The organism is Nonomuraea sp. CX421, from assembly GCF_059358955.1.
This window is the reverse complement of sequence record NZ_JCADBK010000012.1, coordinates 1-225,314: the sequence shown is the minus strand read 5'-3', so window position 1 is coordinate 225,314 and position 225,314 is coordinate 1. Positions and strand designations below refer to the sequence as shown.

Genomic DNA, 225,314 nt, shown 5'->3' with positions numbered 1-225,314 from the left:
CGCTGGCCCTGACCGCCTTCGGGTGGATCACGGACCGGCTGCCGGCGTTCGCCGCCACCCGTACGTCCCTCCACCCCTCTGACTGCATGGGCCTGAACATTGCGGGCGACACACCCTGCTGGGGACGGACCTATATCGGCACCGCTTACTGCGCCTCCGACAAGTACCACCGCACGGACCGGGTGACCATCACGGGCGGATACCGCAAGTACAACTGGGAGGCCGCCTGCGGCGGCTACGCGGGCTGGTCGTGGAAGATGAGCAGCGGCCAGGCCGTCACCTGCTTCGACGGCTACTACAACAACTACATCAACGGCGTGAACAAGGGGAAAGTCACGACATGCTGCAAGTCGGTCTAGCCTCGGAACGGCTGAAGCGGCGCCTGGTCTCTCCGCTGTGGATGGCGGCCGCCGCCGCGATCGCCGGCGCGGGCGCCGCTCTGGGTTCCGCCTTCATCGGCGGGCTCACGGCCACCATCGTCGCCGCGTGCGCGGTGGGAATCATGGCCGGGTACTCGACTTCGGGTTCGGTTTGAAGCCACAACTCAGCAGCTTTGCTGACCTCGTCGGTCTGGCGGGGTTCACGAAATGTGGCCTTCTTCAACCGAGGCCTGATGGTCGGCGGCGCCTGTACCGGAGTCCTGCTCCTGGTGCCCGCCTCACTCGTCCAGGCCGTTGTCCCGCCCGTAGCGGGCCTGGCGGTGCTGCTCGCCTTCCTGGCCGTGTGTGTCGGCTGCGACACGAGGATCGTCCCCTGGCGGCTGCCGCAGAACGCCCGGCAGGTCCCCAGCGACATCATCGTCAGGGCGGAGGGGCAAGGCGCGTTTCAGTTCGGGTTCGAGATGGGCACCGGGCTGCGCACCTACGTGCCCGCTCACGTCCCGCACGCCCTGGTGGCGGTCGCCCTGCTCGGCACGCCCTGGTGGCTCGCCCCGCTGCTCGGCCTGTCCTTCGGGGCCGGTCGGACGATCATGGTGTTCTCGTCGGTCCTGTCGGGTGACGCCACCGCGTGGGACAAGGAGTTCGCACGACACCGCACGGCCATCCTCAGCATCTGCTGGATCGCCGTACTGATAATCATCGCTCTCCTCTTCAGAGGAGGCGCGGTGCGATGAGCAGGTGCCGGCCTGCGCCCCTGGTCGGCCCAGGCCCCGCAGCATTGCCAAGGCCCTTCGATTCGCCGTATGCGCGTCTCGGGCTTCTTCGCGCTTTCGATGGCGGAACCTCCATGACGAGCCGTTCGTGAGACGCCTGGAATGAGGTTGACGGGATCCCGTCCGATCGTCTGGATCGGACGGGATCCGCGTTTTCCGATGTCTTCAGACCGCCGGAGGGGCCGGTGCCGGCGCATGTGGCGACCACGGCAGAGGGCGCCGATGGCGTCAGACCGGCGCTTCTGGATCCCTCGGCCGTCAATGCTCCGGCCTCAACGATGTACGGCGGAACGGTCACGGCCTGTGCCCTGGACGTTGAAGCTGCTGGCCGAGCGGGCTCGTCGCCGTGATCCGGGGCGTCGCAGCTGCCGGCTCCCGATCTTGGCGGAGAGGGAGTGACCGGTGTAGCTTGTCGTTTGGTGTCGCAAGATCCACATTTGCCTCATCGGTTCAGCTCCGAATCATCCGTCCCAACCCTGACGAAAGAGGAAGACCGTGACCTTCAAGAAGCGATGGGGAATCCCCTTGGCTGCGCTGACCTTGGCGCTGACCGGGACGGTCGCCACCGCTTCGCCCGCCCTGGCGGACTACACCGACTGTTTCAGCGGTCACCTCTGCCTGTGGCAAAACTACGAGTACAGCGGCACGCTAGGCATGTACTCTCCCTCGACCTCCTGCTACAGCATGGGCGTCATGAACAACCAGACCACCTCCATCTACAACCGCAGCGGTCGGACCGTTCGCCTCTACGACAGCGGGAACTGCACGGGCGACTACTACTCCATCGGCAACGGCTTCAGGGACTGGAACCTCCGCTACGGCGCCGGGGGAGTCAACTGGAATGACCGGATTTCGTCATTCAAGCAGGTCTGACGGTCACAGCCATCCGTTGTGCCGGGCGAGTTGGGCGGCCTCTATGCGGTTGCGGGTGTGCGTCTTGCCGATCGCCGAGGACAGATGGTTGCGCACGGTGCTCGTCGACAGGTGCAGGCGAGCCGCGAGGTCGGCGATGGTGGCGCCGTCGAGCGCCGCGGCGAGTACGTCGCGCTCACGGCCGGTCAGCGGGCTCGGGCCCGCGTTCAGCGCGGCGGCGGCCAGGGCCGGATCGATGATCCGTTCTCCCGCGACGGCCTTGCGGATGGCGGTGGCCAGCTCGCCGACGGGGCCGTCCTTGCCCAGGAAGCCGGCCGCGCCCGCCTCCATCGCCCTGCGCAGGTAGCCGGGATGGGCGAATGTCGTGAGGATCAGCACCACGCAGTCCGGTAGCGCCGCCTGGAGTTCGCCGATGACGTCGAGTCCGCTGCGGCCGGGCAGCTCGATGTCGAGCAGTGCCACGTCGGGCCGCGCCGCCAGCGCCGCCGCGACGATCTGGTCCCCGCGGCCGACCTGGGCGACGATCTCAAGGTCGTCCTCAAGGCCCAGCAGCAGCGCGAGCGCGTCACGCATCATCCCCTGATCTTCGGCGATCATGACCCGGATCATCGTGGAACCGCCATCGTCAGCGCGAACCTGCCCCCGGGCAGCGCCTCCGCCTCGAACCTGGCGCCCGCCGCGGCCGCGCGTTCGGCGAGCCCGTCGAGCCCGTGTCCTCGCCCGCGCGGTCGGGCGCCCCCCTCGGGTCCGTGTTCCGGTTCGGGAACTCCGTCGTTGCCGATCTTCAGCACGATCTCCTCACTCCGGCCGATCAGCGTGATCTCGCAGCGGGTGGCCTTCGCGTGACGGATCACGTTCGTCACGCCCTCGCGTACGGCCCAGCCGAGCAGCGCGTCGGCGTCCGGCGCCGGCCGTACCTCCTCAAGTGTGACGACGGCGGGTATCTCCGCGTCCTCCAGGGCCACGCGGGCGACGGCCAGCTCGTCGGCGAAGCCGCGCCCACGATAGCCCGCCACGACGGCGCGGACCTCGGCCAGCGCCTCGCGGCCGATCCGCTGGATGTCGCCGGCCTGGGCCGCCGCGGCCGCCGCGTCGCGGGGAATGAGCCTGTGCACCGCCTCGGCCTTCACGACCATCAGCGAGAGCGTGTGACCCAGCAGGTCGTGCAGGTCGCGGGAGAAACGCAGCCGCTCGTCGGCGACCGCGGCCCGGGCCAGTTCCTGCCGGGTCGCGCGCAGTTCGGCGATGGTGGCGAAGAGCTTGAGCGTGACGTGGACGACGAGCCCCGCCGTGAAGGTGCCCCAGGCGACGGCGGCGACGGCGTCCTCGCCGCCGCCGCGCCGGTACGTGATGAACATCAGGGTCAGCGTCACCATGGCGAGGGCCGCTGACAGGACCCGGCCGCGCAGTACGACCCCGCAGGCGATGGAGAGCACCGGAGCCAGGTAGAGCCACTTGCCGCCGTAGGCCGCGCACAGAGCCAGGATCGCCACGGCCAGGACCGTCAGGCCGAGGACCGCGGCCCGGGGCCGCCCGGCGAAGGAGGCCCGGATGGTCAGCAAGTAGGCGGCGACGGCCACGGCGAGGCCGAGGACGCCGAGCCAGTCAGGCCGTCTGATCAGGTCGGAGGCGGGAAAGTAGGCCAGCGCCGCCCAGAAGGAGAACACCGACGGCCCCGGCTGCCAGACTCTGCGCACGTGCGCCACGTTAGTTCCAGAAGCTCAGCTGGTGCTCGGCGGCATAGTCGATCGGCCGCACCGCGCCGGGAGCCAGTGACTGGGTGCCCCGGGAGAGCCTCGGCCACGTGGGCAGATCCGAGCCGTTGGGCGAGCCGGTGCGGGCGAAGTTCGTCCAGTAGCCGACCATCTGGTCCGACAGCTTCTTCTGGGCGGGTGTCAGCGGCGCCTGCCTGTCAGGGAAGAGATAGGGCAGGTCGCCGGCGTGGAAGGCGCCCCAGTCGAAGTCCGTCTCCAGCGGCAGGAACATCGGCGCGTCGCGGTCGGCGAACTCGTAGCCGTAGACGGGGACATGCTTGGCCAGCAGGGTGTTCTGCTCGTGGGTGCCTCTCGCCCACAGCCGGTCGGTCATCACGGCCGCCCACGCCTGGCTGGGCGAGGCGTAGGAGGCGAGCGGATATCTGCGCATCACCCGCCCGGCGTCGTCGCCGAAGGTCTCCTTGAGCAGGGTGCCGTACTGCTGGGCGGTGACCGGCTTACCGGCCGCGTCGTAGTTCATCCCGACGAAGATCCGGTGCTCGTCGCGTGTCGCGCCCGCCAGCAAGGACACCCGGTGGAAGCGTCCCTCGCGGATCGCCTTGGAGGGCAGGACGGGGAGCACCCCGTTGCCGTAGGCGTACATCTGGAAGACATTCATGATCTGCGGCACCGCGAGGATCTTCTTCACGGGCAGCGCGCGCAGGCATGCCAGGTCCGCGCAGCCGAGTTGTTCGGCGTACACCCGGCCCACGGCCTGGGTCTCCTCGGCGCTCCGCCAGGCGAACGTCGGGGCTGCCGGCAAGCCTGGGACGATGCTGTTGGCCGGCATGTCCATCATCGTCTCGCCGCTCTGCATGACCACTCGCCGGAACAACCCCTTGGCGCCGGGGGAGGTGAGATGGCCGCCGATGGCGAGAGCGCCGAAGGAGAGGCCGAACACGGTGACGTTCGACGGGTCTCCGCCGAAGGCCGCGGCGTTGCGCTTCACCCAGCGCAGCGCCTCCTGCTGATCTTGCAGGCCGTACGTTCCGGAGTTCTTCAGGCCCGGGAACCCGAACCCGCTGAACACGCCGAGCCGGTAGTTGATCGTGACGACCACCGCGCCCCGCGAGGCGAGCTTGCGCGCGTCGGAGAAGTGGCCTGCTCCGACCGCCCCATCGCCGTGGATCCACACCATGACCGGGCGGTTCTTCCCCGGCGCGCGGGGGGTGGTGACGTTGAGGAACAGGCAGTCCTCCTCCACGCTGGAGATGGGGGCGTAGACGGTGCCGACCTGGGGACAGATCGCGCCTGGCGCGGTGGCGTCCTCGACGCCGTTCCAGCTCCTGGCGGGTACGGGAGCCTCCCAGCGGCCCGCGGTGGCGTAGGGGATGCCCTGGAAGAGACGGTGATGGTCGCTGACCGTGCCGCGCACGGCTCCCGTGTCGGTCCTGACGACCGCGGGGTCGGCGCCGGTCGCGGCGATCACGGGAGCCGGCCGGAGCTCCGCGGCGCCCAGGAGGACCACGGCCGCCGCGAGTGACGCACGAAGGGTTCGCATGCCTCTACGCTGCTGGACGCCTGCCCCAGTCAGAAGGTCCATTGATACGGGATCACCCAGGACAAAAGTACCGACGAGCCCTCAGGGCGCTCTCCGGAGATCCTGCGGCGGTAGCCGGCCAGGGCGGAGTGGCCTGCGGCTCGCCACCAGGGGGATGACGTTCGGAGGCGGGGGCGGGTCTAGGCCGGGTCGGCGCCGGCGAAGTAGGCCGGAACCATCTCGGCCAGTGCGGCGACGTCGGCGTCGTCCATCGGCTCGCCGGTCATGCCCATCCGGTGGAGCAAGGTTCCGACGACGACGTCGATGAGCAGCAGGACCCGCTTCTCCGGTGCGCCGAGCGCGTCCTGGAGCGCGAGCCGGTACGGGTCCTGCAACCGCGTGGACAGGATCTCGCGCAGGGCCGGATCGCTGACGGCATCGCTGAACACGCCCGCGAACGCGTCGCCTATCCCAGGCTGGGCGATCTTCGCCGCGATCCAGTGGATGGCCGAGGTCATGAGCTCGGCTCGATCGGCGCCCTTCAGCGGCACCGGGCCGAACGCGTCAAGGAGGCAGTCCACGATCAGCTCGCCCTTGGACGGCCAGCGACGGTAGATCGTCGTCTTCGCGACGCCGGCCGCGGCGGCGATGCGGTCGACGGTGGCACGCGCGTAGCCCAGCTCGTGGACCGTGCTCAGTGTCGCGGCGAAGACCTCGGCGTCGATGCCGGAGCGCGGACGACCGGGCGGCCTGGCGGAAGTGGTCGCTGGGGTCATGGCCACACGATACCTTATTGCGCTACCGTTGGTATCGATACCTGAAGTAGCGAAACTGTCGGGTGCGGAGACGGGCCCGGTCGCGACGAGATCAACGAAGACGGGAGAGCGATGTCCACCATCGACCTTGCCGAGTCCAGGGAGCGGTCCACACCGGCGCCGGACGCCGGGGCCGCGGCGGGACAGCCCTTGGCGGGGCTGCTGCGCCCTTACGGGTGGAGTTTCGCCGCCGTGGTGCTGCTGCAGGTGATCGGTGCTGTGGCCGGGCTGGCGCCGCTGCTGGCGGTCGTCGAGTTAGGCCGGGTTCTGCTGTCGCCCGGCCCGATCGATCACGGTCAGGTGTGGTTCGTGGTGAGCGCGGGGACGGCCGGCCTGCTCGTCCGGCTGCTGTTCACGGCCGCGTCGTCCGGACTCGGGCATGTTCTCGACGGCCGGGTGCAGCTGGCGCTTCGCCGGCGGCTGGCCGAGCGGCTGGGGCGCGTACCGATCGGCTGGTTCGCCCGGCGCCGGACCGGCGAGCTGGCCAAGGTGGTGGGGGAGGACGTGAGCGCCGTGCACCCGTTCATCGCGCACGCCCCCGGCGAGCTCGTCTCCGCGTTCGTGGTGCCGCTGGTGTCGCTGATCTATCTGTTCACCGTCGACTGGCGGCTCACGCTGATCACGTTGGTACCCGTGGTGCTGGCGGTGGCGCTGGTCCCCCTGATGATGACCCCGAGCAGGCTGCGTGAGCAGGAGGAGTTCGACGCGGCCATGGGGCGGATCGCGAATTCCGCCGTGGAGTTCGTGCAGGGGATCTCGGTGGTCAAGGCGTTCGGCGGATCCGAGCGCGCTCACCGTGGGTTTCTCACGGCCGCCGATGATTTCGTCGGCATCTTCTTCCGGTGGGTACGCGGCATGTCCGTGATCGCCGCCGGGATGCAGCTGGCGCTGTCACCACCGTTCGTGCTGCTGGTCGTGCTGGTCGGCGGTGCGGCTCTGATCACCTCCGGTGGCATGGCCCCGGCCGGCCTGCTGCCCTTCCTGCTGCTCGGCCTGGGGCTGACCGCTCCGGTGGCGGCACTCGGCCACGGCTTCGACGACCTGCAGGCCGCCCGGCGCGCGGTCGGCCGGATCAAGGAAGTGCTCCAGGTGCCCTCGCTGCCGGAGCCCGCGCACCCGGTCGCGCCGCGGGGGCACCGGGTGGAGCTGCGCGACGTTCGCTTCGGTTACGACCCCGATCACGAGGTGCTGCGCGGGATCGACCTGGTGCTCGAACCCGGGACGGTCACCGCGGTCACCGGGCCGTCGGGGAGCGGGAAGTCCACGCTGGTCCAGCTGCTGCCGCGGTTCTTCGACCCGAGCCACGGCGCGGTCGTCCTGGGCGGCGCCGATCTGCGCGAGATCGGCAGCCGGGAGCTCTACCGGCTGGTCTCCTTCGTCTTCCAGGACGTCCGGCTGCTGCGCGCGTCGGTCGCGGACAACATCGCGCTGGCCGTCCCCCGGGCCGGCCGCGACGACGTGGTTCGCGCCGCCCGGCTGGCCGACATCCATGATCGGATCCTTGAGCTGCCGCGCGGGTACGACACGGTGCTCGGTGAAGAGGCCGAACTCTCGGGTGGCGAGGCGCAGCGGATCTCGATCGCCCGCGCCCTGCTGGCCGACACGCCCGTTCTGGTGCTCGACGAGGCGACCGCCTTCGCCGATCCGCGGACCGAGCAGGCGGTGCGCCGGGCCTTGGCGGCCCTGGGAGACGATCGCACGATCCTGGTGATCGCCCACCGGCTGGAGACGGTCGCCGACGCGGACACCGTCGTGATGCTGGAGAACGGGTCGGTGGTCGAGCGCGGCAGCCCGGCCGAACTGCTGGCACGAGGCGGGAGGTTCGCCACGTACTGGCGATCCCACCGGTCGGCGGTCGCCGGCGGTGGTGTCCCGCGAGGAGAGGAGCCCCGATGATTCGCATGCTGCTGCGTGTGCTGGGAGACGCGTACGCGCCGGCGGTGCGCCGGACCGTGGCCCTGATGACGGCGACCGCGGTCGCCGAGGGGCTGTCCTACGCGCTGCTGGTCCCGGTGCTGGGGGCCCTGCTCGGGGGCTCGCCCGCGGACGCCTGGCCGTGGCTGAGCGCGTTCGGGGCCGCGGTCGCGGGCTACGCCGTGCTCCGCTACACCAGTGACCTGGCCGGCATGCGGGTCGGCACCACGATGTTGCGGGGGATGTACCACCGGCTCGGCGAGCAGCTGGCCCGGTTGCCGATCGGCTGGTACGACGCCGGCCGGGTCGGCGAGGTGTCCGTCATGGCCGGCCGTGGCCTGCTGCGGGCGATGAGCGTGATCGCGCATCTGCTGGCCCCGTTCATCTCCGCCCTGGTGACGCCGCTGACGATCGTCGCCGTGATGCTCGCCTTCGACTGGCGGATGGGCCTGGCCGCGCTGGCCGCCGCCCCGATCGTGGTGGCGATCCAGGTCTGGACGGCACGATCGACGGCCGCCACCGATGCCGACCGGCACGAACGCGACAAGGAGGCCACCGGGCGGGTCATCGAATATCTCCAGGCTCAGCCGGTGCTGCGCGCCGGCGGCCGGATCACCGAACGTTTCACCATGCTCGACGACTCGCTGCGGGACGTTCAGCGCGCGTCCCGCCGCACGGTGCTGGCGGCCCTGCCCGGCGCGGTGGGGGTGACGCTCACGGTGCAGGCGATGTTCACGGCGCTGCTGGTCCTGGGCGCCCATCTCGCGCTCGGCGGGAACATCGGCGCGGCAGAGGTTCTGGCGATTCTGGTGCTGGCCGCCCGCTGCGCCGATCCGCTGCTGTCACTGTCGGACATCGGCGGCAAACTGCGCAGCGCACGGTTCGAGCTGGCCAGGCTCGACACGGTGCTGCGCACCGAGCCGCTGCCGGAGCCTGACGAGCCGATCCGGCCGGAACGCCATGACGTGGAGTTCGGCTCGGTCACCTTCCGGCACGGTGGCCGTACGGTGATCGACGACCTGTCGCTGTCCGTGCCGGAAGGACGGCGGCTGGCCGTCGTCGGGCCGTCGGGGGCGGGCAAGAGCACACTGCTGCGGCTGCTCGCCCGGTTCCACGACGTCGACGCGGGCGCGGTGCGCGTCGGCGGCGTGGACGTGCGCGCGATGAGCGCCGAGGCGCTGATGGAGCGGATCGCCATCGTCTTCCAGGACGTCTACCTCTTCGACGGCACGATCGAGGAGAACATACGTCTCGGCCGGCCCGGCGCCGGCGAGGCCGAGGTGCGGGCGGCGGCGAGCGCGGCACGGCTGGACGAGGTGATCGAACGGTTGCCCGGCGGATGGGCGGCGAACGTCGGCGAGGGCGGCGCGCTGCTGTCGGGCGGCGAGCGCCAGCGGGTCTCGATCGCGCGGGCGCTGCTGAAGAACGCGCCCATCGTGCTGCTCGACGAAGTGACGTCCGCCCTGGACCCGGTGAACGAGGCGGCCGTCCACGAGGGGATCGAGCGCCTGATGGCGGGCCGTACGGTGGTGATGGTGGCGCATCGGATGCGGACCGTCCAGCGCGCCGACCGGGTCGTCTTCCTGGACGGCGGCCGAGTCGTGGAGGAAGGCGGCCATGAGGAGCTGCTGCGACGCGGTGGCCGCTACGCCGGCTTCTGGGCGATCGCCATGACGCCAGCGGCGGGCGAGTGAGCCGGTCCGCCGCCCTCCGGCGATGAGACCGGTGCCCCGGCTCAGCGGGCTCGGTCGTAGACCATGGCGAGCTCGCCCAGTTCGCCGGTCTCCTGGTGGGTGAGCGTCCAGGTCGAAGCCGGCAGGCCGTCGTCGAACAGGCGCTGCCCGCCGCCGGCGATCTCGGGGAAGATCATGAGGTACAGCCGATCGAGCAGGTCCGCCGACAGGAGCGGCTTGATGACGCTAGCGCTGCTGTTGACGAGGATGTCGCCCTCACCGGTGGCCTTGAGCTCGGTGAGGACGTCCGCGGCGGGGGCGTTCACCACGCGGGCGCGTTCCCACGGGGCTTCGGTCAAGGTGGTCGAGAAGACCACCTTCTCCGTGCCGACCAGCCAGTTCGCGTATCCGCGATCACGCGGATCGGCGTTCTCGTCCTGGGCGACCGACGGCCAGTACGCCATGAACCCCTCGGCGTTGAGCCTGCCGAGCACCGCCGTCGTCGCGCTCTCCCAGATGCGGGTCATGTGGTCTCGTGCGACGTCGCTGGTCACGTACGGGGTGAACGCGCTGAAGTCGCCGGGCCCGCCGGGCCCGTTGTAACGTCCGTCGAGGGTGAGGCTCAGGTTCGCGGTCACCCTGCGGCCGGTCGAGCTGGTCATGTTGTGTCCTCTTTATCGATGTCATGCTCGATGTCATGCTCGATGTCGTGCTCGGTGTCGTGCGAATCCGCGGCGAGGGTCGCCGCGAGCTTGTCGAGGCTTTGGCCGAAGCCGATCTCGATGCCCGCGATGAAGTCGGCGGAGTCGACGGTGCTGTCGGTGATCCGCCAGCGGGCGTCGAGGTCGGTGCCGGTGCCGGTGCCGGTCGGCCGGAGGTCGAGGTCGACGTGGGCGGTGAAGGCGAGGCCGCCGCCGGGCAGCAAGGGGGAGAGCCGGTACACGAGGCGTTCGCCGTGGCGTACGTCGTCGACGACACCCTCCGCGCGCCCGGCGACCACGTCGGAGCCGTCGGCGTCCTCGGCGTCGCGGTACTCGTGGACGATCCGCCCGCCTGGGCGCGGCTCGAAGACGAGTTCGGAGACGCGCAGGTCGTCGGGTGTCCACCAGCGGGCGAGCAGAGGGGCCTCGGTCAGGTGGCGCCAGACCAGCTCGGGGTGTCCCGCCAGCGACCGGAGGAACCGGAACGAGCGGCCGTCGGCCCACCCCGGCTCCTTCGCGGCGAGCCGTTCCGCGTGCAGGCTGAGCCCGTGGCGGTCGTAGGTCTCGCGCGGGCCGCCGGGCTGGTCGGCGGTGTCGGCGAGCCGGCTGAGCGCGGCCGCCAGGTCCCGCAGGGGGGCGGGCTGGAGCGCGTAGACGCGGCGCTGGCCGACGCGGCGGGAGGTGACGAGGCCGGCGCGCTCAAGGGTCTGCAGGTGCTTGGTCGTTTGCGGCTGGCGCGCCTGGGCGAGCTGGGCGAGGACGCCGACCGGACGGGGCCGCTCGGCCAGCAGGCTCACCAGCCGCCAGCGGGCCGGGTCGGCCAGTGCGGTGAGGAGTGCGTCCATGGCTGCGAGTATTCACCACGAAGAATATTCGTGTCAAGGAATATCTTGCCCAGGCAGGCCGACACACGGTGGCCCGGGTGGTGGCGGGCGCCGGGTGGGGTAGCGGGGCGGTGTGCCGACCGCGTCCGTCACCGTCACGGCCGAGCGCGCCGGCCTGGCGCGCCGCTGGATCCCGCGCCTGCTGGCCGCCGTGACCGGCGCGGGCCTGGCCCTCGCCTTCCCCGCCGTGAACGCCTGGTGGTGGGCGTGGCTCGGCCTCGTGCCGTTCCTGCTGCTGGTGGCCGGCGCGGGGACGTTCCGGGAGGCGGGGTGGCGGAGCTGGTGGGCGTCGGCGGGCTTCTTCGGGACGCTGCATCACTGGGTGCTGCCGTTCCTGGGCGTGTTCTGGCCGCTGGCGCTGCTGGTCCTCGGGCTGGTGTGGGTGCCGTTCGGGCTGGTCGCGTACGGGCTGCTGCGGCGCCTCACCCCGCTCAGGACGGCGGCGGCGCTGCTGGTGCTGCCCTCGGTGTGGGTGGCCGTCGAGGCGCTGCGTTCATGGCGGCACCTCGGCGGGACGTGGGGGCTGCTCGGGTCGAGCCAGTGGCAGGCGCGGCCGGTGCTCGGGCTGGCCGCGCTCGGCGGAGTGTGGCTGATCAGCTTCGCACTGGTCGCGGTCAACTCCGGGCTCGCGATCGCGGTGCTGCCGAAGGCGGGTCGGCGGGTCAGGCTCGCCGGAGGGGGAGCCGCCGTCGCGCTGGCCGCGCTCGCCGTGTGCTCCGGCCTGGTACGGCCCGAGCCCGTGGTGACGGGTGTCATGCGCGTGGCGGGCGTGCAGCCCGGCCCCGTGCCCGGCCCGGAGCGGCGGGTGGCCACGCACCTGCGGCTGACCGGTGAGATCGCCGGCCGCGATCCCGACGTGGTGGTCTGGGGCCAGAGCAGCGTCGCCCTCGATCCCGCCCGGCGCCCGGACGTGGACCGCCTGCTGCGCCGGGCGGCCGCCGAGACGGGCGCCGACCTGCTGGTGAACGTGGACGCCGCGGACTCCTCCGGCCGGATCTCCAAGTCGGCCCGCCAGTACACGCCGGACGGGGTCGTGGACGTCTACGTCAAGCGGCGTCTGGTCCCGTTCGGCGAGTACGTCCCGCTGCGGCCGGTGCTCGGCTGGATCGCGGGGCATACCGAGGCGGCCGGGGAGGACCGGGTCGCCGGTGCCGGGCCGGCCGTGTTCGACGTGGCGGGCCGCCGGGTGGGGCCGCTGATCTCGTACGAGTCGACCTTTCCGGACCTGCGGCGCGACCTGGCCCGCAGAGGCGTGGACCTGACGATCACGCAGGGGTCGCTCACGACGTTCCACGGGAGCTGGGCGCACGCGCAGCAGGCGAGCTTCGAGGCGCTGCGGGCGGTGGAGTCCGGCCGGCCGGCGGTGCTGGTCGAGATGGACGGCACCTCGTCGGTGTTCGACGCGCGCGGCGGGCGGCTGGCCTGGTTCCCGCCCGAGTTCCGCGGCGCGTTCGTGGTCGACGTGCCGCTGTCCGCCGAGGAGACGCCGTATCTGCGGCTGGGCGACTGGGTGCCCGCTCTGGCCGGCGGGATCGCGCTCGGCGCCGGGGCCGTGGCCGCCGCCCGGCGGCTCACCGGCCGCAGCCGTGGGCCGGTGCCGCGCTGAACGCGCTCACGCGGCGGTTTCGCCGCGACGCGCGGCGGCGACGGCCGCGTCGGTGTCGGCGGCTGCCAGGTCGGCGTTGATGTGCGCGCCTGCCAGGGCGCGGGCCGCGGCGGACGCGCCGACCTGTGCCATCGGGTCGGCGGCGTTGCCCGCCACCCACACAAGCCGGCGAGGTGGCGGCCTTGAGCAAAGCGCATAAGATTTTGCCTATGACGCAAGACGATGCCGAACTCGACAGCCTGGTGCGCAAACGGATCCGTGCCCTGCGGATGGCGCAGGGCTGGTCTCTGGATGACCTGGCCGTCCGTGCGCGGCTCAGTCCTTCCACGCTCAGCCGGATCGAGAACGGCCGGCGTCGCCTCGCTGACGTAGGACGTTCGCGACCGGGATCTCGCCGTTGTCGCACGATGGGTTCCCCCGAGCTTCCTCGGGATCGCATACTGGGGCGGTGACAGCTCTGATCGCCTTCATCGGCGTGTCCGTCGTCGTCATCTGCACGCCCGGGCCCGACACCGTGCTGACCGTGCGCAACGCCTTCTCCGGCGGCGGCGGCAGCGGAGTGTGGACCGCGGCGGGCGTCGCGCTCGGCCAAGCCGTCTGGACGGTGGCCGCGAGCCTGGGCGTCGCCGGCCTCATCCAGGCCTCGGAGCCGGCGTTCCTGGTGCTGAAGTACGCCGGCGTGGCGTACCTGTGCTACCTGGGGCTGCAGTCGCTGCGCTCGGCGTGGCGGGGCGGCGGCGCCCCGGACACGCCCTCGGCGACGCGGTCGCGTCTCACGCCGGGGCGCGCGCTGCGCCAGGGTTTGATCAACGATCTCGCCAACCCCAAGATGGCGGCGTTCTTCATGAGCCTCCTGCCGCAGTTCGCTCCGGCGGGCGGCGGGGCCTTCGCCGCGATGCTGGGGCTCGGGCTGCTGTTCTGCCTGCTGACCTTCGCCTGGCTGGCGCTCTACAGCCTCGCGATCGACCGGGCGCGGGCGTGGTTCGCCCGTTCGGCCGTGCGGCGGACCCTGGACGCGCTCAGCGGGTTCCTGCTGCTCGCGTTCGGGGCCCGGCTGGCCCTCGCCGACCGCTGACCGCCTCTGCGGATCAGACGGCGCGGGACGAGAGCCTCGCGGATTTCTCCGCTCCTGCGAACACGAGTGAACTCGCGGGAGAGGGTACGCCGAGGCGCACTCCCGGGTTCCCCGGCCACGATCGATCCACCAGGACCGAAGGTCACCTGGGCGAACGGTAAGGGGAGAGCGCCTTCGGCGGACTCCACTCGTCAGCGACCGGTGTCCGGCGTGGTGCCCTTGCCGAATCCCGGCGTGTGCCGTTTCGCGGCGGCCATGCTTGTCTGCATGTTCGCGAGCCCGAGCAGCAGGATGATCACGCCGACCACCACGTTGCTGACGATGACTCCCGTGGTGTTGTTCGGGCCGCTGATCACCCACGGCGAGATGATCGTCCACACGCCGATGACGGGCGTGACCCAGGCGAGGCCGTACGTCCTGCCGAAGGCGGAGCTGAAGCCCAGCGCCAGGACGGCGACCAGGAGCCCGGTGATCAGGTTGTTGACCGTTATATTACTCAGGCCGTTGAATCCTACGATCCACGGCGACACCGCCAGATATATGCCGGCGAGCAGCGTGATCCCGTCCGTCAGCTGGGCGGTGGGATTAGCGGCGGCTGCCTCGTATCGGGCCCGCATCTCCATGATGTCCGGATGCTGCCTTATATCCGTGTGGTGCGTCATGGGTGCACCTCCTGAATGGTGGTCTACTGCACCTTATGTCCGGCCGTACCCCCTAACTCCTATTTGTAACTGTGTGTCCGAGAACCGGGTGAAACCGAGGTACGCGAGGCGGTGAAACCCTGGGTAGTCGCGATCCCGCCGAAGAGCACCGTGTGCGCCGGCACGTACACCAGAACGCCCCGGGCGGCCGGTCGGCGCGTGCCGCTGACCCGGCCGTTCAGGGAGCCCGCCACCGTCTGGGTGTCCGGCGCGCCGTCAGCGGCCGTCGTCCGCGGGCGGCGGGTCGTCGCCGACCGGTTTCGACGCGCGCCAGATATGGCCGAACTGGTCGAGCCAGTACTGGTACCAGTGCGGGTCGGTCTGGCGGGTCAGCTCCAGGTGCATCCTGCTCGGCGTGGACGTGTTGCCCACGCCGTGCATCTCCACGATCACCGTGCCGTCGGCCCGCCCAGGGTCGAACGCGACCAGGCTGAAGCCGGGGTTGTAGCCGAACAGCCTGAACTCCCGTCTCCCCGGCACCTGCCAGGACGCCATCGCGTCCATCCGCAGCAGCGTGGTGGCGATGCTGTCGGCCAGGCTCTGCAGCGGGAACTCCAGCCCGCCGTCCAGCTGTAAGGTCGCGATGCCGAGGGACGCGTCCGCGCCGGGATCGAGGATCACCACCTTGACCACGCCGTCGTGCCGGTTGAGCACCGTCGTGCGGATCGCCGCGCAGTGGTCCTCCGACAGCAGGTTGACGCCCGACGGGGCGAACATCCACACCTCGCGGCTGGCCTTCAGCCGGTCCTTCAGCGGGATCCGCTGGAGGGAGGTCCGGTCGCCGAGGATGTGCCCAGGCGGCGGGCCGGCCTCGGGCACCGTGATCCGGTGCACCAGCACGCCGATGCCCGCCAGCAGCACCGCCCACTTGTACTGGTCGTCCACCCGGTCGCCGACCAGCGTCAGGGCGGCGAACACGACGGACAGCAGCGCGATGACGTAGGCGTCGATGTTCCGGCGCTCACGTATGTCCCGAAGAACCCGCCGTGCTGTTCGGAGCATGACCTCCCCCATCCGAAGGTGGCATCGCCGCTCCTGCGGGCCGACAGGGATGCTCCGACCAGCGGAGGCGGGCGGAGCCCGTCAGGTGTTGCGTTCGCGCCAGAGTGAGCGGTGCCGGTCGGCGGCCCCGGCCGCCAGCACGGTGGACGCGGCGGGCACCGGCTCGCCCGCCCACTGGTCGAGCCGGCGCGCCATGCCCCCGACGAACGTCACGCCGGGCGCGGTCAGCGCGCCGCTGTCGAGCAGCGTGGTGGTGACCAGACGGGCGGCGGACCGCCAGCGGGCGAACTCGGCGTTGGCCCGGATCGCCGCCTCGCCGTCCTCGTGGTGGCGCTGACGCTGCCAGAAGTCGGTGACGCCGACATAGGCGTAGGCACCCTGCAGGAGACCCGCCGCCGGACGGGGGTCCTCGCGCCAGGGCGCGTAGTAGCGCGAGCCGTCGTCGGGCTTGGTCAGCGGGACGATGTCGAGCAGCGCCGACAACTTGGCGTGCTGGGTCTCGTGCGCCAGCGTGACCGCCAGCGCGTGGCCGTCGGGCGGGGTCGACATGGCGACGCAGCCGAACGTCTCGCGGGAGGTGGCGCTGGACATGCCACCGGACGGTGGCGCCAGTGGCGTGAACACGCTGATCGCCACCGACACCTGCTCGGCGACGGACGGGTGGTTGCGGACCAGCAGCCCCCACCCGTCCTCCAGGAGCTCCTGCCAGTGGCCCGCCTCCTGAGCGGTGAGGGGGCCGCGCAACGCGTCGGAGCCGGGCATCCGATGGGGGTCGAGATCGTCGACCAGCACGTCGAGCCGCCGGCTGTCGGTCTCGGCCGACAGCGAGCGCAGCCCTCGCCAGCCGGGCGCGTCGCCGCCGATCCGGACGAACCCGCGGCCGGTGGTCACCTCGCTGCCGCCGGGGAAGCAGTGCACCGTCGCCACGGTGGCGTCGTGATCCAGGGTCAGCTGCCCGAGGGAGGGCAGGTTGATCACTCGGTCGATCACCGCCACGTCGACCTCGCAGGTCACCCCCGCGTGGATCGCCGCGGCCGCCGCCAGCGCGGCCATCTGCTCGGGTGTTTCGAGCGTCACGATCGTGTGGCGCGCCCAGGCGCCCACCGAGGGGTGGCGCAGCACGGCGTCGACCGCCTCCGGGTGCGACGACTGGATGCTGGCCAGCAGGTCGTAGGCCCGGCGGGCCTGTGGCCAGGCCGGATGGCCCGCGCCGCGCACCGCCTCGAGGACGCCGCGCAGGAGCAGCAGATGCTTGCTGTACTGGGCGGAGATCAGCCGTTCGACCGTGTCGACCCCGCCGGCGCCCGCGGCCAGCTCGTCGAACGCCTCGGCCGGGATGCGGTGTTCTGCCAGGTTCATGGTGCGTCCTTCACTACTGCGGAGATGTCACGCTGGATGGTGCTCCCGATGTGGCTGATGAGCCGCAGCAGGTCGGAGCAGTAGACCGAGGGGTTGTGGAACCCGTTGCCGGGCCGGTAGCGGTGGGCGTAGTGGCCCCCGCCGCAGACCATGCCCACCGGGCAGGCCGCGCAGGTGGGGGAGAGGGCGAGCTCGCCGATCTGGCGGGCGGCGACGGACGGCAGGCGCAGGACGTCGTCGAAGCTGTCGCGGGACACGTGCAGGCCCGTGCCGGGCGCGCCCGCGTAGGCGGACTTGAGGATGTCGGACTGCTCGATCTCGCCGTCGGTCTCGACGACCACCATGGCCGCCGGCGACAGGCCGATCTGCTCGCTGGCCGACGCCCCGCCGAGCAGCAGCAGGATGATCTCGTCGAACAGCCGCACGCCGGTGGGGCGGGCGGGCATGGAGTACCAGTGGTCGAAGACGGTGATGAGCCAGTCGGCGTAGGGCGTGGCCGGGTCGGCGGGCGCGCGGCCCGGGGGTGGCTGCGCCCACGTGCCGTGGGGCAGCAGGAAGTCGATCGCCGGAGGGCCGAACGCGAGCAGCGCCTCGTAGGTCTCCAGCGGCTCGTTGCGCAGGTCGATCGCGCAGAGCAGACCGCGGAACAGGTGACGGAACCGGGGCTCGGTGAGCAGCCGCAGGGCGGCCGCGACCTTGTGGTGGCTGCCCCGGCCGTCGGCGGTGCGGCGGGTGCGGTCGTGCGCCTCCCGCCCGCCGTCGAGGCTCACGCCGACGCCGACCCCGAGCCGGTCGAACAGCCGCAGGTAGGGCTCGTCGAGCAGGGTCGCGTTGGTCTGCAGGCTCACCGTGACCTGGGCCTCGACCACCGCGCGGATCGTCGTGACCAGCTCGTCGATCTCCTTCGCGCCGGCGAGGAGCGGCTCACCGCCGTGCAGGATCACCTCCACGGAGGTGAGGTCGTGGGCGCGCGCGTGCTCGGCGATCCGCGCGGCGGTGGCGGCGACCACCTCGGCCGGCATGCGCCGGGGACGTGACCGCCAGCTCTGGTCGGCCATCTCGTACATGTAGCAATAGCTGCACGCGAGATCGCATCTACTGTGAATTTTCAGGATGAACTGCCTGAACGGGGTCGGCCGCCAACCAGCGGCGTGCAACGCCGCCACGTCGAGAGTCAGTGGCCATTCAGGCAAAGCCGACCAGCCTCCACATCGAGACTCATGGGCGCCAAGCATAATCACCTCACGCCGACTCCCGAAGCATTTTCTGTGCCTGCTGCAGCAGGTGTGGCGGGAGCAGTGCGAGCACACCGGTGATGACGGTCGCGGCGGCCCGGGGGGTGCCCGACTTCAGCAGCGCCTCGGCCAGCGCCACCTGCGCGGACATGTCGTTGGGCGCCCAGTTGAGCGCGGCGCTGATGCGCTCGATGGCCCGGGCGGGATCGCCCTGGGCGAGCCACAGCAGCCCGTCGGCGGTGAGCGCGCGGGCGACCCCGTCGAAGCGCTGGCGCTCGGCGAAGATCTCGGCCGCCTCCTCGTAGTAGCGGCGCGCGACCTCGATCTCGCCGTTGGCCGCCGCCACGTCGGCGAAGACCTCGGCCGCCTCGGCCCGCACCCAGGTCTCGCCCGGGTCGGCGGACCGTATCGCGGCGTGGGCCAGGCGCCGGGCGCTCTCCCAGTTGCGTTTGGCCAGCGAGATGCGGGCCGCGCGGAGGTAGGACTCGGGGGAGTCGGAGCGGGAGATGGGCGCGATGAGCCTGTCATGGGCCAGTTCGTACCACCGGATGCCCCGGCGGTGCTCGGCGCGCAGCAGGTGGCGGTTCTCCAGCGCGCGCGCCACCGTGTTGGGCATCCCCTGGGTCTGCTCCAGCCCCTCGTAGACGGCGTTGCGGGTGCCGTGCTCGGTGATGAAGGTGTTGCGCAGCCAGAACCGGATCTCGGCGGCCGGCCGGCCGTGCTCGTCGGCGACGTCGGCGACCGTGCGCTTGAAGAACTCGAAGAGGAACTCCTCCACGTTGGCGTACAGCCGGGCGTGGTCTTCGGTGATCTCGAGCACGTCGGGCGGCAGCGACTCCCACAACGCGGAGCAGACGACCTGGAGCTGGACGGGCTCGACGGTGTCGAGCGTGAAGGCCGACGTGTGGCCGGACTCGTCGACGATGACGAGGGTGCGCAGGTCTTCGACGAGCAACTCGGCCGCGGCGGGCGTGATGGTCCTGCCGCTGTGCCGCAGCGGCCCCCGCACGGCCTCCAGGGCGCTGTCCGGGCTGAGGGCCCGCAGGTGGAAACGGGTCCGCGAGCCCTGACCGATCGGGCGTTCGTAGGGCAGCACGAGAAAGAGGTACTCCTCGCGCAGCGACAGCAGCACGTGCAGGCCGGTGTGCTCGCGGACGGCCCGCGCCACCTGGTCGAGGAAGACCACCCGCTCGCCTTCGAGGACGGGGCTGCCGTGGAACATCTCCTCCGCCTGGTCGATGGCCGCGAGGATCGGCACCGGGTCGCCGTAGCGGTCGGTGCGCTCGGGCCTGGAGTCGAGGAACTCGGAGATCGTCATGCCCGACATGCCGCGCGGATCGCGTTCGGGCGCCCACGACGAGAGCAGGGCCATGACGTAGGGGTTGCCGGCGGTCTGGGGGCCGTTCAGGCGGGGCGCGACCCGGGCGACGGGCAGCACGTCGGCCCGCTCGGGATCCAGCCGGGGCAGCACCCCGGCGTGCAGCAGCGAGGTCTTGCCGATCCCCGAGGCGCCGTAGAGGACCGTCAGGCCGGCGGCCTGCCAGAGCGTGGCGACCTCACGGGCCTCACGATCGCGGCCGAAGAACAGGATGTTCTCATCACGGCGATAAGGGCGGAGCCCCACGTACGGCCGGACGTGCGGGGCGGGCTCTGTCATCTGGCGGTCCTCATATTCTGCGCCGCAGCTCACCGAAGAATTCCTGCGTATCACCAATGAATATCGAGATGCTCCAGCCGTCGAGATAGCGTTCGAGATACTCCTGTGCGCGCACTCCGGCGTCGGCCATGGACGTGTTGAGGTCGGGCATGAGCTGTACGCTCACATGACGCCGTCTTCTGTTGACCGGCATGCTCCTGATCAGGCCGTGGAACAGCACCCGGAAGGTCCAGTCCTGGAGGCTGTAGCCGACGAAGAGCAGCGGGCGGGCGGTCATGGCGGCGAGCACGGTGGCCGGCAGCGACAGGCGGGCCCCCGAGGCGCGCGCCTCGACCAGGTTGACCAGATAGGTCAGGTAGTCGTCCTCGGTCAGCACCAGGGAGGCGGGGTCGTCCCACTGGCCGTGCAGGTGGTAGATCAGCGGCTCCTGGTCGCTCGGCTCGTCGATGGGGGACTCGTCGGCCGTGATGTCCCACCAGGTCGAGGTGTGGCTGGTCGGATCCTTGTGGCTGGTCCGGGCGTGTCGCAGGGCGCGCATCATGAGGTCGTCGTAGTTGGTGGTGAGGAACGTCTGGATCGGGAACTCGGCGAGCACCTCGTGCGGGTCGATCGCCGGGACGGCGGAGCGGGGCACGTACTCCTTGAGAAAGGTGCAGACCTCGTGCTTCAACTCCACCGCGTCCTGGCTGACCGATGCGGCGTACTGCATGACACGCGCGAGATTATCCGGATCGGCGAACGGATATGTGTAGCGCTCGGCGAAATATAAACTCAGCTCACTGCCGATGGGAAGTCGTCCGAAACCCGCCCCCGCGCCAAGAAGGGGTGTGCAGTCACCCCGATGGAGCTGTTTGACGAGTCGGTCCCAGTCCGCATCCCTCACGCGTCATCCCGACCATTGCACCCGTTGTGTCCGGAGAGAATCTAGTGCTGCCGCAATAGTTTCGTCCGTCAAGGTTAGAACTTGTCAAGGCGGATTCAAAGCGCGGACTGAAAACCCGCGACGGGGCCGGAGCCGGCCTCCTCGACCAGGCGGCGCAACGCGGTCGCCAGACTCGACTGGTCGAGCGCGTCAAGGTCGGTCAGGCTCATCCCGCTCACGTCGATGAGGCCGCCACCGTATTCGCCTGCGCTTTTCTCGCCCATAGCTCTCCTTGACCTGTAAAGATGACCACGTGGATCTCATCTTCGCACGACCGACGGTGGCATGGCGATAGTGGCTTGCTCAACAGGGTTCACCGAAGATGACGTGAAGTCTAAGCTGATCTAAAAGACTCGGTTGAGTTGGGGCAGTATCGTGTCGATTTCGCACTATTCGCCGGACTCTGGACATGTTCCTGCCATCTGGGGACGGGTGCCACAGAAGAACAAGAACTTCACCGGGCGGACCGACCTGCTAGAAAAGCTGCGTTCGGGCCTTATGTCCGATGTGACCGCAGTGGTGCCGCACGCCCTCCACGGGCTGGGCGGCGTCGGCAAGACGCAGCTGGCGATCGAGTACGCCTACCGCTTCCGCCGCGACTACGACCTCGTCTGGTGGATCCCCGCCGACCAGCCGATGCTGGTGAAGTCGTCGCTCGCGGGGCTCGCCCGGGAGCTGCGCCTGCCGATCAGCGCGTCCGCCGGTGTCGAGGACGCCGTCGAGGCGGTGCTCGACGCCCTGCGCCGCGGCGAGCCGTACGCCAAATGGCTGTTGATCTTCGACAACGCGGACGAGATCGACGAGATCAACTCCATCGTGCCCCGAGGGCCGGGCCACGTGCTGATCACCTCGCGCAACCACGGCTGGCAGGGCGTGGCCGAGACCGTCGCGGTCAACGTCTTCCCGCGCGAGGAGAGCGTCGAGTTCCTGCTCAAGCGGGTGCCGCGCGGGATCAGCGGCGCCGAGGCCGATCAGCTGGCCGACGCGCTCGGCGACCTGCCGCTGGCGCTGGAACAGGCGGGCGCGCTGCAGGTCGAGGCCGGGATGTCGGTCGCCGAATACCTCAGGCTGCTGGAGGAGCAGACCACCCGGCTGCTCGGGGCCAACAAGCCGGCCGACTATCCGCTGTCGATGTCGGCGGCCTGGGCGCTGTCGGTGTCACAGCTCACCACGAAGATGCCCGTGGCGGTCGAGCTGCTGCGCTGCTGCGCGTTCTTCGGGCCCGAGCCGATCCCGCGCGACCTGTTCGACCGGCTGCCGCCCGAGTTCGCCGGCCGGTCCAGGCTGGCCGAGACGCTGGCCGACCCGATCCAGACCAGTCGCGTCCTGCGCGAGCTCGGCCGCTACGCCCTGGTCCGCATGGACTCCGAGAACCGCACGCTCCAGGTGCACCGGCTGGTGCAGGCGCTGCTCCGCGACGATCTGCCGCCCGCGGAGCGCACCGCGATGCGGCGCGAGGCGCACCTGCTGCTGGCCTCGGCGGCGGCGCCGTACGAGCCGGACGACATCGCCGCCTGGCCCCGCTACGGCGGCCTGCTCGGGCATGTCACGCCGTCGCTGGTCGAACGCAGCCGTGACCCGCACATCCGCCAGTTCGCCCTCGACATCGTGCGCTACCTCTACTCCTCGGGCGACTTCAAGTCGGCGCGCGAGCTCGTCGAGCGCTTCATCGCGCAGTGGCGGGCCGACAGCGGCGACGAGGACCAGGGCGTCCTGTCGGCCGAGCGTCACCAGGCGATCATCATCCGCGAGCTGGGCAACATCCAGGAGTCGTTCGAGCTCAACCAGCGGACCATGGCGCGGATGCGCGAGATCCTCGGCGAGGACCACGAGGAGACGCTGCTGCTCATCAACAGCCACGGAGCCGACCTGCGCTTCCGCGGCGACTTCGCGGCGGCGCTCGAACACGACATCGACTCGCTGCGCCGGCACGAGGCCGTCTTCGGCCCCGAGCACCGCCGCACGCTGCGCGCGATGAACAACTTGGCGCTCGACTACCTGCTGCTCGGCGAGTACGCGACCGCCCGCGACCTGCAGGCCCGGGCCTTCGCCCTGCAACGGCAGGCCGGATCCGGCGCGAGCATCGTCAACGTGCTGGCCTCATGGAACGGCCTCGCCCGGGTGGTCAGGCTCAACGGCGAATACCAGGAAGCCTGCGACATCGGCGAGGACGCCTACGAGTTCGGCGTGGAGCAACTGGGCGCCGAGCACCCGTGGACCCTGCGCACCGCCAAGGACCTGTCCATCGCCAAGCGGCGGGCGGGCCAGATCGAGGAGGCCCTGGAGCTCGCCCAGCGCACCTTCGAGCTGCAGGTCCGGGGCACCGGCCTCGACCATCCCGACACGCTCGCCGCCGGCCTGTGCCTGGCCAACGCGCAGCGGGCCGCGGGCGACGTCGGCGAGGCGCTCAACCTGCTGGCGGACATGACGCCGCGATACCCGCTGATGTACGGCGACGAGCACCCGTTCAAGTTCGGCTGCGACACCAACCTCGCCCTGCTGCTGCGGATCAACGGGCGCGCCGACGAGGCGGTGGACCTCGACCGGCGGGCGCTGGCCGGCCTCGACCGGAGGCTGACCCGCGAGCATCACTTCACGCTCACCTGCGCCATCAACCTGGCCAGCGACCTCGCGGCCGTCGGCGAGTACGAGCAGGCGCGCAGGCTGGGGGAGAGCACGCTCGACCGGCTGCGCGCGCTGCTCGGCGCCGACCACCCGCTGACGCTCGCCGGAGCCGCCAACCTGGTCGTCGACCTGATGCTGCTCAGCGCGCGGAGCGAAGCCGAGGAGCTGAAGGCCGACACGCTGAGCCGCTACGTCCGCGTCCTCGGTCCCGATCACCCGGACGTCATGGTCGCGCAGGACACCCGGCGACTCGACTTCGACTTCGACCCGCCCGTGCTCTGACGCGGAGCGGCGCGGGCGGTGCCGTGGGCGGCATCTCACCTCACCCACGGCACCGGACGCCCCACCCGATCAGGCGAGAGCGCGCTTGAGGGCGTCGATGCGCCGGGCCCAGATGCGCCTGGACAGCGCCGCCTCGGCCGCGAACGTCTCGGAGGCGTGGTAGCTGCCCGGGTTGACGTGCAACTCGGTCGGGATGCCCGCCTGCATGAGCCGCTGCGCGAACGCGATGTCCTCGTCGCGGAACAGGTCGACGGTGCCGACGTCGATGAAGGCCGGAGGCAGGCCCGACAGGTCCTCGGCGCGGGTGGGCGCCGCGTACTGGTCGGGGTCCTTGCCGCCGAGATACCAGGCCCAGGCTTCGATGTTGCCGGCCCGGTCCCAGATGCCGACGTCGGTGATCTCGTGGCTCGACGGGGTCTCGTTCCGGTCGTCGATCATCGGGTAGATCGGCATCATGAAGGTGAGCGCCGGCCCGCCTCGGTCGCGCGCCAGGAGCGCGGTGCCGATGGTCAGCCCGCCGCCGGCGCTGGCGCCGTAGATCGCCAGCCGGCCCGGGTCGATGCCCAGGTCGGCCGCGTTCTTCGCGGTCCACACCAGCCCGGCGTAGCAGTCCTCGACCGGGGCCGGGTGGGGGTGCTCGGGGGCCAGGCGATACTCGACCGAGACCACCACGGCGCCGACCTGGTCGCAGATCATCGTGGCGTTGGCGTCCTCGCCGTCGACGTCGCCGAGGATCATGCCGCCGCCGTGGATGTAGTAGATGCCGGGCAGCGTGCCGGACGCGCCGACCGGCCGGTAGATCCGCAGCATGATGTCGGGTTCGCCGTCAGGGCCGGGGACGGTGCGGTCCTCCTTGGTGACGTTGGGGTTGTCGGGCACGTCGAGGGCGGCCATCATGCCCTGGACGGTGGCTCGGCGCTGGACGATGTCGGGGATGGCGTTGAATCCGCCGGGCAGCATGCCGAGCAGCGCGTCCAGGGGAGTGCGGCTCTCGGGGTCGATCAGGTCACGACGGGACATGGAGTCCTCCAGAGGGGGGTCATGGATCCGGGTGCTCGTGGGGTGCCGCGTTAGGTGGCGGTGGTCGCCTTCAGCGTCACCGGGTGACCGCCCCGCGGCAAGGGGGGCGATCACCGCCGGGGAGGCCGGGCGGTCAGGTGGAGAGGGCGAAACCCTTGTAGCCCTGGGCGGCGACCTCGTCACACGTCTTGCGGTACTCTCCGACACCGCCGGCGTACGGCATGAAGACCTGTGGCTTGCCCGGGACGTTGGCGCCCATGTACCAGGAGTTCGCCTTGGGATAGAGGGTGGCGCCGGCGATGAGGTTGACGTGGTCCACCCAGGCGTCCTGGGCCTCCTCGGTGGGCTCGATCGTCCTGAGGCCTTGCCGGTCGAGGTGCTCGATCGCGTCGATCACCCAGTCGACGTGCTGTTCGATCGACACGACCATGTTCGAGAGCACCGACGGGCTGCCCGGGCCGGTGATCATGAAAAGGTTCGGAAAGCCGGCGGAGCCGATCCCGAGATACGTGCGGGGACCGGCGCTCCACGCCTCCTTGAGCGAGGCGCCGCCCCGGCCGCGGATGTCGACGTTCGTCAGCGCTCCAGTCATGGCGTCGAATCCGGTCGCGTAGACGATCGCGTCGAACGCGTACTCCTCGTCGGAGGTGCGGACGCCCCGGTCGGTGATCCCCACGAGCGGGGTGCGCCGCAGGTTGACCAGCCGCACGTTGGGGCGGTTGAAGGTCTCGTAGTAGTCGGTGTCCAGGCACGGGCGCTTGGTGCCGACCGGGTACTCCGGGCAGAGGTCGGCGGCGGTGCGCGGGTCTGCGACGATCTGGTGGATCTTGCGGTGGATGAACCGCTTCGCCGTGTCGTTGGCCGCCTGGTCGATGCTCAGGTCGTGGAACGCGGTCAGCAGGTTGACCAGGCTGCCGCTCTCCCAGGCCCGCTCGAAGGCGGCGTCGCGCTCCTCCTCGGAGACCTCGAGCGCGGACTTCTCCGGGATCGGTGTCGGGACGCCGAATCCGGACTCCCGCTGGGCCTGGCGGAAGGCCCGGTAGTTGGCCTTCATGTCGGCGATCTCGTCCGGGCGCAGCGTGCGGTTGCGGGCCGGCAGGCTGTAGGCGGGGGTGCGCTGGAAGACGGTGAGCTCGGCGGCCTGCTCGGCGATGACGGGGATCGACTGCACGCCGGAGGAGCCGGTGCCGATGAGCCCGACCCGCAGGCCGGTGAAGTCGACGCCCTCGTGCGGCCAGTGCGCGGTGTGGTAGGTAGGGCCCTCGAACCGGTCGAGGCCGGGGATCTCCGGCAGCTTCGAGGACGACAGGCAGCCGGTGGCCATGACGAGGAAGCGGGCGGTCACCTCGTCACCGTGCCCGGTGCGCACCAGCCACGTCCTGTCCTGCTCGTCGTAGGAGGCCGCGGTGACGCGCGTTTCGAAGAAGATGTCCCGGCGCAGGTCGAACCGGTCGGCGACGTGCCGCGCGTAGCTCAGGATCTCCGGCTGGGTGGGGTAGCGCTCCTTCCACTCGTACTCCTGCTCCAGTTCCTCGGAGAACGAGTAGGAGTAGGCCAGGCTCTCCACGTCCACCCGGGCGCCCGGGTAGCGGTTCCAGTACCAGGTGCCGCCGACGTCGCCACCCGCCTCGAACACGATCGCGGACAGGTTCAGCTCGCGGAGTCTGTGCAGCAGGTACATCCCGGAGAAGCCCGCGCCGACGACGGCGACATCGACGGAGGAGGGCACGGTGCGCGAGTCGGGTTGCGGGGCGTGGCTGGGTGCGGACATTCGTCCTCCTGGGGCGGTGGAGTCATGCGTCGGTGGTGCCGCGCGGACGCGGCGGCCTCACGGCGCCACCCGGCCGTGAGGATCGCGGGGCATGGGCCCGCGGCGGGGCGGGAGAGTGCCCTCGGGGGGTGAGCCGTCGTCTGGAGATCTGGCCCCTGTCGCGCGGCACGGCGTGCCGGGAGGGTGGGGCGGCGCCCTGCAACCGCGGTGATCAGGGCGAACATCACGCACATGTCATCTGAGTGCCATGAATGTAAAATGCATTCTGCATTACGTCAACAGCTCCGGCTCCCGCGATGTGAACGATCCTCGGCCCCCGGGCGGGGCGGACCATGCCGGTCAAGAACTCGTAGGATGGCCGCGTCAGATTCCTCCGAGCGAGGGCGTCGCCATGTCCTTTGCGGTACCGCTGACGCGGAAAGAAGCGGTGCTGCGCCAGCTGCGCGAGGAGATCATCACCGGTCTGCTGAAACCGGGCGCGTTGATCAAGGACGCGGAGATCGCGGCCCGGCTCGGCGTGAGCATCACCCCGGTACGCGAAGCGATCACACAGCTCGCCGCCGAGGGGCTGATCGACATCTCGCCCAACCGGACCCGCCAGGTCACCCAGGTGACCCAGAAGAGCGCGCTCGAGCTGATCGACGTGATGATGGTGCTGGCCTGCGCCGGTTTCGAGTGGGGCGTGGACAACATCACCGACGAGCACCTCGCCGCCCTGCGCGTCAAACTCGACGAGTTCGCCGACGGGCTGCGGCAGGGCAACGCGACGGTCGCCGCCGCCGCCGGGGCCGACTTCAGCACGGTGGTCATCCTGGCGAGCGGCAACCGCGAGCTGCAGACCCATGTCGACCTGGTGGTGACCCGGACCCTGCGGGTGCTGGCCCTCACCGCCGAGAGCGACGTGTGGAAGGTCTGGCTGGAGGGCTACCGCGAGACCCTCCAGCTCCTCGAACGTGGCGACCGCCAAGGGGCCGTCGAGCGCTACCGGCAGATCTACCGCGACTACCGGCGGCGGGTGGAGGCCCTGCTGTTCGACGGGGATCGCTGACGCTCCCGGCCGGCCTGATCCGGGCCCCGCCGATCTCCGGATCGCCGAAGTGGTGCAGGGTGGAGCCCGTCACGCGGCCGGTCACGGGCCGGTCCCGACACCGCGGACGGCGGCCGAGGTGAGCCGTCGCCCACGAGGGTCTGGAGGTCCCCCCATCAACGACAAGATCTACATCCACGAGTTCATCACCATCACCAGGCACAACCGGGCCCGGTACATGCAGCACATGACCGCCAACTTCAGCCCGATCGCGCAGGAGGAGCGCCACCAGCTCTGCTACGGCGTGTGGGGCATCGTGGGCTCGACCGCGTGGTGGCCCGGCGTGGTCAACCTGTGGGAGGAGGACGGATTCGCCGGACTGGCGTCCTCGTTCCGCCACGAACTGAGTCATCCGGCCCTGCAGGATCCCAAGCTCGAGTCCTGGTGGGCGGCCGCCGCCGACATGCGCTCCGGCGGCGTCGACCGGCTGCTGCTGCCGGCGCCGTGGACGCGTACGATCGAGCAGTTGTGCGCCGACGGTGTGCGCGGCGAGGTGTACGCGCACGAGCAGATCACGGTGCCGTCCGGCCAGGCGGCCGACTTCCTGGAGCGGGTTCGCGAGGAGGCCGTCCCCTACTACGGACGGTTCGGCTGGGTGCTCGCGGGCGCGTGGCGGACCGCGCTCGGCGACGATTCGGAGTGCTTCCTGCTGTGGGCGGTGCCCGATCTCGAACGATGGGCCGAGTTCGAGGCGGCCTACGACGCCGACCGGGCCACCGGCGGGTGGAAGGCCCGCCTGCGGGCGTCGGCCAGGTCGTTCCAGCGGATCCTGCTGGCCGACGCCCCGCTGTCCCCGATGCGGATCGGCCGCCAGCCCAGCCGCGCCGACCGCGCCGGCGACTGGGCGGAGTAGCGACGGAGGCCGGCGCGCTCGGGGTCAGGCCGGGATCACGAGCGCGTCGACCGCCACCACGCCGTGCCCGCGCGGACGCACCAGCAGCGGGTTGATGTCGAGCTCCCGCACCTGGTCGCCCAGCTCCAGGGCCAGCGTCTGCAGCCGCATCACCGTGTCGGCGAGCGCGTCGAGGTCGCCCGCCGGTCGTCCGCGCACGCCACCGAGCACCGCCGTCGCCCGGGTCTCCCCGATCATGCGCAGCGCCTCGGACCGGGAGTACGGCGGCACCCGGAACGACACGTCGGCCATGACCTCGGTGAACACACCACCCAGGCCGAACGTGACGGTCGGGCCGAAGGGCGGCTGGTGGCTGACGCCGAGGATGATCTCAGCCACGGCGTCGGTGACCTGGGGCTGCACCACGACGCCGGTCAACCGCAGGCCCGGCACCGCGCCGGCGTCGGCGACGATCCGCGCGTAGGCCTCGCGTACCTGGGCCGGGTCGCCGACTCCCACGCGCACCAGCCCGAGGTCGGACTTGTGGGCCAGGTCGGTGGCCAGCGCCTTGAGGACGACCGGGTAGCCGAACCGGTCCGCCGCCTCGACCGCCTCGTCCGCCGACGCGGCGACCGCCTCCTCCACCACCGGGATGCCGTACTCGCGCAGCAACCGCTTGGCCGCCACCTCGTCCAGGGCGGAACCGGCGCCGGGGCTCGAGCCGAGCAGCCGCCTCGCGTCGGCGGCGGCGGCGGAATCCTCGCGCGGCACGTCGGCGAACGGGCTGCGATAGTCGCGGTGCAGCGCCCAGAAGTCCGCCATCGCCCGGATGCCGCGGACGGCGGTGCGGAACGAGTGGAACACCGGGATGCCCGCCTCGCAGAGAGCCCGGTGATCGGCGTCGCGGATCGGCGACGTCCAGGCGACCACGATCGGTTTGCCGCCCTGGGCGTGCAGCGCGATGAGGTCACGCGTGATCGCGTCGCTCATCCCGGGGAACACGCCGGTGATCGGCGCGAGCAGGACGTCGGTGTTGGCGTCCTCCATCAGCGCTTCGAGCACCTTGCGGCCCTCGGGACGGGCCGTCGCCACGCCGCCGGTGTCGACCGGGTTGTCGAGGTGCAGGTAGCCCGGCAGCAGGGTGCGCAGCCGCGCCAGGGTGCGCTCCTCCAGCCGTGGCAGGGGCAGACCGGCCATGCCACACAGGTCCGCCACATGCGAGCCCGTCCCTCCGGACATGACGCACAACGCGACGCGGTCGCCGGCGAGGGGCGGCGTGTGGCAGAACGCGCCCGAGATCTCGATGGCCTCGTCGATGTCGTCCACCCGGATGACGCCGGAGTGGCGGAACACGGCGTCCTGCACGGCGTCGGGGCCGGTGAGGTGCCCGGTGTGCGCTTGGGCCATCGTCCGGCCCTGGCTGGTCCGCCCGACCTTGATGCACACGATCGGCACGCCGGCCCGCACGGCCTCGTCCGCCGCCAGGCGCATGGTGCGGCCGTCGACGAACCCCTCCACGTACGCGGCGATCGCGCCGACGCCCGGAGTCCGCGCGAAGCAGGCGGCGAAGTCGGCGAACTCGAGGTCCACTTCGTTGCCGAGGGTCGCCCAGGCGTGGATGCCGATGCCGAGCTCCTGGCCCTGCACGATCGGGCGGCCCTGGTTGCCGGACTGGGTGACCACGGCCAGCTTGCGGCCGGGCAGCCCGTCCCGCCACGGTTCGATGAGGTTGAGGTTGGTGTTCGGCCCGATGATCCGCATCGGGCCGCGCGCGATCTCCTCCAGCCGTTCCTGCGCGGCCTGCCCCTCGGCCGTGCCCAGCTCGGAGAAGCCGGCGGCGAAGACGTACGCGAACCGCACGCCCTTCTCGACGCATTCGGCCAGCACCGGGAGCGGGTCGCGGACCAGCACGATGGCCACGTCGACGGCTTCGGGGATGTCCAGGACGCTGCGGTAGGCGGGCACCCCGCCGATGGCGGACTTGGTGGGATGAACGGGGTGGACCGCTCGGGTCCCTCGTGCCAGCAGGCGTTCGCGGGCCTGGTTCCACTGGGCCCGCTGTGGGCTGCCCTCGGTGTCGGTCGCGCCGATGACCGCGACGGTCTCGGGAGCGAACAGTGACTGCCAGTCGATGGTGCGCAGGGCCAGCGGACGCCCGCTGACGTCCAGCGCGTCTCCGGTGTCGCCACGTGATGTCATGCCCGGACTCTAGCTTGAAAGATAGTTAATATGTATAAGATTGAATGACAGTGCTCCAGTCTGGGAGGCAACCGTGGACCTTGGTGAGAAAGCGGTGCTGGTGGTCGGTGTGGCCAGGCCACCCGGCTTGGGCCGGGCCGTGGCGGTGAGGCTCGCGCGATCCGGCGCCCGGCTGGTTCTCGCCGACGCGATCGGGCCGGTCGCCGGCGACACCGGCACCGGCCTGGCCGGTGCCGGCACCCTGCGTGACGTCGCCGACGAGGTGGCCGCGATCAGCGGGCGGGGCGTCCCGGCACTGGAGGTCGACCCGACGGACCCCGCGTCCGTGACGGAGCTCGTCGAGTCGGCCGTGGCCGAACTCGGCCGCCTCGACGCCTGCTGCTCCTTCGTCGGCGCCACCGGGCAGGGGCAGGGCGACGGGCCGCTCACCGAGGTGGATCCGGTCGCCTGGCAGCGCGGGCTGACCTGGAACCTCACCGCCACCTGGCTGATCGCGCGGGCCTGCGTGCCCGCCCTGACCGCGGCCGGCGGCGGGTCGATCGTCAGCCTCTCCTCGTACGCCGGACTCACCCCCGTGCCCGGCGCCGGCGTGGTCGGTGTCGCCCGCGCGGCGGTCAACCACCTCACCGCCGTGCTCGCCCGCGAGCTGGGGCCGCTCGGCATCCGCTGCAACACCGTCTGCCCGCTCGGCGTGGACCCGGGCGACCCGAGATTCCCCAACCCCGGGCTGGCCAAGCTCGCCGAACGCGAGGGAATCCCGCTGGCTGACTGGCTCGCCCGTACCATCCCGCTCGGACGCGGCCAGTCGGCCGACGAGCTCGCCGCCGCGGTGGAGTTCCTGGTCTCCGACGCCGCCTCGTTCGTCAGCGGGGTGAACCTGCCGGTCGCCGGTGGGGCCCCGGCATGACGGCCGGATCCGTCCGCGCCCTCATCGGCGTCGACACCGGCGGCACCTTCACCGACACCGTCGTCACCCTCTCCGACGGGCGACTGGGCGTGGGCAAGGCGCTCAGCACGCCCGGCCGCGTCGAACAGGGAGTGCTCGACTCGATCACCCGCGCCGCGGCCGCGCTCGACCTCACCCTGCCGGACCTGCTGCGGCGCACCGCGATCCTCACACACGGCACGACGGTCGGGCTCAACGCCCTGCTCACCGGCACCGGAGCCAGGGTCGGCCTGCTCACCACCGCCGGCTTCGAGTCGACCCTGCCGATCGCCAAGGCGAACAAGACCCACGGCCTGGACGAGCTCGACCTCGGCATGCCGACCCGCTGGCGCAAGCCCGACCCGCTCGTGGCCCGCGCCGACATCGCCGGCGTGGCCGAGCGGATCGACGTCACCGGCACGGTCGTCCGGCCGCTGGACGAGGACCAGGCCCGCGCCGCGATCCGCCGGCTCGCCGCACGCGGCGTCGGAGCCGTGGCCGTCTCGCTGCTCTGGTCACCGGTGAACGCCGAGCACGAGCGGCGGCTGGTCGCGCTCGTCGGAGAGGAGATGCCGGGCGTGCACGTATCCTCCTCGGCCGCCATCGCGCCGGTCGTGGGAGAGTACGAACGCACCTCCACCGCCGTGCTCGACGCCTACCTCGCGCCCGCCGTCGGCACCTACCTGAGCGCCCTGCGGGAACGGCTGCGCGAGCAGGGCTTCGGCGGAGTCCTGATGATCCTCCGCACCGGAGGCGGAGCCGAGCCGGTGGAGCACACCCTGCGGGCCCCGGTCAACACCCTGCGCTCCGGCCCGGTGGCCGGGCTGGCCGCCACCGCCGGCCTGGCGAGGACCCTGGGCCGGCCCAACGTCATCGCCACCGACGTCGGCGGGACCAGCTTCGACGTCGGGCTCATCATCGACGGCCGGACGCAGCGCGCGACCCGGCCGATGGTGCACCGGCACGCCCTGGCCATTCCCGTGGTCGAAGTGGAGTCGATCGGCACCGGCGGCGGCAGCCTGGCCTGGCTCGACCACGGGCTCGGCACCCTGCGGGTCGGCCCGCGCAGCGCCGGAGCCGACCCCGGACCCGCCTGCTACGGCCGCGGCGGGACCCGGCCCACGCTCACCGACGCCTCGGCCGCGCTCGGCTACATCGACCGGCTCGGCAACGCGGTCGAGCTGGACGTGGCGGCGGCACGGGCCGCCATCCGCGAGCACATCGCCGACCCGCTCGGGATCAGCGTGGTGGCCGCGGCCGAGGGGATCGTCCGGATCGCCGCCGACCAGATGCGCGACCTCATCCGCCGCACCACCGTCCAGCGGGGCCACGACCCGTCGGCGTTCGCTCTCGTCGCCTTCGGCGGGGCGGGCCCGCAGTACGCGAGCTGGTACGCGGACGAGCTGGGCGTGCTCGACGTCATCGTCCCGGACCTGGCCGCGGAACTGTCGGCGTACGGAGCCGTCTCCAGCGACCTGAACATCGGCGCGGAGAGAGGCGTCGTCCCCACGCCGCTGGACCGGGCGGGCCCCCTCATCGAGGCCACGCTGGCGGAGCTCGCCGGGGAACTCGACGCGAGCCTGTCCGCCGAGGTGGACGACGTCGTGGCGGCGTCCGGCCGGGGCCGGATCACGCACCGGACCGTCGCCCTGCGCTTCTACCGGCAGCAACGCAGCATCGAGCTCGCCGTGGAGGCGGCCGCCGGCCCGGCCGAGCTCGCCCGCCTGGACGCGACCTTCCGCGAACGCTACGAGGATCTGGTCGGCCCCGGGTCGGCCGACGCGCGCTCGGTGGTGGAGGTGGTCAGCGTCCGGGTGGACCTCACGGTCGCGGTGCCGGTGCCGCCCCCGGTCCTCCGCAAGCCCGGCGAGGCCGAGCCGACCGGCGCGCGACCGGCCTGGTTCGGTGGCGTCGAGCACCGCTGCGCCGTTCACGACTGGCGGCGGCTGCCGGCCGACGCGCGGATCGAGGGTCCCGCGTTCATCGAGTCGGAGCAGACCACCGTGGTGGTGCCACCACTGCGGCAGGCGCGCATGGACCCCAGTGGACACCTCCACCTCGGCCACCTTGGCTGACTACCTGGCTGACGCCGGAAGGACGACGATGGTTGACGAGATCACTTTCGAGGTGCTCCGGCATCGGCTTGACGCGATCAACGACGACGCCGCCTCGATCCTGGCCCGGCTCTCCGGCTCCCAGCTCGCGGCCGAGGCACGCGACCTCAACACGGTGATCATGGCGCCCGACGGCAGGGTGGTCTGCTGCGGCCGGTACGTGCTCGCCCAGGTCGTCTCGATGCACCTGGTGGTGCGCGACATCCTGGCGCAGTACACCGACAATCCCGGCTTCGGACCGGGCGACCAGTTCGTGACCAATGACCCGTACGTCGGGACGCTGCACCAGCCCGACGTCGTCGTCGTGGCGCCGATCATCGTCGAGGGCCGGATGGTGGGGTGGTGCGGTTCGACCGTGCACCAGCCCGACGTCGGCGGCCCCAATCCGGGCGGCATCACCTACGACGCCAGGTCGATCTTCGACGAGGCGGTCCCGATGCCGCCGGTCCGGATCGTCGAGGCGGGCCGGATGCGCCGCGACATCGAGCGGGAGTATCTCGCCCGCTCGCGCACGGCGGAGCTGAACCGGCTGGACCTGCTCGGCCAGGTGGCGGCCAACCGCAGCGTCGTCGAGCAGGTGGAGCGGCTCTGCGCCCAGTACGGCGCCGAAACGGTCGGCGCGGTGATGGACCGCCTCCTGGAGCGGACCGAACTGCTGCTGCGGGAACGGCTGCGCGCGCTGCCGGACGGACGGTGGCGCCACGTGAGCCATGTGGAGTACCGGCCGCACGGCAGCGCGCCCAGTGAGCCCGAAGCCGTCTACGCGGTCCGGCTCACCATGACCAAGCGGGGCGACGACCTCGAACTGGACTTCACCGGCAGCGATCCCCAGGCCCCCGGCGCCATCAACGCCGCCTACCCGGCGCTGGCCAACTTCGCGATCGGCAGCGTGCTGATCTACCTGTGCGGAGGGCTTCCGTGGGTGCCCGGAGGCGTCTGGCCGGTGGTGCGGATCCTCAGCCGGGAGGGCACGGTCGTACACGCCAAGTGGCCCGCCGGCGTGGCGATGAGCACCGCCGCCACCTGCCAGGCGATCCGGGTGTCGGTCAACTCCTGCGTCGCCCGGATGCTGGAGACGTCCGAGGAGTTCGCGCCCCTGGTGATGGCGAGCTGCCAGGCCGCCGGCGGCGGTGGGGGAACGGTGCACGGCCTGCGCGCCGACGGCACCGCGTACGCCACCATGACCCTGGACGAGATCACCGGCGGTGGCGGCGCGACCTGGCTCGGTGACGGGGCCGACTCCTCGGGCTACACCACGTCGCCGGGGGCGTCCTGCGCCAACGTAGAGGTCAACGAGGCCTACCTGCCGCTGCTGTACGAGCGGCGGGTGGAACTGGCCGACACGGCCGGCCCCGGAAGGCACCGCGGCGGCGCCGGCACCCTGCATGCCCTGAGTCCGTACGGGACCGGGACGCCGATGACGATGATGTCGTTCGGGCAGGGGCTCCAGCACCCGCTGGCCGCCGGGGTGTGCGGGGGAGAGTTCGGCGGGCAGAGCGTCGTCGCGGTGACGCCGCGTACCGGCACGGACGACCTCGCGATGGCGCAACGACTTCCGGCATCGGAACGTCTTCCGGCATCGGAAGGCTGGAGCCTTCCGATGCCGTCGTCCACGATCCAGATCGGCGCCGGCGACGTGCTGATCTCCGTGTCACAGGGCGGCGGCGGGCTCGGCGACCCGCTGGAGCGCGAGCCGTCGGCGGTCCTGGACGACGTCATGAACGGTCTGGTCTCAGTGGGCGGCGCCCGGCGTGACTACGGCGTCGTCATCAGCGCCGTCTCGGAGGTCTCGCCTGTCTCGGACGCCACAGGAGCGCTGAGTGCGGCGGACGCGGGGGAGCCGTGGGTCGACGAGGCGGCCACGGAGCGGCTGCGCGCCGAGCGGCGGCGGCTGAGGATCGGCCGCTCACCGGCGCCCCGGGCGACCGGCGGTAGGGCGGGGCGCCGCCTGTCTGCGGCCCTGGACCTGCTGGCCGCGCAGGCCGTGTCCGGGCGAACTGAGCGGGAGAGGGACGGGGTCGTGGCCTGTGCCAGGTGCGCCACCGTCCTGTGCGGCGCGCACGAGAACGTGCACGAGCACCTGGTCGCCGACGATGTGTCGCCCGCGGGACGCAGCCCGCTCGGCGCCGTCTACGCCGGTGGGGAACGGTTCGTGCTGAGGCACTTCTACTGCCCGGCGTGCGCCGCGCAGATCGACGTGCAGGTCTGCCGGGTCGGCGACCCGGTGCTGGCGGCGATCGAGGTGCTCTGACCTCGGCCGCCCGCACCGTACGTGCTAACGCACGACGCCCGTGCGCGTGATGGCGCTAACCGAGGACGCCCGACTCGCGCAGGGCGGTCAGTTCGCCGGCGCTCACGCCCAGCTCGCCCAGCACCTCGTCGGTGTGCAGGCCGGGCGTGGCCGCCGGCGCCGGCCGCGCCATCTCCTCGCCGGTCAGGTGCACCGGCAGGGGCAGCAGGTCGGCGCCGTACTCCTGGGCGGGCAGCCACGCCGTCCGGGCGGCGAAGTGGGGGTCGGCGGGCAGCGTGGCGGGCGAGTTGACCGGCGCGATCGGCACGTCGGCGGTGAGGCCGACCTCGACCCAGTCGGCGGTGGACCGGGTCAGGAAGACCTCGGTGAGCTCGGCCCGCAGCCGGTGGTCGCCGAGCGCGTGGTCGGCGACCTCCTCGCCGTCGCGGTCACCGAGCAGGTCGGTCCGGCCGACCGCCCGGCAGAACCGTTCCCAGAACTTGCGCTCGCTCGCCATGAACAGCACATGGCCGTCCGAGCTGCGGTAGACCTGGTAGCGCACGCTGTCGCCCATCCCCGCCGTGCCGGGTTCGCGGCGCGCGCCGCCGTCGGCGGGGTTGCCGGTCACCTCCGTCTCGGGCCGCAGGTGCGCCCGGTGCCCCTCGATCGTGAGCCAGTCCACCGCGGCCGCGGCCTCGCACTGCGCGATGTCGATCGCGCAGCCCTGCCCGGTCCGGCCCGCGCGCAGGGTCGCTGCCAGGATCGCACTCGCGGCCAGCAGCGGCGCCACCCGGGTGCCGAGCGGCACGTTCAGCTCGGCCGAGGAGAAGCCCTGCTCGGTGGTGCCGAGGCGGAGCCCACCGGCCCACGCGTCGAACGCGACGCCGTGCGCGGCGAGGTCGGCGTACGGTCCGGTGGTGCCGTAGCCGGACACCGTGCACCAGACCAGCGCCGGGTGGCGCTCGCGCATCGCGCCGGGGCCGAGCCCGCGCCGGGTGAGGACGCCGGGGCGCATCCCCTCGATCACGATGTCGCTCGCCCCGATGAGGCGTTCGGCCACGCGGGCCCCCTCGGGCCGCTGGATGTCGATGGTGACGCTGCGCTTGCCGCGGCCGAGGTGATGGTGCATGAGGGACACGCCCTGGACGAACGGCCAGCCGACCTTGCGGATGTAGTCGCCCTCGCCGGGGCGTTCGACCTTCACCACGTCGGCGCCGAGGTCGGCCAGCACGGTGCCGACGCCTCCCGCTTCGAGGAGGGCGAACTCCACGACCCGGACACCCTCCAGCAGGCGCACCGCCATTTTGACTCCTGATCGTTGACTTGAACTCACAAGATTACTATCTTCTATATAATAACAAGATAGCTTGGACGAGTCACCTCCGCAGACGACGGACCGTCAGGGAGACCCATGGATCACATCGGCCAGCTCACCCCTTCAGGTGCACCTGGCGAGGGGCCGCCGGCGGCGCCCCGCATCACCGTCCGGGAGGCGTCCCGATCCTTCGTGACCACCGGGCGTTCGGCCGTCCACGCGCTGGGGCCGGTCGACCTGTCCATCGGCGACGACGAGTTCCTCTGTGTGGTGGGCCCGTCGGGTTGCGGCAAGTCGACCCTTCTGAAGATCATCGCCGGACTGCTCGCGCCCTCCTCGGGAGAGGTGGCGATCGAGGTGTCCGGCGATCACCGCATCCCGATCGCCATGGTCTTCCAGGACTACGGGATCTATCCCTGGAAGACGGTGCGGGCCAACGTGGAGCTCGGCCTGCGGCTCAGCGGCCGTCCGACCGCCGATCGGCGCGAGATCGTCGACGACTGGCTGGCCCGCCTCGGACTGACCGACTTCGCGGACGTCTACCCCGGAGCTCTCTCCGGTGGCATGCGCCAGCGGGTCTCCATCGCCCGCGCGCTGGCCATCGATCCCGAGGTCCTGCTGATGGACGAGCCGTTCGCGGCCCTCGACGCCCAGCTGCGCGAGGTGCTGCAGGACGAGCTGCTGGCGATCTGGCAGGCCCGCCGGCGCACGGTGGTGTTCGTGACGCACAGCCTTGAGGAGGCACTGCTGCTCGGTGACCGCGTCGTCGTGATGAGCGCGCGCCCCGGCCGCGTCATCGCCGACATCCACGTGCCGTTCGAACGCCCCCGGTCCAGCGCGATCCGTACCGACGCCCTCTTCGCCAAGTTACGCGGCGAGCTGTGGACGAGCCTGCACTCGGAGGTCGTCGCCCAGTTCGACGCGGGAAAGGACCGGCCTTGAGCACCGTGCTGACCCGGCGTCCCGGAGTCGCCGAACTGCATCCGGTGCGCACCCGGCGCCGCTGGAGCGCCACCAAGATCGCGCTGGGGATCTCCGTGCCGGTGCTGTTCGTGGCGGTGTGGCAGCTCAGCGCCGTCCTCGAATGGGTCGACCCGTTCCTCTACCCGCCGCCGAGCCGGCTCGTCCCGGGCATCGTCGCGCTGTGGGAGGACGGCCGGCTGGTGGAGGCCACCGTCACCAGCGTGCGCCGCGTCATCCTCGGATACCTGCTGGGCGCCGTCACCGGGCTGGTGGTCGGCTTCCTGATGGGCATGTCGCGGGTGCTGCGCGCGGCGTTCGAACCGTTCTCCTGGGCGTGGTACACGGTGCCCAAGCTGGCCCTGCTGCCCATCTTCCTGACCATCTTCGGCTTCGGCGACACGTCGGTGGTCGTTCTGATCGCGATGACGGTGTACTTCTTCGTCTGGATCTCGGTCATGTCGGCGGTCATGGCGGTGCCCACCGGCTACCGCGAGGCGGCCCTGATGCTGCGCGCCAACCGGTGGGAGATGTTCCGCCACGTGCTGCTCCCGGCCGCGTTGCCGGAGATCTTCGTCGGCCTGCGGATCGCCGCGGGGGTCTCCGTCCTCATGCTCGTCGGCATCGAGTTCGTGATCAGCGACCAGGGCCTCGGCTACCTCATCGAGCAGGGCCGCACCCTGCTGCTGCTCGAACAGAGCTACGTCGGCATCGTGCTCGTCGCCGCCATCGGCTACCTCTTCGCCCTGCTGGTGAAGCTCGTCGGGCGCCTGTTCATCCGGTGGGCGGCCGACGACAACGCGATCATCCCGTCCTGACCGGCGACGCGCCCCTGCTGCCCGGTCCTGCCTTCACGCCCCCCAACTGGAGGAACCTGTGTCGAAATTACGTGTCCTGGCCGCGGCGCTGGGAGTCGGGGCGTTGCTGCTCTCGACGGCCGCCTGCGCCGCTGATGACGAGCCGGTGGCGGCCCGCGCCGATCTGGGCGCCGTCGTGCCCGTCGAGGGCTGCGGGGCGGACTCGTACGTCGATCCCGCCGACCTGAGCCCGACCCGGAAGGTCGCGCGGTGCGCGGCGAACACCCCCGCCCCCCAGCCGCTGAAGGAGCCCGCCACCATCCGGATGACGGCCGCGTCGAGGTCCAGCAGCCTCGCGCCGATCTTCGTCGGGATGGAGCTGGGCGAGTTCGAGAAGGAGAACCTGAAGGTCGAGTTCTCGGTGCTGCCGTTCGCCGACGCGATGCCGCAACTGGCCGCCGGCCGGGTCGACATCTCCTACGGGGGCACCGAGGCCGGCCTGTTCAACGCGGTGAACCAGGGCCTGGCCATCAAGTGGGTCCTGGGCAACTTCATCGAGCCCAAGTCGGCCGACCTGTCCCAGCCGCAGACCGGGCTCTGGGCGCGCCGCGACATCTTCTCCGACCCGCAGAACCCGAAACTGGCCGAACTGAAGGGCAAGACCCTCGGCTCCACCGTGGGGGCCGCCTCGGCCATCGCCTACCCGATGAACAAGGCGCTGACCGAGGCGGGCACCTCGCTGCAGGACATGCAGATCAAGCAGCTTCCGCCGACGGACCTGATGCCGGCCCTGGCCAACAAGGCCATCGACACCGCGTGGCTGCTGGACCCGTACTGGCTGACCGCCGCCAGCAGCCCGGACAAGTACGTGCTGGTCGGCGGGCAGGCGCCCGGAGAGCCGCTCGGCGGCTTCTACACCGGCAAGTCGATGCTGGAGGAGCGGCCGGAGGTGCTCCAGGCGTTCGTCCGCGCCTACATCCGGACCATCAACACCCACCTGGACGGTGACTACATCAAGAAGGAGAACGTGCTGGCCGCCATCGTGGCCGGCACCCAGCAGCCCCGCGAGTCGCTGACCCGCACCCCCGCGCTCACCTTCGACTGGGAGATCCGCAAGGGGACGGGGGAGGAGGAGCAGAAGGTGTTCATCGCCTTCAAGACGGTGAAGTACACGGAGATCCTGCCGGAGGATCGCTACGTGGACCGCTCCTTCTACGCCCGGGCCGTGGGTCACACCGGTTCGTAGCCGTCACCACGTCCCCGGCGGCAGGTGACGGGGCACCTGCCGCCGGGGATCACGCGGAAGAGCCGGCCGTGGCGGCCCGCGGGGCGGGAACCGGGTAGTACGCCATCCAGTCGTCGTCGCTCATGCGCAGCATCCGCACGCCCAGCGCGCCGAGCGCCAGCGCGGGCAGCGCCCACAGCGGGACCGTCAGCGGGCCGTACGGGACGAACTGCGCGGCGAGCCCGCCGAGCGTGACGGTGAGCGGGATCCACCAGTGCGCCGCGCCGGCCCGCCACACGGCGATCAGCAGCAGCGGGAGGCCGAGCAGCGCGAAGAAGGTCCACGGCAGCGTGAAGCCGAAGATCACGCCGGGCAGGTCGAGGACCTCGCCGGCCAGCCGCTGGGCCTCCTCGGCCGGGTAGCGCCGGCCGAACCACCACTCCACCGGGTCGGTGAGCAGCAGGGCGGACAGGTTGATGTAGCCGACGATCGTCATCGTGCCGGCGATGTGGCCGAGCACGACCGCCTTGCGGCGCACCAGGTGCAGCAGGCCGAACGCGGCGATCGCGGTGAGCACCCAGCTCCAGTGGTAGAGCACCGACTGCAGCTGGGCGAGCGCCGGGTTGTCGCCGAAGCTGACCGCCTCGCGGTCGTCGCCCCAGGTGCCCGGGTCGACGATGACCGCGATCAGCTGGAGCGCCGGCGCGACGATCAGCAGGGAGCCGGTCGCGACGCGTCTGAAGCGGACCGAGTTGTTGAGCATGCGGGGGCCTCCTGGCCGGCCGAGGGGCACTGTCCGGCTGGATGTTAGGCAGCGCTCCCACCCGGCCGCGTCCACCGCCGGGCTGATCCCCCGTCAGCCGCTGAGCTGACCCGCGACAGCCGTCGCCCGCGACGGACCTCTGCGTACCTCGGTCGTGCACCCAAACACAGGCAGGACGACCAGGAATGAGCGCCTGGGTCAACGGAGGGTCAGTACGGGGTGCCACGTCGCGTCCGAACCGCCGTCCTCGCGATAGGACGACAGCCGGGTGACTTCCTTGCCGTCCACACTGACCAGTACGAGGGCGTTGCGGAATTCGTTCGCACACCTGTCTTCGCAGCCGAGGGCGATCACATGCCCGTCGTCAGCCCATGCGAGCAACTCGAGAACGGGTTGGGTTCCGGCTTCGAGGCCGGAGGCTCTGTCGATGACCTTGGTCGGCATTCCCGCGGGTCCCGCCAGCAGCTTTCCGTTCGGTGACAGCCCGGCTTCCCCGGCCTTATCCTCCGACAGCTCAACGTGGCCGCTGGGCATGGCGCGGGCCCTGCCGTCCAGGTCGAAGTAGAGTGCGTCGTCGGTTTCGCCGGTGACGAGGTCGGGCGAAGCCCAGCGGAAGTCATTTCGCAGATGCGCCGCCTGCTTGTCGCCTCGTGGCACTGAATTGAACCGCGCCGTCATCGTGGTCGCGTCCACGATGAAGAACCCGCTGCGGGGACTCACGCCTTTCGTCCCGTAGCGCGTATTGGCGTTCACGAACTCGACCTCGTCGGGGTGCCGGTCATAGCTGGTGGCCAGGACGTTCTTGCCGTCAGGTGACCAGGTCGCACTCGCGGCCCCTTGCGGGAGGTCGATCCAGGAGAGCACTTTGCGGGTGGACAGGTCGAGAACACCGAGCCGCTTCGACGGAAGTTCTCCCTCCAGAACGGCGGCCTTCTGTAGTCCGGGGGCGACGTCCACCCATGACCATTGCGTCTGTTCGTAGGTGTCGTTTTGTGGACTGTATACGTACCATGTGCGGGACAATCGTTTGACAGTCGTGTTGAGCGTTCCCCGGCTTACTTTGTGCTCCGCCTTGCGGACCTCCTGCCAGGAGCCGGTCCAGTAGGCGGACATCGCCACGCGGCCGGCGGCGATGAGGCTGCGAGGAGGGTCGTTGCCCGTGTCGGTGCGCACATCATGGGGCGCCGCGCCCGTAGCCGCACGTGTGCCGGTCGCCTGCGAGTCGGGCGACGTGCCGGATAGCAGCGTCACGGCGCCCGCGGTCATCGCGACGATCGTCACGACCAAGGCGAGTGGAGCGATGATGTTCGTCCTCCGCCTGCTGGAATCGCGGTGGGGCGCCTCGGGTAATCTCTCAGACTGCACGCCTCTGCTGCCTCTCAGCTCGCTGTGTAGGTGCCTTGGACGGGATTTTCCTGAGAGCCGTAGTTGCCGTTCTGCCGCCAGGCTCTGAGAGTGTAGATGGTTCCAGGAAAGGGAGCCGCAAACCATGCGCTCTCGCCTGTGCACCCATTGTTGGCGCCGTCCGTGTCAAAGACTTCCGTATAGCCGTCAGAAGAGTCGATGGATGTTCCGGATCGCCTGCCGTCCGCGTTCTTGTCGCAGGCTTCGATCGTGTAGCCGACCTCGTCATAGCAGCCTAGGGCCCACGTGTTGCTCACGCAGCGTTCTACGGCGTGGGCGGGGGTGGAGGTCGCTATGATCGATGTGGCTGCGATCGAGATGGATAAGGCGCAGCCTTGCCAGCGTCGAAACATTCTTCTCCTCGGAGCGATGGGCGTATTGTTGACCGGCAGAGCTGGGCTGGTCTGAAATACGCATCGATCATCGCATCCTAACTTGGGACCCAGGTCGCTGGAAGATCAAATCCAGTTAGGGAGTATGTGCGGACTGCATCTTTCCTGATATGGATTTTGCGGCTCTCCGGTATATGTTTCCATGACATGGAGAGGGTCCTCGTGCGACGAATGGGATTTACGAATCAAACGGTGGGTGGTGACGGAGCACTTGAGCCTGCGACCTCGAAGGCCGAGCGGCTCCCGGCGCGACGCGCGGCCATCACACCGTCCGCATCGGCGAGACGGCGGCGGTGCTGCTGATCGACGACACCTGCGCCCCGAGACAGTGGTCGCCGGTGGCCGCCGCCGGAGCGGGTGGGCGGACGCCGCTTCCGTGAGTGGATCGGGGAGAACGCCGCGGCGTTCTCCTGGCTAGGGCTTGCGGCCCACGCCCGCGTAGTAGACGGCCTCGCGGTCGGCGTAGAGCGTCTCCGGCGTGGGCCGCCAGCGCGGCAGCGCCACCACGCCCGGTTCCAGTAGCTCCAGCCCATCGAAGAAGCCGGTCAGCTCCTCGTGGGTGCGCAGCGTGATCGGGGCGCCGCCGCTCTCGTTCCAGCTGCGCACCCCCTCCTCCAGCTGCTTGCCGACCAGGCCGTGGGAGATGGCCAGGTGGCTGCCCGGGGCCATGGGCTCCATCAGCCGCTGGATGATCTCCTTGGGCCGGTCGCTGTCGGGCAGGAACTCCACCACGCCGAGCAGCACCAGCCCGATCGGCTGCGAGAAGTCCAGATGCTCGCCCGCCGCAGCGATGATCTTGTCGGGGTCGCGCAGGTCGCTGTCGACGAACCAGGTGTCGCCCTGCCCCGAGGTGCGCAGCAGCGCCCGCGCGTGGGCCAGCACCGCCGGGTCGTTGTCCACGTACACGACCTTGCAGTCGGCCGAGACCGACTGGGCGACCTGGTGGGTGTTGTCGGCCGTGGGGATCCCGGTGCCGATGTCGAGGAACTGCCGGATCCCCGCCTCCGCCGCCATGTGGCGCACCGCCCGGCCGAGGAACTCGCGGTTCGTCTTGGCCAGGATGGGCAGCTCGGGGACCGCCTGGAGGATCTGCGCGCTCACCACGCGGTCGATCTCGTAGTTGTCCTTGCCCCCCAGCCACAGGTCATAGATCCGGGCCGGACTCGGGATCTCGGTGTTCACACGGCTGAGCGGACCGTCGGTCATCGTCGTGCCTTCCTGAGGGGGGTACGCGACAGCCTAACGCGAGGAAGATCCGAAGTGTCAGTGTTCCATCCCGGAGCGGAGAGCGGAGAAGGCGCCGGGACCTCGGGGCGGAGGTCCCGGCGCCGCCCGGCGCGCGGCCCCGGTCAGCCGATCGTGATCAGCCCGTAGCCGTCGTCGTAGCGGTGGTAGATCAGCCGGCCGCGGCCGGTCTCCGCGTCGGCGAAGAACTCGAACGCCCGGCCGTTGACCTTCAGCCGGTCCACCGCCTCGGCGGTGGTCAGCCGGGGCGCCGGGCCGGGATCGACCGTGAGCGGCATCATCACCTCGCCGAGCGCCTCCGGCCGCGGCTCCACCTGGGCCAGCAGGTAGCCGTCACCGGCCCGGTACAGGACGCTGTCCTGCCCGCTGCCGGCCTCGGTGAACAGGTAGAAGTCGAAGTCGAGCTGCTCCATGTCGAAGGCGGCCTCCTCCGGCGTGGCGCGGTAGGCGCCCAGCGTCTTGTGCCGGACGATCTCCTGCTCGGCGTCCGGCTCGCGCCGCGGGCGCGGCAGGACCGGCAGCGAGGCCTCCCGCTCTGGCCAGTGGCGCCCGCGCAGCTCCCCCCAGTGCCTGGCGGTGCGCCGCAACCGGGTGCGTACCCGATCCTCCAGCAGATCGAGCGCCTGGTACATGGACGAGCCCGCGGCCTGGGCGCGGATGAGGCGCCCGCTGACGTCGAGGTTGGCCTGTGCTGTGTACGGCCGCTTCACGTTGGGGGCGGCGGGGGCCGTCAGCTTGATCCGCGCGTGCAGCACGGGCTCGTGGGCCAGCTGGGCCAGCGCGGCGATGGCCTGCCGGGCGTGCTCGACGGCTCCCTGGCGGACCGGGCCGCGCCTCTCGACGCGAACGTCGGCGGGGTCTATGGCGACCGGCGTGTTCCGGCGTCTCATGTCGTGCCTCCTTCTGCCGTTCCGTGCGATCACAGCCAATCGCTGAGCCGCAGGTCGCGGGTAGAGGAGAAAGACCATGTCCAAAGGACCTCCGGCCCTAGGCGTTCCTCGGGTCCGCGCGGACCATGGAACGGGGCCGTACCCGTGGTGGCGTCCTCGGCGCCGGGTCAGCCGCCCAGGACGTGGGAGGCGAGGCGGGCGCGGTGCCAGGCGGCGTCGCCGAACAGCCTGGCGGCGGAGTGGGCCCGTTTGAAGTAGAGGTGGGCCTCGTGCTCCCAGGTGAAGCCGATGCCGCCGTGCAGCTGGATCGTCTCGGCGGTCACGGCGGAGAACGCCTCGGCGCAGTACGCCTGCGCGGTAGCGGCGCGTACACCCAGGTCGGGAGCGTTCTCGGCGAGCGCGAGGGCGGCGTCGTGGCTGACGGAGCGGGCCGACTCGACCAGCACGTACAGGTCGGCCAGCCGGTGCTTGACCGCCTGGAACGAGCCGATCGGCCGGCCGAACTGCTCCCTGACCTTCACGTAGTCGAGCGTCATCTCCAGGCAGCGGGCGCTGCCGCCGAGCTGTTCGGCGCTGAGGGCGGTGGCGGCGACCGCGAGCAGCCGGTCGAGGACCCGGTGCCCGTCGGCGCCGATCAGCCGGGCGGGCGCCGCGTCGAACGTCACGCGCGCCTGCGGCCTGGTGCGGTCGAGCGTGGTCAGCGGCTCCACCTGCACGCCGGGAGCGGAGGGCTCGACGGTGTGGACGGCGAGGTCGCCGTCGGGCGTGAGCGCGGGCACGATGAGCAGGTCGGCGCGCGCGCCGTCGAGGACGTGCTCCTTCACCCCGGTGAGCCGGCCGTCGCGCACCCGCGCCCGGATCGCCGCCGGGTCCCAGGTGCCGTTCTCCGCCCAGGCGACGGCGCCGACCCGGCTGCCGTCGGCGAGGCCGGGCAGGGGATCGGTGGCCCCGCAGGCGAGCAGTGCCTCGGTCGCGAGCACGGCAGAGCCGAGGTAGGGGAGCGTGGCCAGGGTGCGCCCCAGCTCCTCGCACACCACCTGGGTCTCGGCCGCCGTGCAGCCCGCACCGCCGTGCTCCACGGGAACGGCCAGCCCGAAGGCGCCCACCTGGTCGGCGAGCAGCCGCCACACGGTCTCGTCGTAGCCCGCTTCAGCGTCCGGCTCGGGCCGGGACGGGGGGTTGCGCGCGAGAAGGGCGCGCACGGTGCGCCGCAGCTCTTCCTGCTCGTCGGTGGTGATCATGTTCGTCCAAGGGTCAACGGGGCGGGGATCCTTATTCTAACAACTGTTTGGTAGAGTGCCACCTGTGAACCGGAGCGAAACCTTCAGAGCCGAGGTGCGCGCCTGGCTGGAGGACAACCTGTCGGGCGAGTTCGCCGGCGCCCGCGGGCTGGGCGGACCCGGCCGCGAGCACGAGGCGTTCGACGTCCGGCTGGCCTGGGAGCGGCACCTGGCGGCGGCCGGCTGGACCTGCCTGGGCTGGCCCGAGCAGTATGGCGGGCGCGGCGCGAGCGTCGAGGACCAGGTGGCCTTCCACGAGGAGTACGCCCTGGCCCGCGCGCCCGCCCGGGTCGGTCACATCGGCGAGAACCTGCTCGGCCCGACCATCATCGCGTTCGGCACCGACGAGCAGCGCCGGCGGTTCCTGCCGCTGATCGTGGACGTCGAGGAGCTGTGGTGCCAGGGCTACTCCGAGCCCGGCGCCGGCTCCGACCTGGCCGGGGTGCAGACCCGCGCCGAGTTCGACGGCGACCGGTGGCGCGTCAGCGGGCAGAAGGTATGGACCTCCCTCGCCCTGGAGGCCGACTGGTGCTTCGTGATCTGCCGCACCGAGCCCGGCTCCACCCGCCACCACGGGCTGTCCTACCTGCTGGTGCCGATGCGCCAGGACGGCGTGGAGATCAGGCCGATCGTGCAGATGACCGGCACCAGTGAGTTCAACGAGGTCTTCTTCGACGACGCGGTGACCGACGCCGCCAACCTCGTCGGCGCGCCCGGCGACGGCTGGAAGATCGCCATGGCCACGCTCGGCTTCGAGCGCGGCGTGGCCACGCTCGGCCAGCAGGTGGGATTCCGTCACGAGCTGGAGGCCGTCATCGAGGTCGCCCGGCGCACCGGCGCGATCGACGACCCGTTGCTGCGCGACCGGCTCGTCCGCTCCTGGATGGGCCTGCGGGTCATGCGGCTCAACGCGGTCCGCACCATGGCGGGCATCGCGGCGGGCGCGCCGGGGCCCGAGTCGTCCATCTCCAAGCTCGTCTGGGGCGTCTGGCACCGGGAGCTGGGCGAGCTGGCCATGGACGTGCTCGGCGCCGCCGGGATGATCGCCGACGGGCCGCCGTACGACCTGAGCGACGCGCAGCGGCTCTACCTGTTCTCCCGGTCCGACACGATCTACGCCGGCTCGAACGAGATCCAGCGCAACATCATCGCCGAGCGCGTGCTCGGGCTGCCCCGCGAGGCGCGTCCCGGGAGCGGGCGATGAAGAGGAGTAGGCGATGCAGGGGGAGCGGGCGATGAAATACGCGGTGCTGGCACCGGTCGCCGCGAACACCACCGCCGACCCCGAGTGGATCGGCGGCTTCGCCCGGCACGCCGAGGCGTGCGGGTTCGAGTCCATCGTGGTGGTCGAGCACACCGTGGTCATGAGCAGATACTCCAGCGTCTACCCGTACGACCGGTCGGGGCGGATGGAGCTCGCCGACGACTGCGCCATCCCCGACCCGCTCGACCTGCTCGGCTTCCTGGCCGGCCGGACGACCCGGATCGGGCTGGCCACGGGCGTCCTGGTCCTGCCCAACCACCATCCCGTCGTCCTGGCCAAGCGCGCCGCCACCCTCGACGCGCTCTCCGGCGGACGGCTGCGCCTGGGCGTCGGCATGGGGTGGATGAAGGAGGAGATCGAGGCCTGCGGCACCGACTTCGCCACGCGCGGGCGGCGGGCCGACGAGCAGATCCGGGTGATGCGCGCCCTGTGGTCCGGTGAGTCGCCGGACGGGGTCAGCCACCACGGGGAGTTTTTCGGTTTCGACGGGGCCATGACGTACCCCAAGCCGGTGCGCGGCGCGGTGCCGATCCACATCGGCGGCCACAGCGTCGCGGCCGCGCGCCGCGCGGGCCGGCTCGGCGACGGCTTCCAGCCGCTCGGAGTGGCGGGGGAGGACCTACGGAGGCTGCTCGGTGAGATGCGCGCCACGGCCGACCAGGCGGGACGCGATCCGCTCGCTCTCGAACTCACCCTCGGGCACCTCGTCTCCCGGATCACGCCTGAGAAGGCCGATGCCCTGGCCGCCCTCGGCGCGGACCGGATCCTGCTGTCGGGGACGCCGACGGCAGACCTGGCGGTTGCCATGGACGAGCTCTCCGCCTGTGCGGCCCGCCTCGGGCTGAGGCCCTGATGGGCGCCGATCCCCGGCAGGGCCCGGTGAGTGGACTGGAGGCGGCCGACGTGGCCGGGCTCGCCGACCTGGTCTCCCGGTACGCGCTGTACGCCGACGAGCGGGACATCGCGGGGCTGACCGGGTTGTTCACCGGAGACGGTGTGCTCGTGCTGCCCGACCCGCCGCGCGAGCTGGAGCCGGTCCTGACGCGGACCGGGCCCGAGGAGATCGGCCGGGCGGTGTCCGCGCTGGACGGCTTCGCCCTGACCTTCCACGCGCTCTGCGGCCAGGTGTTCGACGCGGGGCCGGAACCCGGTACCGCCACGGGCAGGGTGGCGTGCGTGGCGCACCACCTGGCCGAGCGCGACGGCGGGCCGTCCGACCTGGTGTGGCACCTGCGCTACCTCGACGCCTACCGGCAGGAGGCGGGCGCCTGGCGGATCACCCGGCGGGCGATCCGCATCGACTGGATCGAGACCCGGCCGGTGCGCCGCCTGCGCGGCCAGACCGGGTGACGCCGGGAGCACGTGATCAGCCTGAGCGGGATGGGTGATCCTGGCGCGTCCGCGTATCCCGTTCTTCGTGGGGGAACGCGCTCAGCGCGGGTGGTGGAACTCCTCGGTCCGAAGGAGAGCGCGGCCGGCCAGGCGTTCGATGATCTGGACGCGGTCGTCGGCGGCCGCCATGGCGACGCCCCCTTTCAGGACGAGGCCGGGAGGTCGCCGGCCAGGAGTTCAGGTGACTCGGAGCGGCCGTCGAGGACGCGGTTGACGCGGGTGACGACGCGCCAGCCGTCCGGGCCCCGGCGCAGGGTCCAGTGGTTGGCGGTGGCGCGGCGGACCCTGAACCCGTCCCCGGAGCGGTCCCTGACGATCATCAGCGAGTAGCCGCGGGCGACCGCCTCGTCACCGCTCACCGTGACGTGAGGGGCGCCGATGACGTGGGCGCAGCCGCGGGCGATCCAGCCCTGGTGCGCGTCGGAGCGGACCATGGCGGCGATCTCGTCCCGGCCGTTCATCAGCAGTTCGTCCACGTCGTACACACCGCCGGGCTCCCACAGCGCGGCGACGGCGTCGGCGCTGCCGCTGTCGACCAGCGGGCCGTAGGACAGGACGAGGCGGGTCACCTCCAGCTCGTCCTCCAGCCTGCGGGTGCGCTCCTCCAGCAGGGCGAGCCGCTCCTCGACGCCGGTCAACCGTCCTCCCCGAGACGAGCCGGTTCCGCGCCTGGTTCCGTGGCCGGGTCCGGTGGGCTGAAGTCGAGGCCGATCTCGCCCCCGAGGGCGTGCAGCGCCTCCAGTTGGTCGCAGTAGTGGGCGGCCGAGGTGGCGGCCACGTAGACGGCCGCCACCGTGGCGCCCGCCTCACGGACCCGTTCCAGGGCGCGCGTGGCGAGGCCGGGTGAGCCGGTCGGGTCCACCGGGCGGCTGATGCCGAGCACGACGTCGAAGGCGTCGGGCAGGTCGGTCTCGCGGAGCATCGTGGCGAGCGTGTCCAGGGGCAGCCCGAACGGCGCCCAGCCGTCGCCGTGGGTCGTCGCGCGGCGCAGCGAGCGCCGGGTCTGGCCGCCGATCCACATCGGCACCCGGGGTTGCACCGCGTGCGGCTCCACCACGAAGCCGGAGTAGTCGTAGTAGCGGCCGTGGAACTCCGGCTCCCGTCGCGAGAGGGAGGCGCGCAGGGCGGCGAGCGCCTCGTCGGCGCGCGGGCCGCGATCCTCGAACGGCACGCCGAGCAGCTCGAACTCCTCCTCCAGGCTGCCCACGCCCAGCCCGAGCGTGAGCCGCCCGCCGCTGATCAGGTCGAGCGTGCCGTACCTCTTGGCGATCTCCAGGGGGTGGTGGTAGCCGAGCACGAGCACGTGGGTGGCCAGCCGGATGCGGCGGGTGCGGGCGGCGAGATAGCCCAGCGTGGCGAGCGGATCCCAGTAGGCGCCGCCGCGCTGCCGGGCCGCCTCGGCCGGCACGGCGACGTGCTCGCTGCAGGTGAGGTGGTGGTAGCCGAGCCGGTCGGCGGTCTCGGCGACGCGGCCCAGGTCGTCGGCGCCCGCCGTGGCCTCCCACTCCGAGTGGGTGCCCGGAAAGCGCACCACGATGGGACTCACTATGCCGATCCGCACCGGCTTCACCTCGCATCGTCTCTGGACTGGGTTTCCGGAATTCTTTCTACTCAACCGGTCGCCGGGCTGACCTGGCGGTCTCACTGAACGGAATCGGACAGGACGGAGCGTACGGGTCGTTCGACGTCTTCCCACCGGGGCGGCGCGTTGCTATGGTCCAGACAAGAATTCATTTCAGTTTTGGGGGGTGTGATGACCGCTCTCAGCACTGAGCAGGCTTCGCCGGCGGCGCCGCGACGGGACCTGCCGCCGTCGATGGTCGAGCGGATGACGCTGATCATGGACGCGTTCACCGGCCGTTCCACCCGGCTCACCCTTGAGGACGTCGCCCGCCGTACCCATCTCCCCCGATCCACGGCACACCGGATCCTCGACCAGCTCGTCCAGCTGAACTGGCTCGACCACACGTCCTTCGGCTATCGCCTGGGCAAGCGCGCGCTCGGCCTCGGCGGCCGCGACGGCAGCCACGGCGAGATCCGCGAGGCGGCCGCGCCGCTGCTGCACGAGCTGCAGATCAAGACGGGGATGGTCGTCCACCTCGCGGTCCTCGACGGCGCGGAGGTCTTCTACCTGGACAAGGTCGGCGGCAGGTTCGCCCTGTCGGTGCCCTCGCGGGTGGGCGGCCGGGCGCCGGCCCACTGCACCGCGCTGGGCAAGGCGATCCTCGCCTGGCTGGAGCCGGAGCAGGTCGACACGCTGATCGACGGCCCCATCAGCCGGCTGACCAACCGTACGATCGGCGACATCGCCACCCTGCACCAGGAGCTCAACCGGATCCGGCAGCGCCACGGCCTGGCCTTCGAGCGGGGGGAGTGCTTCCCGCAGATCTCCTGCGTGGCGGCGGCGATCCGCGGTCACGAGGGGCCGGTGGCGAGCATCTCCCTGGTCGGCGAGAGCCGTACCCCGTTGGAGAAGGTCGCCCCGCTCGTGGTCGACGCCGCGCGGCAGGCCGCGCTGACGCTCTTCCCCGGCCTGGAGAGCCCGCGGCGCACCCGCGCCGCCGCGCGGACGCCCGACCCCACCTGGTCCACCGAGACGATGAACCAGATGCTGGCCGTCGGCCAGGACGGCGACTGGCTGTGAGGCGCGAGGACGATCAGCCCCAGTGGTCGCCCCAGCCCCACAGGTTGGGCCCCGGCGGCGCCTGATCGGCGGGCAGCGGCCGCTCGACGCCGAACCGGCCGCGGAAGAACAGCATCGGGCGCTGCTCGCGGACCGGCTCCAGCTCCACGACCCGGCCGATCACCACGTCGTGGTCGCCCGCCACGTGCACGTCGTGCACCTCGGCGTGCACGCGCAGCAGCACGTCGCGCAGCGCCGGCGTGCCCCATCGGGACAGGTCCCAGTCGAGCCCGTCGTACTTCCTGCCCTTGCTGGAGCCGAACCGGCCGCAGATGTCGACCTGCTCCTCGCCCAGCACGTTCACGCAGAAGCGGCCCGAGTCGCGGATCCGGGGCCAGGTGCGGCCGTTGTGGTCGGCGCAGAACAGGATCAGCGGCGGCTCCAGCGACACCGAGGCGAACGACTGGCACGCGAAGCCCACCGGCTCCGCGCCGTCCAGGCCGCTGATCACCGTCACGCCGCTCGCGAACATCCCCATCGCCCGCCGGAACTCCGCCGGGGTCGGCGCGCCGGGGTCCGGAGTGAACGGCGAGTCAGGGGATGCGGCTGTCATGGATCACCTCGCGTACGGGGGTGGCTCGGATGACGAACGTACAAAAGCCCGTACGGCGCCCAGACGGCGGGATCCCGATGAGTGGAAGGGCTTTCCGCTCCGGCAGGCCCCCGACTCTCGTCGCCCGGCGTTCCGGTCCCGGTCTCGCTGATTGGGATGATCTCCGGGCTCGCCCGTTCTGTCCGATTACCTTCGACGAAGCCTACCTATGGACGGATGATGACCACGGAGCTGACCCACGAGTCGACCCTGCGCGAGCTCGCCACCGAGGAGGGGGTGCTGCGCTACCACGAGGCAGGCCAGGGCCCGCCGCTGCTGCTCCTGCACGGTTCGGGCCCCGGCGTCACGGGCTGGCGCAACTACCGCGACAACCTGGCCACCCTGTCCGAGCGGTTCCGCTGCCTGGTCCTGGAGTTCCCCGGGTTCGGGGTCAGCGACCCGACCGACCGGCACCCCATGGTCGCGGCGGGCGGCGCGGTGATCCGCTTCCTCGACGGGCTCGGCCTCCAGCAGGTGGACGTGATCGGCAACTCCATGGGCGGCATCGTGGCCGCCCAGGTGGCCATCGCCAACCCCGACCGGGTGCGCCGGCTCGTCACCATCGGGGGCATCGGCCGCAACCTGTTCAGCCCGGGCCCCGGCGAAGGCATCAACCTGCTCATGGAGTTCACCGAGAACCCCACCCGGCAGGCGCTGATCCAGTGGCTCCACTCCATGGTGTACGACCCGGCCCTCGTCACCGAGGAGCTCATCGAGGAGCGCTGGGCCCAGGCCACCGACCCGGCCACGCTGGCCGCCGCCCGCCGGATGTACGGCAGGGCCGCGTTCGCCGCCCAGCGGGCCCACGCGGCCGCCTCGGACGCGCCGCCGTACTGGGCGATGCTGCACAGACTGAAGGCCAGGACGCTGATCACGTGGGGCCGCGACGACCGGGTCAGCCCGCTCGACATGGCCCTCATCCCGATGCGCACCATCCCCGACGCCGAGCTGCACGTCTTCCCCGACTGCGGCCACTGGGTGATGATCGAGCAGAAGGCCGCCTGGGAGAGCGCCGTGCTGGCCTTCCTGACCAGGAAGGATGGCCGGTGACCGGCTGGGACCACGAGTTCGACCTCGTCGTCGTCGGCAGCGGCGGCGGTGGCATGACCGCCGCGCTGACCGCGCGCGACAGCGGCCTGTCGGTGGTGGTGGTCGAGAAGGGCTCGAAGTACGGCGGCAGCACCGCGATCTCCGGCGGCGGCGTCTGGATCCCGAACAATCCCACCCTGCGGGCCAGGGGGCACGACGACAGCCGCGAGTCGATCCGCCGCTACCTCGACCTGCTGACCGGCGGCCGGGTCCCGGCGGCCCGGCTCGACGCGTACGTCGACCACGGCCCGGCCGCGATGGAGCTGCTCGGCATGAGCAGGTGGATGCGCTTCTTCTGGACCAAGGGCTACGCCGACTACCACCCCGAGCTCGACGGCGGCCGGCCGCTCGGCCGGTCGATCGAGGCGGTGCCGTTCGACACCCGCAAGCTCGGCGAGGACGAGAGGTACCAGCGGCCCAACAGCATGAAGGGCCCGCTGGGCCTGTGGATCACCGGCAAGGACTACCACGACCTGGCCATGGTCAAGCGCACCTGGCGCGGCCGGTGGGCCTCCGTCGTCGCCGCCTGGCGGGTCTCCTCGAACGTGGTCCGCCGCCGGCACATGGCCACCGGCGGGCGGGCGCTCGTCGCCCGGCTGCGGATGGCGCTCAAGGACGCGAACGTCCCGCTCTGGCTGAAGACCCCCATGAAGGACCTCGTCACCGGCGACGACGGCGCCGTCACCGGCATCGTCGCCGAGCGCGACGGCCAGACCGTGCGGATCCGCGGCCGGCTCGGCGTGCTGCTGGCGACCGGCGGCTTCGACCACAACCGGGAGCTGCGGGCGAGGTACCTGCCCGAGGGCGGACAGGCCGACTTCGGCATGGGCGCCCGGGAGAACACCGGCGACGGCATCCTGGCCGGCGAGCGGCTCGGCGCCGCGCTCGACCTGATGGACGACGCCTGGTGGATGCCCGCCGTGCGGCACCCCGCCGGGGCGACCATCCCGCTGGTGTCGGAGCGGTGCATCCCGCCGTCGATCATCGTGTCGGCCCAGGGCACCCGGTTCACCAACGAGTCGTCCCCGTACGTGAACTTCGTGCACGACCAGCTCGCGGGCGGGCACGTGCCGGCCTGGTTCGTGATGGACGCCAAGGCCCGCGCCCGCTACCCGTTCGCGCAGATCCTGCCCGGGATGCCGATCCCCAAGGAGTTCTACGACCAGGGCATCGCGTTCACCGCCACCACGCTCGGCGAGCTGGCCGGGAAGATCGGTGTCCCGGCCGAGGCGCTGGCCGCGACCGTGGCCCGGTTCAACCGGTTCGCCGAGGCCGGCCGGGACGACGACTTCGGCCGCGGCGACAGCGCCTACGACCGCTACTACGGCGACCCGACCCTGCCCAACCCGAACCTCGACGTCATCGACAGGGCCCCCTTCTACGCGTTCCGGATCGAGGTCGGCGACCTCGGCACCAAGGGCGGCCTGGTGTGCGACGAGCACAGCCGGGTGCTGCGCGGCGACGGCTCGGTGATCGACGGCCTCTACGCCACGGGCAACACCTCGGCGTCGGTCATGGGCAACGAGTACGCCGGACCCGGCGCCACGATCGGCCCGTCGATCGTCTTCGGGTACATCGCCGCGCGGCACGCCGCCGCCAGAGCGCGCGCGGGCGGGCAGGTCACGCTGCCCCACTCGGCGTGACGGCGGGGACGGAGACGGCCATGACGCAACCGGCATCGCTCAAGGTCCGAGTCGTCGAGGTGATCCGCGAGACACCGGACGCCCACTCGCTCGTGCTGGAGCCCGCCGACGGCGACGACTCCCGGCTCGGCTACCGGCCCGGCCAGTTCCTCACCGTACGGGTGCCGACCAGCCGGCCGGAGGGCGCGGCGCGCTGCTACTCGCTCAGCAGCTCGCCCGTCTGCGACGACAGGCTCAAGGTGACCGTCAAACGCACCCGGGACGGCTACGGGTCCAACTGGATCTGCGACAACGTCACCGAGGGCGACGTGCTGGAGGTGCTGCGGCCCTCGGGCACGTTCACCCCGTCCTCGCTCGACGACGACCTGTTGCTCTTCGCGGGCGGCAGCGGCATCACCCCGGTGATGTCGATCCTCAAGTCGTGCCTGCGCGGCGGGGCGGGCGCCGTCACCCTGGTCTACGCCAACCGGGACGAGCGGTCGGTCATCTTCCGTGACGAACTGGTCGCGCTGGCCGCCGAGCACGGCGAGCGGCTGACCGTCGTGCACTGGCTGGAGTCGGTGCAGGGCCTGCCGACCGCGGCCGGACTGGCCGCGCTGGCCAGGCCGTACGCGGGCCGGGAGGCGTTCGTGTGCGGGCCGGAGCCGTTCATGGACGTCGTCACGGCGATCCTCGCCGGGATGGGCGCGCCCCGGGTCCACGTCGAGCGGTTCGAGTCGCTGGCGGGCGACCCGTTCGCCGAGTCCGGCGTGGTGATCGACGAGGCGGCCCCCGGCGGCACGGCCGAGGTCGAGCTGGACGGCCGGACGACGACGGTGGCGTGGCCGGCGGGCGCCAAGCTGCTCGACGTGCTGCTGGCCGCCGGCCTGGACGCGCCGTACTCGTGCCGCGAGGGCTCGTGCAGCGCGTGCGCCTGCGTACTGCTGGAAGGGGAGGTCACGCTGGAGCACAACACGGTGCTGGACGAGCGCGACCTGGCCGACGGGCTGATCCTGTCCTGCCAGGCGATCCCGGTCAGCGAACACGTCAAGGTCACCTACGACGGCTGAACCCGCCCGCGCCACCGGCGGCTCCCACTGAGCGGGAGCGCGCACCGGCGTGGCGGCCATGACTGGAACCCTTACCCCGACGTCGACATCTGCGGAGGACTGGATGCTGGAAGAGGCGCAGCGGGCCGCCGCGGCCGAGCGGCTGCGGGTGGCCGAACGGGACCGGGCCCCGATCGGGCCGCTGACCGAGTCCTTCCCGGACATCGACGTGGTGGACGCGTACGAGATCCAGCTCGCCGGCATCCGTGGGCGGCTCGCCGCCGGCGCCCGGGTCCTCGGGCACAAGGTGGGGCTGTCCTCCCTGGTGATGCAGCAGATGATGGGCGTCGACGAGCCCGACTACGGGCACCTGCTCGACGACATGGCGCTGTCGGAGGACGTGCCGATCCAGGTGGATCGCTACTGCTACCCGCGGATCGAGGTCGAGATCGGCTACGTGCTCGGGGCGAGCCTGCCCGGCGAGGGGTGCACCGAGGCGGACGTGCTGGCCGCGACCGAGTACGTGGTGCCGAGCATCGAGCTGATCGACAGCCGGATCCGCGACTGGAAGATCGGCCTGGCCGACACGATCGCCGACAACGCGTCCTCGGCCGGCGTGCTGCTCGGCGCCGCCCGGGTGAGCCCGGCCGAGCTGGACCCGGCCGACGTGGAGGCGGTGCTCTACCAGGACGGCCAGGAGGTCGCCCGGGGCAACACCAGCGCCGTCCTGGGGAACCCGACCACCGCCGTGGCCTGGCTGGCCAGGAAGGTCGCCTCGTTCGGGGTGAAGCTCGAAGCGGGGCACGTCATCCTGCCCGGCTCCTGCACCAGGGCGATCGACGTGCGCCCCGGCGACGCCTTCCGCGCCGAGTTCGCCGGGCTCGGCTCCGTGACCGCTCGATTCGCATGAGTTCGCAAGTGTTCGTATGAGTTGGACTGAGTCAGACGAAATGAGGTTGGGACTGTGACCAAGGCGACCGCCGCGATCGTCGGCTCTGGCAACATCGGGACCGACCTGATGTACAAGCTGCTGCGCTCCGAGCTGATCGAGCCGCGCTGGATGATCGGCGTCGAGCCCGACAGCGCCGGGCTCAAGCGCGCCGGGGCCGAGGGCCTGACCGCCTCCGCCGAAGGAGCCGGCTGGCTGCTCGCCCAGGACGAGCGGCCCGACCTCGTCTTCGAGGCCACCTCGGCGTACGTGCACAAGGAGAACGCGCCGAAGTACGCGGCCCTCGGCATCCAGGCGGTCGACCTCACCCCGGCCGCGCTCGGCCCGGCCGTGGTGCCCGCCGTGAACCTCGGGGCGCACCTCGACGCGCCCAACGTCAGCCTGATCACCTGCGGCGGGCAGGCGACGATCCCCATCGTGCACGCCGTCTCGCGGATCACCGAGGTGGCCTACGCCGAGATCGTGGCCAGTGTCGCCTCGCCGTCGGCCGGGCCCGGCACGCGGGCCAACATCGACGAGTTCACCCGCACCACCGGCCGGGGCATCGAGACGATCGGCGGCGCCGCCAAGGGCAAGGCGATCATCATCCTGAACCCGGCCGAGCCGCCGATGCTCATGCAGGACACGATCTTCTGCTCGATCCCCGAGGACGCCGACCGCGAGGCCGTCGCCTCCTCGATCAAGGAGATGGTGGCCGCCGTGGCGTCGTACGTGCCCGGCTACCGGCTGCGCGCCGAGCCGCAGTTCGACGACCCCACGCCGGTGAGCGGCGGGCTCGCCCGGGTCGCCGTGTTCGTCGAGGTGGAGGGCGCGGGCGACTACCTGCCGCCGTACTCCGGCAACCTCGACATCATGACCGCAGCCGCCACCAAGGTCGGTGAGGGCTTCGCGCAGCGGCTCCTCGCCGAGCGCTCCTAGCACAGGGAGATCATCCATGCCTTACAGCGCCGACCTGGACATCCGGGTCACCGACTCGTCGCTGCGCGACGGCTCTCACGCCAAGCAGCACCAGTTCACGGTCGAGCACGTGCGCTCCATCGTGGCCGCGCTCGACGAGGCGGGCGTGCCGGTCATCGAGGTCACGCACGGCGACGGCCTGGGCGGCTCGTCGTTCAACTACGGCTTCAGCCACACCCCCGAGCAGGAGCTGATCAAGGCCGCGGTGGCGACCGCGAAGCGGGCCAGGATCGCGTTCCTGATGCTGCCCGGCCTCGGCATCCAGGACGACATCCGCGAGGCGGCCGACAACGGCGCGAGCATCTGCCGGATCGCCACCCACTGCACCGAGGCCGACATCTCGGTCCAGCACTTCGGCCTGGCCAGGGAGCTCGGGCTGGAGACGGTCGGGTTCCTGATGATGGCGCACAGCCAGCCGCCGGAGGTGCTCGCCAAGCAGGCCCGGATCATGGCCGACGCGGGCTGCCAGTGCGTGTACGTCGTCGACTCGGCCGGCGCGCTGATCATGGAACAGACCGGTGACCGGATCGCCGCGCTGGTGGCCGAGCTCGGGTCCGACGCGCAGGTGGGCTTCCACGGGCACGAGAACCTCGGCCTCGGCGTCGCCAACTCGGTCATCGCCGTGCGCGCGGGGGCCCTGCAGATCGACGGCTCGACCCGCCGGTTCGGCGCGGGCGCGGGCAACACGCCCGTCGAGGCGTTCGCCGCCGTCACCGAGCGGCTCGGCATCCGCACCGGCATCGACACCCTCAAGATCATCGATGCCGCCGAGGACGTCGTACGCCCGATCATGGACGGCGAGTGCCAGCTCGACCGGCTGACGCTCACCATGGGCTACGCCGGTGTCTACTCCAGTTTCCTCAAGCACGCCGACCGCCAGGCCGCCAAGTACGGCGTGTCCGGAGCCGAGATCCTCATCGAGGCCGGGCGCCGCAACCTCGTCGGCGGTCAGGAAGACCAGCTCATCGAAATCGCAGTCGCCCTCGCGGCGAAGAAGTGAGAGAAGCCATGGCCAATCCGGTACTCGAAGCGGTCACCCAGCGGGCCGAGGAGATCAGCGCGCTCGGCCCCGCGAACGAGGCACTGGGCAGACTGGACGACCAGGCGGCCAAGGTGCTGCGCGAATCGGGCGCCATCCGGATGCTCCAGCCGTCCGGGCACGGCGGCCTCGAACTGCACCCGCGCGAGTTCGCCGAGACCGTCATGAAGATCGCCAGCCTGGACGGCTCGACCGGCTGGGTCACCGGCGTGGTCGGCGTGCACCCCTGGGAGATGGCCTTCGCCGACCCCAAGGTGCAGCAGGAGATCTGGGGCGAGAACCAGGACACCTGGATCGCCTCCCCGTACGCGCCGATGGGCATCGCCCGGCCGGTCGACGGCGGATACGTCTTCAACGGCCGCTGGCAGTTCTCCTCCGGCACCGACCACTGCGACTGGATCTTCCTCGGCGGCATGCTCGGCGACGCCGACGGCAACATGGCCAAGCCGCCCACGTCGCTGCACCTGATCCTGCCGCGCTCCGACTACGAGATCGTCGACGACTCCTGGGACGTGGTCGGCCTGCGCGGCACCGGCAGCAAGGACATCATCGTCAAGGACGCGTTCGTCCCCGACTACCGGGTGATCCCGTTCTCGAAGGTGGTGGACGGCACCGCCGCCAGGGAGGCCGGGCTCGTCAACCCGACCTACCACCTGCCGTTCTCCGCCGCGTTCCCGCTCGGCATCAGCGCCTCGGTGATCGGCATCGCCGAGGGCGCGCTCGCGCACCACCTGGCGTACCAGAAGGGGCGAGTGCAGATCACCGGCACCAAGATCAAGGACGATCCGTACGTGCTCTACGCGATCAGCGAGGCGGCGGCGGACATCGCGGCGGCGCGCTCGGCGCTGCTCGACAACGTCTCGCGCATCTACGACGTCGTGGCCACCGGCCGCGAGGTCACCTTCGGCGAGCGGGCCGTGGGCCGCCGCACCCAGGTCCAGGCGGTCTGGCGGGCGGTCCGCGCGGTGGACGAGATCGTGGCGCGCTCCGGCGGCAACGCCATGCGCGTGGACAACCCGATCCAGCGCTTCTGGCGCGACGCGCATGTGGGCCTCACCCACGCGATCCACGTGCCGGGCTCGGTCTTCCACGTCTCCGCGCTGACCGAGCTGGACATCGAGCCGCCGCAGGGGCCGATGCGTTCGATGATCTGAGTCGGCATGAGGGTCGAACGAACGCGCTAGCTTGTGAGCGTGGGGCTCAAAGTGCTGATTTCGGTGGACATGGAGGGCATCGCCGGCATCGTGCATCCGGCGGAGATCAACCCGGAGCGGTACGAGTACGAACGGGGCCGGAGGTTGATGACGGCGGCGGCCAACGCCGTCGTCGAGGGGACGCTCGATGCCGAGCCGGCCGCCGAGGTGCTGGTGGCCGACTCCCACGGCCCCTACCGCAACCTCCTGCCCGAGGAGCTCGACCGGCGAGCCCGCCTGATCCGCGGCAAACCCCGCGAACTGGGCATGCTGGGGGGCTTACAGGCCGGTGCCCAGGCGGCGATGTTCGTGGGCTACCACGCACGCGCGGGAGCGGGCGGCGCCGTGCTCGCGCACACCATCGCCGACGCCATCCTCGACGTCCGTGTCAACGGCCGCTCGCACGGCGAGATCGGGATCAACACGTTGCTGGCGGCCTCGTACGGCGTGCCTGCCGTGCTGGCCAGCGGAGACGTCGCCGCGTGCGAGGAGTTCGGCGCACTCGTGCCCGGGGCCGTCACCGTGCCGGTCAAACGTGGACTCGGCCAGCTCGCGGCCGACACCCTGCACCCGGAGGAGGCGCGAGACCGCCTTCGGCAGGGCGCCGGCCAGGCGATCCGGCTGCACGCCGGCGATCCGCCGGTTCCGGTGCCCGACCCGCTCCACGTCGAGGTCGACCTGCACCAGCCGCGTTCGGCGGAGCTCGCCGCCCTCGTTCCCGGCGTGGTCCGGAAGAACGGGCGCACCGTGGCGTTCGACGCCGAGACGATGGCGGCCGCCTACGGCCTGCTCCAGCTCATCGTGCTGCTCACCCAGATCGGGCCGTGAGTGCGGCACGTCCGGGGATCAGCTGGCCCGACGGACCGGTGCCGGTGCCCTTGAACGAGGTGGGCCGCAAAGCGCAGGGCGCAGGAAACCCCGCGGGCCCGCCCCTCCTTCGGAAGGGCGGGCGTTGTGCTGTACGGCCGGAGCGGCGACCGAGCTGCGTGAACGGTCAGCCTGTTGGCTGGAATGGATGTGTCGGATGGCGCCACTCGACGTCGGAAACAAGCTCTCCCGGCGGGTTGTGCGACACGACCCCGACCCCCCACTTTCGGACGGGGTAACCGATGGTTCGACTATAACAGTCAGTATTCCCCTGACCGTTGACGTCGTAGTAGTAGATGGGTCCTTGGGTGCCTTCCGGGTCTACTGCGATGGCAGGGCTCCAGTCATCAAACGTGGTATCGCACACCACGAATGAATAGCTATCTCCGCCATTGTGGCACCACGTAGTTCTGCCGATGTAATGAGGCCAGTACCAATACTCCCAGCCGGTGCACTGCTGGGCGGCGGAGACCTCGGCCCCTTGCCCTCCCCTGCGCTCGGGCGCTGGAGCGCCCGGCGAACCAGATGCCGGTGCCGGTGAGATGGTCGCGGCTGCCAGCGCGACCATCGCCAGCGACACGAGCCGGATGATCCATCGCCGTAAGCGAGTTTCTCGCGCCGGCGGGTGAGATGGCGAGTTGCTGAATGATGCGATCACTGTTCCCTGTTCCTGTCAGAAAGGCTGACACGATAGGCTCTATTCGCAAGAGCAGCCTAGGGTCGTAAGTAAAGATGCGGCCGTGGCATCTCGATTTATCCGACTGCCTCCTCTCCATCGGGATTCGTCGGGATTTCCCTACAAGCATGTATGCTCGGCCGCCGTCACTCTTTCGAGCCAGTGCACATCTCTTCAGTCTGCGCGCACTGGCGCGCACTGCTGGCGGAACTGACGCGGTGAGAGGCCGTAGGCGGTGCGGAACGCTTGGCTGAAGTGGGCGGGGCTGGTGAAGCCCCACCGGGCCGCGATCTCGGTGATCGAGTGACCGGCCAGCCGAGGATCGCCCAGGTCACGCCGGCAGTGCCGCAGGCGGCGCTCGCGGATCCAGCCAGCGACCGTGTGCCCCTCCTGCTGGAACAGCTTGTGCAGATAGCGCAGCGAGATGTGGTGCGCTGCGGCGATCGCATCCGGGGTCAGGTGCGTGTCGCTGAGGTTCCGCAGGATGAAGGCGTGGATTTCGGCCGTCAGCGCGCGCTGCCTGGTGTGCGGTGGCACCGCGCTGCGGGCGTCCAGTTCGCCGGCGAGCGCCGCGGCCAGCACGTCCAGCGTCAGCGTGGACAGCCGGATGGTGTCGGCCGGGGTGAACTCGTGCAGACGCCGGGCCATCTGCAGCAGGAACTGCGAGGACAGCGCGCCGACGCCATGATCGCCGGGGACGCGCACCGCGGTCAGAGACTTCAGGTCCCGGTCACGCATCGGCAGCGACGAGCGCGGGAATTGCAGGACCAGCACGTGGCATGCCGGGTCTCCCGGTGCCAGCGTGGTCACGTAGGGGTGCGAACTGTGACGTAGGAGTAGATCTCCGACTTGTAAGGCCGCGTGCCGGCCGTCCTGCTCCACGGCCACGCGACCGCGTACGGCACAGGTCAGGAAGAAGGCCTCAGGATCTGACTGACGAATCAGCTTGGGCGTGCGATGGACGGATAGCGGCGTCGTGGTCAGCAAGAGCGCGCGCATGAGGCCGAGTCCGCTGAAACTGGCCTGAGCCTGAAATCCACTTTCTTGGTGCGATTCGCAGCGCGCGTCGAGAGGCACCCACATTTTCGCGCTGACCTCGCGCCAGGCGGCGAACCGGTCGTTCGCGGGGATCTCGGTGGTGCTGACCACATCCATGACGCCACCACAGTGTCGACAGCCGGGACGTCCATCATCGGCGAACGCCCCCGTGTCATCATCCGCCGCCCGGCGTAGGTGCGGATACTCCTGTCGTTCGGCCGAACTCGCGATCCAGTGTGATATATGGGTGTCGAACTCCGCGGCCTCGCCGACGCCGAGCCGCAACTCCTGCTCGCCGGCCGCGGCGATCGCCGTCGGCCCGTACGTGACGGTCGTCAGGAGGCGTCGAGGTCGGGGGCCCAGGCGACGCCGTTGATGTGCGATCCGCCGTCCACGAAGAGCGTGTTGCCGGTGAGGTAGCGGGCGTCCTCGCTGGACAGGAACAGCACGACGGGCGCGATGTCCTGCTCCGGGTCGCCCATCCGCCCCATCGGGTTGGACCGGTCGGCCGCCGCGGCGAGCTCCGGGTTCGCCGCCATCCTCCGGTTGAACGCCGCGCTCTTGGCGCCGGGGCAGACCGCGTTGACCACGACCCCGGTGGGCGCCCACTCCCTGGCGGCGGTGCGGGTGAGCGCCCGCAGCGCCTCCTTGGCCGAGTTGTACTCCAGGGTGCCCATGTGGGCGTTGACCCCGTTCAGGGAGCACATGTTGACCACGCGGCCCCAGCCCTGCCTCTTCATGTGCGGGAACGCCGCCCGCATCGCCCAGAACGGCCCGTAGTAGCCCATGGCGAAGCCCCGGCCGAGTTGTTCGTCCGTCTTGTTCTCGACCCGGCCGAGCCCGCCCACACTGCCCCAGGCGTTGTTGACCAGGATGTCGACCCCGCCCCAGGTCCGCACCGCGACGTCCACCATGGCCTCCACCCGCGCCCTGTCGGTGACGTCCGTGGCCAGGAACCGGGCGTCGGCCCCGAACTCATCGCTCAGCTCCAGGGCGGTGCGCCGGCCGGTCTCCTCGTCGATCTCGGCCACGAGGATCCGCGCGCCCTCGGCGGCGAAGCGGCGGGCCACGCCCCTGCCGATCCCGTCGCCGCCACCGGTGATGATCGCCGTCCGCCCGTCCAGCCGCCCGGTGCCCATGAGGCCCGCCTCCCGCTCGTCGAAGTCGAAAACTCGGATCGGGTGGAACCTAGCGCCGGACCGAGGGACGCCTCGGATGGATTCCGATCACCGGGATTCCCCGTGGGCGGCCTCATGATCCCGTACCGGACCTGGAGGACCGGCCCGGACGGGCGGTGACTCTCACTCAGCGGGAGGCTGGGGGCGGTCCCGGGCGGTCTCTGCCACCTTGGGGTGGACATGAGGCCGCCACGGACCGGAGGGCTCGATGCTCGACCTCTACACCGGCAGATTGGATGGGGGAACGTGACGCAGATCCGAGGACTTGGTTATCTCAAGGTCCAGACGCGTGACATCGACCGCTGGCGCGAGCTCGTGATCGACGGGCTCGGATTCGCGGAAGGATCCGGGCCCGACCCGGACACCCTGTACCTCCGGATGGACGAGCGCCAGGCACGCCTCATCGTGGTGCCCGGCGACACCGACCGGGTGCTCGCCGTCGGCTGGGAGGTGCGCGACCAGTTCGCGCTCGCCACCGTCGGCCGGGCCGTCGAGGCGTCCGGCACGCCGGTCAAGATGCTCGACGAGCAGCAGGCCGCCGAGCGCGCGGTGGAGCAGGTCATCACGTTCACCGACCCGGCCGGCGTCCCGGTCGAGATCTTCTTCGGTCCGGTGCTCGACCACAGCCCCGTCGTCACCGGGATGGCGCAGAAGTTCGTCACCGGGCCGCAGGGGATGGGCCATGTCGTGCTGCCCACCACCGCCATGGACGAGACCGTCTCCTTCTACACCGAGGTGCTGGGCTTCCTGCCGCGCGGCGCCATGAAGGTCGGCGGCGGCCGGCCGCCCGTCCGGCGGGTCCGCTTCCTCGGGATCAACCAGCGCCACCACAGCCTGGCCATCTGCCCCGCGCCCTTCGCGGGCGACCCGGGGCTGGTGCACCTGATGGTCGAGGTCGACAGCCTCGACGCGGTCGGGATGGCGCTCGACCGGGTGGGCAAGAGCAGCTTCTCCATCTCCTCGACGCTGGGCCGGCACACCAACGACAAGATGGTCTCCTTCTACGTCCGCGCGCCCGGCGGCTGGGACATCGAGTACGGCACCGACGGCATGCTCGTCGACGAGGCCTACTACACGGCCGAGGAGATCACGGCCGACAGCTACTGGGGCCACGACTGGTCCGGGTCCGAGCCGCTCGCCGCCTTCGTCCCCAAGTCCGTCCCCACGTCCTGAACGGATCCCCATGAAGCGTGTGCCGCGAGGGAGGGGCGTCGCGTGACCGCCACGCCCTCGGTGGAGCCCGTGAGCGCCGGCTCGCTGACGGGTTTCGACCATGAATGTGACGTGCTCGTGGTCGGGTTCGGCTGCGCCGGCGCCGCCGCCGCCTTCGAGGCCGCGGCGGCGGGCGCCGACGTGCTCGTGCTGGAACGCGCGGGCGGGCCCGGCGGCTCGTCCGCGATGTCCGGCGGCGAGCTCTACCTCGGCGGCGGTACGGCGCTGCAGAAGGCCTGCGGGTTCGACGACGACCCGGACAACATGTTCGCCTACCTCAGGGCCGCCCTCGGGCCGCACGCCGACGAGGAGAAGCTGCGGCTCTACTGCGACGGCAGCGTCGAGCACTTCGAGTGGTTCCGCGCCCGGGGCCTGACGTTCAACGAGTCGCTGTACGACGCGCCGAGCTGGATGCCGCCGACCACGGACGGCCTGATGTGGCTGGGGGAGAACGCCCACCCCTACAACACCCTCGCCCGCCCGGTGCCGCGCGGCCACCGGCCGGCGACCGAGTCCTTCGGCGGCTGGCTGATCATGGAGCGGCTGGTCGCCGCGGCCAGGGCCGCCGGGGCGACCGGCCACGAGGACACGCGGGCCACCAACCTGGTCGTGGACGACGACGGCCGGGTCATCGGGGTCGTGGCGCACCGCTACGGCGACCCGGTCACCTACCGCGCCCGCAGCGCGGTCGTGCTCACCACCGGCGGCTTCGTCGACAACGAGGAGATGCTCGCCCACCACGCCCCGGTGCTCCTCGGCCACGGCAAGGTCAGCGCCGGCCTCGACGACGGGAGCGGCATCCGGATGGCCACGGCGCTCGGCGCGGCCACCCGGCGGATGGCCTCCGTGGAGGTCGCGCTGACGGCGCTGCCCGCGATGCTGGTGCGCGGCCTGCTCGTCAACGGGCTCGGCCAGCGGTTCATCAACGAGGACGTCTACCCTGGCCTGTTCAGCCACGCCGCCGTGGTGCACCAGCCCGGACCGTACTGGGCGATCATCGACGAGGAGGGCTTCGAGGACATCCCCGCGCGCGACCTGTGGGGCGTGCGGCCGCGCCACGTCACCGAGACCCTGGCCGAGCTGGAGGAGGCGCTCGGCATGCCGCCCGGTGCGCTGGAGGCCACCGTCAGCGCCTACAACCGGCACGCCGAGCACAAGCGGGACCCGTACTTCCACAAGGACCCCAAGTGGCTGCGGCCGCTCCGGCCGCCGTTCGCCGCCGCCGACCCGCGCGGCGGGTTCGGCGGCCGGGAGGAGCAGGGGACCGGCGTGGCCGGCTTCACCCTCGGCGGGCTGCACACCACCGTCGACGGCGCCGTGCTGAACCAGTCGGGCCGGCCCATCCCCGGCCTGTACGCGGCCGGCCGGGCCGGGGCCGGCATCCACGGCCAGGGGTACGTCAGCGGCACCTCGCTCGGCGACGGCACCTTCTTCGGCCGCCGCGCGGGCCGGCACGCCGCGACGGCCGAGTAGGCGAGCACCCGAAAGGCGGCCCACCCATCCGGGTGGGCCGCCTTCTTCGCGTGGCACGCGCGAGGGCTCAGCTCGGGGGCTCAGCTCGGGGGCGGGACGAGCCGCCTGGTCGCCTCGTACGCGCCGCGCACCAGCTCGGCGCGGGCCGGGCCGCTGCGCTTGACGGTGGCGGCGTGGTTGCCGCCCGCGACCCAGACCGGGCCGTCGGCGAGATGTTCCAGACCCTCGCGCGCCACGTCGTCGGGGTCCGCGATGTTCAGCCCCGGGAGGTCCATCCGCAGCCCGGCGCGTTCCATGGCCGGGGTGCGGGTGATGCCGAGGACGAGTTCGAGCACGTGCACGCCGTGCTCGCCGAGCTCCTGCCAGAGCCCCTCGGCGAAGATCCGGCAGAACGCCTTGACCGCCGAGTAGACGCTGATCTGCGGCTGGCCCAGATAGCCCGCCAGCGAGCCGACCAGCAGGACGCCACCCCGGCCGCGTTCCCTCATCAGCGCGCCGAAGTGGTGCACCAGCGCGAGCTGCGCCGTGATGTTGAGGTCGATCACGTCGCGGAACCGGTCCAGGTCGCCGGTCACGAACTCGTGGCCGTAGCTGTTGGCGCCCGCGTTGTAGATCAGCAGGCCGACCTCCAGCTCGTCGGTCACCGCGCGGAGCGTCCGCAGGGCGTCCGGGTCGAGCAGGTCGAGCTGGACGGTGCGGACCTCGACGCCCGTCGCCCGGACCTTCGCCGCGGTCTCGTCGAGCGGTCCGGGCTTGCGGGCGATCAGCACCAGGTTGAACCCGGCCTCCGCCAGCAGGCGCGCGAACGACGCGCCCACCCCCTCGGAACCGCCGGCGACCACGGCCCAGGGGCCGTACACGTTCTTGTCGATCACTCTTGCCCGTCCTCCGTCCCGGCGTCGGGCACCGTGACCACGCCGTCCAGCACCGCTCGCCTGATCGAGTCGGACAGTGCCGCGCACCCCGTGAACGCCTCGCCGTTCGGCCCGCCGCCCGGAGCGGCGGCACGCCGTTCCAGGCAGGCGTTCACGGACTCGGAGTCCCACTGGATGCTGGTCTGGTGCCAGCTCGCCTTGCGCACGCCCACGGCGGCGCCACACTGCAGGCAGCTCAGCGGCTGCATGGGCGCGCCGTCGAGCAGCCTGTTGTCCGTGCGGATCGTCATGGTGTCCGGCTTTCCGCGGCCCGCCGCGCCAGGTTCGCCTCGACCTCCTGCTCCCACACCTCGATCGGCCGCGTGGTGTCGAGCTCGAACTCGAAGCGCTCCACCATCTCCGGCCGGACGTCGGCCACGTCCACGTAGAACTGCTCGTACCAGCGGCGGAGCTGGTAGACCGGCCCGTCCTCCTCGCACAGCAGCGGGTTGTCGATGCGCGTCTTGTGCTTCCAGATCTGCACATCCTGGTCGAAGCCCCGCAGGATGAAGTCGCCCAGTTTGACGGCCATGGCATCGGCCGCGCCCGCCGGGAGCTTGTCGCTGCGCCGCACGATGATGCCCGAGTGCAGGACGAACGAGTTGGCGTCGATCGGGTAGTGGGCGTTGATCAGGACGGAGTGGAGGTCCATGTCGTCGTAGTGGTAGGTCAGGTCGTCGATCATGAACGACGGGCCGTGGTAGGACGCGACCGAGGTGTTGCCGCGCATCTGCGGCTCGCCGTTCTTGGCGGGCGGGCGCGCGTCGGGCCGGCCCACGCCCTTCATGATCTGTGTGGCGACCGGGCCCTCGAAGATGTTCTTGAAGTACGTCGGGAACGAGTAGTGCACGTAGAAGAAGTGCGCCATGTCGACGATGTTGTCCACGACCTCGCGGCAGTTGGTGTCGACCACGATCTCTTTCCAGACCCACGTCGTCCACTCGTCGCTCGTGGCGCCCTCGATGCGGGGGATCGTCACCTCGGGCGGCGGTGGGTTGCCCTCCGGGTCGTTCCAGACGAACAGCAGGCCGTCCTGGTCCATCGTGGTCCAGGCGGAGGTGCGGGCGCGCAGCGGGACGCGGCGCGAGTAGGGGATCTTCTTGCAGCGGCCGTCGCCGCCCCAGCGCCAGTCGTGGAACGGGCAGGCGATCTCGTCACCCTTGATCGTGCCCTGCGACAGGTCGGCGCCCATGTGCCGGCAGTAGGCGTCGAGCACGTTGAGCCTGCCGTCGCCGCTCTGGAAGATCACGAGCTTCTGGCCGAAGGCGTTGACGGTGTGCGGTCTGCCGTCCTTGAACGTCTCCGACAGGCCGAGGCAGTGCCAGCCTCTGGCGAATCGCGTGGGCACCGCTTCCGCCTCGATCGCGCGGACGCCGTCGGTGCCGGCTTCTGCTGCAGTCACGTCTATCCAACCCTTCAGGACGCACTTGTCTCCGTTCGTCAACGTAGGAGCTGGGAAGCGCGACCGGACGATGAGTCCCATTGGGCGGGATGCCCCGGACACGCGCAGGCCGGTGCGACGCACCATCATGGACGGCACCTGCCCGACGAGCGCGACACGGAGCGTCAAGACGATGAGTGACGAGGTTCTGGACTCGGTTCGCACGCTACTGCCGAGGTTCGCCGAGCGTGCCCGGTCCACCGACGAGGAGCGGCGGGTCCCGGAGGAGACGATCAGGGAGCTCCTCGACGCCGGGGTCTTCCGGATGCTGCAGCCCAAGCGCTACTCCGGCGCCGAGGGCGACCCGGCGCTGTTCTTCACGGTCGTCCGGGAGATCTCCGCCGTGTGCGGGTCCACCGGCTGGCTGGTCTCCGTGCTCGGGGTGCACGCCTGGCAGCTCGGCCTGTTCGCCGAGGCGGCGCAGGACGAGGTCTGGGGGGACGACCCGGACGTGCTGGTGTCGTCGTCGTACGCTCCCATCGGCCGGCTGACGCCCGTGCGGGGCGGCTACCGGGTGTCCGGCCGGTGGCGGTTCTCCTCCGGGTGCGAGCACGCGTCCTGGGCGCTGGTCGGCGGCCTGGTCGTGGGCGAGCAGGGCAGGCCGGTGGACTTCATGACCGTGCTGGTGCCCCGAACCGAGTACGTGATCGAGGACGTCTGGGACGTCATCGGGCTGCGCGGGACGGCCAGCAACGACATCATCGTGGAGGACGTGTTCGTGCCCGACCACCGCGTCATGCGCAATTACGAGCAGGCGCAGCTGCGCGGCCCCGGCCAGAAGGTCAACACCGGCCCGCTCTACCGGATGCCGTTCGGCAGCATGTTCACGACCACGATCACCGCGCCCGTGATCGGCATGGCGGCCGGCTGCTACCGGTCCTACGTCACCGCGATGCGCGACCGGGTCCGCCTCAGCCTGGGCGGCGGCCGGTTCGCCGAGGACCAGTTCGCCCAGGTCGCGGTGGCCAGGGCCGCGTCGGAGATCGACGCGGCCGTCCTGCAGACCGACCGCAACATCCGCGAGCTGTACGAGCACACCGTCAGGGGCGAGCCGATCCCCATGAAGCTGCGGCTGCGGCTGCGCAGGGACCAGGTCCGCGCCACCGAGCGGGCGCTGGAGGCGATCGACATCCTGTTCAAGACCGCCGGCGGGAGCTCGCTCAGCCGCGGCAACCCCATCGAGCGCGCCTGGCGCGACGCGCACGCGGGCAGTGTGCACGTCGCCAACGACGTCGAACGGGCCCTCGCGATGTACGGCAAGGGCGAGTTCGGCCTGTCCATCGAGGCCGACCTGGTCTGACGGGTTCGCCGGGCACCAGGCGGCCCCGGCAGCGGTCCGGCGCGACGCGGTCCCGCCTGGTGAGGCCGGGCCGCGCCGCGCCGGGAGGCCGGAGGAGAGTCAGCAGGTGGCCGCCGGGGTCTGTCCGGCGAGGATCGTCCTGGTGAAGGCCAGGGCGTCGTCGAAGGACCTCGGGACCGCGCCCCGGTGGTCGGCGCCGTCGTAGACCCGGTACGTGATCTTCGGCGTCTGCCGGCACAGGTCGGCCACGATCAGGTCCGTCGTCTGCTTGGGCACCAGGCTGTCGTGCGTGCCCTGGGCGACCAGGGTCGGCACCGTGACCCGGAGGCCGACGGGTTCCTGCGCCCGCAGGTAGGCGGTGAGCGGGGCCAGGTCGGCGCCCGTCCTGATCACCTGGCTGACGGGGGTGACCGCGGCCACCTCGCGCACCTGGGCCACGCACGCCGTGCGGGCGGCCGCGAGCAGCGGACGCATCTCGTCCGTCAGGATCTCCTCGGGCTTGACGGCCGGCTCGGCGGCCGAGGCGCCGATCAGGATCGTGGGCAGGAAGGCCAGGGCGTCCACGGGCGCGGGCAGGTTGTCCCGGAAGTAGGGCACGGTCTGGCTGAGCCCCCACCCGCCCGGGGCGATCGACACCGCGCCGCGCAGCCGCGGCCCCTTGCCCGGGGCGTTGGCGGCGGCCGTGAACAGCGCGGCGTGCCCGCCCTGGCTGTGCCCCACCGTGAACCAGTCACGCCCCACGCGATGGTCCACCCCGCGCGCCGCGCGCACGATGTCGATCACGGTGTTGGCGGCGCTGCGGCTGTTCATGTACGGGTGCTCGCCCGGCGTGCCGAGCCCTTCGTAGTCGGTCTGCACCACGGCGAAGCCACTGGCCACCCAGGCGTCGAGCGTGGGCCGCATCGCGGACACGTAGGCGTGCGCCGGCCCGTTCTCGTCGTCCTTCGAGGGGGCGCAGACGTCGGCCGTCCCGGTCGTGCCGTGCGCCCAGCTGATCACCGGCCAGCCGCCGCGCGGCGGCGCCGTCTTCGGCACCGACACCGTGCCGGACACCACGACGCGCCTGCCGGTGGCGCCCTCGGAGAGGTAGCTGACGGACCAGGTGCGCGCCGCGCTCGGCAGCGCCGCGCCGCCCTTCAGCGGGCGGGCGGTCAGCAGCTTGCCACGCGGGCCGGAGACCGCCGCGACCCGCGCGCCCTCGGCGGCGTTCCCGGCACCGCCGAGGGCGGTGGTCGCGCCGGTGGGGGCGGCCGCGGTGGCGGTGGTGGTCGCCGAGGCCGCGGGCGTCGTGGTCGCTGTCACGGTCAGGGTGGCCAGGGCCACCGCCGTCGCGCGTCGCAGTAGCGCGGGGGTACGGGGGGATTTCACGAATGATCCTTTCGAGTGGTGCAGGTCCCGGCCATGTCGTGCACCGCCCGATAGGCGAACACCATGGCCGAGCCGATGGGGACGCCCGGGCCGGGGTAGCAGCGGCCGGCGAACGACGCGCTGGTGTTGCCCGCGGCGTACAGGCCGGGGATCGGCCGGTCGTCCCGGTCGAGCACCCTGGCGTCCGGGTCTGTGCGCAGGCCGCCCTTGGTGCCGAGGTCGCTGAGGACCATGCGCGCGGCGTAGAGGGGCGGCCGGTCCACCGGGACCAGGCACGGGTTGCCGTCCGGCGAGGCGCCGGCGAAGAACCGGTCGTAGGGGTCCTCGCCCCGGTGGAAGTCCTCGTCGACGCCGGTGGCGGCGAAGCCGTTGAAGCGTTCGACGGTGGCCGTCAGCGCGTCGCCCGGCACGCCGATCAGCTCGGCCAGCTCGGCCAGGCCGTCGGCCCGTACCCAGGTGCCCGCCGCGAGGTGCTCCTCCGCCGGACGGCCGGGCACCGTGATGGCCGGCAGCCGCCCGCCGTTACGGGAGTCGAAGATCAGGTACGCGGGCACGCGGCCGGGCCCGGCGGCCATCTCGCGGCCCATCCGGTCATACGGCAGCGACTCGTTGGCGAACCTGCGGCCCGACGCGTCGACCATGAGCCCGCCGTGGAAGCCCAGCGTGAAGGCGGCCCCGCCGTCCGGCTGCGCCACGCCGGGACACCACCACGCCTCGTCCATCAGGCCGGTGGCGGCGCCGATCGCGGTGGCGGCCAGGAGCGGCTCGCCGGTGTTGGCGCCGCGCGGGGCCATCGTCCATCCGGCCGCGCCGGGGACGCCGTTCTTCTCGCGCATCGCGTCGTTGCCCTCGAAGCCGCCGGCGGCCAGCAGGACGCCCCGGGCGGCGCGCAGCCGTACCGGGCCGTCGGCCGTGCCGGCCTCGACGCCGGTCACCCGGCCGTCCTCGACGATCAGGCGGGTGACGGAGGTGCCGGTGCGCACGGTGCCGTTCCCCGTCGTGACCAGGGCGAGGAGCAGCCGGCCGATGAGCGCCCGGCCGGCCGACAGCGGACCCTCGGGATGGCCGAGGCCCGCGCGGTCGCGGTCCACCGGCGGGCGGACCAGGGCGGCGAGCTCGCCGAGCCGTTCGGCGGGCAGGTCCAGCGGCACGAAGGAACGTCCGGCGGCCGACCGGCCCGGTGCGGCGAAGTAGTCGGGGAACGGCCGGAACGCGAAGTCGATGGCCGGGTCGCGCTCCAGGAACGCGACGACCTCAGGCGCGGTCTCCAGGAACGCCTCACGCCGCTCGGCCTCCGCCTCGCCCAGCAGGGCCGTGAGGTAGGCGCGCGCCGACTCCGTCGAGTCGCCGATGCCGGCCCGCTGTTGCACCTGGCTGCCCGGCAGCCACACGGCCGCGCCCGCGTAGGCGGACGTGCCGCCCACCAGCGCCGTCTTCTCCAGCACGACCGTGCGCAGCCCGCGCCCCGCCGCGGCGAGCGCGCCGGTCAGAGCCCCGGCGCCGGACCCGGCCACCACCACGTCGTACTCGTCGTCCCACGGTTCGGCGCCCGCCATGACCGTCCCTCCTGCCGATCGCTGATCGCACTGCCCCCAGGCAAGCGCAGGGCAGGGGGTGGCGGCGGCTCCGTCCCACTCACCGGTATGGACGATTGGCGGAGGGGCCGGTGGCCGTGTGTATCGTCGTTCCGACACCAGACGGACAGGGGGAAGCGTGCCACGAATCGCCGAGGTCAGAGCGCCGGCCGAGCCCAGCTCGCCGGAGCAGCGGGCCCGGCACGTGCGCATCCTGCGGGCCGCCGCCCACATCGGGGCCGACAAGGGGCTCGACCGGGTCCAGATGCAGGAGGTGGCCAAGGCGGCCGGTGTGGCCATCGCCACGCTCTACCGCTACTTCCCCTCCAAGACCCACCTGTTCACCGCGGTGATGGCCGAGCACGTCGACCGGTTCGGCGACACCGTCGGGGCGCCCAAGCCGGGCACCGGCCCGGAGGACACGGTCGGCGATGTGCTCGTGTCGGCCAGCAGGCAGTTCCTGCGCCGGCCCGCGCTCGCGCTCGCGATGCTCACCTCCGCCAACGTGGCCAACGCCGCCGCGGTCGCCGACGCCGGCCGGATCGACGCGAGCTTCCGCCAGATCGTGCTGCGCTCGCTCGGCATCGACGACCCGACCGTCATGGACATCACGCTGGTGCGGCTGCTCATGCAGTGCTGGTACGGCGTGCTGCAGTCGACGCTCAACGGCCGGATGTCGATCCCCGACGCCGAGAGCGACATCCGGATCGCCTGCCGGCTGCTGCTCGCCTCGCGGTCGAACGCGGCTCCGCCCTCCCGCTGAACGGGACGCCGCCGCCGTGGCGGATCACGCGCGGATAGCGTGCCGTGACGCGGACGACGGAGGGCTGGCAGTGAACCGATTCGACAGGGTGAAGGTGCTGCTCACAGGTGCCGGATCGGGCATCGGGCGGGCCGCCGCGATCCGGCTGGCCGCGGAGGGCGCGCAGATCTTCGCGCTCGACCGGGGTAAGGAGGGGCTGGCGGAGACCGCGGGGCTGGTGTCCGGGCCCGGCCGGTTCGTCCCGCACGTCACCGACGTGACCGACGAGCAGGCGGTCGTCGAGGCCGTGGCGGCGGCGGCCGGCGAGCTGGGCGGGATCGACGTCCTGGTCAACGTCGCGGGCATCCACCGGACGACGCCGATCGAGACGCTGACGGTCGCCGACCTCCATCTGCTGTTCTCGGTCAACCTGGTCGGCACCGCGCTGCTGTGCCGCGAGGCGCTGCGTCACCTGCCCGACCGGACCGGCGTCATCGTGAACGTCGCCTCGTCGGCGGCCACGCAGGGGACGCCCTACATGACGGCCTACTCGGCGTCCAAGGGGGCCGTGCTGAGCTTCTCGCTGAGCCTGGCGGCCGAGCTGGCGGGGCGCCGGATCCGGGTGGTGCCGATCTCGCCCGGCACGGTGGCGACCCCGCTGACCAGCGGCCTCGAATTCCCCGAGGGGCTCGACCTCCGCTACTTCGGCCGGATCCGCTCGCTGTTCGGCAGCGCCGGCCCGGAGCAGATCGCGGCGGTCATCGCGTTCGCCGCCTCGGCGGACGCCGGCTACCTGACCGGGGCCGAGATCCTGGTGGACGGCGGATCCGGCACCTGAGGGCCCCGACGACCTCGTCAAGGAGCGACCATCAAGGAGCGAGTGTGCGACGAAAGATCGTGGTGACCGGCTCGGCCTCGGGCATCGGCAAGGCGCTGGCCACCTCCCTGCGGGAGCGGGGCGACGAGGTGATCGGCGTCGACCTGAAGGACGCCGACGTGTGCGCCGACCTGTCCACCCCGGAGGGGCGCGGGAAGGCCGTCGAGTCCGTGCTGGGCCTGACCGATGGCGTGCTGGACGGCGTGGTCGCCTGCGCCGGAGTGGCCGGGATGACCGTGCAGACGGTCAGGGTCAACTTCTTCGGCGTGACCGCGCTCCTGGAAGGTCTGCGCCCGGCGCTCGCCCGGGCGCCCAGGCCGCGGGCGGCGGTGGTCGCCTCCATCGCCGCCGTCCAGCCGGTCGATCCGGAGGTGGTGCGCGCCTGCCTCGACGACGCCGAGCCGGAGGCGGTGACGCTGGCCGAGCGCGCCATGGAGCGCGGTGACGGCTGGCGGCTGTATCCGTCGTCGAAGTCCGCGCTGGCCCGCTGGCTGCGCGGGCGGGCGGTCACCCCCGACTGGGCCGGATGCGGCATCCCGCTCAACGCGGTGGCGCCCGGCATCGTGCTCACGCCGATGTCGGCGCCCCTGTTCGAGGACGAGGCGATGCGCAAGGTCATGGACGAGGCGGTGCCCATGCCGCTGAACGGCCACGCCGGGCCCGAGGTGATCGCCGACGCGCTGCGCTGGCTGATCGGCCCGGACAACTCCCACATGGCCGGGCAGATCATCTTCGTCGACGGCGGCGCGGAGGCCACTCTGCGCGGGCCGGACCACATCTGACCGTCCCACGACGGCGCGGAGGCGGCCCGCGCGGGCCGGACCAGGTCTGACCCGTCCCGCGTGGGGCGCCGCCCCTCACCGGGGTGGCGCCCGTCCGGTCAGCGCTGGGTCTCCGTGGTGTCCAGCGCGGCCACGCCGTAGGCGGCATAGGTCCGGTACGGGTCGCGCCCGCTGAAGTACGGCGTGAGCAGCGAGTCCAGCTCGCGCGTGGAGAAGACCCCGTCGGCCGCGGTGAACTTCCGCTCCACGACCGGAGCGGCCATCAGCGCGACCATGTCGCCGTACACGACGAACACCTGACCGTTGATCTCCTCGGCGGCGGGGGAGGCCAGGTAGCTCACGAACGTGCCCACCCGCTCGGGGGCGAGGATGTCCAGCGCGCCCGCCGCGCGCCCGTCGGCGAACACGTCCGCCGTCATGCCGGTGCGGGCCCGGGGGCAGATCGCGTTGGCCCGCACCCCGTACCTCGACAGGCCCTGCGCGGTCGACAGGGTCAGCGCCACGATGCCGGCCTTGGCGGCGGAGTAGTTGGGCTGTCCGGCGGAGCCGAAGAGGAACGCCTCGGAGGAGGTGTTGATCACCCGGCCGTAGACCGGGCCGCCCGCCGCCTTGCTCGCCGCCCGCCAGTGGACGGCCGCGGCCCGGGAGACCGAGGCGTGCCCCTTGAGGTGGACGCGGATGACGTCGTCCCAGTCGGACTCGGTCAGGTTGAACAGCATCTTGTCGCGGAGCACGCCCGCGTTGTTGACCAGGATGTCGAGACCGCCGAACGTCTCGACCGCCGTGTCGACCAGCCTGTCGCCCAGGGACCAGTCGCCGACGTCGCCGCGCACCGCGACGGCCTCCCGGCCGAGCGCCCTGATCTCGTCGGCGACCTCGTCGGCGGCCGGCCCCATGTCGTTGACGACGACGTTCGCGCCGTGCGCGGCGAGCGCCAGCGCCTCGCTGCGTCCCAGGCCGGCGCCCGCGCCGGTGACGACGGCGGTCCTGCCCTCCAGGCCGGTGTTCGAACTCATCTGCGGCTCCTGCTCGGTCGGCTCGTCTGGCCAGGCGAAACTAGTATTCATTCTGTTTTCGCCCAAGTGGGCGTCCCGTTGAGTGGACGCGGCCGGTGACACTCCGGACCACGCCGAGAGGCTGGTCTGATGGTCGCGCGGACCACTCAGCGGGACTCGTACCGGAAAGAATAGAAATTCATTCTAGTCTCGACCGCACCAAGGTTGATCGTGGCAAACCCCCGCTAACGAGGAGAAACAATGGCTGAGGCCGTCATCGTCGACGCGGCGCGGACGCCGGTGGGCAAACGCTATGGCGTGCTGTCGGGGCTGCACCCCGCCGAACTGCTCGGCATCGCCCAGAAGGGGCTGCTGGCGCGCAACGGGATCGCGCCCGACGCGATCGGGCAGGTGATCGGCGGCTGCGTCACCCAGGCGGGCGAGCAGTCGAACAACGTGACCCGCCAGGCCTGGTTGCACGCCGGCCTGCCGTACACCACCGCGTGCACCAGCGTCGACTGCGCCTGCGGATCCTCGCAGCAGGCGGTGCATCTCGTCGCGGGGCTGATCGCGTCCGGCGCCATCGACGCCGGCATCGGCTGCGGCGTCGAGTCGATGAGCCGGGTCTTCCTCGGCCAGGCGCTCACCCCCGAGACCGGCAGCCCCCGCCCGGACTCGTGGTCCATCGACCTGCCCGACCAGTTCACCGCGGCGGAGCGGATCGCCCGCAAGCGCGGCCTGACCCGCGCCGACGTCGACGGGCTGGGCCTGCGTTCGCAGCGGCTCGCCGCGCGGGCGTGGGCCGAGGGACGCTTCGACGGGCAGATCATCGAGGTCGAGGCGCCCGTGATGGGCGCCGGGGGCCCGACCGGCGAGACCGCCGTGATCACCCGCGACCAGGGACTGCGTGAAACGACCGCCGAGGGCCTGGCCAAGCTCAACCCCGTCCTCCCCGACGGCGTCCACACCCCCGGCAACACCTCGCAGATCAGCGACGGCGCGGCGGCCGTGCTGCTGATGTCGGCGGATCGGGCCAAGGCGCTCGGCCTGCGGCCCCGGGCCCGGATCGTGGCCTCCGGCATGGTCGGCTCAGACCCCTACTACCACCTCGACGGTCCGGTCGACGCGACCGAGCACGTCCTGCGCAAGGCCGGCATGTCGCTCGGCGACATCGACCTGGTCGAGATCAACGAGGCCTTCGCCTCGGTCGTGCTCTCCTGGGCGCAGGCGCACGAGGCCGACCTGGACAAGGTCAACGTCAACGGCGGCGCCATCGCCCTCGGGCACGCCGTCGGCTCCACCGGCGCCCGCCTGATCACCCAGGCCCTGCACGAGCTCGAACGGTCCGGCAAGGCGACCGCCCTGATCACCATGTGCGCCGGCGGCGCCCACGCGACCGCCACCATCATCGAACGGATCTGACGCCCCATGACCATCGGACTGACCGAGGAGCATCGCGACCTGCGCGACGCGGTGCGCGCCTTCGCCACCCGCGAGATCACCCCGGAGGCGGTGCGCGCGGCGGTCGACGCCAAGCGCGAGGAACTACCGGCCTTCTGGCCGGCGCTCGCCGAGCAGGGGCTGCTCGGCCTGCACCTTCCCGAAGCCGATGGGGGAGCGGGCTACGGTCTGCTCGAACTCGCCGTCGTCGCCGAGGAACTGGGCCGCTGGGTCGCGCCCGGGCCCTTCCTGCCCACCGTGCTGGCCGGAGCCGTGCTGCGGCGCGCGGGACACCGGGCCCACCTGGCCGGGCTGGCCTCGGGCACCACGATCGGCGCGGTCGGACTGCGGCCGGGCGGGCTCACGCTCACCCGGGACGACACCGGGCGGCTGACCCTGTCCGGCGTCTCCGAGCCGGTCATGGGCGGCCACGTCGCCGACCTGTTCGTGCTCCCCGCGGTGGACGCCCGCGATGCCGTGGATGGCAGGAGCGCCCCGGACCGCCGGGACGGCCGGGAGGTCATCGACGGCCTCGGGACGGTGTGGGTGGTGCTGGCCCGCGCCTCGGTCGAGGTCGAGGACCTGCGCGGCCACGATCTGACCCGCAGGCTGTCGCGGGTCACCGCCGCGGATCTCACCGTCGCCTCCGCAGACGTGCTGACCGGCCTCGCTCCCGGCGACGTGCCCGATCTGGCCGCGACTCTCTTCGCGGCCGAGGCGTCCGGCATCGCCGACCGGGCCACCGCGACCGCCGCCGACTACGCCAAGGTGCGCCACCAGTTCGGCCGCCCGATCGGCCAGTTCCAGGGCGTCAAGCACCGCTGCGCCCGGATGCTGGTGCGCGCCGAGCAGGCCAGGGTCTGCGCCTGGGACGCCGCCCGCGCCGCCGACGGCATGGATCGCGGCGGGGACGCCGCGACCGGCACGGCCGACGCCGGCCTCGACACGAGCCGCGCGGAGGCGTCACTCGCCGCCGCCGTCGCGGGCGCGACCAGTGTCGAGGCCGCCTTCGCCACCGCCAAGGACTGCATCCAGACGCTCGGCGGCATCGGGTTCACCTGGGAGCACGACGCGAGCCTCTACCTGCGGCGCGCCCAGACCCTGCGCATCCTGCTCGGCCCCACGCCGTGGTGGCTGCGCCGGGTGGCCCGCCTCACCCTGGACGGCGTGCGCCGCGGCCTCGGCGTCCAACTGCCGCCCGAGGCCGAGGACGTCCGCGCCGGGATCCGGGCCGAGCTGCGGCCCGCGCTGGACCTCACCGGCCAGGAGCGGCTGGCCTACCTTGGCGAGCACGGCTACGCGGCCCCGCACCTGCCCGCCCCCTGGGGCAAGGACGCCGACGCGGTCACCCAGCTGGTGATCGCCGAGGAGATGCGCTCGGCCGGGCTCAGGGCCGCCGCGCTGATCATCGGCGCCTGGGTGGCGCCGACCCTGATCGCGCACGGCGACGCCGCGCAGCAGGAGAGGTTCCTGCCCGCGACCATGCGCGGCGACCTCGTCTGGTGCCAGCTGTTCAGCGAGCCGGGCGCCGGCTCCGACCTGGCCGCGCTCACCACCCGCGCCGAGAAGGTCGAAGGCGGCTGGAAGGTCACCGGCCAGAAGGTCTGGACCTCCATGGCCCGCGAGGCGCACTGGGGCATCCTGCTGGCCAGGACCGACCCGTCCGCGCCGAAGCACCGGGGCCTGTCGTACTTCCTGCTCGACATGCGCAGCCCCGGCATCGACATCCGGCCGCTGCGCGAGCTGACCGGCGACGCGCTGTTCAACGAGGTGTTCCTGGACGAGGTGTTCGTCCCGGACGAGATGCTCGTCGCCCGGCCGGGCGACGGCTGGAAGCTGGCCCGCACCACCCTGGCCAACGAGCGGGTCTCCCTGTCGCACGACTCCTCGCTCGGCAGCGGCGGAGAGGCCCTGCTCGACCTCGCGGCGGCCCGGCCGCACGAGGTGGACGACGAGCGGCTGACGAGGCTCGGCGCCATCCTGTGCGACGCCCAGTCGGGCGGGCTCCTCGGCCTGCGCACCACGATGCGGTCACTGACCGGGCAGCAGCCCGGCGCGGAGTCCAGCGTGGCCAAGTTCATCGGCGTCGAGCACGTACAGGAGGTCTGGGAGACCGCGATGGAGTGGCTCGGCACGGCCTCCATCACCGGTGAGCGGGGTGAGGTCCCCGACGCGGCCTGGCGCTTCCTCAACGCCCGGTGCATGTCGATCGCCGGTGGCACCACCGACGTGCAGCTGAACATCATCGGCGAACGACTGCTCGGCCTGCCCCGCGACCCGGAGCCGGTCGCGCCCGCGGGGGCCGCGTCATGACGCCCGAACGGCCCGAGCTCACCGCGACGCCGCGCAACAAGGGAGTGGACGAGGCGGTGGCCGCGGCCCGGCGGGTGATCGCCGCGCTGCTGCACGCGGGCGACCGCTCGGCCGCCGAGATGTCGACGATGGCGGACCGGCTGAACGCCGTCGCCGACCACCTGGAGGAGCACGCGCCCGCCGTGGAGGAGCGGATGATCGACATGTGGCGGGGCGAGGGCGTGACCCGGCACGACCCCGTGACCGGGCCGGAGAACGCGCTCGCCCCGCCACTGCACCTGCACGGCAAGCAGGACGGCTCCATCGAGGGCGTCGTCGTCCTGGGCATGCCCTACCAGGGGCCGCCCGGCTACGTGCACGGCGGCGTCTCCGCGCTGCTGCTCGACCACACGCTGGGCGTGGCCAACCACTGGGCGGGGCCGTCGGGGATGACGGCGGAGCTGACGCTGCGCTACCACCGGCCGACGCCGTTGTTCGAGTCGCTGACCGTGACGGGACGGCAGGTCTCCGTGGACGGCCGCAAGATCAGGACCGTGGGCACGATCAGCGCCGGCGGGGAGGTCGTCGTCAGCGCCGAGGGCCTGTTCATCGACAAGCAGCTGCCGCGCCCGCGCTGACCGGCCCGCTGTCGGCCCGCTGTCGGGCCCGCTGTCGGGCCCGGAAGAGCCCAGGCCGTCCCGGACGGCCTGGGCTCTTCGCGTGGCGGCGGCAGGTCAGTGCGGCGCGATGGAGCGCTCGACCTCGCCCCGGATCACCTTGCCCGTCGGGTTGCGGGGGAGTGGTTCGGTGGTGATGCGCCACCGGGACGGGACCTTGAAGTAGGCCAGCCGTTCCCGCGTGTACGCGGCCAGCTCCTCCTCGCCGGTGGGCCGCCCGGCGGAGGTGACGACGACGGCCGTGACCTCCTGCCCCAGGTCGGGGTGGGGGGTGCCGATGACGACGCACTCCAGCACGCCGGGGTGCTCGGCCAGGACGTTCTCCACCTCGGCCGGGTAGACGTTCTCGCCGCCGCGCAGGATCAGGTCGGAGCGGCGGGTGGTGAGCCGCAACCGGCCCTGCTCGATCACGCCGATGTCGCCGGTGTGCAGCCAGCGGTCTTCGCGGATGGCCCGCGCCGTGGCCTCCGGATCCTCCCAGTAGCCGAGCATGACGAACGGGCTGCGGACGCAGATCTCGCCCTCCTCGCCCTCGGGCAGCGCCCTGCCCTCCGGGTCGCGGACCTCCACCCGTACGGTCGTGATCGGCCTGCCCAGCGTGCCCGGCGCCTCCGCCAGGTCCATGGGGCTCGCGGCGGCCACGGCGGTCGACGTCTCCGTCAGGCCGTAGCTGTCGACCAGGGCCTGCCGCGCCACCGGGAACGCCGCGCGCAGCCGCTCCTTGAAGGCGGGTGACGACGGCGCGGACGCCAGCGCGAAGGAGGTCAGCGAGGACAGGTCGTACCCGCTCAGGTCGCCGTGCTCGATCAGCCGCTTGGCCATCGTGGGCACCGCGCCCCAGTTGGTGACCCGCTCCTTCTCGATCAGGCGCAGCACCCGGTCCACGTCGAAGGCGCCCTCGTGCAGGACGACGGTGCTGCCGTTGGCCAGCCGCGGCACGGCCAGGTTGTGCAGGCTCGCGATGTGGAACAGCGGCAGGACCAGCAGGTAGCGCCGGTCCATCGGGTCGGTCGGGTCGCCGAACGCGCGCAGCAGCGCGTCGTTCATGCGGTGGTACTCGATGACCGACGTCAGGTTGCGATGCGAGTGCGTAGCGCCCTTCGGCCGGCCCGAGGTGCCGCTCGTGTAGAGGATGACCGCCGGGTCGTCGTCGCCGGCGTCGTACGGGGCCAGCGGCTCGTCCGGGTGCAGGCGGGCCAGCCGGGGGATGTCCTCCTCCAGTGTCAGGACCGTGGCGCGGCCGCCGACCGCCGCCACCCGCTTGGCGTCGGCGATCACCAGCTTGGGCGTGGTGTGGCCCAGGGCGTACTCGGTCTCCCGGGGCGACCACCAGGCGTTGTAGCCCACGGCGATCGCGCCGGCGGCCACCGTCGCCCAGAAGGACAGGATCCAGCCGGGGGAGTTGGCCGCGTCGATGGCGACCCGGTCACCCGGCCGGACGCCGTGGTCCTCACGCAGCGCCCTGGCCAGCGAGGCGACCTGACGCGCGTGCTCGGCGAAGCTCAGCCGCCCGTCCGCGGTCACGACGTAGTCGCGCTCGCCGAACCGGACGGACTCCGCCAGCACCTCACCGAGGTTGCGCCGGCGGTTCGCGAACACCGTCATACGGGCGCCGAGCACCTCCTCCTCGGCGAGTTCGAACTCGCCGCCCGGTCCGGTGAGGCGTGTCATGATCTCCATCGCCGCGGTTCTCGGATCTGTCGGCGTGCCCATCAGCTCCCTCTCCCACCGACGCGTCGCTACGCCGGTGTGCCTTCTGGCCGCTCATTCTGTCCATCGGCGGTCACACCGGGGAGCGGCTCCCGCTCAGCGGGATCGTGTGACGGGAGCCACACCTCACCGTGTCCCTTTCGTGATCGATAGGCGACTCCCGGTGAGCGGGACAGCCGATCTCCAGGAGAGCAAGGTCACATCACTATGGCGGCCAATGCCGATGGAACGGGACACCACATGGGAATTCTCGCCGGGAAAGTCGCGATCGTCACAGGAGCCGGCCAGGGAGTGGGCCAGGGCATCGCCCTCGCACTCGCCGGTGAGGGCGCTGCCGTCGCGGTGCTCGGGCGCACCATGGACAAGCTCGAATCGACCTGCGCGCTCGTCCGCGAGCGAGGCGGTACGGCCGAGCCGTTCCTGTGCGACGTGAGCGACACCGAGGCGATCCCGGCCGTGGTCGACGATGTGGCGGCGCGGTTCGGCGGGGTGGACATCCTCGTCAACAACGCCTACTCCGGCTCCTATGGCCCGTTGCTGTCGATGAGCGACGGCGCGTTCCAGAAGGGCTTTCGCAGCGGCCCGTTCGCCGCCTTCGCGTTCATGAAGGCGTGCCACCCGCACCTGAAGCGGCGCGGCGGCGGCAGCATCGTCAACCTGGTGACCTCGGCCATGGTCCGATGGGACCCCTCCACCTACGGCGCGTACGCCGCGGCCAAGCAGGCGCTGCGCTCGCTGACCCGGACGGCCGCGGCCGAATGGGGCCGTGACGGCATCCGCGCCAACAACATCGCCCCGCACGCCCTGTCCCCGGGCCTGAAGTGGTGGACGGAGACCAACCCCGAGGAGGCGGAGGAGTTCCGCAGGACGATCCCGCTCGGCCGCATCGGCGACTGCGAGGCCGACATCGGCCGGGCCGTGGTCGCGCTGGTGGGCCCGGACCTGCGGTATCTGACCGGCGCGACCGTGCCGCTCGACGGTGGTCAGGCGAACTTCGGCTGACCCGCACCACCCCCCCCACAGACACCGCCGCGGTCGGGCGGTCACGAAAGGAGAGAGATCGCATGGAAGTGAAGGCGATCACCCGTTTGGCGGCCGGTGCCCTGGCACTGGTGACGCTCGCGGCCTGCGCGAGCGAACGCGGCGCCGCGCCGGAGGCCACCACCGCCGCCGGGCAGCCGTCGGCCGCCGCGAGCCAGGAGACGTTCGGCACGCTGCAGTCACCCTGCGGGCCGGGCACCGCCAAGGGGGCGACCGACCAGGGCGTCACCGACACCGGCATCACCATCGGCTTCGGCGACGACCGCGGCTTCCCCAAGGCGCCCGGCCTGTCCAAGGAGATGGGCGACGCGGTCGGCGCCATGATCAAGTGGTGTAACGGCCAGGGCGGCATCAACGGCCGCAAGATCACCGGCAACCAGTACGACGCCGCCTACATGCAGGCCGCCACCGTCATGCAGAAGGCCTGCAAGCAGGACTTCATGCTGGTCGGGCACGGCTTCGCGCTGGACGAGGCGGCCGAGCAGTATCGCGTCGGCTGCAAGCTGCCCATGGTCGCCGGCTACACCGTCGGCCCGAACGCCGCCATGGGCCCGATGAAGTTCGAGCCCGTCCCCTACCCGGTGGACCACTTCAACGCCGCGCCGCTGCGCGTGGCCGCCAAGACGTTCCCCGGCTTCGCCAGCGACGTCGACCTGATCACCTCCACCTCGCCGGCGGTCATGGCGGGCAGCAAGAAGATCGAAGCCGCCATGAAGAGCATCGGCGTCACCCCCAAGAAGTGCGGCGTCCAGCTCAACAACGAGGGCGACCCCAGCTACGTGCCGTTCGCCGAGAAGTTCAAGTCGTGCGGCGTCAAGGCGCTGTGGACCTCCAAGTCGCCCGACCCCGCCGCCTTCAGCCTGCTGGAGGCGCTGGACCGGGTCGGCGCCGACCCGACGCTGGTCTTTGAGGCCACCTGGTACAGCCAGGCCGTCGCCAAGTGGAACGCCGCCGGCCAGGGCGACAACCTGCACGCCGGCCTGATCTTCCAGCCGTTCGAGAACGCCGGCCAGGTGCCGGCGGTCAAGAAGTACCTCGACCTGGTCAACGCCGAGAGCGGCAAGACCGCGCTGCTCGGCATGCAGGCGACCTCGGCGTTCCTGCTCTGGGCCACGGCGGCCAAGGACTGCGGCTCCGACCTGACCCGCCAGTGCATGGTCAACAAGCTCAGCCAGGTGCACGAGTGGACCGGCGGCGGCCTGCACGCCCCGACCGACCCGGGCGGCAACCTGCCGGCCTCCTGCTCGCTGATGGTGAAGCTCACCGGCTCGACGTACAAGCAGGTCGCCCCGGCGACCGTCGGCGAGTTCGACTGCGACCCGGCCAACGTGATCAAGACGGACCCGTCCACGTGGGGCACCAAGCTCGGCGAGGACCGGATCGCCACCACGTTCCTGACTCCCGACGTGATCAAGCCGCAGGGCTGATCGTCCCCCGGCCGCGGACCGGCCGCCCGCCGGTCCGCGGCCTTCCAGCCGTCCAGAGCAAGGGCAGCGCATGACCACGTTTCTGACCTTCACCCTCCTGGGGCTCGTCCTCGGGGCGGTGTACGCCATCGCGGCCTCCGGGCTGGTCCTGACGTACAACACCTCCGGGATCTTCAACTTCGCCCATGGCGCCCAGGCCATGCTCGGCACGTTCCTCTACTGGCAGCTCGCCCACGGCTGGGGCTGGCCGGTCTGGCTGGCGCTGATCGTCGTGGTGGGCGTCGTCGGGCCCGCCATGGGGGCCGCGCTCCATGCCGTGATCATGAAGGGGCTGCGGGACACCGCGGACGTGACCAGGATCGTGGTCACCGTCGCGATCATGCTCGGCATGGTGTTCCTGTCGCAGTGGCTCTGGCATCCGGAGGAGGCCAGGGTCGTCGAGATGTTCTTCGGCGCCGACGCCAAGGTCGAGTTCCTCGGCGTCGTCGTACGGGTCCACGAGATCATCTGCCTGCTCGTGGCGGCCGCGATCGCCGTGGGCCTGCGCATGCTCTTCACCCGCAGCCGCGTCGGCGTCGTCATGCGGGGCACCGTCGACGACCCCGACCTGATCCGGCTCAACGGGCACAACCCCGACCGGGTGGCCGCGCTCTCCTGGGCGATGGGCTCGACCCTCGCCGTGCTGGCCGGCATCCTCATCACGCCGATCGGCGGTGGCGCGCTGGAGGCCAACGCGCTCACGCTGCTCGTCATCGACGCGTTCGCGGCGGCGATGTTCGGCCGGCTGCGCAGCATCCCGCGCACCTTCGTCGGCGCGATGGTGCTCGGCCTGGCCGCGACGTACGTCACCGCCTACTTCCCGACCGACTGGACGTGGGCCGGCAACCTCCGCGTCTCGCTCCCGATGATCATCCTGTTCGTGGTGCTCGTCCTGCTGCCCCAGGACCGGCTGCGCGGCGCCGCCGTCCGGACCCGCGAACGCTACCGGGTCCCGACCGTGCGCCGGGCCGCGGTCTGGGGCGTCGCCCTGGTGGCCGCCGTCGTCCTGCTCATGCCGCTCATGGAGGACACCTCGATCACCACGTTCGGGCTGGGCATGACGTTCGCGATCATCGCGCTCTCGCTCACCCTGCTGACCGGCTACGCGGGGGAGCTGAACCTCGCGCCGCTCGCCTTCGGCGCGGTCGCCACCATCGTCGCCTTCCACTTCGGCATCACCGGCACCGGCCTGGCCGCCCGCCTCACCCTGTGGGGCATCCTGCTCGCGGTGCTCGTGGCCGCCGTCGTGGGCGGCCTGGTCGCGCTGCCCGCGCTCCGGCTGCGCGGGCTCTACCTGGCGCTCGCCACCATGGCCTTCGGCGTGTTCCTGTCGAACATGGTGCTGCGCGACACCGTCGAGCACACCCTCTTCGGCGTCACGTTCTCGCTGTTCCCGAACGGCGCGCTGATCGTCCCGCCGCTCCAGCTCGGCCCGCTCGACCTGCGCGACCCCGGCACGCTGCTGATCAGCGCCACCGCGCTGTTCGCGGCGATCGCCGTCGGCCTGGTCGCGCTGCGCGGCAGCGGCTACGGCAGGCGCCTGGCGGCCATGAAGGACAGCCCCGCCGCCACGGCGATGCTGGGCCAGGACCTGGTGAGGCTGAAGTTCGGCGTCTTCATGCTGTCGGCCGCCATCGCCGGGCTCGGCGGCGTCCTGATGTCGACCGCCGCCGGATCCGTCTCGAGCGAGAACTTCGCCGTCATGGCCGGCCTGTCCCTGGTGATGCTCACCGTCGTCGGCGGCATCGGATACGTCAGCGGCGCCCTGTTCGGCGGCCTGATGTCCGGCGTCGGCTTCGTCATCATCATCGGCACCTTCAACGACCTGGCCATGGCCGCCCCCGAGATGGCGGGCATCTACAAGACGCTCGGCCAGGTCATGCTGGTCGCCACCGCCCTGATCGGCATGGGCGTGGGCAAGAACCCCAGCGGCCTCGTACACGACCTGTTCGACGGCTACCGGACGCTGCGCGGCGCCCGGCCCGTGCTGGCCGGAGGCGCCGCCGCCGGAGCCGTGCTCTACCTGCTCGCGCTGACCGGCGTCATCGGCAACTGGTGGTTCGCCATCCTGACCGCGCTGCTGGTCATGACGCTGCCGGCGCTCGGCAGGGCGCTCATGCCGCGGGCCGTGCTGACCGAGGAGGAGCTCGCCCGGCGCCGGAGCGTCCCGCCCGAGCTCGCCGGCATCGACGAGCCGTACACCGACGAGCTGCGCGACCGGCTCGACCGGGAGCTCGGACTGCCCGCCCGTGAGGGCCGCGGCGGGCCGCGCGCCAGGCCGGCCGTCGAGGAGGGAGACGTCCATGCCATTGCTTGAGACCCGGGGCATCACCGTCCGCTTCGGCGGCAACATCGCCGTCGACGAGGTGAGCGTCGGCATCGAGCCGGGCCGGATCACCGGGCTGATCGGGCCGAACGGCGCCGGGAAGACGACGCTGTTCAACACGGTCACCGGCCTGCTGCGGCCCGACGCCGGACAGGTGCTCCTCGACGGCGCCGACATCACCCGGCTGCCGCCGGCCAGACGGGCCCGGCTCGGCCTGGCGCGCACGTTCCAGCGGCTCGAACTGTTCCTGTCGCTGTCGGTGCGCGACAACGTCAGGGTCGCCGGAGACATCCGGCGGGCCGGCGGGCACCGCGCCGACGTCGGCAAGGAGACCGACCGCGTCCTGGAGCTGACCGGCCTGAGCGACATCGCCGACCTCGACGTCTCCGCCATCCCGACCGGCCGGGCCCGCGTCGTCGAGGTCGCCCGCGCCCTGATGACCTCGCCCCGGGTGCTGCTGCTGGACGAGCCCGCCTCCGGCCAGACCGAGGCCGAGACCGACGCCTTCGCCCGGCTGCTGACCGGCCTCGCCGCCGACGGCCTGGCGATCTGCCTGGTCGAGCACGACCTGCCGCTGGTGATGCGGCTCTGCTCCACCATCCACGTCCTCGACTACGGCGCGGTCATCGCCTCGGGCACGCCCCGCGAGATCCAGGAGTCGCCCCAGGTCATCGCCGCCTACATCGGCACCGAGGAGGTCTCGGCATGAAGGACCAACCGGCGCCGCTGCTGGAGCTGGCCGGCGCCCGCGCCGCCTACGGCCCGATCGAGGTGCTGCGCGGGGTGGACCTCAGGGTCGAGGCCGGTTCGGTGGTCGCGCTGCTCGGCCCCAACGGCGGCGGCAAGTCGACCACGATGAAGGTCTGCGCGGGCCTGCTGCCGCTCACCGGAGGCGAGCTCAGGCTGGCCGGCCGGCGGGTCAACGGCCTGGCCGCCGAGGACGCGGCGCGGCTCGGGGTGTGCTCCATCCCCGAGGGCCGGGGCATCTTCCCCAACCTGACCGTCCGGGAGAACCTGTGGGTCGCCACCGGCACCGGCACCCGGCTGCGGGACATGGAGGAGGCCGCCTACACCCGCTTCCCGATGCTCGGCGAGCGGCGCGACCAGCTCGCCGGGTCACTGTCCGGCGGCCAGCAGCAGATGCTCGCGCTGTCGCGCGCCCTCGGCACCGCTCCCGCGATCCTGCTGCTCGACGAGCTGTCCATGGGCCTCGCCCCCATGATCGTGACGCAGATGTACGACACCGTGGCGCAGCTCGTCGCCGAGGGACTGTCCGTCCTGGTGGCCGAGCAGTTCGCCCGCGCCGTGCTGCCCATCGCCGACACCGCGGCCCTGATGCTGAACGGACGCGTCGTCTCGGTCGGCACACCCGGCGAGATCGAGGACCACCTGTCCAGCGGCTATCTAGGAGGTTGAACCATGCTGACAGATGAACGACGCGAGCAGTTCAGGTCGGAGGTGGCGCGGATGAGACTCAAGACCGACCGCTCCCGCCACGACGGCAAGGCACGCGCGCTGGGCGCGCTCCTGATGGTCGCCGGAGTGGTCGGCGCCCTCATCGCCTACAACAACTCCCTCAGCCAGGACGACGCGCGCGACATCGCCTCCTTCCAGATCCTCGCCACGGCGTGCGTCTCCGTCACCGTGCTGGGCGCCGCCCTCTACCTCGCCGCGGCCGTGGCCGGAGTGCTGCGCCTGTGGCTGCTCCGCCAGCTCGTGGAAGGGCAGGCGCAGGCCGATCAGCTCGCCGAGGCCCTGCGCGAGCGCCGGGACTGACCCGCCGCGCTCCGCACTCTCCCGGTCAGCGGGATTCGCCGGTCCCCGGCGGATCCCGCTGACTAACGTCGACCTTGCTCCAATCCGGAGTCCGGACGGAGGATCCCCCTTGACTCAGACGACACCCCCGGCCAAGGACGTGCCGGACGTGCTCGCCCCGGCGAAACTCGGCCCGGTGACCCTGCGCAACCGCGTCATCAAGGCGGCCACGTACGAGGGGCTGAGCCGCAAGAGCCTGGTCACCGACGAGCTCATCGAGTTCCACGTGCGCCACGCGGCGGGCGGCGTCGGCATGACCACCGTGGCCTACTGCGCCGTCGCCCCCGAAGGGCGTACGAGCGCGCGGCAGCTCCAGTGGACGCCCGAGGCCCTGCCGGGCCTGCGCAAGCTGACCGACGCCGTGCACGCCGAGGGCGCGGCCGTAGCCGCGCAGATCGGCCACGCCGGCCCGGTCGCCAACCCCAAGTCCAACCGGCTGCCCGCGCTGGCGCCGAACCGGCACTTCCACGCCACGACGACCAGCTTCACCCGCGCGGCCAGCCGCGACGACCTGCGGCGGATCGTCCAGGCCCATGGGCACGCCGGCACGATGGCGATCGAGGCCGGCTTCGACGCCGTCGAGATCCACCTCGGGCACAACTACCTCGCCAGCTCGTTCCTCAGCCCCAGGCTCAACCACCGCAAGGACGAGTACGGCGGCAGTCTGGCGAACCGGGCCCGCCTGTCCAGGGACATCGCCCGCGCCGTCCGCGACGCCGTCGGCGACCGGATCGCGATCACCGCCAAGTTCAACATGGACGACGGCGTGCCCGGCGGCTTCTGGCTCGACGAGTCGATCCAGGTCGCCCAGTGGCTGGAGCAGGACGGCTCCGTCGACGCCCTGGAGCTCACCGCGGGCAGCTCACTGCTCAACCCCATGTACCTGTTCAAGGGGGAGGCGCCGCTGCGGGAGTTCGCGGCGGCCATGCCCCAGCCGATCAGGCTCGGGGTCAAGCTCGTCGGCAAGCGGCTGCTGCACTCCTACCCCTACCAGGACGCCTACCTGCTCAAGGACGCCCGGCAGATCCGCGCCGCGGTCAAGATGCCGCTCATCCTGCTCGGCGGGATCACCGACAAGAAGGTGATGGACCAGGCGATGAGCGAGGGCTTCGAGTTCGTCGCGATGGCCCGGGCGCTGCTGCGCGAGCCCGACCTGATCAACCGGATGCGGGCCGACGCCGACGTGAAGTCCCTGTGCATCCACTGCAACAAGTGCATGACCGCCATCTACGGCGGCACCCACTGCGTGCTGACCGGGCCCCTGATCAGGCAGGCCGAGCGGGCCTGAGGAGAACCACCACCGTGCGACGAGACACCATCGCCGACCTGCTGCTCGACCGGGCCGGCGACGACCACCCCGGGCTGCGGACCCGCGAGCGCACCTGGACCTGGGACGAGGTGGTGCGCGAGAGCGCGGCCCGCGCCCGCCTGGCGCGCGAACTGCGCGCCGACGGCCCGTTCCACATCGGAGTCCTGCTCGACAACGTGCCCGAGTACGTCTTCTGGCTCGGCGCGGCGGCCCTCTGCGGCGCCACCATCGTCGGCATCAACCCCACCCGGCGCGGTTCCACCCTGGAGCGGGAGGTCAGGCACACCGACCCGATGCTCGTCGTCACCGACGAGGCCGGCCTGCGCCTGCTCGACGGCCTCGATCTCGGCGTCCCTCGCGACCGGTTCCTGGTCGTCGACGGCCCGGACTACGCGGCGCGGCTCGCCGCCCAGGCGCGCGAGCCGTACCGCGAGCCGGACATCACGCCCGAGACGCAGCTGCTGCTGCTGTTCACCTCCGGCACCACCGGGGCCTCCAAGGCGGCCCGCTGCTCCCAGGGCCGGCTCGCCAGGCTCGGGCACGCCAACTCCGGCAAGTACGACGTCCGGCGGCACGACGTGACCTACTGCTGCATGCCGCTCTTCCACGGCAACGCGGTGATGGGCCTGTGGGCACCGTCGCTCGTCGCGGGCGCGACCGTCACCCTCGTGCCGAAGTTCTCCGCCTCCCGGTTCCTGCCCGACGTCCGCTTCTACGGCGCCACGTTCTTCACCTACGTCGGCAAGGCCATCGCGTACGTCCTGGCCACGCCGGAGACCCCCGGCGACGCCGACAACCCGCTCACCCACGCCTTCGGCACCGAGGCGTCACCGGAGGACCAGGCCGCCTTCCTGCGCCGCTTCGGCTGCCGGCTCATCGAGGCCTACGGGTCCAGCGAGGGCTCCGGCCTGATCGAACTGGCCCCGGAGGGGCCGCCGGGCGCGCTCGGCAGGCCCGCCCACGCCGGGGTCAGAGTGGTCTGCCCGGAGACCCGGGAGACCTGCCCGCCCGCGCTGCTCGACGAGCACGGCCGGGTAACCAACGCCGAAGCGGCCATCGGCGAGATCGTGGACGTCGACGGCGCGGCCAGGTTCGAGGGCTACTACAAGAACGCCGCCGCCGACGCCGAACGGGTCCGCCACGGCTGGTACTGGACCGGCGACCTCGGCTACCTCGACGAGGCCGGCTACCTGCACTTCGCCGGGCGCTCCGGCGACTGGATCCGGGTGGACGGCGAGAACATCTCCGCCCTGCTCACCGAACGCGTCCTGCGCCGGCACCCGCGGATCGTGGCGGCGGCGGCCTTCGCCGTGCCCGACCCGCGCTCCGGCGACCAGGTGATGGCCGCCATCGAGATCCCCGAAGGCACCGCCTTCGAGGACCTCGCCCTGCCCGCCTTCCTGGCGGAGCAGGCAGACCTCGGCACCAAGGGGGCGCCGCGCTTCGTCCGGGTCTCCCACACGCTGCCGGCCACCGGCTCCGGCAAGCTGCGCAAGAAGGAGATCCAGCACGACGGCTGGCGGACCGGCGACCCGGTCCACCGCTGGACCGGGCGCGGCGCTCCCGACTATGTCCCGATGACCGGCGAGGACAAGGCCGCGCTGCGCGCCGAGTTCGCCGCCAACGGACGACAGCGGTTCCTGCCCTAGCCACCCACGGCCTTGGCGAACTCAGGAGGAGAACGGAACATGGATCTGCGCGAGACCCCCGCGCATCGGCGGCTGCGCACCGAGCTGCGGGAGTACTTCGCGGGGCTGCTGACCGAGGACGAGCGGCGCCGGGCCGGCGAGGAGGGCGTGGGAGGTCCCCGCTTCCGCGAGGTGACCAGTCGCCTCGGCGCCGACGGCTGGCTCGGCATCGGCTGGCCGGCCGAATACGGCGGGCAGGGCCGCTCGATCGAGGAGCAGTACGTCTTCTTCGACGAGGTCCAGCGGGCCGGGCTGCCCTTCCCGTTCGTCACCGTCAACACCGTCGGCCCGACCCTGATGAGCCACGGCTCGGCCGAGCAGCGCGACAGGTTCCTGCCCGGCATGCTGTCCGGCGACATCGTCTTCGCCATCGGCTACACCGAGCCGGACGCGGGCACCGACCTGGCCTCCCTCACCACCCGCGCGGTCAGGGACGGCGACGAGTGGGTCATCGACGGCAGCAAGATCTTCACCAGCGGCGCGAACACCGCCGACTACGTGTGGCTGGCCTGCCGTACCGACCAGGACGCGCCCAAGCACCGGGGCATCTCGATCCTGATCGTTCCCACCGACGCCCCCGGATTCTCCTGGAGTCCCATCCAGTGCGTCGGCGGCATGGTCGTCACGGCCACCTACTACGGCGGCGTACGGGTGCCCGCCGGCAACCTCGTCGGCGAGGTCAACGGCGGCTGGAAACTCATCACCCACCAGCTCAACCACGAGCGGGTCGGCCTGGCGGCGCTCGGCGGCCGGATGATCCAGCTCTGGGAGCAGGTCCTCGGCTGGGCCCGCGACAACGGCGCCATCGAGCTGCCCTGGGTGCAACGCGACCTCGCGCGCACGTACGCGCGGCTTGAGGCGATGCGGCTGATGAACTGGAAGATGACCGCGGCCGTCGCGCGGGACGCGCTGTCCGGCGCCGACGCGGGCGCGGCCAAGGTCTACGGCACCGAGACGCACATCGACGTGCAGCGGACGCTGTCGCAGATCCTCGGCGCGGCCGGCCGGATCCGGCCCGGCTCACCGGGCGCCGTGCTCGCCGGTCAGATCGAGCAGCTGTCCCGGCAGGGGATCGTCAACACCTTCGGCGGCGGCGTGAACGAGGTTCTGCGCGACATGGTCGCCACCCAGGGGCTCGGCCTGCCCCGGATGGGACGTGGAGCGTGAGCGCGCCCCAGCCGGTCAGCGACGACCGCGGCACGCCCGGGGCGGTGGCCGGAGGCGGTGGCGCGTCCGGGCAGGTGGTCCGTGACGGTGGCGCGTCCGGGGCGCCGGGCGGCGACGGGTACGAGGAGCGGCTGCTGGCCTTCGCCGGCCGGGAGATCGTGCCGCCCAGGCCCGGTCCCGACCCGGTCAACGCGCCGATGATCCGGCACTGGGCCGAGGCCATGGGCGACGGCAACCCCGTCTACCAGGACGAGGAGGCGGCCCGCGCGAGCGGCCGGCCGGGGATCGTCGCGCCCGCGTCGATGACGCAGGCATGGACGATGCGCGGCTACGCCGCCACCATGGCGGGTCTGAGCGGCGGGCCGGGCTCCGAGGAACTCGTCGCCCTGCTCGGCGAGGGCGGCTACACCTCGGTGGTGGCGACCGACTCGGAGTTCGAGTTCCACCGCGAGCTGGTGCCCGGCGACCACGTCAGCGTGCGGGAGGTCGTCGAGTCGATCTCCCCTGAGAAGGTCACCGCCCTCGGCCCCGGCCGGTTCGTGACCACCGTACGCACCTACACGGACCAGAACGACGAGACGGTCGCGGTGCAGCGCTGGCGCACCCTGCGCTTCCGCCCCCAGAGGCGCCCCACGCCGCCATCTCCGGCGGACACCCCGGAGACCGCGCCGGAGGCGCTCAGGCCACGGCCGGCGGTGAACCGGGACAACGCGTTCTGGTTCGAGGCGGCGCGCGAGCACCGGCTGGTCATCCAGCGCTGCGCCGGATGCGCGGCGCTGCGCCATCCGCCCGGCCCCTGCTGCCCGGAGTGCGGCTCGTTCGACTGGGACACCGTCGAGGCGTCCGGCCGCGGGCACGTCCACAGCTTCGTGGTCAGCCACCACCCACGCCATCCGGCGTTCGAGTACCCGCTGGTCGTTGCGGTCGTGGAGCTCGCGGAAGGCACCCGGCTCATCACCAACCTGGCCGGCGTCACCCCGGACGAGGTCGAGATCGACCTGCCGGTCACGCTCGACTGGCTCGACGCGGACCCCGGTCTCTCACTTCCCGTGTTCCGGCCGGTCGCGCAGGAGGAGCAACACTGATGGACTTCACCCTGGACGAGGAGCTCGAAGAGGTTCGCGCTCTGGCGCGCGAGATCCTCACCGACCGCGCCACCACCGACCGCGTCCGCGCCGTCGAGAGCTCCGAGACCCACCTCGACGAGGAGCTCTGGTCGGAGCTGGGCAAGGCGGGCCTGCTCGGGATCGCGGCGCCGGAGGAGGCGGGCGGGGCCGGGCTCGGCCTGGCCGCGCTCTGCGTCCTGCTGGAGGAGCAGGGCCGGTTCGTGGCGCCGGTCCCGCTGTGGCCGGCCGCCGTCGCGGCCCTCGTGATCGCCGAGCACGGCACGCCCGCGCAGCGCGCGACCCTGCTGCCCGGAGCGGTGGACGGCACCTCCCGGCTCACCCTCGCGCTGGAGGAGTTCGGCCCCGCCGACCCGGCCCACCCCACCTGCACCGCCCACCGGGACGCCGCCGATCGGAACGCCGCCGGTCAGGACGGTGGCGGGTGGCGGTTGACCGGGACGAAGGCCGTGGTCCCATCGCCGTTCGGCGCGAGTCATGTGCTGGTCTCAGCCGCCACCAAGCACGGGCCGGGGCTGTTCCTGGTCGAGTCCGGCGCCGAGGGCGTCGTCTGGGAACGGGCCGAGACCACCACCCACGACCTGGCCGGCAACCTCACCCTGACCGGCGCGCCCGCGCAGCCGGTCGGGACACCCGGCGGCGGAGCCGTCGCGTGGACCCTCGAACGCGCCGCCGTCGCCCTGGCGGCCCTGCAACTCGGCGTCACCCAGGGCGCGCTGCGGCACGCGGTGACCTACCTCACCGAGCGCAGGCAGTTCGGCCGCCCGCTGGGCGGCTTCCAGGCGGTGCAGCACCAGCTCGCCGACTGCTACATCGACATCGACGCCCTGCGGGTATGCCTCTGGCAGGCCGTGACCGCACTGGAGGAGGGCCCCGCGCCGGCCGCCGTGTTGGTCGCGAAGTGGTGGGCCGGCGACGCCGGGCTGACCGTGGCCCACCGGGTGCAGCACGTGCACGGCGGCATCGGCGTCGACGTCGAGTACCCCGTGCACCGGCACTTCCTGTGGGCCAGGCAGATCGCCGGAACCCTGGGCGGGCCGAGCGCCGACCTGGCCCGCCTCGGCGGCGTCCTCGCCACCGGTCCGGTGACGCCGTGAACCCGACCTCCAGGACGTACGGGGAGGTGGCGGTGGGCGACCCGCTCCCGGAGCTGGCGATCCCGCTGACCCGCACCCTGATCGTCGCGACCGCCATCGCCAGCCGCGACTACCAGGACGTCCACCACGACCCCGGCCTGGCCGTCGAGCGGGGCTCCGAGGACGTGTTCATGAACATCCTGACCACCAATGGCCTGGTCGACCGCTATGTCACCGAATGGGCGGGTCCTGCCGCCACCGTCAAGGCGATCAGGATCAGGCTCGGCGCGCCCAACTACCCCGGCGACACGATGGTGCTGACCGGCGCCGTCACCGCCAAGCACGACGAGGACCAGCGGGTCGAGATCGCCGTGCGCGGCGTCAACGGCCGGGGCGTCCACGTCTCCGGCACCGTCGCCGTACGGTTGCCGGCCGCCGATCCGAAGGCCATAGATCCCAAGGCCGCAGACCCCAAGGCCGCAGACCCCAAGGACGGGACATGAGCAGCCGCCCCCATCCGCTCAGCGGCGCCGCGGCCGTGGCGGGCATCGGCGCCACGGAGTTCTCCAAGAACTCGGGCCGCAGCGAGCTGCGGCTCGCCTGCGAGGCCGTGCTCGCCGCCGTGGCCGACGCCGGGCTGAAGCCGTCCGACGTCGACGGGATGGTCACGTTCACCGCCGACAGCAGCTCCGAGATCCACATCGCCCGCAACACCGGGATCGGCGAGCTGACCTTCTTCTCCCGCGTCGGTCACGGCGGCGGCGCGGCCTGCGGCACGCTCCAGCAGGCGGCCATGGCCGTGGCGACCGGCGTCGCCGAGGTCGTCGTCTGCTACCGGGCGTTCAACGAGCGCTCGGGCGAGCGTTACGGCCTCGGCCAGGCGGACCGGCCCATGGACACCAGCGCCGACCGCGCCGCCTACTCCTGGATGACGCCGTTCGGCCTGGCGACGCCGGCGCAGTGGGTCGCCATGTTCGCCCGCCGTTACATGCACGAGTACGGCGCCACCAGCGAGGACTTCGGCCGGGTCGCGGTCGTGGACCGGCGGCACGCCGCGACCAACCCGGCGGCCTGGTTCTACCAGCGGCCCATCACCCTGGAGGAGCACCAGGCGTCGCGCTGGATCGCCGAGCCGCTGCGCCTGCTGGACTGCTGCCAGGAGACCGACGGCGGGCAGGCGCTGGTCGTGGTCTCGGCCGAGCGGGCCCGCGACCTGCCGCACCCGCCCGCCGTGATCCGCGCCGCCGCCCAGGGCTCGGGCGCCGACCAGCACATGATGACCAGCTACTACCGCCCGACGATCAGCGGCATCCCGGAGATGGGGCTGGTGGGCCGGCAACTGTACGGGCAGAGCGGCCTCGGCCCTGGCGACATGGACGCGGCCATCCTGTACGACCACTTCACGCCGCTGGTGCTCCCGCAACTGGAGGAGCTCGGCTTCTGCGGCAGGGGAGAGGCCAGGGACTTCGTCGCCGACGGCCACCTCGAACTGGGCGGGCGGCTGCCGTTCAACACGCACGGCGGCCAGCTCGGCGAGGCGTACCTGCACGGCATGAACGGCGTCGCCGAGGCCGTCCGGCTGGTCCGCGGCACCTCGGTCAACCAGCCCGAGGGGGTGAGCCACGTGATGGTCACGGCGGGCACCGGCGTCCCCACCAGCGGCCTGGTGCTGGGCGTGGACCAGTAGGTCGCGCGGACGCGGGCACGTGCTTCGCCGGACTTTTCCGTCCAGAGGGTGGTCAGGCCGCCAAGACGGCCCGCAGGGCGGCGGCGTAGGCCCGTGGATGGGTGGTATTGCCGTTGTGGCCGCCGGGGAACTCACGCAGTCGCGTGCCGCACAGGTCAGCTAGGGCGGCGGCGCACTTGCGATCGAAGACGGTGGTCGGCGTGGTGCGGCCGGCGGCCGGGATGATGCGAGTGGACGTGTTTCTCAGCGCGGTGACGTCGAGGGTGTCGCGGATGACCGCGGTGAAGTCGTGCTCGATGAAGAAGGTGAAGTTGTCCACCCGCTGCGGAGTCATCGGCTGCGGGGTGAGGCCGGGTTCGGCGCCGGGATGGGCGGGGTCGATGCCGAGGACTTCGGCGATCATCGCGAGAGCCGCCCGCAGGCCGTCTCGCCGGTGGACGTGCTGGATCTCCTCCAGTTCCCGTTCGTGGTGGGCGCGCTGATCGGCGGGGAGCAGCCGTGGGGTGACCGGCTCGTGGGCGACGAGCACGCTGACCTGTTCCGGGTGCCGGGTGACCAGGTGGAGGCCAATGGAGGCGCCAAGGCTGCAGCCGAGCATCAGCGCCGGCTCGTCGGTGAGTTCGGCCAGCAGACGGTGCACGTCATCGGCGTGCTGGGTCAGCGTCACCCCCTGCGCCGGGTCGTCCAGAGTGCTGCGCGACAGGCCGCGGCGGTCGTAGGTCACCACGGTGTGGTCGGTGACCAGCTGGTCGACCAGGTCAGTGCTGCGTCCGGCATTGCCTTCGCCGCTTTGCGAGACGAGCAGGATGGGGCCGGTGCCGCGGACCTCGTAGTACAGCGTGGCTCCGGGGACACGCAGTAGCTCCGTCGTACTGGTGGCGTTCATGAGCATCCCTTCGAGGGAGGGGCCTATGCGGCCCGGTCGAAAGCGACCCTAACGCATCAAACTTGATACATCAATTCTGATGTATCTGAATTGATGTATCTTGGTAGCGTGAACGGAGTCGAACTGTTCCTGCTGGGGCGGACCCTGATGAAGATCGGCGAGGAGGCTCTGCCCGCCGAAGGCATCGGGCAGCACTCCACCAGCGTCCGGACGGTCCTGATCGTGGCCAGCGACGTGCGGGCCCACACCGGCAGCGCGGTCGGCGAGATCGCCACCCGGACCGGCCTGCCGCAGAGCGCCGTGTCCGCAGCGGTCGCCCGGCTCCGTCAGGCGGGCGCTGTGGTCACCGAACCCGACCCCCGCGACCGCCGCCGACTCCTCATCCGCCCCGCCTCCGAAGCGTCCCCCCGCATGGCGGAGGTCAGATCGACGCCGATCGACGTCGCATTGGCGACCGCCCTGGGCACGGACGACCCGGACCACGTCGCCAAGATCGTGGATCTACTCGATGAGCTCGCGTGCCACCTGACCCCGCAGGCGCTCACCCGCCTGCGCAACTGAGCACTGCTTCGCCGCCTTCTCAGTGCGCCTGTCGTCGACCGGTAGCCGTCGACCGGTGAAGGTCTCCACGAACGACAGGACCGTGGCGGGATCGGTCAGGTCAGCGTGGCCGTGTAGCGGGCCGGGAACTCGCCCCCGCCGTGCACCGCGAGGTCCGCGCCGGTCACGTAGGACGCGAGGTCGCTGGCCAGGTAGAGGCAGGCGCCGGCGATGTCGGCCGGCACCGCCATCCGCTTCATCGGGACGACCGCGGCGACCGCCGCGCCGCCGTCCTCGCCGTAGACCGCAGCCGCCGCCTCCGTACGGGTCAGGCCGGTGGTGATGTGGTTGACCCGCACCTTCGGCGACCACTCCAGCGCCAGCGCCTTGGTGAGCATGAGCAGGCCGGCCTTGGCAGCCGAGTAGGCGGCGGTGCCCGGCTGGGGGTCCACGCCGGAGACGCTGCCGATGTTGATGATCGAGCCGCCCGTCTCCTGGGCGCGCATGACCAGGTTGGCGGGCTGGGCCACGTAGAACGGGGCGAGCAGGTTCAGGTCCACGATCCGGGCGACGAACCTCGGCGAGACCGTCGCCGCGTCGGCGTCGGGGGAGCCTCCGGCGTTGTTGACCAGCACGTCGAGCCGTCCGAGCAGCTCGACCGTACGCTCCACCAACTGGACGGCGGCGCTCGCGTCGCGGACGTCGGCCGCGACGAACCGGGCCGTCCTGCCGTCCGCGCTCGGCAGCGTCTCCGGCTCGCCCCGGCCGCACACCACCACGTCGGCCCCCGCGGCGAGGAACGCCCGCGCGATCTCGAAGCCGATGCCCTTGGTGCCGCCGGTGACCAGCACCGCCCGGCCGCCGAAGTCCAGCGTCACATCCACCGAAGTCCTCCCGCACAGTCCACCGGATGATCCCCGGATCGATCTCCGGACGATCCCTCGGAGGGTACGGGCCGTACGGCCGGGCGCGGGGAGCGGATACCGGCCAGCGGGACGGCTGTTCCGCCGAACCCCGATCACTTGCCACCATGGGGGCCGTGACGTACGCGTGGCGCGACGGGCCGCGTCCGGACTGCGAAGGCAGGATGTTGTGAGCGACAACGAGGCACTGACGATCCCCGGCGTCCTGGAGCGGGCGGCCCGCGAGTTCCCCGGCACCGAGGCGGTGGTGGACGGCTCGTCCCGGCTGACCTACGCGCGGCTGCTGGACCGGGTGCGCGAGGCGGCCCGAGGGTTCCTCGCGCTCGGCGCCCGGTCGGGGGACCGCGTCGCGATCTGGGCGCCGAACGGCCTGCCCTGGATCGTCACCGCCCTCGCCGCGATGAGCGTCGGCGCGGTCGTGGTGCCGATCAACACCAGGTACAAGGGCGAGGAGGCGCGCTGGCTGCTCGGCCGCGGCCGGGTCCGGTTCCTGTTCGTCGAGGACGGCTTCCTCGGCAACTCCTACCTCGCCATGCTCGGCCTGCCCTCCGCCGAGGGCGACGGCGCGGCCGGGCTGCCCGACCTGTCGGCGGTGGTGACGTACGACGACAAGGCACGGCCGGGGGCGATGCCCTGGGCGGACTTCGTCGCCGGGGCGGCCGGGATCCCCGAGGAGGAGGCGGTCGCCCGCGCCGCCGCGGTGCGTCCCGACGACGTGGCCGACATCCTGTTCACCTCCGGCACCACCGGCCGGCCCAAGGGCGTCATGTGCACGCACCGCCAGAACGTCCGCACCTACCTGGCCTGGAGCGAGCGCAACGGGCTCCACCACGCCGACCGCTACCTGATCGTCAACCCGCTCTTCCACACCTTCGGCTTCAAGGCCGGAGTGTTCGCCTGCCTGCTGCGGGCCGCCACGATGGTGCTCCAGCCGGTGTTCGAGGCGGCGGAGACGATGCGGCTGATCGAGGCCGAGCGGATCACCGTGCTGCCCGGCGCGCCGACCATCTACATCACGATGCTCGACGCGCCCGAACGTGACCGCTACGACCTGTCGTCGCTGCGGCTCGCGGTGACCGGCGCGGCCGTGGTGCCGGTGGCCCTGGTCCAGCGGATGCGGGCCGAGCTGTTCCCCGAGGTCATCACCGCGTACGGGCTGACGGAGGCGTCCGGCACGGTCACCGCCTGCTCGCTTGACGACGACGACGAGACCGTGGCCGGCAGCGCCGGGCGGGCCATCGAGGGCGTGGAGGTGCGCGTGGCGGACGCCGCCGGCGAGCCCCTGCCGGTGGGGGAGGACGGCGAGGTGCTGGTCCGCGGCCACAACGTGATGCTGGGTTACCTCGACGACGAGGAGGCGACGGCCGCGACGATCAGGGACGGCTGGCTGGTGACCGGCGACCGGGGCCGGCTCGACGAACGCGGCAACCTGACCATCACCGGCCGTTCCAAGGACATGTACGTGGTGGGCGGGTTCAACGTCTACCCCGCCGAGGTCGAGCAGGTGCTGGCCGCCGCCGATGGCGTAGCCGAGGCGGCGGTGGTCGGCGTGCCGGACGCCCGGATGGGCGAGGTGGGCCGGGCGTACGTCGCGGCCCGGCCGGGCGCCGCCCTCGCTCCCGACGCGCTGATCGCCTACTGCCGGGACCGGCTGGCCAACTTCAAGGTGCCCCGCGAGGTCGTCCTCGTCGACCGCCTCCCGCGCAACGCGGCCGGCAAGATCGACAAGGCGGGCCTGCCCGCTCTGGCCTCCGATCCTGGCTAGTCGACATCAGGGGCGTCGGGCCCGCCGGGCAGCCTGAGCCCCGGCATGTCGAGAGGCTCCGGCTTCGCCGCCCAGGGCACGGCGACCCTCATGGTGACGTTGCCGGGAAAGCCGATGACGTAGCCCTTCACCATGGGGGGAAGGTCTTTCCAGTAACCTTGCCAGACCTCGGGGCCCTTTCCGCTCATGTACTTGCTTTCCCCCATGCCGACATAGAACACGTTGAGACCTCCCGCCAACGCGGCTGCGAACACCACCTCCTTGCCGGTCTGCTCCCACGACTTGCCCTCGACTCGGTCGTTCCAGAACGTGGCACCACCGCCGGCGACGGCCCCCTGGATCAGGTTGCGCTTCCACGGGTTCATCGCGGCCAACGCGCCGATGCCTCCGGTCCCCCCGATCAGGCCGGCGACGATGGCGGAGTTGCTGCCCTCGGCGAGCGACAGGAGAGACCTGTCAAGGGCGTTCCGTCCTCGGAACGGGTTGGCCACGATGTTGATGGCGACGTTGCCGAAGAAACCCCATCGATACAGTTGCCAGTACGATTTCCACGATCCTCGGGCCATCTGGAGGAAGGTCTGTGGTTCGTCGCCGACCTTCGTCCCGAGGCCGCGCACCACACGTGATCGGCCGACGGTGATCGTGAGGCTCCTCAGGAGGTCGCCGAGCGTACGGAAGATCAACCGAAATCTTCCGAGAATCGTGGTGGCGACGACGGCGATCTCGCTGGTCGTCTTCGCCGACCGGGCCCAGGCGGCCAGGCTGCTGAGGCCGGCGGTGACAGCCGAGATCGCCACTGCCGTCATGATCGCGATGATCAGGCTTCGTATCAGCTCCGCCAGAGCCCTCTGCGTCTCGACCGACACATCGGCGGCGGATCCGGGGATGGTGCGGGCCGTGGTGAGCTGGCTGATCGCCTGTGTTCGGAATTCGGGGTCGAGAAGGGTGGCGTACGTCTGCCTGAAATCGATCGCGCTCGGCCCCTGCCACGTCGCGAGCCGGCGTTCCGCTAGCTTGATCTCGGTGTCCGCTTTCGCCAGCGCCAGCCGCATCTCATGGCAGGCCCACGCCATGGTATGCAGGCGGTGCACGTCCTGGTCGTCGCCCATACGACGTATCGCGTGGTAGAGCGTCTCAAGGAGCTGCAGAGGGCTGTCGTACCACTCGGCCATGCATTCCCTTCCTCACGAGATCAGACGCAAGCGCTTGCTCGCTGGCTTGGGGATTGCCTCGTTCTCCACTTCCGAGGTGGCAGCCGGCCGTTAGTGCCTCCCCGTCAGTCGCCATCGGAAAGCCGGTCCATTCGCTCTCGCTGGTGCGCCTCGACGCGTTCCTGAAGGCGGCCTATGCGCATGAGAGCCGTGCCCGCCGCGGTCAGCTTCTGGTGAAGATCGGTGACGTATTCGCTCACCTCGGTGTGGAAGTCCAGGTAGTTGACGTCGAGCTCTCGGGATGCGCCTTCCACCAGACCGAAGCACCCTGGGGTAGGAGCCGCGTCGTCCCGGAACACGCGAGCATGTTCTTCGAGCACCCTCCCCACCTCGGCGCATCTCGCGCCTGCCGATTTGATATCGGTCGGGCTAACAATCACATGATCACGCATATGAGCAGATTAGTCCGCAAAGCGGGGAATTATGCGGTCGATTGGCCGCACCTTGGGTGGTGGCGGATCGGTGGGCCGCTCACCGGTCAGGCGTGCGGGAGTGGGCGTCGGCGGTCCTGGCGAGGGTGTCGAAGTCGCGGGCGAGGCCCCGCAGCAGCCCGTCGACCGCCCGCTCGATCGCGGCCTCGTCGACGGGCGCGTGGCCGAACAGCAGCCGGTAGAAGACGAGCGAGGCCAGCGAGTCGACCGCCATGGTGAGATCCAGGTCCTCGCGCAGGTCGCCGCGGTCCCGGGCGCGTCGCAGGGTATCGCGCACGGCCGTCCTCGGCGGGACGAACAGCGTGTCCAGGAAGCGCTGCCGCAGGTCGGGGTCCGCGCCGCAGTCGGCCAGCAACGGGGAGAAGATCTCCGGGCCCATGCACCTGAAGGTGCGCGCGAACAGCGTCAGCGCCTCGTTCAGATCGCAGACGACGCATCCGGTCGCTGGAGGCTCCACCTCGCCCATGCGCCGTTCGAGCTCAGCCAGCACGAGGAGCTGGCGGCTGGGCCAGCGCCGGTAGACGGCCGTTTTGCTGACCCCGGCCCGCTTGGCCACCTGCTCGATCGCGAGTGCCCGGTAGCCCTCCTCGTCCAGGAGATCCGACACCGCGCGCAACACCGCCTCGTCGATGAGCGCGTCGCGCGGTCGTCCGCCTGCGTGCTTGGTCATTGACGTAGTTTCTCACCCTCTCTTACGATACGGTCCGTATCGGATCGAAATAGGGGGAAATGTGATGGTGGAAGCGGCGCGGCGGGCGGGCGGACGCGAGTGGGCCGGGCTCGGCCTGCTGGCCTTACCTCTGTTCGTGCTGGCGATCGATGCCAGCGTGCTGTTCCTGGCCGCCCCGCACATCGCGGACGACCTCGGCCTCACCGCCACGCAGTGGCTGTGGGTGCTCGACGTCTACGGCTTCATGATCGCTGGTTGTCTGGTGACCATGGGCTGGCTGGGCGATCGGATCGGCCGCCGGCGCCTGCTGCTCATCGGCGCGGGTGCCTTCGCCGCCGCGTCGTTGTGCGCCGCGCTGGCGACCGGTCCCGTGATGCTGATAGCGGCGCGGGCGGCGCTCGGCGTCGCCGGCGCCACGCTGATGCCCTCGACGCTCGCGCTGATCCGGTCGATGTTCCACCACGACGGCCAGCGCGCCACGGCGATCGCGGTATGGATGACCACCTTCTCGGCGGGCATCGCGCTCGGCCCCCTCATCGGCGGCGCGCTGCTGGAGGTCTTCTGGTGGGGATCGGTCTTCGTGATCGCGATCCCGATCATGTCGCTCGTCGTGCTGCTCGGTCCGCGCCTGCTGCCGGAGAGCCGCGGCGAGGAGGAGGCGCCCGTGGACCCGCTGAGCGTGGCGCTGTCCATCGCGGCGATGCTCGCCCTCGTGTACGGCCTCAAGGAACTCGCCGGCTCCGGGCCGCAGGCGCACGCGGTGGTCGTGCCGGTCGCCGGCGTCCTGCTCGCCGTCGTCTTCCTGCGCCGCCAGCGCCGGCTCGCGAACCCTCTGGTCGATCTGACCCTCTTCCGCGCCCGCGCGTTCCGTACGGCCCTGGCCCTGCTCACCGTCGGGATCTTCGCCGTCACCGGGGTGAGCTTCCTGACGCCGCAGTTCCTGCAGTTCGTCGCCGGCCTCTCGCCGCTGCGCGCGGGACTGCTGACCGTGCCCGTCGCCCTGCTGGCGATCGCGGGCTCGCTCACGGCGCCGATGCTGGCCGCCCGCTGGGGGGTCCGAACGGTGATCGTCGCGGGCGCGGCCGTCTCCATCGCGGGGTTCCTCACCCTCAGTCAGGTCAGCGCGGACGGGCCGGTGTGGATGCTCATCTCCGGCGCGGCCCTGGCCGCGCTCGGCCTCAGCCCCACCACCGTGCTGACCACGGACCTGGTCGTCGGCTCCGCTCCGCCGGCCCGGACCGGATCGGCCGCCGCGCTGTCGGAGACCAGCGGGGAGCTCGGCGTCGCGCTGGGGATCGCGGGCACGGGCAGCGTCGTGACCGTCGTGTACCGGCTGACGGTCGGCGACCTGCTTCCGGACGCCCTCCCGGCCGGCAGCGCCGCCGCGGCGCGGGAGAGCATCACGGCCGCCCAGGACGCGGCTCGGCACCTTCCGCCCGATCTGGCGGTCGCCGTCACCGAGGCGGCCAGGAGCGCGTTCGCCTCCGCCTTCGGCGCGACCGGCCATCTCGCCGTCGCGCTCACCGTCGCGCTCGTCGTCATCGCCTGGACAGGGCTGCGCCTGTCCCGCGAGAACGTGAGCGCAGGCTGACCGGTCAGGCGCCGTAGACGGGCTCCGGCGGGGTGGCGTCGGCGAGAAGGGCGGCGATCCGGGGGCCCAGCTCGGCCGGCTCCCAGCGCGCGCCCTTGTCGGTGGCCGGGCCGTGACGGAAGCCCTCCATCACGCAGATCCGGCCGCCCTCGACCTCGAAGACCCGCCCGGTCACGTCCTTGGACTCGGCGGAGCCGAGCCAGACGACCAGCGGCGACACGTTCTCGGGCGCCATGGCGTCGAACACGCCCTCCTCGGGGGCCGCCATCGTCCGCGCGAAGACCTCCTCGGTCATCCGGGTGCGTGCGGCCGGCGCGATGGCGTTGACGGTCACGCCGTAGCGGCCCAGCTCGGCCGCCGCGACCAGCGTGAGCCCCACGATGCCCGCCTTGGCGGCCGAGTAGTTGCCCTGCCCGACGCTGCCCAGCAGACCGGCCCCGGAAGAGGTGTTGATCACGCGGGCGTCCACCGGCCGGCCGGCCTTGGACTCGGCCCGCCAGTGCAGCCCGGCGTGCTTCAGCGGCAGGAAGTGCCCCTTCAGATGGACCCGCGTCACCGCGTCCCACTCCTGTTCGGACAGGTTGACCAGCATCCGGTCGCGGACGAACCCGGCGTTGTTGACCAGGGTGTCGAGCCGCCCGAAGTGCTCCAGCGCGCTCGCCACCAGCAGTCGCGCTCCCTCCTCGGTGGCGATGTCGGAGCGGTCGGCCACCGCCTCGCCGCCCAGCGCGCGGATCTCCTCGGCCACCGTCTGGGCCGGGCCGTCCGACCCGCCCTCACCGGAGGGGCCCACCCCCAGGTCGTTGACCACGACCCGGGCGCCCTGCCGGGCGAACTCCAGCGCGTGCGCGCGGCCGAGGCCGCGCCCGGCGCCGGTCACGATGACGACTCGGTCCTCGCAGATCATGCTCAGGCTCCTTGCGGTTCTACGGAGAAATCGGGCGGCGTTCAGGAAAACGGGCCGCTCTGCTAGCTTAGTTTCTAACAAATGTTAGGTCGAAAGGTAGCTTATGGGAATCTCCACCAGCACCCACGGCGAGGGCATCGCCGAGGTCGTGATGGACGTGCCGCCGGTCAACGCGCTGACCGTGCGGGGCTGGTTCGACCTGGCCGACGCCGTACGAGAGGCCGGACGTGACCCCGGGACCCGCGTGGTCGTGCTGCGCGCCGAGGGCCGGGGCTTCAACGCCGGCGTCGATATCAAGGAGATGCAGGCCACCAGCGGCTTCGAAGCGCTGGTCGGGGCCAACCGGGGGTGTTACGCGGCCTTCGCGGCGGTCTACGAGTGCGAGGTTCCCGTGATCGCCGCCGTGCACGGGTTCTGCCTGGGCGGTGGGGTCGGCCTGGCCGGCAACGCCGACATCGTGGTGGCCTCCGACGACGCCTACTTCGGGCTGCCCGAGGTCGAGCGGGGCGCGCTCGGCGCGGCCACCCATCTGGCCCGGCTGGTGCCCCAGCACCTGATGCGCGCCATGGTCTACACCTGCCGCAACGTCACGGCGGCCGAGCTGCACGCGTTCGGCTCGGTGCTGGAGCTCGCGCCCCGCGAGGGGCTCCGCGACGCCGCGCTGAAGGTGGCCGCCCAGATCGCCGACAAGGACCCGTACGTGATCCGGCGCGCCAAGGAGTCCCTCAACGGCATCGACCCCGTTGACGTCAAGCGCAGCTACCGCTTCGAGCAGGGCCTCACCTACGAGCTCAACCTGATGGGCGCCGGTGACCGGCACCGGGACGCCTTCGTCGCGGAAGGAGGCAGCTGATGGGCGCCGTGATGTCCGTTGAGGAGATCGTCGGCTCGCTGGAGAGCGGCATGACGATCGGGATCGGCGGCTGGGGCTCGCGGCGCAAGCCGATGGCCCTGGTCCGGGCGATCCACCGGTCCTCGCTCAAGGACCTGACCCTCGTCTCGTACGGCGGGCCCGACGTGGGCCTGCTCTGCGCCGCCGGCAAGGTCCGCCGGGTCGTCGCCCCGTTCGTGACGCTCGACTCCGTCGCCCTCGAACCGCACTTCCGGGCCGCCCGGCAGAGCGGGGCGATCGAGTTCACCGAGTACGACGAGGGCATGTTCATGTTCGGCCTGCTGGCCGGGGCGCACCGGCTGCCGTTCCTGCCGACGCGGGCCGGGCTCGGCTCCGACGTCATGCGGGTCAACCCCGGCCTGCGCACCGTCCGCTCGCCGTACGAGGACCAGGAGGAGCTGGTCGCGGTGCCCGCGCTCACCATGGACGCGGCGCTCGTGCACCTCGACCTGGCCGACACCCGGGGCAACGGCCGCTACCTCGGCCCCGACCCGTACATGGACGACCTGTTCGCCAAGGCCGCCTCCCGCTGCTACCTGTCCTGTGAGCGGATGGTGCCCGCCGGAGAGCTGGGCGGCCCGCCCCAGACGCTGCTGGTCAGCCGCATGCACGTCACGGGCGTGGTGGAGACGCCGGACGGCGGCCACTTCACCGACCTCGGCTCCGGCCGTGACGAGGCGTTCCAGCGGCACTACGCCGCCTCGGCGGCCGACCCGACGCAGTGGGCCGCCTTCGAGGACCGCTTCCTGTCCGGTGACGAGGACGCCTACCGGCAGGCCGTACGGCAGTGGCACGAGGAGCAGGAAGGGACGGCACGATGAGCGCGACCCGAGCGGAGATCTGCGTGGTGGCCTGCGCCGAGGCGTGGCGGGGCGACGGCGAGATCCTGGCGGCGGCGATGGGCACCTGCTCGATCCTGGGCGCCCGGCTGGCCCGGCTCACGTTCGAGCCCGGCCTGCTGACCACCGACGGCGGCGCGCTGCTCACCGCAGAACCGGTGCCGTTCGGCGCGCCGGCCGGCCCGGTCGAAGGCTGGCTGCCGTTCCGCGAGCACCTGTGGCTGGTGCAGAACGGGCGCCGGCACGTGATGATGGGCGCCTCGCAGATCGACCGGCACGGCAACACCAACATCTCCGCCGTCGGCGACTGGGCGCGGCCGAAGTCGCAGCTCCTGGGCGTGCGCGGCGCGCCCGGCAACACGATCTGCAACCCGACCAGCTACTGGATCCCGCGCCACTCGGCCCGTGTCTTCGTGCCGAAGGTCGACGTGGTCAGCGGCGTCGGCACCGACCGGGCCGCCGAGCTCGGTCCGGGGGCGGCCCGGTTCCACGACCTGCGCCGCGTGGTGACCGACCTCGCGGTCTTCGACTTCGGCGCCCCCGACGGGGCGATGCGGCTGCTCTCGGCGCACCCCGGGGTCGAGGTCGAGCAGATCCTGGCCGCCACCGGGTTCGAGCCGGTCATCGAGGGCGACGTGCCGGAGACCCGGCAGCCGTCCGAGGAGGAGCTGCGCCTGATCCGCGAGGTGCTCGACCCGCGCTCCCTGCGCGACCGCGAGGTCCGCTCGTGACGGGGCAGGTTCTGGACACGCCGCTGACCCGGCTCACCGGCGTCCGCCATCCGGTGGTGCAGACCGGCATGGGCTGGGTGGCGGGCCCGCGGCTGGTCTCCGCCGTGGCCGACGCCGGAGGGCTCGGCATCCTCGGCTCGGCCACCATGACCCTCGACGAGCTCGCCGCCGCGATCAAGGAGGTCCGCTCCCGCACCGACGCCCCGTTCGGGGTCAACCTGCGCGCCGACGCCTCCGACGCGGCCGACCGCATCGACCTGCTGATCAGGAACCAGGTGAAGGTCGCCTCGTTCGCGCTGGCCCCGCGCCAGGAGCTGATCGCCAGGTTGAAGGACGCCGGGGTCGTGGTGATCCCGTCCGTCGGCGCGCGGCGGCACGCCGAGAAGGTCGCGGCCTGGGGCGCCGACGCGGTGCTGGTGCAGGGCGGCGAGGGCGGCGGCCACACCGGCGCGGTCGCCACCACGCTGCTGCTGCCCCAGGTGGTCGACGCGGTCGACATCCCGGTCATCGCGGCCGGCGGCTTCTTCGACGGGCGCGGGCTCGCGGCGGCCCTCTCGTACGGCGCGGCCGGCATCGCGATGGGCACCCGATTCCTGCTCACCTCCGACAGCTCGGTGCCCGACGCGGTCAAGCGGACCTACCTCGGCATGTCCGAGACCGTGGTCACCCGCCAGGTGGACGGCATGCCGCACCGGGTGCTGCGGACCAAGCTGGTCGACGGGCTGGAACGGTCGGGCACGGTGTCCGGGATGGTCCGCGCGGTGCGCAACGCGGCGCGGTTCAAGAAGATCTCCGGGATGTCGTGGCCCGCGATGATCCGCGACGGTCTGGCCATGAAGCACGGCAAGGAGCTCACCTGGTCGCAGGTCCTGATGGCGGCCAACACCCCGATGCTGCTGAAGGCGGCCATGGTGGACGGCCGGCCCGACCTCGGCGTGCTCGCCTCCGGCCAGGTGGTGGCGCTCATCGACGACCTGCCCTCCTGCGCGGAGCTGATCGACGGGATCGTCGCCCAGGCCGCCGGCGTGATCCGCGGCCTCGACGCCAACCTGACCGGATGACCGTCCCTGGCCGCGACGACTCCGCGACCAACGCGGTCAACCTGACGGGATGACCGTTCCGGACCGCGACGGCTCCACGGCGAGCGCGCCGAACCCCTCCGCCCCGGCCGCCCCCATCGGGGCCGTCCGGGGCGGTCGTCGGGGCACGCCGGCCGGGCTTGGACCCGGCCGGGCCATCCCGGCCGGGCCGGGTCAGGGGCCGGTGAGGGCCGACATCACGCGCGCGCGATGGCCGGCGGGGGAGCCCCAGGCCGCGCGCAACGCCCGGGCCTTGCGGATCAGCAGGCTCGGGTCGTACTCGTCGGTGTAGCCGATCGCGCCGTGCACCTGCAGCGCGATCCGGGCCGCCCCGTACGCCGCGTCCGACGCCATCGCCTTGGCTGCCGACACCTCACGGGAGAAGTCCGGCGACCCGTACGCGAGAGCCGCGCCGTGCACCAGCGGCCGGGCGTACTCCAGCTCGACCAGCGCGTTCGCCAGCTGGTGCTTGACCGCCTGGAACTCGCCGATCGGCCGCCCGAACTGCCGCCTGGTTCCGGCGTACTCCACCGACACCTCCAGCAGCCGGCGCCCGACGCCGACGACCTGCGCGGCGCAGGCCAGCGTGCCGAGGTCGCGCGCCTGCCCGGCGGCGGCCGACACCTCGGGACCGGCGGCCAGCACGTCGCCCGGCACGACCGGGAACAGCCGCCGCGCCGGGTCCAGCGACTCCCGGACCTGACCAGGAGCGGCGGCCCGCAGCTCGTCACCCTCGACGGTCAGCACCACGCTCGCCACGTCCGCGTCCAGCGCGTACGGCACGGCCGGGGGCAGCGCGAGCGACACCATGACCGTGCCCTCGGCGACGCCGGACAGCCACGCCTCGGCCGTTCCCTCGGCGAGGAAGGACGACGCGGCGTCCGGTGTACCCCTGGCGGGGCCTTCGGCGGGGATGGAGAGCCGGTCGAGCAGCACCGCGGCGGCGAAGGTCTCGGCGTAGGGGCCGGGCACGCCGTGCCTGCCGAGCTCGTGGAACGCGGTCACCAGCTCCACGGGCAGCACGCCCGCGCCGTCCGCCCGCTCGGGCACGGCGACCGCGAACAGCCCCGCCTCCGCCAGCGACCGCCACAGGGCCAGGCCCGGCTCCGGCCGGCCGGCCGCCCAGTCGCGGGCCACGGCGGGGGTGCCCGCCTGGGCCAGCAACTTGTCCAGGGTCTCGCCGAACAGCCGCTGCTCGGCGTCGAGGATGAACTTCACGGCCGCCCCGCTCTCGGCAGGCCGAGCACGCGCTCGGCGATGACGTTGCGCTGAATCTCGTTGGTCCCGGCGTAGATCGGGCCGGCCAGGGAGAAGACGTAGCCCTCCAGCCACTCGCCCGCCAGCTCGCCGTCCGGGCCGAGCAGGTCGAGCGCCGTCTCGTGCAGCGCCACGTCCAGCTCCGACCAGAAGATCTTGTTGACGCTGGACTCCGCGCCCACGTCCTCGGTGCGGGAGATCGTCTCGAATCCCTTGAGCCGGTAGGCGCGGGCCCTGATCCACGCGTCGGCCACCCGGTCGCGCAGCGCGGTGTCGGCGGGGTCGCCGTGCGCCTGCCAGAGCTCCACCAGCCGGTCGGCGGCGGCCAGGAACCGCCCCGGGCTGCGCAGGGTGAGCCCGCGCTCGTTGCCCGTGGTGCTCATCGCGACCCGCCAGCCCGAGCCCGGCTCGCCGATGACGTCGTGGTCGGGCACGAACACGTCGTCGAAGAAGAGCTCGGCGAAGGCGGGCTTGCCGTCGATGCGGCCGATCGGCCTGCGGGTGACGCCCTCGGCGTCCAGCGCGAACATCAGGTAGGTCAGGCCGTGGTGCCGCCCGGCCTCGGGGTCGGAGCGGAACGGGCCGAAGCCCCGGTCGGCGAAGGCGGCGCGCGAGCTCCACGTCTTCTGGCCGTTCAGCCGCCAGCCGCCGGCGACCCGGGTGGCGGTGGCCCGCAGGGACGCCAGGTCGCTGCCCGCGCCGGGCTCCGACCAGGCCTGCGCCCAGATGACCTCGCCCGAGGCCATCGGCGGCAGCACGCGGGCGAGCTGTTCGGGAGTGCCGTGCTGGAAGAGGGTGGGCGCGAGCAGGTTGATGCCGTTCTGGCCGACCCGGCCCGGCGCCCCGGCCGCGTAGTACTCCTCCTCGAAGACCAGCCACTCCAGCGGCGTCGCGTCCCGGCCGCCGTACTCCTCCGGCCAGGACACCACCGACAGGCGGGCCTCGTGCAGCCGGCGCTCCCAGGCGCGGTGGGCGGCGAAGCCCTCCTCCGTCTCCAGCGACGGCAGGGGCGCGGCGGGCACATGGGCGCGCAGCCAGGCGCGCACCTCGGCGCGGAACGGTTCCACGGACGACAGGTCAAGATCCATCGGCGGCCGCCTTCATGCTCTTGGGGTCCATCCCGGCCAGGGAGTCGGCGGCGGTCTCGGCGTTGTGCGCGTGGGCGAGATGGTGCAGGCCGAAGACGGAGTCCATGCCGGCGTGCATGCCCTGCAGGTCCTCGGCCTGGTTGACCGCCTTCTTGGTGAGCGCGAGGCCCATCCGCGGCATGGCCGCGATCCGCTCGGCCAGCGCCAGCGTCTGCGCCTCCAGCTCCTCGCGGGGCACCAGCCGGTTGACCATCCCCACCTCGTACGCGCGCCGTGCGGGCATCCGGTCGCCGGTGTAGAGGAACTCCTTGGCGATCCGCGGCGGCATCGCCCACGGGTGGGCGAAGTACTCGACGCCCGGGATGCCCATCCGCACCACCGGGTCGGCGAAGAACGCGTCGTCCGAGGCGACGATCAGGTCGCACACCCAGGCCAGCATGAGCCCGCCCGCGATGCACGCGCCCTGCACCATCGCGATCGTCGGTTTGGGGATCTCCCGCCACCGCCGGCACATCCCGAGGTAGACCTCCGACTCGCGGGCGAACCGGCTCTCCGCGCCGTCCTTGCCCACGTGGTCCCACCACAGCCCCGCCTTACGCTCGAACGAGACGTGCGCGTCGCGCTCGGGGGTGCCGATGTCGTGGCCGGCGGAGAAGTGCTTGCCCGCTCCGGCCAGCACGATCACCTTGACCTCGTCGTCGTCGGCGGCCCGGTAGAAGGCCTCGTCGAGGGCGTAGGTCATCGCCGAGTTCTGGGCGTTGCGGTAGTCGGGGCGGTTCATGGTGACCACCGCCACGGGTCCGCGCCGTTCGTAGCGCACCACGGTCATGGGGGCCCTCGCATTCTTTCTAACAACTATTTGGTAGAGTAAACCACGTGAAGCTCAGCGAGGAGGAGGACCCGGCGCGGGTCCCTGCCGGTCCGCCGGCCTACGTTCCCGGTCACGGCCTGCTGCGCGGCCGGGTGGCCGTGGTGACGGCCGCCGCCGGCACCGGCATCGGCGGCGCGTGCGCGCGCCGCCTGCTGGAGGAGGGCGCGCGGGTGGTGATCAGCGACGCCCACGAGCGCCGGCTCGGGGAGAGCCTGGCGGTCCTGGAGGGCGAGTACGGCGCGGCGGTGACCGCGGTCCCGTGCGACGTCACCTCCGAGGAGCAGGTCCAGCACCTGTTCGCGACCGCCGAGGAGAGATTCGGCCCGGTCGACGTGGTGGTCAACAACGCCGGCCTCGGCGGCACGGCCAAGCTCGTCGAGATGACCGACGAGCAGTGGGGCCGCGTGCTGGACGTGACCCTGGGCGGCACGATGCGCTGCACCCGGGCCGCGCTGGCGCGCATGCAGCCGCGAGGCCGCGGCGTGATCGTCAACAACGCGTCGGTGATCGGCTGGCGGGCGCAGGAGGGCCAGGCCCACTACGCCGCGGCCAAGGCCGGCGTCATGGCGCTGACCCGGTGCGCGGCGATCGAGGCCGCGCCGTACGGTGTGCGGATCAACGCGGTGGCCCCCTCGCTGGCCATGCACCCGCACCTGGCCAAGGTCACGACCGAGGAGTTGCTGGCCGAGCTCACCGGCAGGGAGGCGTTCGGCCGCTACGCGGAGCCGTGGGAGGTCGCCAACGTTATCGTCTTCCTCGCGAGCGACTACTCCTCCTACATGACCGGAGAGGTCGTCTCGGTCTCCAGTCAGCATCCCTGAGAGGTCTGCCTTCCGATGAGCGCACGACGCCGAGATTCCCAGAGCACCGCCGCCGCCCGGGCCGGGCGGCGGGCGGAGTTGCTCGCGACCGCCGCCGAGGTGTTCGCGTCACGGGGATACGCGGCCACGACGGTTCGCGAGGTGGCCGACGCCGCCGACATCCTCGGGGGCAGCCTCTACTACCACTTCGACTCCAAGGAGGCGATGGTCGACGAGATCCTGTCCGTCTTCCTCGCCGACATGTGGTCCGCCTACGACAAGGTGATCGCCTCCGGCCTGGGCGCTCGGGAGACGTTCGAGGCGCTGATCACCGAGTCGTTCCGGTGCATCGAGCGCTACCGGCCGGCCGTGGTGATCTATCAGAACGAATCCAAGCATCTGGCGACAAATCCGCGTTTCTCGTACTTGGTCGACTCGCAGCAGCGGTTCCGCGAGATGTGGCTCTCGGTGCTCGACCGGGGGGTCACGGACGGGATCCTGCGCGCCGACCTCGACACCGGACTGATCTACCGCTTCATCCGCGACACCGTGTGGGTGGCCGCGAGCTGGTACCGAACCGACGGCCCACTGCCCGCCGAAGAGATCGCCAGGCAGTACATAGCGATGGTCCTGGAAGGGATCCTGACAACCTGAGGAGTTTCCGATGGCGGAGGCATACATCGTCGAAGCGGTGCGCACCCCTGTGGGCAGGCGCGGCGGCGGGCTTTCCGGCGTGCACCCGGCCGACCTCGGCGCGCACGCGCTGACCCAGCTGATGTCCCGCTCCGGAGTCGATCCGGCGGCGGTCGAGGACGTCGTGTTCGGCTGCCTCGACGCGGTCGGCCCGCAGGCCGGTGACATCGCCCGCACCTGCTGGCTGGCCGCCGGGCTGCCGGAGGAGGTGCCGGGCGTCACCGTCGACCGGCAGTGCGGCTCCTCTCAGCAGGCGCTGCACTTCGCCGCCCAGGCCGTGATGTCGGGCACCAGCGATCTCGTGGTGGCCGGCGGCGTGCAGAACATGTCGATGATCCCGATCGCCTACGCCTCGCGCGGCGCCACCGACGCGCTCGGCCTCACCGAGGGCCCGTACGCCGGCTCGCGCGGCTGGCAGGCCCGCTACGGCGGCCAGGACGTCTCCCAGTTCCGCGGCGCCGAGATGATCGCCCGCGACTGGGACATCTCCCGCGAGGACATGGAGGCGTTCGCCTTCGAGTCGCACCAGCGCGCCGTCCGCGCGATCGACGAGGGCCGCTTCGACCGGGAGATCGCCCCGTTCGAGGGCGTCACCACCGACGAGGGGCCGCGCCGCGACACCTCCCTGGAGAAGATGGCGAAGCTGAAGACCCTGGAGGAGGGCGGCCGGCTCACCGCGGCCGTCGCCTCGCAGATCTCCGACGGCGCCGCCGCCCTGCTGATCGCCTCCGAGGCCGCGGTGAAGGCGCACGGCCTGCGCCCCCGGGCCCGCGTCCACCACCTGTCCGCGCGCGGCGAGGACCCCATCCGGATGCTGTCCGCCCCGATCCCCGCCACGGCGTACGCGCTGAAGAAGAGCGGCATGTCCATCGACGACATGGCGGCGGTGGAGATCAACGAGGCGTTCGCCTCGGTCGTGCTGGCCTGGCTGAAGGAGACCGGGGCCGACCCGGCGAAGGTCAACCCGAACGGCGGCGCCATCGCGCTCGGCCACCCGCTCGGCGCCACCGGCGCCCGCCTGATGATCACCCTGCTGCACGAGCTGGAGCGCACCGGCGGCCGTTACGGCCTGCAGACCATGTGCGAGGGCGGCGGCCAGGCCAACGTCACCGTCATCGAGCGCCTCTGACCGCCCTGGCGGGCAGGACCTGAGCCGCGTCCTGTCCGCCGGGAGCCCCTGCGGATCCGGTGTTCACGGAGTCGGCTTCTCGCTGTAGCGGGTCTGTCAGCCGGTGCTGGTGTCCGACGCGTTCTGTGAGGGGAGCATGACGGGCTCGCTGGGCGTGCTGGACGGTTTCGGTCCGGGCGTATGAGGTCCGGCCGCGACCACGGCCAGCGCGGCCAGCGCGAGAACAGCCAGCATGAACACGGTCATCGGCAGTGGACTGACGGTTCCCATGAGCCCTGTCAGCGGTGAGGCCGCCGCGCCGAGGAGGAACTGGCCGCCGCCGATCAAACCCGAAGTGGCTCCGGGCGCCCGGTGGCCGAGCGACTGGACGATCGTCACGCCGGCGGGCAGGGCGACGCCAAGGCCGACGACGGCCAGGAACAGGCAGGCCCATGTCACGCTGAAGGCGCCGCCCGTGACGAACAGCACCACGGCCAGCACGGCTGTGGCCGCCAGGGCCAGGACGAGGCCCGTTCCGAGGAGAGCCTCGATGCGCATGCGTGCCGACAGACGGCCGTAGGCCAGCCCGGCGGCGAGCATGCCCAAGGCGTTGCCGGCGAACACCAGGCTGTACTGGGTGGCGGACAGGCTGTACACGCCTTGGAAGACGAATGGAGAGCCGGCGATGTAGGCGAACAGGGCGGCGCTGGCCAACGACGAGGCCAGGAGATACCCGACGAGGGCGCGTTCGCGCAGCAGGGCGGCGACAGCCTTTAGCGTGCCCGGCACACCGCCTCGTCGCCTGGCCGAAAGGGGCAGGCTCTCCGGCACCCATGCCAGGGTGCCCACGATGAGCAGCACGCCGAAGGCCGCGAGAGCAGCGAAGACCACCCGCCAGGAGGCGACGCTCAAGATCGCGCCGCCGAGCACGGGTGCGGCCACCGGGGCCACGAACACGATCACCGAAAGGGCCGCGAAGTGCCGGGCCGCCTCGGCCGTGCCGTGGTAGCGGTCGGTCAGCACAGCGCGGGCCACCACCAGGCCGGCCGCGCCCGCGATGCCCTGGAGCAGGCGGGCGGCATTGAGCGCATGGATATTCGGTGCGAGCGCGCAGGCGACGGAGAACGCGGTGAACAGTGCCGCGCCAGTGAGCAGCACGCGGCGCCGCCCCAGCGCGTCGCTGACCGGCCCCAGCAGGAGTTGGCCGACGGCCAGGCCGAGGAGGAAGGCGGTCAGCGAGACCTGTGCCGATGAGTCGGAGGCCCTGAGGGTCGCGGCAAGAGTGGGTAAGCCGGGAACGTACATGTCGGTGGCGAGCGGGGCGACGGCGGTGAGCCCGGCGAGCACCAGGAGGAGGCGCCTGGTGCGGACCGACGAGGGGGCGGTGTTCTGGGGCATGGTTGAGCTGCCTCTTCCGAGGATAGGATCGTAAGTAGTTCACTGGTTAACGGAAACCAATAGTTCATAGGTTAACGATTTGGAGGGCCAGTGCAAGCCCCCGTCCCACGTGCGTGTGAACAGTGGAAACGCATGCACCCCGAGCTCGACACCTCCTCGATGGAGGTCGTTGCGCCTCTCAAACGTGCTCAGGCTCTGCTCAATCTGGCCATTGAGCCGCTCTTCGACGGCGCCCAGGTAACCTCGCCCGAGCTGGATGTGATGCTCAAACTTCGCACCACCGCGCAATCGACCATCGCCCGGCAACTCGCCAAGCAGATCGGCCGGTCGCCGGCGGCGCTGAGCAAGACGCTCGCCAAGCTCGAGCGGCGCGGTTACATCGTGCGCCAGGCCAATCCAGCCGATCGGCGGGCGGCACTTGTGCGGCTCACCGAAGAGGGGGAGAAGGTCGTCGACGCATTGTTTCCGGAGCAGCTCGCCATCGAGGCGCGACTGCTCGGAGGGATGAGCCAGGAGCAGCGTGCACAGATCATCGACGGGCTGAATCAGCTCGTGTCACTGCTGGAGGTCCAGGTCGGCGCTGACCGCTGAACGTCAGTGGCGTGGCGTCGCCGCAGGTCCTCACATGGACAAGGAGCCCGGGGTGCCTTGATCGTCCAACGGGCACGGCTCGTACGTGAGAGCCGTGCCGGGCCGGACGAACACGGGATCGGCGGTGCGCCAGGCCGCCTCCCGCAGCGAGCGCTTGACCACCTTGCTCGTGGCCGTGCGGGGCAGCTCGGCGGTGACCCGGACGAACCTCGGCGGCCACTTCGTGCCGAGATCCGGCTGACCGGCCAGGAACACGCCGAAGGCGCCCGGGTCGAACTCCCGCCCCTCCGCCAGCACCACCGCCGCCATCACCTGGTCGCCGACGTCCGGATCCGGCACCGCGTAGACCGCCACGTCGGCGAACGCCCCGAACCGCGACAGCAGCCGCTCGACCGGCGCGGCGGCGAAGTTCTCCCCGTCCACCCGCAGCCAGTCGCTGTCGCGGCCGGCGAAGTACCAGAAACCCGCGGCGTCGCGGTAGGCGAGGTCACCCGACCAGGACCAGCCGCCCCGGATCCGCCGCGCCGTCGCCTCCGGATTGCGGTAGTAGCCCTCGAACACCGCCGCCCCCGCCTTGTTGACGATCTCCCCGATGGCCTCGTCGGCGTTGAGCAGCGCGCCGTGCTCGTCGAACACCGCGCGCGGGCACTCCTCCATCGTCTCCGGGTTCACCACGACCGTGCCCTCCTCGGCGACGCCCAGCGAGCCGGGCGGTGTCCCCGGCACCCGGCTGATCCGGATCTCGCCCTCGCTGGAGCCGTACGAGTCGATGACGGCGCAGCCGAACCGCCGGCCGAACTCCGCGATGTCCCGCTCGGACGCCTCGTTGCCGAACGCGATCCGCAGCGGGTTGTCGGCGTCGTCCTCCCGTTCCGGCACGGCCAGGATGTAGTGCAGCGGCTTGCCGACGTAGTTGAAGAAGGTCACGCCGTGGCGGCGTACGTCGGGCAGGAACGCCGAGGCGGAGAACCTGCGGCGCAGCACCACGCAGCCGCCGGAGCTGACGGCGGGGGCGATGCCCGCCATGATCGCGTTCGAGTGGAACATCGGCATCACGACGTAGAAGACGTCGTCGCGGCCGAGGCCCCTGCGCTCGCGCTGCTGCACGGCGATCCGGCCGAGCCGGCCCTGGCTGCAGATCACCGCCTTGGGCGCGGAGGTGGTGCCGGAGGTGAAGACCAGCGAGAAGATCGTGCCGGGCTCGGGCCGCGGGTCGCCGGAGCCCAGGGGAGAGGCGTCCGCGAGCGCCCGCGCGTACTCCTCGATGCCGGTGACCAGCACCCGGCCGGGCGGGCGGTCCAGGTCGAGCCCGTCCAGCAGCGGCCGCCGCGCGGGCTCGGTGACGATCAGCCCGCAGTCGGTGAAGTCGATGTCGGCGGCCAGCTCGGCGCCCCGGCGGGTCGGGTTGATCCCGACCACGGCCGCCCCCGCCAGCGCCGCCCCGAGCAGCCAGAACAGGTGCTCGGGGGTGTTGTCCAGGAGCAGCCCGACGTGCCAGGGGCCGGGCCGGCGCAGGTCGCGGGCGAGCCCGGCCCGCGCCCGCGCCTGCGCCACGACCTCCCGCCAGGTCCAGCACCGGTCCTCGAATTTCAGCCCGGCCCGGTCGTCCTCCGCCCGCGCCTCGATCAGCTCCGCGAACGTGACCTGGCCCGCCGGACGGTCGTCCGCCAGCGCGCCCACGGGATCCTCACGGCTGCTCACCTCTGGCACGGTCCTCTCCTCGCGGTCGCGGGGCGCACGCCGCCGCCTCGCTGGACAGCAGAGCAAGCCGGCCGCGGCCCTCTCGACCGCGATCCCGCTCACCGGGATTCCTCCGGCACCGGAATCGACAGCACCGGCGCCACTTCCTGCTGGGGCCGCGGAGCCGCCAGGCTCCAACCGCACATGGCCTGTTACGGCCTTGGCAGCGATTGCGGTCGCGGCGCGTTCTGCCAGGGGAACGGGGCAAGGTCGGGCTCGACCCAGCCGGTCTTCGCCTGTGGGCTGGCCAGCGTTGCCGGACGATAGAAGCGGGTCAGCAGGCGTTTGTCGAGCAGCGCGGGGTGGTGGTCGGCGAACGCGGGGAAGTCGCCTTCGCCGAGTTCGGCCGCGTGGTGCCCGACCAGTTCTACCCAGGCGCGGCTGATGGTCGCGTGGTATTTCTGCGGCGCGCCCGCGTAGCGGGCGGTGCGCTGGATGCCGTCGCTGACCAGGTCGACCGCTGCCGGCACGCCGCACCGTCGCACGGCCAGCCAGGTCAGGTGGACATGCTCCCGGTGACCGAACCGCTCAGCGGTCGCCATTACCTCGGCCATCAACGCTTCGAAGGTGGAGGCGCTGTTGGCCTGCGTCCCCCGGGGGTGGGGGGTCATGAGGACACTTCCGTCAGGGCTTGCAGGCCGGCGCGCAGGCCCGCGATCGCGTCGGCGGGCAGGTTGCCGAGCGCGCGGTGCTCCAGGTCGGTGACGGCCTGTCGGATCGTGATGGCGGTCAGGCGACCGGAGGAGGTGAGCTCGATGAGCACTGCCCGGCGGTCTCCCGGCCGGGTGCCGCGGGTGATGTGGCCGCGTCGTTCCAGGCGGTCCAGCACGCTGGTCAGCGTGGTGGGGCGGGTGCCCACGGCCGCGCCCAGTTCGGACACGGTTCGCCCTTGGCCGTCGGCAAGGTTGGCCAGCGCATTGATCTCGGAGGCGGTCAGGTCTAGGTCGACGAGCTCTGCGGCGAGCGTCTGCAGGGTGGCGTGGGTAGCCCGCTGCAGCGCGAGCAGTGCCGACCACTCGGATGGCGTGGACTCGATTTTCACGATATCGGACTATACGATTTCGTTGCATCTGCTGCAAGTGACATCTCAGCCGCAGCCACCGCCAATAGTTCCCCAGGTCGTCAGGCGGCGGTAGGCAGGACGAAGGTCCCCTCGCTTCGAAGACCTACGGCACTGCCGTACGCGAGCCAGGAGCAGCACGGTTGATGCGGGACGAGATCAGGCGGCCGACGACCGACTCCCACCACTGACCACACGTCGGCGGCGAGCCGACACACAGCCGGAGGAGGGGCCGATGATCGACCGTGCCAGCCCATCGGACGTGGCCATGCTGGCCATGGGGTCGGGCCCGTCGCTGTCCCAGCGGGCCGGCGCGGTCCTGGTGCTGGAGGCGGGACCGGAGTTCGAGGTGGCGGAGGCGATGGCGTCGCTCGCCGACCGGATCCGGTCGGTGCCGCGGCTGAGGCGCCGACTGGTGCCCGTGCCCTTCGGCTGCGGCCGCCCGGTGTGGGTGGACGACCCCCGATTCGACATCGGTCTGCACGTGCGGCAGCTCACCTGCCCCTCGCCGGGGGACGAGCGGGCGTTGCTGGACGTGGCCGCCGCCGTGCTGACCGGCCCCCTGCCGCCCTCGCGGTGGACGGCGACCTTCGTCACCGGGCTGCAGGACGGAGCGGTCGCGCTGATCGTGGTCCTCGACCATGTGCTGGCCGACGGGATCGGCGGACTCGCTCTGCTCGCGGCGCTCGTCGACCAGGCCGAACGGCCCGCTCCAGCGGGCTTCCCCCGGCGCCCGCCACCCCTGCGGCGCCTCGCCGCCGACGCGCTCGCCGAGCGCCTGCGGGCCCTGGCGCGGCCGCGCGCCTTCTGGCGCGGGGCCAGGGCCGCCACCGCCGCGACGGGCGGGATGCGGCCGGAGCCCGTCGCGCGGTGCTCGTTGCTGCGGCCGACCGGCGGACGGCGCAGGCTCGCCGTCGTACGAGCGGACCTGGCGGCGGTGCGGTCCGCGGCGCACCGTCACGGGTGCACCGTGAACGACGTTCTGCTGACGGCTGTCACCGGAGCGCTCCACAGCCTGCTGGAACGGCGTGGCGAGCGCGTCGGCGCGCTGTCGGTCTCGGTGCCGGTGTCCGTCCGGCGCAGTGCCACCTCCACCGACCTCGGCAACCGGTTCGGTGTGCTGATCGCCCGCCTGCCCGTCACCGGCACCGCCGAGGAACGGCTGGTGAAGAACGCCGCCCTGCTGGCGGAGCGCAGGAAGGCGGCCGTCGACGGCTTCGCGGCCGGCCTGTTCGGCCCGATGTTCCGGCTGCTGGCCGCGATCGGCCTCTACCGCTGGTATCTCCGCCGCCAGCGGCGCATCCACACCCTGGTCAGCAACGTGCGCGGGCCCGAGCAGCCGTTGGCCTTCGCCGGCGCGACCATCAGCCAGGTGATCCCCGTGGCGGTCGCCGAGAACGGCAACGTGACGGTGACCTTCGAGATCCTGTCTTACGCGGGCACGCTCGCGATCAGCCTCATCGCCGATCCCGACGGGGTGCCCGACCTGGACGAGCTCACCGCCCGGCTGAGCGATGAGCTCGCCCGTCTCACGGCCTCAGGCGCCGCCTGACGACGCGACCCGCTTCGGCCCGCCGCGTGAGGCCGGCCGGAGCCGGCCCTCGTCGCGGCGGAACAGGATGGAGCGGGCGGCCACGAGGACGCAGACGGCGCCCAGCAGCAGGCCCCAGGCGACGTCGGTGGGGAAGTGCATGCCCCGGTACAGGCGGGAGACGGCGACCATGAGCGGCGCGGCGAGGCCGAGCGTCCAGATCGCCACCCGGAGCGTCCGGTTACGGATGTGCGTGGCCAGGACGAGCGCGAGCCCGCAGTAGAAGGCCACGGCGGCGCTGGTGTGACCCGAGGGGAAACTCGAGGTGGGCGGGGCGGGGTCGAGATGCCGCACCGGCGGGCGGCTCCGTTCGACGAGCACGGTGGTGGCGAGGAAGATGAGCGACTGGCTCCAGACGGCCACGATCAGGAAGATCGACTCCCGCCAGCGGTGATAGACGAGCCTGAAGACGATCGCGGCGATCGCGGTCAACCCCACGATGTACGGGGTGTCGGAGAGGCTGCTGCCGAAGTCGGTCAGGGTGTTCCACAGCGAGGTGCGCTCGGCGGCCAGGTCGCGGTTGGCGGACGCCTCACCGGTGCGCAGCGCGAGGATCAGCCTGCCCATCCCGTACGTCACGCCGAGCATCAGCAGCAGCGGTAAGACGACGGTCAGCGCGTAGTACCTCACATGCTCAGTTCTGCTCATGAGTCACCTTCACGGATTCGGGTTCCACTCCTTCGGTCAGCGGTGTCGCGGGCCTGCGGCCCTGCTCGCGCCGCCACGTCTCGAACGCCACCGCCGTGGCGGCCACCACGGCCACGCCCAGCACGGTCCCCGCCACCACGTCGCTCACCCAGTGCACGCCGAGGGCGATCCGGGTGTAGCCGACCGAGAGCACCACGAAGGCGCCGACGGCCCAGGCGACGCGCCGCCCCCACCGGGGCAGCGAGGGCAGCACGAGCAGCATGATCACTCCCACGCCCAGGGTCACGTTCACCGCGTGGCCCGAGGGAAAGGAATCACCGGGCGCCAGTGCCACCGGATCGGGCAGGTGCGGCCGGGACCGCGCGACGATGACCTTGAGGGCGAGGCCGAGCAGGCCGCCCACGGTCAGCGTGGTGACCGCCCACAGGGCCACCCTCGGGGCGCCCCGGTAGAACAGCCAGCCGGCGTAGACAGCGACGGCGATGCGCCACGGCCAGGGCCCGAACAGGTCGGTCCACACGATGAGCACATTGGTCATCACGGGATGGTCGAGCGCCCACGCGTGCAGGTTGTGGGCGACCTGGGCGTCCAGCCGGTTGAGCGGCATCTTGGCGACGACGAGCAGCAGCGTGAACGGGATCATGGCCAGCACGATCGCGACGCTCGCGACTCCCAGGCGCACCCCCAGGCCGCGGTCGGCTCTGATGTCTGATGGAGACCGGTCCTCGTTCCGCATTCGCTCATCGCTACCCGGAAGGACGCCGGTGAGTCCTCATCCGACGCGCCGAAGAAGATCCGGTGAAAACCGCGCCGGAGGGTAGTCCCGGTGCATGTCTCCCACCATCGCGGTCGTCGCGCATCGCAAGAAGACCCTCGGCGCGGGCCTGGACAGGCTGCGCGTCCTGATCAGTGAGCAGGACATCGGTGACCTGCTCTGGTACGAGGTGCCCAAGAGCAAGAAGGCGCCGAAGAAGGTTCGCAGGGCGCTGAAGGAGGGCGCCGAGCTGGTGTTCGTCTGGGGCGGTGACGGCATGGTGCAGCGGTGCTCCGACGTGCTGGCCGGCTCCGGCGTGCCGATGGCGATCCTCCCCGCGGGCACCGGCAACCTGTTCGCCACCAACCTCGGCATCCCCGCCGACCTGGAGGAGGCGGTCCGGATCGGCTTCGAGGGCCGGCGCGAGCGGCTCGACCTCGGGGTGGTGAACGGCGAGCATTTCGCGGTGATGGCCGGGGCCGGGTTCGAGGCCGAGATGATCGCCGACGCCGACGGGCAGGACAAGAGCCGGCTCGGCAAGCTGAGTTACGTCAAGGCGGCCATCCGGCACGTGGGCGGGCCGCTGGTGCCGATGCGGATCAAGGTCGACGGGGAGCCCTGGTTCGACGGCGACGCGAGCTGCCTGCTGCTGGGCAACGTGGGCACGATCGCCGGCGGCGTCGAGGCGTTCGACGACGCCCGGCCCGACGACGGCTGGCTGGAGGTGGGCGTCTCCACCGCCCAGGGGCCGGTCCAGTGGGCCCGAGTGCTCGGCCGCATGGCGACCGGCCGCTCCGAGGACTCGCCGCTGGTCCGGATCACCCGCGCCCGCAAGGTCTCCGCCCGCTTCGGCAGGCCGCTGCTGTACGAACTCGACGGCGGCGAGCGCGAGGCCACCGACCGGCTCAAGGCCAGAGCCGTGCCGGGCGGGCTGACCGTCTGCCTGCCCCTGACCTAGGCGCCGCCGAGTTCGGCGGCGAGCAGGGCCTTGAGCCGGTCCTGGCTCACCTTGAGCGACGGCGTCCGGGGCAGGGCGTCGACCGCGACGAACGCCGTCGGCACCTGGTAGGCGGGCAGCCGGCCGCGAACCCACGCGGTCAGCGACTCGGGGTCGAGCGCCGCCCCGCGCGCGACCTCCACCGCCGCCACGGGCACCTCGCCGAGCCGCCGATCCGGCAGGCCGACGACCGCCGCGTCACGCACCGACGGATGCTCCTTGACGACCTCGGCGACCATCCCGGTCGAGATCTTGAACCCGCCGCGGATGATGACGTCGTCGGTCCGGCCGACGACCCAGACGAAGCCGTCGCCGTCGACGCGCGCGAGGTCGGTCGTCTCCTGCCAGGTGCCGGGCTCCGCGCCCGACTGCGCGGAGCGGACGTCCAGCCGGCCGACCTCGCCGGCCGGCACCAGCTCACCGCTCTCCTGGTGCCTGACCCGGACCTCGACGCCCGGGTGCACCCGTCCGACGCTGCCGCGCTTCGCCTCGCGGAACTCCTGCCGGTCCTTGAGCGTCCATCCCGCGATCCCGCCGGCGAACTCGGTCGCGCCGTACACGACCAGGACCGCGACGTCGTACCTCTCCTCGAACCGCTCGGCCACGTCCGGGCTGAGCGGCGCGGTCCCGCAGACCACGACGCGCACGTGCGTGAACACCTCCGGGGCGACGTCCGCGTCCAGGATCATCGCCAGCGACGCCGGGGTGAGGGCCAGCACGTGCGCGTCGTACGCGCTGACCAGCCGTACGAGCCCGTCGACCGTGAACTTCTCCAGCATCGCCACGGCGCGGCCGTCGAGCAGGTTGAGCAGCAGCCGGAACAGCCCGCTGGTGTGCAGGAGGGGCGCCACCAGGATCGCGACCCCGGAGCGGAGCCGCGCCTGCCACGGCCGCCCCGACTCGTAGTGCGCCGCGCCGGCGAAGCTGGCCTCCAGGTTGCGGAAGCTGACCGGGACGCGCTTCGGCGGGCCGGTCGTGCCGCTGGTCAGCATGCTCACCGCGACTCCCGGCTGCGCCCGCGTGCCGATCTCGGCGGGCGTCAGCGAGCATTCGCTGATCACCTCGACCTGGCGCGGATCATCCGATCGCACCGACAGCCCGAGCACGCCGGCCGCGCGGGCCGCGGCCCGCAGGCCCTCGTCCGCCCAGTCCTCCTCGTCGGCCACCACGGCCACCAGGTCGAGGGTCGCGACGTCCCGGGCCAGGGCGGCCGCCGGCTGCAGGTGGCTGAGCGAGACGATGCCGCGGCGCGACATCAGCGCGCCCGTCACCGCGCCGACCACGCCGGGCCGGTTCCGCATCACGACGCCCACCTTGGCGCCCTCGGGAGCCCCGGCGCGCCGCAGGTGCGACTCGACCGCGCCGGCGGTCGCGGACAGGTCGCCCCACGTGTGCCACCGGCCGTCCAGTTCGAGCGCCGGGGCCGTGGGATCGACCGCCAGGACGGCTCTCAGCCGTGCCGGCAGGTCGAAGCCCGCCGCGCCGTTCCCACCGGACCTGCGCCCTTCCTCCCGCGCCGAGGCTTCCCGCGCTGAGGCCTCTTTCGCTGAGGCCTCCTTCGCGAACGCGCCGTTCTCCAGCGCGACAGGCGCGTCCCAGCGCGCGAACACCGAGCGCAGCGCGGCGACGAGCGGGAGCGGCTGGTCGAGCATGACGTGGTGTCCCGAGTCGGCGATCTCGATGACCGGCAGCGAGCTGCCCACCCGCTCGTGCATCAGGCGGACCGCCTCGGCGCTCGGCAGACCGTGCTCGGCGCGGATGAACGCCACCTCGCACCGCGGCGGGAACAGCTGACCGGGGGTCAGGGAGCTCTGGCCGAAGAGACCGGGGTCGAACTTCCAGGTCCAGCCCGCTTCGGTCTCCCGTACGGACGTCTCGGCGAGGTGGTCCACGACGTACTGGAGAGCCCGTCCGACCTCGGGGATGGGGTGGAACCTCGCCATCGCCGCCTCGCGGGTCGGGTAGAGCCGAGGCTGCCGCAGGGCCCGCTGCCGCCGGATGAACATCTCCTCATTCGTGACGTCGCGCACCGCGGAGTCGACGCAGACGACCCCGGCGAGTCGCTCGCCGAACGAGAGCGCCGCCCGCAGCGAGACCAGACCGCCCATGCTGTGGCCGACGAGGATCGGGCGGCCGGCGATCCCCGCGTCGCCCGCGTCGCCCGCGACGTGGCGAACCTGCTCGGCCCAGCTCTCGTGGCTGTAGCGCTCGGCGTGGTCGCTGTCGCCGTGTCCGGACAGATCCAGCGCCACGACGCGGTGCTCGCCGGCGAACTGGGGGGCGACGTGGTCCCACCACCGCGCGTGGGCGGCCCCGCCGTGCACGAACACGATGCCCGGCCGGCCCTTCCGGCCCCAGGCCCGGTAGTGGATCCGGGTTCCGGCGACGACCACGTCGCCCTCGTCCGCCGGACACGCCAGCGCTTCGCGGAACCAGGAGGGAACAGTGCGCATGACCTAGTACCCCTGTGCGGGGTCGACGGGATTGACGACCGGTTCGCCGGACTCGACGCGCCGGACGTTCTCGGCGAACAGCCGGGCCAGGCGCGCCGGGTAGTCCGGGGAGCTCCACGACACGTGCGGCGTGAGGATGGTGTTGGGCGCGCCCCACAACGGGCTGGTGACCGGCAGCGGCTCGCTTTCGAACACGTCGAGCGCGGCGCCGCCGAGGGAGCCCGCGCGCAGCCTGACGGCCAGCGTGTCCTCGTCGACGACCTCGCCGCGCGAGACGTTGACGATCAGGCAGCCGGGACGGCATCCGTCGAGGACGGCGGCGTCCAGCAGCCGCCGCGTCCGCGCCGTCGCGGGGACCGCCATGACGATGGCGTCGGCCCGCGCGGCCAGCTCCGCGAAGCGGTCGGCGCCGTGCGTCTCGTCGAACTCTTCGACCGGGCCCGTGGTCCGGCGGACCCCGATCACGCGCATGCCGAGCGCCCTGCCGCGCTTGGCCACCTCGCGCCCCACCGGTCCGGCGCCCACCACGAGGAGGGTCGCGCCCGAGACCGGCATCGGCGGGTGCCGCCGCCACTCGCGGGCCCGCTGGCTGGCCAGCGCGTCGGGCACCCGCTTCGCCAGGGCGAGGAGCATCGCGATCGCGAACTCGGCCATGGCCGGTGCGGACAGGCCCCGCGCGTTGGCCACCCGCACGTCCGGCGACAGGCCCTTCGCCGGGAGCAGGCTGTCGACGCCCGAGCCGATGAGATGGACGAGCCGGAGCCGCCCGGCCACGGACCAGTCCTCCACCGGCATGCCGAAGCCGAGGACGGCCTCGACGCGGTGGAGCTCGGCGCCGAACTCCGGCGCCGTCCGGCAGGCCACCACCTCGCGACCGCCGAGGGCGTCCTTCGCGGCCTCCAGCGCGTCGATGGCGAACCCGCCGTAGCAGTGCACCCTCTCGATCCCGCCGACGCGCATCGATCCGTTCCCGCCGAAAGTCGATGATCTGTGACGCCATCAATACTATTATATAAAAGTTAGCGAGATCAACCTCGCTCGGCGCCCCGTGGCCGGGAAACCCCGTCACGGGCCGCGCGATGGCCGGATCAGGAGCGGCCGGCGGCGATGGTGTCGTAGTCGGGGATGCGCGAGGCGATGGAGTCGCCGGTGAAGTCGCCGACCCAGCCGTCGTCGTCGTGGAAGAACCGGATCGCGGTGAAGTCGGGCGTGGTGCCCATGTCGAACCAGTGCGTGGTCTTCGCGGGCACGCTGAGCAGGTCGCCGGGCTCGCACAGCACGGCGTGCACCTTGCCGCCGACGTGCAGGTAGAAGATGCCGGAGCCGCTGACGAAGAAGCGCACCTCGTCGTCGTCGTGGGTGTGCTCGTTGAGGAACTTGGCGCGGGCCGCGGCGGCGCGCTCGGCCCAGTCGGGAGTGTCGTCGGGGTGGAGCTGGGCGACGTCGACGAAGGTGTAGCCCTCCTCGGCGACGACCTTGGCCACCTGGTCGCGGTAGGCCTCGAGGATCTCGTCCTGCCCGGCGTCATCGGCGAGGCCGTCGACGACGGGCCAGTGGCGCAGCCGAACGTCGATCTCCTTGAGGGCGGCGGCGACCTCCGCCGGGTCCTCGGTGCGCAGCAGGGTCTCGGGGGCGTCGGCGTCCGTGTACACGGTCAGGTATGTCATACCCTGATTGTGCTACCAACCGGACAGTGGTACAAATCCTACAGGAAAAGTAGACAATCGCGGTGACCTGCGCTTAGCATCCCCATGTGATCCGTGCAAGACATATCGGAGCCGCTTTCGCGCTGAGCGTTCTCGCGCTCGCCGGCTGCTCCCAGGGAACGACCGCTGCCGCCCCCGCCACCTCCGCGCCCCCGCCGAGCCCTCAGTCGGCGCCGACGGCCGCCGTGCCCACCGAGTTCGCGTCCGGCGACGTACGGATCGCGCTGGTCCGGCAGCTTTCCTCAGGCGACTACTTCGAGCAGTGGCTGGCCGGAGCCGAAGCCGAGGCCAAGGCGCTGAACGTACGGCTGGAGATCTCCAGCGGCGACGGCAACAACGACAAGCAGGCCCTCAATCTGGAGCAGGCCGTCAACCAGAAGGCCGACGCGATCATCGTCGACCACGGCTTCGCCCAGACGGTGCAGCCCGCCGTCAAGAAGGCCGCCGACGCCGGCATCCCGCTGGTCGCCTTCGACGTCGACCCCGGCACCCCCAAGGCCGTCGTGCTTTCCCAGGACGACCACCAGATCGCCGAGCAGGCGCTCGGAGCGCTCAAGGCCGACACCGGCGGCAGCGGCGAGGTCGTCTACGTGTACGTGGCCGGGTTCGCCCCGCTCGACCGGCGCGACGAGACCTGGACCCAGTTCAAGAAGGACAACCCGGGCATCAAGCAGGTCGCGCAGATCGGCGTGGTCAACAGCTCCACCGCGTCCGCCGTCGCCGACCAGGCCAAGGCCGCCCTCCAGGCCAACCCGGACGTGAAGGCGATCTTCGCCCCGTACGACGAGTTCGCCAAGGGCGCCACGCTCGCGATCAAGGAACTCGGCCTCCAGGACAAGATCAAGGTCTACGGCGCGGACATCTCGACCGCCGACATCGGCGTCATGACCGAGCCGAACAGCCCGTGGGTGGCCACCTCCACGACCGACCCGTCCAACGTCGGCCGAGTCGCCGTCCGCGCCGCCGCCCTGCTCGTCGCCGGGGAGAAGGTCGGCCCCGAGCTGAAGGTGCCGCCGGCCCTGGTCACGCAGCAGCAACTGCGCGACGGCGCGATCACCAACATCGAGCAGCTCACCCAGGCCATCCCCGCCCTGAACACGCCGGACGTGGCCCGCGTCCCCTGGGCGGCGTCGTGACCGAGCCCGCGATCGCGGTGTCCGGGCTGTCCAAGACCTACGGCGCGACCCGGGCCCTCGACGGGGTCACGCTGGACGTGCGGCCCGGCGAGATCGCCGGGCTGATCGGCACCAACGGCGCGGGCAAGTCCACCCTGATCAAGGTGCTCTCCGGAGCCACCAGGCCGAGCGCGGGCACGCTCACGCTCGGCGGGCGCCGCTTCGCGCCGGGCAGCCCGCTCGACGCCCAGGCGGCCGGCGTGCAGACCGTGCACCAGAACATCGACGACGGCGTCGTCTTCGGCACCACGGTGGCCGAGAACCTCACCCTCGACTCCATCGCCCGGAGCGGCGGCTGGTTCACCACGCGCCGCTCCATCGTGGCGCGGGCCCGGTCGATCGCCGAGGCGGCCCGGCTCTCACTGCCGCTCGACGCGCCGGTCGAGACGCTGCCCGCCAGCGCGCGCCAGCAGATCGTGCTCGCCCGCGCCCTGTCACGCCAGGCACGCCTGCTCATCCTGGACGAGCCCACCTCGACGCTCTCCACGAGGGAGGCCGACGCCCTGGCCGTCAAGGTGCGCGAGGCCGCCGCGTCGGGGGTCGCCGTCCTGTACGTGTCGCACCGCCTGGCCGAGATCGAGTCGCTGTGCGACCGCGTGATCGTCCTGCGCGACGGCCGGGTGAGCCGGACCTTCACCGCCCCGCTCACCCGCGCGGCCATCGTCGGGGCCATGCTCGGCGAGTTCGCCGCGCCCGCCACAGCCTTGGCCACGGCTTCCGCCACCGCCACCGCCACCGCCACCGCCACCGCCGCCGCCGCCGCCGCTTTCGCTTCCGCCACCGCCACCACCACCGCCGCCGCCGCCGCTTTCGCTTCCGCCACCGAGGCCGCGACGCCGGGCGACAGGGGAGCGGTCGTGCTGACCGCCACCGGGATCCGGATCGCCCCCGGCCGGGAGGCGTTCGACCTGGAGGTTCGCGAGGGCGAGGTGCTCGGCGTCACCGGGCTGGTCGGAGCGGGCAAGACCGAGCTGCTCGAACAGCTCGGCGGCGCCCGGCCGCTCGTCTCCGGCGAGCTGCGGCTCGACGGCGCGCCGTACCGGCCCGGGGATCCGCACGCGGCGATCGCGGCCGGCGTCGCGTTCGCCGCCGAGGAGCGCGCCGCCCAGGCCATCGTGCCCGGCTGGTCCGTACGGGCGCACGTGTCGCTGCCCATGCTCCGCGCGCACAGCCGCGGCGGCCTGCTCCACCGCCGCTCGGAGGCCGCCGCGGCCCGCCGCGTCACCGACCGCTTCGGCGTCCGCGGGCCAGGACTTTCGCCGCCCGCCGAGCCTCACACCCCCGGGGACCCCGAAACGGGAACCTCCGGCAGCGGCGACCGGTTCCGTACGCACCCTGAAACGGGAAGCCGCGGCGGCGACCGGTTCCGTACCCACCCCGAGACGGGAACCCGCGGCGGCGACCGGACCGGTAGGCCCGGTAGGTCAGGCGGGCGTGAGCGGGGGATCGAGGCGCCCATCGAGACCCTGTCCGGCGGCAACCAGCAGAAGGTCGTGGTCGGCCGCTGGCTGGAGGCGGCGCCGCGCGTCCTGCTGCTCGACGAGCCGTTCCGGGGCGTAGACGTCGGCGCGCGCGCCGACATCGGCCGGGTGGTCCGCGAGGCCGCCGGCATGGCGGTGGTGGTCGCCTCGTCCGACCCGCAGGAGATCGTCGAGCTGGCCGACCGGGTCCTGGTGCTGCACGACGGCACGCCGACCGGCGAGCTGGCCGTCGCGGAGGCCACCCCCGAGCTCCTGGCGGCCCTCATGTCGGGGACCGAGGTACCGACGATGACGCCGGGGACCGGGGCGTCGACGACCATGCCGATGGCCGAGAGGTCGGCGACCATGCCGGCGGCCGAGGCGCCGACGGGAGGAGCGGCATGACGGCGGCCGGACAGCGGACCGCGGACGTCGACGGCGGCGCCCGCCCGACCGGCGCGCGGGGCGCGAAGGCGGCCTCGCTCGCCTACCGGTACGGGCTGGTCGTGGTGCTCGTGGCGATGCTGGTGATCTTCGCGGTGCTCCGGCCCGCGTTCGGCACCTTCGCCAACGCGCTCATCGTGCTGCAGTCGGTGGCGGTCGTCGGCGTGGTCGCGCTCGGCGTCACCGTCTCGATGACCACCGGCGGCTTCGACCTGTCCGCCGGAGCCTGCGTCGGCGCGGTCGTGATGGTGACCGCGCTCGCCATGGTCAGGTTCAACCTCACCGGCGCCACCGCGATCGTCGCCGGCCTGGTGACGGGGCTGCTCGTGGCCGGGGTCAACGCGCTGCTCACGGTGGTGGCGCGGGTGCCCGACCTGGTGGCCACGCTCGGCACGATGTTCCTCTTCCAGGGGCTCGCGCTGATCATCACCTCCGGCCAGTCGGTCTCGGCGGGCATGACCGTGGACGGCACGCCGGCGCCCGGCCGCTACACCGAGGGGTTCGCCTGGCTCGGCGGCGGCAGGATCGGGCCCGTCCCGGTGCCCGTGGTGATCTTCGCGCTGCTCGCCGTCGCCGTGTACGTGCTGCTCAACCACACCCGCTGGGGCCGGGCGCTCTACGCGATCGGCGGCAACGCCGAGGCGGCCAGGCTCGCCGGCATCCGGGTCGCCCGCTACCGGGCGCTCGCCTACGTCGTCTCCGGACTGTGCGCGGCGATCGCCGGGATCATGCTGTCCGCCCGGCTGGGCCGGGGAGACGTGGGAGCGGGCGACCCGTACCTGCTCCAGTCGGTGGCCGCGGCGCTCATCGGCTTCGCCGTGCTGGGCGCCAACCGGCCCAACGCGCTGGGTACCGTCGTGGGGGCGTTGTTCATCGGGGTGATGATCAACGGCATGACGATGCTCAACGCCCCCTACTACGCACAGACCTTCGTCCAGGGAGCGCTGCTCGTGGGCGCGCTCGTCGTCAGCTACACCCTGACGCCCGGACGTGGAGAGAGGAGCCTCCGTTGACCCTGGTGGCGGACGCGGGGCAGTCGTACGAACTGCTCAACGTCGAGAACGTGCCCGCCTACATCGCCGGCCGGCCCGCGCTGGCCCGGCTCGTCGACCCCGCGCGCATCACGCGGGTCCGCGAGGTCGGCGACGGCAACATGAACCTCGTGTTCGCCGTCGAGGCCGAGGACGGGCCGGGCGTGGTGCTCAAGCAGTCGATGCCGTACGTGCGCGTCGACCCCGACTGGCCCATCACCCCCGACCGCAACCGGATCGAGGCGGCCGTGCTCGCGGCGCACGGCACGGCGGCGCCCGGCCTGGTGCCCGCGCTGTACGACGTCGACGAGACCAGGCACGTGGTGGCCCTGGAGAACCTGTCCGACCACCAGGTGTGGCGGGGACGGCTCAACGAGGGCCGGCGCGACGAGGGAGTGGCCGGCGACCTCGGGCGCTACGTGGCCCGGGTGGGCTTCGGCACGTCGGTGTTCGGTCTGGGCGCCGAGGCGCACAAGGCGGGGCTGGCCGCGTCGGTCAATCCGGAGCTGTGCGAGATCACCGAGGACCTCGTCTTCACCGAGCCGTACATCGAGCACGAGCACAACCGGATCCTGCCCGCCAACGAGCCGGACGTGGCGGCCTACGCGGGCGACCCCGGGGTGCGCACCGCCATCGGGCTGGCCAAGCTGGCGTTCATGACGCACGCCGAGGCGCTCATCCACGGCGACCTGCACACCGGGTCCGTCCTCGTCCGCGCCGAGGGACCCGGCGTCGCCCGCTCGACGCGCGCGTTCGACGTCGAGTTCGCCTTCTACGGTCCGGTCGGGTTCGACATCGGGGCGCTGTGGGGCAACTACGTGCTGGCCGCGGCGCGCGGTTTCGCGCTCGGCGACGAAGAGCACGCGGCGTGGGCGCTCGGGCTGGCCACGCGGACCTGGGAGGCGTTCGAGGCGGAGTTCACCGCCCTGTGGCCGGAGCGCGCCGATCCGCGCGTCTACGGCGACGGCGTCCTCGCCGCCTACCTCGCCAAGGTCCACGCCGACGCGGCGGCGTTCGGCGCGGCCAAGGCGGCCCGCCGGGTGATCGGCTTCTCCCGCGTCACCGACATCGAGACGCTCCCGGAGGAGCGGCGCGTCAAGGCGATCCGCGGCGTCCTGCACGCCGCCCGCCACCTGCTCACCCGGCCCGCCGACCGGCCGGAGCCGTTGTTCGACCGCGTCGGCGCCCTCCTGTCCGCCGCGGCGTCCTGAGCACGCTCGGCCCAGGCTCCGGCCGCCCGGCCGGGACCTGGGCCGGGGTCAGCGGATGGCGATGGCGTAGGCCAGCAGCCACTCCACGCACTCGGTGATGTGGCGGGCCCGCTTCAGCGTCGGCGCCCAGGTGTAGAGGCCGTGGTCGGCGACGATCACGGCGGGCGTGCGCGGGTCGTAGGCGGCCTCGAAGCGGTCGCCCAGCTCCGTCATGTCCTGGCTGTTGGTGATCACCGGGATGACCACCTCGTCGTCGTGGGCGAGGCGGCCGATGCCCTTGAGGGTCTCGACGTCGCGCAGCCGCACGCCCGCCGGCCAGTGGTGGCCGGCCAGCACCGCGTTCAGCGCGTGCACGTGCACGATCGCGTCGGCGCCGCTCACTCCGGCGATCCGGGCGTGCAGCCCGGCCTCGGCGGAGGGCGTCAGCGGGGCGATGCCGCCCACCTCGACCGGCCCGCCGTCCGGCCCGACCACGGCGACGTCGGAGGCGGTGAGCTCACCCTTGTCCAGGCCGCTGGCGGTGACCGCGAGCCGCAGCGGATCGCGGGTCACCACCTCCGACAGGTTGCCCGACGTGCCGCGCATCCAGCCGAACGAGGTGAAGCGGGCGGCCTCGACGGCGAGCCGGGCGCCCGCGTCGAGCACTCCCTGCGTGGTGGGGACGTTCACTTGATCTCCTCGATCTCCTCGAATGACGCGACCACGGGATGGGCGCCGAAGCCGGCCGCCTCGCTCGGCTCTCCCGGCCGGCGCACCCCGGTCGTCCGCCAGCCGGCCGCCGCCGCGGCGTCCAGCTCGGCCGGCACGTCCGACAGGAACAGCAGGTCGCCCGGCGGCGTCCCGAGCGCCTCAGCGATCTTCAGATAGGAGCCCGGCTCCCGCTTCGGCCCCGCGTTGACCGTGTCGAAGTGCCGCTCGACCAGCACCGACAGGTCGCCGGCCGTCGTGTGCCGGAACCACGGCCGCTGGCTCGCGACCGATCCGGAGGAGAACACCGCGAGCCGGCGCCCCCCCTCGTGCCACCGGCGCAGGACGGGCGGCACGTCGGGGAAGAAGTGCGCGGTGAGCTCCCCGGCGGCGAACCCGGCGGCCCAGATCTGCCCCTGCAGCGTCTTCAGCGGCGTCGCCTTGACGTCGCCGTCCATCCAGCCGTGCAGGATCGCCACGGTCTCCTCCGTCGTGGCGCCGCCGGTTTCCGCCACGGCCGCGGCCACGTCGGGATCGTCGCGGTGCGCGTCGATCCACGGGCCGAGCCGGGGACGGGCATAGGCGTAGAGCCCCACGTGGACGGACTCGGTCGAGCTCGTCGTGCCCTCGATGTCCAGCACGATCCAGCTGGGCGGGTTGCTCATCGCGTCAGCACCTCCACGAAATCGGCGACGAAGCGCGGCGCGTCGACCGCGGTGATCACCCGCGTGTCGGGCGCCGGCTCGTACGGGAAGGACGGCGGCAGGCCGTCGTGGGTGCGCATCAGCCGCGCCCTCGACATGAAGCCGTCACTCATGATGTTGACAGGCCCGTCGGCCCAGGCGGTGGCGAAGCCCCGGTCCAGCAGGATGCCGGCGGCCAGCGGGTCGTGCAGCGGGATGATCCGGCGGCCCCACTCGTTCTGGTAGAAGTCCATGTAGGAGTCCAGGATCGCCACGGCGAACCTCGCCTTCGGCGTGTCCGTGGCCCGCAGCGCGGCGATGGCCCGCTCGTGCAGGATGGTCGTCCCGGTGACGTTGACGCCGACCATCACCAGCTCGGCGCGCGGCGCGGCGAACACCGCGGCGGCCGCGACCGGGTCGTTGGCGATGTTCGCGTCGACCATCAGCACCGTGCCGGGCGGAGCGTACGGCCCCGACCCGCCCATCAGCACCACCGACCGATACCTCGTGAGCAGGTCCGGGTCGATGCGCAGCGCCTCACCCAGGTTGGTCAGCGGCCCGAGGGCCAGCAGGTCCAGCTCGCCCGGCTGCTCGGCCGCCAGCCGTACCAGCAGCTCGGCGGCGCTCTCGCCGGTGACCTCGGGCAGCGGCCGGTCGTAGCCGAGGTCACCGAGGCCGTCCTTGCCGTGCACGTAGCCGGCGATGCGCGCGACTCCGGCCAGCGGCTCGGCCGCGCCGCGCGCCACCGGCACGTCCAGGCCGAGCAGCCCGTTCACGTAGCCGATGTTGCGCGCCGCGTCCTCCTCGACGCAGTTGCCGAACACCGAGGTGACCGCGACGATCTCGGCGTCGGGCCGCCCGGCGAGGTAGAGCAGGGTGTGGGCGTCGTCGATGCCGGTGTCGGTGTCCACGACAATCCGTCGCGTCTCGGTCATACTGCCTCTTTTACGTGTTCGGGACGGTAGACGCCGCTTTCGGTCACGATGCGGGTGACCAGGCGCGGCGGGGTGGTGTCGAAGGCGGGGTAGTAGCCGGCGACGCCCTCGGCGGCGGTGCGGGCGCCGAGCACGCTCAGCACCTCGTCGCCGTCGCGGTGCTCGATCTCGACGTCGGCCGCGCCGGGCGCGAGCGGGTCGGGCGCCTGCACCAGCACGTAGAACGGCACGCCGAACTCCCGCGCGGCGAGCGCCACGCCCAGCGTGCCGACCTTGTTGACCACGTGCCCGTCGAGCGTCACCCGGTCGGCGGCGACCAGCGCCACGTCGGCGAGCCCGTCGGCCAGGGCGGCGGCGACCATGCCGTCGGTGATCAGCGTGGGCCGGTAGCCCATCTCCACCAGCGTCGCCGCCGTGAGCCTGGCGCCCTGCAGGTAGGGGCGGGTCTCGGTGCAGACGAACTCCAGCCGCTTGCCCGCCTCGCGGGCCGCCTCGACGGTCGCGATCAGGTAGGCGTCGGCCCAGCAGTGGGTCAGCACCCGAGCGCCGTCGTGGAGCAGGCCCGCGGCGTGCCGGCCGAGCGCCGCGCTGCGTGCCCGGTAGGCCGCGTCGTGCCCGGCCGCCGCCACCTCGACGGCGCCGGCCAGCTCCTCGCCGGACGCCTGCGCGAGCGGCCCGTCGGCCGTGTCGTCCAGGATCGCGCGCACGGCGTCACGGATGTGGTTGTTCGTCGGCCGGGTCGCGATCAGCCGGGCGCCCGCCGCCCGCAGCCGTTCGGCCGCCGCGCCGGGCGGCTCGTGCCGCGCCTCCCGGGCGGCCAGGACCATGCCGGCCGTGGTCGCGTACAGCGGGCCCGAGCTCTGCGTGACCATCCGCTCGATGGCCACCGCGACGTCCTCGCTGGTCGCGCAGCGCACCCAGCGCCGCTCGAACGGGTAGACGCGGCGGTCGAGGATCTCCACCGCGTCGCCCGCGAAGCGGACGGAATGGGCCAGCGCGGGGGTTCCCGTCCCGGATCCGGTCAAGAGATCTCCTTCGGGCGCCGCCTGGCCGCCACACCGGCCAGGATCAGCGCGAACAATGTGATCACGTACGGTGCGGAGTCGGCCGCCTGCTGCGGCAGCCCCACCCCCTGGAGCCGGAAGCCCACCGCCTCGGCGACGCCGAACAGCAGGCAGGCGAGCAGCACCCGCCAGGGGAGCACGCCGCCCAGCATGACGGCGACCACCGCCACCCAGCCGCGCCCCGCGCTCATGCCCTCGCTGAACAGCGTCACGTTGCCGAGCGCGAGCTGTGCGCCGGCCAGCCCGCACAGCGCGCCGGCCGCCAGCACGACGCCGTGCCGGTAGCCGCCGACCTTCAGGCCGAGCGCGGCTGCGGCCGCCTGGTGCTGGCCGATGCCGCGCAGCCGCAGCCCGGAACGGGTCCGGCGCAGCCACCACCCGACGACGGCCACCAGCACGAACGCGAGCAGCACCAGCGGCGACTGCGATCCGAGCACCGGCACGTCGAGCCCCAGCTCGGCGAGGGTCGGCAGCCCGGCCAGGTCGGGCGAGCTGTAGGTGCCGCCGCTGCCGAAGATCTGCCGCATCAGGAACGCGGTCAGCCCCAGGGCCAGCAGGTTGGTGCCCACGGCCACCACGATCGGGTCGGCCCGGAAGGTCACCGAGGCGAGCGAGAGCACCGCCGCGTAGACCAGGGTGACGATCATCGCGCCCACGACGCCCGCCCAGGCGCTGCCGGTCAGGTGGCTGAAGACGACCGCGGTGAACGCGCCCCACAGCAGCTGGCCCTCCAGCGCGATGTTGAACACGCCGGCCACCTGGCAGATCAGCCCGCCGAGCGCGGCCAGCACGACCGGCGTCGTGGCGGTGAGCACGGCGGCCAGGAACGACGCCTCGAAGATGTTCACGCGCCCGCCCCCCGCCGCGCCCTCAGGTGCCGGACGGTCGCGAACACGGCGACGATCACGATGATCAGCCCCTGTACGATCTGCGTGAGCTGGCTGGGCACCCCGGCCTCGCGTTCCATTCCCTGGCCGCCCACCTGCAGCACGGTCAGCAGCGCCACGGCGAACGGCACGGCGATCGGCCGCGCGGTCGCCAGCAGCACCGCGGCCACGGCGGTGAAGGTGTAGCCGGGCGCGGTGAGCGCGCCGTCGACGTACCTGTAGGGCGGGCCGAGCACGATCAGCGCGCCCACCAGGCCGGCGAACGCGCCGCCGCCGGCCAGGGTCACGGCGGCCAGGCGGTTGACGGCCACGCCGCCGTAGCGGGCGAAGTCGCGGTTCTGCCCGGTCGCGCGGATCTCGTAGCCGAGAACGGTCCGCGAGTCGGCGTACAGCCAGGCGACGGTGAGCAGCGCGATGAGCGGCAGCCCGATCGTGACATAGGAGCTGCCGGCCAGCGCGGGCAGGTGGGTCGCGTCGGGCAGCGGCGGGGTCTGGGCGATGCCGGTGCCCTGCTCGCCCAGCGGGAAGCGGACCAGGTAGGAGGCGAACGCCACCGCCGGGGTGCTGATCAGCAGCGTGGTCACGATGGCGGGAATGCCGAGCCGGGTGCGCAGCGGCGCGGACAGCCCCGCGACCAGCCCGCCGGCCAGCGCGGCGGCGGCCAGCGGCAGCACGACCGCGACCCCGGCCACCATCGGCAGGTGCAGCGCGATCGCGGCGGCGGTGACGCCGCCGATCGCCATCTGGCCGTCGCCGCCGAGGTTGAACTCACCGGCCCGCAGCGGGATCGCGAACGCCAGCGCCATGCCGAGCGTCGGCACGAACGCGGCGATGGTGTATTCCAGGTTGCCGTCGGCCAGGGCGCCCCGCAGCAGCGCCGGATAGGCGAGCGACGGGTCCACCCCGACCGCCAGCATCACCAGCGTGGTCAGCACCAGCGCGCCGCCGATGGCGAGCACCGGCGTCGACAGGACGATCCGGCGCGCCCATCCGAGGACGTGCGCCCCTGGCGCCGGCCCGCCGCCTCGCGGCTCTCCGCCCGGGGCGGCGGTCGTGACGGGCGCGGGCGTGCCGGGCGCGGGCGTGGTCATGCCAGGTCTCCACTCGTGGCTTCAGACGTCGCTTCAGGCGTGGCTCCGGTCATCGCCTGGCCGAGGAGGGCCTCGGTGGCCTCGTCGCCGCTGAACTCGGCGACCACCCGGCCCTCGAACATCACCAGGATCCGGTCCGACAACGCGCGCAGCTCCGACAGCTCGCTCGACTGCACCAGCACCGCCTGACCACGGTCGCGGGCCTCGGCCAGCAGCGCGTGGATCCGTTCCTGCGCGCCCACGTCCACGCCCTGCGTCGGCTCCTCGACCACGATCACGGGAGTGCGCCGGGACAGCTCGCGGGCCAGCACCGCCTTCTGCGCGTTGCCGCCGGACAGCGCGCCGATGGGCACGTCCACCGACGCCGCGCTGATCGAGAACCTCTCGACCAGGTCGCGTGCCCTGGCCCGGACGGCCGCCCTGGACAGGCCGAGCCGTCCGGCGTGGGAGCCCGGCCGGCGCTGGTCGCCCATGAGGAGGTTCTCCGCCAGTGACATCTCGGACGCGGTGCCCCGGCCGTGGCGGTCCTCGGGCACGTAGGCGACCTCGGGGTCCCTGCCGCGTCTCACGGGCGCGTCGCCGAGCAGGACCTGCCCGGAATCACGCGGCCCGGGGACGTTCAGCCCGGTCACCGCGTCGATCAGCTCGCGCTGACCGCTGCCGGCCACGCCGGCGATGCCGACGATCTCGCCCGGCCGCACGCCGAACGACACGCCCGACAGCCGCGCCACGCCGTCGCGGTCGCTCAGGCTGAGGTCGCGCACCTCCAGCGCGTACGCCGCCTCGCGGGGCCCGGTCGTGGACCGGGCGGGTCCGGCGGAGCCGAGGGTGCGGCCGATCATCGCCTGGACGAGTTCGGCGGCGGTGGTGCCGGCCGTGTCGAACCGCCCCGTGACGCGGCCCTGGCGAAGGACGGTGACGCGGTCACCGGCGGTCAGCACCTCGCTGAGCTTGTGCGTCACGAGCAGCACGGACGCGCCGGTGGCGGTCACCGTGCGCAGGACCTCGAACAGCCGGGTGGCTTCGCCGGGGGTGAGAACGGAGGTCGGCTCGTCCAGGATCAGCACCTCGGCGCCCCGGTAGAGCGCCCTGAGGATCTCCACCCGCTGCCGTACGCCGACCGGCAGCGTGCCGACCTGGGCCGCCGGATCGGCCCGCAGACCGTACCGTTCGCCCAGCTCCTCCACCGCGCGCCGGGCCGCGGCCCGGTCGACCGCGCCGCGATGGACGGGTTCCGCGCCGAGCACGACGTTCTCCGCCACGGTCAGCTCGGGGAACAGCCGGAAACGCTGGTGCACCATGCCGAGCCCGTGCGCGATGGCGTCGGCGGGGGAGCGCAGCCGGATGCGTTTCCCGTCGCGCAGCACGTGACCGGCGTCCGGCCGGTGCAGGCCGTAGAGCACGGACATCAGGGTGGACTTGCCGGCGCCGTTCTCGCCGACGACGGCGTGGATCTCTCCTCGGGCGACCGCCAGGTCGATCCCGTCGTTGGCGAGCACGGGACCGAACCGTTTGGTGACGCCGACGAGCTCGGCGGCGGGCGCCGCCGAGCCGTCACCGGTGGCGGTGACGCTCACGGCTAGCCCTTGAGCGGGTCGGCCACGGTGATCTTGCCGGCCACGATGTCGTCGCGCGCCTGCTTGACCTTGGCGATCACCTCGGGGCTGTCGGCGATGGTGCAGCCCGAGGAGGCCACGTCGTCCTCCAGCGCGTTGACGCCCACGCCGCCCTCGGCCAGGCCGTAGACCTTGACGCCGCCGTTCTTGCCCTCGGCGATCTCCTTGATCGCGGCGACGGTGGCCACGTCCACGTGCTTGAGCACGTTGTCGATGATGTTGCCCGCGCTCGACGCGCACTGGTTGACGTCCACGCCGAACGCCTTCGCGCCCGAGGCCCCGACCGCCTCGAAGACACCCTGGTTGCCGCCCGAGGCCGCGGCCGAGACGATGTCGGCGCCGCGCCCGGTGAGCGTCTGCGCCTGCGACTTGGCCCGCGCCGGGTCGCTGAAGGGGTTGTTGCCGCCCACGTAGAGCGGGGTCCCGGTGACGCCCGCCTTGACCGAGGTGGCGCCGGCGAAGAACGGGTCGATCCACCGGTGCACGAACGGCGAGTCGATGGCCGCCACGACGCCGATCTTGTCGCTCTTGGTGAGCAGCCCGGCCTCGATGCCGGCCAGGTAGGCCGCCTCGTGCTCCTTGAACGACACGCACGCCAGGTTGGCCGCCTGGTCCTTGGCACAGGAGTCGACCTGCAGGAACTGCTGCTCCGGGTGCTGCTTGGGCACGGTGTTGAAGACGTCGTCGAAGGAGAAGCTGATGCCCACGATGACGGTCGGCTTGGCGCGGACCGCCGCGTCGACGTTCTGCGCGATGCTGGTCGGGTCCTTGCTCTCGTAGAGCTTGAAGGACGCGCCGATCTCCTTGGCGGCAGCCTCGGCGCCCTTGACGCCGAGCTGGAGGAAGCTGTTGGTGCCCACCGGGTTGGGCGTGATCAGGATGATCGACTTGTCGGAGGAGGCGGGGGCGGCGGAACCGCCTGAGCCGTCCGCACCCTGACCGCCGCACGCGGCGAGGGTGAGGAGCGCGGCGGCAGTGGTGAGCGCTGGGGAGATTCGCATGGTTCCTGGTTCTGTCTGCCGGAGGGGGCGTGTACCACCGGGGCTGTCCATCCTGGTGGGCGAGTATATCTCCATATTTCCGACAGGAACAACCTGGTTTGTCACTTTTCGGACGTCCATATCGTACGGTCCGTGACAGGGCCTATGTCCCTCGGGCCTCGGCTGCGGGACGCGGCGAACCACCCCGCTATGTCTTGGGGGGCGTGGGGAAGGCCTCGGGACCGGCCAGGCCGGTGCTCTCCAGGAGACGCTGGTGGTTCAGCACTGCCGCGTTGCAGGCTTCGGCGAAGCGCCGGATCAGCGTGTTCTGGGTGCTGCCGCGCACCGCGCCGATCAGCGCGAAGATCTGCCCGTGCGCCAGGCGCAGCCACTTCACGTAGGTGACGTCGTACGACCTGCCCGACCGGCCGGAGATGTCGGCCATCCATTCCTGCTGGGTGTCGGTCGGCCGGACCGGCAGCTGGATCTCCAGCTTGGTGGCCAGGGCGCGGGCCTGCTCGTCCAGCCCGTGGTGCTGCTCGGCGATCTCCTCGCTGATCGTCCGGATCCGGGCGCTGTCGCCCCGTTGCATGGCCTGCTGGGCGATGGTCATCTCCCACAGGGTGGCCAGCCGTACCTTCTTGACCAGGTCACGGTCGGCGGCCGACAGCGGGCCCCACTTGGTCTGCCAGGTGCTGTCGTCGGCCTCGGCGCCGGCCGTGGGCGTCGCCGACTCCGCGGGAGGGTCGAGGTCCAGGTCCGGGAGGCTGGTCGCGGGCGGGGCGGTTCCCACGGTGACGACGTTCGTCGTGCCGGTGGGCTGAGGACGGAGCCCGCAGGCGCCGACGGCCACGAGGGCGGCGCAGGCGGCGATGAGAACGGGACGGCCACGTGGAGGTCGCACTGCCGTCAGCCCCTTCCGGATGGTCGGATGCGGCCAGCCAGCCACTGGTGGTCACCAGGAGATACGCGGCGCCGGGCGGAGCGGTTCACGGCGGCCCGCCGACGCCGCCAGCCGGGCGCCGGAGGATTCGGTGTCCGTGGGGCATCGCGGCGGAGGCCGTGGTGGCGCACAATGGACCCGGTCGGCCTAGGAGGCTCCTGTGAGCAAGCGATCGCGCGGGCGACGCATGCTCACCATCGGCCGGCCCCCGGCCTCGGTCCGGGAGAGCCCCACGGTCCCGCCGCCCGGCGAGGTGACCAGGACGCCCGTGCCCGGCCGGCTCTGGCCAGAGTTCGTCCGTCCAGATGGGACCATCGTGGAGGGATTTATCCCGTTAGGTGTAGTGCCCCAGCAGGACGGATTGTGATGTCAGATTCAGAGTTCCCCCTCGTCCAGTTCATGCGAGAGGGCTTCGACCCGGTGGCGGAGCTCGCTCGCATCCGAACCGAGCAGCCGATCTTCCCCATGTCGATCCCCGGCGGCCAGACGGTCTATCTGGTCACCCGCTACCACGACGTGCGGAACGTGCTCGGCGACCACGAGCGCTTCAGCAACGACTTCGGCAACGTGATCGGGCTGGGCTCCAACCAGGAGGACCCGGGCGGCCTCGGCTTCCGCGACCCGCCCGAGCACACCAGGCTGCGCAAGTACCTCACCCCCGAGTTCACCATGCGACGGCTGCGCCGGCTGGAGCCGCGCATCGAGGCCATGGTCGAGGAGTACCTGGACAAGATGGAGGCCAAGGGCTCCCCGGCCGACCTGGTGGAGTCGTTCGCGCTGCCCATCCCGTCGCTCGTGGTCTGCGAACTGCTCGGCGTGCCGTACGAGGAGCGGGCCGACTTCATGAAGCTCAGCGTCGACCGCTTCGACTTCACGGCCGGGCCCGAGGCGTCGCTGCAGGCGGTCAATGACGCGATGGCCTACCTCATCGACCTGGTCGCCCGCGAGCGGCTGAACCCCGGCGACGGGCTGCTCGGCCAGCTGCTGCGCGACCACGGTGACGAGCTCGACGACCGGACCCTGGCCAGCATGGCCGACGGCATCCTGACCGGCGGCCACGACACCAGCACCAGCATGCTCGCGCTCGGCACCCTCTGGATGATGGAGAACCCCGAGCAGGCGGCCAAGGTGCGCGAGGTCGACGGCTACGTCGTCGAGGTGGTCGAGGAGCTGCTGCGCTACATGACGGTCGTGCAGGTGGCCTTCCCGCGCTTCGCCCGCGAGGACCTGGAGCTGGAGGGACAGCCCATCAAGAAGGGCGAGTTGGTGCTCTGCTCGCTGATCGGCGCCAACCGCGACCCCAGCCTCGGCGACGACATAGACGAGGTCAAGCCCTATCGGGCCACGGTGGGCTCGCACCTGTCGTTCGGCCACGGGATCCACCGGTGTGTCGGCGCACCGCTGGCCCAGATGGAGATGCGCATCGCCTTCCCCGCGCTGCTGCGCCGCTTCCCTGACCTCCACGTCGCGGGCGAGGTGCCGTTCCGGCCGCTCTCGATCGTCTACGGCGTGGAGAAGCTACCGGTCGCGTGGTAATCCGGCTACGTTCTCAAGTGTGAACGAGCCCGCCATCGACCTGACCGCGATCAGCGCCGTCGTGTTCGACACCGACGGCGTGGTGACCGACACCGCCCGAGGGCACGCGGCCGCCTGGAAACACGTGTTCGACGCCTTTCTGCGCGGCCGCTCGGCGGCGCCCTTCGACATCCGGGCCGACTACCTCCAGCATGTCGACGGGCGGCCACGCCTCGACGGCGTCCGCACCTTCCTGGCCTCACGCGGCATCGACCTGCCCGAGGGCGGCCCCGACGACGAGCCGGGCGCGCCCACCGTCCACGGGCTCGGCCTGGCCAAGGACCACCTCTTCCTGGCCCAGGTGGACAAGTACGGCGTGGCGGCGTTCCCGTCCACCGTGGCGCTCCTCCACGAGCTGCGCCGCCGTGGCGCGCGCGTCGCGGGCGTCTCGGCCAGCCTGCACGCCCGCAGGCTGGTCACCTCGGCGGGCGTGGCCCACCTGTTCGACCTGCTGGTCGACGGCAACGACGCGGCCCTGATGCACCTGCCGGGCAAACCCGACCCGGCGCTGTTCCTGGAGGCCGTCCGCCGGCTGGCCCTGCCCGCGGCCAGGGCGGCCGTGGTGGAGGCGGCCCTGCCGGGCATCGAGGCCGGCCGGAAGGGCGGATTCGGCCTGGTGATCGCCGTCGACAAGGACGGCGCCGCCGCGGAGCTGCGCGAGCACGGCGCCGACCTGGTGGTGACCGATCTCGGCGAGCTCGCCGTGCGCGGCAGGGTCCTGCCCATGAGGTCCTGACCCTGACGTTTTGACCTTGACGTCCTAACCTTGAGCCCGTGACGGTGCTCATCGATCCTCCGCACTGGCCGGGGCCGCGCGGACTTATGTGGTCGCACCTGGTCAGCGACCACTCCCTGGACGAGCTGCACGCCTTCGCCGGGCGGCTCGGCATGCCGGTGCGGGCCTTCGACCGCGACCACTACGACGTGCCCGAGACCGTCCACCGGATGGCGGTCGACCTGGGGGCCGAGGCGGTCAGCTCGCGCGAGCTACTGCACCGCCTGATCGACGCCGGGCTGCGCCGCCGCAAGCGCCGCTAGCTCGCCGCCCAGGTTGGCCCGGGCCGCCGCCTCCCACAGCGCGTACGCCTCGGGGGTGCGGTAGAGCCGAGGCGTGGCCAGCAGCCGGCGCAGCACCTCGGCCCGCCCCTGCCTGAACAGCTCGGCGGGCACGTGCGCGTACTCCTGCCGGATCCTGGCCGCGTAGTTGTCGTAGCCAGGCCCGGCCAGCACCGCCAGGTCGGCGTCGCACAGCACCTCGCCGTCGCGGTCGCCCGGGACCAGCCGGTCGTGCGCGGCCGTCAGCCGCACCAGCCGGGCGACCTCGGCGACCCGGGCGGCCGGCACGCCGCAGCGGGGGAGTCTCGACTCGGCCAGCTGGGCGCTGCGCTCCTCGTCGCGGCCGGGCCGGCCGTCGTAGACGGCGTCGTGGAACCAGGCGGCCAGCCGCACCGCCGCCGGGTCGTCGGCGGCGCCGGCCAGCCGGTCGATCGCGGTGAGCACGACGGCCAGGTGCTCCAGCGTGTGGTAGCGCCGATGCGGCTCCGACCATCGGGCGACCAGCTCGGCCCCGACCGCCTCGGCCGCCCGCGACCGCCCCGCCACCGCGCGCCAGCTCGTCAGCATGGCTCCCACGATAGAGCCGCGACGCGCCCGCCCATCCGGGGGCGCCCGAGGTCGGCCCGCCGTCCCGCGGCCGCGCCGTCCCGGTAGCCGGTGCCGCTGGTGCGCGGGACGCTCATCCGTACCCTCGGGTAGTGGGCCGCCACTGCCCGTTCCACCTCCGCCCGCCGGTCGGCCAGCACCAGCGCGGTGCCCGCCGCGGGCGCCTCGGCCTCCGCCCGCCTCTCCGCCTCGCACAGCAGCCGGTACACCTCGTCCGCGAAGCCGAGCAGCCACGACCGGCGGTAGGCCCGGGCCGAGACCGCGTCCCGCGGCGGGCGTACCCCGGCCAGTCCGGAGGCCATCTGCAGCAGCAGTGACGTCGCCAGCACGTCGGCGCGTTCCAGGTCGGCGGCGAAGCCGAAGACGTGCACCCGCTGCCCGCCGCCGTCCGCGGCGGACGCGCCGATGAGCAGCGGGCGGCAGCGCACCGCCTGCGCCACCAGGCTGACCAGCCGGGCCTTCTCCCTGGCCCAGGGAGCGCTCAGCGTCACGATGCGGTCGCCAGGGACCTGACGGCCCGAGCCGGGGGCGGGGGCGAGGGTGTCGATGCCGTGCTTGGCCATCAGGGCGGACGCCGCCGCCATGAACGTGGCCCGCTCATGCTTGTTGTCGGTGCGCTCGGCCTTGGCCAGCAGTTTCCTGACCCGTTCGAGCGTGCGTTCCCTCATCGGGACTTGGTCAGCACCCGCCCGTCGTCGGCGATGGCCGGGAAGGCGCCGGTGTCGACGATGCCGTGCTGGTGGTACAGCGCCTCGATCAGGGCGTGGGCGGCGGGTTCCAGCTTCCACAGCGCGCGGTACTCGCGGGCGGTGGACAGCGAGAGGCCGATCTCCTGGGCGATGTCGACCGTGCGCGGCACGATGCCCTTGGCGATCTGCCGGTCCCAGTAGTCGCGCGCCGCCCGCATGAGCGCCGCCCGCTGTGCGGTGTCCACGACCTGCGGGGCCCGGTCGAGCACCTCGACGTCCTCGTCCTCGTCGTCCACCAGCTCGGCGAGCGCCGGGGGAAGCGCCGGGCGGGCCGGCACCGGGTGGTGGTCGGCGGTGGGCTCCCAGGGCACGCGCGGGTCGGCGTCGATGAGCGCGGAGGTGTTGTAGAGGGCGGCGATCTGGGCCAGCAGCGCCTCCTGGCGGCCCGGGTCGACGGCCAGGCCGGTGTGCTCGACCGCCTGGTCCATGGCCTTGTCCAGCCGGGCCAGCGCGGCGCGCATCTTGCGTTCGGGGGCGCCGCCCTCGCGCAGCGCCTTGGCCTTCTTGGCGGCCAGCGCGACGCGGGTGAGCCGCCGGTGCGCGTCGACCTCGCTCGCGGTGCGGTCGCTCACCTCGGCCAGGCCCATCCGCACCATCAGCCGCTCGGGGGTGAGCCGCCAGTTGATGCGGCCGGTGCCCCTGATGCGGTGGCGCTCGATGGCCATGCCGCGCTCCCACAGCCAGGCGGCCACGAGCGGCGCCGCGAGCCGGAACAGCGCCTCGGGCAGGCTGCGCGCGTCCATGCTGGACAGCACCGCGGTCAGGCAGGTCAGCGCCCACACGGCGATGCCGTCGATGCCGGCGGAGAAGTTCTCCCGCATGTTGCGGCGGGCGCGTACGGCCGAGGTGATGATCGCGACCTCGATGAACGCGAACAGCAGCAGCCGCAGCGGGCCGTCGAGCCCGAGAACGTCGCCGGAGAAGCGCCACATGCCCTGCGCGGACACGCCCGTCGCGATGGAGGCGGCCACGATGGTGAGCACGTCCTCGATGGGACGGGGTGCGACGTAGCGGGTGAACAGGAAGGCCCCGGCCCGCCAGGCGATCCTGAGCAACAGGAACGCGAGCACGAGCGAGGCCAGGCCCAGCAGGGCGATGACAGCGGTGGCGAACGGCTTCTCGGTGACGAAGGCGGCTATCTCGTCGAATGTGGGCATCAGTCACTATCCGTGAGGATCGAACTCCGGCTGTATAACGACGAGATCATTGCAGACTGTTGGCATCTTGTATGCCAAACAGCCGCTCCAGCCCCGTTTTGCCCAGCTTTATCGCACTCGTTTTTCATCCCAAGGCGGCTGAAACGAGGGACCGCGCCTCCTCCTGGACCTTCGCCAGATGCTCCGGACCCCGGAACGACTCGGCGTAGATCTTGTACACGTCCTCGGTCCCCGACGGCCGGGCCGCGAACCAGGCGCTCCGCGTGGACACCCTGACCCCGCCCAGCGGAGCCCCGTTGCCCGGCGCCGACGTCAGCACCGAGGTGATCGGCTCGCCGGCCAGGCTGGTCGCGGTCACCTGCTCGGCCGACAGCCGCGCGAGCACCGCCTTCTCCTCGCGACCGGCCGGCGCGTCGACCCGGGCGTAGGCGGGCTCGCCGAAGCGGGCCGTCAGCTCGCGGTAGCGGGCGCTCGGCGACTCGCCCGTGACGGCCAGGATCTCCGAGGCCAGCAGCGCCAAGATGATGCCGTCCTTGTCGGTGGTCCACACCGAGCCGTCGCGGCGCAGGAACGACGCCCCGGCGCTCTCCTCGCCGCCGAAACCCAGCGAGCCGTCGAGCAGGCCGGGCACGAACCACTTGAACCCCACCGGCACCTCGTACAGCCGGCGGCCCAGCGACTCGGTGACCAGGTCGATGATCCGGCTGCTGACCATCGTCTTGCCCACCCCGGCGCCCGCGGGCCAGCCGTCACGGTGCGCGTAGAGGTAGGAGATCGCCACGGCGAGGTAGTGGTTGGGGTTCATCAGCCCGTCGGGCGTCACGATGCCGTGCCGATCGGAGTCGGCGTCGTTGCCCGTGGCGATGTCGTAGGTGTCGCGGCCGGCGATCAGGGAGGCCATCGCGTACGCCGACGAGCAGTCCATCCGGATCCTGCCGTCCCAGTCGAGCGTCATGAACCGCCACGTCGGGTCCACCAGCGGGTTGACCACGGTCAGGTCGAGCCGGTGCCGCTCGGCGATCTCCCCCCAGTAGGCCACGGAGGCCCCGCCCAGCGGGTCGGCCCCGATGCGCACCCCGGCCGACCGGATCGCGTCGAGGTCGACCACCGAGGGCAGGTCGTCGACGTAGCGGCCGAGGAAGTCGTGGCGGCCCGCCGCCCGCAGCGCCCTGGCGTAGGGGACGCGGCGCACCCCCGCGAGGCCGGCCGCCAGCAGCTCGTTGGCGCGGTCCTGGATCCACGTCGTGGCCTCGGTGCCGGCCGGCCCGCCGTCCGGCGGGTTGTACTTGAAGCCCCCGTCACGCGGCGGGTTGTGCGAGGGCGTGACCACCACGCCGTCGGCCAGCCCGGACTCGCGGCCGCGGTTGTGGGCGAGGATGGCGTGCGAGACGGCCGGGGTGGGCGTGTAGCCGTCACGCGAGTCGACGACCACGCTCACGTCGTTGGCCGCGAACACCTCCAGCGCCGACACGCGGGCGGGCTCGGACAGCGCGTGCGTGTCGGCGCCCAGGAACAGCGGCCCGTCGGTGCCCCGCGCGGCGCGGTATTCGCAGATCGCCTGGCTCGTGGCCAGGATGTGGTCCTCGTTGAACGCGGTGTCGAGCGACGACCCCCGGTGCCCGGAGGTGCCGAACGCCACCCGCTGGCCCACCTCGCCCGGATCGGGGTGGAGCGCGTAGTAGGCCGTGACCAGCCTGGGGACGTCGGCCAGGTCGGCCGGCCCGGCCGGCTGTCCAGCGCGCTCGTGACTCATGGGTCCCACCCTACAAAGCGCGTTCGGCGAGGCCCGCCGGAGATCGCCGTGTCGGGCCGGGGCCGCCGGCTCGGCCGGGGTTAGACTCGCCGTGACCCCAAAACTAGAATGGAGTTCGGTGGACATGCGAATCGGACTGCTGCTCAACGAGCCCACGGGCTCCGAGCCGTTCGGCGAACTGCGCGACGCCATCGCCGCCGCGCACGCCGACGGTTTCGCGTCCGGCTGGATGTCGCACATCTTCGGCCTCGACGCCCTCACCGCGCTGGCCGTCGCGGGCAGCCAGGCGCCGGGGATGGAGCTCGGCACCGGCGTCGTCCCGACCTACCCGCGCCACCCGGCCGCGCTCGCCCAGCAGGCGATGACGGTCAACGCGGCGCTCGGCGGCCGGCTCACGCTCGGCATCGGCCTGTCCCACCAGATCGTGATCGAGAACATGTTCGGCTACAGCTTCGACCGGCCCGCCAGGCACATGAAGGAGTACCTCGACATCCTGCTGCCCGCGATCCGCGGCGAGCACGTGCGAGCCGAGGGCGAGACCCTCAAGGCCGACATCCGGCTCAGCACGCCCGGAGCCGGCCCGCAGGTGCTGCTCGCCGCCCTGGCTCCGCGCATGCTCAAGCTGGCCGGCGCCAGGGCCGACGGCACCATCCTCTGGATGACCGGCCCCAGGACGGTCGCCGAGCACATCGCGCCCGCCATCACCGCCGCCGCCGAGGAGGCCGGCCGCGGCCGGCCGCGCATCGTCTGCACGCTGCCGATCTGCGTCACGGACGATCCGGCCGCCGCCAGGGCGCGCGCCGCGGAGGTCTTCGCGATGTACGGGCAGCTGCCCTCCTACCGGGCCATGCTCGACCGCGAGGGCGCGGCCGGCCCCGGGGACGTGGCGATCGTCGGCGACGAGGAGAGCGTGCGCGCCCAGATCGACACGCTGGCCAAGGCCGGCGTCACCGACTTCGTGGCCGCCCCCTACTCCAAGCGGGAGCGCACCAGGGAGCTGCTGAAGCAACTGCTCTGACCGGCGCGTCGGGGGCCTGATCGGGAGGCATCCGAATAAACTCCCGCAAGGTGAAGCGCTTGCTGCAAGGCATAGACGTGTCCAACTGGCAGGGCTCCGTTGACTGGTCCGCGCACGCCCGCGCCGGGGTCGCCTTCGCCTTCGCCAAGGCGACCGAGGGCGGCGACTACGTCGATCGCTTCTTCGCCCGCAACTGGGAGGGCATGCGGGAGAACTGGATCGTCTGCGGCGCCTACCACTTCGCCCGCCCCAAGGGAGACCCCGTCGAGGGAGCGCGCAGCTTCCTGCGCACGATCACCCTGGCCGGCGGGCTGCGCCGCGGCGACCTGGTCGCGATCGACCTGGAGACGACCGACGGGCTGCGGCCCGAACAGGTCGCCCGGCACGCCCGCCGCTGGTGCCACTACGTCGAGCGGCACGGCGGGGTGCGGCCGCTCGTCTACACCTACCAGTCCTTCGCCCGCTCGGGCGCCTGCGCCGGCCTCGGCGAGTATCCGCTGTGGATCGCGAGCCCCGACCAGCCGCGCGGCGAGCCCATGGTGCCGGGGCCGTGGACCGAGTGGACGATCCACCAATATTCCAACAGCCCCGTCGACCGCAACGTCTTCGACGGCACCCGCCAAGCACTGACCAGGTTGGGGTTTCACAAGCGATAGCATCGATAACCACCATCGACGAATCCGACCCCAGGGAGTCACCGTGTCAGCCGAGCTACGCATCACCCTCGCCGGAGCCGAGCGTGTGGTCGCGGCCGGCACGACGGCCGGTGACGCGCTCCAGGCGGACGGTCGCTCCGTCATCGCGGCCCGGGTCAACGGCGAGCCGCGCGACCTGGCCGCCCCGCTCGCCGACGGCGACGCGGTCGAGCCGATCGAGGTCTCCAGCGACGAGGGCAGGGCGATCGTCCGCCACTCCACCGCCCACGTCATGGCGCAGGCGGTGCAGGAGCTGTTCCCCGAGGCCAGGCTGGGCATCGGCCCGCCGGTCGACAACGGCTTCTACTACGACTTCGACGTGGCGCAGCCGTTCCACCCCGACGACCTCAAGCGCGTCGAGAAGCGCATGCGCGAGATCGTCAAGCAGGGGCAGCTGTTCTCCCGCCGGGCCGTCACCGACGACGAGGCCCGCGAGGAGCTGGCCGGCGAGCCGTACAAACTGGAGCTGATCGGGCTCAAGGGCGGCGGCGCCGACGCCGAGGAGAGCGTGGAGGTCGGCGAGGGTCAGCTGACCATCTACGACAACCTCGACCCCAAGTCCGGCGAGCTGTGCTGGAAGGACCTGTGCCGCGGCCCGCACGTGCCGTCCACCCGGTCCATCCCGGCGTTCAAGCTGATGCGCACCGGCGGCGCCTACTGGCGCGGCAGCGAGAAGAACCCCCAGCTGCAGCGCATCTACGGCACCGCCTGGGAGTCACGCGACAAGCAGGACGAATACCTCAAGCTGCTGGAGGAGGCCGAGAAGCGCGACCACCGCAAGCTGGGCGCCGAGCTCGACCTGTTCAGCTTCCCGCCCGAGCTGGGCAGCGGGCTGCCGGTCTTCCATCCCAAGGGCGGGATCATCCGCAAGGAGATGGAAGACTACATGCGCCGCCGGCAGGGCGAGGCGGGCTACGAGTTCGTCAACACCCCGCACATCACCAAGTCGCAGCTGTTCGAGACCTCCGGGCACCTGCCGTGGTACGCCGAGGACATGTTCCCGCCCTTCGAGCTGGAGGGCGTCGAATACCGCGTCAAGCCGATGAACTGCCCGATGCACAACCTGATCTTCCGGGCGCGCGGGCGCTCCTATCGCGAGCTGCCGCTGCGGCTGTGCGAGTTCGGCTCCGTCTACCGTTACGAGAAGTCCGGCGTGGTGCACGGCCTGACCCGGGTGCGCGGCATGACGCAGGACGACTCGCACATCTACTGCACCAGGGAGCAGATGGGCGGCGAGCTGAAGAGCCTGCTCGCCTTCGTGCTGAGCGTGCTGCGCGACTTCGGCCTGTCGGAGTTCTACCTGGAGCTGTCCACCCGCGACGAGTCCGAGAAGTTCATCGGCGACCCGGCCGACTGGGACGAGGCCACCGAGGCGCTGCGCCAGGCGGCCGAGGAGTCCGGGCTCGAGCTGGTGCACGACCCGGGCGGCGCCGCCTTCTACGGGCCGAAGATCTCGGTCCAGGCCAAGGACGCCATCGGCCGCACCTGGCAGCTGTCCACCATTCAGCTCGACCTCAACCAGCCCAAGCGGTTCGAGCTCGAATACCAGGCGGCCGACGGCAGCCGCCAGACGCCCGTCATGATCCACCGGGCGCTGTTCGGCTCGATCGAGCGCTTCCTCGGGGTGCTCACCGAGCACTACGCCGGCGCCTTCCCGCCCTGGCTGGCCCCGGTGCAGGTGGTCGGCATCCCGATCGCCGACGCCCATGCCCCTTATCTGCAGGACGTGGCCAAGCGGCTGCGCGAGCGCGGCATCAGGGTCGAGGTCGACACCGCCGACGACCGCATGCAGAAGAAGATCCGCAACGCGCAGAAGTCCAAGGTCCCGTTCATGCTGCTGGCCGGCGACGACGACATCGCCAACGGCGCGGTGTCCTTCCGCTACCGCAGCGGCGAGCAGAAGAACGGTGTGCCGGTCGACCAGGCGATCTCCGAGATCGTCGACGCGGTCGAGCGCCGCACACAGGTCTGATCTTTCGCGTGCGGCGGAGCGGGGATCCGCTCCGCCGCACCTCGCGTCACTTCGCCAGGGGTTGTCCCTGCTTGTCGTTGAACTTGCCGATCAGGATCATGATGAAGTCGATCAGCACCCAGACGCCGAGGCCGCCCAGGGTGACGATCATCAGGATGCCGGTGCCGATCTTGCCCACGTAGAACCGGTGCACGCCGAGCGCGCCCAGGAAGAAGCAGAGCAAGACGGCCACGAGCCACGACTTGGCCATGGAATGTCCCTTCGATTTCAGGAGGTGGGCCGGGTGGCACACGTGGGCCGCCCGGCCGGCTTGGACCGCGGGGATGATCACCGCAGCGCCTGAACCTAGCAGCCACCGGCCGACTCGTCAGCGAATCGGCGCTATGTCTGGACAATGCGTCCAATAACGCCAAATGCGACCTCAGGGGCCAGGTGGGCGAATTGCGACCTCTGTCAGCTGTGTCCTCCCTGGGAGCCGTCATGAGATCCGTTGGTGCTCGCGTCCGATAGGAGCGCTGCGGATCACCGCCACTGCCCGCCGCAGTGGCGGCCTACCTGGCCGATGCGGCGCCAAGACCCGGCTCGCCCGGCGATGGAGGCAGGGGAACGCTACTGTCTTGCCGCCGAGGGCCGCACCCCCGAGGATGGTCACCGCGCGGGTCCGGAGGGTCGAGGGTCTGGCCATGCGCGGGCAGCCCTGGTGATCCCCGCTGACGGATCGATGCCATGGCGGGAGGCCTTCCCGAAAGAGGATGGTGCATGAAGGTGAGGATGCGGCTCTGGGTCGGCGCGGGCGGTGCGGCCATCTTCAGCGTCGCTGTGGGTGTCGCGATCAACGAGGGCACGGACGGCACGGCCTGGCACTGGGGCTGGCTGGCGGCCGCGCTGGTCGCCGCTCTGGGGTACGTCGGCTGGGAGCGGTGGAGAGGGCGTCCCGGACCGATCGGCAGGCTGCTCGTGGCTGACTCCAAGGGGCGCCCGCTGCCTGTCAGTGAGGTGCCCGGTTGGTGTTGGGGCATGAGCGAATCTCGGTTCGCCGCGGATGGAGAGGCTCCGCACATCGCTCGGGCGTTCGACGCTGAGCTGGTTGACGCGCTCGACGACGCGGCGGCTGGGACAGGGGCGCGGTTGATCGTGGTCCAGGGCGAACGTCTGGCCGGCTCGACCCATGCCCTGGCCCATGCCGTACGCGGCCGGCTGCCGGACTGGCGGTTGGCCTGTTTCGTGGACGACCCTCGGGCTGCCCTGCCTGACCTGCTCGGCCAAGCCGCAGCCTGGCTCACTCCCAAGGCGGGGGTGGTGGTGTGGCTGGACGCGGTTCGCCCGGATCGGCTCGCCGAGTTCACCCCTTCCCTGCTGGCGGAGCTACCGCCGCGGCTGGTGGTGACCGCCACCCTGCACACCGAGGATGTCGTCAACGCCGACGGCGACCCCGCCGCCCGCCTGGCCTCGCACGTGCCCGGCTTGCTGCGCGCATGTGCCGTCCACCTGACCCTGGGCCTGTTGACCAGGGAGGAACGCGACCGGATCGCAGCCGAGCCCGCCTACAGGGCGCTCCGGCCGGCACTGGCGGATCAGTCGGCCGACCTTCTCATCGGCCGGTTGATGATCTCTTTGGACAAAGTACGGCAGGCGCTCGCACTCGGCACCGCCGAGCAGGCGGCCGACCGGGTCGCGGTGCTGCGGGCGGCGACCGACTGGTATCGGGCGCAGATGCCGGCCAGGCTCACCAAGAAGGCATTACAGCAGCTCTGGAGGGGCTACCGGCTGCACCTCGGCGAGCTGTCGCCCCGCACGCGATTACCGGCCGGCGCCTTCGACCGCGCTCTGGCGTGGGCGCTGGCCCCAGGGGGCGCGGCAAGGCCCCAGCTCCTGTCCCTCGACCGGATCTACCGGCCCCATCCCCTGCTGGAGATCATCGCCGCGGAGACCGGGCGGGACGGCTGGGCCATCGGGGCGCCACTATGGGACTATGCCAGGGGCCATCTCACCCCCGACGACTTGCGCAAGCTCGCCTACACCGCCCTTGACCAGGGTCACCCGGCAGTGGCGGCGGACCTGCTGGCCGACGCCCCCCTCACGGATCTCCCGGCAGAGGTTTCGTTCCGGATCGCCGAGGCACTCACCGAGACCGGCGAGGCGATCGGGTGGTACAAGAGGGTACTCGACACGGAGGACGCGGACCGCGCGTGCAGGGCGATGTTCCGCATCGGCGAGCTCGAGGCCGGGCGGCAGCGGATGCCCGAGGCGCGGCACTGGTTCGAGCGCGCGGCCGACTCCGTCCACCCCGAGGTGGCGGTTCTCGCCGCGGGCAAGCTCGGCCAACTGGACCGTGACGAGGGCGACATCACAGGCGCGCGAAGGTGGTTGACCCGGGTCGCGGAGTCCGGCCATCCCGATCACGGCCCCGCCGGGATGATCGAGCTTGCCTTACTGGAGGAGTCGGATGGAAAGGGCCGGGAAGCGCGGCGCTGGCTGCGGGCCGCGTTCAGCACCGAACATCCTGACCACCGCCCGCGTGCGATGGTGGAGTTCGGCCGCATGGAGATGGAGGAGCGTCGCTACCCAAAGGCCATACGGTGGCTCAAGGACGCGTCGGCGACGGGCCACCCCCGGTACGGCGTGCGGGCCACCCTGCACCTGGCGCGCGCATACTACGAAACGGGCCAGCCGCACCACGCGGAACGGCTGTTGAGGACGATAGTGGACAGCGACGACCCCGACATGGGGCCGGCGGCGATGGTGAATCTGGGCATCATGCTGCACTCCAGCGGTCGCGTCAGCGAAGCGGCCGCCCTTTGGGAGAGAGCGCTGGCCACCGGTCATCCCGACGAGGTCCCGGCGGCGATGAGCAACCTCGCTCTCGTTGAGGCGACCTGGGGAAACCTCCCCGAGGCGCGGCGCCTGTATCACCGGGTCGTCGAGTCCGGCCATCGCAACCACGCACCTACCGCGATGGTGAGTCTGGGGAAGCTGGAGGAGGAGCAGCGGCCCGATCAGGCGCGCCACTGGTTGACACGTGCGATCGACACCGGACACCGCGAGCAGGGACCTGTGGCGATGATCTCGCTGGCCTTCCTGGAACGGCGGCAGGGACGCGTGGCGAAGGCACGGGCGCTTCTCAAGCGCGCTGTCGCGACCGGGCATCCGGAATACGCCGCAGACGCCCGGCGCCTGCTCAGGAAGCTCGGCGGAGCCGACGCCGTTCAGTAGGGGCTCGCAGAGCGACAAGCCGTAGCTTGCCGGCGTCGCCTCTAGAAGGGGTCCTGCTCGGGCGGGTCCGCGGCGGGACGGGCCTCGCCGGGACGGGCCTCGCCGGGCAGGCGGACGTCGTCGACCGTGACGTTGACCTCGGTGACCCGCATGCCCAGCATGCGGCTGACGCTCCTGGCCACGTTGGTCTTGACCTCCGAGGCCACCTCCATGACCACGTGGCCGTACTCGACCACGATGGTGAGGTCCACGGCCACCTGGCCGTCCTGGATGTCGGCGCTCACGCCCTGGGTGCCGCGCCGGGAGCCGACGCCGATGCGGTCGCGCACGGCTTCGAAGACGCGAGCCAGGTCGCCGCCCATGTCCGCGACCCCGGCCACCTCCAGCGCGGCGAGCGCGGCCACCTTCTCCACCACCTCGTCGGCCACCTTGATCCGCCCCTTCACGAGTGGGGCGGCGGCGGACGGCTCGGCGGAGAGCGGGAAGGCGGCCGGGGCGGCCGGGGCGGGCTGGTCGTGGGAGCCGGTCGTCGCGTCGTCACCGCCGGCCGTGTGGGGGGCGTCGGGGGCGTTCGCGTCGGCTGGCGCGGAGTGCTCGGCTACGGTGTCGGACATCGCTGCCTCCTCGTGGCGGTGCCGAGCATTGTGCCGGACAGGCACCCCGTTTGTCCGGAAAGCCGGGGCCCTATGCTGCTAGATATGCACGATCAGGCAGGAGCGGGGGAGCCCGACAACTTCCAGCGGCTCTGGACCCCGCATCGCATGGCCTACATCAAAGGCGAGAACAAGCCAACGGGGACGGGCCCCGATGACGGCTGCCCGTTCGACGCCATCCCCAAGATGAGCGACGAGGAGGGCCTCATCGTCGCCAGGGGCGAGGTCGTGTACGCCGTGCTCAACCTCTACCCCTACAACTCCGGTCACCTGATGGTCGTGCCCTACCGCCACGTGTCCGACTACGACGAGCTCGACCCCGCGGAGCTCGTGGAGCTGAGCCAGTTCACCCAGCGTTCGCTGCGGGCGCTGCGCAAGGCCGGCGGCGCGCAGGGGTTCAACGTCGGCATGAACCTCGGCCACGTGGCGGGCGCGGGCATCGCCGCCCATCTGCACCAGCACGTGGTGCCCAGATGGGGCGGCGACACTAACTTCATGCCGGTGGTCGCGCGCACCAAGGTGCTGCCGGAGTTGCTGCGCGACACCCGCCAGGCGCTCGCCGACGCCTGGTCCTGACCCGGCCGCGCCGGTCCGGCCGGTCGCCCGGCCGCCGGTGGATCACAGGTGCCACTCGCCGCTGGTGGCGCAGTGGTCGCTGGCCTGCTTGGCGAGGTCCGTGCAGAAGGCCGGGCGCGCGGTCCACGAGCCCACCCGCTCGACGAAGATGTAGTCGATCTGCCTGTTCAGCCCGTCGCGGGTGTCGTGGGTGAACCCGAGCACCAGATCGGCCAGCTCGTCGTACGCGGGGTGCAGCTGGCCGGGCGTCAGGTTGAAGTCTCCCGCGAGCGACATCCTGCGGCCCGGCTCCACGTAGGACCGGGCGATCCACAGGTACTCGGCCGACTCGGTGACGGTGCGCTCCGTGGAACCGGCTCCCAGATGGGCGGTGCACTGCGCCATCGGGCCCGCGTACGTGGTGAGCTTCAGGCACAGGCCGGTGCGGCACTCGGTCGTGGCCTGGGAACAGTCCTTGCCCACCTCCTGGGTGGGGAAGTACCACGCCTTGCCGTCCACCTTGACGCCGCCGGGGTGGATGATCGCGTTGCCGTAGCCCTTGCCGCCGCAGTCGGCCTCCTGCCGCTTGCTGATCACCATGGTGCCGTCGCTCTTCAGCGCCGTGGTGAGCCGGGCGAACGCGTCCTGGCAGATCTCGTTCACCGAGACGAACCAGGCGCCGTCGGCCACGGCGTTCCAGACCAGGATCGACTCCGCCGTGTCGGCCTGCGCTCTGGTGCAGGGGTCGCCGTCGGCCGCGTTGCAGATGTTGTAGTGGTGGATCTTGGCCGTCACCGCCAGCGGGATCGCCTTCGGCGCGGCCCCCGCGGGCGCCCGCACCGTGATGACGGGAGGTGTCACGGCCGCGGCCGCCGGGGCGGCCCCCGCGCCGGGCGCGGGGACCGCGGCGAAGGCGACGATCAGGCCGAGGGTGAGGAGAACACGCTTCATGAGGCCTCCTGAGGGCTCAGGTCCGCTCGGAACCCTCAGTGTCCACACGGCCGTCATAGACCGGTCATAAGTTCATCGGCCGGCCCCGGCGGCTACTTCGTGACCTCGACCCTGATGGCCTTGCTCTCGTGGTCCAGCCGGTCCAGCGCCGTCACCAGGTAGGTGCCGGCGGAGGGGGCGGTGTACGCCGGCCGCTCGACCACGGCGACCAGGTCGCGGGCGTCGGTCGTGTGGCAGTCCTCGCCCGACTTGGGCAGCTTGTAGACGGCGTAGGAGCGGGCGCCCGGTGACGGCTCCCACGACAGCGACCTCCCCGCGGCCTTGACGCCCGCGGGCGCGGGCGGGGCCTCGCCGCCGAGGCTCTTGATCAGGGGGAGCAGGGCCGGCCGGCTGTAGTGGTCCTTGAAGACGCGGTCGAGGGCGCCCAGCGGGTTGGTCAGCAGCTGCTTGGCGCTGAAGAAGACGTCGCCCTCGACCTGCTTGTACTTGCGGTTGAACGTCAGGTGCGCGGACAGCTCGCCCGGCCTGGTCCACGCCTTGTCGTCGGTGGTGCCGACCCGGTAGAGGGCCTGGCCGATGTAGAGGTCGACGCCGGTGCCCTTGACCTCGTTGGCCCACCACGGCACCAGGACGTTGTAGTCGGCGGCCTTGAACCCACGCGGCCAGTAGAGCTGCGGGAGTACGTAGTCGACGGTGCCCGCCTTGATCCAGGCCCGGGCGTCGGCGTAGATCGAGTCGTAGGCCGACATCCCCGCCGTGCGCGAGCCGGTCGGGTCGTTGGACGTGTTGCGCCAGATGCCGAACGGGCTGATGCCGAACTTGATGTACGGCTTGATCTCGTGGACGGCCTTGTCGACCTGGGCGATCAGCGTGTTGACGTTGTCGCGCCGCCAGTCGGCCAGCCGCTTGCCCTTGCCGTACTTTGTAAAGGTGGCGGCGTCGTTGAACGTGGCGTTGCCGCTCGGGTAGGGGTAGAAGTAGTCGTCGAAGTGCACCCCGTCGATGTCATAGCGCTTCACCACGTCGGTGACGACCGCCGTCACGTGGTCGCGCACCTGCGGCAGGCCGGGGTTGAAGTAGAGACGGTCGCCGTACTTGACCGTCCAGCCGGGGTGGCGGCGGGCCAGATGATCGGCCGGCAGCTTGGACACGTCGCCGTCATAGGACGCGCGGTAGGGGTTGAACCACGCGTGGAACTCCAGGCCCCGCTTGTGGGCCTCGCTCACCAGGAACGGCATCGGGTCCCAGCCCGGGTCCTTGCCCGGAGTGCCGGTCAGGAAGCGGGACCACGGCTCCAGCGACGACTTGTAGATCGCGTCGGCGGCGGGGCGAACCTGGACGAAGACGGCGTTGAAATTGAGCTTGGCGGCGGCGTCGAGGAGCCTGACGTACTCGGCCCGTTGCTTGTCGGCACTGAGCCCGGCGCGGGAGGGCCAGTCGATGTTCTGGACCGTGGCGATCCAGACGCCGCGCATCTGGCGCTTGGGATAGCGGGCGTCGGGAGTGCAGTCGGCGGCCGCGACCGTGGCCGTGCCAGGGGTCTTCTTCTCGGTGCCGGCCGATGGGCTCGCCCCGGCTCCGGGGCCGAAGAGGTAGGCGGCGCCGGTGGTGACGGCGGCCAGGGCGGCGGCTGCGGCGAGAGGTCGTCCGGTTCGCATAATGCCCCAGTGTGGCATCGGGGCACACCCGCTTAGTCCCGAAGAAAAGAAATGAATTCGTGATGTATTTGCGGCCAGAGTAAACCGATGGGCCGGGAGGGATGGTGTCCCTCCCGGCGTTCCATGGTCTCGATCCGGTCTCGACCTGGGCCTCGGCCCGCCTTGACCTGAGCTCAGCCGCTCGCCGCGACCTTGCCCGCCAGGTGCGACGGCAACGGCTCGTAGCGCAGGAACGCGCGGTGGAAGCTGCCGGTGCCGTGTGACATGGATCGCAGGTCGATCGCGTACCTGGTGATCTCCAGCTCGGGCACCTCGGCCTTCACCAGCGTGCGCCCGGTGCCCACCGGCTCGGTGCCGAGCACCCGCCCGCGCCGTGCCGACAGGTCGGACATCACCGAGCCCACATAGTCGTCGGCCACCAGCACCGACAGCTCGTCCACCGGCTCCAGCAGCAGGGTCGGCACCTTCGAGGCGGCCTCCTTCAGCGCCAGCTGCCCGGCGATCTGGAAGGCCATGTCGGAGGAGTCGACGGAGTGCGCCTTGCCGTCGTAGAGCGTGACCCGCACGTCCACCATCGGATAGCCGGCGACCACCCCCCGCTCCATCTGGGCGCGCACGCCCTTCTCCACCGACGGGATGAACTGCCGGGGCACGACACCGCCGACGATCTTGTCCACGAACTCGAACCCGCCGCCGGACGGCAGCGGCTCCACCTCGAGGTGGCAGATGGCGTACTGGCCGTGACCGCCGGTCTGCTTGACGTTGCGGCCCATCGCCTGGCACTTGCCGCCGAACGTCTCGCGCAGCGGCACCCGCAGCTCGATGCGCTCCACCTCGACGCCGTGGCGCTTGGACAGCCGGTCGAGCAGCACGTCGGTGTGGGCCTCGCCCATGCACCACAGCACGAGCTGCCGGGTCTCGGCGTTGTTCTCCAGCCGCAGCGTCGGGTCCTCGGCCACCAGGCGGGCCAGCGCCTGCGACAGTTTGTCCTCGTCGGCCTTGGACTTGGCCTGGATCGCCACCGGCAACAGCGGGTCGGGCATCTGCCACGCCGTCATCAGCAGCGGCCTGTCGACCTCGGACAGCGTGTCGCCCGTCTCGGCCCGTGACAGCTTGGCCACCGCGAGGATGTCGCCCGCGATGCCCTTGGCGGTGCCGCGCTGCTGCTTGCCCAGCGGGCTGGTCAGGGTGCCGATGCGCTCGTCGACGTCGTGGTCCTCGTGGCCGCGGTCGGCCAGGCCGTGCCCGGAGACGTGCACGGTCATGTCGGGGCGCAGGGTGCCGGAGAAGACGCGGACCAGGCTGATGCGGCCGACGTAGGGGTCGCTGGTGGTCTTGACGACCTCGGCCACCAGGGGCCCGTCGGGGTCGCAGGTGATGCCCTTGACCGGTTTGCCGTCGAGCGTGGTGATCTCGGGCATCGGGTGTTCGAGCGGCGACGGGAAGCCCTGCGTGATCAGCTCCAGCACCTCGGTCGCGCCGACGCCGAGCCCGGAGCAGAGCACCGGGAAGAAGCTGCCCCGGGCCACCGCCTTCTCCAGGTCGTCGATGAGCACCTTGGTGTCGATCGCGTCGCCGGCGAGGTAGCGCTCCATGAGCGACTCGTCCTCGCTCTCCTGGATGATGCTCTCGATCAGGGTGTCGCGGTACTGGTCGATCTGCGCCTCGTACTCGGCGCCGGGCTCCTTCTCGGTGCGGCCGCCGGTGGCGTAGTTGTAGAACTTCTGGGTCAGCAGCCCGATCAGGCCGTTGACGTGACCGTTGGTGATCACCGGAAGGTAGAGCGGGGCGACGCCGTCGCCGAAGATCTCCTGGCAGCTCGTGAGCACCTCGTCGAAGTCGGCCCGCTGGTGGTCGATCTTGGTGATCACCACCGCCCTGGGCATCGCGACCTGGGCGCACTCCTCCCACAGCAGCTGGGTCAGCCCGTCGACGCCCTCCGTGGCCGACACGACGAAGAGCGCGGCGTCGGCGGCCCGCAGACCGGCCCTCAGGTCGCCCGTGAAGTCGGCGTAACCGGGGGTGTCGAGAAGATTGATCTTGATTCCGTTGTGCGTCAACGGCGCGAGCGCCAGGTTGACCGAGCGCTGCTGCCGCACCTCGACCTCGTCGAAGTCGCTGACCGTGTTGCCGTCCTCCACCCGGCCGGTCCGCTGGATCGTGCCGGTCGTCGCCAGCAGCTGTTCCACGAGGGTCGTCTTGCCCGCTCCTGAGTGGCCGACCAGCACGACATTGCGTATCGCGTCCGCCCTGTCGGCCGCTGGTGCCCTGCCCGCGGCTCCCAAGGCCCCTCCGGGGTTCTTCTCCGCCACATCGCCTCCGGTCTCCTGGGACGAGGCGGCCTCGCCGTCGAACGCCCGGCATCGCGACGCCAGGTGTCCGGCTCGGCTTCCTCTCCCGTGTCGTTCGGTTGAGGTTCGCAACGCCGCGCCCGTGCGGGGGGTGGCAGGACCGCATGGACGCGGTGTGTTCACCAAATACCCGTGTGGCGGATATCACAAGGGGGGTGAGGCAAAGAAAGTCGCCGCTCCCGTGATGGCCTACGATCGGAGCGCGATGCTCAAACTCCTGCGCCCGGCCATGACCCGGATACTCACCCCGTTGGGCAGGGCTCTGGTCCGCCGGGGGATCGGCCCCAACGCCGTCACGGCGATCGGCACCCTCGGCACGGTGGCCGCCGCCCTGGTCCTCTTCCCCGCGGGGATGCTCAGCGTGGGGGCCCTGGTGATCACCGTTTTCGTGCTGTTCGACCTGCTCGACGGCGTGGTGGCCCGGCTCGGCGGGGGAGGGGGCAGCACCTGGGGGGCCTTCCTCGACTCCACGCTCGACCGGGTGGCCGACGCCGCCATCTTCTGCGGGCTGGTCCTCTACTTCGCCTCCCAGGACGACCCGCTGATGGTGGGTGTCACGCTGTTCTGCCTGGTGGCCGGGGCCGTGGTGTCCTATGCCAAGGCCAGGGCCGAGGGGCTCGGGCTCACCTGTGACGTGGGCCTGGCCGAGCGGCCCGAGCGGCTGGTGGTGGTGCTGGTGGCCACCTTCTTCGCCGGGCTCGGCGTCCCCTACCTGCTGCCCGCCGGCATGTGGTTGCTCGCGGGCGCGAGCGCTGCCACGGTGGTGCAGCGAGTGGTTCACGTCCACCGGCAGACGAGGGAGAGATGAGCGAGAAGCCGTCCGTCACCGATCGCGTCGTCGCCGCGGGGTTCGCGGCGGGCTGGACGGTCGTGCCGCTGCTGCCCAAGCGGCTCACCGCCGGGGCCTTCCGCTACGCCGCCGACCGGCTGTGGCGCGGCCAGGGCAGGTCCGTACGCCGCCTGGAGTCCAACCTGGCCAGGGTGACCGGGCTCGCCCCCGGCAGCCCCGAGCTGCGCGCGCTCGGCCGGGCGGGCATGCGCTCCTACTTCCGCTACTTCGAGGAGATCTTCCGGCTGCCGTCCATGTCGAGCGACGAGATCGTCCGGCGCACCCACGTGACCGGCGCCGAGCACATCCACGACACCGTCGCCGCCGGGCGCGGCGTGGTGCTCGCGCTGCCCCACATGGGCAACTGGGACCAGGCGGGCGCCTGGCTGGTCGGCGTCGGCCATCCGTTCACCACGGTGGCCGAGCGGCTGCGGCCCGAGTCGCTGTTCCGCCGCTACGTCGCCTTCCGCGAGGGGCTCGGCATGGAGGTGCTGCCGCTCACCGGCGGCGACGGCCACAACTTCGCCGCCCTGGCGATGCGCGTGCGCAAGGGCGGGGTGGTCTGCCTGCCCGCCGAGCGCGACCTCACCAAGAGCGGCGTCGAGGTCCAGTTCTTCGGCTCGACGACCAAGGTGCCGGCGGGGCCGCCGCTGCTGGCCGTGCAGACGGGGGCCGCGCTGCTGCCGGCCACGGTCTACTTCGCGGGCGACGACTGGGGCATCGACATCCACGAGGAGATCCCGGTGCCCGAGGAGGGCACCCGTCAGGAGAAGGTCGCGGCGGTGGCGCAGAGTCTCAGCCATGTCTTCGAGAAGGGCATCGCCGAGCATCCCGAAGACTGGCACATGCTGCAGCGTCTGTGGCTGGAGGACCTGCGGCGATGAAGGTCGGCATCGTCTGCCCCTATTCCTGGGACATGCCCGGCGGGGTCAAACAGCACATCGACGACCTGGCCCAGGCCCTGATCGCGCAGGGGCACGACGTCTCGGTGATCGCGCCGGCGGCCGACGACGACGACCTGCCGCCCTACGTGGTCGGCGCGGGCCGCGCGATCCCCGTCCCCTACAACGGGTCGGTGGCCAGGATGTCGTTCGGGTTCCTGTCGGCGGCGCGGGTGCGGCGCTGGATCGGCGACGGCGACTTCGACGTGCTGCACATCCACGAGCCGCTGGTGCCGAGCCTGGGGGTGCTGGCCTGCTGGGCGGCCAAGGGGCCGATCGTGGCCACCTTCCACGCCTCGTGGGTGCGCTCGCGCGCGATCGCGGTGGCCGAGCCGCTGCTGCGCAGCGCCCTGGAGAAGCTGAGCGGCCGCATCGCGGTCTCCGACGCCGCCCGCAAGAGCCTGGTCGAGCAGTTCGGCGGCGACACCGTGCTGATCCCCAACGGGGTGACCGTGGCCCGCTACGCCGAGGCCGAGCCGCTCGACGGGTGGGGGCCCGACGGCGCGACGATCGGCTTCCTCGGGCGGATGGACGAGGAACGCAAGGGCCTGGCCATCCTGCTCGACGCCTTCAACCTGCTGGCCGGGGAGCGTCCGGAGCTCAAGCTGCTGATCGCCGGCCCCGGCGACGCCAAGGACGTCTACGACCGGGTGACTAGGGCGTTCCATGACCGGGTCACCGTGCTGGGCATGGTGAGCGAGGCCGACAAGATCCGCGCCTACCACTCGGTCGACGTGTTCTGCGCGCCCAACACCCGGGGCGAGAGCTTCGGCATCGTGCTGGCCGAGGCCATGGCCTCCGGCGCGACGGTGCTGGCCAGCGACATCCCGGCGTTCCGCAAGGTGCTGGGCGAGGGACAGGCGGGCGCGCTGTTCGCCAACGGCGACCCGGCCTCGCTCGCCCGGGAGGCCGCGGCCTTACTCGACGCGCCCGAACGGCGGGCCAAGCTGGCGGCTGAGGCGCTGGTGGCGGTCCACAAGTACGACTGGTCGACGGTGGCGCGCGACGTGGTCAGGGTCTACGAGACCGTCACCACCGGCGGCGCGGGCCGGGTGGAGGAAGACCTGTGACATCGATCATGGTCGTGCTGATCGTGGGCATCGTGGTGGTGCTCGCGGCCGTCTACATCTCCTGGCGGGCGGGCCGGCTCGACCGGCTGCACATCCGGCTCGAACTGGCCGGCGAGTCGCTGTCGGCCGCGCTCATGCGACGCCGGGCCGTGGCGCTGGAGCTGGCGGGCTCCCGGCTGCTCGACCCGGCGACCTCGCTGGTGCTCGCGGCCTCGGCGCACGAGGCCAGGATGGCCGGGCCCGACGAACGCGAGCGCGCCGAGAGCGACCTGTCGCGCACCCTGCGGGCCGTCGTCGACCAGGAGCGGTTCGGCGAGAAGCTGGCGGAGTCGCCGGGAGGGCAGGCGCTCCTCGAGGAGCTGGAGGCGGCCGTGGCCAAGGTCGTCTACTCCCGCCGCTTCTACAACAACGCCGTCGGCGTCACGCGCACCGCCCAACGGCGCTGGCTGGCCAGGGTTCTCCGGCTGGCCGGACACACCGAATACCCCCAATTCTTCGAAATTGATGACAATCCGCCTGAGGCAATGGCAACTGAATGACCTGATTCTGCAGGGCCGGTAAGCTTCTTCCGGTTTTGAGGCAAAGCGGAGGAGTGTACAGGTGCGGCTATTCCGGATGATCACCGTGACGCTGGCCGGAGCGGCGGTCCTGCTGCCCGTCGCGGCGTGCTCGTCGGATGAGCCCGCCGCGGGGCAGGCGCCGGAGGCGACGGTCACCACGCCCGCCGAGGAGGAGACGCCCGACGCCGGCAAGACCCACCCGTTCACCGGGAAGCCCACCCAGGCGCTCAAGCCGGTGCTCGCGGTGAAGATCGAGAACACCGCCGCGGGCAAGCCCCAGATGGGCCTGAAGAGCGCCGACATCGTCTACGTCGAGCAGGTCGAGGCCGGTCTGACCCGGCTCATGGCGATCTTCTCGTCGAAGCTCCCGGCCAAGGTCGGCCCCGTCCGCAGCGCCCGCATCTCCGACCTGCACATCGTGCCGCAGTTCGGCAAGCCCGCGTTCGCCTACTCGGGCGCGCAGACCAAGATGCTGCCGTTCATCGCCGAGGCGCCCCTGTTCGACGTCTCCGACAGCCGGGCCCCCGGGGCCTACTTCCGCCAGCCCGGCCGCTACGCCCCCTACAACCTGTTCGCCACCTCCAAGCAGTTGCTGGCCAGTGCCCCCAAGGCGAGCAAGGCGAAGGACATCGGCTTCACCTTCGGCGACGCTCCCGCCGAAGGCGGCGTGGACCGCACGTCCTACACGGTCAAATGGCCCGCGGCGCGCTTCACCTTCGCCTGGTCCGAGGCCAGGAAGCAGTGGCTGATCTGGCAGGACGGCAAGAAGGACATGGCGGCCGAGGGCGGCCAGCTCGGTGCTCCGACGATCGTCATCCAGTACACCAAGACCGAACGCTCCCAGTTCCACGACAAGAACCAGAGCTACACGCCGCTCGTGCACAGCGTCGGCAAGGGGTCGGCGATCGTGCTGCGCGACGGCAAGGCGTACAAGGCTCGCTGGGAACGGGAATCCGAGGAGGGGGGTACGACGTTCACCACGGAGAGCGGCGAGCCGATGAACTTCGCCCCAGGTCAGGTCTGGGTGGCGCTCGCCAGCCGCAAGCCCGTGACTCCTTGACGTACAAGAACCACCGCAAGTCTTGACATGATGGTGGGTCGGGGAAAAGACGGTTAAGGACCTACCATGGGCTTGATAACTTACCGTTCGCCTTTGTGAGGAAGACCGTGTCCAGCACGCCCGAAGCCCTGTCCACCCCTGGCCCCGTCACCGGCACCGCCCGTGTGAAACGCGGCATGGCCGAGATGCTCAAGGGCGGCGTCATCATGGACGTCGTCACCCCGGAGCAGGCGAAGATCGCCGAGGATGCCGGGGCGGTCGCCGTGATGGCCCTGGAGCGTGTGCCCGCCGACATCCGCGCGCAGGGCGGTGTGTCGCGGATGAGCGACCCCGACATGATCGACGGCATCATCGCCGCCGTGTCGATTCCCGTCATGGCCAAGGCCCGCATCGGCCACTTCACCGAGGCCCGCGTGCTGCAGGCGCTCGGTGTCGACTACGTCGACGAGTCCGAGGTGCTCACCCCGGCCGACTACGCCAACCACATCGACAAGTGGCAGTTCACCGTGCCGTTCGTGTGCGGGGCGACCAACCTGGGCGAGGCGCTGCGCCGCATCACCGAGGGCGCCGCGATGATCCGCTCCAAGGGCGAGGCCGGCACCGGCGACGTCTCCAACGCGGTCACCCACATGCGCACGATCCGGGGCGAGATCAAGCGCCTCAGCTCGCTGCCCGAGGACGAGCTGTACGTCGCCGCCAAGGAGCTGCAGGCGCCGTACGAGCTGGTGGCCGAGGTCGCCAGGGCGGGCAAGCTGCCGGTCGTGCTGTTCACCGCGGGCGGCATCGCCACCCCGGCCGACGCCGCGATGATGATGCAGCTCGGCGCCGAGGGCGTGTTCGTCGGCTCGGGCATCTTCAAGTCGGGCGACCCGGCCAGGCGCGCCGCCGCGATCGTCAAGGCCACCACGTTCTACGACGACCCCGACGTCATCGCCAAGGTCTCCCGTGGCCTGGGCGAGGCCATGGTCGGCATCAACGTCGAGGAGATCCCGCAGCCGCACCGCCTGGCCGAGCGCGGCTGGTGAACACCGCCCCGTAAGGACCGGGGCGTGGCGCTGACTTCCGAATAAGGCGATATCCGCGAAGGATGTCGCCTTATTCGTGGGCGACCGCCGCCCACGCCGACCCCGGCCCCGCCGCCGAGACCGCGCGGAGCCTGGCCTCGCGCGGCCTGCGCACCGACCCGTTCACCCTGGGCGTCGCCTCGGGGGACCCCGACCACGGCGGCTTCGTGCTGTGGACCAGGCTGGCGCAGGAGCCCATGGCCGAGGACGGATTCGGCGGCATGCCGCGGCGACCGTTTCCCGTGCTCTGGCAGGTCTACGCCGACGAGCGGGGCCCGCCGCCTGGTGCGCTCCGGGGTGGCCGTCGCCGCCCCCGAATGGGGCCACAGCGTGCACGTCGAACTCGACGGCCTGAGCTCCGGCCGGGACTACTGGTATCGCTTCCGCGTCGGCCCCTACTCGGACATCCGCGCGGGTGCCGCCTTCCTTGTGACCACCCTGCTTTTGACCGCCCTGTAGGAAGATGTCGGACGGGCTTGGTGTTGAATCAACCGGACCCACGACCCCGAGGGAAGGACGCCCGTGCCCACAATCGGTGTACTCGCTCTGCAGGGAGACGTGCGCGAACATGTGCGCATGCTCCAGGAGGCGGGCGCCTCGGCCATGTCCGTGCGCCGGCCCGCCGAGCTGGAGGCGGTCGACGGGCTGGTGATCCCCGGCGGCGAGTCCACCACCATGTGGAAGCTCGCCGAGACCTTCGACCTGCTCGAACCCCTCCGGCTGCGGGTCAAGGACGGCATGCCCGCCTACGGCTCCTGCGCCGGCATGATCATGCTGGCCGACCGGATCGAGGACGGCGCCGAAGGGCAGCGCACCATCGGCGGCATCGACATGGTGGTCAGGCGCAACGCCTTCGGCCGCCAGGTCGACTCGTTCGAGGCCGACCTCGACTTCGCGGGCGAGCCGGTGCACGCCGTGTTCATCCGAGCGCCGTGGGTCGAATCGGTCGGGCCCGACGTTCATGTGCTGGGCCGGGCCGAACCGGGGGATAGGATCGTCGCGGTCCGCCAAGGGCCGCTGCTCGCGACCTCGTTCCATCCCGAGCTGACCGGGGACACTCGCGTGCACCGATACTTCGTAGACATGCTGAGGGAGCTATAGGTAGATGTCCGGCCACTCCAAATGGGCGACGACGAAGCACAAGAAGGCCGCGCTCGACGCCAAGCGCGGCAAGCTGTTCGCGAAGCTCATCAAGAACATCGAGGTGGCGGCCCGGACGGGTGGGCCTGACCCGGATGCCAACCCCACGCTCTTCGACGCCATCTTCAAGGCGAAGAAGAACTCGGTGCCCAACGACAACATCGAGCGGGCCCGCAAGCGGGGCGGCGGCCTGGAGGCCGGCGGCGCCGACTGGCAGACCATCACCTACGAGGGCTACGCGCCGGGCGGCGTCGCGATCCTCATCGAGTGCCTCACCGACAACCGCAACCGAGCGGCCTCCGAGGTGCGTGTCGCGCTGACCCGCAACGGCGGCTCGCTGGCCGACCCCGGCTCGGTGTCCTACATGTTCAACCGCAAGGGCGTCGTGATCGTGCCCAAGAACGGCCTCGACGAGGACACGGTGCTCATGGCCGTGCTCGACGCGGGAGCCGAGGAGGTCAACGACCTGGGCGAGGCGTTCGAGGTCGTCTCCGAGGCCGGTGACCTGGTGCCGGTGCGCAAGGCGCTGCAGGACGCGGGCATCGACTACGACTCCGCCGAGTCCAGCTTCCTGCCGACGATGAGCGTGCAACTCGACGAGGATGGCGCCAAGAAGGTGTTCCGGCTCATCGACGCGCTGGAGGACAGCGACGACGTGCAGAACGTGTTCGCCAACTTCGACGTCTCCGACGAGATCATGGAGAAGCTCGACGCCTGACCCCGCCGGCCCGGGGTGATGATCGGCGTCGTCGTGGCACGGTGCCCGGGGGCGGCGTAGGGTGTCGCGTCGTGACCTCCCCCAACCCCTCCCAGCAGGCTTCTCCCGCGCTCGGCTGGCTGCTGCTGCTTCCCGCGCTGGTCGGCACCGCGATCTCGCTGCTCTTTCCGACGATCAGGACCATCCTGCTCGGCTTCGAGTCGGGCCGGATCGCCGGTCCGAGCCAGTTCGTCGGGCTCGGCAACTACGCCGGCATCCTGGGTGACGACGTGTTCTGGCGGGCGCTCGGCTTCACGCTCTCGCTGGCGGTGGTGCCGCTCCTGGTGGCCGTGGTGGTGGGGCCGTCGCTCGCGCTGGCGCTCGACCGGGCGGGCGGGCCGCTCAGGCGCACCGGCCGCGTCGTGCTGTCGCTGGCGATCGTCACCTTCTCACCGGTCGGGGTCGCCGCCGCCTGGCTGTGGGGCCTGCGCTCCGGGGCCACGGGCGTCGTCACGCTGGCCGAGGGGCTGCGCGATCAGGCCACCGCACCGGCGACGCTCGGCCTGATCATCGCGGCCACCACGTTCGGGCTGGTGTGCGCCCTGGCGGTGATGGCGTTCCTGCCCGCGTTGCGCGGTGGCACCGTGACGGCGGCCATGCTCGTGGTGGCCGGGCTCGTCACACTGGCCATGATCGCCGCCGCCCTCCAGGCGTTCTCGATGGGGCTGGCGCTGATGGCGGGCGGGCCGGAGCGTTCCGCGCAGACGCTGGCGACGTTGCAGTACGACTATGCCTTCCGGTTGTTCAAGCCGGGGCTGGGTGCTTCGATGGCGACCATCATGGGCGTCCTGCTCGGCCTGCTGGGGCTCGTCGCGACGGTCCTCGCGGTGGCCACGAACCTGCGTATCTCCCTCATACCTCGCTCGGGGCCCGCAGATGGGCCGAATTCCCGCGCAGAGCCCACGAGCGGACAGAAAGCCCCGTACCAGGCTCCCGTGTACGGCCAGGGCGTGGAACGGACGGAGGGCGGCCATCAGCAGGCTCCGGTGTCACGCGCCGCGCAGCGGGCCGCTCAGAGCCGCGCACGGGGCGCGTCCGCGGCGGGCAAGGTGATCGGAGCGGTGGCGCTGGCCCTCGTGACCCTGATCGCGGTGGTCTGGGCCTGGCCGTGGCTGTCCGCCCTGTTCGCGGGCGGCGAGACGCCGGGCGCCGGGCTGCGGACGCAGGTGAACACCTGGGTGCCCGCCGTCGTGGGGGCGCTGGTCTCCGTCGGCGTCGCCTACCTGGCGGCGCTCGGCATCGGTGGGCTGCGTCCGCTGGGACGGCGCAGTGAGTGGCTGCTGCTGCTGTTCGGGCCGTGGTTGTTCGTCGGCACCGGGCCGCTCAGCGTCGCCGACTGGCAGACGGTCACTGACATGGGCCTCATCGATACTTTCATCGCGATATTTCCGCCTTTCTTGGTGTCTGTGCCTGCGCTCCTGCTGCTGACGCTGCTCTGCAAGGGGCTGTCCGAGCGCGCGGGCGGCGACTTCCTCGGCGGCGTCGTGCTGCCGTCTCTGCCGATGGCGGGCATCCTGGCCGGCGCGGTCGCCCTGACCAACGCCCAGGAAGTGCTCTGGCCGCTGTTGACCGCGCACGATCCGGACCTCGCCACCGCCCCCGTCGCCCTGCTGAACCGGCTGAACGACTTCCGCGCGGCCGCCCCCGATCCCTGGGGCACCACGCCGCTCGCCATGCTGCTCGTCGCCCTCGCCGCCCTGGTCGCGGCGCAGTTGCTCTACCTCGACCGGTTGGCCGTCACCGCCGGAAAAGGTTCGCGCTCCCAGACACCCGCCGCATAGGTTGCGCCTCGTGGACATTCGTTACTTGACCCCCGAAGACCTCGACGCCATGTTCGACATGCGCAAACGCTCCTTCGGCCTGCTGTCGGCCGCCCAGGGCGAAGGCTGGCGCGCGGTCGTGCTGCCCATCCTGGCCGAGGGCCGCTACCTGGGCGCGTTCGACGGCACCAGGCTCACGGCCGCGGCCCGGCTGCGCGGCTTCACCCAGTGGTGGCACGGCAGGCCGCAGCCGATGGCCGGCATCGCGGGCGTCACGGTCAACCCCGAGGATCGGGGCAAGGGAGTGGGCGGGCAGATCATGCACGCGATCGTCGCCCGGGCGGCCGAGCTCGGCGACGCCGTCTCCGCGCTCTATCCGGCCACGACGCCGCTCTACCGCTCCGTCGGGTACGAGCACGCCGGGGCCCAGCACCTGGCCACCATCCCGGCCGAGGCGCTGCGCACGATCCGGCCGTCCGGCGAGGTCAAGCTGCGCCGGATGGGCCCGGCCGACGCGGCCGAGGTCGTCGCCGTGCTGCACCGCGCGCACGGCGCGGCCCGCGCCTCCGGCCCGATCTCGTGGGACGAGCGCACCTGGGCGCTCTGGCTCGCCCAGCCCGACGACTTCCTCTACCTCGCCGACGACGGCTTCGTCATCTACCGCTGGGACGGCGAGAACATCCGGGTCGAGAACCAGGTCGCCGGATCCGAGGCGACCGCCAGGGCGCTGTGGTCGCTGGTGGGCACCTCCTCCTCGGTGGCCGAGCACGTCACCGCCGCCGTGGCGCCCGACGACCCCGTGCTGTGGCTGCTGCGCGAACGCTCGAAGGAGAAGGTCACCCTGGTCCGGTGGATGTTCCGGGTGATCGACCTGGCCGCGGCCGTCGAACGCCGCGGCTATCCGGCCGGGGTGACCATGAACGCCGCCGTCGAGGTGGACGATCCGCTGCGGCCCGGCAACACCGGCCGGTGGCGGCTGGAGGTCGCCGAGGGCCGCGGCACGGCCACCCGCGTGGAGACGGGAGACGGGCCCCGGCTCACGGTCAACGCCCTGTCGGGCCTCTACGCCGGTGTTCCGACCGCCACGCTGCGCCGTGCCGGGCTCATGTCCGGCGACGACCGCCACGACGACACCCTCGACGCGGCCTTCGCCGCCCGGCCGTACATGCTCGACTACTTCTGACGGTTCCAGTGCCTCTGGCCGGCGTCCGGCGAATCTGACGGTTCCAGCGGTTCTGGCGGGCGTCCGGCTGATCTCACTGTTCCGCCGGGCGTCCGGCGGGCGTTTCGCGGTGCGCGACCACGTCGGCCGGGGTAGAGTCTCGTGCCGAACAGGTGTTCGGCGGCGCGGGGAGGCAGGCCGGTGCGGGTGATGGGCGTCGATCCGGGGCTGACTCGGTGCGGCCTGGGAGCGGTCGAGGGCAGGCCCGGCGCGCCGCTGTCCCTGGTGGCCGTCGGGGTGGTGCGCACCGGCGCCGACGAGGAGCTGGGCGCACGGCTGGTGGGCATCGAGGCCGGCATCGAGCAGTGGCTCGACGAGGTGCGTCCCGACGCCGTGGCGGTCGAGCGGGTCTTCAGCCAGCACAACGTCCGCACCGTCATGGGCACCGCCCAGGCCGCGGGCATCGCGGTCCTCTGCGCGGCCAGGCGCGGGCTGCCCGTCGCCCTGCACACGCCCTCCGAGGTCAAGGCGGCCGTCACCGGCAGCGGCAGCGCCGACAAGAAACAGATCGGGCTCATGGTGACCCGGCTGCTGAGGCTCACCGAGATGCCCAAGCCGGCCGACGCCGCCGACGCGCTCGCGCTGGCCATCTGCCATGTCTGGCGCGGCGGCGCCCAGCACCGCGTCGCCGAGGCCGTCGCGCGGGCGCGGAGCCGCGCGCCGCGCGGGGACGTGAAGCTGTGATCGCCTCGGTGGCCGGCCGGGTGGCGGCCGTCGCGCCCGACGGCGCCGTGATCGAGGTCGGCGGCGTCGGCGTCCTGGTCCACTGCACGCCCGGCACCCTGGCCACGCTCCACCCCGGCGAGCAGGCCCGGCTGGCCACCTCGCTGGTGGTGCGCGAGGAGTCCCTCACCCTCTACGGCTTCGCCACCGACGACGAGCGGGCCGTCTTCGAGCTGCTCCAGACGGCCAGCGGCGTGGGTCCCAAGCTGGCGCTGGCCATGCTCGCCGTCCATTCGCCCAACGCGCTGCGGGTCGCCGTCGCCGGAGCCGACCTCAAGGCGCTCACCCAGGTGCCGGGCATCGGCCAGAAGGGCGCCCAGCGCATCGTCCTGGAGCTGAAGGACCGTCTCGGCACCCCCGAGGCGACCCTCGACGCCGCGCTCAACGGCGGCCGCCGCGTCGCGCTCTGGCGCGACCAGGTGCACTCCGGGCTCGTGGGGCTGGGCTATTCGAGCAAGGACGCCGACGAGGCCGTCGCGGCCGTCGAGCCGGAGGCCGACGCCGACCTGGCCGCCGGCCGCTCCCCGCAGGTGGCCGCCCTGCTGAAGGCGGCGCTGCGGGCGCTGAGCGTCCGATGACGTCGTGGGCGGGCCGGGGCCCTACCCTCGCAGGGAGCCCCGTCAGGGAGGTGCGGCAGTGAGCCTGGAGCGAGACCTCGTGTCGCCTGACGCCGAGGGCGAGGAGTCGCAGATCGAGGCCGCCCTGCGGCCCAAGCGGCTCGGCGAGTTCATCGGCCAGGCACGCGTGCGCGAGCAGTTGTCGCTGGTGCTCGAGAGCGCGCTGCGGCGCGGCCGGTCACCCGACCACATGCTGATGAGCGGATCACCCGGTCTGGGCAAGACGACTCTGGCTATGATCATCGCAGCCGAGCTGAGCGCGCCGCTCCGCATCACGTCGGGGCCGGCCCTGGAACGGGCGGGCGACCTCGCGGCCATCCTGTCCACCCTGGCCGAGGGCGAGGTGCTGTTCATCGACGAGATCCACCGGATGGCGCGGCCCGCCGAGGAGATGCTCTACCTCGCGATGGAGGACTTCCGGGTCGACATCGTGGTCGGCAAGGGCCCCGGGGCCACCGCCATCCCGCTCGACATCGCGACGTTCACGCTGGTCGGCGCCACCACCAGAGCCGGGCTGCTGCCCGCGCCGCTGCGCGACCGGTTCGGCTTCACCGCCCACATGGACTTCTACCAGGTCGAGGAGCTGGAGCAGGTGCTCCACCGCTCGGCCCGGCTGCTCGGGGTGACGCTGCCCGACGAGGGCGCGCACGAGATCGCCCGGCGCTCGCGCGGCACGCCGCGCATCGCCAACCGGCTGCTGCGCCGGGTGCGCGACTTCGCCGACGTGCGGGCCGGCGGCGTCATCGACCGCGACATCGCCTCCGCCGCCCTCAACCTCTACGAGGTCGACGCCGAGGGGCTCGACCGGCTCGACCGGGCCGTGCTCGACGCGCTGCTGCGCAAGTTCGGGGGCGGTCCGGTGGGGTTGTCCACGCTGGCCGTGGCCGTGGGCGAGGAGCCCGAGACCGTCGAAGTGGTGGCCGAGCCGTTCCTCGTCCGCCAGGGCCTGCTGGCCAGGACCCCACGCGGCCGGGTCGCCACCGCCGCGGCCTGGCACCACCTGGGTATGACTCCACCCCCAGATGCGTTCGGAGCTACGCTTTTCGACTGATTACAGAACGGTTGCAACCGTTTCGAATTGGGAACTTCCCCGCGCGCCGAAACGCTGCTTCGTTGCCGCGTTTCGCAACAACCGCCTACACTCCGTGGCTTGGCTGGCTGTGTAGGCTGACGGGCTGAGCGGCGCGGCCCGGAGCAACGCACGGAATTTCCGGCGCGAGGCCGGTGTCAACTCCTTGTACGACAATGGAAGGTCGCCCCTTATGGACATGGGACAACTCGGAAGCATCCTGCCGCTGATCCTGCTGGTGGTGGTGTTCTACTTCCTGCTGATTCGCCCGCAGCGCAAGCGTCAGCAGGAAGCGATCAAGATGCAGAACAGCCTCGCGCCGGGTGCCAGAGTGATGACCACGACCGGGCTGTTCGGCACCGTGGTCGCGGTGGACAATGACGACGTGATCCTTGAGGTCGCCCCCGGGATCGAGACGCGCTGGGTGAAGGCGGCCATCGGCCGCGTCGTGACACCCGGTGACGCTCCCCCCGCGAGCGACGGCGAGGTCAGCACGCATGACGAGCCCGTGGAGCGCGACGGCGGCCAGGACTCCAACTCGAAGCAGGCCTGACCAGGCTCTGCGACAAACCCCTATCCGAAAGACAGACGACCAGTGGCCCGACCGACCAGCAGCCACAGCAAGCCGGGGCGCACGCTCCTGGTGCTCGTGGCGCTCATCCTCGCCCTGGGCGGGACGATGTTCTTGCAGAAGGCGTTCACGCCCAAGCTGGGACTCGACCTCGCCGGCGGCACGACCGTGACTCTATCTCCGGTTACGCAGAACGGTGCGGCTCCACCCGAGGAGATCCTCGACCGCGCGGTCAACATCATTCGTGACCGAGTCAACGGCACCGGTATCTCCGACGCGGAGGTCGCCAAGTCAGGCGACAACATCATCATCTCCATCCCCGGCGTCGGGCAGAGCGAGGCCATCAAGCTGGTCGCGACCACCGCGGAGCTGCGTTTCCGCCAGGTGCTCACCATGGAGGCCACGCAGCTCCCGCAGGAGCTCGCCACCGAGCCGGCGGCTCCGAGCTCGTCGCCCTCCTCCACGCAGCCCTCGGCCAAGCCCCAGCCGACCGCCTCGCGGTCGGCAGGGGTGTCGACGCCCGCCCCTTCACCGACGGGCAAGGGCCTGTCGTCGGCCCTGACCACGCCGACGCGCAGTCCAACGCCGGAGACCTCTCCCACCCCGCGCGAACGCAGGAGCGGCCAGAACGCGAAGGCCACGCCGACGCCGAGCCCCACCCAGGAGAGTGACCAAAAGGCCGGCGCCCCCCCGCAGGGCATCGAACCCGCCGCCTGGAAGCAGTACAACAGCCTCGACTGCGCCGACCCGAAGAACCGCGGTCAGGGCGTCCAGGACGACCCGAACAAGCAGTACGCCGCCTGCGAGAGCGACGGCAGCTACAAGTACGTCCTCGATGTGGCCAAGGTCGTCGGCACCGACATCGACACCGCCTCCGCGGGCGTCCGCCAGGGCACGACCGAGTGGGTCGTCCAGCTCGACTTCAAGAGCAAGGGCGCGGGCGAGTGGAGCAAGCTCACCTCCACCGCCTACAACTCGCAGGAGCCGCGCAACAAGGTCGCCGTCGTCCTCGACGGTGTGGTGATCACCGCCCCCAACATCATCAGCCCGATCCCCGGCGGCCGCGCCGAGATCACCGGTGGTTTCAACCAGCAGAGCGCCACCGAACTCGCCGAGCAGCTCAAGTACGGCGCGCTGCCGCTGAAGTTCGAGCGCAGCTCGATCGACACGGTCTCTTCGACCCTGGGCCAGGACCAGCTGGAAGGCGGTCTGATCGCCGGCCTCATCGGTCTCGTGCTGGTGGTCCTCTACTCGATGTTCTACTACCGCGGTCTCGGGCTCGTCGCTGTGCTGAGCCTCGTCGTCGCCTCGATCCTCACCTACACCGCGGTGGTGGTGCTCGGCCACAACGCCGGATTCCGGCTGTCGCTGCCGCACATCATCGGCCTGGTGGTCTCGATCGGCATCACCGCCGACTCCTTCATCGTCTACTTCGAACGCATACGCGACGAGATGAAGGAGGGACGGCGCTCGCTGCGCGCGGCCGTCGAGGTGGCCTGGGTCCGCGCCCGGCGCACGATCCTGATCGCCGACGCCGTCATGTTCATCGCGGCGGTCGTGCTCTACCTGCTGGCCGTCGGCGGTGTGGCGGGGTTCGCCTTCGCGATGGGCCTGACCACGCTGATCGACGTGGTGGTGGTGTTCCTGTTCACCAAGCCGTTCATCGCCTTGCTGGCCAGGCTCAAGTTCTTCGCCAAGGGACATCCGTTGTCCGGGATCGACGCCGAACGCATGAGCGCCGTCCCGACCGGCACCACCGGCCGCCCGAACAACCCGCTGGAGGCCTGAGATGGGACTCGCGAGTCGCCTCTACCGTGGCGAGATCAACGTCGACTTCGTCGGCCGCTGGAAGCTCTGGTACAGCCTGTCCGGCCTGCTGCTGGCCGTGTCCCTGGCGGGAATCCTGGTCAACGGCCTCAACATGGGCGTCGAGTTCACCGGCGGCTCGGTCTTCTCCTTCAAGGCGCCGACCGCCACCATCGAACAGGTCCGCGAGGGCTTCACCGAAGAGGGCGTGCACCAGCCGATCGTGCAGACGGCCGGCGACCGCTGGCGGGTCACCACCGAGACCCTGTCCGAGTCCACCATGACCCAGGTGCAGACGGCGATCTCCAAGGACTACGGGGTCCCGGTCGACCAGGTCGACATCCAGTCGATCGGCGCCTCGTGGGGCGGTGAGGTGTCGCAGAAGGCCTGGGTCGGCCTGGGCGTGTTCATGCTCGCGATCATCCTCTACCTGTCGATGGCGTTCGAGCCCAAGATGGCGCTGGCCGCCATCGTGGCGCTCATCCACGACCTGGTCATCACGGCGGGCGTCTACGCCTGGTCGGGCTTCGAGGTCACGCCCGCGACGCTGCTGGGCTTCCTGACCATCCTCGGATACTCGCTCTACGACGCGGTCGTGGTGTTCGACATGATCAAGGAGGTCACGGCCAAGCTGGGCACCACGTCCAAGCAGACCTACTCGATGGCGGCCAACAACGCGCTCAACCACACGCTGATCCGGTCGCTCAACACCTCGCTGGTCGCGATCCTGCCGGTGGCCGCGATCCTGTTCATCGGCACCACGCTGCTCGGCGCGGGCACGCTGAAGGACCTGTCGCTGGCCCTGTTCGTCGGCATGATCGTCGGCACCTACTCCTCGCTGTGCGTGGCCACACCGCTGCTGGTGACGCTCAAGGAGCGGGAGCCGAAGTACCAGGCCATCGCCCGGCGTCTCGCCTCCACGGGAGGCAAGGGGTCGAAGGGTTCCAAAAGCACGGCCGTAGCCAAGGGCTGAGGGGGTGTCGCACAGGGCGGGCCGACCGGCCCGCCCTGTGGCATGTGCGGCCAGGTCTCCGTCCGCATGTCCGGATATGCCGCCGGATGCGTCATCATGGAGGCCGTCAGTCGTGGGCAGGGACCATCGGAGGAGTGGCTTGATGAGCGACCTGCAGAAGTTGATCCTCGAGCACATCAGGGACGTGCCCGACTACCCCAAGCCGGGTGTGCTGTTCAAGGACATCACCCCGCTGCTCGCCGACCACGAGGCGTTCGCGGCCGTGGTGCGCGAGCTGGCCGGGTTGCACGAGGTCGACAAGATCGTCGGGATCGAGGCCAGAGGATTCATTCTGGCCGCCCCCGTCGCTCTCCACGCCGGCGCCGGCTTCGTTCCCGTCCGCAAGAAGGGCAAACTGCCCTCTCAGACGCTCGAAGAGTCCTACGATCTGGAGTACGGCTCCGCGACCATCGAGGTGCACCGTGACGCCTTCGCCGAGGGCGACCGGGTGCTCATCGTCGACGATGTGCTGGCCACGGGCGGCACGGCCGAGGCGACCGTGGAGTTGGTGCGCAGGGCCGGAGCCGACGTCGTCGGCGTCGCCGTGCTGATGGAGCTGGCTTTCCTGAAGGGGCGTGAGCGCCTCGTGGGAGTGGAGGCGCACTCCCTGGTGATCGTCTGAGCCGGGCCCACGGCGAGCGGGGTCTCTCACCTGGATACACTGGGGGACCTGGACTCGAACGTGAGGAGTCTGAGTGCCCCGTGATGTGGTCGTGCCTGACGTAACCGACGCCGGGACCGCCGATCCTGCCGGCGGCGCGCCCGCGGCGCGCCGACGGCGGTTTGGGGGTGGGGCCATGAATCCGGTGCTGGAGCCGCTGTTCCGCACGGTTCGCGCCACTCACCCCAAGGCCGACCTGCGGCTGATCGAGCGCGCCTACGACGTCGCCGCCTACCACCACCGTGACCAGAAGCGTAAGTCCGGCGACCCCTACATCACCCATCCGCTGGCCGTGGCGACGATCCTGGCCGAGCTCGGCACCGATGACGAGACGCTCTGCGCCGCGCTGCTGCACGACACGGTCGAGGACACCGCCTACAGCCTCGACGAGCTCCGGGCCGACTTCGGCGACACGATCGGCTCGCTGGTCGACGGCGTCACCAAGCTCGACAAGGTCAAGTTCGGCGACGCCGCCCAGGCCGAGACCGTGCGCAAGATGGTGGTCGCCATGTCGCGCGACATCCGGGTGCTGATCATCAAGCTGGCCGACCGGCTGCACAACATGCGCACGATGCGCTATCTGCCCGAGCACAAGCGCCACCAGAAGTCCCGCGAGACTCTGGAGATCTTCGCGCCGCTGGCCCACCGCCTGGGCATGAACACGATCAAGTGGGAGCTCGAAGACCTCGCCTTCGCCATGCTCTACCCCAAGCGCTACGACGAGATCGCGCGCATGGTGTCGGAGCGGGCGCCGCGCCGTGACCTGTTCCTGCAGGAGGTCATCGAGAAGGTCTCCGGCGACCTGCGCGAGGCCAGGATCCGCGCGGTCGTCAAGGGAAGGCCGAAGCACTACTACTCCGTCTACCAGAAGATGATCGCCCGCGACGTGGCCTTCGACGACATCTACGACCTGGTGGGCATCCGGGTCCTCGTCGACAGCGTGCGCGACTGCTATGCGGCTCTCGGAACGATCCACGCGCGATGGAACCCTGTGCCCGGCAGGTTCAAGGACTACATCGCGATGCCCAAGTTCAACATGTACCAGTCGCTGCACACGACGGTGATCGGTCCCGAAGGCAAGCCGGTGGAGTTGCAGATCCGCACCCACGCGATGCACCACCGGGCCGAGTACGGCGTGGCCGCCCACTGGAAGTACAAGGAGGAGGTCGGCGCGCCCGGCCCCGTGGGCAAGGTCAAGCCGGGCAGCGACATGGCCTGGCTGCGCCAGCTCCTCGACTGGCAGAAGGAGACGGCCGACCCGGGGGAGTTCCTCGAGTCGTTGCGCTTCGACCTGTCGGTGTCCGAGGTCTACGTCTTCACGCCGCGCGGTCAGGTGGTGGCCCTGCCCGAGGGCGCGACCCCGGTCGACTTCGCCTACGCCGTCCACACCGAGGTGGGCCATCGCTGCATCGGCGCCCGGGTCAACGGCCGGCTGGTGCCGCTGGAGTCGCGGCTCGGCAACGGTGACACGGTGGAGATCTTCACCTCCAAGTCGCCCGACGCCGGTCCCTCCCGCGACTGGCTGAAGTTCGTCAAGTCCGGCCGCGCCCGCAACAAGATCCGGCAGTGGTTCTCCAAGGAGCGCCGGGAGACCGCGATCGAGGCGGGCAAGGAGGCCATCGGCCGGGCCATGCGCAAGCAGGGCCTGCCACTGCAACGCCTGATGTCCGGTGAGTCGCTGCTGGCCCTCGCGCGCGACCTGCGCTACCCCGACGTCTCCGCCCTCTACGCGGCCGTCGGCGAGGGTCATGTGGCCGCCCAGTCGGTCGTGCAGAAGCTGGTGGCCTCCATCGGCGGCGTCGACAGCGCCGAGGAGGACATCGCCGAGACGTCGCTCCCCACGCGCCTCAAGGGCCGTCCCCGGGGCGGTGGCGGCGCGGGCGTGGTGGTGGCCGGCGACGCCGACGTGTGGGTGCGCCTGTCGAAATGCTGCACTCCGGTGCCCGGCGACGAGATCGTCGGCTTCGTCACGCGCGGCCACGGCGTCTCGGTGCACCGCGCCGACTGCACCAACGTCCAGCAGCTCAAGGAGCAGCCCGACCGCCTGGTCGAGGTGAGCTGGTCGCCGAGCGACGACTCGGTGTTCCTCGTCGCCATCCAGGTGGAGGCTCTCGATCGGCCCCGACTGCTGTCCGACGTCACCCGCACCCTGTCCGACCAGCACGTCAACATCCTGAGCGCATCCGTCACCACCTCACGCGACCGGGTGGCGATCAGCAAGTTCACCTTCGAGATGGGTGACCCCAAACACCTCGGCCACGTGCTCAAGGCCGTCCGCAGCATCCAGGGCGTCTTCGACGTCTACCGCGTGAGCGGCGCCGGCGCCTGACGCTCCCGGCTCACGCCGGGAGTTCAGCAGTCGATCTCGATGGCGTCGACCCGGTTGTTCTCGTGCGGGCGCAGGTTCGCCTTCTTCCACGGCGAGATCGTGCGCACGTGGTTCCAGCCGGTGGAGCTGTCCCAGTCGAACAGCACCACCCGGGCGTCGCTGCGGTTGCGGATGGAGCTCAGCCGGTCGTCGAGCCGGGGCCTCATCTTGCTGAGGTCGTAGAAGCCGCAGTCGGGCGCGGTCCAGAACTTGTACCTGCCGTAGCGGCCGTCGAACAGGCAGGTGTTGCCGGAGCCGCACTTTCCCCAGGTGCGGCCGGCGGTGCCGGCAGCCTCGGCGGGCAGCGCCGTCAGCGCGACGACGGCCGCCACGGAGGTGGTCAGCACGAGCAGGTTCCTGAGGTGCCGCATGATGTCTCCCCGTAGAAATGTGTTCTTCGAGGGCTTAGATGCCGAATGTGCGATCTAGGTTCGCGCGTCGCGTGGCCAGGCGAGGAAAGAACGGGGCCGGTCCCGCCTGTCGCGGAACCGGCCCTGAGGCGCCTGTGGTCAGCTGAACTCAGCCAGGGTGCGCTCGGCCTCCTCCAGCCAGGAGCGGCGGGCCGTGAGGGCCTCCTCGGCCTCCTTGACGTCCTTGGCACGGCCGGCGGCCTCGGCCTTGGCCAGGCGCTTCTCCAACTGCTCGATGGAGGTGCGCAGCTGGTCGACCGTGCTCTGCGCGCGGGCGCGGGCCTCGGGGTTGGACCGCTTCCACTCGTTGTCCTCGGCCTTGCGCACGGCGTCGTCCACCTTGCGCAGCCCGCCTTCGAGCCGGTCGCGCTGCTCGCGAGGCACCGGCCCGGCGGCCTCCCAGCGCTCGACGATGTGCCGCAACGCCGACCGGGCGGTGCGTACGTCGGTGACCGGCAGGATCTTCTCGGCCTCGGCCAGCAGCTGCTCCTTGGCCTCGGCGTTGGCCGCGAGCGAGGCGTCGCGCTCGGCGAACACCGCCGACCGCGCCTGGAAGAAGTGGTCCTGGGCGCCCTTGAAACGGGCCCACAGCTCGTCCTCGGCCTCGCGGGAGGCCCGGCCGGCGCTCTTCCAGCGCTGCATCAGGTCGCGGTAGACGGCCGCCGTGGCGCCCCAGTCGGTGGAGCCGGCGATCGCCTCGGCCTCCTCGACGATGCGCTCCTTGGCCGCGCGCACGCCCTCGCGCTGCTCGTCGAGACCCGCGAAGTAGACCTTGCGCCGCTTGGCGAAGGCGGTGCGAGCGGCCGACAGGCGCTTCCACAGCCCGGCCTCGGTGACCCGGTCGATGCGGTCGGCGGCCTTCCACTCCTCGACCAGCTGGCGCAGGCGTTCGCCGCCCGACTTCCAGTGGGTGGTCTCGTCGGCGATGCGCTCGGCCTCGGCGACGATGCGCTCCTTGATCGCCTTGGCCTCCGCGCGTGCCTGCTCGCGGGCCGCCTTGACCTCCTCGCGGCGGTGCGCGACCAGCTCCGACAGCCCGTCGAGGCGGGCGGTCAGCGCGGCGAGATCGCCGACGGCGTGGGCGTCGGCGACCGCCTCGCGCAGCTTGGCGACGCTCGCCTCGGCCTGCGCCGGGGCCAGATCGGTGCCCTTGACCCGCTGCTCGAGCAGCGTGACCTGGCCGGCCAGCTCGTCGAACTTGCGATGGAAGTATGCCAGTGCCTCTTCGGGTTCACCGGCCTGCCAGGAGCCGACGGCCCGCTCTCCCTCAGCCGTACGCACGTAGACGGTGCCGTCGTCGTCTACCCGGCCCCACGGGTCGGTGCTCACCGTGTCCTCCCGCACTTTCCATCAGACCCTTCGGGACGTACTCGTCCCTAGTTTGTATTACGTCAGCTCTTGCCCGCGATTGTCACGTCTTTGATTTCGATGGTTTCCTTGGGTGCTCCGGTGCCGTCGCCCGCATCGCCTAGGACGCCCGCCTTGTTCACCTTGTCCAGGATGTCGAGTCCCTTGGTGATCGTACCCACCGGGGTGTAATCCGGGGTGAGACCGATGTCGCCGTACACCAGGAAGAACTGGCTGCCCGTGCTGCCCGGCGCCTGGGTCTTGGCCATCGCCATCACGCCGCGCTTGTAGGTCGCGCCCTCCAGATTCTCCTCGACCATGACGTAGCCGGGGCCGCCCGAGCCGTCCATGCTCTTGCCGTCGGCCTTGGCGGACGGGTCGCCGCACTGCAGCATCGGGAACTTGTCGCTGCCCAGCCGGTGGCACTTGCTGCCGTCGTAGTACTTCTTGTCCGCCAGGAACTCCAGTGAGTTGACCGTGCAGGGCGCCTTGGCGTTGTCGAGCTTGACCACGATGTCGCCCAGGTTGGTCTTGAGCGTCATGGTCTTCGTGGCGGGCGTGAGCTTCACCTCCGCCGGCGGCATGCCCACGTCCTTGACCTTGCCGCCCGCCGCGTCGGCGACGTAGCCGCAGGTGCCGGTCTTGGCGTCGTACGGCTTGGGCTGCGCGGCGGGTGAGGCCGGAGCCGTCTCCGTCGGCGGCTGCGTGGGCGTCGCCGCGGCCTCTGTGCCGGGGTCACCGCCCATGAGCGCGACCGCCGCCACGATGCCGCCCACGACGACCACGACTCCCACGGTGGAGCCGATGATCGCGGTGCGCTTGGCACGCTGCTCGCGCTCGCGACGGTTCTTCAGCTGCCGCTCGTAGTGCTCGCGTGCCAGCTGCTTCTGCCGGTCCTTCCCCGTGGCCACCGCTTTGCCTCCCATAGTGAATCAACTGAGGTGGGCGAATCGTATCGGCCAATGGGTAATGATTCGCAGCCCGGCGACCCGCACCGGTACCCTTCGGTTACATTCCCATTGGCTTTTTTGACGAGATCAGCTGAGGCAGATGCTCATCGCCGGCTTCCCCGCAGGGGCCTTCCAGACCAATTGTTACGTCGTCGCGCCCGCCTCCGGCGAGGAATGCGTGATCATCGACCCTGGTCAGGACGCCGTCGACGGGGTCGACGAGCTGCTGCGCGAGCACCGGCTGAAGCCGGTCGCGGTCCTGCTCACCCACGGTCACCTCGACCACGTCTGGTCGGTGGCGCCGGTCTGCGGCGCGCGTGACGTGCCCGCCTGGATCCACCCCGACGACCGCCACCTGCTGAGCGACCCGGCGGCGGGCCTGTCGGCGGGCTCCACGCAGCTGTTCGGCGGCCTGACACTGAGCGAGCCCGACGACGTCAGAGAGCTGTCCGACGGGGCCGAGCTGCGGCTGGCGGGCCTTGAGCTCGTGGTCGACCACACACCCGGCCATACCAGGGGGTCGGTGAGCTTCCGGGCGCCCGGCGACGAGATCCTCTTCTCGGGTGACCTGTTGTTCGCCGGCTCCATCGGCCGCACCGACCTCCCGGGCGGCGACTATCCGACGATCCTGCGCAGCCTGGCCTCCAAGTGCCTGCCGCTGCCGGACGATACGGTCGTTCTGCCGGGCCACGGACCACAGACCACGATCGGCCGCGAGCGCGCCATCAACCCTTATCTCAAGGAGGCCGCGCCGCACGCCGGTCCCACACGAGGGATCTAATGAGCTTCCAAGCACCCAAGGGCACCTTCGACTGGCTGCCACCCCGCTCCGAGCAGGTTCTCGCGATCCGCGAGGCGCTCGCCGCCCCGGCGCGGCTGGCGGGCTACGGCTATGTCGAGACGCCCGTGTTCGAGGACACCCAGCTTTTCGCCAGGGGCGTAGGCGAGTCGACCGACATCGTCTCCAAGGAGATGTACACCTTCCCCGACAAGGCGGGCCGCTCGCTGACGCTGCGCCCCGAGGGCACCGCCCCGGTCGTGCGCGCGGTGCTGCAGCACGGCCTGCACAACGGCAGGCTGCCGGTGAAGGTGTGGTATTCCGGCAGCCAGTTCCGCTATGAACGCTCGCAGAAGGGGCGCTATCGCCACTTCTGGCAGGTCGGCGCCGAGGCCCTCGGCGCCGAGGACCCGGCGCTCGACGCCGAGCTGATCGTCCTCGGCGCGCGGGGCTACTCCTCGCTCGGGCTGACGGGCGTCCGGCTGCTGGTCAACTCGCTCGGCGACAAGACGTGCCGGCCCGCCTACCGGGCCGCGCTGCAGGCCTTCCTGCGCGGCCTCGACCTCGACGAGGACACCCGGTCCCGGGTCGAGATCAACCCGCTGCGGGTGCTCGACGACAAGCGGCCCGAGGTGCGGGCGCAGCTTACCGGCGCGCCCCTGGTCGCCGACCACCTGTGCCCGGCCTGCAAGGCCTACCACGAGGAGGTCCGGTCGCTGCTGGGCGCCGCGGGCGTCGCGTTCGACGACGACCCCCGGCTGGTGCGCGGGCTCGACTACTACACCCGCACCACGTTCGAGTTCGTGCACGACGGCCTCGGCTCGCAGTCCGCGGTCGGCGGCGGAGGCCGCTACGACGGGCTGAGCGAGATGCTCGGCGGCCCGCCGCTGCCCAGCGTCGGCTGGGCGCTCGGAGTCGACCGCACCTACCTCGCCATGGAGGCCGAGGGACTGCTCACCGACACCGAGCAGGAGCACGTCCAGGTGTACGGTGTCCCGCTGGGCGACGACGCGCGACGGCGGATGTTCCTGCTCGTCGACGAGCTGCGCCGGGCGGGCGTCAGCGCCGACATGGCCTTCGGCGGCAAGGGGCTGAAGGGCAGCATGAAGGGGGCCGACCGCTCGGGCGCCCGCTTCGCGCTGATCCTCGGTGAGCGTGACCTGGCCGCGCAGGCCGTACAACTGAAGGACCTGACCACCGCTGAGCAGACCGAGGTGCCGCTGGCCCAGGTCGCCGACATTCTGAAGGGGAAAGTGCAGTGATCCGCACGCATACGGCAGGGTCGCTCCGAGAGGAGCACGCCGGGCAGCAGGTGACGCTCGCGGGATGGGTGGCCCGGCGCCGTGATCACGGTGGCGTGGTCTTCATCGACCTGCGTGACGCCTCAGGCTCGGCGCAGGTGGTCTTCCGCGAGGAGGACCACGCCCACGACCTGCGCGCCGAATACTGCGTGAAGGTGATCGGCGAGGTCAGGGTCAGGCCCGAGGGCAACGCCAACCCCGACCTGCCCACCGGCGCGATCGAGGTCGTGGCCGACACGGTCGAGGTGCTCAGCGAGTCGGCGCCGCTGCCGTTCCCGATCGAGGGCAACGTGGGCGTGTCCGAGGAGGCCAGGCTCAAGTACCGCTACCTCGACATCCGCCGCCAGCAGGTGGCCCAGTCGCTGCGGATCCGCTCCAAGGCCACCTACCTGGCCAACGAGGTGATGGACGAGCTCGGCTTCGTCTACGTCGACACGCCGACGATGACCCGGTCCACGCCCGAGGGCGCCCGTGACTTCCTGGTCCCGGTGCGGCTGCAGCCCGGCAGCTGGTACGCCCTGCCGCAGTCGCCGCAGCTGTTCAAGCAGCTGCTGCAGGTGGGCGGGCTGGAGCGCTACTACCAGCTGGCCCGCTGCTACCGCGACGAGGACCTGCGCGCCGACCGGCAACCGGAGTTCACCCAGATCGACGTCGAGATGTCGTTCGTCGACCAGGAGGACGTCATCGCGGTCGGCGAGAAGCTGATCGGACGCCTCTGGCGCGACATCCTCGGTGTCGAGATCCCGATGCCGCTGCCGCGCATGACCTACGCCGACGCGATGGCCCGCTATGGTTCCGACAAGCCCGACCTGCGCTTCGGCCAGGAGCTCGTCGAGATGACCGACTACTTCGCCGGCACCTCGTTCAGGGTGTTCCAGGCCGACTACGTGGGCGCGGTCGTCATGCCCCAAGGGGCCTCGCAGACCCGCAAGGAGCTCGACGGCTGGCAGGAGTGGGCCCGCTCACGCGGCGCCAGGGGCCTGGCCTACGTGCTCGTGCAGGACGACGGCACCCTCGGCGGCCCGGTCGCCAAGAACCTGTCGGAGCAGGAGCTGTCCGGCCTGGCCGAGTTCGTGGGCGCGAAGCCGGGCGACGCCGTCTTCTTCGCCGCGGGTGCCCGCCACGCCTCCCGCGAGTTGCTGGGAGCGGCCCGGCTGGAGATCGGCCGCCGCCGCGGGCTGATCGACGAGTCCCTGTGGTCGTTCCTGTGGATCGTCGACGCGCCCATGTTCGAGGAGGACGGCGAGGGCGGCTGGACCGCCGTGCACCACCCGTTCACCGGGCCCAAGCCCGAGTGGGCCGAGACCTTCCAGGACCACCCCGGTGAGGCCCTGGCCTACGCCTACGACATGGTCTGCAACGGCATGGAGATCGGCGGCGGCTCGATCCGGATCCACCGCGCCGAGATGCAGCAGCGCGTCTTCGACGTGCTCGGCATCTCCAAGGAGGAGGCCGAGAGCAAGTTCGGCTTCCTGCTGGAGGCGTTCAAGTTCGGCCCGCCCCCGCACGGAGGCATCGCCTACGGCTGGGACCGCATCTGCATGCTGCTGTGCGGCGGCGAGTCGATCCGCGACGTGATCGCCTTCCCCAAGACGGCCTCCGGCTTCGACCCGCTCACCGGCGCCCCGACGCCCATCACCGCCGAGCAGCGCAAGGAGGCGGGCATCGACGCCCAGCCGAAGGCGGTCTAGCCTCCGCTCCCGGCACGACGACGGCCGCCTCCCTTGAGCGGGGGAGGCGGCCGTCGTCGTGCCAGGGAGGTCAGCGGACCGTGACCTTCTTGATGATGATGGGGTTCTTCGGCGCGGTGGAGCCGCCGTCGCCAGTGATGTCGTCGTCGTTGACGATGACGCCGTCCTTGGCCACCTTGTCGATGATCTCCAGGCCCGAGCGCACCATGCCGAGCACCGAGAACTGCGGCTCAAGCTGCGCGTTCTCGTCCGACAGCGAGATGGCGAACTGGCTGCTGTTCTGGCCGGCCGCGTCCTGCGGCTGCGTGAGGAACACCACGCCGCGCCCGTAGGGGACCGCGCCGACGGCCTCGTCCTGGAAGACGTAGCCCGCCGTGCCCTGGCCGTCCGTCGGGTTCTTGCCGTCGGCCTTGGCCTTGGGGTCGCCGCACTGCAGCAGGAACAGCCCCGACACCTCAGGGGTCACCAGTCGGTGGCACTTGGTGTTGTTGTAGAAGTTCTTTTTGGCCAGGAAGGCCATCGAGTTGACCGAGCAGGGCGTCGCGGCCGGGTCGACGTCGATGACGATGTCGCCGTGGTTGGTGGCGATGGTCATCGTCTTCAGCTTCATGTTGGGCTTGGAGCCCGGCATGCCCACGTACTTCATCGGGACGTCGGCGGTGTCCCGCTTGTAGGTGCAGGTGACGGGGCCGGTCGCGGTGGGAGCGGCGGTCGGCAACTCCGCAGGCGGGGCCGAGGCCGACGGCGTGCTCTCGGACGCCACAGGGGTGCCGGTGTCCTTGCCGACCAGCGTGGTCGCGGCGAAGATGCCGCCGGCCACCACGACGACGGCCAGTCCCGCGCCGATGAAGGTGTTCCGCTTGGACTTGGCGGACTGCTCGGCCGCACGCTGCGCCTGCCGCTCCTTGTGCTCGCGCGCCAGCTCGCTCTGGCGGTCGTCGGCGCTCACGGGTATGTCCTCCATTTTTGCCTACACATGACCAAACAACTCCGCGAATGCTACCGGCCCTTGAATGTGCTGGACGTAAGTGACGAAAACCGATCAGTGGTACCGGCGGGCTCCGAATGGCACTGGGTGGGTGCGAACCATATCGTTCTGCCAGACGTAGTTGAAATGAGAACTAAGGAGCCGCGCATGTTCGACGAGATCCTCGGCCTGCCCGCCCATCCGCTGATCATCCACTTCGCCGTCGTGCTGGCGCCCCTCCTCGCCGCCGTCGCCGTGGCCTACGCGCTGCTGCCCCGCCGGCGTCCGGTGCTGTCGTGGGCGGTGGTGCTGCTCTCCCTGGCCGCGCCGGTCGCGGTCTTCACGGCCAGGCAGAGCGGCGAGGCGCTGAAGGCGGCCCGCTTCGCCACCGCGGACGGCCTGCTGGGCGAGCGGATCGCGAGCCACCAGAGCTTCGCCACCCCGCTGCTGCTGTCCGTCGCCGGGTTGTCCGCCGCCGCGCTGCTGCTGGTCTACGGCACCACGTCCGCGCGCGACACGGTCGGCGACAGGTTCGGCCGCACGGCCACCACCGTCGTGTCGGCCGTGACCGTGGCGCTGGCCGCGGTCGTCGGCTACTACGTCTTCCGCGCCGGGGACTCGGGAGCGAGAGCCGTATGGGCCGTGTAATCTCGCGTTGTGGAGAGTCTGTTCGATTCGGCTGCTGAGGAGGCCACACCCCAGCCCCTGGCGGTCCGGATGCGGCCGCGCACGCTCGACGAGGTGATCGGCCAGCGCCACCTGCTCGGTCCCGGCACCCCGTTGCGCCGGCTCGTCGAGAGCGAGGCGCCGATGTCGCTCTTCCTGTGGGGGCCGCCCGGCACCGGCAAGACCACGCTGGCCTACGTGGTGTCCAATGTCACCAAACGCCGCTTCGTCGAGATCTCCGCCGTCTCCGCCGGGGTCAAGGACGTCCGCGCCGCCATCGACACCGCCCGCCGCGAGCTGGGCATGACCGGCCGCCAGACGGTGCTCTTCGTCGACGAGGTGCACCGCTTCAACAAGGCCCAGCAGGACGCGCTGCTGCCCGCCGTCGAGAACCGCTGGGTCACCTTCATCGGCGCCACCACCGAGAACCCGTTCTTCTCGGTCATCTCCCCCCTGCTGTCGCGCTCGCTGCTGCTCACGCTGGAGTCCCTGTCCGACGACGACGTCCGCGTCGTCCTGGAGCGCGCGGCGTCCGACGAGCGCGGCCTCGGCGGCCGCGCCACCGTCGCCCCCCAGGCCCTCGACCATCTCGTACGCCTGGCGGGCGGCGACGCCCGCCGCTCCCTGACCTACCTCGAGGCCGCCGCGCTGCTGACCGGCTCCGGCGAGGACACCATCACCGTCGAGATGGTGGAGAAGGCCGTCGACAAGGCGGCCGTCCGCTACGACCGGCAGGGCGACCAGCACTACGACGTGATCAGCGCGTTCATCAAGTCGATGCGCGGCTCCGACGCCGACGCCGCGCTCCACTACCTCGCCCGCATGATCGAGGCCGGCGAGGATCCCCGCTTCCTCGCCCGGCGCATCGTCATCTTCGCCTCCGAGGACGTCGGCATGGCCGACCCCACCTGCCTGCAGACCGCCGTCGCCGCGGCGCAGGCCGTGCAGCTCATCGGCCTGCCCGAGGGGCAAATCAACCTCGCCCACGCGGTCATCCACTGCGCGCTGGCGCCCAAGTCCAACGCCGTCGTCAAGGCGATCGGCGAGGCGATCGGCGACGTGCGGCGCGGCCTCATCGGCCAGGTGCCCGGCCACCTGCGCGACGGCCACTACCCTGGCGCCGCCAAGCTCGGCCACGGCGAGGGCTACCAGTATCCCCACGACTTCGACCACGGCCTTGTCCGCCAGGACTACGCCCCCGAGCAGATCCGCGGCCAGCGCTACTACCGGCCCACCAAGCACGGCGCCGAGGCCCCGGTGGCCGATCGCTGGGCCCGGATCCGCGACTTCCTCCGCGGCTCCTGACCCCGGCCCCGGCACGGCGGGCTCATCGGGCACGATCCGGCAGGGGAGGACCCCGGAGGAGCCGCGCCGGCCGGTGGTCGCGGAGCCGCGGGCGAACGGATCGAGGGGGCTCACGACGGGCTGGGAAGGGCCGTGGCCGACGTGGCGGCATGATCAGGGTGTTCGAGCCCAGTAGCCTGGGTGCTCGAACGCGATAGGGTCTTGCCGTTCCGGCGTGGCGTACGAGGGAGATGAGCGGATGCTTACCGCTGGAGAGGTCGCGGCGCTGATCGCGGCCACGGGCTGGATAGTCCTGGTCTGCGTGCTCACCATGGTGCTGATCAAGCTCGCGAGACTGCTCACCGAGACGGCCAGGGCCGTCTCCGACCTGACCAGCCGCATGACGCCGCTGCTCGACGACATGGGCGTCACGGTCAGCGAGACCAACAGACAGCTCGTCGCGGTCGAGGCCATCGCCAGAGACGTCAAGCAGGTCAGCGGGCACGCGGCCAAGCTGAGCGCGGTGACCCAGACCGTCTTCACCGGGCCGCTGATCAAGGTGTCGTCGATCGGCTACGGCGTGCGCCGGGCCATCGAGGCCCGCAGGCAGCCCAGGGGCAGGCGGCGTCCGTGATCAGGCGGCTGTTCTACATCTCGCTCGGTGCGTTGCTCACCCTGTGGGTGGTGCGCAGGCTGCAGGCCCTGCACCCCCAGCACGTCGCCCGCCGCACGGCCAAGGGCGCCGCGGGCATGCTCGCGCAGGTGAGAGACTTTACTTCCGACGCGCTCGGCGAGGCCGCCGACCGCGAAATCGAGTTGCGGGCCCGGTTCGGGCTCGACAACGCTGAAACCGACGACTAACGCAAAGGATGGCCACCATGGAGTCGGCAGAGATAGCGCGCCGCTTCCTGCGCTTCTTCGAGGAGCGTGGGCACAAGATCGTGCCCTCGGCCAGCCTGATCGCTGAGGACCCTACGCTTCTCCTGGTCAACGCGGGTATGGTGCCGTTCAAGCCGTACTTCCTGGGGCAGCGCAAGCCTCCGGCGTCACGGCTGGCCACCGCCCAGAAGTGCGTACGAACCCCCGACATCGACGAGGTCGGCAAGACGACCCGGCACGCCACGTTCTTCCAGATGCTCGGCAACTTCTCCATCGGCGACTACTTCAAGGCCGAAGTGATCCCGTTCGCCTGGGAGCTGCTCACCAAGCCCGAGTCCGAGGGCGGCTTCGGCTTCCCCGAGGACCGGCTCTGGGCGACGGTCTACCTCGAGGACGACGAGGCGTTCGACATCTGGCACACCAAGGTCGGGTTGCCCGCCGAGCGCATCCAGCGCCGCGGCCTGGAGGACAACTACTGGCACATGGGCGTGCCCGGTCCTGGCGGCCCCTGCTCGGAGATCTACTACGACCGCGGCCCCGAGTACGGCCGCGACGGCGGCCCGGTCGCCGACGAGGACCGCTATCTCGAGGTCTGGAACCTCGTGTTCATGCAGTACCAGCTCAGCGAGGTCCGCAGCAAGGTCGACTTCGACATCGCCGGCGAGCTGCCGAACAAGAACATCGACACCGGCATGGGCCTGGAGCGCATGGCGGCGATCCTGCAGGGCGTCGACAACATCTACGAGATCGACACCACCTACAAGATCCTCGACCGGGCGGCCGAGCTCACCAGGACCCGCTATGGCCGTGACGAGCGCGCCGACGTGAGCCTGCGCGTCATCGCCGACCACGTCCGCACCGGCACCATGCTCGTGGCCGACGGTGTCATGCCCGGCAACGAGGGCCGCGGCTACGTGCTGCGCCGCATCCTGCGCCGCAGCGTGCGCAACCTGCGGCTGCTCGGCTCCGGCGACGAGCGCTACATGCACGAGCTGACCGACGTCGCGATCGACGTGATGGGCGAGCAGTATCCCGAGCTCAAGGCCGACGCGCCGCAGATCCACGGGGTCATCGACGCCGAGGAGGCGTCGTTCCTCGGCACGCTCCGCACCGGCACGGCCATCTTCGACGTCGCGGTCGAGGAGACCAAGCGCAAGTCCGGCTCGACCATCTCCGGCGACCAGGCGTTCCAGCTGCACGACACCTACGGCTTCCCCATCGACCTCACCCTCGAGATGGCCTCCGAGCACGGGCTCAAGGTCGACGAAGAGGGCTTCCGCCGCCTGATGAAGGAGCAGCGCCAGCGGGCCAAGGCCGACGCGGCGGCGAAGAAGACCGGCAACGCCGACATCTCCGTCTTCGGGCAGCTGCTGGAGCAGGCCGGCAAGGTCGAGTTCCTCGGCTACGACGAGACCGAGGCCGAGACCACCGTGCTCGGCATCCTCGTCGACGGCGTCGCGGTGCCGGCGGCGGGCGCGGGCGCCAGCGTCGAGATCGTGCTCGCCCGCACCCCGTTCTACGCCGAGGGCGGCGGCCAGCTCGCCGACCAGGGTGTGATCCGCACCGGCGGCGCCGAGGTCGAGATCCTCGACGTGCAGTCGCCGATCGCGGGTCTCGTCGTGCACCGCGGCACCGTCCGCAGCGGCGAGCTCAAGACCGGCGACGAGGCCCAGGCGTCGATCGACCTGGAGCGCCGCCGCGCGATCTCGCGCAGCCACAGCGCCACCCACCTCGTCCACCGCGGCTTCAAGAACGCGCTGGGCGAGTCGGCGGCCCAGGCCGGCTCCGAGAACTCGCCCGGCCGCTTCCGCTTCGACTTCACCGCCGCGGGCGCCGTCCCGCCGAGTGTGCTGCGTGACGTCGAGGACGAGGTCAACGCCGTGCTCATCAACGACCTCAAGGTCAACGCCTTCTACACCTCCCAGGCGGAGGCCCGGGCGATGGGCGCGCTGGCGATGTTCGGCGAGAAGTACGGCGACGAGGTCCGCGTGGTCGAGATCGGCGACTACTCCCGCGAGCTGTGCGGCGGCACGCACGTGCACAGTTCCGGCCAGCTCGGCCTGGTCAAGGTGCTGGGCGAGCAGTCGGTCGGCGCGGGCGTGCGCCGGGTCGAGGCGCTGGTCGGCATCGACGCGTTCCGGTTCCTGGCGCGCGAGAGCGTGCTGGTCGCTCAGCTCACCGAGCAACTCAAGGCCCGCCGCGAGGAGCTTCCCGAGCGCATCGAGGGCATCGTCGGGCGGCTGCGCACCGCCGAGAAGGAGCTGGAGCGACTTCGTTCCGCGCAGGTGCTCCAGGTGGCCGGAGAGCTGGCCTCTCAGGCCCGCGACCAGCAGGGCGTCTCGATGGTGACACACCGCGCGCCTGATGGCACCGGCGCCGATGACCTGCGTAAGCTCGCGCTTGATGTGCGTGGCAGATTCCCGGCCGACCGGCCCGCGATCATCGTGATCGCCGGTGTTCCCGCCGACCGGCCCGTGGTCGTCGCCGCGGTCAACGAGGCGGGACGCGAGCGTGGGCTCAAGGCCGGGAGACTGGTCGGCGTCGCCGCCAAGGCGCTTGGGGGTGGCGGTGGCGGCAAGGACGATGTCGCGCAAGGGGGCGGCACCCGGCCGGAGGCGATCGGCGACGCGTTGCGGCTCGTCGAGCAGGCCATTGAGGGGCAGCTCGGCTGACATGCGGTTCGGTTCACGGATCGGTGTCGACGTCGGATCCGTCCGCATCGGCGTGGCCCGCAGCGACCCCTCGGGGATGCTGGCCACGCCGGTCGAGACGGTCAGGCGAGGCAAGGGCGACCTCGACCGCATCGCCGTGATCGTCGCGGAGCACGAGGCGATCGAGGTCGTGGTGGGCCTGCCCACCTCGCTGTCCGGCCGTGAGGGGCAGGCGGCCGCGCTGGCGCGCACGTTCGCCTCGGCGTTGGCCGTCCGTCTCGCGCCCACCCCGGTGCGGCTCTTCGACGAGCGGCTCACCACCGTCGCGGCCCAGCAGGGGCTGCGCGCCAGTGGCGTACGTGCCCGCAAGCAGCGCGATGTCGTCGACCAGGCGGCCGCGGTCGTGTTGCTTCAGGACGCGCTCGACGTCGAGCGAGCCACCGACAGACCACCGGGCAGGCCCGTCGAACCGCCCTCCGCGGCGGCCGGCGGACCGGCCTCATGACAGGGCGCGGCATCCGTCACGGCAGGACCACGCCAGGGGTGGTCGCTTGACCGCACACTCCCCGTCCCGCGGTGACCGGCGGCGCAAGGCCCCGCGCAGGGCGGGGATGCTGGTCTCCGGCGTGGTCGTCTCCGTCGTGGCGCTGGGGGTGGCCGCCTACGCGGTGCTGCAACCGTACGTCGTGCCCGATGATTTCGACGGGCGCGGCAGAGGCAAGGTGACCGTACGGATCGCGCCCGGCGCCAGCGCGAGCGACGTCGGCGCGCAGCTGGCCGAGACGGGTGTGGTGGCCAGCGCCCGGTCCTTCGTCAACGAGACCGTGGCCCGCGCGGTGGCCGACCGGCTCAAGCCTGGCCACTACCGCCTGCGCAGGGGCATGGCCGCGGGAGCGGCGCTGGACCTGCTGCTCGCTCCGGGCTCCCGGATCGTCAGGCGCGTCATGGTGCCCGAGGGCATGCGGGTCGACGAGACGCTGGAGCGGGTCGCCGCGCAGTCCGGGCTGCCGCTGAAGGAGCTGCGTGCGGCCGACCCGGCTCTCGTCGGCCTGCCCGCCTACGCACGGGGGCTGGAGGGATTCCTGTTCCCGGCGACGTACGAGGTCGAGCCGGGTGCCTCCGCCGTGGACCTGCTGGCCGCGATGACCGAGCGGTTCGGCGCGGCGGCGGCCGAGATCAACCTGGAGGCGCGGGCGGCACGGGTGCACCTGACTCCGCGAGAGGTCGTGATCGTGGCCAGCATCGTGCAGGCAGAGGGCGGGCGTGACGCCGACTACCCGAAGATCGCCCGGGTGATCTACAACAGGCTCAGCGCGAACATGCCGCTCCAACTCGACACGACCGTGCTGTACGCCCAGGGCAGGCGGACGCTGAAGGTCTCCGAGAGCGACACGAAGATCGACTCGCCGTACAACACCTACCTGCACAAGGGGCTGCCACCCGGACCGGTCTCCAGTCCTGGAGAGAAGGCGCTGATGGCGGCCTTGCGCCCGGCAAAGGGCAATTGGTACTGGTTTGTTACCACGGATCCGGCGCATAGAATCACCAAATTCACCGACAAAGAGAGCGAGTTCGTGAGATACCGGGAAGAGTTGAACCGATACCTCGGGACTGACTGATGCTCGCCGGGAGACCCCCCATCCCGCAGGGGATCGTGACGATCCCCAAGCAGAGCCCCCGTAGTGGGGCGCGCGTCCTCTCGCCGACTCTCGTCATGATTACTCTGAGTGATCACCGCTGGCCGTGGGTATATGTCCGGCGGATCCCCCCATTCCACTCGGTTACTTCCGGCGGTTCGGTTCTCGGACCTCACACCGCCGGTGCCGTGCCGGGAGATTGGCCACCGCACCTATGAACGAGCTCGACATGGACTTTCTGCTTGGCGCCGAGGACGACGACAATCGTGACCAGCGGCGCACCCGCGGTTCCGGCAGACGGGGGAACCGCAGGCGGCGCAAACGCCGCAACCGGGGCGGATTCATCGCCCCGCTGCTGGCGTTCATCATCCTCGCCGGCATCCTCGGCGGCGGTGGCTACTTCGGCTACCAGTGGATCAGCGGCGCCCTCGTGCCCGACGACTTCGCCGGTCAGGGCAAGGGTGAGGTGGTCATCGAGATCAAGGAGGGCCAGAACGCCTCCGACGTCGCGCAGGAGCTGGAGCGGCAGGGGGTCGTCGCGAGCGCCAGGGCCTTCACCAACGCGATCACCAACGCGGGCAAGAGCGACTCGCTCCAGCCCGGCCAGTACACCCTGCGCAAGGGCATGTCCGCCGCCAACGCGGTGACGCTCCTCGACTCCGGCAACCGCATGCTCGTCCAGGTGACCATCAAGGAGGGCCTGCGGCTGTCCGACACGCTGACCCAGCTGGCGAAGAAGACCGGCAAGCCGGGCAAGGAATTCGTCGCCGCGGCGAAGAAGACCGGAGCGCTGGACCTCCCGTCCTACGCCAAGGGCAAGCTTGAGGGCTACGCCTTCCCCGCCACGTACGAGTTCCAGCCGAAGACCACGCCGTCCGAGATCCTGGCGGCGATGGTCGACCGGTACAAGCAGGCGGCGGACAAGGTCGGTCTGGTCGATGGCGCCAAACGCCTCGGTCACACACCGCACGAGATCATCACGATCGCCAGCATCATCCAGGCCGAGGCGGGGCGCCAGGAGGACATGCCGAAGATCGCGCGGGTCATCTACAACAGGCTCAACCGGGAGCCGCCGATGACTCTGTCGATGGACAGCACGGTCATGTACGCCCTCGGCAAGTACGGCACCTACGCCTCCATCGAGGAAACCAAGATCCCGTCGAAGTACAACACCTACCGCTGGCCCGGGCTTCCGCCAGGCCCCATCGCCAACCCCGGCGAACACGCACTGGAGGCGGCGCTCAACCCGGCCAAGGGCACCTGGCTGTACTTCGTGGCCCCCGACCGCAAGAGCAACGTCACCAAGTTCGCCACGACAGAGGCCGAGCGGCAGGCACTGCTGGCGGAGTTCGCACGCAACGAGGCGAAGTACCAGAACGGCGACTGACCCGGGCGCGGGGTGAGCCGCGCCCGGGCGGCGGTAGGGTGCTGCTGGTCAAGGAGAGCAGGTGGTCATGCGCGCCGCGGTGATGGGTTCGCCGATCGGGCATTCGCTGTCGCCCTGCCTGCACCGGGCCGCCTACGAGACGATGGGCCTGGCCGGGTGGAGCTATGAGGCGTTCGAGTGCGACGAGGCCGGGCTGCCCGCCATGCTCGGGCGGCTCCGGCCGGTGCGCGGCGAGATCTCCGGTGACGAGGGAGCCTGGGCGGGCCTGTCGCTGACCATGCCGCTCAAGCGGGCCGTGCTGCCCCTGCTCGACACCGTCTCCGAGCTGGCAGTCGAGGTGGGCGGGGCCAACACGGTGGTGTTCCGCGACGGCGCCGCCCACGGTGACAACACCGACGTTCACGGCATCAAGCAGGCGCTGGCCGAGGCCGGGGTGCCGGCGCCCCGCTCGGCTACGGTGCTGGGTGGTGGCGCCACGGCCGCGTCGGCGCTGGCGGCGCTGCGCGATCTGGGGCTTCCGTCCGCCACCCTGCTCGTCCGCGATCCCGCCAGGGCGGGGGAGACCGCCGAGGTGGCCGAGCGGCTGGGGCTGGCGCTCGCGGTGGAGACGTTCGACAAGCTCGACGTCCGGCTCCAGGTGGATCTGGTCGTCTCCACCCTGCCCGGCGGCGCGGCCGACCTGCACGCCGAACGACTGGCCACCGTGCCCGCCCTGTTCGACGTGGTCTACGCGCCGTGGCCGACCGCGGCGGCGACGGCGGTGCGGGCCGCGGGCGGCACCGTCGTGGGCGGCTTCGCGATGCTGCTCCACCAGGCGGTGCGCCAGGTGGAGCTGATGACCGGCCGCGCCGACGTGCCGGTCGAGGCCATGCGCGCGGCCGGCGAGGCCGAGATCGTCCGGCGGGCGGTCCATGCGGTCCGTTCGGTCTGACGCCGCGCCGGATCGAGCCCCTAGGCCACCTCGGCGGCCACCGCTCCGGGAGGCGGGGAAGATTCGGGGATCCCGCGTGGTTGTGGTAATGTTGCTCTCTGATCGGTCCGGCATGCCTTGCTGGACGCGCAAGCGGAGGTCTCCTCCCACCTGAGTCGCCGAGAGGTGGCCGGGTCCAGGATCACGCCGGACTTACTCCGGGGAGCTTCAGGCCACGATGCCGAAGAGCTCAGTGGCCCCGCATGCGCGACGTGCGGGGCTTTCGCGTTTCACGCGGAGCTTCCCGGCACGACGAGCACGTAGGGATTCGCAACCTAGGAGGCCCCATCAGCACTGAGCCCCGCATCAACGAGCGTATCCGAGTTCCCGAGGTCCGCCTCGTGGGCCCCAACGGTGAGCAGGTGGGCATCGTGTCGATTCACGATGCGCTGAAGCTCGCCCAGGAAGCCGACCTTGACCTCGTCGAGGTCGCGGCGACGGCTCGACCGCCCGTGTGCAAGCTCATGGACTACGGCAAGTTCAAGTACGAGTCCGCGATGAAGGCGCGCGAGGCGCGCAAGAATCAGGCGCACACGATCATCAAGGAGATCAAGCTCCGGCCCAAGATCGACCCGCACGACTACGAGACCAAGAAGGGTCACGTGGTGCGGTTCCTCAAGGCGGGAGACAAGGTCAAAGTCACGATCATGTTCCGTGGTCGCGAGCAGTCCCGGCCGGAGCTCGGCTTCCGGCTGCTGCAGCGGCTGGCGGAGGACGTCCAGGAGCTCGGGTTCGTCGAATCCCAGCCGAAGCAGGACGGCCGTAACATGATCATGGTGATCGGTCCGCACAAGAAGAAGGCCGAGGCCAAGGCCGAGAAGGCCGCCGCCAAGGCGCAGCGTGGCAGCGAGGAGCCTTCCGCACAGGAAGCGTGACCCCCGGTTCGGGTTAGCCTTACACCACCCCGAACAGCCACCGGCAGACGAAGACGCCGCGTCCGGGCCGGCCAGCACCGGCCCGGCCACCGGCACGACCGAATTGAGGAGAGACGGCGAAATGCCGAAGATGAAGACGCACAGCGGTGCCAAGAAGCGGTTCCGGCTCACCGGCACCGGCAAGATCAAGCGTCGCCGTGCCAACCGCGCGCACTACAACGAGTGGAAGTCGTCCACGCTGACGCGCCGTCTCAAGAATGAAGTCGTCCTGTCCGAAGCAGATTCCAAGAAGATCAAGAAGCTGCTCGCCAAGTAGCGCGAACCCCCGGGGAGAAGAACTATGGCACGCGTGAAGCGGGCGCTCAACGCCAAGAAGAAGCGCAAGGTCGTCCTCGATCGGGCATCCGGTTACCGAGGCCAGCGGTCGCGGCTGTACCGCAAGGCCAAGGAGCAGATGCTCCACTCGATGACGTACGCCTATCGGGACCGCAAGGACCGCAAGGGCACGTTCCGCCGTCTGTGGATCCAGCGGATCAACGCCGCGGCCCGTCAGAACGGCATGACCTACAACCGCCTGATCCAGGGGCTGCGGCTGGCCAACATCGAGGTCGACCGCAAGATCCTCGCCGATCTCGCGGTGCACGACAGTCAGACCTTCGCCACGCTCGTCGAGGCCGCCAAGAAGGCGCTGCCGGCGGACGTGAACGCGCCGGCCGCGGGCTGAAACACGTGAGGAGCCCGGCCGGGCTCTAGCCGAGGGGCCCACCTGACGGTGGGCCCTTTGCCGTATGTACGGCGAGCAGCAGGGGTACGCCGTGCCGTACCCGCGAACCAGGGGGAAGCATGGCGGGATCCGAGCTGACCAACCTCAAGTCGCCCCGGGTGAAGGCCGCCCGGAGACTCACCAAGCGCGCCTTCAGAGACCAGGACCGCAAGTTCCTGGCCGAGGGCCCGCAGGCGGTGCGCGAGGCGCTCAAGCTCGACGGCGTGACGCTGGAGTTGTTCACCACCGCCGAGGCCGAGCTGCGCCACCCCGAGCTCGTCACCGAGGCGACGCTCCAGGGCGTCCCGGTGCACCGGGCCAGTGGCGAGGTCCTGGCCGAGTTGTCCCAGACCGTGACCCCCCAGGGCCTCCTGGCGGTCTGCCGGCTCGTGCACGTGCCGCTGGAGGAGGCGGTGCCCGCCACGCCGCGCCTGGTCGCGGTGCTCGCGCACGTGCGCGACCCGGGCAACGCCGGCACCGTCATGCGCGCCGCCGACGCGGCCGGAGCCGACGCCGTGGTCTTCACCGACGCCTCGGTGGATCCGTACAACGGCAAGTGCGTGCGCGCCAGCGCCGGTAGTCTTTTTCACCTTCCGGTCGTCATCGGTACACCCGCGGCGGTGGCCGCGCGTCACCTCAGGGAGCGCGGGCTGCGGGTGCTGGCGGCCGACGGCGCGGGCAAGCACACGCTCGACGACGTCGACCTGTCAGGACCCACCGCGTGGATCTTCGGAAACGAGGCCTGGGGTCTGCCGGAGGAGGTGCTCGCCGAGGCCGACGATGTGGTCAGGGTGCCCATCTACGGGCAGGCCGAAAGCCTCAACCTGGCCACCGCGGCGGCGGTGTGTCTTTACTCCTCCGCCAGGTCCCAGCGAGTGCCCTAGGCGGCGGGAAACCCGCTATTGTCGGCCCTGTAGGCGGAGGAGGCGAGGTCGTGCACGGCGCAGACGATGGTCGAGAGCGCACCTCCGTGTGCGTGATCCCCATCGACGAGCTTCCCGACGGCCTCATCGTGACCGATGGTTTCGGCCGGGTGCTGGCGGTCAACCGGGCCGCCGTCCGGCTCACCGGAGTGAGCGTCGAGCGAGCCGTCGGCAAGGACATGGACGAGGTGTTCCCGTTCCGCGACCACGACGGCCGCGACTGGTGGAAGGCCCTCGACCCCGACGGCGGGCTGCGCACCCGCAGCAGGGTCCCGGAGCGGCCGCTCCACCTGCCGGGCGGCCAGGAGGTCTACGTCGCGGCCCGGCTGATCCGCGAGCCCGCCCGGGGCGGCGACGTCGCCCGGGTGGCGATCACGTTGCGCGACGGCGGAGCCCGCGCCCGCCTGGAGCGCAGCCGCGCCGATCTGGTCTCCACGGTCGCCCACGAGCTGCGCTCCCCGCTGACCAGCGTCAAGGGTTTCACCGCGACGCTGCTGGCCAGGTGGCCCCGCTTCACCGACGAGCAGAAGCTCGTCATGCTCGAGACCGTCAACAACGACGCCGACCGCGTGACCAGGCTGATCACCGAGTTGCTCGACGTGTCCCGCATCGAGTCCGGCCGGCTGGAGCTGCACCGCCAGGTCGTCGACGTGCCAGCCCGAGCCCGCCGCGTCATCGCGGGCCGCGTGGCCGCCGGTGAGCCGGAGGACCGGTTCCGCCTCGTCGCCGGCCCCGACCTGCCCGAGATGTGGCTTGACCAGGACAAGGTCGATCAGATCCTCGGTAACCTGATAGAGAACGCGGTACGCCACGGCCGTGGCACCGTGACGATCGACATCCAATCCGTCGGATGGGGAGCTGCCGTGTCGGTGCGCGACGAGGGCGAGGGCATCGAGCCCGAGCTGGCTCCGCGCGTCTTCCGGCAGTTCTGGCGCGGCAACAGCCGCAGGCGCGGCGGCACCGGGCTTGGCCTGTTCATCGTCAAGGGCCTGGTCGAGGCACACGGCGGCACGATCACCGTGCAGCGAGCGCCCGAGGGTGGGGCGGAGTTCCGATTTACCGTGCCCACCGGCACGCCCGACTTCGCCTGAAGCCTGAGTCGGCCGGTGGGCGTCCACCGTTAGACTTTGACCGCTCAAGCCCTGGATACGGAGCTCACTCTTGTCTGACTACGACCCCGTCGAGGTGACACCGTTGCATGCCGACGAGGTGTCCCGCATGGAGGCCGACGCCCTGGCGGCGATCAAGGCGGCCGGCACCCTCGACGCACTCAAGCAGGCGCGCCTGGCACACGCCGGCGACCGCTCGCCCATCGCGCTGGCCAACCGCGAGATCGGCGCCCTGCCGCCCGCCGCCCGCGCCGAGGCCGGCAAACGTGTCGGCACCGTCCGCAGGGCGATCAACGAGGCCCTCGCCGCCCGCCAGGGCGAGCTGGAGGCCGAGCGTGACGCCCGGGTGCTCGTGGAGGAGGCCGTCGACGTCACCCTGCCGTGGGACCGCCGGCCGCGCGGCGCCCGCCACCCGCTGACCACCATGCAGGAGCGCATCGCCGACACGTTCGTCGCGATGGGCTACGAGGTGGCCGAGGGGCCCGAGCTCGAAGGCGAGTGGTTCAACTTCGACGCCCTCAACATCGCCACGGACCACCCCGCCCGCTCCGAGCACGACACCTTCTTCGTCGAGTCCGGCGAGTCGGGCATGGTGCTGCGCACCCAGACCTCGCCGGTGCAGATCCGCGCGCTGCTGCAGCGCGGGGTGCCGTGCTACGTGATCTCCCCGGGCAAGGTGTTCCGCACCGACGAGCTCGACGCCACCCACACCCCGGTGTTCCACCAGGTCGAGGGGCTGGCCATCGACGAGGGCCTGACGATGGCCCATCTCAAGGGCACGCTCGACCGGTTCGCCGAGGTGATGTTCGGCGAGGGCATCTCCACTCGGTTCCGGCCCAACTACTTCCCGTTCACCGAGCCGTCGGCCGAGATGGACCTCAAGTGCTTCGTCTGCCGCGGTGCCTCGGCGGTCCCCGGCAACCCGCCCTGCCGCACCTGCAAGTCGGAGGGCTGGATCGAGTGGGGCGGCTGCGGGATGGTCAACCCGCGTGTGCTGATCGCCTGCGGGGTCGATCCGTCGAGGTATTCGGGCTTCGCCTTCGGCATGGGCATCGAGCGGACACTGATGTTCCGCCACAACGCCGAGGACATGCGCGACATGGTCGAGGGAGACGTGCGCTTCACGCTCCCGTTCGGAATGGAGATCTGATGAGGGTCCCGCTCTCCTGGCTGCGGGAGTATGTCGATCTCCCGGCGGTCACGGCGCACGAGGTGGCCGACAGGCTCACCGCGGCCGGGCTCAAGCTGGAGTCGATCACCTCGCATGGCCACGACGTCAAGAACGTCGTCGTCGGTGAGGTGCTCGAGGTCGAGGAGCTCACCGGCTTCAAGAAGCCGATCAGGCACTGCAAGGTCGAGGTCGGCGAGGCCACGCCACGCGAGATCGTCTGCGGCGCCACCAACTTCGCCGCGGGTGACCGCGTGCCGGTCGTGCTCCCGGGCGGCGTGCTGCCCGGCGGGTTCGAGGTGGGCGCGCGCAAGACCTACGGCCGCATGTCCGAGGGCATGATCTGCTCCGAGCGCGAGCTAGGGCTGGGCGACGACCACCACGGCATCATGGTGCTCCCGGCCGACACGCCGATCGGCGCCGACGTGGTCGAGTTGCTCGGTCTGCGCGACGACGTGATCGAGCTGGAGATCACCCCGGACATCGGCTACGCGCTGTCCATCAGGGGCGTGGCGCGCGAGGCGGCGACCGCGTTCGGCGTGCCGTTCCACGACCCCGCCGACGTCGAGCTGCCCGAGGAGACCGGGCAGGCGTGGCCGGCGTCGATCGCCGACCCGACCGCCTGCGACAGGTTCGTGCTGCGTGAGGTCCGCGGGTTCGACCCGTCCGCGCAGAGCCCGCTGTGGATGCGCGTACGACTGACGCGGGCCGGGATGCGGCCGGTGTCGCTGGCCGTCGACATCACCAACTACCTGATGCTGGAGCTCGGCCAGCCGCTGCACGCCTTCGACCGCGGCAGGCTCACCGGTGAGATCGTCGTGCGCCGGGCCCGGCCGGGTGAGACCCTTGAGACGCTCGACCACGTGGTGCGCGAGCTCGACCCCGACGACATCCTGATCACCGACCAGTCGGGCCCGATCTCGATGGCCGGCACGATGGGCGGGCTCGAGACCGAGATCTCCGACGCCTCGACCGACATCGTCATCGAGGCCGCGCACTTCTCGGCCACCGGCATCTCCCGTGAGTCGCGCAGGCACAACCTGGTGTCCGAGGCGTCCAAGCGGTTCGAGCGCGGCGTCGACCGGGAGCTGCCGCTGGCCGCCTCCTGGCGGGCCGTGCGACTGCTGGCCGAGCTGGGCGGCGCGACCGCGCAGCCCGGCGTCACCCACGCCGAGGTCGGCGTGCGCCCCGCCCGCATCGCGATCCCGTCGAGTCACCCGGGCGACGTCGCGGGCATCCCCTACGCCAAGGAGACCGTCGTCCACCGGCTGGAGCAGGTCGGCTGCACGGTGACCGACGGAGACGACCCGGCCGTGCGCACGGGCGGCGTCGACCCGACCGGGGTGGTGACGGGTGGCGAGCTGGCGGCCAGGCTGGCGGTCACCGGTGACGACATGATCACCGTGACGCCGCCGTCCTGGCGGCCCGACCTCACCGACCCCAACGACCTGGCCGAAGAGGTCATCCGGCTGGAGGGCTACGAGAACCTGCCGTCGGTCCTGCCCAAGGCCCCGGCCGGGGCCGGGCTGACCGAGGGGCAGCGGCTGCGCAGGCGCGTCGGCCGGGCCCTGGCCGCCGCCGGCTACGTCGAGGTGCTGGCCTACCCGTTCATCAGCGAAGCCGACTTCGACAACCTGCAGTTGCCCGCCGACGACGCTCGCCGCCGGGCGATGCGGCTGGCCAACCCGCTGGCCGAGGACGAGCCGCTGATGCGCACCACGCTGCTGCCGGGCCTGCTCAAGACCCTGGTCCGCAACGTCGGCCGCGGTTTCCCCGACGTGGCGCTGTTCGAGTCGGGCGCGGTCTACCGGCCGCGCGAGGGCGCCCCCCGCACCGCGCCGGTGCTCGGGGTCGAGCGCGAGCCCACCGCCGACGAGCTGGCCTCGGTCGAGGCGGCCCTGCCCGACCAGCCGCACCGCGTGGCGGTCGTGCTCGCGGGTGAGTTCGACCGGTCCGGCTGGTGGGGGCCGGGGCGGCAGGAGTGCTGGGCCGACGCGGTGCGGGCCGCGCAGCTCGTGGCCGTCGAGGCGGGTGTCGAGCTGTCCGTCACCGCCGACCAGCACGAGCCGTGGCATCCCGGCCGGTGCGCGGCCCTCTACTCCGGTGACACGCTCGTCGGCCACGCCGGTGAGCTGCACCCGCGTGTCATCGAGGCGTACGGCCTGCCGCCGCGCACCTCGGCGATGGAGCTGGAGCTGTCGAGGATCGAGCGCGCCATGCCGGGCCCGGTCGAGGCGCCCAGGGTGTCGGCCTATCCGGTCGCGACGCAGGACGTGGCGCTCATCGTGCCCGACTTCACGCCGGTCGCCGATGTGGAGGCGGCTCTCCGCGACGGCGCCGGTGAGCTGCTGGAGTCGATCCGGCTGTTCGACGTCTACACCGGTGAGCAGGCGGGCGAGGGCAACAAGTCGCTCGCCTACACGCTGCGTTTCCGCGCCGCCGACCGTACGTTGACGGCCGAGGAGACGACCGCGGCCCGCGACGCCGCCGTGGCGCTGGCCGCCGACCGGGTGGGCGCCCACCTGCGGGGCGTCTGAGCATACGAAAGGTCCGGTACGCGTGGCGTACCGGACCTTTCGTCGTTCTCAGAGCCGGTCGATCGCGGTGAGGTCGATGTCGATGTCGAACGGCACCGTCACCTTGAGCCGGTCGTGGAAGATCCCGGTGGGCACGTACGTACCGGTGACGGAGTCGAGCTCGTACACGTAGACGACCGGCTGGCCGGAGTTGTTCTCGACGCGCCAGAAGTGGGGGATGCTGGCTTCGGCGTAGAGAGTCGGCTTTCGTTTACGGTCGCGCGTCCTCGACTCAGGCGAGACGACCTCGACGACGAGCGTCACATCCTTGGCCCGATAGAAGGTCTGCTCGCGGCTGTGCTCAGCGTCGGCGCGGATGACACTGATGTCGGGTTCCGGCCGTTGGCTCTCATCGAGGATGAGACTCATCTCCCGCCGCACGCGCACATCGGTTGGCGCCATGCGGCGCAGCTCAACCTCGAACAGCGACACCGCGAGCGTGTGGAAGGAAGCTTGAGGGCTCACGAAGACCAGGCTTCCATCAATCAACTCTGTGTGTGCAGGCAATTGCGGAATGCGATCGAGATCCTCCGCGGTGAAACCTTGAGGTGGCGGAAAGATCCAGTCGGGTAGCGAAGATGGCTCCGTATTCGGGCTCACCGTTTCATCCAGGCTCACCGCTTCGGCCGTCATGGTTCTACGGTAGCAAGCTATCGCAGTCACGTTCTGTGAACGGGACGTACAGGCTTTTAGCAGCAGCGAGCGCTGGCAGAATGCGAGGTATGAGGCAGCTACTCGTGTTCGCCGAGCGGGACGACGCACAGGAGGTCGCGGAGACGCTGGCCGAGCTGTTTCCGGCGCTCGGGGTCCCGCGGGTGGTGCGGGAGACGCTCGCGGGCGAGGACGACGCCGAGGACGCGCAGTGGCTGGTCGTGGCCGAGGGGCTCGATGAGGAGATCCTGCCCGAGGTGGATGAGCTGGTCGAGCGCTACGCGGGCTGGCGTGAGCCGGGCTGAACCCGGGGCCACCATGGGGCGAAACGGCGCGAACCAGCATCAACCAGGGCGGGCCGGCGGCGAGACGGAGCGGTCACCGTCGCCGCGCGGTCAGGCGGTCGCCTGCTCGGCGCGGCGAGCCTTCTCGGCCAGCGCGTGTTCGTCGGTGCGGGCGTCATAGGTCCTGAACGCGTGCAGTGCCACGGCCAGCGCGGCGACGGCCGCCACGCACAGCAGCCCGCCCACGCCCAGCGAGAACCTGGCTCCGCCGGCCTGCGCCATCAGCCCGGCTCGGGCGTTGCCCAGCATCGGGCCGCTGGCGTAGGAGAGCAGCTCGATGCCCGCCAGCCGGCCGCGCAGCTCGTGGGGGATCGTCTGGTTCCACATCGTCATCCTGAAGATGCCGCTCACCATGTCGGCGGCGCCCGCGAGCGCCAGGCACGCGAACACCCCCCAGATGGTGGGCATCAGCGCGGCCAGTGCCACCGACACGCCCCACAGCACGGCGGCGACGATCACGCCGAGCCCCTGGCGGTGCACCCGCGAGGTCCAGCCGCCGGTGAGCGAGGCCAGCAGGGCCCCGACCGCGCCGGCCGAATAGAGCAGCCCGAGCGCCTGCGGCGCGCCCATCTGGTCGGCCAGGAACGGGAAGAGCGCCGTCGACATGGCGAACACCATGGCTGCGATGTCGATCAGGTAGGTGCCCATCAGGTCGCGGCGCCCGACGGCGTAGCGCACGCCCTCGACCAGTGAGCGAAGCGACGCCGGCGCGGCGTTGTCGGCGGGCGGCAGCGAGCTCATCCGCCAGAGCAGCGCCAGCGACAGCAGGAAGCTGACCGTGTCGAGGCCGTAGGCCAGGGCGGTGCCGAACGACACGACGAGCAGGCCGCCGAGCGCGGGCGCGACGATGGCGCCGAAGTTCCAGCGCAGGCTGGTGAGCACGGCGGCGGCGGCGAGCTGGTCGTGCCGCACGACCTGCGGGATCATCGCCTCCAGGCTGGGCCGCTGCAGGCAGGCGATGCCCGTGGCCAGTGCGCCGACCACGTACAGGACCCAGACCTGGGGGGTGGGCGACAGTGAGTTGAGCATCAGCATCGCCGAGGTGACGGCCAGGCCGACCTCGCTCAGCAGGATGACCTTGCGCCGGTCGACGGCGTCGGCGATCGCGCCGCCCCACAGGCCGCAGACCACCATCGGCACGAACTCGGCCAGGCTCACCAGACCGACCGCGACGTAGGAGCCGGTGAGCTCCTTCATCTGGTAGGGCACGGCCACCAGGGTGATGAACGTGCCGAACATGGTGACGACGCCCGACACCATCAGTAGCCGGTAGTCACGGGAGTCGCGGAGCGGGCCCAGATCGGGCACGAGGCGCCGGATCAGGTGTCTGAGTCGTTCGGGCACGGGCTCACCTTGTCCGGGTGAGACGGGGCTGGGCAACTGCTTTTCGCACGGCGAAAGAGGCCCCGTCCGGAGCCCCTTTCCCGGTGGAGAGGTCAGGCGGTGGGGAGCTTGTCCAGGAAGCCCAGCACCCTGGCGATCCGGCCGTCCTCGGCCAGCTCCACCACGTCGAACCCGACGGCCACCGCCTCCTCGCCCGCGGGGCCCAGATGCCAGGTGAACCTGGCGATCCGGTGATGGGCGTCGTACACCTCGCCCGGGGTGAAGACGAAGCCGGGGAACATGCCCTGCGCGCCCTCGATGACGGCGGCGATCCCGGCATGGCCGGCGACGTCGGCCAGCGGGTCGGTGTAGGTGGCCTCCTCGGTCCACAGCTCGGCCACGAGCTTGGCGCGGGCGTCGGCGTCGGTCTCGTTCCAGGCGGCGACGTAGCGTTCGACCAGGTTGTCAGTCATGATGTTCCGTCCTTTGCAATGAATTCTCGGGCTATCGGTACGGGTGCTGTCAGCGCAGCCTGCGCAGGCCGACGAGCTGTACGGCGGCGAACAGGCCCACGACCCCGGCCTGGGCCACCGCCCACAGCGCGCCGATCGTGGTGAACCCGATCAGCCCGGTCACCACGGCCAGCACGCTGCCGATGGCCCAGGCGGTGTTCAGCACGATCACCGCCATGGTGGCCGCCGGGTTGACCGCCTTGCGGGCGGCCAGCAGGCCGACGCCCAGGGCGTACACGAGCAGGAAGGCGCCGATCCCGCGCAGCGGGGCCGTGCCCGGGCCGAGCAGGTCGCTGAGCAGGGCCGCGCCGGCGAGGTAGCCGAGGCCGTTGACCCCGGTGACGACGGCGTCGAGGCCCAGCGCCAGGCGCAGAAACCGGGTGCGGTCGGTGGTGACGGTTAGATCGGTCATCTTCGGGCTCCTTGTACCGGCAATTCCGACAAAGGAGAAGGTGTCATCCCGCCGGTCGTCGGCGCGATTACGCGCCAGGTAATGAGCTCGGCTATGTCCGGCTCGACCTGGGAGGATTCCCGGGAAATGGGCGCAGCCAAAAGGCCGCCGGACGGATCCGGCGGCCTCGGGGCGGAGTGGGCTAGGAGCCCAGGATCTCCCTGCGCAGATGGGTCTTGAGGATCTTGCCGCCGGGGTTGCGCGGCAGCTCGCCGTCGCGGAACCAGACGTGCACCGGGATCTTGAACTTGGCGATCCGGCCGGCCAGGAACTCCTGCAGCTCGGCGGGGGTGACCGACGCGCCGGGGACGAGGCGGACGACGGCTCCGACCTCCTCGCCGAGCTCGTCGTGCGGCACGCCGATCACCGCCGCGTCGTCCACCGCCGGATGCTCGAACAGCGCCGCCTCGACCTCGGCGCAGTAGACGTTCTCGCCGCCCCTGATCACCATGTCCTTGGCCCGGTCCACGATGTAGACGAAGCCGTCCTCGTCGATCTTGGCCAGGTCGCCGGTGTGCAGCCAGCCGTCGATGAACGTCTGCGCGGTCGCCTCCGGCTTGTTCCAGTAGCCGAGGATCACGTTCGGCCCCCGGACGCATAGTTCGCCCACCTCGCCGGGGGGTAGCTCTGTCCCCATGGGATCGACCACCCGCACGTCGACCACCGCCGAGGGCAGTCCGATGCTGTCGGGCCTGGCGTGGTAGTCGGCGCCGCCGTTGCCGATGGCCAGCGCGGTGGTCTCGGTCATGCCGTAGCCGTTGGACGGCGCCCGGTTGGGAAGGTTCTGGGTGATGCGCTCCAGCAGCTTGGGCGGAGCCGGCGCCCCGCCGTAGCCGAGGGTGGTCAGCGACGACAGGTCGTACTTGCCGAAGTCGGGGTGCGACATGAGCTGCCAGGCGTTGGTCGGCACGCCGATCATCGTGGTGATCCGCTCGCGCTCGATGAAGCGCAGCGCCTGCTCGGGGTCCCACTTGTACATGAGCGCCAGCCCGCCGCCGGTGAACATCGTCGTGGTCAGCCCCGAGAAGCAGCCGGTGACGTGGAACAGCGGCACGGTCAGCAGCGTCACGCGCCGCACGCCGGCCACCTCGCCGGGGTCCCTGCCCGCCATCGCCACCGCGCGCATCAGGCCGTAGGCGACCGTCATCGGCGACTGGCCGAGGTTGCGGTGGCTGCCCAGCGCGCCCTTGGGCTGCCCGGTCGTGCCGGAGGTGTAGAAGATCGTGGCCGGGTCCTCGGGGGACAGGTCGACCTCGGGCAGGGTCACCTCCGCGGCGACCTCGCCCAGCACGTCCTCGAACGCGCGCGCGCCCTCGGGCGCCTCACCTCGGGCCACGATGAGCGGCACGCCCGTCGCCGCCAGCCGGGCGGCCCGCTCGCCGTCGGCGATCAGCACCTTGGCGCCCGAGTCGCCGACGCCATAGGCCAGCTCGGGCTCTGTCCACCATGCGTTGAGAGGGACGGCGACGCCTCCGGCGGCCAGCACGGCCGAGAAGGAGATCACCCATTCGGGGTAGTTGCGCATCGCCACGGCCACCCGGTCGCCCTTGGTGACGCCGTACTCGTCGACCAGCCGGTTGGCCAGGGTGGCGGCGCGGCGGTAGTGCTCCTCGAAGGTGATGTGCTCGTCCTCGTAGATGAGGAAGACCTTGTCGCCGTGGAAGCGGCTCATTTCGAGCAGGGCGCGAAAGTGCCCGGGGGCGTGTTTCCAGGTCCGCACCCCGGTGTCGCCGATCTCTTCGATCTCGAAAAGCTGGCCCGGTCCCGTGAGCTGGGCCTGGACCTCGGCATGAGTGACGGTCATGCGTACAACTCCCGAAGTGGACGGCTGTTGGATAAATCACAGTACCGACCGGCCGGTACGCGCGCTAGAGCGACGTTCCGGGTGCGTGACCATGCAGTGAAGGCCCGATGAGCCCGTCTCGTCGAGCGGACACGCCGGGCTCCCGGCTTGCATACCCATCCTGATCGGTGCATCATCTTCACAAGCAAACTCATAAGTGTGAGTGCATGAACATGCAGGAGGTCGGAATGAGAGCGGCGGTGGCGGGAGCCAGCGGCTACGCGGGAGGCGAGCTGCTCAGACTGCTGCTCGGCCACCCGGAGTTCGAGATCGGCGCGCTCACCGGAGCCTCCAGCGCGGGCAGCCGGCTCGGCGCCCACCAGCCGCACCTGCCCCAGCTCGCCGATCGGGTCATCGAGGACACCACCGCCGAGGCCCTGTCCGGGCACGACGTGGTCTTCCTGGCGTTGCCGCACGGCCACTCCGCCGCGGTCGCGGCCGGGCTCGCGCCGGACGTCGTCGTGGTCGACTGCGGCGCCGACCACCGGCTCGCCGACCCCGCCGCCTGGCAGGAGTTCTACGGCGGCGAGCACGCCGGCACCTGGCCGTACGGCCTGCCGGAGCTGCCCGGCCAGCGCGAGGTGCTGAAGCAGGCCCGCCGCATCGCGGTGCCCGGCTGCTACCCGACCTCCGTCCTCCTCGCCCTGATGCCCGCGTTCGCCGCCGGGCTGGCCGAGCCCGACGTGGTCGTCGTGGCGGCCAGCGGCACCAGCGGCGCCGGCCGGTCGCTCAAGCCCCACCTGCTCGGCAGCGAGGTCATGGGCGCGGTCAGCGCCTACGGCGTCGGCGGGGTCCACCGGCACACGCCCGAGATGGAGCAGGGGCTCTCGGCCGTGGCCGGCACGCCGGTGCGGGTGTCGTTCACCCCGACCCTGGCCCCGATGAGCCGCGGCATCCTCGCCACCTGCACCGCTCCCGCCGTGCCCGGGCTGACCAGGGCGGCCGTCCGCGAGGCGTACGAGAGCGCGCTGGCCACGGAGCCGTTCACGCGGCTGCTGCCCGAGGGTGTCTGGCCCTCCACCGCGATGACCTACGGCGCCAACACCGCCGCCGTGCAGGTGACGCTCGACGAACGCGCCGGGCGCCTGATCGCCGTCATCGCCATCGACAACCTGACCAAGGGCACCGCCGGAGGCGCCGTCCAGAGCACCAACCTCGCCCTCGGCCTGCCGGAAGAGCTCGGCCTCCCCCTGACAGGAGTCTCTCCATGAGCGTTACCGCCCCCCTCGGCTTCAGGGCCGCGGGCATCGCCGCCGGCATCAAGGCCGGCGACGCCCGCGACCTCGCCCTCGTCGTCAACGACGGGCCGAGCCGCGCCGCCGCCGGGGTCTTCACCGCCAACCGGGTGAAGGCCGCTCCGGTGCTGTGGTCACAGCAGGTCCTGCGTGGCGGGAGGGTCCGGGCGGTCGTCCTCAACTCGGGCGGGGCCAACGCCTGCACCGGCGCCGAAGGCTTCCAGGACACCCACGCCACCGCCGAGGAGGCGGCGGGCGCGCTCGGCGACTCGGCGGGCGAGATCGCGGTCTGCTCCACCGGCCTGATCGGCGAGCGGCTGCCGATGGACCTGCTGCTGCCCGGCGTCCGGGTGGCCGCCTCGCAGCTGGCCCGCGACGGCGGCCTGGCGGCGGCCGACGCCATCCGCACCACCGACACGGTGTCCAAGATCTCCTTCAAGCGCGGTGACGCGTACATGGTGGGCGGGATGGCCAAGGGGGCGGGCATGCTGGCGCCGGCCATGGCGACCATGCTGTGCGTGCTCACCACCGACGCCGACCTGACCGCCGAGCAGCTCGACACGGTGCTGCGCGCCGCGACCTCCCGCACGTTCGACCGGCTCGACACCGACGGCTGCATGTCGACCAACGACACGGTCCTGCTGCTGGCCAGCGGCGCGTCCGGGGTGACGCCCGATCTCGCGGAGTTCGAGCAGAAGGTCACCGAGGTCTGCGCCGACCTGGCCCGGCAGCTGCTGGTCGACGCCGAGGGCGCCTCCAAGGCCATCGCGATCGAGGTGGTCGGCGCCGCGTCGGAGGACGACGCGGTCAAGGCCGGCCGCGCCGTCGCCCGGTCCAACCTGCTCAAGTGCGCCATCCACGGCGAGGACCCCAACTGGGGCCGCGTGCTGTCCGCCGTCGGCACGACCGACGCGGAGTTCGAGCCCGAGCGGCTCAACGTCGCCATCAACGGCATCTGGGTCTGCCGGGGCGGCGCGGTCGGCGACGACCGGTCGAAGGTCGACATGCGTCCCCGCGACGTGACGATCACCATCGACCTGTCGGCGGGGGCCGCCTCGGCCACCGTCCACACCACGGACCTGACGGCCGACTACGTCCACGAGAACTCGGCGTACTCGTCATGAGGGCCTCCAGCGCGCACACCAAGGCCGGCACGCTGATCGAGGCGCTGCCCTGGCTGGCCCGCTTCCACGGCGCCACCGTCGTCATCAAGTACGGCGGCAACGCGATGACCGAGGAGTCGCTCAAGGAGGGCTTCGCCGAGGACATCGTCTTCCTGCGCTACGCCGGGCTCAGGCCGGTCGTCGTGCACGGCGGCGGGCCCCAGATCAACGAGCACCTCGACAGGCTGGGCATCGAGTCCACGTTCACGGCGGGGCTGCGGGTCACCACGCCCGAGGCCATGCAGGTGGTCCGGATGGTGCTGGTCGGCCAGGTCAATCGCGACGTGGTGGGCCTGATCAACCGGCACGGCCCGTTCGCGGTCGGCATGTCGGGCGAGGACGCCCACCTGTTCACCGCCGAGCGCAAGCACGCGCTGGTCGATGGCGAGCAGGTCGACATCGGCCAGGTGGGCGAGATCGTCAAGGTCGACGCGAGCTCCGTGCGGACCCTGATCGAGCACGGCCGCATCCCCGTCGTCTCCGGCATCGCGCGCGGCGAGGACGGGGAGATCTACAACGTCAACGCCGACACCGCGGCCGCCGCGCTCGCCGTGGCACTCCAGGCGCAGAAGCTGATCGTGCTCACTGACGTCGAGGGCCTGTACGCCAACTGGCCCGCCGACACCGACGTGATCCACCACCTCGACGCCGACGCGCTGGCCGCGTTGATGCCCACCCTGTCCAGCGGCATGGTCCCCAAGATGGAGGCGTGCCTGACCGCGGTCCAGGGCGGGGTCCCAGGGGCGCACGTGATCGACGGCCGGGTGCCCCACTCGCTGCTGCTGGAGATCTTCACCAACGAGGGAATCGGAACCATGGTGACGCCCAATGAGTGACAACAGCGACCTCAAGCACAGGTTCGAACAGGCCTTCATGCCCAACTACGGCGTCCCGCCGGTGGTGCTGGCCCGCGGCGAGGGCACCCGGGTGTGGGACGTCGACGGCCGCCAGTACCTCGACTTCGTCGGCGGCATCGCCGTCAGCTCACTCGGCCACGCCCACCCGGCCCTGGTCGAGGCGGTCTCCCAGCAGGTCGCCACGATCGCCCACACCAGCAACCTGTTCCTGCACGAGCCCGAGGTGCTGCTCGCCGAGCGGCTCCTCGGCCTGCTCGGCGCGCCCGGCCGCGTCTTCCTGGCCAACTCCGGCACCGAGGCCAACGAGGCCGCCTACAAGCTCGCGCTCAAGTACGGCCGCCGCGAGGGGCGGGGCTACTTCGTCGCCGCCGAGAACGGATTCCACGGCCGCACGATCGGCGCGCTGTCGCTGACCGGCAAGCAGTCCATCCGTGACCAGTTCGGCCCCTTCCCGGTAGACGTCCGATTTGTCCCCTACGGCGACGCGGGCGCCCTCAAGGAGGCCGTGTCCGGCGACTGCATCGCGGTCTTCCTGGAGCCGACTCAGGGCGAGGCAGGCGTCGTCCCGCCGCCCGACGGCTACCTCGTGGCGGCTCGCGAGATCTGCGACGCGACCGGCGCGCTGCTGGTCGCCGACGAGATCCAGTCGGCGATCGGCCGCACCGGCCACTGGTTCGCCCACCAGGCGGACGGCTTCCTGCCCGACATCCTCACCCTGGCCAAGGGCCTCGGTGGTGGCCTGCCGATCGGGGCCTGCATCGGCTTCGGCGACGCGGGCACCCTGTTCGACAAGGGCGACCACGGCTCGACGTTCGGCGGCAACCCAGTCGCCTGCGCCGCCGCGCTGGCCGTGCTCGACCACCTCGACCTCGACCACGTCAAGGCGGCCGGCGCCCGGCTCCGCTCCGGCCTGGAGGCGATCGGCCACCCGCTGCTCAAGGGGGTTCGTGGCCGAGGCCTGTGGCTGGCCACCGTGCTGAGCGAGCCGCGCTCGGCCGAGGTCCAGCGAGCCGCCGCCGACGCGGGCTTCCTGGTCAACGCCCTTCAACCGGACGCCGTACGGCTCGCGCCGCCGCTGGTCGTGACGGCCGGCGAGATCGACGCGCTGGTGGCGGCCTTCCCGGCGATCCTCACGGAGGCGGCCCAGTGACCACCAGACACTTCCTGCGCGACGACGACCTCTCGCCCGCCGAGCAGGCCGAGGTGCTCGACCTGGCCGGCGCGATGAAGAAGGACCGCTACGGACACCGCCCCTTCGAGGGGCCGAAGACCGTCGCGGTGCTCTTCGACAAGCCCTCCACCAGGACCAGGGTGTCCTTCGCCGTCGGCGTCGGCGAGCTGGGCGGGCTGCCGCTGATCGTCGACGGCGGATCGTCGCAGCTCGGCCGGGGCGAGTCGATCGAGGACACCGCCCGGGTGCTCGAACGGCAGGTGGCCGCCATCGTCTGGCGCACCGCCGGGCAGGAGCGCGTCGAGGCCATGGCGGCGGGCACCACCGTGCCCGTGGTCAACGCGCTGACCGACGAGTTCCACCCCTGCCAGATCCTGGCCGACCTGCAGACCGTGCGCGAACGCCTCGGCCGGACCGCCGGGTTGACGCTGACCTACCTCGGCGACGGCGCCAACAACATGGCCCACTCCTACCTGCTGGGCTGCGCCACCGCCGGGATGCACGTGCGGATCGGCGCCCCGATCGGCTACCAGCCGGACGCGACCATCCTGGTCCGGGCCGCGGAGATCGCGGCGAGGACCGGCGGCTCGGTGGTGTCGCTGTCCGACCCGGTCGCCGCGATCCGGGGCGCGCACGTCGTCGCCACCGACACCTGGGTGTCCATGGGCCAGGACGGCAAGGACGAGCGGGTGGCGGCCCTGCTGCCGTACCAGGTCTGCTCCGAGCTGATGGAGCACGCCGCGGACGACGCGATCGTGCTTCACTGCCTGCCCGCCTACCGCGGCCACGAGATCACCGCCGAGGTGCTCGACGGCCCGCGCAGCGCGGTGTGGGACCAGGCCGAGAACCGCCTGCACGCCCAGAAGGCACTGCTCCAGTGGCTGGTGACGTCCTCATGACCATCCCCATGACCAAGGTCGCGCGGCAGGCGAAGATCACCGACCTGCTGCAGCGGCAGCCCGTGCGCTCCCAGCCGGAGCTGGCCAAACTGCTCGCCGAGAGCGGCGTGGAGGTCACCCAGGCCACACTGTCGCGTGACCTGGACGAGCTGGGCGCGCTCAAGCTGCGGGCCGAGGACGGCTCGCTCGTCTACGCGCTGCCCGGCGAAGGCGGCGGCCGGATCCCGCTGGCCCGGGTCGGCATCGGCGGCGAGTCGCCGGCCGCCCGGCTGCACCGCATCGCGGAGGAGCTGCTGGTCTCGGCGGACGCCTCGGCCAACCTCGTCATCGTCCGGACCCCGCCGGGAGCCGCGCAGTTCCTCGCCTCCGCCATCGACCACGCCGGTTGGGAGTCGATCCTCGGCACGGTCGCCGGCGACGACACCATTCTCGTCATCAGCCGCGATCCGCAGGGAGGTCCCATGGTCGCCGACGCCCTGCTGAAGGCGGCCGACCGGCGCGCGGCGCAGGAGCTTGGCGGCAGAGAGCGAAACCCGGCGCCGCCGGACGAGGCAACGACAATCTGAACACGCCGGACGGCCGGCCCGCCGCCACGGACTCAGCAAGGGAGATGATGACATGACCGAGAAAGTGGTTCTCGCCTTCTCCGGCGGGCTCGACACGTCCGTCGCCATCCCGTTCCTCGCCGAGAAGATGAACGCCGAGGTGATCGCGGTCGCCGTCGACCTGGGGCAGGGCGGCGAGGACATGGAGGCGATCCAGAAGCGCGCGATGGACTGCGGCGCCGCCGAGTCCGTCGTCGTCGACGCCAAGGAGGAGTTCGCCGCCGACTTCTGCGTGCCGGCCCTGCAGGCCAACGCCCTCTACATGGACCGCTACCCGCTGCTGTCGTCGCTGTCGCGGCCGCTCATCGCCAAGCACCTGGTGACGGCGGCCAAGCGATTCGGCGGCACGGTCGTGTCCCATGGCTGCACCGGCAAGGGCAACGACCAGGTGCGGTTCGAGGCCGGCCTGGCGGCGCTCGCGCCCGACCTGAAGGTCGTCGCCCCGGCCCGCGACTTCGCCTGGACCCGCGACAAGGCGATCGACTTCGCCGAGCGGAAGGGCCTGCCGATCGAGACGACGAAGAAGAACCCGTTCTCGATCGACCAGAACCTGTGGGGCCGGGCCGTCGAGACCGGCTTCCTCGAGGACATCTGGAACGGCCCCACCGAGGACGTCTACTCCTACACCGCCGACCCGTCCGTGCCCCGCGAGCCCGACGAGATCGTCATCACCTTCGAGCGGGGCGTCCCGGTCAAGCTCGACGGCCGGGCGCTCACGCCGTACCAGGTCATCGAGGAGCTCAACCGGCGCGCCGGCGCGCAGGGCGTCGGGCGGATCGACCTGGTCGAGGACCGCCTGGTCGGCATCAAGTCACGTGAGGTGTACGAGGCCCCCGGCGCGATCGCGCTGATCACCGCGCACATGGAGCTGGAGAACGTCACCGTCGAGCGCGACCTGGCCCGCTTCAAGCGCGGCGTCGACCAGCGCTGGAGCGAACTCGTCTACGACGGTCTGTGGTTCTCCCCGCTCAAGAACGCCCTCGACGCGCTCATCGCCGACGCCCAGAGGTACGTCTCCGGCGACATCCGCATGACGCTGCACGGAGGGAAGGCCACGGTCACCGGGCGCCGCTCCGAGGAGTCGCTGTACGACTTCTCCCTGGCCACCTACGACACCGGCGACACATTCGACCAATCCCTGGCCAAAGGCTTCGTCCAGCTGTTCAGCCTGCCGGCCAAGATCGCCGCGGCCCGCGACGCGAAGCGCGGGTGATGTGCACTAAGGTCGCGCCCGGGGACTCGGAGAAGCGAGCGACGCACGACGCCGACGAGCACCGGAGTGGCCGCGACCATGAAAAGCCGACGTGAAGGAGACACTGGTGAGTGATGGCAAGCCGATGAGGCTGTGGGGCGGGCGGTTCGAGGGAGGCCCGGCCGACGCGCTGACGCGGCTGTCGGTGAGCGTGCACTTCGACTGGCGGCTGGTGCCGTACGACCTGGCGGCGTCACGCGCGCACGCCCGCGTGCTGCGCAAGGCGGGGCTGCTCAGCGAGGACGAGCTCGGACGCATGATCGGCGCGCTCGACGACCTGGAGCGCGCCTGCAAGGCGGGCGAGTTCCGGCCGACCGTCGCCGACGAGGACGTGCACACCGCGCTGGAACGCGGCCTGCTGGAGCGGCTCGGCTCGCTCGGCGGCAAGCTGCGCGCCGGACGGAGCCGCAACGACCAGATCGCCACCGATCTCCGCCTCTACCTGCGCGACCACGCCCGCACGATCGTCTCGCGGCTGGTCGAGCTGGAGACGGCGCTGATGGCCCAGGCCGAGCAGCACGCCGACACGGCGGCGCCCGGCATGACGCACCTGCAGCACGCGCAGCCGGTGTCCTTCGGCCACCAGTTGCTCGCGCACGTGCACGCCTTCGCCCGCGACATCGACCGGCTCACCGACTGGGACAAGCGCGCGGCGGTCTCGCCGCTCGGCGCCGGCGCGCTGGCCGGCTCGTCGCTGCCGCTCGACCCGCAGGCGGTGGCCGCCGAGCTGGGCTTCGACAGCGCCGCGCCCAACTCGATGGACGCCGTGGCCGACCGCGACTTCGCGGCGGAGTTCCTGTTCGACGCGGCCCTGATCGGCGTGCACCTGTCGAGGCTCGGTGAGGAGATCGTGCTCTGGGCCTCGCAGGAGTTCCGCTGGATCGAGATGGACGACGCCTACTCCACCGGCTCGTCGATCATGCCGCAGAAGAAGAACCCCGACGTGGCCGAGCTGGCCCGCGGCAAGTCCGGGCGGCTCATCGGCAACCTCATGGCGATGCTCACCACGCTGAAGGGCCTGCCGCTCACCTACAACCGCGACCTGCAGGAGGACAAGGAGCCGGTGTTCGACACCGTCGACACGCTGCTGCTCGTCCTGCCGGCGATGGCCGGCCTGGTCGCGACCATGCGGGTCAACACCGCGCGGCTGCAGGCGTCGGCCCCCGACGGGTTCGCGCTCGCCACCGACCTGGCCGAGCTGCTCGTACGCCGGGGGGTGCCCTTCCGCGACGCGCATGAGGCGGTCGGTCACCTGGTGGTGTGGTGCCAGGTCAACGACAAGGACCTGGGCGACCTGAGCGACGACGAGCTGGTCAAGGTGTCACCGCACCTGACGCCCGACGTCCGCGACGTGCTCAACGTGCCGGGCGCGCTGGCCGCCCGCAAGGCCCACGGCGGCACCGCCCCCGACCGCGTCCGCGACCAGCTCGTGGCACTGCGCGAGGCCGTCGACGCCCAGGCGGCATGGGCGGCGGGCTCCTGAGCTCCGCGCCGCTGCCGCGCGGCTTCTTCGACCGGCCGTCGCCCGAGGTGGCGCCCGACCTGCTCGGGCGCGTGCTCGTGCACGGCCCGGTCGCGGTGCGCCTCACCGAGGTCGAGGCGTACGGCGGCCCCGGCGAGGATCCCGCGGCCCACACCTACCGGGGCAGGACTCCGAGGAACGCGGTCATGTTCGGGCCGCCGGGCCACCTGTACGTGTACTTCACCTACGGCATGCACTTCTGCGCCAACCTGGTGTGCCTGCCGGAGGGGCACGGGTCGGCCGTCCTCTTACGAGCCGGTCAGGTCGTGGCCGGCGCCGACGTGGCCCGCGCCCGCCGGTCCGGTGGTGCCAGGCCCGTGGCCGAACGCGATCTCGCCCGGGGACCGGCCAGGCTGGCGGTGGCGCTCGGCCTGCGGCGCGAGCACAACGGGATCGACGCCGTGGGCGGCGGCCCGGCCGGGAGCGCCGGACGCCTGGCCGGCGGGGCGGTCGTGCTCGACGGCAGCCCGCCCGGCCCCGAAGCGATCAGGTCGGGCCCGCGGACCGGGATCTCGACGGCCAAGGACACGCCCTGGAGATTCTGGATCGACGGCGACCCCACCGTGTCGCCGTACCGCGCTCACGTGCCGCGCCGGCGCAACGCCGCTGCCACCTCGGTGGGGGAGGCGCCGCCCAGGTCGTGAGCGCTGAAGATGTGCAGGCCGTCACCGGTGTCGATCTCCAGCATCTCGCTGCGCACGCCGTACCTCCTGCGTACGTCCACCGTGATCTCCTCGATCTGCTCCCACGGCACGTGCCGCCTGCCGGCGAAGCCGTGCACCACGGTGATGCCGCTCTCGCCGGCCGCCAGGCGTACCGGAACGAGGAGATCGCGCAGCCCCATGCCGCCCAGCAGGACGGCCGCGGGCACGGCGAGGATCACCCCGCGCGGGTCGTCGCCGACGTACCAGAACACGGCGAGACCGGCACAGGCCACAGCCCCTAAGATCTTGAAAACGGCCAGCTCGCGACGGACCCTCCACATGGACCACGAGAGTATCCAAGTAGCGGTCATCAGTCGCGATCAGGCAGGCTGTAACCACTGACGTCTATCGGAAAGCCAGCACCGTGACCGACATTCTGGATGAGCTCGAATGGCGCGACGTCCTCGCGCAGACCACCGACGCCGACGCCCTGCGCAGGGCGCTGTCGGAGGGTCCGATCACGGTCTATGCCGGCTTCGACCCGACCGCCCCGTCGCTGCACATGGGCAACCTCGCCACGCTGCTGATCCTCACCCGGTTCCAGCGGGCCGGCCACCGGCCGATCGGCCTGGTCGGCGGTGCGACCGGCCTGATCGGAGACCCCAGCGGGCGCAGCACCGAACGGGTGCTCAACACCTCCGACGTCGTGGCCGAATGGGTGGCGAAGATCCGGGTCCAGGTGGAGAGGTTCCTCTCCTTCGACCCGGGGCCCACCGCCGCGACGCTGGTCAGCAACCTCGACTGGACGGCGGAGATGTCGGCCATCGACTTCCTGCGCGACATCGGCAAGCACTTCCCGGTCAACCGCATGCTCGCCCGCGAGTCGGTGTCCGCCCGCCTCGGCGGTGACGGGCTGAGCTACACCGAGTTCAGCTACCAGATCCTGCAGGCCAACGACTACCTCGAGCTCTACCGGCGCACCGGCTGCACGCTCCAGGTCGGCGGCAGCGACCAGTGGGGCAACATCACCGCCGGGGTCGACCTGATCCGCCGGGTCGAGGGCGCCCACGTGCACGCCCTCACCGGCAAACTGATCACCAAGGCCGACGGCACCAAGTTCGGCAAGACGGCGGGCGGCGCGGTCTGGCTCGACCCGGCCCTGACCTCGCCCTACGCGTTCTACCAGTACTTCCTCAACTCCGACGACCGCGACGTGATCCGGCTGCTCAAGGTGTTCACCTTCCGCGGCCGCGAGGAGATCGAGGCGCTGGAGAAGGCGGTCGCCGACCGGCCGTTCGCCCGCGTGGCGCAGCGCACCCTGGCCGAGGACCTGACCACGCTCGTGCACGGCGCCGGCGAGCTGGCGGCGGTGGTCGCCGCGTCCAAGGCGTTGTTCGGACAGGGCTCGCTGGAGGAGCTGCCCGCCTCGACGCTGGAGGCGGCGCTGGCCGAGGTCCCGAAGGCTGCCGTGCCCGCGCTCGGCACGCCGTTCGTGGATCTGATGGCCGAGAGCGGCCTGGTGGAGTCCAAGTCGGCGGCCCGGCGGGCGGTCAAGGAGGGCGGCGCCTACCTCAACAATGTGAAGATCACCGACGAGTCGTACGTACCGGTGGCCGACGACCTGCTGCACGGGCGGTTCATGGTTCTGCGGCGCGGCAAGAAGGCGATCGGCGGCGTCGAGGTCGGCTGACGGGCGAGCGGGCCTCTTCCAGGAGTGGAGAGGCCCGCTCAGCACCGGCTCACCTCCGGCTTTCGCGTCGCGCCAGGGTGGGCTCGCGTCCGGCCATCGTGTCGCAGCCGGGTTCGCGCGTTGGTGCTGGGCCTGTGTCAGCGCCTGGCGAACAGCGTCACGGTGAGGCCGGGCAACTCCGCCGAGTGCCAGGACGTGGCCACCGCGAAGCCGGCCTCCTGGACGGCCTTCACCTTCGGCAGCTTCAGGCCCGCCTGCTTGGTGCCGCGCCATACGACCCAGACCCGGCCGCGGTCGGCGAGCGCGTCGCCCACGTCCCGCCGCTCGGGATAGGCGAAGCCCCGGGGGTCGGGCTCGCGGCTCAGGAGGAGCACGTCGTCCGGCATGCCGGGGCTCGCGTAGTAGTCGAAACCCGCCCGGACCGAGCTCTGGCCGAACACGATCGCGTCCCCGGGCCGCGTGTCCACCCTCCGAACCGCGCCGGGAAAGTCCTCGAACCGCCCGTTGAAGTCGCGTACCTCCACCTGCTGCGCGATCCCCGCGGCTCCGGCGCCGACCACCAGCACGCAGCAGGGAACGACTGCCATTCGCGGGACGCTCGCGGCGGCGATGCCCGCCAGCAGCGCCAGGGCGGGCGCGGCGACGAACAGGTAGCGATCGACGTAGACCGGCGTGACGAGGTGGGACACGGCGAGCAACAGCAGCGGCGGCAGCACCAGCCACCCCAGCAGCGCGCCCGCCCACGCCCGGTCACGCAGGAGCACCGCGGCCACCAGTGCCATCACGAACAGCGGCACCCCCACCTCGGCGGCTCCGGCCAGCATCTTGGGGAACTTCAGCAGCACCTCCGGCCCGCGCTGTGAGATCCAGCTGACCGCATGCCGCTCGCCGTACCCGACCAGCCCCAGGACGACCGCCGGAATGCCGCCGAGGGCCATCGCCGGAATCATCCGCGCCAAGGGCATCCGCCCGGTCACGGCTGCCAGCAGCTGCGCGGGCAGCACCAGCACCGCGAACAGATGTGTGCAGCACACCAGCGCCACCGACACTCCGTACAGCACCCAGCCGCGGCCTCGCGCCGCCCGGTGCAGGGCCCAGAACGACAGGACGACCGCCGCCGCCGCGAAGGCGTACGAACGGGCATAGGCCCCGTAGTACGACACCGACGGCAGCAGCGCGAGCACCAGCGCCGCGGTGATCCCCGCCCGGGTGCTGTGCAGCCGCCGGCCGAGATCGCACAGCAGCCACGCGGCCAGCCCGATCGCCAGCGCCGACGGCAACCGGAGCCACAGCTCGGCTGTGCCCACCTTCATCCAGAGGTGCATGAAAAGGTAATAAGGCAAGAAATGTCCGTCGATGTGGCGGGCCAGCTCCCAGAGCCCGGACAGCGACCGGGAAGCGGCGCTGAGCGTCGCCAGCTCATCGCCGTTCAACGAGGCCGAGCCCGAGCCGCTGAGCGCCACAGCCGCCGCCAGCGGTCCCGTCCACCGGTGGCTCCGCCTACGCCTCGATGCGGCCAATGGTGCAGGCGAAGCTGCCGCGACGGTAGTGATCATCGGGGCAGAATACGCGCATAAGCTGCGGGACATGACTGAAGTGATCGTGTTCGACCTGTACGGAGTCATCGCCCAGACCCAGACGGACGATGCGAAACAACGTCTCGTCGACCTCGCCGGGGTGCCGGAGGACAGCTTCTGGCAGGCGTACTGGCTCTGCCGCCCGGCCTACGACGCGGGCCAGGACGGCGTGGCCTACTGGGCCACCGTGGCGGAACGCCTGGGCACCCAGTTCCCCGACGTGTCGGCGCTGATGCAGGCCGATCTCGACAGTTGGTGCCGGGTCGACGACGAGATGGTGTCGCTGGTGTGCGAGCTGGCCGACCAGGGACGCACGCTCGGTCTGCTGTCGAACATCATCGAGGATCTGGTGCCCGTGTGGGAGTCGCGGCACGGCTCGTGGCTGGGACGGTTCGCCTCGCTCACGTACTCGTGCCGGATCGGGGTGGCCAAGCCGGACCGCCGGGCGTACGAGATCTGCGCCGAGCGTATCGGGGTGGACCCCTCCGACGTGCTGTTCTTTGACGACAACGAGGCCAATGTCCTGGCGGCGCGGGAGGCGGGAATGGCGGCGGAGCTGTTCACCTCACCCGCCCAGGTCCGTGCCCTCGCGCTACGAGACTGACTCTTGGCCGTAGCGGCTGGCCGGCGGCTGCGGCAGTCCGAGGCCGCTTCGGACGCAGCTGTGGGGGTTTCCCGCACGCGTCGGTGCGTGGTGTGGAGATCGGTGCGTTCTACGGAAAGCGGCAGGCCCCATGGTGGCCCGTGATGCTTGGGGGCATCACTCGAAGCAGCCGAGACAGTCCAGGGGAGTGACGGCCGCGTGACAGGGGCGCGGAGCGGCCCGTCGGGATGCGGTGGTCATGGCCGAGCGATCGAGGCCGGGGCCTCGTGAGGCCATCTGCGCAGGTGGAGTCGTACGTACGCGGGTCGGCGCGCGCTGGACGCCCGCCGCGATTTGACGACTGGCGGATCGCGACCTACTCTTTCAGTTCGCCCCGGGAGTGAGCCGGACGCCACTGGCGGACGGGCCCCAGGGCAAGCCCCTTGAGAAACGAACCACTCGGTCGAGACGCTCCAACGCGCGTCCAGGCCGATCCGTCGCGGGCACGTCCAGGTCACCGATAAATCGGTTGATTCGACAGGCTCAAGATGGCACGGTAAGTTGAGAGGGTTGCCCCGGAGACGGGGCGCCAAATTCTAGACAGGTTCGATGCGTCTTCTGCAAATCTCCGGATTTGACACAGATGAAGCTCCTGTTAAAGTTAGAAACACGAAGTGAACGCCTCTGAGCGGGCCTGAATGGTTTCGGGTTTGTGAGGGTGTACGCGTCCGTTTCTTGAGAACTCAACAGTGTGTTAAAAGCCAGTGCATGATGCACAACCCCGTCATTTATGTGAC

At 71.5% G+C, this 225,314-nt stretch carries 209 protein-coding genes and 2 pseudogenes (1 of these 211 running past the window's edge); 128 read left to right on the top strand and 83 right to left on the bottom strand.

Annotated elements, in window-relative coordinates; translation table 11 throughout:
- From AC5L3X_RS22820 to AC5L3X_RS22805, 4 genes are all read left to right on the top strand, one after another.
- Positions 1-359 carry the 3' portion of a hypothetical protein gene (locus AC5L3X_RS22820; protein ID WP_494859431.1) on the top strand. 157 nt of this gene lie to the left of the window's left edge, so 359 of the gene's 516 nt are visible here — the last part of the coding sequence; its start codon lies beyond the left edge, outside the window; the stop codon is at positions 357-359.
- Positions 341-535 carry a hypothetical protein gene (locus AC5L3X_RS22815; protein ID WP_494859430.1) on the top strand — a complete coding sequence of 65 codons (195 nt, stop codon included), beginning with the start codon at positions 341-343 and terminating at the stop codon, positions 533-535. The genes AC5L3X_RS22820 and AC5L3X_RS22815 overlap by 19 nt, the downstream gene beginning before the upstream one ends.
- A gap of 54 nt (positions 536-589) precedes the next feature.
- Complete coding sequence (locus tag AC5L3X_RS22810) at positions 590-1,114, top strand: hypothetical protein (RefSeq protein ID WP_494859429.1); 525 nt, start codon at positions 590-592, stop codon at positions 1,112-1,114.
- Positions 1,115-1,648: 534 nt separating this feature from the next.
- Positions 1,649-2,026 (top strand): peptidase inhibitor family I36 protein, encoded by a 378-nt coding sequence (locus AC5L3X_RS22805; protein ID WP_494859428.1) that lies wholly within the window; start codon positions 1,649-1,651, stop codon positions 2,024-2,026.
- A 3-nt stretch (positions 2,027-2,029) separates the two neighbouring features.
- Here AC5L3X_RS22805 and AC5L3X_RS22800 read toward each other — a convergent pair whose 3' ends face one another.
- The 4 genes from AC5L3X_RS22800 to AC5L3X_RS22785 form a co-directional block, all read right to left on the bottom strand.
- Positions 2,030-2,635, bottom strand: coding sequence for a response regulator transcription factor (locus AC5L3X_RS22800; RefSeq protein ID WP_189125845.1), 606 nt, complete (start codon positions 2,633-2,635; stop codon positions 2,030-2,032).
- On the bottom strand, positions 2,632-3,723 hold the full coding sequence (locus AC5L3X_RS22795) for a sensor histidine kinase (RefSeq protein ID WP_494859426.1): 1,092 nt from the start codon (positions 3,721-3,723) through the stop codon (positions 2,632-2,634). Before AC5L3X_RS22795 ends, AC5L3X_RS22800 begins: the two co-directional genes overlap by 4 nt.
- A gap of 10 nt (positions 3,724-3,733) precedes the next feature.
- The gene (locus AC5L3X_RS22790; protein ID WP_494859424.1) at positions 3,734-5,281 is read right to left on the bottom strand and encodes a carboxylesterase/lipase family protein; all 1,548 of its coding nucleotides are present in this window, start codon (positions 5,279-5,281) and stop codon (positions 3,734-3,736) included.
- 179 nt (positions 5,282-5,460) lie between these two features.
- Positions 5,461-6,036, bottom strand: coding sequence for a TetR/AcrR family transcriptional regulator (locus AC5L3X_RS22785; RefSeq protein WP_494859422.1), 576 nt, complete (start codon positions 6,034-6,036; stop codon positions 5,461-5,463).
- Between the two features lie 111 nt (positions 6,037-6,147).
- Here AC5L3X_RS22785 and AC5L3X_RS22780 point away from each other — a divergent pair, with 111 nt between their 5' ends.
- A complete protein-coding gene (locus AC5L3X_RS22780) occupies positions 6,148-7,971 on the top strand; it encodes an ABC transporter ATP-binding protein (RefSeq protein ID WP_494859420.1) in 1,824 nt (607 codons plus the stop codon).
- Complete coding sequence (locus AC5L3X_RS22775; RefSeq protein WP_494859419.1) at positions 7,968-9,683, top strand: ABC transporter ATP-binding protein; 1,716 nt, start codon at positions 7,968-7,970, stop codon at positions 9,681-9,683. The genes AC5L3X_RS22780 and AC5L3X_RS22775 overlap by 4 nt, the downstream gene beginning before the upstream one ends.
- Before the next feature lie 41 nt (positions 9,684-9,724).
- On the opposite strand, the gene AC5L3X_RS22770 is transcribed toward AC5L3X_RS22775, so the two are convergent.
- Positions 9,725-10,324, bottom strand: coding sequence for a dihydrofolate reductase family protein (locus AC5L3X_RS22770; RefSeq protein ID WP_494859417.1), 600 nt, complete (start codon positions 10,322-10,324; stop codon positions 9,725-9,727).
- A complete protein-coding gene (locus tag AC5L3X_RS22765) occupies positions 10,321-11,208 on the bottom strand; it encodes a metalloregulator ArsR/SmtB family transcription factor (RefSeq protein WP_494859415.1) in 888 nt (295 codons plus the stop codon). Before AC5L3X_RS22765 ends, AC5L3X_RS22770 begins: the two co-directional genes overlap by 4 nt.
- 112 nt (positions 11,209-11,320) lie before the next feature.
- Between AC5L3X_RS22765 and lnt the strand changes: the two genes are divergently transcribed.
- Complete coding sequence (lnt, locus tag AC5L3X_RS22760) at positions 11,321-12,853, top strand: apolipoprotein N-acyltransferase (protein WP_494859414.1); 1,533 nt, start codon at positions 11,321-11,323, stop codon at positions 12,851-12,853.
- A gap of 6 nt (positions 12,854-12,859) precedes the next feature.
- Here the strand turns inward: lnt and AC5L3X_RS22755 are convergent, their stop codons facing one another.
- A complete protein-coding gene (locus AC5L3X_RS22755; protein ID WP_494859412.1) occupies positions 12,860-13,009 on the bottom strand; it encodes a hypothetical protein in 150 nt (49 codons plus the stop codon).
- Between the two features lie 53 nt (positions 13,010-13,062).
- Here AC5L3X_RS22755 and AC5L3X_RS22750 point away from each other — a divergent pair.
- Positions 13,063-13,218: pseudogene (locus AC5L3X_RS22750) on the top strand (helix-turn-helix domain-containing protein); the annotation flags it as partial.
- Positions 13,219-13,301: 83 nt separating this feature from the next.
- On the top strand, positions 13,302-13,928 hold the full coding sequence (locus AC5L3X_RS22745; RefSeq protein WP_494859411.1) for a LysE family translocator: 627 nt from the start codon (positions 13,302-13,304) through the stop codon (positions 13,926-13,928).
- A 191-nt stretch (positions 13,929-14,119) separates the two neighbouring features.
- Here the strand turns inward: AC5L3X_RS22745 and AC5L3X_RS22740 are convergent, their stop codons facing one another.
- From AC5L3X_RS22740 to fxsA, 7 genes are all read right to left on the bottom strand, one after another.
- On the bottom strand, positions 14,120-14,590 hold the full coding sequence (locus AC5L3X_RS22740) for an SPW repeat protein (protein WP_494859409.1): 471 nt from the start codon (positions 14,588-14,590) through the stop codon (positions 14,120-14,122).
- A 255-nt stretch (positions 14,591-14,845) separates the two neighbouring features.
- The gene (locus AC5L3X_RS22735; RefSeq protein ID WP_494859407.1) at positions 14,846-15,631 is read right to left on the bottom strand and encodes a hypothetical protein; all 786 of its coding nucleotides are present in this window, start codon (positions 15,629-15,631) and stop codon (positions 14,846-14,848) included.
- Positions 15,632-15,712: 81 nt separating this feature from the next.
- Positions 15,713-16,990, bottom strand: coding sequence for an HEXXH motif domain-containing protein (locus AC5L3X_RS22730; protein ID WP_494859405.1), 1,278 nt, complete (start codon positions 16,988-16,990; stop codon positions 15,713-15,715).
- Positions 16,987-18,225: an FxsB family cyclophane-forming radical SAM/SPASM peptide maturase gene (locus AC5L3X_RS22725; protein WP_494859403.1), complete on the bottom strand. Its 1,239-nt coding sequence runs from the start codon at positions 18,223-18,225 to the stop codon at positions 16,987-16,989. The genes AC5L3X_RS22730 and AC5L3X_RS22725 overlap by 4 nt, the downstream gene beginning before the upstream one ends.
- A 7-nt stretch (positions 18,226-18,232) precedes the next feature.
- Complete coding sequence (locus tag AC5L3X_RS22720) at positions 18,233-19,882, bottom strand: tetratricopeptide repeat protein (RefSeq protein WP_494859402.1); 1,650 nt, start codon at positions 19,880-19,882, stop codon at positions 18,233-18,235.
- A 10-nt stretch (positions 19,883-19,892) separates the two neighbouring features.
- The gene (locus AC5L3X_RS22715) at positions 19,893-20,591 is read right to left on the bottom strand and encodes an SIR2 family NAD-dependent protein deacylase (protein WP_494859400.1); all 699 of its coding nucleotides are present in this window, start codon (positions 20,589-20,591) and stop codon (positions 19,893-19,895) included.
- A gap of 269 nt (positions 20,592-20,860) precedes the next feature.
- Positions 20,861-21,028, bottom strand: coding sequence for an FxSxx-COOH cyclophane-containing RiPP peptide (gene fxsA, locus AC5L3X_RS22710; protein ID WP_189125830.1), 168 nt, complete (start codon positions 21,026-21,028; stop codon positions 20,861-20,863).
- A gap of 208 nt (positions 21,029-21,236) precedes the next feature.
- On the opposite strand from fxsA, the gene fxsT reads away from it, so the two are divergent.
- A complete protein-coding gene (gene fxsT / locus AC5L3X_RS22705; protein ID WP_494859398.1) occupies positions 21,237-23,711 on the top strand; it encodes an FxSxx-COOH system tetratricopeptide repeat protein in 2,475 nt (824 codons plus the stop codon).
- Positions 23,712-23,780: 69 nt separating this feature from the next.
- On the opposite strand, the gene AC5L3X_RS22700 is transcribed toward fxsT, so the two are convergent.
- Both AC5L3X_RS22700 and AC5L3X_RS22695 read right to left on the bottom strand, forming a co-directional pair.
- A complete protein-coding gene (locus tag AC5L3X_RS22700) occupies positions 23,781-24,731 on the bottom strand; it encodes an alpha/beta hydrolase (RefSeq protein ID WP_494859396.1) in 951 nt (316 codons plus the stop codon).
- Between the two features lie 133 nt (positions 24,732-24,864).
- Positions 24,865-26,502, bottom strand: a complete 1,638-nt coding sequence (locus AC5L3X_RS22695; RefSeq protein WP_494859394.1) for a flavin-containing monooxygenase — start codon at positions 26,500-26,502, stop codon at positions 24,865-24,867.
- 391 nt (positions 26,503-26,893) lie between these two features.
- On the opposite strand from AC5L3X_RS22695, the gene AC5L3X_RS22690 reads away from it, so the two are divergent.
- Positions 26,894-27,550 carry a GntR family transcriptional regulator gene (locus AC5L3X_RS22690; protein ID WP_494859393.1) on the top strand — a complete coding sequence of 219 codons (657 nt, stop codon included), beginning with the start codon at positions 26,894-26,896 and terminating at the stop codon, positions 27,548-27,550.
- A 118-nt stretch (positions 27,551-27,668) separates the two neighbouring features.
- Positions 27,669-28,442 (top strand): NIPSNAP family protein, encoded by a 774-nt coding sequence (locus tag AC5L3X_RS22685; RefSeq protein WP_494859392.1) that lies wholly within the window; start codon positions 27,669-27,671, stop codon positions 28,440-28,442.
- 24 nt (positions 28,443-28,466) lie between these two features.
- Here the strand turns inward: AC5L3X_RS22685 and AC5L3X_RS22680 are convergent, their stop codons facing one another.
- The gene (locus tag AC5L3X_RS22680) at positions 28,467-30,620 is read right to left on the bottom strand and encodes an acetate--CoA ligase family protein (RefSeq protein ID WP_494859391.1); all 2,154 of its coding nucleotides are present in this window, start codon (positions 30,618-30,620) and stop codon (positions 28,467-28,469) included.
- 73 nt (positions 30,621-30,693) lie between these two features.
- On the opposite strand from AC5L3X_RS22680, the gene AC5L3X_RS22675 reads away from it, so the two are divergent.
- From AC5L3X_RS22675 to AC5L3X_RS22665, 3 genes are read left to right on the top strand one after another with little or no spacing between them, the layout of a single operon-like run.
- Positions 30,694-31,527 (top strand): SDR family NAD(P)-dependent oxidoreductase, encoded by an 834-nt coding sequence (locus AC5L3X_RS22675; protein WP_494859389.1) that lies wholly within the window; start codon positions 30,694-30,696, stop codon positions 31,525-31,527.
- On the top strand, positions 31,524-33,620 hold the full coding sequence (locus AC5L3X_RS22670) for a hydantoinase/oxoprolinase family protein (RefSeq protein ID WP_494859388.1): 2,097 nt from the start codon (positions 31,524-31,526) through the stop codon (positions 33,618-33,620). The genes AC5L3X_RS22675 and AC5L3X_RS22670 overlap by 4 nt, the downstream gene beginning before the upstream one ends.
- A 28-nt stretch (positions 33,621-33,648) precedes the next feature.
- Positions 33,649-35,910 (top strand): hydantoinase B/oxoprolinase family protein, encoded by a 2,262-nt coding sequence (locus AC5L3X_RS22665; protein ID WP_494859387.1) that lies wholly within the window; start codon positions 33,649-33,651, stop codon positions 35,908-35,910.
- Between the two features lie 55 nt (positions 35,911-35,965).
- Here the strand turns inward: AC5L3X_RS22665 and AC5L3X_RS22660 are convergent, their stop codons facing one another.
- Positions 35,966-37,192: a CaiB/BaiF CoA transferase family protein gene (locus AC5L3X_RS22660; protein ID WP_494859386.1), complete on the bottom strand. Its 1,227-nt coding sequence runs from the start codon at positions 37,190-37,192 to the stop codon at positions 35,966-35,968.
- Positions 37,193-37,300: 108 nt separating this feature from the next.
- On the opposite strand from AC5L3X_RS22660, the gene AC5L3X_RS22655 reads away from it, so the two are divergent.
- From AC5L3X_RS22655 to AC5L3X_RS22645, 3 genes are read left to right on the top strand one after another with little or no spacing between them, the layout of a single operon-like run.
- Positions 37,301-38,146, top strand: coding sequence for an ABC transporter ATP-binding protein (locus tag AC5L3X_RS22655; protein WP_494859385.1), 846 nt, complete (start codon positions 37,301-37,303; stop codon positions 38,144-38,146).
- A 5-nt stretch (positions 38,147-38,151) separates the two neighbouring features.
- A complete protein-coding gene (locus AC5L3X_RS22650) occupies positions 38,152-38,982 on the top strand; it encodes an ABC transporter permease (protein ID WP_494859451.1) in 831 nt (276 codons plus the stop codon).
- Positions 38,983-39,040: 58 nt separating this feature from the next.
- On the top strand, positions 39,041-40,207 hold the full coding sequence (locus AC5L3X_RS22645) for an ABC transporter substrate-binding protein (RefSeq protein WP_494859383.1): 1,167 nt from the start codon (positions 39,041-39,043) through the stop codon (positions 40,205-40,207).
- Positions 40,208-40,256: 49 nt separating this feature from the next.
- On the opposite strand, the gene AC5L3X_RS22640 is transcribed toward AC5L3X_RS22645, so the two are convergent.
- The 6 genes from AC5L3X_RS22640 to AC5L3X_RS22615 all read right to left on the bottom strand — a co-directional run bounded on the left by AC5L3X_RS22640 (position 40,257) and on the right by AC5L3X_RS22615 (position 46,121).
- Positions 40,257-40,949, bottom strand: coding sequence for a hypothetical protein (locus tag AC5L3X_RS22640; protein WP_494859382.1), 693 nt, complete (start codon positions 40,947-40,949; stop codon positions 40,257-40,259).
- A gap of 198 nt (positions 40,950-41,147) precedes the next feature.
- Positions 41,148-42,230: a hypothetical protein gene (locus AC5L3X_RS22635; protein WP_494859380.1), complete on the bottom strand. Its 1,083-nt coding sequence runs from the start codon at positions 42,228-42,230 to the stop codon at positions 41,148-41,150.
- A 98-nt stretch (positions 42,231-42,328) separates the two neighbouring features.
- Positions 42,329-42,706, bottom strand: coding sequence for a hypothetical protein (locus tag AC5L3X_RS22630; RefSeq protein ID WP_494859379.1), 378 nt, complete (start codon positions 42,704-42,706; stop codon positions 42,329-42,331).
- A 453-nt stretch (positions 42,707-43,159) separates the two neighbouring features.
- Positions 43,160-43,927 (bottom strand): SAM-dependent methyltransferase, encoded by a 768-nt coding sequence (locus AC5L3X_RS22625; protein ID WP_494859377.1) that lies wholly within the window; start codon positions 43,925-43,927, stop codon positions 43,160-43,162.
- Positions 43,928-44,094: 167 nt separating this feature from the next.
- The gene (locus AC5L3X_RS22620) at positions 44,095-44,880 is read right to left on the bottom strand and encodes a sigma 54 modulation/S30EA ribosomal C-terminal domain-containing protein (protein WP_494859375.1); all 786 of its coding nucleotides are present in this window, start codon (positions 44,878-44,880) and stop codon (positions 44,095-44,097) included.
- Positions 44,881-45,047: 167 nt separating this feature from the next.
- Entirely contained in the window at positions 45,048-46,121 is a 1,074-nt protein-coding gene (locus tag AC5L3X_RS22615) for an acyl-CoA dehydrogenase family protein (RefSeq protein ID WP_494859374.1), read from the bottom strand.
- A 64-nt stretch (positions 46,122-46,185) separates the two neighbouring features.
- Between AC5L3X_RS22615 and AC5L3X_RS22610 the strand changes: the two genes are divergently transcribed.
- The 3 genes from AC5L3X_RS22610 to AC5L3X_RS22600 are packed head-to-tail and all read left to right on the top strand — an operon-like array spanning position 46,186 to position 48,774.
- Entirely contained in the window at positions 46,186-47,364 is a 1,179-nt protein-coding gene (locus tag AC5L3X_RS22610; RefSeq protein ID WP_494859373.1) for an acyl-CoA dehydrogenase family protein, read from the top strand.
- Between the two features lie 13 nt (positions 47,365-47,377).
- Positions 47,378-48,277 carry an LLM class F420-dependent oxidoreductase gene (locus tag AC5L3X_RS22605; RefSeq protein ID WP_494859371.1) on the top strand — a complete coding sequence of 300 codons (900 nt, stop codon included), beginning with the start codon at positions 47,378-47,380 and terminating at the stop codon, positions 48,275-48,277.
- The gene (locus tag AC5L3X_RS22600; protein WP_494859370.1) at positions 48,277-48,774 is read left to right on the top strand and encodes a nuclear transport factor 2 family protein; all 498 of its coding nucleotides are present in this window, start codon (positions 48,277-48,279) and stop codon (positions 48,772-48,774) included. The genes AC5L3X_RS22605 and AC5L3X_RS22600 overlap by 1 nt, the downstream gene beginning before the upstream one ends.
- 185 nt (positions 48,775-48,959) lie before the next feature.
- On the opposite strand, the gene AC5L3X_RS22595 is transcribed toward AC5L3X_RS22600, so the two are convergent.
- Together AC5L3X_RS22595 and AC5L3X_RS22590 are read right to left on the bottom strand one after the other, a co-directional pair.
- Entirely contained in the window at positions 48,960-49,454 is a 495-nt protein-coding gene (locus tag AC5L3X_RS22595) for a nuclear transport factor 2 family protein (RefSeq protein ID WP_494859369.1), read from the bottom strand.
- Positions 49,451-50,377: an LLM class F420-dependent oxidoreductase gene (locus tag AC5L3X_RS22590; RefSeq protein WP_494859368.1), complete on the bottom strand. Its 927-nt coding sequence runs from the start codon at positions 50,375-50,377 to the stop codon at positions 49,451-49,453. The genes AC5L3X_RS22595 and AC5L3X_RS22590 overlap by 4 nt, the downstream gene beginning before the upstream one ends.
- Before the next feature lie 192 nt (positions 50,378-50,569).
- Between AC5L3X_RS22590 and AC5L3X_RS22585 the strand changes: the two genes are divergently transcribed.
- On the top strand, positions 50,570-51,460 hold the full coding sequence (locus tag AC5L3X_RS22585; protein WP_494859367.1) for an IclR family transcriptional regulator: 891 nt from the start codon (positions 50,570-50,572) through the stop codon (positions 51,458-51,460).
- Between the two features lie 13 nt (positions 51,461-51,473).
- Here AC5L3X_RS22585 and AC5L3X_RS22580 read toward each other — a convergent pair whose 3' ends face one another.
- Positions 51,474-52,052: a flavin reductase family protein gene (locus tag AC5L3X_RS22580; protein WP_494859366.1), complete on the bottom strand. Its 579-nt coding sequence runs from the start codon at positions 52,050-52,052 to the stop codon at positions 51,474-51,476.
- A 219-nt stretch (positions 52,053-52,271) separates the two neighbouring features.
- Here AC5L3X_RS22580 and AC5L3X_RS22575 point away from each other — a divergent pair, with 219 nt between their 5' ends.
- From AC5L3X_RS22575 to AC5L3X_RS22540, 8 genes are all read left to right on the top strand, one after another.
- Positions 52,272-53,141 carry an alpha/beta fold hydrolase gene (locus AC5L3X_RS22575; RefSeq protein WP_494859365.1) on the top strand — a complete coding sequence of 290 codons (870 nt, stop codon included), beginning with the start codon at positions 52,272-52,274 and terminating at the stop codon, positions 53,139-53,141.
- A complete protein-coding gene (locus AC5L3X_RS22570) occupies positions 53,138-54,823 on the top strand; it encodes an FAD-binding protein (RefSeq protein ID WP_494859364.1) in 1,686 nt (561 codons plus the stop codon). The genes AC5L3X_RS22575 and AC5L3X_RS22570 overlap by 4 nt, the downstream gene beginning before the upstream one ends.
- Before the next feature lie 20 nt (positions 54,824-54,843).
- Positions 54,844-55,872, top strand: coding sequence for a 2Fe-2S iron-sulfur cluster-binding protein (locus tag AC5L3X_RS22565; RefSeq protein ID WP_494859363.1), 1,029 nt, complete (start codon positions 54,844-54,846; stop codon positions 55,870-55,872).
- 103 nt (positions 55,873-55,975) lie between these two features.
- Positions 55,976-56,761: a 2-keto-4-pentenoate hydratase gene (locus tag AC5L3X_RS22560; protein WP_494859362.1), complete on the top strand. Its 786-nt coding sequence runs from the start codon at positions 55,976-55,978 to the stop codon at positions 56,759-56,761.
- Positions 56,762-56,815: 54 nt separating this feature from the next.
- Complete coding sequence (locus AC5L3X_RS22555; RefSeq protein WP_494859360.1) at positions 56,816-57,718, top strand: acetaldehyde dehydrogenase (acetylating); 903 nt, start codon at positions 56,816-56,818, stop codon at positions 57,716-57,718.
- Between the two features lie 16 nt (positions 57,719-57,734).
- Positions 57,735-58,757 (top strand): 4-hydroxy-2-oxovalerate aldolase, encoded by a 1,023-nt coding sequence (dmpG, locus tag AC5L3X_RS22550; RefSeq protein WP_494859358.1) that lies wholly within the window; start codon positions 57,735-57,737, stop codon positions 58,755-58,757.
- A gap of 8 nt (positions 58,758-58,765) precedes the next feature.
- A complete protein-coding gene (locus tag AC5L3X_RS22545) occupies positions 58,766-59,950 on the top strand; it encodes an acyl-CoA dehydrogenase family protein (RefSeq protein WP_494859356.1) in 1,185 nt (394 codons plus the stop codon).
- Between the two features lie 39 nt (positions 59,951-59,989).
- On the top strand, positions 59,990-60,817 hold the full coding sequence (locus tag AC5L3X_RS22540; RefSeq protein ID WP_494859354.1) for a M55 family metallopeptidase: 828 nt from the start codon (positions 59,990-59,992) through the stop codon (positions 60,815-60,817).
- A gap of 889 nt (positions 60,818-61,706) precedes the next feature.
- Here the strand turns inward: AC5L3X_RS22540 and AC5L3X_RS22535 are convergent.
- Positions 61,707-62,687 (bottom strand): helix-turn-helix domain-containing protein, encoded by a 981-nt coding sequence (locus AC5L3X_RS22535; RefSeq protein ID WP_494859352.1) that lies wholly within the window; start codon positions 62,685-62,687, stop codon positions 61,707-61,709.
- Positions 62,688-62,905: 218 nt separating this feature from the next.
- Entirely contained in the window at positions 62,906-63,709 is an 804-nt protein-coding gene (locus tag AC5L3X_RS22530) for an SDR family NAD(P)-dependent oxidoreductase (protein ID WP_494859350.1), read from the bottom strand.
- Between the two features lie 285 nt (positions 63,710-63,994).
- Here AC5L3X_RS22530 and bphC point away from each other — a divergent pair, with 285 nt between their 5' ends.
- Both bphC and AC5L3X_RS22520 read left to right on the top strand, forming a co-directional pair.
- On the top strand, positions 63,995-64,921 hold the full coding sequence (gene bphC / locus AC5L3X_RS22525; RefSeq protein ID WP_494859349.1) for a biphenyl-2,3-diol 1,2-dioxygenase: 927 nt from the start codon (positions 63,995-63,997) through the stop codon (positions 64,919-64,921).
- A 42-nt stretch (positions 64,922-64,963) separates the two neighbouring features.
- Positions 64,964-66,433, top strand: a complete 1,470-nt coding sequence (locus AC5L3X_RS22520) for an FAD-dependent oxidoreductase (RefSeq protein WP_494859347.1) — start codon at positions 64,964-64,966, stop codon at positions 66,431-66,433.
- Between the two features lie 80 nt (positions 66,434-66,513).
- Here the strand turns inward: AC5L3X_RS22520 and AC5L3X_RS22515 are convergent, their stop codons facing one another.
- From AC5L3X_RS22515 to AC5L3X_RS22505, 3 genes are read right to left on the bottom strand one after another with little or no spacing between them, the layout of a single operon-like run.
- On the bottom strand, positions 66,514-67,308 hold the full coding sequence (locus AC5L3X_RS22515; RefSeq protein WP_494859346.1) for an SDR family NAD(P)-dependent oxidoreductase: 795 nt from the start codon (positions 67,306-67,308) through the stop codon (positions 66,514-66,516).
- On the bottom strand, positions 67,305-67,598 hold the full coding sequence (locus AC5L3X_RS22510; RefSeq protein WP_189125799.1) for a ferredoxin: 294 nt from the start codon (positions 67,596-67,598) through the stop codon (positions 67,305-67,307). The genes AC5L3X_RS22515 and AC5L3X_RS22510 overlap by 4 nt, the downstream gene beginning before the upstream one ends.
- Positions 67,595-68,749 (bottom strand): 3-ketosteroid-9-alpha-monooxygenase, oxygenase component, encoded by a 1,155-nt coding sequence (locus AC5L3X_RS22505; RefSeq protein ID WP_494859344.1) that lies wholly within the window; start codon positions 68,747-68,749, stop codon positions 67,595-67,597. Before AC5L3X_RS22505 ends, AC5L3X_RS22510 begins: the two co-directional genes overlap by 4 nt.
- A 172-nt stretch (positions 68,750-68,921) precedes the next feature.
- Here AC5L3X_RS22505 and hsaA point away from each other — a divergent pair, with 172 nt between their 5' ends.
- The gene (gene hsaA / locus AC5L3X_RS22500; protein ID WP_494859343.1) at positions 68,922-70,088 is read left to right on the top strand and encodes a 3-hydroxy-9,10-secoandrosta-1,3,5(10)-triene-9,17-dione monooxygenase oxygenase subunit; all 1,167 of its coding nucleotides are present in this window, start codon (positions 68,922-68,924) and stop codon (positions 70,086-70,088) included.
- Between the two features lie 99 nt (positions 70,089-70,187).
- On the opposite strand, the gene AC5L3X_RS22495 is transcribed toward hsaA, so the two are convergent.
- The gene (locus AC5L3X_RS22495) at positions 70,188-71,456 is read right to left on the bottom strand and encodes an alpha/beta hydrolase family protein (protein ID WP_494859342.1); all 1,269 of its coding nucleotides are present in this window, start codon (positions 71,454-71,456) and stop codon (positions 70,188-70,190) included.
- On the bottom strand, positions 71,453-73,012 hold the full coding sequence (locus AC5L3X_RS22490) for an FAD-dependent oxidoreductase (RefSeq protein ID WP_494859341.1): 1,560 nt from the start codon (positions 73,010-73,012) through the stop codon (positions 71,453-71,455). The genes AC5L3X_RS22495 and AC5L3X_RS22490 overlap by 4 nt, the downstream gene beginning before the upstream one ends.
- Positions 73,013-73,169: 157 nt before the next feature.
- On the opposite strand from AC5L3X_RS22490, the gene AC5L3X_RS22485 reads away from it, so the two are divergent.
- The 3 genes from AC5L3X_RS22485 to AC5L3X_RS22475 all read left to right on the top strand — a co-directional run bounded on the left by AC5L3X_RS22485 (position 73,170) and on the right by AC5L3X_RS22475 (position 75,431).
- Positions 73,170-73,793, top strand: a complete 624-nt coding sequence (locus tag AC5L3X_RS22485; protein WP_189125796.1) for a TetR/AcrR family transcriptional regulator — start codon at positions 73,170-73,172, stop codon at positions 73,791-73,793.
- A gap of 70 nt (positions 73,794-73,863) precedes the next feature.
- Positions 73,864-74,610: an SDR family NAD(P)-dependent oxidoreductase gene (locus tag AC5L3X_RS22480; RefSeq protein WP_494859339.1), complete on the top strand. Its 747-nt coding sequence runs from the start codon at positions 73,864-73,866 to the stop codon at positions 74,608-74,610.
- A 44-nt stretch (positions 74,611-74,654) separates the two neighbouring features.
- On the top strand, positions 74,655-75,431 hold the full coding sequence (locus AC5L3X_RS22475; protein WP_494859337.1) for an SDR family oxidoreductase: 777 nt from the start codon (positions 74,655-74,657) through the stop codon (positions 75,429-75,431).
- Positions 75,432-75,529: 98 nt separating this feature from the next.
- Here the strand turns inward: AC5L3X_RS22475 and AC5L3X_RS22470 are convergent, their stop codons facing one another.
- On the bottom strand, positions 75,530-76,447 hold the full coding sequence (locus AC5L3X_RS22470) for a 3-oxoacyl-ACP reductase (RefSeq protein ID WP_494859335.1): 918 nt from the start codon (positions 76,445-76,447) through the stop codon (positions 75,530-75,532).
- A gap of 240 nt (positions 76,448-76,687) precedes the next feature.
- Between AC5L3X_RS22470 and AC5L3X_RS22465 the strand changes: the two genes are divergently transcribed.
- Genes AC5L3X_RS22465 through AC5L3X_RS22455 form a run of 3 tightly spaced genes read left to right on the top strand, consistent with a single transcriptional unit; the run spans position 76,688 to position 80,796 of the window.
- Entirely contained in the window at positions 76,688-77,848 is a 1,161-nt protein-coding gene (locus AC5L3X_RS22465; RefSeq protein WP_494859334.1) for a steroid 3-ketoacyl-CoA thiolase, read from the top strand.
- A gap of 6 nt (positions 77,849-77,854) precedes the next feature.
- On the top strand, positions 77,855-80,179 hold the full coding sequence (locus AC5L3X_RS22460; protein ID WP_494859332.1) for an acyl-CoA dehydrogenase family protein: 2,325 nt from the start codon (positions 77,855-77,857) through the stop codon (positions 80,177-80,179).
- Complete coding sequence (locus tag AC5L3X_RS22455) at positions 80,176-80,796, top strand: PaaI family thioesterase (protein ID WP_494859330.1); 621 nt, start codon at positions 80,176-80,178, stop codon at positions 80,794-80,796. The genes AC5L3X_RS22460 and AC5L3X_RS22455 overlap by 4 nt, the downstream gene beginning before the upstream one ends.
- A 96-nt stretch (positions 80,797-80,892) precedes the next feature.
- Here AC5L3X_RS22455 and casG read toward each other — a convergent pair whose 3' ends face one another.
- Positions 80,893-82,548 (bottom strand): steroid-24-oyl-CoA synthetase, encoded by a 1,656-nt coding sequence (gene casG / locus AC5L3X_RS22450; protein WP_494859328.1) that lies wholly within the window; start codon positions 82,546-82,548, stop codon positions 80,893-80,895.
- 237 nt (positions 82,549-82,785) lie between these two features.
- Between casG and AC5L3X_RS22445 the strand changes: the two genes are divergently transcribed.
- The 13 genes from AC5L3X_RS22445 to AC5L3X_RS22385 all read left to right on the top strand — a co-directional run bounded on the left by AC5L3X_RS22445 (position 82,786) and on the right by AC5L3X_RS22385 (position 97,244).
- A complete protein-coding gene (locus AC5L3X_RS22445) occupies positions 82,786-83,547 on the top strand; it encodes an SDR family NAD(P)-dependent oxidoreductase (RefSeq protein WP_494859326.1) in 762 nt (253 codons plus the stop codon).
- A 62-nt stretch (positions 83,548-83,609) separates the two neighbouring features.
- Positions 83,610-85,013: an ABC transporter substrate-binding protein gene (locus tag AC5L3X_RS22440; protein WP_189125788.1), complete on the top strand. Its 1,404-nt coding sequence runs from the start codon at positions 83,610-83,612 to the stop codon at positions 85,011-85,013.
- A gap of 70 nt (positions 85,014-85,083) precedes the next feature.
- Positions 85,084-87,369 carry an ABC transporter permease gene (locus AC5L3X_RS22435; protein ID WP_494859324.1) on the top strand — a complete coding sequence of 762 codons (2,286 nt, stop codon included), beginning with the start codon at positions 85,084-85,086 and terminating at the stop codon, positions 87,367-87,369.
- Positions 87,356-88,087, top strand: coding sequence for an ABC transporter ATP-binding protein (locus tag AC5L3X_RS22430; protein ID WP_494859322.1), 732 nt, complete (start codon positions 87,356-87,358; stop codon positions 88,085-88,087). Before AC5L3X_RS22435 ends, AC5L3X_RS22430 begins: the two co-directional genes overlap by 14 nt.
- Entirely contained in the window at positions 88,084-88,794 is a 711-nt protein-coding gene (locus AC5L3X_RS22425) for an ABC transporter ATP-binding protein (protein ID WP_494859320.1), read from the top strand. Before AC5L3X_RS22430 ends, AC5L3X_RS22425 begins: the two co-directional genes overlap by 4 nt.
- Before the next feature lie 51 nt (positions 88,795-88,845).
- Positions 88,846-89,154: a hypothetical protein gene (locus tag AC5L3X_RS22420; RefSeq protein ID WP_494859319.1), complete on the top strand. Its 309-nt coding sequence runs from the start codon at positions 88,846-88,848 to the stop codon at positions 89,152-89,154.
- A gap of 109 nt (positions 89,155-89,263) precedes the next feature.
- Positions 89,264-90,481, top strand: a complete 1,218-nt coding sequence (locus AC5L3X_RS22415) for an NADH:flavin oxidoreductase (RefSeq protein WP_494859317.1) — start codon at positions 89,264-89,266, stop codon at positions 90,479-90,481.
- 14 nt (positions 90,482-90,495) lie between these two features.
- Positions 90,496-92,151 carry a steroid-22-oyl-CoA synthetase gene (casI, locus tag AC5L3X_RS22410; RefSeq protein ID WP_494859316.1) on the top strand — a complete coding sequence of 552 codons (1,656 nt, stop codon included), beginning with the start codon at positions 90,496-90,498 and terminating at the stop codon, positions 92,149-92,151.
- Positions 92,152-92,190: 39 nt separating this feature from the next.
- Positions 92,191-93,357 carry an acyl-CoA dehydrogenase family protein gene (locus AC5L3X_RS22405; protein ID WP_189125781.1) on the top strand — a complete coding sequence of 389 codons (1,167 nt, stop codon included), beginning with the start codon at positions 92,191-92,193 and terminating at the stop codon, positions 93,355-93,357.
- Positions 93,354-94,442 carry a bifunctional MaoC family dehydratase N-terminal/OB-fold nucleic acid binding domain-containing protein gene (locus AC5L3X_RS22400; protein WP_494859314.1) on the top strand — a complete coding sequence of 363 codons (1,089 nt, stop codon included), beginning with the start codon at positions 93,354-93,356 and terminating at the stop codon, positions 94,440-94,442. The genes AC5L3X_RS22405 and AC5L3X_RS22400 overlap by 4 nt, the downstream gene beginning before the upstream one ends.
- Entirely contained in the window at positions 94,442-95,578 is a 1,137-nt protein-coding gene (locus AC5L3X_RS22395) for an acyl-CoA dehydrogenase family protein (protein ID WP_494859312.1), read from the top strand. Before AC5L3X_RS22400 ends, AC5L3X_RS22395 begins: the two co-directional genes overlap by 1 nt.
- Positions 95,575-96,060, top strand: coding sequence for a MaoC family dehydratase (locus AC5L3X_RS22390; protein WP_494859310.1), 486 nt, complete (start codon positions 95,575-95,577; stop codon positions 96,058-96,060). Before AC5L3X_RS22395 ends, AC5L3X_RS22390 begins: the two co-directional genes overlap by 4 nt.
- A complete protein-coding gene (locus tag AC5L3X_RS22385) occupies positions 96,057-97,244 on the top strand; it encodes a lipid-transfer protein (protein ID WP_494859308.1) in 1,188 nt (395 codons plus the stop codon). The genes AC5L3X_RS22390 and AC5L3X_RS22385 overlap by 4 nt, the downstream gene beginning before the upstream one ends.
- A gap of 52 nt (positions 97,245-97,296) precedes the next feature.
- Here the strand turns inward: AC5L3X_RS22385 and AC5L3X_RS22380 are convergent, their stop codons facing one another.
- Positions 97,297-98,130, bottom strand: coding sequence for an alpha/beta fold hydrolase (locus AC5L3X_RS22380; protein ID WP_494859306.1), 834 nt, complete (start codon positions 98,128-98,130; stop codon positions 97,297-97,299).
- A 108-nt stretch (positions 98,131-98,238) separates the two neighbouring features.
- On the opposite strand from AC5L3X_RS22380, the gene AC5L3X_RS22375 reads away from it, so the two are divergent.
- On the top strand, positions 98,239-98,691 hold the full coding sequence (locus AC5L3X_RS22375) for a MarR family winged helix-turn-helix transcriptional regulator (protein WP_494859304.1): 453 nt from the start codon (positions 98,239-98,241) through the stop codon (positions 98,689-98,691).
- Between the two features lie 95 nt (positions 98,692-98,786).
- Here the strand turns inward: AC5L3X_RS22375 and AC5L3X_RS22370 are convergent, their stop codons facing one another.
- Complete coding sequence (locus AC5L3X_RS22370) at positions 98,787-99,554, bottom strand: SDR family oxidoreductase (RefSeq protein WP_494859302.1); 768 nt, start codon at positions 99,552-99,554, stop codon at positions 98,787-98,789.
- Positions 99,555-99,762: 208 nt separating this feature from the next.
- On the opposite strand from AC5L3X_RS22370, the gene AC5L3X_RS22365 reads away from it, so the two are divergent.
- On the top strand, positions 99,763-101,358 hold the full coding sequence (locus tag AC5L3X_RS22365) for a FadD3 family acyl-CoA ligase (protein WP_494859301.1): 1,596 nt from the start codon (positions 99,763-99,765) through the stop codon (positions 101,356-101,358).
- On the opposite strand, the gene AC5L3X_RS22360 is transcribed toward AC5L3X_RS22365, so the two are convergent.
- From AC5L3X_RS22360 to AC5L3X_RS22350, 3 genes are all read right to left on the bottom strand, one after another.
- Complete coding sequence (locus AC5L3X_RS22360; protein WP_494859300.1) at positions 101,355-102,467, bottom strand: hypothetical protein; 1,113 nt, start codon at positions 102,465-102,467, stop codon at positions 101,355-101,357. The genes AC5L3X_RS22365 and AC5L3X_RS22360 overlap by 4 nt on opposite strands.
- A gap of 167 nt (positions 102,468-102,634) precedes the next feature.
- Entirely contained in the window at positions 102,635-102,961 is a 327-nt protein-coding gene (locus AC5L3X_RS22355) for a hypothetical protein (protein WP_494859299.1), read from the bottom strand.
- Positions 102,962-103,040: 79 nt separating this feature from the next.
- Entirely contained in the window at positions 103,041-103,670 is a 630-nt protein-coding gene (locus AC5L3X_RS22350; RefSeq protein ID WP_494859298.1) for a TetR/AcrR family transcriptional regulator, read from the bottom strand.
- A gap of 64 nt (positions 103,671-103,734) precedes the next feature.
- Between AC5L3X_RS22350 and AC5L3X_RS22345 the strand changes: the two genes are divergently transcribed.
- Positions 103,735-105,261, top strand: coding sequence for an MFS transporter (locus AC5L3X_RS22345; protein WP_494859450.1), 1,527 nt, complete (start codon positions 103,735-103,737; stop codon positions 105,259-105,261).
- A gap of 4 nt (positions 105,262-105,265) precedes the next feature.
- On the opposite strand, the gene AC5L3X_RS22340 is transcribed toward AC5L3X_RS22345, so the two are convergent.
- Positions 105,266-106,168, bottom strand: a complete 903-nt coding sequence (locus tag AC5L3X_RS22340) for an SDR family oxidoreductase (protein WP_494859296.1) — start codon at positions 106,166-106,168, stop codon at positions 105,266-105,268.
- Positions 106,169-106,271: 103 nt separating this feature from the next.
- Between AC5L3X_RS22340 and AC5L3X_RS22335 the strand changes: the two genes are divergently transcribed.
- Genes AC5L3X_RS22335 through AC5L3X_RS22320 form a run of 4 tightly spaced genes read left to right on the top strand, consistent with a single transcriptional unit; the run spans position 106,272 to position 109,691 of the window.
- Positions 106,272-107,021, top strand: coding sequence for an enoyl-CoA hydratase family protein (locus AC5L3X_RS22335; protein WP_494859295.1), 750 nt, complete (start codon positions 106,272-106,274; stop codon positions 107,019-107,021).
- Positions 107,021-107,881, top strand: coding sequence for a CoA transferase subunit A (locus AC5L3X_RS22330; protein WP_494859294.1), 861 nt, complete (start codon positions 107,021-107,023; stop codon positions 107,879-107,881). The genes AC5L3X_RS22335 and AC5L3X_RS22330 overlap by 1 nt, the downstream gene beginning before the upstream one ends.
- Positions 107,878-108,630, top strand: a complete 753-nt coding sequence (locus tag AC5L3X_RS22325) for a CoA-transferase subunit beta (protein WP_494859293.1) — start codon at positions 107,878-107,880, stop codon at positions 108,628-108,630. Before AC5L3X_RS22330 ends, AC5L3X_RS22325 begins: the two co-directional genes overlap by 4 nt.
- Positions 108,627-109,691 (top strand): NAD(P)H-dependent flavin oxidoreductase, encoded by a 1,065-nt coding sequence (locus AC5L3X_RS22320; protein WP_494859292.1) that lies wholly within the window; start codon positions 108,627-108,629, stop codon positions 109,689-109,691. Before AC5L3X_RS22325 ends, AC5L3X_RS22320 begins: the two co-directional genes overlap by 4 nt.
- A gap of 192 nt (positions 109,692-109,883) precedes the next feature.
- Here the strand turns inward: AC5L3X_RS22320 and AC5L3X_RS22315 are convergent, their stop codons facing one another.
- From AC5L3X_RS22315 to AC5L3X_RS22305, 3 genes are read right to left on the bottom strand one after another with little or no spacing between them, the layout of a single operon-like run.
- The gene (locus AC5L3X_RS22315) at positions 109,884-110,927 is read right to left on the bottom strand and encodes an acyl-CoA dehydrogenase family protein (protein WP_494859290.1); all 1,044 of its coding nucleotides are present in this window, start codon (positions 110,925-110,927) and stop codon (positions 109,884-109,886) included.
- The gene (locus AC5L3X_RS22310; RefSeq protein WP_494859288.1) at positions 110,924-112,054 is read right to left on the bottom strand and encodes an acyl-CoA dehydrogenase family protein; all 1,131 of its coding nucleotides are present in this window, start codon (positions 112,052-112,054) and stop codon (positions 110,924-110,926) included. The genes AC5L3X_RS22315 and AC5L3X_RS22310 overlap by 4 nt, the downstream gene beginning before the upstream one ends.
- The gene (locus AC5L3X_RS22305) at positions 112,044-112,883 is read right to left on the bottom strand and encodes an enoyl-CoA hydratase (protein ID WP_494859287.1); all 840 of its coding nucleotides are present in this window, start codon (positions 112,881-112,883) and stop codon (positions 112,044-112,046) included. Before AC5L3X_RS22305 ends, AC5L3X_RS22310 begins: the two co-directional genes overlap by 11 nt.
- 47 nt (positions 112,884-112,930) lie before the next feature.
- Between AC5L3X_RS22305 and AC5L3X_RS22300 the strand changes: the two genes are divergently transcribed.
- The 3 genes from AC5L3X_RS22300 to AC5L3X_RS22290 are packed head-to-tail and all read left to right on the top strand — an operon-like array spanning position 112,931 to position 115,547.
- On the top strand, positions 112,931-113,746 hold the full coding sequence (locus tag AC5L3X_RS22300) for an SDR family oxidoreductase (RefSeq protein WP_189125767.1): 816 nt from the start codon (positions 112,931-112,933) through the stop codon (positions 113,744-113,746).
- Between the two features lie 15 nt (positions 113,747-113,761).
- Positions 113,762-114,379 (top strand): TetR/AcrR family transcriptional regulator, encoded by a 618-nt coding sequence (locus AC5L3X_RS22295; RefSeq protein ID WP_358472057.1) that lies wholly within the window; start codon positions 113,762-113,764, stop codon positions 114,377-114,379.
- A 10-nt stretch (positions 114,380-114,389) separates the two neighbouring features.
- Positions 114,390-115,547, top strand: a complete 1,158-nt coding sequence (locus tag AC5L3X_RS22290) for an acetyl-CoA C-acetyltransferase (RefSeq protein WP_189125765.1) — start codon at positions 114,390-114,392, stop codon at positions 115,545-115,547.
- Between the two features lie 96 nt (positions 115,548-115,643).
- Here AC5L3X_RS22290 and AC5L3X_RS22285 read toward each other — a convergent pair whose 3' ends face one another.
- Positions 115,644-116,924 carry a multidrug effflux MFS transporter gene (locus tag AC5L3X_RS22285; RefSeq protein WP_494859285.1) on the bottom strand — a complete coding sequence of 427 codons (1,281 nt, stop codon included), beginning with the start codon at positions 116,922-116,924 and terminating at the stop codon, positions 115,644-115,646.
- A 132-nt stretch (positions 116,925-117,056) separates the two neighbouring features.
- Between AC5L3X_RS22285 and AC5L3X_RS22280 the strand changes: the two genes are divergently transcribed.
- Complete coding sequence (locus AC5L3X_RS22280) at positions 117,057-117,515, top strand: MarR family winged helix-turn-helix transcriptional regulator (RefSeq protein WP_494859284.1); 459 nt, start codon at positions 117,057-117,059, stop codon at positions 117,513-117,515.
- A gap of 30 nt (positions 117,516-117,545) precedes the next feature.
- Here AC5L3X_RS22280 and AC5L3X_RS22275 read toward each other — a convergent pair whose 3' ends face one another.
- The 3 genes from AC5L3X_RS22275 to AC5L3X_RS22265 form a co-directional block, all read right to left on the bottom strand.
- Complete coding sequence (locus AC5L3X_RS22275) at positions 117,546-119,225, bottom strand: AMP-binding protein (RefSeq protein ID WP_494859283.1); 1,680 nt, start codon at positions 119,223-119,225, stop codon at positions 117,546-117,548.
- A 182-nt stretch (positions 119,226-119,407) separates the two neighbouring features.
- Entirely contained in the window at positions 119,408-119,866 is a 459-nt protein-coding gene (locus AC5L3X_RS22270; RefSeq protein ID WP_494859282.1) for a hypothetical protein, read from the bottom strand.
- A complete protein-coding gene (locus tag AC5L3X_RS22265) occupies positions 119,863-120,297 on the bottom strand; it encodes a MarR family winged helix-turn-helix transcriptional regulator (RefSeq protein WP_494859281.1) in 435 nt (144 codons plus the stop codon). Before AC5L3X_RS22265 ends, AC5L3X_RS22270 begins: the two co-directional genes overlap by 4 nt.
- A gap of 253 nt (positions 120,298-120,550) precedes the next feature.
- On the opposite strand from AC5L3X_RS22265, the gene AC5L3X_RS22260 reads away from it, so the two are divergent.
- Positions 120,551-121,867: a wax ester/triacylglycerol synthase domain-containing protein gene (locus tag AC5L3X_RS22260; protein ID WP_494859280.1), complete on the top strand. Its 1,317-nt coding sequence runs from the start codon at positions 120,551-120,553 to the stop codon at positions 121,865-121,867.
- Here the strand turns inward: AC5L3X_RS22260 and AC5L3X_RS22255 are convergent.
- Together AC5L3X_RS22255 and AC5L3X_RS22250 are read right to left on the bottom strand one after the other, a co-directional pair.
- Positions 121,853-122,554, bottom strand: coding sequence for a phosphatase PAP2 family protein (locus tag AC5L3X_RS22255; protein ID WP_494859278.1), 702 nt, complete (start codon positions 122,552-122,554; stop codon positions 121,853-121,855). The two genes, AC5L3X_RS22260 and AC5L3X_RS22255, sit on opposite strands and share 15 nt — an antisense overlap.
- The gene (locus AC5L3X_RS22250) at positions 122,541-123,290 is read right to left on the bottom strand and encodes a phosphatase PAP2 family protein (RefSeq protein WP_494859276.1); all 750 of its coding nucleotides are present in this window, start codon (positions 123,288-123,290) and stop codon (positions 122,541-122,543) included. The genes AC5L3X_RS22255 and AC5L3X_RS22250 overlap by 14 nt, the downstream gene beginning before the upstream one ends.
- 94 nt (positions 123,291-123,384) lie before the next feature.
- On the opposite strand from AC5L3X_RS22250, the gene AC5L3X_RS22245 reads away from it, so the two are divergent.
- Positions 123,385-124,266, top strand: a complete 882-nt coding sequence (locus AC5L3X_RS22245) for a diacylglycerol/lipid kinase family protein (RefSeq protein WP_494859275.1) — start codon at positions 123,385-123,387, stop codon at positions 124,264-124,266.
- Here AC5L3X_RS22245 and AC5L3X_RS22240 read toward each other — a convergent pair.
- The 3 genes from AC5L3X_RS22240 to AC5L3X_RS22230 form a co-directional block, all read right to left on the bottom strand.
- Positions 124,263-126,758 (bottom strand): alpha/beta fold hydrolase, encoded by a 2,496-nt coding sequence (locus tag AC5L3X_RS22240; protein WP_494859273.1) that lies wholly within the window; start codon positions 126,756-126,758, stop codon positions 124,263-124,265. The genes AC5L3X_RS22245 and AC5L3X_RS22240 overlap by 4 nt on opposite strands.
- 3 nt (positions 126,759-126,761) lie before the next feature.
- Positions 126,762-127,718, bottom strand: a complete 957-nt coding sequence (locus tag AC5L3X_RS22235; protein WP_494859271.1) for a D-2-hydroxyacid dehydrogenase — start codon at positions 127,716-127,718, stop codon at positions 126,762-126,764.
- Between the two features lie 128 nt (positions 127,719-127,846).
- Positions 127,847-128,425 carry a 1,2-dihydroxy-3-keto-5-methylthiopentene dioxygenase gene (locus AC5L3X_RS22230; protein ID WP_189125758.1) on the bottom strand — a complete coding sequence of 193 codons (579 nt, stop codon included), beginning with the start codon at positions 128,423-128,425 and terminating at the stop codon, positions 127,847-127,849.
- Between the two features lie 86 nt (positions 128,426-128,511).
- On the opposite strand from AC5L3X_RS22230, the gene AC5L3X_RS22225 reads away from it, so the two are divergent.
- From AC5L3X_RS22225 to mtnK, 4 genes are read left to right on the top strand one after another with little or no spacing between them, the layout of a single operon-like run.
- Positions 128,512-129,600, top strand: coding sequence for a substrate-binding domain-containing protein (locus AC5L3X_RS22225; RefSeq protein ID WP_494859269.1), 1,089 nt, complete (start codon positions 128,512-128,514; stop codon positions 129,598-129,600).
- Positions 129,597-131,504: a sugar ABC transporter ATP-binding protein gene (locus tag AC5L3X_RS22220; RefSeq protein ID WP_494859267.1), complete on the top strand. Its 1,908-nt coding sequence runs from the start codon at positions 129,597-129,599 to the stop codon at positions 131,502-131,504. Before AC5L3X_RS22225 ends, AC5L3X_RS22220 begins: the two co-directional genes overlap by 4 nt.
- The gene (locus tag AC5L3X_RS22215) at positions 131,501-132,556 is read left to right on the top strand and encodes an ABC transporter permease (protein ID WP_494859265.1); all 1,056 of its coding nucleotides are present in this window, start codon (positions 131,501-131,503) and stop codon (positions 132,554-132,556) included. The genes AC5L3X_RS22220 and AC5L3X_RS22215 overlap by 4 nt, the downstream gene beginning before the upstream one ends.
- A 5-nt stretch (positions 132,557-132,561) precedes the next feature.
- A complete protein-coding gene (gene mtnK / locus AC5L3X_RS22210) occupies positions 132,562-133,785 on the top strand; it encodes an S-methyl-5-thioribose kinase (RefSeq protein WP_494859448.1) in 1,224 nt (407 codons plus the stop codon).
- A gap of 48 nt (positions 133,786-133,833) precedes the next feature.
- Here mtnK and mtnB read toward each other — a convergent pair whose 3' ends face one another.
- The 9 genes from mtnB to AC5L3X_RS22165 all read right to left on the bottom strand — a co-directional run bounded on the left by mtnB (position 133,834) and on the right by AC5L3X_RS22165 (position 142,632).
- A complete protein-coding gene (gene mtnB, locus AC5L3X_RS22205; RefSeq protein ID WP_225263425.1) occupies positions 133,834-134,454 on the bottom strand; it encodes a methylthioribulose 1-phosphate dehydratase in 621 nt (206 codons plus the stop codon).
- On the bottom strand, positions 134,451-135,137 hold the full coding sequence (gene mtnC, locus AC5L3X_RS22200) for an acireductone synthase (RefSeq protein WP_494859263.1): 687 nt from the start codon (positions 135,135-135,137) through the stop codon (positions 134,451-134,453). The genes mtnB and mtnC overlap by 4 nt, the downstream gene beginning before the upstream one ends.
- Positions 135,134-136,090 carry a nucleoside hydrolase gene (locus tag AC5L3X_RS22195; RefSeq protein ID WP_494859262.1) on the bottom strand — a complete coding sequence of 319 codons (957 nt, stop codon included), beginning with the start codon at positions 136,088-136,090 and terminating at the stop codon, positions 135,134-135,136. The genes mtnC and AC5L3X_RS22195 overlap by 4 nt, the downstream gene beginning before the upstream one ends.
- Positions 136,087-137,115, bottom strand: coding sequence for a s-methyl-5-thioribose-1-phosphate isomerase (locus AC5L3X_RS22190; RefSeq protein ID WP_494859260.1), 1,029 nt, complete (start codon positions 137,113-137,115; stop codon positions 136,087-136,089). The genes AC5L3X_RS22195 and AC5L3X_RS22190 overlap by 4 nt, the downstream gene beginning before the upstream one ends.
- Positions 137,112-138,002 carry an ABC transporter permease gene (locus tag AC5L3X_RS22185; protein WP_225263423.1) on the bottom strand — a complete coding sequence of 297 codons (891 nt, stop codon included), beginning with the start codon at positions 138,000-138,002 and terminating at the stop codon, positions 137,112-137,114. The genes AC5L3X_RS22190 and AC5L3X_RS22185 overlap by 4 nt, the downstream gene beginning before the upstream one ends.
- Positions 137,999-139,132: an ABC transporter permease gene (locus tag AC5L3X_RS22180; protein ID WP_494859258.1), complete on the bottom strand. Its 1,134-nt coding sequence runs from the start codon at positions 139,130-139,132 to the stop codon at positions 137,999-138,001. Before AC5L3X_RS22180 ends, AC5L3X_RS22185 begins: the two co-directional genes overlap by 4 nt.
- The gene (locus tag AC5L3X_RS22175; RefSeq protein WP_494859256.1) at positions 139,129-140,709 is read right to left on the bottom strand and encodes an ABC transporter ATP-binding protein; all 1,581 of its coding nucleotides are present in this window, start codon (positions 140,707-140,709) and stop codon (positions 139,129-139,131) included. Before AC5L3X_RS22175 ends, AC5L3X_RS22180 begins: the two co-directional genes overlap by 4 nt.
- A gap of 2 nt (positions 140,710-140,711) precedes the next feature.
- The gene (locus AC5L3X_RS22170; protein WP_494859254.1) at positions 140,712-141,749 is read right to left on the bottom strand and encodes a BMP family ABC transporter substrate-binding protein; all 1,038 of its coding nucleotides are present in this window, start codon (positions 141,747-141,749) and stop codon (positions 140,712-140,714) included.
- Positions 141,750-141,936: 187 nt separating this feature from the next.
- Positions 141,937-142,632 (bottom strand): DUF4142 domain-containing protein, encoded by a 696-nt coding sequence (locus AC5L3X_RS22165; RefSeq protein ID WP_189125747.1) that lies wholly within the window; start codon positions 142,630-142,632, stop codon positions 141,937-141,939.
- 405 nt (positions 142,633-143,037) lie between these two features.
- Here AC5L3X_RS22165 and AC5L3X_RS22160 point away from each other — a divergent pair, with 405 nt between their 5' ends.
- Genes AC5L3X_RS22160 through AC5L3X_RS22150 form a run of 3 tightly spaced genes read left to right on the top strand, consistent with a single transcriptional unit; the run spans position 143,038 to position 145,284 of the window.
- A complete protein-coding gene (locus AC5L3X_RS22160) occupies positions 143,038-144,207 on the top strand; it encodes a cytochrome P450 (protein WP_494859252.1) in 1,170 nt (389 codons plus the stop codon).
- Positions 144,208-144,226: 19 nt separating this feature from the next.
- Positions 144,227-144,982: an HAD family hydrolase gene (locus AC5L3X_RS22155; protein ID WP_494859250.1), complete on the top strand. Its 756-nt coding sequence runs from the start codon at positions 144,227-144,229 to the stop codon at positions 144,980-144,982.
- Between the two features lie 38 nt (positions 144,983-145,020).
- Positions 145,021-145,284: a DUF4031 domain-containing protein gene (locus AC5L3X_RS22150; RefSeq protein ID WP_189125744.1), complete on the top strand. Its 264-nt coding sequence runs from the start codon at positions 145,021-145,023 to the stop codon at positions 145,282-145,284.
- Here AC5L3X_RS22150 and AC5L3X_RS22145 read toward each other — a convergent pair.
- The 4 genes from AC5L3X_RS22145 to pgm all read right to left on the bottom strand — a co-directional run bounded on the left by AC5L3X_RS22145 (position 145,234) and on the right by pgm (position 149,567).
- Complete coding sequence (locus AC5L3X_RS22145; protein WP_494859248.1) at positions 145,234-145,869, bottom strand: HD domain-containing protein; 636 nt, start codon at positions 145,867-145,869, stop codon at positions 145,234-145,236. The two genes, AC5L3X_RS22150 and AC5L3X_RS22145, sit on opposite strands and share 51 nt — an antisense overlap.
- Complete coding sequence (locus AC5L3X_RS22140) at positions 145,863-146,576, bottom strand: DUF2786 domain-containing protein (RefSeq protein WP_494859247.1); 714 nt, start codon at positions 146,574-146,576, stop codon at positions 145,863-145,865. Before AC5L3X_RS22140 ends, AC5L3X_RS22145 begins: the two co-directional genes overlap by 7 nt.
- Positions 146,573-147,814, bottom strand: a complete 1,242-nt coding sequence (locus AC5L3X_RS22135; protein ID WP_494859245.1) for a hypothetical protein — start codon at positions 147,812-147,814, stop codon at positions 146,573-146,575. The genes AC5L3X_RS22140 and AC5L3X_RS22135 overlap by 4 nt, the downstream gene beginning before the upstream one ends.
- A 124-nt stretch (positions 147,815-147,938) precedes the next feature.
- Positions 147,939-149,567, bottom strand: a complete 1,629-nt coding sequence (gene pgm / locus AC5L3X_RS22130; protein WP_494859243.1) for a phosphoglucomutase (alpha-D-glucose-1,6-bisphosphate-dependent) — start codon at positions 149,565-149,567, stop codon at positions 147,939-147,941.
- 124 nt (positions 149,568-149,691) lie between these two features.
- Between pgm and AC5L3X_RS22125 the strand changes: the two genes are divergently transcribed.
- From AC5L3X_RS22125 to thrS, 3 genes are read left to right on the top strand one after another with little or no spacing between them, the layout of a single operon-like run.
- Complete coding sequence (locus AC5L3X_RS22125; protein WP_189125859.1) at positions 149,692-150,585, top strand: TIGR03564 family F420-dependent LLM class oxidoreductase; 894 nt, start codon at positions 149,692-149,694, stop codon at positions 150,583-150,585.
- A gap of 59 nt (positions 150,586-150,644) precedes the next feature.
- Positions 150,645-151,241 (top strand): glycoside hydrolase family 25 protein, encoded by a 597-nt coding sequence (locus AC5L3X_RS22120; protein WP_189125739.1) that lies wholly within the window; start codon positions 150,645-150,647, stop codon positions 151,239-151,241.
- 43 nt (positions 151,242-151,284) lie between these two features.
- On the top strand, positions 151,285-153,252 hold the full coding sequence (gene thrS / locus AC5L3X_RS22115; RefSeq protein ID WP_494859241.1) for a threonine--tRNA ligase: 1,968 nt from the start codon (positions 151,285-151,287) through the stop codon (positions 153,250-153,252).
- Positions 153,253-153,298: 46 nt separating this feature from the next.
- On the opposite strand, the gene AC5L3X_RS22110 is transcribed toward thrS, so the two are convergent.
- Entirely contained in the window at positions 153,299-153,502 is a 204-nt protein-coding gene (locus AC5L3X_RS22110; RefSeq protein ID WP_189125738.1) for a TM2 domain-containing protein, read from the bottom strand.
- 509 nt (positions 153,503-154,011) lie between these two features.
- On the opposite strand from AC5L3X_RS22110, the gene AC5L3X_RS22105 reads away from it, so the two are divergent.
- Positions 154,012-156,465, top strand: coding sequence for a tetratricopeptide repeat protein (locus tag AC5L3X_RS22105; protein ID WP_494859240.1), 2,454 nt, complete (start codon positions 154,012-154,014; stop codon positions 156,463-156,465).
- Positions 156,466-156,506: 41 nt separating this feature from the next.
- Here AC5L3X_RS22105 and AC5L3X_RS22100 read toward each other — a convergent pair whose 3' ends face one another.
- Positions 156,507-157,079 carry an Asp23/Gls24 family envelope stress response protein gene (locus tag AC5L3X_RS22100; RefSeq protein WP_189125736.1) on the bottom strand — a complete coding sequence of 191 codons (573 nt, stop codon included), beginning with the start codon at positions 157,077-157,079 and terminating at the stop codon, positions 156,507-156,509.
- Positions 157,080-157,163: 84 nt separating this feature from the next.
- On the opposite strand from AC5L3X_RS22100, the gene AC5L3X_RS22095 reads away from it, so the two are divergent.
- Complete coding sequence (locus AC5L3X_RS22095; protein ID WP_225263422.1) at positions 157,164-157,694, top strand: HIT family protein; 531 nt, start codon at positions 157,164-157,166, stop codon at positions 157,692-157,694.
- Between the two features lie 42 nt (positions 157,695-157,736).
- Here AC5L3X_RS22095 and AC5L3X_RS22090 read toward each other — a convergent pair whose 3' ends face one another.
- The 3 genes from AC5L3X_RS22090 to AC5L3X_RS22080 all read right to left on the bottom strand — a co-directional run bounded on the left by AC5L3X_RS22090 (position 157,737) and on the right by AC5L3X_RS22080 (position 162,594).
- Positions 157,737-158,624, bottom strand: a complete 888-nt coding sequence (locus tag AC5L3X_RS22090; protein ID WP_494859237.1) for a hypothetical protein — start codon at positions 158,622-158,624, stop codon at positions 157,737-157,739.
- Between the two features lie 92 nt (positions 158,625-158,716).
- Positions 158,717-160,282 (bottom strand): glycoside hydrolase family 10-like protein, encoded by a 1,566-nt coding sequence (locus AC5L3X_RS22085; RefSeq protein WP_494859235.1) that lies wholly within the window; start codon positions 160,280-160,282, stop codon positions 158,717-158,719.
- Between the two features lie 173 nt (positions 160,283-160,455).
- Complete coding sequence (locus AC5L3X_RS22080) at positions 160,456-162,594, bottom strand: elongation factor G-like protein EF-G2 (protein WP_494859234.1); 2,139 nt, start codon at positions 162,592-162,594, stop codon at positions 160,456-160,458.
- 244 nt (positions 162,595-162,838) lie between these two features.
- On the opposite strand from AC5L3X_RS22080, the gene pgsA reads away from it, so the two are divergent.
- The 20 genes and pseudogenes from pgsA to AC5L3X_RS21980 all read left to right on the top strand — a co-directional run bounded on the left by pgsA (position 162,839) and on the right by AC5L3X_RS21980 (position 181,824).
- Entirely contained in the window at positions 162,839-163,441 is a 603-nt protein-coding gene (gene pgsA / locus AC5L3X_RS22075) for a phosphatidylinositol phosphate synthase (RefSeq protein WP_189125731.1), read from the top strand.
- Positions 163,438-164,346 carry a phosphatidylinositol mannoside acyltransferase gene (locus AC5L3X_RS22070; protein ID WP_494859233.1) on the top strand — a complete coding sequence of 303 codons (909 nt, stop codon included), beginning with the start codon at positions 163,438-163,440 and terminating at the stop codon, positions 164,344-164,346. Before pgsA ends, AC5L3X_RS22070 begins: the two co-directional genes overlap by 4 nt.
- The gene (locus AC5L3X_RS22065; RefSeq protein WP_189125729.1) at positions 164,343-165,473 is read left to right on the top strand and encodes a glycosyltransferase family 4 protein; all 1,131 of its coding nucleotides are present in this window, start codon (positions 164,343-164,345) and stop codon (positions 165,471-165,473) included. Before AC5L3X_RS22070 ends, AC5L3X_RS22065 begins: the two co-directional genes overlap by 4 nt.
- An 8-nt stretch (positions 165,474-165,481) precedes the next feature.
- Positions 165,482-166,012, top strand: coding sequence for a LemA family protein (locus tag AC5L3X_RS22060; protein ID WP_189125857.1), 531 nt, complete (start codon positions 165,482-165,484; stop codon positions 166,010-166,012).
- A 61-nt stretch (positions 166,013-166,073) separates the two neighbouring features.
- Positions 166,074-167,093, top strand: coding sequence for a DUF3048 domain-containing protein (locus AC5L3X_RS22055; RefSeq protein ID WP_494859230.1), 1,020 nt, complete (start codon positions 166,074-166,076; stop codon positions 167,091-167,093).
- Positions 167,094-167,188: 95 nt separating this feature from the next.
- The gene (gene pdxS / locus AC5L3X_RS22050) at positions 167,189-168,118 is read left to right on the top strand and encodes a pyridoxal 5'-phosphate synthase lyase subunit PdxS (protein ID WP_494859228.1); all 930 of its coding nucleotides are present in this window, start codon (positions 167,189-167,191) and stop codon (positions 168,116-168,118) included.
- 62 nt (positions 168,119-168,180) lie between these two features.
- Positions 168,181-168,369: pseudogene (locus AC5L3X_RS22045) on the top strand (PhoD-like phosphatase N-terminal domain-containing protein); the annotation flags it as partial.
- A gap of 73 nt (positions 168,370-168,442) precedes the next feature.
- Positions 168,443-168,616: a PhoD-like phosphatase N-terminal domain-containing protein gene (locus AC5L3X_RS22040; RefSeq protein WP_494859227.1), complete on the top strand. Its 174-nt coding sequence runs from the start codon at positions 168,443-168,445 to the stop codon at positions 168,614-168,616.
- A gap of 63 nt (positions 168,617-168,679) precedes the next feature.
- The gene (pdxT, locus tag AC5L3X_RS22035; protein WP_494859225.1) at positions 168,680-169,258 is read left to right on the top strand and encodes a pyridoxal 5'-phosphate synthase glutaminase subunit PdxT; all 579 of its coding nucleotides are present in this window, start codon (positions 168,680-168,682) and stop codon (positions 169,256-169,258) included.
- Between the two features lie 4 nt (positions 169,259-169,262).
- Positions 169,263-170,015 carry a YebC/PmpR family DNA-binding transcriptional regulator gene (locus AC5L3X_RS22030; protein ID WP_494859223.1) on the top strand — a complete coding sequence of 251 codons (753 nt, stop codon included), beginning with the start codon at positions 169,263-169,265 and terminating at the stop codon, positions 170,013-170,015.
- Positions 170,016-170,086: 71 nt separating this feature from the next.
- Positions 170,087-171,835: a carbohydrate ABC transporter permease gene (locus tag AC5L3X_RS22025; protein WP_494859221.1), complete on the top strand. Its 1,749-nt coding sequence runs from the start codon at positions 170,087-170,089 to the stop codon at positions 171,833-171,835.
- Positions 171,836-171,845: 10 nt separating this feature from the next.
- The gene (locus tag AC5L3X_RS22020; RefSeq protein ID WP_494859219.1) at positions 171,846-172,997 is read left to right on the top strand and encodes a GNAT family N-acetyltransferase; all 1,152 of its coding nucleotides are present in this window, start codon (positions 171,846-171,848) and stop codon (positions 172,995-172,997) included.
- A 180-nt stretch (positions 172,998-173,177) separates the two neighbouring features.
- Entirely contained in the window at positions 173,178-173,720 is a 543-nt protein-coding gene (gene ruvC, locus AC5L3X_RS22015; RefSeq protein ID WP_189125725.1) for a crossover junction endodeoxyribonuclease RuvC, read from the top strand.
- A complete protein-coding gene (gene ruvA, locus AC5L3X_RS22010; RefSeq protein WP_189125724.1) occupies positions 173,717-174,337 on the top strand; it encodes a Holliday junction branch migration protein RuvA in 621 nt (206 codons plus the stop codon). Before ruvC ends, ruvA begins: the two co-directional genes overlap by 4 nt.
- Before the next feature lie 58 nt (positions 174,338-174,395).
- Complete coding sequence (gene ruvB, locus AC5L3X_RS22005) at positions 174,396-175,427, top strand: Holliday junction branch migration DNA helicase RuvB (protein WP_494859217.1); 1,032 nt, start codon at positions 174,396-174,398, stop codon at positions 175,425-175,427.
- A 217-nt stretch (positions 175,428-175,644) separates the two neighbouring features.
- A complete protein-coding gene (gene yajC / locus AC5L3X_RS22000; RefSeq protein WP_494859215.1) occupies positions 175,645-175,998 on the top strand; it encodes a preprotein translocase subunit YajC in 354 nt (117 codons plus the stop codon).
- Between the two features lie 42 nt (positions 175,999-176,040).
- Positions 176,041-177,804 carry a protein translocase subunit SecD gene (gene secD, locus AC5L3X_RS21995; RefSeq protein WP_225263415.1) on the top strand — a complete coding sequence of 588 codons (1,764 nt, stop codon included), beginning with the start codon at positions 176,041-176,043 and terminating at the stop codon, positions 177,802-177,804.
- Position 177,805: 1 nt separating this feature from the next.
- Positions 177,806-178,795, top strand: coding sequence for a protein translocase subunit SecF (gene secF, locus AC5L3X_RS21990; RefSeq protein WP_189125721.1), 990 nt, complete (start codon positions 177,806-177,808; stop codon positions 178,793-178,795).
- A 142-nt stretch (positions 178,796-178,937) separates the two neighbouring features.
- A complete protein-coding gene (locus AC5L3X_RS21985; protein ID WP_494859213.1) occupies positions 178,938-179,456 on the top strand; it encodes an adenine phosphoribosyltransferase in 519 nt (172 codons plus the stop codon).
- Positions 179,457-179,631: 175 nt separating this feature from the next.
- Entirely contained in the window at positions 179,632-181,824 is a 2,193-nt protein-coding gene (locus tag AC5L3X_RS21980) for a RelA/SpoT family protein (protein WP_189125719.1), read from the top strand.
- A 23-nt stretch (positions 181,825-181,847) separates the two neighbouring features.
- On the opposite strand, the gene AC5L3X_RS21975 is transcribed toward AC5L3X_RS21980, so the two are convergent.
- The 3 genes from AC5L3X_RS21975 to AC5L3X_RS21965 all read right to left on the bottom strand — a co-directional run bounded on the left by AC5L3X_RS21975 (position 181,848) and on the right by AC5L3X_RS21965 (position 184,531).
- Positions 181,848-182,234 carry a hypothetical protein gene (locus tag AC5L3X_RS21975; protein WP_494859211.1) on the bottom strand — a complete coding sequence of 129 codons (387 nt, stop codon included), beginning with the start codon at positions 182,232-182,234 and terminating at the stop codon, positions 181,848-181,850.
- A gap of 138 nt (positions 182,235-182,372) precedes the next feature.
- On the bottom strand, positions 182,373-183,602 hold the full coding sequence (locus AC5L3X_RS21970) for a DUF349 domain-containing protein (protein ID WP_494859209.1): 1,230 nt from the start codon (positions 183,600-183,602) through the stop codon (positions 182,373-182,375).
- 62 nt (positions 183,603-183,664) lie between these two features.
- Positions 183,665-184,531, bottom strand: coding sequence for a peptidylprolyl isomerase (locus AC5L3X_RS21965; protein ID WP_494859207.1), 867 nt, complete (start codon positions 184,529-184,531; stop codon positions 183,665-183,667).
- 139 nt (positions 184,532-184,670) lie between these two features.
- On the opposite strand from AC5L3X_RS21965, the gene AC5L3X_RS21960 reads away from it, so the two are divergent.
- From AC5L3X_RS21960 to aspS, 3 genes are read left to right on the top strand one after another with little or no spacing between them, the layout of a single operon-like run.
- Positions 184,671-185,351, top strand: a complete 681-nt coding sequence (locus AC5L3X_RS21960) for an MBL fold metallo-hydrolase (protein ID WP_494859205.1) — start codon at positions 184,671-184,673, stop codon at positions 185,349-185,351.
- Positions 185,351-186,610, top strand: a complete 1,260-nt coding sequence (gene hisS, locus AC5L3X_RS21955) for a histidine--tRNA ligase (RefSeq protein WP_189125714.1) — start codon at positions 185,351-185,353, stop codon at positions 186,608-186,610. The genes AC5L3X_RS21960 and hisS overlap by 1 nt, the downstream gene beginning before the upstream one ends.
- Complete coding sequence (gene aspS / locus AC5L3X_RS21950; protein ID WP_494859203.1) at positions 186,607-188,340, top strand: aspartate--tRNA ligase; 1,734 nt, start codon at positions 186,607-186,609, stop codon at positions 188,338-188,340. Before hisS ends, aspS begins: the two co-directional genes overlap by 4 nt.
- A 70-nt stretch (positions 188,341-188,410) precedes the next feature.
- On the opposite strand, the gene AC5L3X_RS21945 is transcribed toward aspS, so the two are convergent.
- Positions 188,411-189,289 (bottom strand): peptidylprolyl isomerase, encoded by an 879-nt coding sequence (locus tag AC5L3X_RS21945; protein WP_494859201.1) that lies wholly within the window; start codon positions 189,287-189,289, stop codon positions 188,411-188,413.
- A 186-nt stretch (positions 189,290-189,475) separates the two neighbouring features.
- Between AC5L3X_RS21945 and AC5L3X_RS21940 the strand changes: the two genes are divergently transcribed.
- The 16 genes from AC5L3X_RS21940 (at position 189,476) to AC5L3X_RS21865 (ending at position 206,156) form a co-directional block, all read left to right on the top strand.
- A complete protein-coding gene (locus AC5L3X_RS21940) occupies positions 189,476-189,955 on the top strand; it encodes a hypothetical protein (protein WP_494859199.1) in 480 nt (159 codons plus the stop codon).
- 69 nt (positions 189,956-190,024) lie between these two features.
- Complete coding sequence (locus AC5L3X_RS21935) at positions 190,025-191,278, top strand: replication-associated recombination protein A (protein WP_494859445.1); 1,254 nt, start codon at positions 190,025-190,027, stop codon at positions 191,276-191,278.
- Positions 191,279-191,516: 238 nt separating this feature from the next.
- Positions 191,517-191,891 (top strand): DUF948 domain-containing protein, encoded by a 375-nt coding sequence (locus AC5L3X_RS21930; protein ID WP_189125709.1) that lies wholly within the window; start codon positions 191,517-191,519, stop codon positions 191,889-191,891.
- Positions 191,888-192,118, top strand: coding sequence for a hypothetical protein (locus AC5L3X_RS21925; protein WP_189125708.1), 231 nt, complete (start codon positions 191,888-191,890; stop codon positions 192,116-192,118). The genes AC5L3X_RS21930 and AC5L3X_RS21925 overlap by 4 nt, the downstream gene beginning before the upstream one ends.
- A gap of 17 nt (positions 192,119-192,135) precedes the next feature.
- Complete coding sequence (alaS, locus tag AC5L3X_RS21920; protein ID WP_494859198.1) at positions 192,136-194,808, top strand: alanine--tRNA ligase; 2,673 nt, start codon at positions 192,136-192,138, stop codon at positions 194,806-194,808.
- A 1-nt stretch (position 194,809) separates the two neighbouring features.
- Entirely contained in the window at positions 194,810-195,292 is a 483-nt protein-coding gene (ruvX, locus tag AC5L3X_RS21915) for a Holliday junction resolvase RuvX (protein WP_189125706.1), read from the top strand.
- Positions 195,293-195,338: 46 nt separating this feature from the next.
- Positions 195,339-196,406 carry an endolytic transglycosylase MltG gene (gene mltG, locus AC5L3X_RS21910; RefSeq protein ID WP_494859197.1) on the top strand — a complete coding sequence of 356 codons (1,068 nt, stop codon included), beginning with the start codon at positions 195,339-195,341 and terminating at the stop codon, positions 196,404-196,406.
- A 247-nt stretch (positions 196,407-196,653) separates the two neighbouring features.
- Positions 196,654-197,811: an endolytic transglycosylase MltG gene (mltG, locus tag AC5L3X_RS21905; protein WP_494859195.1), complete on the top strand. Its 1,158-nt coding sequence runs from the start codon at positions 196,654-196,656 to the stop codon at positions 197,809-197,811.
- A gap of 67 nt (positions 197,812-197,878) precedes the next feature.
- Positions 197,879-198,742, top strand: a complete 864-nt coding sequence (locus AC5L3X_RS21900) for a shikimate dehydrogenase (RefSeq protein WP_494859194.1) — start codon at positions 197,879-197,881, stop codon at positions 198,740-198,742.
- Positions 198,743-198,984: 242 nt separating this feature from the next.
- The gene (gene infC / locus AC5L3X_RS21895; RefSeq protein ID WP_229697622.1) at positions 198,985-199,656 is read left to right on the top strand and encodes a translation initiation factor IF-3; all 672 of its coding nucleotides are present in this window, start codon (positions 198,985-198,987) and stop codon (positions 199,654-199,656) included.
- 121 nt (positions 199,657-199,777) lie between these two features.
- Positions 199,778-199,972 (top strand): 50S ribosomal protein L35, encoded by a 195-nt coding sequence (gene rpmI / locus AC5L3X_RS21890; protein ID WP_189125704.1) that lies wholly within the window; start codon positions 199,778-199,780, stop codon positions 199,970-199,972.
- A 24-nt stretch (positions 199,973-199,996) separates the two neighbouring features.
- Positions 199,997-200,380 carry a 50S ribosomal protein L20 gene (rplT, locus tag AC5L3X_RS21885; protein WP_189125703.1) on the top strand — a complete coding sequence of 128 codons (384 nt, stop codon included), beginning with the start codon at positions 199,997-199,999 and terminating at the stop codon, positions 200,378-200,380.
- A gap of 119 nt (positions 200,381-200,499) precedes the next feature.
- A complete protein-coding gene (locus AC5L3X_RS21880; protein ID WP_189125702.1) occupies positions 200,500-201,303 on the top strand; it encodes a TrmH family RNA methyltransferase in 804 nt (267 codons plus the stop codon).
- Positions 201,304-201,353: 50 nt separating this feature from the next.
- Entirely contained in the window at positions 201,354-202,433 is a 1,080-nt protein-coding gene (locus tag AC5L3X_RS21875; RefSeq protein ID WP_225263407.1) for a sensor histidine kinase, read from the top strand.
- Between the two features lie 127 nt (positions 202,434-202,560).
- A complete protein-coding gene (pheS, locus tag AC5L3X_RS21870; RefSeq protein ID WP_494859443.1) occupies positions 202,561-203,601 on the top strand; it encodes a phenylalanine--tRNA ligase subunit alpha in 1,041 nt (346 codons plus the stop codon).
- Positions 203,601-206,156, top strand: coding sequence for a phenylalanine--tRNA ligase subunit beta (locus AC5L3X_RS21865; protein WP_494859193.1), 2,556 nt, complete (start codon positions 203,601-203,603; stop codon positions 206,154-206,156). Before pheS ends, AC5L3X_RS21865 begins: the two co-directional genes overlap by 1 nt.
- Positions 206,157-206,204: 48 nt before the next feature.
- Here the strand turns inward: AC5L3X_RS21865 and AC5L3X_RS21860 are convergent, their stop codons facing one another.
- Positions 206,205-206,828, bottom strand: coding sequence for a Uma2 family endonuclease (locus tag AC5L3X_RS21860; protein ID WP_494859192.1), 624 nt, complete (start codon positions 206,826-206,828; stop codon positions 206,205-206,207).
- Between the two features lie 89 nt (positions 206,829-206,917).
- Here AC5L3X_RS21860 and AC5L3X_RS21855 point away from each other — a divergent pair, with 89 nt between their 5' ends.
- Positions 206,918-207,151, top strand: a complete 234-nt coding sequence (locus AC5L3X_RS21855; RefSeq protein ID WP_189125699.1) for a hypothetical protein — start codon at positions 206,918-206,920, stop codon at positions 207,149-207,151.
- A gap of 90 nt (positions 207,152-207,241) precedes the next feature.
- Here AC5L3X_RS21855 and AC5L3X_RS21850 read toward each other — a convergent pair whose 3' ends face one another.
- The 4 genes from AC5L3X_RS21850 to AC5L3X_RS21835 form a co-directional block, all read right to left on the bottom strand.
- Positions 207,242-208,534: an MFS transporter gene (locus AC5L3X_RS21850; RefSeq protein WP_494859189.1), complete on the bottom strand. Its 1,293-nt coding sequence runs from the start codon at positions 208,532-208,534 to the stop codon at positions 207,242-207,244.
- Positions 208,535-208,626: 92 nt separating this feature from the next.
- On the bottom strand, positions 208,627-208,986 hold the full coding sequence (locus AC5L3X_RS21845) for a nuclear transport factor 2 family protein (protein WP_189125698.1): 360 nt from the start codon (positions 208,984-208,986) through the stop codon (positions 208,627-208,629).
- Between the two features lie 49 nt (positions 208,987-209,035).
- The gene (locus AC5L3X_RS21840) at positions 209,036-209,437 is read right to left on the bottom strand and encodes a hypothetical protein (RefSeq protein ID WP_494859187.1); all 402 of its coding nucleotides are present in this window, start codon (positions 209,435-209,437) and stop codon (positions 209,036-209,038) included.
- A gap of 181 nt (positions 209,438-209,618) precedes the next feature.
- Positions 209,619-211,280: a class I adenylate-forming enzyme family protein gene (locus AC5L3X_RS21835; protein WP_494859185.1), complete on the bottom strand. Its 1,662-nt coding sequence runs from the start codon at positions 211,278-211,280 to the stop codon at positions 209,619-209,621.
- Positions 211,281-211,492: 212 nt separating this feature from the next.
- On the opposite strand from AC5L3X_RS21835, the gene argC reads away from it, so the two are divergent.
- The 9 genes from argC to AC5L3X_RS21790 all read left to right on the top strand — a co-directional run bounded on the left by argC (position 211,493) and on the right by AC5L3X_RS21790 (position 220,667).
- Entirely contained in the window at positions 211,493-212,530 is a 1,038-nt protein-coding gene (gene argC / locus AC5L3X_RS21830; RefSeq protein WP_225263459.1) for an N-acetyl-gamma-glutamyl-phosphate reductase, read from the top strand.
- Positions 212,527-213,678 carry a bifunctional glutamate N-acetyltransferase/amino-acid acetyltransferase ArgJ gene (argJ, locus tag AC5L3X_RS21825; RefSeq protein ID WP_189125695.1) on the top strand — a complete coding sequence of 384 codons (1,152 nt, stop codon included), beginning with the start codon at positions 212,527-212,529 and terminating at the stop codon, positions 213,676-213,678. The genes argC and argJ overlap by 4 nt, the downstream gene beginning before the upstream one ends.
- Positions 213,675-214,553, top strand: coding sequence for an acetylglutamate kinase (gene argB / locus AC5L3X_RS21820; protein ID WP_494859183.1), 879 nt, complete (start codon positions 213,675-213,677; stop codon positions 214,551-214,553). Before argJ ends, argB begins: the two co-directional genes overlap by 4 nt.
- Positions 214,546-215,724, top strand: a complete 1,179-nt coding sequence (locus tag AC5L3X_RS21815; protein ID WP_494859182.1) for an acetylornithine transaminase — start codon at positions 214,546-214,548, stop codon at positions 215,722-215,724. The genes argB and AC5L3X_RS21815 overlap by 8 nt, the downstream gene beginning before the upstream one ends.
- The gene (gene argF, locus AC5L3X_RS21810) at positions 215,721-216,644 is read left to right on the top strand and encodes an ornithine carbamoyltransferase (protein ID WP_494859180.1); all 924 of its coding nucleotides are present in this window, start codon (positions 215,721-215,723) and stop codon (positions 216,642-216,644) included. Before AC5L3X_RS21815 ends, argF begins: the two co-directional genes overlap by 4 nt.
- Positions 216,641-217,210: an arginine repressor gene (locus AC5L3X_RS21805; RefSeq protein ID WP_494859179.1), complete on the top strand. Its 570-nt coding sequence runs from the start codon at positions 216,641-216,643 to the stop codon at positions 217,208-217,210. The genes argF and AC5L3X_RS21805 overlap by 4 nt, the downstream gene beginning before the upstream one ends.
- Positions 217,211-217,262: 52 nt before the next feature.
- On the top strand, positions 217,263-218,462 hold the full coding sequence (locus AC5L3X_RS21800; RefSeq protein ID WP_494859178.1) for an argininosuccinate synthase: 1,200 nt from the start codon (positions 217,263-217,265) through the stop codon (positions 218,460-218,462).
- Between the two features lie 124 nt (positions 218,463-218,586).
- A complete protein-coding gene (gene argH, locus AC5L3X_RS21795) occupies positions 218,587-219,984 on the top strand; it encodes an argininosuccinate lyase (protein WP_189125846.1) in 1,398 nt (465 codons plus the stop codon).
- Positions 219,966-220,667: a DNA-3-methyladenine glycosylase gene (locus AC5L3X_RS21790; RefSeq protein WP_189125689.1), complete on the top strand. Its 702-nt coding sequence runs from the start codon at positions 219,966-219,968 to the stop codon at positions 220,665-220,667. The genes argH and AC5L3X_RS21790 overlap by 19 nt, the downstream gene beginning before the upstream one ends.
- Here the strand turns inward: AC5L3X_RS21790 and AC5L3X_RS21785 are convergent.
- Positions 220,604-220,960 carry a PH domain-containing protein gene (locus AC5L3X_RS21785; RefSeq protein ID WP_494859177.1) on the bottom strand — a complete coding sequence of 119 codons (357 nt, stop codon included), beginning with the start codon at positions 220,958-220,960 and terminating at the stop codon, positions 220,604-220,606. The two genes, AC5L3X_RS21790 and AC5L3X_RS21785, sit on opposite strands and share 64 nt — an antisense overlap.
- Before the next feature lie 131 nt (positions 220,961-221,091).
- Between AC5L3X_RS21785 and tyrS the strand changes: the two genes are divergently transcribed.
- Positions 221,092-222,357 carry a tyrosine--tRNA ligase gene (tyrS, locus tag AC5L3X_RS21780; protein WP_494859176.1) on the top strand — a complete coding sequence of 422 codons (1,266 nt, stop codon included), beginning with the start codon at positions 221,092-221,094 and terminating at the stop codon, positions 222,355-222,357.
- 137 nt (positions 222,358-222,494) lie between these two features.
- Here tyrS and AC5L3X_RS21775 read toward each other — a convergent pair whose 3' ends face one another.
- Positions 222,495-223,682 (bottom strand): glycosyltransferase family 39 protein, encoded by a 1,188-nt coding sequence (locus tag AC5L3X_RS21775; RefSeq protein WP_494859175.1) that lies wholly within the window; start codon positions 223,680-223,682, stop codon positions 222,495-222,497.
- A 262-nt stretch (positions 223,683-223,944) separates the two neighbouring features.
- Here AC5L3X_RS21775 and AC5L3X_RS21770 point away from each other — a divergent pair, with 262 nt between their 5' ends.
- A complete protein-coding gene (locus AC5L3X_RS21770; protein WP_494859174.1) occupies positions 223,945-224,538 on the top strand; it encodes an HAD family hydrolase in 594 nt (197 codons plus the stop codon).
- Positions 224,539-225,314 lie beyond the last annotated feature (776 nt).

Coding starts and splice junctions, on each gene's coding strand:
- AC5L3X_RS22660 (WP_494859386.1), bottom strand. CDS start 37,192: ATGGCGGTGCGCCTGCTGGAGGGTGTCCGGGTCGTGGAGTTCGCCCTC.
- AC5L3X_RS22720 (WP_494859402.1), bottom strand. CDS start 19,882: ATGACAGAGCCCGCCCCGCACGTCCGGCCGTACGTGGGGCTCCGCCCT.
- AC5L3X_RS21790 (WP_189125689.1), top strand. CDS start 219,966: ATGGGCGGCGGGCTCCTGAGCTCCGCGCCGCTGCCGCGCGGCTTCTTC.
- AC5L3X_RS22135 (WP_494859245.1), bottom strand. CDS start 147,814: ATGCCCACATTCGACGAGATAGCCGCCTTCGTCACCGAGAAGCCGTTC.
- AC5L3X_RS22765 (WP_494859415.1), bottom strand. CDS start 11,208: ATGGACGCACTCCTCACCGCACTGGCCGACCCGGCCCGCTGGCGGCTG.
- AC5L3X_RS22580 (WP_494859366.1), bottom strand. CDS start 52,052: ATGACAGCCGCATCCCCTGACTCGCCGTTCACTCCGGACCCCGGCGCG.
- AC5L3X_RS22255 (WP_494859278.1), bottom strand. CDS start 122,554: ATGAGCAGAACTGAGCATGTGAGGTACTACGCGCTGACCGTCGTCTTA.
- AC5L3X_RS22470 (WP_494859335.1), bottom strand. CDS start 76,447: ATGAGTTCGAACACCGGCCTGGAGGGCAGGACCGCCGTCGTCACCGGC.
- hsaA (WP_494859343.1), top strand. CDS start 68,922: ATGAGTGACGAGGTTCTGGACTCGGTTCGCACGCTACTGCCGAGGTTC.
- AC5L3X_RS22530 (WP_494859350.1), bottom strand. CDS start 63,709: ATGGGCACCGGGCGGCTGGACGGGCGGACGGCGATCATCACCGGTGGC.
- AC5L3X_RS22775 (WP_494859419.1), top strand. CDS start 7,968: ATGATTCGCATGCTGCTGCGTGTGCTGGGAGACGCGTACGCGCCGGCG.
- AC5L3X_RS21985 (WP_494859213.1), top strand. CDS start 178,938: ATGAGCGACCTGCAGAAGTTGATCCTCGAGCACATCAGGGACGTGCCC.
- AC5L3X_RS22240 (WP_494859273.1), bottom strand. CDS start 126,758: ATGCGCACTGTTCCCTCCTGGTTCCGCGAAGCGCTGGCGTGTCCGGCG.
- dmpG (WP_494859358.1), top strand. CDS start 57,735: ATGCCTTACAGCGCCGACCTGGACATCCGGGTCACCGACTCGTCGCTG.
- pgsA (WP_189125731.1), top strand. CDS start 162,839: ATGCTCAAACTCCTGCGCCCGGCCATGACCCGGATACTCACCCCGTTG.
- rpmI (WP_189125704.1), top strand. CDS start 199,778: ATGCCGAAGATGAAGACGCACAGCGGTGCCAAGAAGCGGTTCCGGCTC.
- AC5L3X_RS22740 (WP_494859409.1), bottom strand. CDS start 14,590: ATGACGCACCACACGGATATAAGGCAGCATCCGGACATCATGGAGATG.
- AC5L3X_RS22305 (WP_494859287.1), bottom strand. CDS start 112,883: ATGACCGTGGTGCGCTACGAACGGCGCGGACCCGTGGCGGTGGTCACC.
- AC5L3X_RS22665 (WP_494859387.1), top strand. CDS start 33,649: ATGGTTGACGAGATCACTTTCGAGGTGCTCCGGCATCGGCTTGACGCG.
- AC5L3X_RS21900 (WP_494859194.1), top strand. CDS start 197,879: ATGCGCGCCGCGGTGATGGGTTCGCCGATCGGGCATTCGCTGTCGCCC.
- casG (WP_494859328.1), bottom strand. CDS start 82,548: ATGGGCACGCCGACAGATCCGAGAACCGCGGCGATGGAGATCATGACA.
- AC5L3X_RS22110 (WP_189125738.1), bottom strand. CDS start 153,502: ATGGCCAAGTCGTGGCTCGTGGCCGTCTTGCTCTGCTTCTTCCTGGGC.
- AC5L3X_RS22425 (WP_494859320.1), top strand. CDS start 88,084: ATGAAGGACCAACCGGCGCCGCTGCTGGAGCTGGCCGGCGCCCGCGCC.
- AC5L3X_RS22345 (WP_494859450.1), top strand. CDS start 103,735: ATGGTGGAAGCGGCGCGGCGGGCGGGCGGACGCGAGTGGGCCGGGCTC.
- AC5L3X_RS22380 (WP_494859306.1), bottom strand. CDS start 98,130: ATGAACGCCACCAGTACGACGGAGCTACTGCGTGTCCCCGGAGCCACG.
- AC5L3X_RS22460 (WP_494859332.1), top strand. CDS start 77,855: ATGACCATCGGACTGACCGAGGAGCATCGCGACCTGCGCGACGCGGTG.
- AC5L3X_RS21845 (WP_189125698.1), bottom strand. CDS start 208,986: ATGACTGACAACCTGGTCGAACGCTACGTCGCCGCCTGGAACGAGACC.
- AC5L3X_RS22560 (WP_494859362.1), top strand. CDS start 55,976: ATGCTGGAAGAGGCGCAGCGGGCCGCCGCGGCCGAGCGGCTGCGGGTG.
- AC5L3X_RS21770 (WP_494859174.1), top strand. CDS start 223,945: ATGACTGAAGTGATCGTGTTCGACCTGTACGGAGTCATCGCCCAGACC.
- AC5L3X_RS21940 (WP_494859199.1), top strand. CDS start 189,476: ATGTTCGACGAGATCCTCGGCCTGCCCGCCCATCCGCTGATCATCCAC.
- mltG (WP_494859195.1), top strand. CDS start 196,654: ATGGACTTTCTGCTTGGCGCCGAGGACGACGACAATCGTGACCAGCGG.
- AC5L3X_RS22620 (WP_494859375.1), bottom strand. CDS start 44,880: ATGAGACGCCGGAACACGCCGGTCGCCATAGACCCCGCCGACGTTCGC.
- AC5L3X_RS21975 (WP_494859211.1), bottom strand. CDS start 182,234: ATGCGGCACCTCAGGAACCTGCTCGTGCTGACCACCTCCGTGGCGGCC.
- AC5L3X_RS22420 (WP_494859319.1), top strand. CDS start 88,846: ATGAGACTCAAGACCGACCGCTCCCGCCACGACGGCAAGGCACGCGCG.
- AC5L3X_RS22785 (WP_494859422.1), bottom strand. CDS start 6,036: ATGACCCCAGCGACCACTTCCGCCAGGCCGCCCGGTCGTCCGCGCTCC.
- AC5L3X_RS22790 (WP_494859424.1), bottom strand. CDS start 5,281: ATGCGAACCCTTCGTGCGTCACTCGCGGCGGCCGTGGTCCTCCTGGGC.
- AC5L3X_RS22295 (WP_358472057.1), top strand. CDS start 113,762: ATGAGCGCACGACGCCGAGATTCCCAGAGCACCGCCGCCGCCCGGGCC.
- AC5L3X_RS22585 (WP_494859367.1), top strand. CDS start 50,570: ATGACCGCTCTCAGCACTGAGCAGGCTTCGCCGGCGGCGCCGCGACGG.
- AC5L3X_RS22770 (WP_494859417.1), bottom strand. CDS start 10,324: ATGACCAGCTCGACCGGCCGCAGGGTGACCGCGAACCTGAGCCTCACC.
- AC5L3X_RS22780 (WP_494859420.1), top strand. CDS start 6,148: ATGTCCACCATCGACCTTGCCGAGTCCAGGGAGCGGTCCACACCGGCG.
- AC5L3X_RS22725 (WP_494859403.1), bottom strand. CDS start 18,225: ATGCTTGGCGCCCATGAGTCTCGATGTGGAGGCTGGTCGGCTTTGCCT.
- AC5L3X_RS22145 (WP_494859248.1), bottom strand. CDS start 145,869: ATGCTGACGAGCTGGCGCGCGGTGGCGGGGCGGTCGCGGGCGGCCGAG.
- AC5L3X_RS22230 (WP_189125758.1), bottom strand. CDS start 128,425: ATGACATACCTGACCGTGTACACGGACGCCGACGCCCCCGAGACCCTG.
- AC5L3X_RS22695 (WP_494859394.1), bottom strand. CDS start 26,502: ATGTCCGCACCCAGCCACGCCCCGCAACCCGACTCGCGCACCGTGCCC.
- AC5L3X_RS22060 (WP_189125857.1), top strand. CDS start 165,482: ATGGTCGTGCTGATCGTGGGCATCGTGGTGGTGCTCGCGGCCGTCTAC.
- AC5L3X_RS22090 (WP_494859237.1), bottom strand. CDS start 158,624: ATGAAGCGTGTTCTCCTCACCCTCGGCCTGATCGTCGCCTTCGCCGCG.
- AC5L3X_RS22325 (WP_494859293.1), top strand. CDS start 107,878: ATGAGCGCGACCCGAGCGGAGATCTGCGTGGTGGCCTGCGCCGAGGCG.
- AC5L3X_RS22250 (WP_494859276.1), bottom strand. CDS start 123,290: ATGCGGAACGAGGACCGGTCTCCATCAGACATCAGAGCCGACCGCGGC.
- AC5L3X_RS22140 (WP_494859247.1), bottom strand. CDS start 146,576: ATGAGGGAACGCACGCTCGAACGGGTCAGGAAACTGCTGGCCAAGGCC.
- AC5L3X_RS22535 (WP_494859352.1), bottom strand. CDS start 62,687: ATGGATGTGGTCAGCACCACCGAGATCCCCGCGAACGACCGGTTCGCC.
- AC5L3X_RS22330 (WP_494859294.1), top strand. CDS start 107,021: ATGGGCGCCGTGATGTCCGTTGAGGAGATCGTCGGCTCGCTGGAGAGC.
- AC5L3X_RS22180 (WP_494859258.1), bottom strand. CDS start 139,132: ATGACCACGCCCGCGCCCGGCACGCCCGCGCCCGTCACGACCGCCGCC.
- AC5L3X_RS21815 (WP_494859182.1), top strand. CDS start 214,546: ATGAGTGACAACAGCGACCTCAAGCACAGGTTCGAACAGGCCTTCATG.
- AC5L3X_RS22800 (WP_189125845.1), bottom strand. CDS start 2,635: ATGATCCGGGTCATGATCGCCGAAGATCAGGGGATGATGCGTGACGCG.
- AC5L3X_RS21775 (WP_494859175.1), bottom strand. CDS start 223,682: ATGCACCTCTGGATGAAGGTGGGCACAGCCGAGCTGTGGCTCCGGTTG.
- AC5L3X_RS21835 (WP_494859185.1), bottom strand. CDS start 211,280: ATGACCGTCACTCATGCCGAGGTCCAGGCCCAGCTCACGGGACCGGGC.
- AC5L3X_RS22605 (WP_494859371.1), top strand. CDS start 47,378: ATGCAGGGGGAGCGGGCGATGAAATACGCGGTGCTGGCACCGGTCGCC.
- fxsA (WP_189125830.1), bottom strand. CDS start 21,028: ATGGGCGAGAAAAGCGCAGGCGAATACGGTGGCGGCCTCATCGACGTG.
- AC5L3X_RS22335 (WP_494859295.1), top strand. CDS start 106,272: ATGGGAATCTCCACCAGCACCCACGGCGAGGGCATCGCCGAGGTCGTG.
- AC5L3X_RS22600 (WP_494859370.1), top strand. CDS start 48,277: ATGGGCGCCGATCCCCGGCAGGGCCCGGTGAGTGGACTGGAGGCGGCC.
- AC5L3X_RS22105 (WP_494859240.1), top strand. CDS start 154,012: ATGAAGGTGAGGATGCGGCTCTGGGTCGGCGCGGGCGGTGCGGCCATC.
- AC5L3X_RS21880 (WP_189125702.1), top strand. CDS start 200,500: ATGGCGGGATCCGAGCTGACCAACCTCAAGTCGCCCCGGGTGAAGGCC.
- AC5L3X_RS22395 (WP_494859312.1), top strand. CDS start 94,442: ATGGACTTCACCCTGGACGAGGAGCTCGAAGAGGTTCGCGCTCTGGCG.
- ruvX (WP_189125706.1), top strand. CDS start 194,810: ATGCGGTTCGGTTCACGGATCGGTGTCGACGTCGGATCCGTCCGCATC.
- AC5L3X_RS22730 (WP_494859405.1), bottom strand. CDS start 16,990: ATGAACCTGGCAGAACACCGCATCCCGGCCGAGGCGTTCGACGAGCTG.
- AC5L3X_RS22285 (WP_494859285.1), bottom strand. CDS start 116,924: ATGCCCCAGAACACCGCCCCCTCGTCGGTCCGCACCAGGCGCCTCCTC.
- hisS (WP_189125714.1), top strand. CDS start 185,351: ATGAGCTTCCAAGCACCCAAGGGCACCTTCGACTGGCTGCCACCCCGC.
- AC5L3X_RS22350 (WP_494859298.1), bottom strand. CDS start 103,670: ATGACCAAGCACGCAGGCGGACGACCGCGCGACGCGCTCATCGACGAG.
- AC5L3X_RS22070 (WP_494859233.1), top strand. CDS start 163,438: ATGAGCGAGAAGCCGTCCGTCACCGATCGCGTCGTCGCCGCGGGGTTC.
- argH (WP_189125846.1), top strand. CDS start 218,587: ATGAGGCTGTGGGGCGGGCGGTTCGAGGGAGGCCCGGCCGACGCGCTG.
- AC5L3X_RS21860 (WP_494859192.1), bottom strand. CDS start 206,828: ATGACGGCCGAAGCGGTGAGCCTGGATGAAACGGTGAGCCCGAATACG.
- AC5L3X_RS22640 (WP_494859382.1), bottom strand. CDS start 40,949: ATGCTCAACAACTCGGTCCGCTTCAGACGCGTCGCGACCGGCTCCCTG.
- AC5L3X_RS21865 (WP_494859193.1), top strand. CDS start 203,601: ATGAGGGTCCCGCTCTCCTGGCTGCGGGAGTATGTCGATCTCCCGGCG.
- pheS (WP_494859443.1), top strand. CDS start 202,561: ATGGAGGCCGACGCCCTGGCGGCGATCAAGGCGGCCGGCACCCTCGAC.
- AC5L3X_RS22360 (WP_494859300.1), bottom strand. CDS start 102,467: ATGGGCGACGACCAGGACGTGCACCGCCTGCATACCATGGCGTGGGCC.
- AC5L3X_RS21800 (WP_494859178.1), top strand. CDS start 217,263: ATGACCGAGAAAGTGGTTCTCGCCTTCTCCGGCGGGCTCGACACGTCC.
- AC5L3X_RS21960 (WP_494859205.1), top strand. CDS start 184,671: ATGCTCATCGCCGGCTTCCCCGCAGGGGCCTTCCAGACCAATTGTTAC.
- AC5L3X_RS22100 (WP_189125736.1), bottom strand. CDS start 157,079: ATGTCCGACACCGTAGCCGAGCACTCCGCGCCAGCCGACGCGAACGCC.
- AC5L3X_RS22465 (WP_494859334.1), top strand. CDS start 76,688: ATGGCTGAGGCCGTCATCGTCGACGCGGCGCGGACGCCGGTGGGCAAA.
- AC5L3X_RS22195 (WP_494859262.1), bottom strand. CDS start 136,090: ATGACCGAGACGCGACGGATTGTCGTGGACACCGACACCGGCATCGAC.
- AC5L3X_RS22030 (WP_494859223.1), top strand. CDS start 169,263: ATGTCCGGCCACTCCAAATGGGCGACGACGAAGCACAAGAAGGCCGCG.
- AC5L3X_RS22405 (WP_189125781.1), top strand. CDS start 92,191: ATGGATCTGCGCGAGACCCCCGCGCATCGGCGGCTGCGCACCGAGCTG.
- AC5L3X_RS22085 (WP_494859235.1), bottom strand. CDS start 160,282: ATGCGAACCGGACGACCTCTCGCCGCAGCCGCCGCCCTGGCCGCCGTC.
- alaS (WP_494859198.1), top strand. CDS start 192,136: ATGGAGTCGGCAGAGATAGCGCGCCGCTTCCTGCGCTTCTTCGAGGAG.
- AC5L3X_RS22700 (WP_494859396.1), bottom strand. CDS start 24,731: ATGTCCCGTCGTGACCTGATCGACCCCGAGAGCCGCACTCCCCTGGAC.
- AC5L3X_RS22735 (WP_494859407.1), bottom strand. CDS start 15,631: ATGCTCCGAACAGCACGGCGGGTTCTTCGGGACATACGTGAGCGCCGG.
- AC5L3X_RS22670 (WP_494859388.1), top strand. CDS start 31,524: ATGACGGCCGGATCCGTCCGCGCCCTCATCGGCGTCGACACCGGCGGC.
- AC5L3X_RS22510 (WP_189125799.1), bottom strand. CDS start 67,598: ATGACGATCCGCACGGACAACAGGCTGCTCGACGGCGCGCCCATGCAG.
- AC5L3X_RS21855 (WP_189125699.1), top strand. CDS start 206,918: ATGAGGCAGCTACTCGTGTTCGCCGAGCGGGACGACGCACAGGAGGTC.
- secF (WP_189125721.1), top strand. CDS start 177,806: ATGGGACTCGCGAGTCGCCTCTACCGTGGCGAGATCAACGTCGACTTC.
- AC5L3X_RS22815 (WP_494859430.1), top strand. CDS start 341: ATGCTGCAAGTCGGTCTAGCCTCGGAACGGCTGAAGCGGCGCCTGGTC.
- AC5L3X_RS21840 (WP_494859187.1), bottom strand. CDS start 209,437: ATGACCGATCTAACCGTCACCACCGACCGCACCCGGTTTCTGCGCCTG.
- AC5L3X_RS22355 (WP_494859299.1), bottom strand. CDS start 102,961: ATGCGTGATCATGTGATTGTTAGCCCGACCGATATCAAATCGGCAGGC.
- AC5L3X_RS22455 (WP_494859330.1), top strand. CDS start 80,176: ATGACGCCCGAACGGCCCGAGCTCACCGCGACGCCGCGCAACAAGGGA.
- AC5L3X_RS22615 (WP_494859374.1), bottom strand. CDS start 46,121: ATGATCACCACCGACGAGCAGGAAGAGCTGCGGCGCACCGTGCGCGCC.
- AC5L3X_RS22125 (WP_189125859.1), top strand. CDS start 149,692: ATGCGAATCGGACTGCTGCTCAACGAGCCCACGGGCTCCGAGCCGTTC.
- AC5L3X_RS22715 (WP_494859400.1), bottom strand. CDS start 20,591: ATGCAGTACGCCGCATCGGTCAGCCAGGACGCGGTGGAGTTGAAGCAC.
- AC5L3X_RS21935 (WP_494859445.1), top strand. CDS start 190,025: ATGCGGCCGCGCACGCTCGACGAGGTGATCGGCCAGCGCCACCTGCTC.
- AC5L3X_RS22270 (WP_494859282.1), bottom strand. CDS start 119,866: ATGACCCCCCACCCCCGGGGGACGCAGGCCAACAGCGCCTCCACCTTC.
- AC5L3X_RS22435 (WP_494859324.1), top strand. CDS start 85,084: ATGACCACGTTTCTGACCTTCACCCTCCTGGGGCTCGTCCTCGGGGCG.
- AC5L3X_RS22440 (WP_189125788.1), top strand. CDS start 83,610: ATGGAAGTGAAGGCGATCACCCGTTTGGCGGCCGGTGCCCTGGCACTG.
- AC5L3X_RS22215 (WP_494859265.1), top strand. CDS start 131,501: ATGACGGCGGCCGGACAGCGGACCGCGGACGTCGACGGCGGCGCCCGC.
- AC5L3X_RS22630 (WP_494859379.1), bottom strand. CDS start 42,706: ATGTTTCGACGCTGGCAAGGCTGCGCCTTATCCATCTCGATCGCAGCC.
- AC5L3X_RS22565 (WP_494859363.1), top strand. CDS start 54,844: ATGACGCAACCGGCATCGCTCAAGGTCCGAGTCGTCGAGGTGATCCGC.
- AC5L3X_RS22655 (WP_494859385.1), top strand. CDS start 37,301: ATGGATCACATCGGCCAGCTCACCCCTTCAGGTGCACCTGGCGAGGGG.
- AC5L3X_RS22245 (WP_494859275.1), top strand. CDS start 123,385: ATGTCTCCCACCATCGCGGTCGTCGCGCATCGCAAGAAGACCCTCGGC.
- AC5L3X_RS22065 (WP_189125729.1), top strand. CDS start 164,343: ATGAAGGTCGGCATCGTCTGCCCCTATTCCTGGGACATGCCCGGCGGG.
- AC5L3X_RS22430 (WP_494859322.1), top strand. CDS start 87,356: ATGCCATTGCTTGAGACCCGGGGCATCACCGTCCGCTTCGGCGGCAAC.
- AC5L3X_RS22490 (WP_494859341.1), bottom strand. CDS start 73,012: ATGGCGGGCGCCGAACCGTGGGACGACGAGTACGACGTGGTGGTGGCC.
- AC5L3X_RS22575 (WP_494859365.1), top strand. CDS start 52,272: ATGACCACGGAGCTGACCCACGAGTCGACCCTGCGCGAGCTCGCCACC.
- argB (WP_494859183.1), top strand. CDS start 213,675: ATGAGGGCCTCCAGCGCGCACACCAAGGCCGGCACGCTGATCGAGGCG.
- AC5L3X_RS22340 (WP_494859296.1), bottom strand. CDS start 106,168: ATGATCTGCGAGGACCGAGTCGTCATCGTGACCGGCGCCGGGCGCGGC.
- pgm (WP_494859243.1), bottom strand. CDS start 149,567: ATGAGTCACGAGCGCGCTGGACAGCCGGCCGGGCCGGCCGACCTGGCC.
- rplT (WP_189125703.1), top strand. CDS start 199,997: ATGGCACGCGTGAAGCGGGCGCTCAACGCCAAGAAGAAGCGCAAGGTC.
- AC5L3X_RS21930 (WP_189125709.1), top strand. CDS start 191,517: ATGCTTACCGCTGGAGAGGTCGCGGCGCTGATCGCGGCCACGGGCTGG.
- AC5L3X_RS22235 (WP_494859271.1), bottom strand. CDS start 127,718: ATGCGCGTCGGCGGGATCGAGAGGGTGCACTGCTACGGCGGGTTCGCC.
- argC (WP_225263459.1), top strand. CDS start 211,493: ATGCAGGAGGTCGGAATGAGAGCGGCGGTGGCGGGAGCCAGCGGCTAC.
- AC5L3X_RS22545 (WP_494859356.1), top strand. CDS start 58,766: ATGGCCAATCCGGTACTCGAAGCGGTCACCCAGCGGGCCGAGGAGATC.
- AC5L3X_RS22280 (WP_494859284.1), top strand. CDS start 117,057: ATGCACCCCGAGCTCGACACCTCCTCGATGGAGGTCGTTGCGCCTCTC.
- AC5L3X_RS22385 (WP_494859308.1), top strand. CDS start 96,057: ATGAGCAGCCGCCCCCATCCGCTCAGCGGCGCCGCGGCCGTGGCGGGC.
- AC5L3X_RS22310 (WP_494859288.1), bottom strand. CDS start 112,054: ATGGATCTTGACCTGTCGTCCGTGGAACCGTTCCGCGCCGAGGTGCGC.
- AC5L3X_RS22445 (WP_494859326.1), top strand. CDS start 82,786: ATGGGAATTCTCGCCGGGAAAGTCGCGATCGTCACAGGAGCCGGCCAG.
- AC5L3X_RS21980 (WP_189125719.1), top strand. CDS start 179,632: ATGAATCCGGTGCTGGAGCCGCTGTTCCGCACGGTTCGCGCCACTCAC.
- AC5L3X_RS22290 (WP_189125765.1), top strand. CDS start 114,390: ATGGCGGAGGCATACATCGTCGAAGCGGTGCGCACCCCTGTGGGCAGG.
- AC5L3X_RS22680 (WP_494859391.1), bottom strand. CDS start 30,620: ATGACATCACGTGGCGACACCGGAGACGCGCTGGACGTCAGCGGGCGT.
- AC5L3X_RS22170 (WP_494859254.1), bottom strand. CDS start 141,749: ATGCGAATCTCCCCAGCGCTCACCACTGCCGCCGCGCTCCTCACCCTC.
- AC5L3X_RS22260 (WP_494859280.1), top strand. CDS start 120,551: ATGATCGACCGTGCCAGCCCATCGGACGTGGCCATGCTGGCCATGGGG.
- AC5L3X_RS22690 (WP_494859393.1), top strand. CDS start 26,894: ATGTCCTTTGCGGTACCGCTGACGCGGAAAGAAGCGGTGCTGCGCCAG.
- AC5L3X_RS21805 (WP_494859179.1), top strand. CDS start 216,641: ATGACCATCCCCATGACCAAGGTCGCGCGGCAGGCGAAGATCACCGAC.
- infC (WP_229697622.1), top strand. CDS start 198,985: ATGCGCGACGTGCGGGGCTTTCGCGTTTCACGCGGAGCTTCCCGGCAC.
- AC5L3X_RS22095 (WP_225263422.1), top strand. CDS start 157,164: ATGCACGATCAGGCAGGAGCGGGGGAGCCCGACAACTTCCAGCGGCTC.
- mtnC (WP_494859263.1), bottom strand. CDS start 135,137: ATGAGCAACCCGCCCAGCTGGATCGTGCTGGACATCGAGGGCACGACG.
- argJ (WP_189125695.1), top strand. CDS start 212,527: ATGAGCGTTACCGCCCCCCTCGGCTTCAGGGCCGCGGGCATCGCCGCC.
- AC5L3X_RS22160 (WP_494859252.1), top strand. CDS start 143,038: ATGTCAGATTCAGAGTTCCCCCTCGTCCAGTTCATGCGAGAGGGCTTC.
- yajC (WP_494859215.1), top strand. CDS start 175,645: ATGGGACAACTCGGAAGCATCCTGCCGCTGATCCTGCTGGTGGTGGTG.